At 57.7% G+C, this 227,010-nt stretch carries 213 protein-coding genes and 1 riboswitch (2 of these 214 only partly in view); of the genes, 102 read left to right on the forward strand and 111 right to left on the reverse strand.

Features of this window, described 5'->3' with window-relative positions; translation table 11 throughout:
- From BW956_RS12350 to BW956_RS12395, 10 genes are all read right to left on the reverse strand, one after another.
- A protein-coding gene (locus BW956_RS12350) for a methyl-accepting chemotaxis protein (protein WP_076462998.1) crosses the window boundary here: on the reverse strand, nucleotides 1-708 show its 5' end (the start). 1,149 nt of this gene lie to the left of the window's left edge; 708 of the gene's 1,857 nt are visible here — the first part of the coding sequence; it begins with the start codon at nucleotides 706-708; its stop codon lies off the left edge, out of view.
- Nucleotides 709-769: 61 nt separating this feature from the next.
- Entirely contained in the window at nucleotides 770-1,915 is a 1,146-nt protein-coding gene (gene hemW / locus BW956_RS12355) for a radical SAM family heme chaperone HemW (RefSeq protein WP_139327179.1), read from the reverse strand.
- Nucleotides 1,912-2,520 (reverse strand): RdgB/HAM1 family non-canonical purine NTP pyrophosphatase, encoded by a 609-nt coding sequence (rdgB, locus tag BW956_RS12360; RefSeq protein WP_076463000.1) that lies wholly within the window; start codon nucleotides 2,518-2,520, stop codon nucleotides 1,912-1,914. Before rdgB ends, hemW begins: the two co-directional genes overlap by 4 nt.
- Before the next feature lie 27 nt (nucleotides 2,521-2,547).
- Nucleotides 2,548-3,000 carry a DUF4426 domain-containing protein gene (locus BW956_RS12365; RefSeq protein ID WP_076463001.1) on the reverse strand — a complete coding sequence of 151 codons (453 nt, stop codon included), beginning with the start codon at nucleotides 2,998-3,000 and terminating at the stop codon, nucleotides 2,548-2,550.
- Between the two features lie 45 nt (nucleotides 3,001-3,045).
- Nucleotides 3,046-3,636 (reverse strand): methionine biosynthesis protein MetW, encoded by a 591-nt coding sequence (gene metW / locus BW956_RS12370; RefSeq protein WP_010324977.1) that lies wholly within the window; start codon nucleotides 3,634-3,636, stop codon nucleotides 3,046-3,048.
- Nucleotides 3,626-4,801, reverse strand: coding sequence for a homoserine O-succinyltransferase MetX (metX, locus tag BW956_RS12375; RefSeq protein ID WP_076463002.1), 1,176 nt, complete (start codon nucleotides 4,799-4,801; stop codon nucleotides 3,626-3,628). The genes metW and metX overlap by 11 nt, the downstream gene beginning before the upstream one ends.
- A gap of 134 nt (nucleotides 4,802-4,935) precedes the next feature.
- Entirely contained in the window at nucleotides 4,936-5,235 is a 300-nt protein-coding gene (locus BW956_RS12380; RefSeq protein WP_076463003.1) for a DUF167 family protein, read from the reverse strand.
- 1 nt (nucleotide 5,236) lies between these two features.
- Nucleotides 5,237-5,797 carry a YggT family protein gene (locus BW956_RS12385; protein ID WP_076463004.1) on the reverse strand — a complete coding sequence of 187 codons (561 nt, stop codon included), beginning with the start codon at nucleotides 5,795-5,797 and terminating at the stop codon, nucleotides 5,237-5,239.
- A gap of 26 nt (nucleotides 5,798-5,823) precedes the next feature.
- Nucleotides 5,824-6,651, reverse strand: a complete 828-nt coding sequence (gene proC, locus BW956_RS12390) for a pyrroline-5-carboxylate reductase (protein ID WP_076463005.1) — start codon at nucleotides 6,649-6,651, stop codon at nucleotides 5,824-5,826.
- Nucleotides 6,652-6,667: 16 nt separating this feature from the next.
- Entirely contained in the window at nucleotides 6,668-7,375 is a 708-nt protein-coding gene (locus BW956_RS12395) for a YggS family pyridoxal phosphate-dependent enzyme (RefSeq protein WP_076463006.1), read from the reverse strand.
- Nucleotides 7,376-7,477: 102 nt separating this feature from the next.
- Between BW956_RS12395 and BW956_RS12400 the strand changes: the two genes are divergently transcribed.
- Together BW956_RS12400 and BW956_RS12405 are read left to right on the forward strand one after the other, a co-directional pair.
- Entirely contained in the window at nucleotides 7,478-8,512 is a 1,035-nt protein-coding gene (locus BW956_RS12400; protein WP_076463007.1) for a type IV pilus twitching motility protein PilT, read from the forward strand.
- 24 nt (nucleotides 8,513-8,536) lie between these two features.
- Complete coding sequence (locus tag BW956_RS12405; protein ID WP_076463008.1) at nucleotides 8,537-9,706, forward strand: PilT/PilU family type 4a pilus ATPase; 1,170 nt, start codon at nucleotides 8,537-8,539, stop codon at nucleotides 9,704-9,706.
- 77 nt (nucleotides 9,707-9,783) lie between these two features.
- On the opposite strand, the gene BW956_RS12410 is transcribed toward BW956_RS12405, so the two are convergent.
- The 9 genes from BW956_RS12410 to metK form a co-directional block, all read right to left on the reverse strand.
- On the reverse strand, nucleotides 9,784-11,058 hold the full coding sequence (locus BW956_RS12410) for a dihydroorotase (protein WP_076463009.1): 1,275 nt from the start codon (nucleotides 11,056-11,058) through the stop codon (nucleotides 9,784-9,786).
- Entirely contained in the window at nucleotides 11,055-12,062 is a 1,008-nt protein-coding gene (locus tag BW956_RS12415; protein ID WP_010324968.1) for an aspartate carbamoyltransferase catalytic subunit, read from the reverse strand. The genes BW956_RS12410 and BW956_RS12415 overlap by 4 nt, the downstream gene beginning before the upstream one ends.
- A 20-nt stretch (nucleotides 12,063-12,082) precedes the next feature.
- Nucleotides 12,083-12,592: a bifunctional pyr operon transcriptional regulator/uracil phosphoribosyltransferase PyrR gene (gene pyrR, locus BW956_RS12420; RefSeq protein WP_010324967.1), complete on the reverse strand. Its 510-nt coding sequence runs from the start codon at nucleotides 12,590-12,592 to the stop codon at nucleotides 12,083-12,085.
- Nucleotides 12,567-13,049: a Holliday junction resolvase RuvX gene (ruvX, locus tag BW956_RS12425; RefSeq protein WP_076463010.1), complete on the reverse strand. Its 483-nt coding sequence runs from the start codon at nucleotides 13,047-13,049 to the stop codon at nucleotides 12,567-12,569. Before ruvX ends, pyrR begins: the two co-directional genes overlap by 26 nt.
- 13 nt (nucleotides 13,050-13,062) lie before the next feature.
- The gene (locus tag BW956_RS12430; RefSeq protein WP_010324965.1) at nucleotides 13,063-13,635 is read right to left on the reverse strand and encodes a YqgE/AlgH family protein; all 573 of its coding nucleotides are present in this window, start codon (nucleotides 13,633-13,635) and stop codon (nucleotides 13,063-13,065) included.
- A gap of 36 nt (nucleotides 13,636-13,671) precedes the next feature.
- A complete protein-coding gene (locus BW956_RS12435; RefSeq protein WP_076463011.1) occupies nucleotides 13,672-14,625 on the reverse strand; it encodes an energy transducer TonB in 954 nt (317 codons plus the stop codon).
- Nucleotides 14,622-15,575 carry a glutathione synthase gene (gene gshB, locus BW956_RS12440; RefSeq protein WP_076463012.1) on the reverse strand — a complete coding sequence of 318 codons (954 nt, stop codon included), beginning with the start codon at nucleotides 15,573-15,575 and terminating at the stop codon, nucleotides 14,622-14,624. Before gshB ends, BW956_RS12435 begins: the two co-directional genes overlap by 4 nt.
- A 34-nt stretch (nucleotides 15,576-15,609) precedes the next feature.
- On the reverse strand, nucleotides 15,610-16,338 hold the full coding sequence (locus BW956_RS12445) for a 16S rRNA (uracil(1498)-N(3))-methyltransferase (RefSeq protein WP_010324962.1): 729 nt from the start codon (nucleotides 16,336-16,338) through the stop codon (nucleotides 15,610-15,612).
- A gap of 367 nt (nucleotides 16,339-16,705) precedes the next feature.
- A complete protein-coding gene (gene metK / locus BW956_RS12450) occupies nucleotides 16,706-17,896 on the reverse strand; it encodes a methionine adenosyltransferase (RefSeq protein WP_010324961.1) in 1,191 nt (396 codons plus the stop codon).
- A gap of 271 nt (nucleotides 17,897-18,167) precedes the next feature.
- Here metK and tkt point away from each other — a divergent pair, with 271 nt between their 5' ends.
- The 8 genes from tkt (at nucleotide 18,168) to BW956_RS12490 (ending at nucleotide 26,973) form a co-directional block, all read left to right on the forward strand.
- Nucleotides 18,168-20,162, forward strand: a complete 1,995-nt coding sequence (gene tkt, locus BW956_RS12455) for a transketolase (RefSeq protein ID WP_076463013.1) — start codon at nucleotides 18,168-18,170, stop codon at nucleotides 20,160-20,162.
- A gap of 47 nt (nucleotides 20,163-20,209) precedes the next feature.
- On the forward strand, nucleotides 20,210-21,229 hold the full coding sequence (locus tag BW956_RS12460) for a type I glyceraldehyde-3-phosphate dehydrogenase (protein ID WP_076463014.1): 1,020 nt from the start codon (nucleotides 20,210-20,212) through the stop codon (nucleotides 21,227-21,229).
- A 34-nt stretch (nucleotides 21,230-21,263) separates the two neighbouring features.
- The gene (locus tag BW956_RS12465) at nucleotides 21,264-22,430 is read left to right on the forward strand and encodes a phosphoglycerate kinase (RefSeq protein ID WP_010324958.1); all 1,167 of its coding nucleotides are present in this window, start codon (nucleotides 21,264-21,266) and stop codon (nucleotides 22,428-22,430) included.
- Nucleotides 22,431-22,542: 112 nt separating this feature from the next.
- Nucleotides 22,543-23,607: a class II fructose-bisphosphate aldolase gene (gene fba, locus BW956_RS12470; RefSeq protein ID WP_076463015.1), complete on the forward strand. Its 1,065-nt coding sequence runs from the start codon at nucleotides 22,543-22,545 to the stop codon at nucleotides 23,605-23,607.
- A gap of 284 nt (nucleotides 23,608-23,891) precedes the next feature.
- A complete protein-coding gene (locus tag BW956_RS12475; RefSeq protein ID WP_076463016.1) occupies nucleotides 23,892-24,158 on the forward strand; it encodes a hypothetical protein in 267 nt (88 codons plus the stop codon).
- Nucleotides 24,159-24,168: 10 nt separating this feature from the next.
- Complete coding sequence (locus BW956_RS12480) at nucleotides 24,169-24,597, forward strand: hypothetical protein (RefSeq protein WP_083703057.1); 429 nt, start codon at nucleotides 24,169-24,171, stop codon at nucleotides 24,595-24,597.
- A gap of 66 nt (nucleotides 24,598-24,663) precedes the next feature.
- On the forward strand, nucleotides 24,664-25,542 hold the full coding sequence (locus tag BW956_RS12485) for an EamA family transporter (protein WP_010324954.1): 879 nt from the start codon (nucleotides 24,664-24,666) through the stop codon (nucleotides 25,540-25,542).
- Between the two features lie 48 nt (nucleotides 25,543-25,590).
- Nucleotides 25,591-26,973: an HD-GYP domain-containing protein gene (locus BW956_RS12490; RefSeq protein WP_139327180.1), complete on the forward strand. Its 1,383-nt coding sequence runs from the start codon at nucleotides 25,591-25,593 to the stop codon at nucleotides 26,971-26,973.
- A gap of 33 nt (nucleotides 26,974-27,006) precedes the next feature.
- On the opposite strand, the gene BW956_RS12495 is transcribed toward BW956_RS12490, so the two are convergent.
- The gene (locus BW956_RS12495) at nucleotides 27,007-27,192 is read right to left on the reverse strand and encodes an RSP_7527 family protein (protein WP_010324952.1); all 186 of its coding nucleotides are present in this window, start codon (nucleotides 27,190-27,192) and stop codon (nucleotides 27,007-27,009) included.
- 136 nt (nucleotides 27,193-27,328) lie between these two features.
- Here BW956_RS12495 and gcvA point away from each other — a divergent pair, with 136 nt between their 5' ends.
- Complete coding sequence (gene gcvA / locus BW956_RS12500) at nucleotides 27,329-28,243, forward strand: transcriptional regulator GcvA (protein WP_217695131.1); 915 nt, start codon at nucleotides 27,329-27,331, stop codon at nucleotides 28,241-28,243.
- On the opposite strand, the gene BW956_RS12505 is transcribed toward gcvA, so the two are convergent.
- On the reverse strand, nucleotides 28,233-30,116 hold the full coding sequence (locus tag BW956_RS12505; RefSeq protein WP_076463018.1) for a methyl-accepting chemotaxis protein: 1,884 nt from the start codon (nucleotides 30,114-30,116) through the stop codon (nucleotides 28,233-28,235). The two genes, gcvA and BW956_RS12505, sit on opposite strands and share 11 nt — an antisense overlap.
- Before the next feature lie 202 nt (nucleotides 30,117-30,318).
- Here BW956_RS12505 and BW956_RS12510 point away from each other — a divergent pair, with 202 nt between their 5' ends.
- Nucleotides 30,319-31,308, forward strand: a complete 990-nt coding sequence (locus tag BW956_RS12510) for a serine/threonine protein kinase (RefSeq protein ID WP_076463019.1) — start codon at nucleotides 30,319-30,321, stop codon at nucleotides 31,306-31,308.
- 6 nt (nucleotides 31,309-31,314) lie between these two features.
- Here the strand turns inward: BW956_RS12510 and BW956_RS12515 are convergent, their stop codons facing one another.
- Nucleotides 31,315-31,980, reverse strand: coding sequence for a 2OG-Fe(II) oxygenase (locus BW956_RS12515; protein ID WP_010324948.1), 666 nt, complete (start codon nucleotides 31,978-31,980; stop codon nucleotides 31,315-31,317).
- A 116-nt stretch (nucleotides 31,981-32,096) separates the two neighbouring features.
- On the opposite strand from BW956_RS12515, the gene BW956_RS12520 reads away from it, so the two are divergent.
- Nucleotides 32,097-32,462 carry a 3D domain-containing protein gene (locus BW956_RS12520; RefSeq protein WP_158217788.1) on the forward strand — a complete coding sequence of 122 codons (366 nt, stop codon included), beginning with the start codon at nucleotides 32,097-32,099 and terminating at the stop codon, nucleotides 32,460-32,462.
- Nucleotides 32,463-32,478: 16 nt separating this feature from the next.
- Here the strand turns inward: BW956_RS12520 and BW956_RS12525 are convergent, their stop codons facing one another.
- Nucleotides 32,479-33,252, reverse strand: a complete 774-nt coding sequence (locus BW956_RS12525; RefSeq protein ID WP_076463020.1) for an SDR family NAD(P)-dependent oxidoreductase — start codon at nucleotides 33,250-33,252, stop codon at nucleotides 32,479-32,481.
- The gene (locus tag BW956_RS12530) at nucleotides 33,249-34,592 is read right to left on the reverse strand and encodes an ABC1 kinase family protein (protein ID WP_076463021.1); all 1,344 of its coding nucleotides are present in this window, start codon (nucleotides 34,590-34,592) and stop codon (nucleotides 33,249-33,251) included. Before BW956_RS12530 ends, BW956_RS12525 begins: the two co-directional genes overlap by 4 nt.
- A 93-nt stretch (nucleotides 34,593-34,685) precedes the next feature.
- Here BW956_RS12530 and BW956_RS12535 point away from each other — a divergent pair, with 93 nt between their 5' ends.
- On the forward strand, nucleotides 34,686-35,045 hold the full coding sequence (locus tag BW956_RS12535) for a YacL family protein (RefSeq protein ID WP_076463022.1): 360 nt from the start codon (nucleotides 34,686-34,688) through the stop codon (nucleotides 35,043-35,045).
- A 69-nt stretch (nucleotides 35,046-35,114) separates the two neighbouring features.
- Complete coding sequence (locus BW956_RS12540; RefSeq protein WP_010324943.1) at nucleotides 35,115-35,591, forward strand: peroxiredoxin; 477 nt, start codon at nucleotides 35,115-35,117, stop codon at nucleotides 35,589-35,591.
- A gap of 79 nt (nucleotides 35,592-35,670) precedes the next feature.
- Here BW956_RS12540 and fghA read toward each other — a convergent pair whose 3' ends face one another.
- From fghA to BW956_RS12555, 4 genes are all read right to left on the reverse strand, one after another.
- Complete coding sequence (gene fghA, locus BW956_RS12545) at nucleotides 35,671-36,522, reverse strand: S-formylglutathione hydrolase (protein WP_076463023.1); 852 nt, start codon at nucleotides 36,520-36,522, stop codon at nucleotides 35,671-35,673.
- Between the two features lie 184 nt (nucleotides 36,523-36,706).
- Nucleotides 36,707-36,841, reverse strand: a complete 135-nt coding sequence (locus tag BW956_RS22770) for a hypothetical protein (RefSeq protein ID WP_276327835.1) — start codon at nucleotides 36,839-36,841, stop codon at nucleotides 36,707-36,709.
- A 13-nt stretch (nucleotides 36,842-36,854) separates the two neighbouring features.
- Nucleotides 36,855-37,970, reverse strand: coding sequence for an S-(hydroxymethyl)glutathione dehydrogenase/class III alcohol dehydrogenase (locus tag BW956_RS12550; protein ID WP_010324940.1), 1,116 nt, complete (start codon nucleotides 37,968-37,970; stop codon nucleotides 36,855-36,857).
- 143 nt (nucleotides 37,971-38,113) lie between these two features.
- The gene (locus tag BW956_RS12555) at nucleotides 38,114-38,467 is read right to left on the reverse strand and encodes a RidA family protein (RefSeq protein WP_010324939.1); all 354 of its coding nucleotides are present in this window, start codon (nucleotides 38,465-38,467) and stop codon (nucleotides 38,114-38,116) included.
- A gap of 210 nt (nucleotides 38,468-38,677) precedes the next feature.
- On the opposite strand from BW956_RS12555, the gene BW956_RS12560 reads away from it, so the two are divergent.
- Complete coding sequence (locus BW956_RS12560; protein ID WP_010324938.1) at nucleotides 38,678-39,562, forward strand: LysR family transcriptional regulator; 885 nt, start codon at nucleotides 38,678-38,680, stop codon at nucleotides 39,560-39,562.
- A gap of 3 nt (nucleotides 39,563-39,565) precedes the next feature.
- Here the strand turns inward: BW956_RS12560 and BW956_RS12565 are convergent, their stop codons facing one another.
- From BW956_RS12565 to BW956_RS12595, 7 genes are read right to left on the reverse strand one after another with little or no spacing between them, the layout of a single operon-like run.
- Complete coding sequence (locus BW956_RS12565) at nucleotides 39,566-39,829, reverse strand: amphi-Trp domain-containing protein (RefSeq protein ID WP_010324937.1); 264 nt, start codon at nucleotides 39,827-39,829, stop codon at nucleotides 39,566-39,568.
- A 9-nt stretch (nucleotides 39,830-39,838) separates the two neighbouring features.
- A complete protein-coding gene (locus BW956_RS12570; protein WP_076463024.1) occupies nucleotides 39,839-41,170 on the reverse strand; it encodes a metallophosphoesterase in 1,332 nt (443 codons plus the stop codon).
- A gap of 21 nt (nucleotides 41,171-41,191) precedes the next feature.
- Nucleotides 41,192-41,875: a histidine phosphatase family protein gene (locus BW956_RS12575; RefSeq protein ID WP_076463025.1), complete on the reverse strand. Its 684-nt coding sequence runs from the start codon at nucleotides 41,873-41,875 to the stop codon at nucleotides 41,192-41,194.
- The gene (locus BW956_RS12580) at nucleotides 41,868-42,827 is read right to left on the reverse strand and encodes a histidine phosphatase family protein (protein WP_076463026.1); all 960 of its coding nucleotides are present in this window, start codon (nucleotides 42,825-42,827) and stop codon (nucleotides 41,868-41,870) included. Before BW956_RS12580 ends, BW956_RS12575 begins: the two co-directional genes overlap by 8 nt.
- Nucleotides 42,820-43,917, reverse strand: a complete 1,098-nt coding sequence (locus BW956_RS12585; RefSeq protein ID WP_076463027.1) for an HprK-related kinase B — start codon at nucleotides 43,915-43,917, stop codon at nucleotides 42,820-42,822. The genes BW956_RS12580 and BW956_RS12585 overlap by 8 nt, the downstream gene beginning before the upstream one ends.
- Nucleotides 43,911-44,807: a GAK system ATP-grasp enzyme gene (locus BW956_RS12590; protein WP_076463028.1), complete on the reverse strand. Its 897-nt coding sequence runs from the start codon at nucleotides 44,805-44,807 to the stop codon at nucleotides 43,911-43,913. Before BW956_RS12590 ends, BW956_RS12585 begins: the two co-directional genes overlap by 7 nt.
- Entirely contained in the window at nucleotides 44,800-46,437 is a 1,638-nt protein-coding gene (locus BW956_RS12595) for a phosphotransferase family protein (protein WP_076463029.1), read from the reverse strand. The genes BW956_RS12590 and BW956_RS12595 overlap by 8 nt, the downstream gene beginning before the upstream one ends.
- A 123-nt stretch (nucleotides 46,438-46,560) precedes the next feature.
- On the opposite strand from BW956_RS12595, the gene BW956_RS12600 reads away from it, so the two are divergent.
- Complete coding sequence (locus BW956_RS12600; RefSeq protein ID WP_076463030.1) at nucleotides 46,561-47,754, forward strand: GAK system CofD-like protein; 1,194 nt, start codon at nucleotides 46,561-46,563, stop codon at nucleotides 47,752-47,754.
- 96 nt (nucleotides 47,755-47,850) lie between these two features.
- On the opposite strand, the gene ahpF is transcribed toward BW956_RS12600, so the two are convergent.
- From ahpF to BW956_RS12630, 6 genes are all read right to left on the reverse strand, one after another.
- Entirely contained in the window at nucleotides 47,851-49,389 is a 1,539-nt protein-coding gene (gene ahpF / locus BW956_RS12605; RefSeq protein ID WP_076463031.1) for an alkyl hydroperoxide reductase subunit F, read from the reverse strand.
- A gap of 346 nt (nucleotides 49,390-49,735) precedes the next feature.
- On the reverse strand, nucleotides 49,736-50,293 hold the full coding sequence (gene ahpC, locus BW956_RS12610) for an alkyl hydroperoxide reductase subunit C (protein WP_474537508.1): 558 nt from the start codon (nucleotides 50,291-50,293) through the stop codon (nucleotides 49,736-49,738).
- A gap of 247 nt (nucleotides 50,294-50,540) precedes the next feature.
- Nucleotides 50,541-51,869: an MvaI/BcnI family restriction endonuclease gene (locus BW956_RS12615; RefSeq protein WP_076463032.1), complete on the reverse strand. Its 1,329-nt coding sequence runs from the start codon at nucleotides 51,867-51,869 to the stop codon at nucleotides 50,541-50,543.
- A 48-nt stretch (nucleotides 51,870-51,917) separates the two neighbouring features.
- A complete protein-coding gene (locus BW956_RS12620) occupies nucleotides 51,918-52,631 on the reverse strand; it encodes a hypothetical protein (protein WP_076463033.1) in 714 nt (237 codons plus the stop codon).
- On the reverse strand, nucleotides 52,628-53,371 hold the full coding sequence (locus BW956_RS12625; RefSeq protein WP_076463034.1) for a hypothetical protein: 744 nt from the start codon (nucleotides 53,369-53,371) through the stop codon (nucleotides 52,628-52,630). The genes BW956_RS12620 and BW956_RS12625 overlap by 4 nt, the downstream gene beginning before the upstream one ends.
- 4 nt (nucleotides 53,372-53,375) lie before the next feature.
- The gene (locus BW956_RS12630; protein WP_076463035.1) at nucleotides 53,376-55,232 is read right to left on the reverse strand and encodes a hypothetical protein; all 1,857 of its coding nucleotides are present in this window, start codon (nucleotides 55,230-55,232) and stop codon (nucleotides 53,376-53,378) included.
- Between the two features lie 734 nt (nucleotides 55,233-55,966).
- On the opposite strand from BW956_RS12630, the gene BW956_RS12635 reads away from it, so the two are divergent.
- Nucleotides 55,967-56,353, forward strand: coding sequence for a hypothetical protein (locus BW956_RS12635; RefSeq protein ID WP_076463036.1), 387 nt, complete (start codon nucleotides 55,967-55,969; stop codon nucleotides 56,351-56,353).
- 88 nt (nucleotides 56,354-56,441) lie between these two features.
- Entirely contained in the window at nucleotides 56,442-57,890 is a 1,449-nt protein-coding gene (dcm, locus tag BW956_RS12640; protein ID WP_083703058.1) for a DNA (cytosine-5-)-methyltransferase, read from the forward strand.
- Between the two features lie 27 nt (nucleotides 57,891-57,917).
- Here the strand turns inward: dcm and BW956_RS12645 are convergent, their stop codons facing one another.
- Complete coding sequence (locus BW956_RS12645) at nucleotides 57,918-58,403, reverse strand: very short patch repair endonuclease (protein ID WP_076463037.1); 486 nt, start codon at nucleotides 58,401-58,403, stop codon at nucleotides 57,918-57,920.
- 170 nt (nucleotides 58,404-58,573) lie between these two features.
- On the opposite strand from BW956_RS12645, the gene BW956_RS22275 reads away from it, so the two are divergent.
- The 3 genes from BW956_RS22275 (at nucleotide 58,574) to BW956_RS22455 (ending at nucleotide 60,113) form a co-directional block, all read left to right on the forward strand.
- Nucleotides 58,574-58,795: a hypothetical protein gene (locus BW956_RS22275; RefSeq protein WP_139327181.1), complete on the forward strand. Its 222-nt coding sequence runs from the start codon at nucleotides 58,574-58,576 to the stop codon at nucleotides 58,793-58,795.
- 52 nt (nucleotides 58,796-58,847) lie between these two features.
- Nucleotides 58,848-59,426, forward strand: a complete 579-nt coding sequence (locus BW956_RS12650; RefSeq protein ID WP_217695125.1) for a hypothetical protein — start codon at nucleotides 58,848-58,850, stop codon at nucleotides 59,424-59,426.
- A 543-nt stretch (nucleotides 59,427-59,969) separates the two neighbouring features.
- Nucleotides 59,970-60,113, forward strand: coding sequence for a hypothetical protein (locus BW956_RS22455; RefSeq protein WP_175612009.1), 144 nt, complete (start codon nucleotides 59,970-59,972; stop codon nucleotides 60,111-60,113).
- Here BW956_RS22455 and BW956_RS12655 read toward each other — a convergent pair.
- From BW956_RS12655 to BW956_RS12695, 9 genes are all read right to left on the reverse strand, one after another.
- On the reverse strand, nucleotides 60,086-62,359 hold the full coding sequence (locus tag BW956_RS12655) for a GGDEF domain-containing protein (RefSeq protein ID WP_139327182.1): 2,274 nt from the start codon (nucleotides 62,357-62,359) through the stop codon (nucleotides 60,086-60,088). The two genes, BW956_RS22455 and BW956_RS12655, sit on opposite strands and share 28 nt — an antisense overlap.
- 86 nt (nucleotides 62,360-62,445) lie before the next feature.
- On the reverse strand, nucleotides 62,446-63,225 hold the full coding sequence (locus BW956_RS12660; RefSeq protein ID WP_076463038.1) for an HAD-IIB family hydrolase: 780 nt from the start codon (nucleotides 63,223-63,225) through the stop codon (nucleotides 62,446-62,448).
- A complete protein-coding gene (locus tag BW956_RS12665; RefSeq protein WP_076463039.1) occupies nucleotides 63,225-63,995 on the reverse strand; it encodes a DeoR/GlpR family DNA-binding transcription regulator in 771 nt (256 codons plus the stop codon). Before BW956_RS12665 ends, BW956_RS12660 begins: the two co-directional genes overlap by 1 nt.
- On the reverse strand, nucleotides 63,982-64,728 hold the full coding sequence (locus tag BW956_RS12670; RefSeq protein ID WP_076463040.1) for a glycerophosphodiester phosphodiesterase family protein: 747 nt from the start codon (nucleotides 64,726-64,728) through the stop codon (nucleotides 63,982-63,984). Before BW956_RS12670 ends, BW956_RS12665 begins: the two co-directional genes overlap by 14 nt.
- Nucleotides 64,729-65,793, reverse strand: coding sequence for a sn-glycerol-3-phosphate ABC transporter ATP-binding protein UgpC (ugpC, locus tag BW956_RS12675; RefSeq protein WP_076463041.1), 1,065 nt, complete (start codon nucleotides 65,791-65,793; stop codon nucleotides 64,729-64,731).
- Nucleotides 65,794-65,795: 2 nt separating this feature from the next.
- On the reverse strand, nucleotides 65,796-66,647 hold the full coding sequence (gene ugpE / locus BW956_RS12680) for a sn-glycerol-3-phosphate ABC transporter permease UgpE (protein WP_010324912.1): 852 nt from the start codon (nucleotides 66,645-66,647) through the stop codon (nucleotides 65,796-65,798).
- A complete protein-coding gene (gene ugpA / locus BW956_RS12685; RefSeq protein ID WP_076463042.1) occupies nucleotides 66,647-67,528 on the reverse strand; it encodes a sn-glycerol-3-phosphate ABC transporter permease UgpA in 882 nt (293 codons plus the stop codon). Before ugpA ends, ugpE begins: the two co-directional genes overlap by 1 nt.
- Nucleotides 67,529-67,584: 56 nt before the next feature.
- A complete protein-coding gene (gene ugpB, locus BW956_RS12690; RefSeq protein WP_139327183.1) occupies nucleotides 67,585-68,883 on the reverse strand; it encodes a sn-glycerol-3-phosphate ABC transporter substrate-binding protein UgpB in 1,299 nt (432 codons plus the stop codon).
- 126 nt (nucleotides 68,884-69,009) lie between these two features.
- Nucleotides 69,010-69,876 (reverse strand): NAD-dependent protein deacetylase, encoded by an 867-nt coding sequence (locus tag BW956_RS12695; protein ID WP_076463043.1) that lies wholly within the window; start codon nucleotides 69,874-69,876, stop codon nucleotides 69,010-69,012.
- Nucleotides 69,877-70,265: 389 nt separating this feature from the next.
- On the opposite strand from BW956_RS12695, the gene BW956_RS12700 reads away from it, so the two are divergent.
- Together BW956_RS12700 and BW956_RS12705 are read left to right on the forward strand one after the other, a co-directional pair.
- On the forward strand, nucleotides 70,266-72,176 hold the full coding sequence (locus tag BW956_RS12700) for a TonB-dependent receptor plug domain-containing protein (protein ID WP_076463044.1): 1,911 nt from the start codon (nucleotides 70,266-70,268) through the stop codon (nucleotides 72,174-72,176).
- Between the two features lie 66 nt (nucleotides 72,177-72,242).
- On the forward strand, nucleotides 72,243-73,838 hold the full coding sequence (locus tag BW956_RS12705) for an alpha/beta hydrolase-fold protein (RefSeq protein WP_175612010.1): 1,596 nt from the start codon (nucleotides 72,243-72,245) through the stop codon (nucleotides 73,836-73,838).
- A 23-nt stretch (nucleotides 73,839-73,861) separates the two neighbouring features.
- Here the strand turns inward: BW956_RS12705 and BW956_RS12710 are convergent, their stop codons facing one another.
- Nucleotides 73,862-74,758: a LysR family transcriptional regulator gene (locus BW956_RS12710; protein WP_076463046.1), complete on the reverse strand. Its 897-nt coding sequence runs from the start codon at nucleotides 74,756-74,758 to the stop codon at nucleotides 73,862-73,864.
- 102 nt (nucleotides 74,759-74,860) lie between these two features.
- On the opposite strand from BW956_RS12710, the gene metE reads away from it, so the two are divergent.
- From metE to BW956_RS12760, 10 genes are all read left to right on the forward strand, one after another.
- A complete protein-coding gene (gene metE, locus BW956_RS12715; RefSeq protein ID WP_076463047.1) occupies nucleotides 74,861-77,170 on the forward strand; it encodes a 5-methyltetrahydropteroyltriglutamate--homocysteine S-methyltransferase in 2,310 nt (769 codons plus the stop codon).
- 213 nt (nucleotides 77,171-77,383) lie between these two features.
- Nucleotides 77,384-78,187 carry a DODA-type extradiol aromatic ring-opening family dioxygenase gene (locus BW956_RS12720; protein WP_076463048.1) on the forward strand — a complete coding sequence of 268 codons (804 nt, stop codon included), beginning with the start codon at nucleotides 77,384-77,386 and terminating at the stop codon, nucleotides 78,185-78,187.
- A gap of 206 nt (nucleotides 78,188-78,393) precedes the next feature.
- Complete coding sequence (locus BW956_RS12725; RefSeq protein ID WP_175612011.1) at nucleotides 78,394-78,837, forward strand: MarR family winged helix-turn-helix transcriptional regulator; 444 nt, start codon at nucleotides 78,394-78,396, stop codon at nucleotides 78,835-78,837.
- 16 nt (nucleotides 78,838-78,853) lie between these two features.
- A complete protein-coding gene (locus BW956_RS12730) occupies nucleotides 78,854-79,282 on the forward strand; it encodes an acyl-CoA thioesterase (protein WP_076463050.1) in 429 nt (142 codons plus the stop codon).
- 51 nt (nucleotides 79,283-79,333) lie between these two features.
- On the forward strand, nucleotides 79,334-79,861 hold the full coding sequence (locus tag BW956_RS12735) for a TRAP transporter small permease (protein ID WP_076463051.1): 528 nt from the start codon (nucleotides 79,334-79,336) through the stop codon (nucleotides 79,859-79,861).
- The gene (locus BW956_RS12740) at nucleotides 79,861-81,186 is read left to right on the forward strand and encodes a TRAP transporter large permease (protein ID WP_076463052.1); all 1,326 of its coding nucleotides are present in this window, start codon (nucleotides 79,861-79,863) and stop codon (nucleotides 81,184-81,186) included. Before BW956_RS12735 ends, BW956_RS12740 begins: the two co-directional genes overlap by 1 nt.
- An 80-nt stretch (nucleotides 81,187-81,266) precedes the next feature.
- On the forward strand, nucleotides 81,267-82,232 hold the full coding sequence (gene dctP, locus BW956_RS12745; protein WP_076463053.1) for a TRAP transporter substrate-binding protein DctP: 966 nt from the start codon (nucleotides 81,267-81,269) through the stop codon (nucleotides 82,230-82,232).
- Nucleotides 82,233-82,322: 90 nt separating this feature from the next.
- A complete protein-coding gene (locus tag BW956_RS12750; RefSeq protein ID WP_175612012.1) occupies nucleotides 82,323-83,474 on the forward strand; it encodes an alpha-hydroxy acid oxidase in 1,152 nt (383 codons plus the stop codon).
- Entirely contained in the window at nucleotides 83,467-85,632 is a 2,166-nt protein-coding gene (locus BW956_RS12755; protein WP_076463055.1) for an indolepyruvate ferredoxin oxidoreductase subunit alpha, read from the forward strand. The genes BW956_RS12750 and BW956_RS12755 overlap by 8 nt, the downstream gene beginning before the upstream one ends.
- Nucleotides 85,629-87,230: an indolepyruvate oxidoreductase subunit beta family protein gene (locus BW956_RS12760; RefSeq protein WP_076463056.1), complete on the forward strand. Its 1,602-nt coding sequence runs from the start codon at nucleotides 85,629-85,631 to the stop codon at nucleotides 87,228-87,230. Before BW956_RS12755 ends, BW956_RS12760 begins: the two co-directional genes overlap by 4 nt.
- Nucleotides 87,231-87,252: 22 nt before the next feature.
- Here BW956_RS12760 and BW956_RS12765 read toward each other — a convergent pair whose 3' ends face one another.
- The 4 genes from BW956_RS12765 to BW956_RS12780 form a co-directional block, all read right to left on the reverse strand.
- A complete protein-coding gene (locus tag BW956_RS12765; protein ID WP_076463057.1) occupies nucleotides 87,253-88,002 on the reverse strand; it encodes an SIR2 family NAD-dependent protein deacylase in 750 nt (249 codons plus the stop codon).
- 98 nt (nucleotides 88,003-88,100) lie between these two features.
- Nucleotides 88,101-89,507, reverse strand: a complete 1,407-nt coding sequence (locus tag BW956_RS12770; protein ID WP_076463058.1) for a sodium-dependent transporter — start codon at nucleotides 89,505-89,507, stop codon at nucleotides 88,101-88,103.
- Nucleotides 89,508-89,750: 243 nt separating this feature from the next.
- Complete coding sequence (locus BW956_RS12775; RefSeq protein ID WP_076463059.1) at nucleotides 89,751-90,842, reverse strand: Glu/Leu/Phe/Val family dehydrogenase; 1,092 nt, start codon at nucleotides 90,840-90,842, stop codon at nucleotides 89,751-89,753.
- Nucleotides 90,843-90,920: 78 nt separating this feature from the next.
- Nucleotides 90,921-94,391: an indolepyruvate ferredoxin oxidoreductase family protein gene (locus BW956_RS12780; protein ID WP_076463060.1), complete on the reverse strand. Its 3,471-nt coding sequence runs from the start codon at nucleotides 94,389-94,391 to the stop codon at nucleotides 90,921-90,923.
- 514 nt (nucleotides 94,392-94,905) lie between these two features.
- Here BW956_RS12780 and BW956_RS12785 point away from each other — a divergent pair.
- Entirely contained in the window at nucleotides 94,906-95,448 is a 543-nt protein-coding gene (locus tag BW956_RS12785; RefSeq protein WP_076463061.1) for an HD domain-containing protein, read from the forward strand.
- 106 nt (nucleotides 95,449-95,554) lie between these two features.
- Complete coding sequence (locus tag BW956_RS12790; RefSeq protein ID WP_076463062.1) at nucleotides 95,555-95,986, forward strand: hypothetical protein; 432 nt, start codon at nucleotides 95,555-95,557, stop codon at nucleotides 95,984-95,986.
- Between the two features lie 67 nt (nucleotides 95,987-96,053).
- On the opposite strand, the gene BW956_RS12795 is transcribed toward BW956_RS12790, so the two are convergent.
- The 5 genes from BW956_RS12795 to bfr (BW956_RS12815) form a co-directional block, all read right to left on the reverse strand.
- Nucleotides 96,054-97,289, reverse strand: a complete 1,236-nt coding sequence (locus tag BW956_RS12795; protein WP_076463063.1) for a quaternary amine ABC transporter ATP-binding protein — start codon at nucleotides 97,287-97,289, stop codon at nucleotides 96,054-96,056.
- Nucleotides 97,282-98,181: an ABC transporter permease gene (locus BW956_RS12800; RefSeq protein WP_076463064.1), complete on the reverse strand. Its 900-nt coding sequence runs from the start codon at nucleotides 98,179-98,181 to the stop codon at nucleotides 97,282-97,284. Before BW956_RS12800 ends, BW956_RS12795 begins: the two co-directional genes overlap by 8 nt.
- A 73-nt stretch (nucleotides 98,182-98,254) precedes the next feature.
- Nucleotides 98,255-99,259, reverse strand: a complete 1,005-nt coding sequence (locus BW956_RS12805) for an ABC transporter substrate-binding protein (protein WP_076463065.1) — start codon at nucleotides 99,257-99,259, stop codon at nucleotides 98,255-98,257.
- Nucleotides 99,260-99,621: 362 nt separating this feature from the next.
- Nucleotides 99,622-100,089: a bacterioferritin gene (gene bfr / locus BW956_RS12810; protein ID WP_076463066.1), complete on the reverse strand. Its 468-nt coding sequence runs from the start codon at nucleotides 100,087-100,089 to the stop codon at nucleotides 99,622-99,624.
- Between the two features lie 3 nt (nucleotides 100,090-100,092).
- Nucleotides 100,093-100,566, reverse strand: coding sequence for a bacterioferritin (gene bfr / locus BW956_RS12815; RefSeq protein ID WP_076463067.1), 474 nt, complete (start codon nucleotides 100,564-100,566; stop codon nucleotides 100,093-100,095).
- A 437-nt stretch (nucleotides 100,567-101,003) separates the two neighbouring features.
- Nucleotides 101,004-101,250: riboswitch (cobalamin riboswitch) on the forward strand.
- Nucleotides 101,251-101,638: 388 nt separating this feature from the next.
- Here bfr (BW956_RS12815) and btuB point away from each other — a divergent pair.
- The 12 genes from btuB (at nucleotide 101,639) to BW956_RS12875 (ending at nucleotide 113,256) form a co-directional block, all read left to right on the forward strand.
- A complete protein-coding gene (btuB, locus tag BW956_RS12820) occupies nucleotides 101,639-103,438 on the forward strand; it encodes a TonB-dependent vitamin B12 receptor (RefSeq protein ID WP_076463068.1) in 1,800 nt (599 codons plus the stop codon).
- Between the two features lie 23 nt (nucleotides 103,439-103,461).
- On the forward strand, nucleotides 103,462-104,040 hold the full coding sequence (locus BW956_RS12825; protein WP_244894366.1) for a hypothetical protein: 579 nt from the start codon (nucleotides 103,462-103,464) through the stop codon (nucleotides 104,038-104,040).
- On the forward strand, nucleotides 104,033-104,653 hold the full coding sequence (cobO, locus tag BW956_RS12830; protein ID WP_076463070.1) for a cob(I)yrinic acid a,c-diamide adenosyltransferase: 621 nt from the start codon (nucleotides 104,033-104,035) through the stop codon (nucleotides 104,651-104,653). Before BW956_RS12825 ends, cobO begins: the two co-directional genes overlap by 8 nt.
- Entirely contained in the window at nucleotides 104,650-105,957 is a 1,308-nt protein-coding gene (locus BW956_RS12835; RefSeq protein ID WP_076463071.1) for a cobyrinic acid a,c-diamide synthase CobB, read from the forward strand. The genes cobO and BW956_RS12835 overlap by 4 nt, the downstream gene beginning before the upstream one ends.
- 6 nt (nucleotides 105,958-105,963) lie before the next feature.
- Nucleotides 105,964-106,863, forward strand: a complete 900-nt coding sequence (gene cbiB, locus BW956_RS12840) for an adenosylcobinamide-phosphate synthase CbiB (protein WP_076463072.1) — start codon at nucleotides 105,964-105,966, stop codon at nucleotides 106,861-106,863.
- On the forward strand, nucleotides 106,860-107,888 hold the full coding sequence (gene cobD, locus BW956_RS12845) for a threonine-phosphate decarboxylase CobD (protein ID WP_175612013.1): 1,029 nt from the start codon (nucleotides 106,860-106,862) through the stop codon (nucleotides 107,886-107,888). The genes cbiB and cobD overlap by 4 nt, the downstream gene beginning before the upstream one ends.
- Nucleotides 107,885-109,372, forward strand: coding sequence for a cobyric acid synthase (locus tag BW956_RS12850; protein WP_076463074.1), 1,488 nt, complete (start codon nucleotides 107,885-107,887; stop codon nucleotides 109,370-109,372). Before cobD ends, BW956_RS12850 begins: the two co-directional genes overlap by 4 nt.
- Nucleotides 109,372-110,208 carry an ABC transporter substrate-binding protein gene (locus tag BW956_RS12855; protein WP_076463075.1) on the forward strand — a complete coding sequence of 279 codons (837 nt, stop codon included), beginning with the start codon at nucleotides 109,372-109,374 and terminating at the stop codon, nucleotides 110,206-110,208. The genes BW956_RS12850 and BW956_RS12855 overlap by 1 nt, the downstream gene beginning before the upstream one ends.
- The gene (locus BW956_RS12860; RefSeq protein WP_010324875.1) at nucleotides 110,205-111,179 is read left to right on the forward strand and encodes a FecCD family ABC transporter permease; all 975 of its coding nucleotides are present in this window, start codon (nucleotides 110,205-110,207) and stop codon (nucleotides 111,177-111,179) included. Before BW956_RS12855 ends, BW956_RS12860 begins: the two co-directional genes overlap by 4 nt.
- A complete protein-coding gene (locus BW956_RS12865; protein ID WP_010324874.1) occupies nucleotides 111,170-111,901 on the forward strand; it encodes an ABC transporter ATP-binding protein in 732 nt (243 codons plus the stop codon). The genes BW956_RS12860 and BW956_RS12865 overlap by 10 nt, the downstream gene beginning before the upstream one ends.
- Nucleotides 111,902-111,919: 18 nt before the next feature.
- The gene (gene bluB / locus BW956_RS12870; protein WP_010324873.1) at nucleotides 111,920-112,576 is read left to right on the forward strand and encodes a 5,6-dimethylbenzimidazole synthase; all 657 of its coding nucleotides are present in this window, start codon (nucleotides 111,920-111,922) and stop codon (nucleotides 112,574-112,576) included.
- A 119-nt stretch (nucleotides 112,577-112,695) separates the two neighbouring features.
- Nucleotides 112,696-113,256 carry an LOG family protein gene (locus tag BW956_RS12875; RefSeq protein WP_076463076.1) on the forward strand — a complete coding sequence of 187 codons (561 nt, stop codon included), beginning with the start codon at nucleotides 112,696-112,698 and terminating at the stop codon, nucleotides 113,254-113,256.
- 10 nt (nucleotides 113,257-113,266) lie between these two features.
- Here BW956_RS12875 and BW956_RS12880 read toward each other — a convergent pair whose 3' ends face one another.
- Complete coding sequence (locus BW956_RS12880) at nucleotides 113,267-113,830, reverse strand: tetratricopeptide repeat protein (RefSeq protein ID WP_076463077.1); 564 nt, start codon at nucleotides 113,828-113,830, stop codon at nucleotides 113,267-113,269.
- Nucleotides 113,831-114,053: 223 nt separating this feature from the next.
- Here BW956_RS12880 and BW956_RS12885 point away from each other — a divergent pair, with 223 nt between their 5' ends.
- From BW956_RS12885 to BW956_RS12920, 8 genes are all read left to right on the forward strand, one after another.
- Nucleotides 114,054-115,040, forward strand: a complete 987-nt coding sequence (locus tag BW956_RS12885; RefSeq protein WP_076463078.1) for a patatin-like phospholipase family protein — start codon at nucleotides 114,054-114,056, stop codon at nucleotides 115,038-115,040.
- 77 nt (nucleotides 115,041-115,117) lie between these two features.
- Nucleotides 115,118-115,645 (forward strand): bifunctional adenosylcobinamide kinase/adenosylcobinamide-phosphate guanylyltransferase, encoded by a 528-nt coding sequence (gene cobU, locus BW956_RS12890; protein ID WP_076463079.1) that lies wholly within the window; start codon nucleotides 115,118-115,120, stop codon nucleotides 115,643-115,645.
- Nucleotides 115,642-116,679: a nicotinate-nucleotide--dimethylbenzimidazole phosphoribosyltransferase gene (gene cobT / locus BW956_RS12895; protein ID WP_076463080.1), complete on the forward strand. Its 1,038-nt coding sequence runs from the start codon at nucleotides 115,642-115,644 to the stop codon at nucleotides 116,677-116,679. The genes cobU and cobT overlap by 4 nt, the downstream gene beginning before the upstream one ends.
- A complete protein-coding gene (locus tag BW956_RS12900; protein WP_010324867.1) occupies nucleotides 116,676-117,230 on the forward strand; it encodes a histidine phosphatase family protein in 555 nt (184 codons plus the stop codon). The genes cobT and BW956_RS12900 overlap by 4 nt, the downstream gene beginning before the upstream one ends.
- Entirely contained in the window at nucleotides 117,227-117,964 is a 738-nt protein-coding gene (cobS, locus tag BW956_RS12905) for an adenosylcobinamide-GDP ribazoletransferase (protein ID WP_217695126.1), read from the forward strand. The genes BW956_RS12900 and cobS overlap by 4 nt, the downstream gene beginning before the upstream one ends.
- Before the next feature lie 111 nt (nucleotides 117,965-118,075).
- Complete coding sequence (locus BW956_RS12910) at nucleotides 118,076-119,974, forward strand: sensor domain-containing diguanylate cyclase (protein WP_076463081.1); 1,899 nt, start codon at nucleotides 118,076-118,078, stop codon at nucleotides 119,972-119,974.
- Nucleotides 119,975-120,006: 32 nt separating this feature from the next.
- Nucleotides 120,007-121,293, forward strand: a complete 1,287-nt coding sequence (locus BW956_RS12915; protein WP_076463189.1) for a sensor domain-containing diguanylate cyclase — start codon at nucleotides 120,007-120,009, stop codon at nucleotides 121,291-121,293.
- A 95-nt stretch (nucleotides 121,294-121,388) separates the two neighbouring features.
- Nucleotides 121,389-123,974 (forward strand): EAL domain-containing protein, encoded by a 2,586-nt coding sequence (locus tag BW956_RS12920; RefSeq protein WP_244894367.1) that lies wholly within the window; start codon nucleotides 121,389-121,391, stop codon nucleotides 123,972-123,974.
- Here BW956_RS12920 and BW956_RS12925 read toward each other — a convergent pair whose 3' ends face one another.
- Both BW956_RS12925 and BW956_RS12930 read right to left on the reverse strand, forming a co-directional pair.
- Nucleotides 123,975-127,058 (reverse strand): efflux RND transporter permease subunit, encoded by a 3,084-nt coding sequence (locus tag BW956_RS12925; RefSeq protein ID WP_076463082.1) that lies wholly within the window; start codon nucleotides 127,056-127,058, stop codon nucleotides 123,975-123,977.
- Nucleotides 127,055-128,155, reverse strand: a complete 1,101-nt coding sequence (locus tag BW956_RS12930; protein WP_076463083.1) for an efflux RND transporter periplasmic adaptor subunit — start codon at nucleotides 128,153-128,155, stop codon at nucleotides 127,055-127,057. The genes BW956_RS12925 and BW956_RS12930 overlap by 4 nt, the downstream gene beginning before the upstream one ends.
- Before the next feature lie 99 nt (nucleotides 128,156-128,254).
- Here BW956_RS12930 and BW956_RS12935 point away from each other — a divergent pair, with 99 nt between their 5' ends.
- From BW956_RS12935 to BW956_RS12950, 4 genes are all read left to right on the forward strand, one after another.
- Nucleotides 128,255-128,854 (forward strand): TetR/AcrR family transcriptional regulator, encoded by a 600-nt coding sequence (locus tag BW956_RS12935; protein ID WP_010324860.1) that lies wholly within the window; start codon nucleotides 128,255-128,257, stop codon nucleotides 128,852-128,854.
- A gap of 63 nt (nucleotides 128,855-128,917) precedes the next feature.
- Nucleotides 128,918-130,276, forward strand: coding sequence for an NfeD family protein (locus tag BW956_RS12940; protein ID WP_076463084.1), 1,359 nt, complete (start codon nucleotides 128,918-128,920; stop codon nucleotides 130,274-130,276).
- Between the two features lies 1 nt (nucleotide 130,277).
- Nucleotides 130,278-131,072 (forward strand): slipin family protein, encoded by a 795-nt coding sequence (locus BW956_RS12945; protein ID WP_076463085.1) that lies wholly within the window; start codon nucleotides 130,278-130,280, stop codon nucleotides 131,070-131,072.
- Between the two features lie 114 nt (nucleotides 131,073-131,186).
- Nucleotides 131,187-132,977, forward strand: coding sequence for an EAL domain-containing protein (locus tag BW956_RS12950; RefSeq protein ID WP_076463086.1), 1,791 nt, complete (start codon nucleotides 131,187-131,189; stop codon nucleotides 132,975-132,977).
- Nucleotides 132,978-132,991: 14 nt separating this feature from the next.
- Here the strand turns inward: BW956_RS12950 and BW956_RS12955 are convergent, their stop codons facing one another.
- Nucleotides 132,992-133,591 carry a helix-turn-helix domain-containing protein gene (locus BW956_RS12955; RefSeq protein ID WP_076463087.1) on the reverse strand — a complete coding sequence of 200 codons (600 nt, stop codon included), beginning with the start codon at nucleotides 133,589-133,591 and terminating at the stop codon, nucleotides 132,992-132,994.
- A 252-nt stretch (nucleotides 133,592-133,843) separates the two neighbouring features.
- Between BW956_RS12955 and purU the strand changes: the two genes are divergently transcribed.
- The 13 genes from purU (at nucleotide 133,844) to BW956_RS13020 (ending at nucleotide 148,291) form a co-directional block, all read left to right on the forward strand.
- Entirely contained in the window at nucleotides 133,844-134,716 is an 873-nt protein-coding gene (purU, locus tag BW956_RS12960; protein ID WP_076463088.1) for a formyltetrahydrofolate deformylase, read from the forward strand.
- A gap of 9 nt (nucleotides 134,717-134,725) precedes the next feature.
- Nucleotides 134,726-135,967: an FAD-dependent oxidoreductase gene (locus BW956_RS12965; RefSeq protein WP_076463089.1), complete on the forward strand. Its 1,242-nt coding sequence runs from the start codon at nucleotides 134,726-134,728 to the stop codon at nucleotides 135,965-135,967.
- A gap of 12 nt (nucleotides 135,968-135,979) precedes the next feature.
- Nucleotides 135,980-136,246, forward strand: coding sequence for a sarcosine oxidase subunit delta (locus BW956_RS12970; RefSeq protein WP_076463090.1), 267 nt, complete (start codon nucleotides 135,980-135,982; stop codon nucleotides 136,244-136,246).
- A complete protein-coding gene (locus tag BW956_RS12975; protein ID WP_076463091.1) occupies nucleotides 136,230-139,139 on the forward strand; it encodes a 2Fe-2S iron-sulfur cluster-binding protein in 2,910 nt (969 codons plus the stop codon). The genes BW956_RS12970 and BW956_RS12975 overlap by 17 nt, the downstream gene beginning before the upstream one ends.
- Nucleotides 139,139-139,624 (forward strand): hypothetical protein, encoded by a 486-nt coding sequence (locus BW956_RS12980; protein WP_076463092.1) that lies wholly within the window; start codon nucleotides 139,139-139,141, stop codon nucleotides 139,622-139,624. Before BW956_RS12975 ends, BW956_RS12980 begins: the two co-directional genes overlap by 1 nt.
- Nucleotides 139,621-140,955 (forward strand): type III glutamate--ammonia ligase, encoded by a 1,335-nt coding sequence (glnT, locus tag BW956_RS12985; RefSeq protein ID WP_010324850.1) that lies wholly within the window; start codon nucleotides 139,621-139,623, stop codon nucleotides 140,953-140,955. The genes BW956_RS12980 and glnT overlap by 4 nt, the downstream gene beginning before the upstream one ends.
- A 27-nt stretch (nucleotides 140,956-140,982) precedes the next feature.
- Entirely contained in the window at nucleotides 140,983-141,888 is a 906-nt protein-coding gene (locus BW956_RS12990; protein WP_076463093.1) for a class II glutamine amidotransferase, read from the forward strand.
- Nucleotides 141,889-141,911: 23 nt separating this feature from the next.
- Nucleotides 141,912-142,595, forward strand: coding sequence for a GltB/FmdC/FwdC-like GXGXG domain-containing protein (locus BW956_RS12995; protein WP_010324848.1), 684 nt, complete (start codon nucleotides 141,912-141,914; stop codon nucleotides 142,593-142,595).
- Between the two features lie 78 nt (nucleotides 142,596-142,673).
- Nucleotides 142,674-144,002, forward strand: a complete 1,329-nt coding sequence (locus BW956_RS13000; protein ID WP_010324847.1) for an FMN-binding glutamate synthase family protein — start codon at nucleotides 142,674-142,676, stop codon at nucleotides 144,000-144,002.
- A gap of 73 nt (nucleotides 144,003-144,075) precedes the next feature.
- Nucleotides 144,076-144,951 (forward strand): bifunctional methylenetetrahydrofolate dehydrogenase/methenyltetrahydrofolate cyclohydrolase FolD, encoded by an 876-nt coding sequence (gene folD / locus BW956_RS13005; RefSeq protein ID WP_010324846.1) that lies wholly within the window; start codon nucleotides 144,076-144,078, stop codon nucleotides 144,949-144,951.
- 215 nt (nucleotides 144,952-145,166) lie between these two features.
- Nucleotides 145,167-145,868 carry a helix-turn-helix transcriptional regulator gene (locus tag BW956_RS13010; RefSeq protein WP_076463094.1) on the forward strand — a complete coding sequence of 234 codons (702 nt, stop codon included), beginning with the start codon at nucleotides 145,167-145,169 and terminating at the stop codon, nucleotides 145,866-145,868.
- 96 nt (nucleotides 145,869-145,964) lie between these two features.
- Nucleotides 145,965-147,266: an aspartate aminotransferase family protein gene (locus BW956_RS13015; protein ID WP_076463095.1), complete on the forward strand. Its 1,302-nt coding sequence runs from the start codon at nucleotides 145,965-145,967 to the stop codon at nucleotides 147,264-147,266.
- Complete coding sequence (locus tag BW956_RS13020; protein WP_076463096.1) at nucleotides 147,266-148,291, forward strand: phosphotransferase enzyme family protein; 1,026 nt, start codon at nucleotides 147,266-147,268, stop codon at nucleotides 148,289-148,291. The genes BW956_RS13015 and BW956_RS13020 overlap by 1 nt, the downstream gene beginning before the upstream one ends.
- Nucleotides 148,292-148,382: 91 nt before the next feature.
- On the opposite strand, the gene BW956_RS13025 is transcribed toward BW956_RS13020, so the two are convergent.
- The 9 genes from BW956_RS13025 to BW956_RS13065 all read right to left on the reverse strand — a co-directional run bounded on the left by BW956_RS13025 (nucleotide 148,383) and on the right by BW956_RS13065 (nucleotide 158,131).
- Nucleotides 148,383-149,795, reverse strand: a complete 1,413-nt coding sequence (locus BW956_RS13025) for an aldehyde dehydrogenase family protein (protein WP_076463192.1) — start codon at nucleotides 149,793-149,795, stop codon at nucleotides 148,383-148,385.
- Between the two features lie 96 nt (nucleotides 149,796-149,891).
- Nucleotides 149,892-151,217, reverse strand: coding sequence for an alginate export family protein (locus BW956_RS13030; RefSeq protein WP_076463097.1), 1,326 nt, complete (start codon nucleotides 151,215-151,217; stop codon nucleotides 149,892-149,894).
- Between the two features lie 223 nt (nucleotides 151,218-151,440).
- Entirely contained in the window at nucleotides 151,441-152,919 is a 1,479-nt protein-coding gene (locus BW956_RS13035) for a tripartite tricarboxylate transporter permease (RefSeq protein ID WP_076463098.1), read from the reverse strand.
- 14 nt (nucleotides 152,920-152,933) lie between these two features.
- Nucleotides 152,934-153,479, reverse strand: a complete 546-nt coding sequence (locus tag BW956_RS13040) for a hypothetical protein (protein WP_076463099.1) — start codon at nucleotides 153,477-153,479, stop codon at nucleotides 152,934-152,936.
- A gap of 92 nt (nucleotides 153,480-153,571) precedes the next feature.
- On the reverse strand, nucleotides 153,572-154,519 hold the full coding sequence (locus tag BW956_RS13045; protein ID WP_076463100.1) for a tripartite tricarboxylate transporter substrate binding protein: 948 nt from the start codon (nucleotides 154,517-154,519) through the stop codon (nucleotides 153,572-153,574).
- Nucleotides 154,520-154,559: 40 nt separating this feature from the next.
- The gene (locus BW956_RS13050) at nucleotides 154,560-155,045 is read right to left on the reverse strand and encodes a universal stress protein (RefSeq protein ID WP_076463101.1); all 486 of its coding nucleotides are present in this window, start codon (nucleotides 155,043-155,045) and stop codon (nucleotides 154,560-154,562) included.
- A gap of 98 nt (nucleotides 155,046-155,143) precedes the next feature.
- The gene (locus tag BW956_RS13055) at nucleotides 155,144-156,436 is read right to left on the reverse strand and encodes an NAD(P)/FAD-dependent oxidoreductase (RefSeq protein ID WP_076463102.1); all 1,293 of its coding nucleotides are present in this window, start codon (nucleotides 156,434-156,436) and stop codon (nucleotides 155,144-155,146) included.
- A 58-nt stretch (nucleotides 156,437-156,494) separates the two neighbouring features.
- Nucleotides 156,495-156,917 (reverse strand): RidA family protein, encoded by a 423-nt coding sequence (locus tag BW956_RS13060; RefSeq protein WP_076463103.1) that lies wholly within the window; start codon nucleotides 156,915-156,917, stop codon nucleotides 156,495-156,497.
- Between the two features lie 74 nt (nucleotides 156,918-156,991).
- Nucleotides 156,992-158,131 carry an ornithine cyclodeaminase family protein gene (locus BW956_RS13065; RefSeq protein WP_076463104.1) on the reverse strand — a complete coding sequence of 380 codons (1,140 nt, stop codon included), beginning with the start codon at nucleotides 158,129-158,131 and terminating at the stop codon, nucleotides 156,992-156,994.
- A 224-nt stretch (nucleotides 158,132-158,355) separates the two neighbouring features.
- On the opposite strand from BW956_RS13065, the gene BW956_RS13070 reads away from it, so the two are divergent.
- On the forward strand, nucleotides 158,356-159,213 hold the full coding sequence (locus BW956_RS13070) for an AraC family transcriptional regulator (RefSeq protein ID WP_076463105.1): 858 nt from the start codon (nucleotides 158,356-158,358) through the stop codon (nucleotides 159,211-159,213).
- Nucleotides 159,214-159,322: 109 nt separating this feature from the next.
- Here the strand turns inward: BW956_RS13070 and BW956_RS13075 are convergent, their stop codons facing one another.
- Both BW956_RS13075 and BW956_RS13080 read right to left on the reverse strand, forming a co-directional pair.
- Nucleotides 159,323-161,011, reverse strand: coding sequence for an arylsulfatase (locus tag BW956_RS13075; RefSeq protein ID WP_076463106.1), 1,689 nt, complete (start codon nucleotides 161,009-161,011; stop codon nucleotides 159,323-159,325).
- Between the two features lie 148 nt (nucleotides 161,012-161,159).
- A complete protein-coding gene (locus BW956_RS13080) occupies nucleotides 161,160-161,957 on the reverse strand; it encodes a helix-turn-helix domain-containing protein (RefSeq protein WP_076463107.1) in 798 nt (265 codons plus the stop codon).
- Between the two features lie 418 nt (nucleotides 161,958-162,375).
- On the opposite strand from BW956_RS13080, the gene BW956_RS13085 reads away from it, so the two are divergent.
- Together BW956_RS13085 and BW956_RS13090 are read left to right on the forward strand one after the other, a co-directional pair.
- Nucleotides 162,376-163,578: an OprD family outer membrane porin gene (locus tag BW956_RS13085; protein WP_076463108.1), complete on the forward strand. Its 1,203-nt coding sequence runs from the start codon at nucleotides 162,376-162,378 to the stop codon at nucleotides 163,576-163,578.
- A 517-nt stretch (nucleotides 163,579-164,095) separates the two neighbouring features.
- Entirely contained in the window at nucleotides 164,096-165,445 is a 1,350-nt protein-coding gene (locus tag BW956_RS13090; RefSeq protein ID WP_076463109.1) for an ammonium transporter, read from the forward strand.
- A 316-nt stretch (nucleotides 165,446-165,761) separates the two neighbouring features.
- Here the strand turns inward: BW956_RS13090 and BW956_RS13095 are convergent, their stop codons facing one another.
- Nucleotides 165,762-166,901: an aminomethyl transferase family protein gene (locus BW956_RS13095; RefSeq protein ID WP_010324829.1), complete on the reverse strand. Its 1,140-nt coding sequence runs from the start codon at nucleotides 166,899-166,901 to the stop codon at nucleotides 165,762-165,764.
- A 505-nt stretch (nucleotides 166,902-167,406) separates the two neighbouring features.
- On the opposite strand from BW956_RS13095, the gene BW956_RS13100 reads away from it, so the two are divergent.
- From BW956_RS13100 to fabG, 5 genes are read left to right on the forward strand one after another with little or no spacing between them, the layout of a single operon-like run.
- Nucleotides 167,407-167,952, forward strand: coding sequence for a dimethylamine monooxygenase subunit DmmA family protein (locus BW956_RS13100; protein WP_076463110.1), 546 nt, complete (start codon nucleotides 167,407-167,409; stop codon nucleotides 167,950-167,952).
- A complete protein-coding gene (locus BW956_RS13105; protein WP_076463111.1) occupies nucleotides 167,952-168,902 on the forward strand; it encodes a PDR/VanB family oxidoreductase in 951 nt (316 codons plus the stop codon). The genes BW956_RS13100 and BW956_RS13105 overlap by 1 nt, the downstream gene beginning before the upstream one ends.
- 10 nt (nucleotides 168,903-168,912) lie before the next feature.
- A complete protein-coding gene (locus BW956_RS13110; RefSeq protein WP_076463112.1) occupies nucleotides 168,913-169,932 on the forward strand; it encodes a heme-dependent oxidative N-demethylase family protein in 1,020 nt (339 codons plus the stop codon).
- A gap of 11 nt (nucleotides 169,933-169,943) precedes the next feature.
- The gene (locus tag BW956_RS13115) at nucleotides 169,944-170,270 is read left to right on the forward strand and encodes a DMT family transporter (protein ID WP_076463113.1); all 327 of its coding nucleotides are present in this window, start codon (nucleotides 169,944-169,946) and stop codon (nucleotides 170,268-170,270) included.
- 34 nt (nucleotides 170,271-170,304) lie between these two features.
- Nucleotides 170,305-171,066, forward strand: a complete 762-nt coding sequence (gene fabG / locus BW956_RS13120; protein ID WP_076463114.1) for a 3-oxoacyl-ACP reductase FabG — start codon at nucleotides 170,305-170,307, stop codon at nucleotides 171,064-171,066.
- Between the two features lie 175 nt (nucleotides 171,067-171,241).
- On the opposite strand, the gene BW956_RS13125 is transcribed toward fabG, so the two are convergent.
- From BW956_RS13125 to BW956_RS13150, 6 genes are all read right to left on the reverse strand, one after another.
- Nucleotides 171,242-171,817: an NAD(P)H-dependent oxidoreductase gene (locus BW956_RS13125; protein ID WP_076463115.1), complete on the reverse strand. Its 576-nt coding sequence runs from the start codon at nucleotides 171,815-171,817 to the stop codon at nucleotides 171,242-171,244.
- A gap of 48 nt (nucleotides 171,818-171,865) precedes the next feature.
- Complete coding sequence (locus BW956_RS13130; protein WP_244894368.1) at nucleotides 171,866-172,225, reverse strand: MerR family transcriptional regulator; 360 nt, start codon at nucleotides 172,223-172,225, stop codon at nucleotides 171,866-171,868.
- Nucleotides 172,226-172,399: 174 nt separating this feature from the next.
- Nucleotides 172,400-172,834 (reverse strand): VOC family protein, encoded by a 435-nt coding sequence (locus tag BW956_RS13135; protein ID WP_076463117.1) that lies wholly within the window; start codon nucleotides 172,832-172,834, stop codon nucleotides 172,400-172,402.
- Between the two features lie 160 nt (nucleotides 172,835-172,994).
- A complete protein-coding gene (locus tag BW956_RS13140; protein ID WP_076463118.1) occupies nucleotides 172,995-173,309 on the reverse strand; it encodes a DUF1330 domain-containing protein in 315 nt (104 codons plus the stop codon).
- A gap of 2 nt (nucleotides 173,310-173,311) precedes the next feature.
- Complete coding sequence (locus tag BW956_RS13145) at nucleotides 173,312-173,704, reverse strand: carboxymuconolactone decarboxylase family protein (RefSeq protein ID WP_010324819.1); 393 nt, start codon at nucleotides 173,702-173,704, stop codon at nucleotides 173,312-173,314.
- The gene (locus tag BW956_RS13150; protein WP_076463119.1) at nucleotides 173,701-174,363 is read right to left on the reverse strand and encodes a GntR family transcriptional regulator; all 663 of its coding nucleotides are present in this window, start codon (nucleotides 174,361-174,363) and stop codon (nucleotides 173,701-173,703) included. Before BW956_RS13150 ends, BW956_RS13145 begins: the two co-directional genes overlap by 4 nt.
- Before the next feature lie 146 nt (nucleotides 174,364-174,509).
- On the opposite strand from BW956_RS13150, the gene BW956_RS13155 reads away from it, so the two are divergent.
- Genes BW956_RS13155 through BW956_RS13185 form a run of 7 tightly spaced genes read left to right on the forward strand, consistent with a single transcriptional unit; the run spans nucleotide 174,510 to nucleotide 182,538 of the window.
- Entirely contained in the window at nucleotides 174,510-175,109 is a 600-nt protein-coding gene (locus tag BW956_RS13155) for an amino acid synthesis family protein (protein WP_076463120.1), read from the forward strand.
- Nucleotides 175,081-175,896 (forward strand): alpha/beta fold hydrolase, encoded by an 816-nt coding sequence (locus BW956_RS13160; protein ID WP_076463121.1) that lies wholly within the window; start codon nucleotides 175,081-175,083, stop codon nucleotides 175,894-175,896. The genes BW956_RS13155 and BW956_RS13160 overlap by 29 nt, the downstream gene beginning before the upstream one ends.
- A gap of 12 nt (nucleotides 175,897-175,908) precedes the next feature.
- The gene (locus BW956_RS13165) at nucleotides 175,909-176,817 is read left to right on the forward strand and encodes a flavin reductase family protein (RefSeq protein WP_083703064.1); all 909 of its coding nucleotides are present in this window, start codon (nucleotides 175,909-175,911) and stop codon (nucleotides 176,815-176,817) included.
- Nucleotides 176,814-177,845, forward strand: coding sequence for an LLM class flavin-dependent oxidoreductase (locus BW956_RS13170; protein WP_076463122.1), 1,032 nt, complete (start codon nucleotides 176,814-176,816; stop codon nucleotides 177,843-177,845). The genes BW956_RS13165 and BW956_RS13170 overlap by 4 nt, the downstream gene beginning before the upstream one ends.
- Nucleotides 177,846-177,859: 14 nt before the next feature.
- Nucleotides 177,860-179,350, forward strand: a complete 1,491-nt coding sequence (locus tag BW956_RS13175) for an aldehyde dehydrogenase (protein WP_076463123.1) — start codon at nucleotides 177,860-177,862, stop codon at nucleotides 179,348-179,350.
- A 58-nt stretch (nucleotides 179,351-179,408) separates the two neighbouring features.
- Nucleotides 179,409-181,043, forward strand: coding sequence for a BCCT family transporter (locus BW956_RS13180; protein ID WP_076463124.1), 1,635 nt, complete (start codon nucleotides 179,409-179,411; stop codon nucleotides 181,041-181,043).
- 31 nt (nucleotides 181,044-181,074) lie between these two features.
- Nucleotides 181,075-182,538: an NAD-dependent succinate-semialdehyde dehydrogenase gene (locus BW956_RS13185; protein ID WP_076463125.1), complete on the forward strand. Its 1,464-nt coding sequence runs from the start codon at nucleotides 181,075-181,077 to the stop codon at nucleotides 182,536-182,538.
- A 228-nt stretch (nucleotides 182,539-182,766) separates the two neighbouring features.
- Here BW956_RS13185 and BW956_RS13190 read toward each other — a convergent pair whose 3' ends face one another.
- The 8 genes from BW956_RS13190 to BW956_RS13220 form a co-directional block, all read right to left on the reverse strand.
- Nucleotides 182,767-183,039, reverse strand: a complete 273-nt coding sequence (locus BW956_RS13190) for a hypothetical protein (protein WP_076463126.1) — start codon at nucleotides 183,037-183,039, stop codon at nucleotides 182,767-182,769.
- A gap of 30 nt (nucleotides 183,040-183,069) precedes the next feature.
- Nucleotides 183,070-183,603: a DUF6985 domain-containing protein gene (locus BW956_RS13195; protein ID WP_139327184.1), complete on the reverse strand. Its 534-nt coding sequence runs from the start codon at nucleotides 183,601-183,603 to the stop codon at nucleotides 183,070-183,072.
- 87 nt (nucleotides 183,604-183,690) lie between these two features.
- Complete coding sequence (locus BW956_RS22915; RefSeq protein ID WP_420811651.1) at nucleotides 183,691-183,954, reverse strand: DUF7683 domain-containing protein; 264 nt, start codon at nucleotides 183,952-183,954, stop codon at nucleotides 183,691-183,693.
- 323 nt (nucleotides 183,955-184,277) lie between these two features.
- The gene (locus BW956_RS13200; RefSeq protein WP_076463194.1) at nucleotides 184,278-184,634 is read right to left on the reverse strand and encodes a cupin domain-containing protein; all 357 of its coding nucleotides are present in this window, start codon (nucleotides 184,632-184,634) and stop codon (nucleotides 184,278-184,280) included.
- Between the two features lie 44 nt (nucleotides 184,635-184,678).
- Nucleotides 184,679-186,052, reverse strand: coding sequence for an NAD(P)-binding domain-containing protein (locus BW956_RS13205; RefSeq protein ID WP_076463195.1), 1,374 nt, complete (start codon nucleotides 186,050-186,052; stop codon nucleotides 184,679-184,681).
- Nucleotides 186,053-186,175: 123 nt separating this feature from the next.
- Nucleotides 186,176-186,949: a PAS domain-containing protein gene (locus BW956_RS13210; protein ID WP_076463128.1), complete on the reverse strand. Its 774-nt coding sequence runs from the start codon at nucleotides 186,947-186,949 to the stop codon at nucleotides 186,176-186,178.
- Nucleotides 186,943-187,641, reverse strand: a complete 699-nt coding sequence (locus BW956_RS13215; RefSeq protein ID WP_076463129.1) for a response regulator — start codon at nucleotides 187,639-187,641, stop codon at nucleotides 186,943-186,945. Before BW956_RS13215 ends, BW956_RS13210 begins: the two co-directional genes overlap by 7 nt.
- A complete protein-coding gene (locus BW956_RS13220; protein WP_076463130.1) occupies nucleotides 187,638-188,777 on the reverse strand; it encodes a sensor histidine kinase in 1,140 nt (379 codons plus the stop codon). The genes BW956_RS13215 and BW956_RS13220 overlap by 4 nt, the downstream gene beginning before the upstream one ends.
- A 263-nt stretch (nucleotides 188,778-189,040) precedes the next feature.
- Here BW956_RS13220 and BW956_RS13225 point away from each other — a divergent pair, with 263 nt between their 5' ends.
- The 3 genes from BW956_RS13225 (at nucleotide 189,041) to BW956_RS22460 (ending at nucleotide 193,338) form a co-directional block, all read left to right on the forward strand.
- Nucleotides 189,041-191,359 carry a DUF1989 domain-containing protein gene (locus BW956_RS13225; RefSeq protein ID WP_076463131.1) on the forward strand — a complete coding sequence of 773 codons (2,319 nt, stop codon included), beginning with the start codon at nucleotides 189,041-189,043 and terminating at the stop codon, nucleotides 191,357-191,359.
- A gap of 386 nt (nucleotides 191,360-191,745) precedes the next feature.
- The gene (locus BW956_RS13230; protein ID WP_076463132.1) at nucleotides 191,746-193,083 is read left to right on the forward strand and encodes an ammonium transporter; all 1,338 of its coding nucleotides are present in this window, start codon (nucleotides 191,746-191,748) and stop codon (nucleotides 193,081-193,083) included.
- Nucleotides 193,084-193,170: 87 nt separating this feature from the next.
- Nucleotides 193,171-193,338 carry a hypothetical protein gene (locus tag BW956_RS22460; RefSeq protein WP_010324802.1) on the forward strand — a complete coding sequence of 56 codons (168 nt, stop codon included), beginning with the start codon at nucleotides 193,171-193,173 and terminating at the stop codon, nucleotides 193,336-193,338.
- A 62-nt stretch (nucleotides 193,339-193,400) separates the two neighbouring features.
- Here the strand turns inward: BW956_RS22460 and BW956_RS13235 are convergent, their stop codons facing one another.
- Complete coding sequence (locus tag BW956_RS13235; protein ID WP_083703065.1) at nucleotides 193,401-194,411, reverse strand: helix-turn-helix domain-containing protein; 1,011 nt, start codon at nucleotides 194,409-194,411, stop codon at nucleotides 193,401-193,403.
- Between the two features lie 169 nt (nucleotides 194,412-194,580).
- On the opposite strand from BW956_RS13235, the gene eat reads away from it, so the two are divergent.
- Genes eat through eutC form a run of 5 tightly spaced genes read left to right on the forward strand, consistent with a single transcriptional unit; the run spans nucleotide 194,581 to nucleotide 200,665 of the window.
- Nucleotides 194,581-196,050, forward strand: a complete 1,470-nt coding sequence (gene eat / locus BW956_RS13240) for an ethanolamine permease (protein WP_076463133.1) — start codon at nucleotides 194,581-194,583, stop codon at nucleotides 196,048-196,050.
- A 60-nt stretch (nucleotides 196,051-196,110) separates the two neighbouring features.
- A complete protein-coding gene (locus BW956_RS13245; protein WP_076463134.1) occupies nucleotides 196,111-197,097 on the forward strand; it encodes a phosphotransferase enzyme family protein in 987 nt (328 codons plus the stop codon).
- A gap of 17 nt (nucleotides 197,098-197,114) precedes the next feature.
- Entirely contained in the window at nucleotides 197,115-198,449 is a 1,335-nt protein-coding gene (locus BW956_RS13250) for an aspartate aminotransferase family protein (protein ID WP_076463135.1), read from the forward strand.
- Nucleotides 198,450-198,454: 5 nt separating this feature from the next.
- Complete coding sequence (locus BW956_RS13255; protein ID WP_076463136.1) at nucleotides 198,455-199,840, forward strand: ethanolamine ammonia-lyase subunit EutB; 1,386 nt, start codon at nucleotides 198,455-198,457, stop codon at nucleotides 199,838-199,840.
- 3 nt (nucleotides 199,841-199,843) lie between these two features.
- Complete coding sequence (gene eutC, locus BW956_RS13260; protein ID WP_076463137.1) at nucleotides 199,844-200,665, forward strand: ethanolamine ammonia-lyase subunit EutC; 822 nt, start codon at nucleotides 199,844-199,846, stop codon at nucleotides 200,663-200,665.
- A gap of 51 nt (nucleotides 200,666-200,716) precedes the next feature.
- Here eutC and BW956_RS13265 read toward each other — a convergent pair whose 3' ends face one another.
- Both BW956_RS13265 and BW956_RS13270 read right to left on the reverse strand, forming a co-directional pair.
- Nucleotides 200,717-202,330, reverse strand: coding sequence for a BCCT family transporter (locus tag BW956_RS13265; RefSeq protein WP_076463138.1), 1,614 nt, complete (start codon nucleotides 202,328-202,330; stop codon nucleotides 200,717-200,719).
- 158 nt (nucleotides 202,331-202,488) lie between these two features.
- Nucleotides 202,489-203,745, reverse strand: coding sequence for a M24 family metallopeptidase (locus tag BW956_RS13270; protein WP_076463139.1), 1,257 nt, complete (start codon nucleotides 203,743-203,745; stop codon nucleotides 202,489-202,491).
- Nucleotides 203,746-203,907: 162 nt separating this feature from the next.
- Here BW956_RS13270 and BW956_RS13275 point away from each other — a divergent pair, with 162 nt between their 5' ends.
- Complete coding sequence (locus BW956_RS13275) at nucleotides 203,908-204,822, forward strand: LysR substrate-binding domain-containing protein (RefSeq protein ID WP_076463140.1); 915 nt, start codon at nucleotides 203,908-203,910, stop codon at nucleotides 204,820-204,822.
- 6 nt (nucleotides 204,823-204,828) lie between these two features.
- On the opposite strand, the gene BW956_RS13280 is transcribed toward BW956_RS13275, so the two are convergent.
- The 3 genes from BW956_RS13280 to BW956_RS13290 form a co-directional block, all read right to left on the reverse strand.
- Nucleotides 204,829-205,299, reverse strand: a complete 471-nt coding sequence (locus tag BW956_RS13280) for a DUF2269 family protein (RefSeq protein WP_076463141.1) — start codon at nucleotides 205,297-205,299, stop codon at nucleotides 204,829-204,831.
- Entirely contained in the window at nucleotides 205,296-206,573 is a 1,278-nt protein-coding gene (locus tag BW956_RS13285) for an SDR family oxidoreductase (protein WP_076463142.1), read from the reverse strand. The genes BW956_RS13280 and BW956_RS13285 overlap by 4 nt, the downstream gene beginning before the upstream one ends.
- A 78-nt stretch (nucleotides 206,574-206,651) precedes the next feature.
- Nucleotides 206,652-207,191: a GbsR/MarR family transcriptional regulator gene (locus BW956_RS13290; RefSeq protein WP_217695127.1), complete on the reverse strand. Its 540-nt coding sequence runs from the start codon at nucleotides 207,189-207,191 to the stop codon at nucleotides 206,652-206,654.
- 177 nt (nucleotides 207,192-207,368) lie between these two features.
- Here BW956_RS13290 and acuI point away from each other — a divergent pair, with 177 nt between their 5' ends.
- Nucleotides 207,369-208,352: an acrylyl-CoA reductase (NADPH) gene (gene acuI, locus BW956_RS13295; protein ID WP_076463144.1), complete on the forward strand. Its 984-nt coding sequence runs from the start codon at nucleotides 207,369-207,371 to the stop codon at nucleotides 208,350-208,352.
- Between the two features lie 42 nt (nucleotides 208,353-208,394).
- Here acuI and acuR read toward each other — a convergent pair whose 3' ends face one another.
- The 8 genes from acuR to BW956_RS13335 form a co-directional block, all read right to left on the reverse strand.
- A complete protein-coding gene (gene acuR / locus BW956_RS13300; protein ID WP_076463145.1) occupies nucleotides 208,395-209,048 on the reverse strand; it encodes an acrylate utilization transcriptional regulator AcuR in 654 nt (217 codons plus the stop codon).
- A 131-nt stretch (nucleotides 209,049-209,179) separates the two neighbouring features.
- Nucleotides 209,180-209,533, reverse strand: a complete 354-nt coding sequence (locus tag BW956_RS13305; protein ID WP_076463146.1) for a RidA family protein — start codon at nucleotides 209,531-209,533, stop codon at nucleotides 209,180-209,182.
- 25 nt (nucleotides 209,534-209,558) lie between these two features.
- The gene (locus BW956_RS13310; protein ID WP_076463147.1) at nucleotides 209,559-210,947 is read right to left on the reverse strand and encodes an FAD/NAD(P)-dependent oxidoreductase; all 1,389 of its coding nucleotides are present in this window, start codon (nucleotides 210,945-210,947) and stop codon (nucleotides 209,559-209,561) included.
- Nucleotides 210,944-211,285 (reverse strand): (2Fe-2S)-binding protein, encoded by a 342-nt coding sequence (locus BW956_RS13315; RefSeq protein ID WP_076463148.1) that lies wholly within the window; start codon nucleotides 211,283-211,285, stop codon nucleotides 210,944-210,946. Before BW956_RS13315 ends, BW956_RS13310 begins: the two co-directional genes overlap by 4 nt.
- Complete coding sequence (locus BW956_RS13320) at nucleotides 211,269-212,384, reverse strand: NAD(P)/FAD-dependent oxidoreductase (protein ID WP_076463149.1); 1,116 nt, start codon at nucleotides 212,382-212,384, stop codon at nucleotides 211,269-211,271. The genes BW956_RS13315 and BW956_RS13320 overlap by 17 nt, the downstream gene beginning before the upstream one ends.
- Nucleotides 212,385-212,439: 55 nt before the next feature.
- Nucleotides 212,440-213,438 (reverse strand): TRAP transporter substrate-binding protein DctP, encoded by a 999-nt coding sequence (gene dctP, locus BW956_RS13325; protein ID WP_076463150.1) that lies wholly within the window; start codon nucleotides 213,436-213,438, stop codon nucleotides 212,440-212,442.
- 35 nt (nucleotides 213,439-213,473) lie between these two features.
- The gene (locus tag BW956_RS13330; RefSeq protein ID WP_076463151.1) at nucleotides 213,474-214,772 is read right to left on the reverse strand and encodes a TRAP transporter large permease; all 1,299 of its coding nucleotides are present in this window, start codon (nucleotides 214,770-214,772) and stop codon (nucleotides 213,474-213,476) included.
- Nucleotides 214,769-215,329: a TRAP transporter small permease gene (locus BW956_RS13335; protein WP_076463152.1), complete on the reverse strand. Its 561-nt coding sequence runs from the start codon at nucleotides 215,327-215,329 to the stop codon at nucleotides 214,769-214,771. Before BW956_RS13335 ends, BW956_RS13330 begins: the two co-directional genes overlap by 4 nt.
- Nucleotides 215,330-215,476: 147 nt before the next feature.
- On the opposite strand from BW956_RS13335, the gene BW956_RS13340 reads away from it, so the two are divergent.
- Nucleotides 215,477-216,412, forward strand: a complete 936-nt coding sequence (locus BW956_RS13340; RefSeq protein WP_076463153.1) for a LysR substrate-binding domain-containing protein — start codon at nucleotides 215,477-215,479, stop codon at nucleotides 216,410-216,412.
- Here BW956_RS13340 and BW956_RS13345 read toward each other — a convergent pair.
- Nucleotides 216,380-217,039 (reverse strand): 2'-5' RNA ligase family protein, encoded by a 660-nt coding sequence (locus BW956_RS13345; protein WP_076463154.1) that lies wholly within the window; start codon nucleotides 217,037-217,039, stop codon nucleotides 216,380-216,382. The genes BW956_RS13340 and BW956_RS13345 overlap by 33 nt on opposite strands.
- Nucleotides 217,040-217,125: 86 nt before the next feature.
- On the opposite strand from BW956_RS13345, the gene BW956_RS13350 reads away from it, so the two are divergent.
- Nucleotides 217,126-218,376, forward strand: a complete 1,251-nt coding sequence (locus BW956_RS13350; protein ID WP_076463197.1) for a DUF3422 domain-containing protein — start codon at nucleotides 217,126-217,128, stop codon at nucleotides 218,374-218,376.
- Between the two features lie 9 nt (nucleotides 218,377-218,385).
- Here BW956_RS13350 and BW956_RS13355 read toward each other — a convergent pair whose 3' ends face one another.
- Nucleotides 218,386-218,910 (reverse strand): gamma carbonic anhydrase family protein, encoded by a 525-nt coding sequence (locus tag BW956_RS13355; protein ID WP_076463155.1) that lies wholly within the window; start codon nucleotides 218,908-218,910, stop codon nucleotides 218,386-218,388.
- A gap of 210 nt (nucleotides 218,911-219,120) precedes the next feature.
- Here BW956_RS13355 and BW956_RS13360 point away from each other — a divergent pair, with 210 nt between their 5' ends.
- A complete protein-coding gene (locus tag BW956_RS13360) occupies nucleotides 219,121-220,083 on the forward strand; it encodes a carbon-nitrogen hydrolase family protein (RefSeq protein ID WP_076463156.1) in 963 nt (320 codons plus the stop codon).
- Here BW956_RS13360 and BW956_RS13365 read toward each other — a convergent pair.
- The gene (locus tag BW956_RS13365; protein WP_083703067.1) at nucleotides 220,078-221,751 is read right to left on the reverse strand and encodes a thiamine pyrophosphate-dependent enzyme; all 1,674 of its coding nucleotides are present in this window, start codon (nucleotides 221,749-221,751) and stop codon (nucleotides 220,078-220,080) included. The genes BW956_RS13360 and BW956_RS13365 overlap by 6 nt on opposite strands.
- A gap of 445 nt (nucleotides 221,752-222,196) precedes the next feature.
- On the reverse strand, nucleotides 222,197-223,696 hold the full coding sequence (gene pdxR / locus BW956_RS13370; protein ID WP_076463157.1) for a MocR-like pyridoxine biosynthesis transcription factor PdxR: 1,500 nt from the start codon (nucleotides 223,694-223,696) through the stop codon (nucleotides 222,197-222,199).
- Nucleotides 223,697-223,822: 126 nt separating this feature from the next.
- Here pdxR and BW956_RS13375 point away from each other — a divergent pair, with 126 nt between their 5' ends.
- On the forward strand, nucleotides 223,823-224,524 hold the full coding sequence (locus tag BW956_RS13375; protein WP_076463158.1) for a pyridoxamine 5'-phosphate oxidase family protein: 702 nt from the start codon (nucleotides 223,823-223,825) through the stop codon (nucleotides 224,522-224,524).
- Between the two features lie 8 nt (nucleotides 224,525-224,532).
- Here BW956_RS13375 and BW956_RS13380 read toward each other — a convergent pair whose 3' ends face one another.
- Together BW956_RS13380 and BW956_RS13385 are read right to left on the reverse strand one after the other, a co-directional pair.
- Nucleotides 224,533-225,411: a transglutaminase family protein gene (locus tag BW956_RS13380; RefSeq protein WP_076463159.1), complete on the reverse strand. Its 879-nt coding sequence runs from the start codon at nucleotides 225,409-225,411 to the stop codon at nucleotides 224,533-224,535.
- On the reverse strand, nucleotides 225,408-227,010 hold the 3' portion of the coding sequence (locus BW956_RS13385; RefSeq protein ID WP_244894369.1) for a circularly permuted type 2 ATP-grasp protein. The gene runs 968 nt beyond the window's last position; 1,603 of the gene's 2,571 nt are visible here — the last part of the coding sequence; its start codon lies off the right edge, out of view; it ends in the stop codon at nucleotides 225,408-225,410. Before BW956_RS13385 ends, BW956_RS13380 begins: the two co-directional genes overlap by 4 nt.

Below are 227,010 nucleotides of genomic sequence, written 5' to 3' on the forward strand. Positions count from 1 at the left end.
GCGCATCTGTCCCATCAGGCCCTGATCAACGGTCAGGCCCAGCTGCTGGAAACTGTCCACCAGGGCTGTGAACCCTTGGCGGTATTGCTGCAGCAGGCCTTTCAGCTGCTCGGCATCATCCGGCAGCAGGGCGATATCGATCTGCAGGTTGATGCTGTCGATCTGCTTGTTAAAGCGGTCCAGATACTTGGTATTCAGACGCAACAGGAAATCCTTTTCATGCCGACGCAGCATCAACAGCTGGCTCAGCAGGTCGTTGTCGCGGGTGGCCTTGACCTGTTCTTCCGCGTTATGCACCGCGCCGCGCAGGGTGCCGCGAAGCCCGCTTTCCTCATCCAGACCAATCCGGGTGCGCAGATCGGCAACCTGCTCAAAACTGCTGCGGTAGGTCTGCATGCTCTGAGCCATGGTGTTCAACTCATCATCGAGACCAAGACCATCGAGCAGCGTTACCAGGTGCGAGAGCTCATCAGTGAACTCGTTATAGGTGTCTGAAAAACGCTGTTGGTATTTCGGGTCCAGGCGGGCCAGGAAGTCTTTTTCATGGCGACGCAGGTCCAGTTTGCGTGCTTCTACATGGCTTATTGCCTGGCTGGTTTCTACCAGCGTGCCGTAGCGCTCCAGCGTGTAGGTGAAGATGACACCCATGCCGATAAAACCGGCCAGGATGAGGGCGATAAGGGTGCCAAGCTTTTGCTTGATGGTCATTGCGTGGGTCTCCAGACGCATTCACGACATCAGACATCCATGAGTGTGCTGAAGGCCAGGTTCAATCCAGGAACAGGGCCAGCAAGTCATTTAAAAACAGTCGACCCTGACGGGTGGGGGCTAGCCGGCTGTCAGAATTATCCAGTAATTCAAAGGCGTACGCTTTATTCAGTATCGGCTGTATCTCTGAAAAGTTAACCCCTGTGCGCTGGGTAAACAAGTCGACTTCAGTGCCATACGTCAATCGCAGGGCATTCATCATGAATTCAAAACTGCGTTCGTCGTGGGGGATGGGTTGCTGTCCGGCCAGGCGCTTGGACGGATCCATGTAGCCCTTGGGCTGGCGCAGCTTGTGGCGACGCTCAATCTGTAATTGTCCTTCGGCATCAAAATGGCTCAGCTTGCCGTGGGCGCCGGCCCCAATGCCAAGGTAGTCACCAAACTGCCAGTAATTCAGGTTGTGCCGCGCCTGCTGGAGCGGTTTGGCATAGGCCGAGACTTCATACTGATCATAGCCATGATCTGCCAGCAGTGCCTGGCCCTGCTCCTGAATCGTCCACAGCGTCTCATCCACCGGCAGCTGAGGTGGGCGGGCGTGGAATTCGGTATTGGGCTCGATGGTGAGCTGGTACCAGGACAGGTGGCCGGGGTCGAAGGCCAGGGCCTGCTTGAGATCGCTCAGGGCCTGCTCGGTGCTTTGTCCGGGCAGACCGTGCATCAGGTCCAGATTCACGCGGGGAAAAATGGCAACAGCTGCTTCGGCGGCTCGGCAGGCTTCGTCCGGGTTGTGAATCCGCCCCAGTTGCTTGAGATGCTCGGCGTTGAAGCTTTGAATGCCGATGGAAAGCCGGTTGATGCCTGCCGCATGATAGCCTTCAAAGCGTTCCCGCTCGAAGGTGCCGGGGTTGGCTTCTAGCGTAATTTCAGCATCCTCCGCCAGTGCAATGCGCTCACGCACGCCGAGCATCAGGCGGTTGATGGCATCGGCGCTGAACAGGCTGGGGGTGCCACCCCCAATGAAAATGGACTGCAGCGGGCGATCACCGGCCAGGGGCAGGTCGCTTTCCAGGTCATCCAGCAGTGCGGCCACGTAGTCCGCTTCCGGCAACTCTTCCGGCGCGGCGTGGGAGTTGAAGTCGCAATAGGGGCATTTGCGTACACACCAGGGGATGTGTACGTAGAGCGAGAGGGGCGGCAACAGGCTCATGTATGCGAGAGCCAGGGGCCGATGGCATCCATGAACTGGCGTACCGCCTTGCCGCGATGGCTGTAGCGCTGTTTCTGCTCAGGGCTGAGCTCGGCGCTGGCGCAGTCGGTTTCCGGTACGTAAAACAGCGGGTCATAGCCGAAGCCGTTATGACCATGCGCCTCGGTGAGGATACGACCATCCCAGCTGCCCTGACAGATCAGCGGTGTGGGGTCTTCGGCATGACGCATGAACACCAGCACGCACTGGAAACGGGCGCTGCGCTTGTCCTCAGGCACGTTGGCCAGGGCTTGCAGCAGTTTGGCGTTGTTCTCGTCATCACCACAGCCTTCGCCGGCGTAGCGTGCCGAATAGATGCCCGGGGCGCCGTTGAGAGCGTCTACTTCCAGGCCGGAGTCATCGGACAGTGCCGGCAGGCCGGTGATGCGGGCGGCGTGGCGTGCCTTGATGATGGCATTTTCCACAAAGCTCAAACCGGTTTCGTCGGCATCATGGACGGCAAAATCCGACTGCGGCATCACCTCAATTTCGAGGGGAGCAAAGATTTCGCTGAACTCTTTCAGTTTGCCGCGATTACCGCTGGCCAGAACAATCTTGTCTATCATGGGGCGTCCTAAGCGTGAATTGGCTGCTCAATCGACGTAAAAACGTTGGTCGAACTCAATGGTGTAGGCCGGCTTATTCGGGTCCGGCTGCACATTCAGATTGATTTTGAGCTGCTCATCTTCGGTGAAACGGAAACTGCCGATGTAGTACAGGGCATCGCCTTCATCGATCTGTTTGAACTCCAGCGTCTGAGCCTGGTTCAGCAGATTGGATGCCTGCCCGGAGACGATGGCGCGGACCGGTTGCTTGCTGCCGTCGTCCTGCATTTCCAGCACGGAAACGTTCACCAGAGCGCGGTATTTACTGCGCACCAGGTTGTTGGCCTGTGCCACTTCCGGGGTGACAAAGCTGGAATTGAAGGCGTTGTAATGGATCTCGTAACGACCATCGGAGATCGACTGTTCGGCCAGTGCGCTGGTACTGGCCAGAAGGGCTGCCAGTGCGACAGCCGGGCCCGACAATAGATTAAACAGGCGCATGGTGTTCTCCTCGTATACTCAGGGTCCTTGCAGGGTCTGGGCGTCCTAGCGGGTGATACGGTAGATGGCGATTTCGCCGAGCATGTTCGGCCACAGCTTGATCCACCAGCGGTGCCGATGGGTGTGGTCGACTACCGTGCGTTCAAGAATTTCGATGTTGCGATCCACGCAGAGTTCCTCGAAATCCTTGAAGGTACAGAAATGGATGTTCGGCGTGTTATACCAAGTATAGGGCAGAAATTTGGACACCGGCATCTTGCCGCGGAACGCCAGGTAGCCACGGGCGCGCCAGTGGGCAAAGTTGGGGAAGGTGACAATGCATTCGCGGCCGATGCGCAGCATTTCGTCCACGATCTGGTCCGGGCGGTGCATGCTCTGCAGCGCCTGAGTCATGACAACCGTGTCGAAACTGTCATTACCGATGGAAGCCAGGCCATCGTCGATATTCTTTTCGATCACGCTGACGCCTTTTTCGACACAGGCGGTCAGGTTGTCGTGATCGATCTCCAGGCCGTAGCCGCTGACATTCTTGTCCTGCTTCAGCTGCGCCAGAAATTCGCCATCACCACAGCCCAGGTCCAGTACGCGTGAGCCGGGGTGAATCCACTCGTTGATAATTTCCAGATCAGCGCGCATTGGGGGCACCTCCTTCAGACTGGGGCAGGGCATCGGCAATACGGTTCATGTAACCGCTGAACACTTCCATATAGCGCGGGATGGGAATCAGGAACGCATCGTGCCCCTGAGGCGCATCGATCTCGGCGTAGCTGACCGGCTTGCGGGCGGCTACAAGCGCATCTACCAGTTCCCGTGAGCGCTCCGGCGAGAAGCGCCAGTCGGTGGTGAATGAGACCACCAGGAAGTTGCAGGTGGCTGGCGCCAGGGCGTCGGCCAGGTTGTGGCCGTGTTCGCCGGCCGGGTCGAAGTAGTCCAGCGCCTTGGTCATCAGCAGGTAGGTGTTGGCATCGAATGACGAGGAAAAACGCTCACCCTGATACTGCAGATAGGACTCCACCTCGAACTGGGGGTTGAAGTCGAAACTGAGCTTGCCGTCCTTGAGTTCGCGGCCGAACTTGTCACGCATGCCGTCGTCGGACAGGTAGGTAATGTGGCCTACCATTCGCGCCAGCATGAGGCCGGTGCGGGGCACAATGTTGTGCTCGTAGTAATGGCCGTCGTGGAACTCGGGGTCCTTGCTGATCGCCTGCCGAGCGACTTCGTTGAAGGCGATGTTCTGGGCACTGAGCTTGGCGGCCGAAGCGATGACTACGCAGTGGCGCAGACGGTCGGGGTAGGTGATTGACCACTGTAGTGCCTGCATGCCGCCCAGACTGCCACCCACCACGGCAGCCCATTGTTGAATGCCGAGGCGGTCGGCCAGACGTGCCTGGCTGTGCACCCAGTCCTGCACCGTCATGATCGGGAAATCAGGACCGTAAGGCTTGCCGGTGTCGGGGTTGTTGCTGTTGGGGCCGGTGGAGCCGTGGCAGCCGCCCAGATTATTCAGGCTGACCACGAAGAAGCGGTTGGTATCGATCGCCTTGCCGGGGCCGATGGCGGAATCCCACCAGCCGGGCTTGCGTTCGTCCATGCTGTGATAACCGGCTGCATGATGGTGGCCGGACAGGGCATGACAGATCAGGATGGCATTGGACGCATCGGCGTTGAGCTCACCATAGGTTTCGATCATCAATTCCCAGTGATCAAGGCTGCGCCCACAACTGAGCGGCAGTGGTTGATCAAACTGGAGGCACTGGGGGGTGACCAGGCCGACGGAATCTTCGGGTATGGCTGCGGGCATGGTGGTATCTCGCTGTCAAAAAGGCATGGAAATCGCGTTGACGTGACGCGGGGCGTCGGCAGTTAACGCATCACATGTCGTAGTGCAGCACCCGGCAGTGCAATCGAAACCTGGAGGTAAACAAAGCGGATTCCTTATTCGTCCCGTGAAATATCGAGGCTTGCGGGCAACTGCCCCGGCGCTTGAATGCGCACGCGCTTCTCCCGTCCCAGCTCGCCACTGATAATGCTGACGTCGCGCTTGGCCACGCCGAAGCTTTTGGCGAGGAATTTGATCAGGGCCGCGTTGGCACGGCCCTCGATGGGCGGTGCCGCTATGCGGATCTTAACACTGTCCCCATGCCGCCCGGAAATTTCATCCCGGGATGCCTTGGGTTGCAGATGGCAGTGCAGGATCAGGTCCTCGCCCTGCCAGCGGTAGTAAGGTGCGCCCATGTCAGATAATGACGAAGGGTCTGAGATAGCTCTGTGCCAGCTGAATCAGGATGAAAATCAGGATCGGCGACAGGTCCAGGCCCCCGATGGGCGGTATGACCTTGCGGGCCAGTCCAAACAGCGGCTCGGTGAGCTGCAGCAGCAGCTGTGGGGCCGGGTGATAGCTGTCCGGGGCGACCCAACTGATGATGACCGCGCCCAGAGTGGCCCAGAAATAGATGGTGAGCAGCGTGTTAAGGGTGCCGGTCAGGGCAAAGATCAGCATATGCACCGGGTTAACGCCGGCGGCGGACGCAAACATCGGCGAGAACTGCACCATCAGGAAAATGGCCGCAGCCTTGACCAGCACCGCTACGATCAGGGTGGCAAAGTCCAGTCGACCGATGGGACGCAAGACCTTTTGCAGAGGGCTGACCACCGGTTGGGTGAAGCGCACTACCGATTGTGAGATCGGGTTGTAATAGTCAGCCTGAGAAAGCTGTAACGCAAAGCGCATCAGCAGCAGGAAGGAAAAAATCCCTCCCACCAGGCTGATGATCAGTGTAATCGGATCCTGTCCCATGGTCAGTCCTGTTTATCCGGTTGAAATCAGTCTTTGCAAAGCTCGGCGGCCATCGCCTCGGCGCGGTCACGGCAGGCGACCATTGCTTTTTCCACGATCGCTTCCAGCCCTTCTGCCTGGAAGGTCAGGATAGCCTGTTCGGTGGTGCCCTTGGGTGAGGTGACACGGCGGCGCAACTCGGCGGCATCCACGTCACTGCTGCTGGCCATGCGGGCCGCGCCCAGAGCCGTCTGCAGGGTCAGGCCACGTGCAGTTTCCTCACTCAGGCCCAGTTTGGCGCCGGCAGCGGTCATCGCTTCCATCATCAGGAAGTAGTAGGCCGGGCCCGAACCGGAGATGGCCGTGACCACGTCCAGTTCGGCTTCGTTCTGAACCCAGAGGGCGATACCCACGGCTTCCATCGCCTGAGTCGCCAGATTGCGCTGTTGCTCGCTGACGCGGGCGTTGGCGAACAGGCCGCTGGCACCGGTCTGTACCAGCGACGGCGTGTTCGGCATGCAGCGTACCACGGCGGCATTACCGCCCAGCCAGCGATCCAGCGCATCCAGGCTGATGCCGGCCGCAATGGATACAAACAGTGGCTGATGTTTCTGCGCTGCGTCAGCCAGCTCGGAGGCCACCGCCTGCATGATCTGGGGTTTGACCGCCAGAATCACCATGTCGGCCGCGGCCACGGCTTCGTTGTTGTCACAGGTTGTCTTCAGTCCCTGTTCGGCCAGGTCCTGCAGGCGGCTGGCATCGGGCTCGGCGGCCCAGATGTTGGCGGCGGCAAAGCCGTTTTCGAGCAGCCCACCAATGATGGCACGGGCCATGTTACCGGCACCGATGAATGCAATTACGGGTTGTTGGCTCATGAAACGACTCCTGTACTCAAGCCTGGGGCTTGGCTGATGTGTTGGGGTAATGGCGCGGGCCGAACAGGGCGGTACCGATACGGACAATGCTGGCGCCTTCGGCAATGGCCGCTTCCAGATCACCGGACATGCCCATGGACAGGGTATCCAGCTGTGGCAGATCGGCCTGCAGCGAGGTCATCAATTCGCGTACGCGGGCAAAGGTAGCACGCTGGCGGGCCGGGTCGGTTTCCGGTTCGGGGATAGCCATCAGGCCACGCAGCTGAATATTGGGCAGTGCGGCAACCTCTCTGGCCAGTTCGGGAACCTCTTCAGGCAAACAGCCGGATTTGCTGTCTTCGCCACTGATATTGACCTGCAGGCAGATATTCAGAGGCCCCAGCGCATCGGGACGCTGTTCGGAGAGGCGGCGCGCGATTTTGAGACGGTCGACACTGTGTACCCAGTTGAAGCTCTCGGCAATCGGGCGGGTCTTGTTGGACTGGATGGGGCCGATGAAATGCCACTCCAGCGGCAAGTCCTGCAGCGCCTCGATCTTGTCCAGCGCTTCCTGCAGATAGTTTTCGCCAAAGGCGGTCTGGCCACAGTTATGCAGTTGGCGCACTTCGTCGGCGGCGCGAGTCTTGCTTACGGCCAGCAGCTGCACTTCGTCCGCATCACGGCCGGCTGCTTTGCAGGCGTTGCGGATCTGCTGACAAACGCTGTCATACTTCTCTGCTAACATAATCACCTATGATACATGACATGACGGCTGTCATTGGCAGGTTATGCCTATTCTGTTAGAACACTAAAGTTTAATAGAAGCTGCTCCGGAACTCGACTGCTTATGGATATTACAGAACTTTTGTCTTTTGCCGTGCAACAGGGTGCTTCCGACTTGCACCTGACTGCCGGCATGCCACCCATGATCCGTGTCGATGGTGACGTACGCAGGATCAAGTTGCCTGCGCTTGAGCACAAACAAGTGCACACTCTTGTTTACGACATCATGAACGACAAACAGCGCAAAGAATACGAAGAAAATTTCGAGGCTGATTTTTCGTTTGAAGTGCCCAACCTGTCACGTTTCCGTGTCAACTCTTTTAATCAGCATCGTGGTGCGGCGGCTGTTTTTCGAACAGTACCCAGCAAGGTTTTGACCATGGATGATTTGGGTATGGGCAAGGTGTTTCAAGATTTGTCGGAAAAGTCGCGGGGATTGGTGTTGGTAACCGGACCGACCGGTTCTGGTAAGAGCACCACATTGGCCGCGATGGTAGACTACATCAATGAAACTCGACCAGATCATATACTCACGATTGAAGACCCGATTGAATTTGTTCATGAAAGCAAAAAATGTCTGATTAACCAACGTGAGGTGCATCGAGATACTCACAGCTTTTCAAACGCATTGCGCTCCGCCCTGCGTGAAGACCCTGATGTTATTCTTGTGGGCGAGATGCGTGATTTGGAAACCATCCGTCTGGCACTGACGGCTGCGGAAACAGGTCACCTGGTGTTCGGCACCTTGCACACCACCTCGGCGGCCAAGACCATTGACCGTATTATCGACGTCTTTCCGGCGGCCGAGAAAGACATGGTGCGCTCCATGTTGTCCGAGTCTTTGCAAGGTGTTATTTCTCAGAACTTGTTGAAACGCCTTAAAGGGGGGCGGGTTGCTGCACATGAAATCATGATTGGCACTCCAGCAGTACGTAACCTGATCCGTGAGGATAAGGTTGCACAGATGTATTCAGCGATACAGACAGGTGCTGCCTACGGCATGAAAACCATGGATCAGTCACTTTCGGAACTGATGCAGAAAGGGATTATTTCCAAGGAGCTGGCGCGAGAGAAGGCTAAGAACCCCAGCGCATTCTGAGTTTGAGATGACAGGAGCAACATTGTGGACTTTACCCAACTGTTAAAAGTAATGGTTGACCGGGGTGCGTCGGATCTTTTTGTGACGGCTGGTGCGGCGCCATCGATTAAGGTAGATGGTACTCTCCGACCGTTGACTAAAGAAACTTTGAAAGCTAGCCAAACCCGTGCTTTGGTGTACAGCACGATGAACGACAAACAGCTGGCGGAGTTTGAAGGTACAAACGAGTGTAACTTTGCCATCAGCGCGCCCAGCATCGGCCGTTTCCGTGTCAGTGCGTTCATGCAGCGCAACTCGCCGGGCATGGTGCTGCGTTCCATCAACACCCATATTCCAAGCATGGATGAGCTGAAACTGCCGAACGTGATCAAGGATCTGTCCATGACCAAGCGTGGTCTGATCCTGTTTGTCGGTGGTACCTCCACCGGTAAGTCCACCTCACTGGCGTCGATGATCGACTACCGCAACGCCAACCATGCTGGTCATATCATCACTATCGAAGATCCGATCGAGTACATTCATAACCACAAGAAGAGCATCATTACCCAGCGTGAAGTGGGGATTGATACCGAATCCTTCGATGTGGCACTGAAAAACACCCTGCGTCAGGCACCGGACGTGATCCTGATGGGTGAGATCCGTTCTGCCGAGACCATGAAATACGGTCTGGCCTTCGCGGAAACCGGTCACCTCTGTCTGGCCACCCTGCACGCCAACAACGCCAACCAGGCGCTGGACCGTATCATCTCCTTCTTCGGTCCCGAGCATCATGACCAGGTGTGGATGGACATGTCGTTGAACCTCAAGGCGATTGTCGCACAGCAGCTGCTGCCGACCGTGGATGGCAAGGGCCGTCGCGCCGCCATTGAGGTAATGATCAATACACCGCTGATTCAGGACCATATCCGCAAGGGTGAGGTGCACGAGATCAAGGAAGTAATCAAGAAGTCCACCAACCTGGGCATGCAGACTTTCGACCAGGCCCTGTTTGCGCTCTACCGCGACGGCGTGATCACATACGAAGTCGCTCTGGCCCACGCCGACTCGGCCAACGACCTGCGCTTGATGATCAAGCTGGATGCGGAAACCAGCGGCAAGCCGGACTCTAAAGATGAAGATATGCCCAGTTTTACTCTGCAGGATGACGACGACAACTTGAACTTGAAAGGTGAATTGGACGTGAAGGGCATGTAGCCCTTGCCGCCAATCTAAGCAACAAAAAGGGGAGCCTCCAGTGGAAGCTCCCCTTTTTTGTCGAACCGGGCTGGCCGTTATCGACGGAACACGATACGGCCATCCATCAGGGTGGCGTTAACCTGTCCTTTCAATGTCTGCCCCAGGAAGGGGGTGTTCTTGCCGGCCGAGCGCAGGCTGTCTTCGCTGACAACCCATTCGGCTTCAGGATCAAACACGCAGACATCAGCTTGGGAGCCGATAGACAGAGTCCCGGCTTCAATGCCCAGAATACGGGCCGGTGCGGCGGTCAGGGTTTCGATCAGCTGGGGCAGGGCAATCAGCTGTTGTTCCACCAGTGACAGGCTCAGCGGCAGCAGGGTTTCCAGACCGGTCATGCCGGGTTCGGTAGCGGCAAAAGGTGCCTGCTTGGCAATGGGATCATGTGGCTGGTGGTCGGAACAGATCGCCGAAATGGTGCCGGTGACCAGGCCCTGACGCAGGCCGGCGCGGTCCAGCTGGCTGCGCAAAGGCGGTTGCAGGTGATAGGCCGCGTTGAAGCCGTTTACGCTCTCGTCGGTCAGCAGCAGGTTCTGGATTGCTACATCGGCGGTCACGTCCAGACCACGCTCACGGGCGGCTTCGATCATGCGTACTGAACGTTCACAGGACAGCTGACCAAAGTGTGCGCGTACTCCGGTCTGTTCCACCAGCAGCAGGCAGCGCGAAACTTCGATGGTTTCCGCCGCTTCCGGAATGCCGTTCAGGCCCAGGCGGGTGGAGGTGGTGTCATCATGCATGCAACCGTTGGTGGCCAGGGTGCGGTCCTGGGCCTGGAACACCACCAGCAGGTCATGGGTCGCCGCATATTCCAGGCAGCGCAGCAGTGTTTGGCTGCTGCTGAACGGGTTGCGCATGTTGGTGAAAGCCACACAGCCGGAGCTGGCCAGGCCATGCAGTGGCGCCAGTTGCTCGCCGTTAAGGCCCTGGGTCAGCGCGCCCATGGGCAGCACGCGGGTGAAACCCACATCGGCGGCACGGTCCTGAATCATCTCGGCCACCGCGGTGGTTTCTACCACCGGCTGGGTGTCCGGCGTTACCACCAGCGTGGTCACACCGCCTGCGGCGGCAGCAGCGCTTTCACTGGCGATGGTGCCCTTGCGGGTCAGGCCCGGCTCACGCAGAGTGGTGCAGAGGTCGATCAGGCCGGGGCAGACGATCTGACCGGTGGCATCGATCACCTCGTCGGCACTGAAGCCCGCCGGTGCTTCGCCCAGTGCGGTGATTTCACCGTTCTGAATATACAGGTCTGCGTGTTCATCCCAGTGCTGGGTCGGGTCGATAACGCGGCCGCCCTGAATTACGATATTCATGCCTGCTCCTCCGCGTTGTTCTCGCCCTGTTGTGACAGCTGACCACTCATCGCTTTGGACATGACCGCCATGCGCACGGCAATACCGTTGGTGACCTGGTCCAGAATCAGGGAGCGCGGGCCATCGGCCACTTCTGACTCGATCTCCACACCGCGGTTGATCGGCCCCGGGTGCATGACAACGGCATCCGGCTTGGCATAGGCCAGCTTGTCGCGGTTCAGGCCATACAGCTTGTAGAACTCGGATTCGCTCGGCAGCAGTGCACTCTGCATGCGCTCTTTCTGCAGACGCAGCATCATGATCACATCCACATCGCGCAGACCCGGTGCCATTTCGGTGTAGACCTTCACGCCCAGTGCCTCGATATGACGCGGCAACAGGGTTTTGGGTGCGATCACACGGATCTCGGCGGCGCCCAGTGTACGCAGGGCATGAATCTGGGAGCGGGCCACACGGGAGTGCAGGATATCGCCGACGATGGCCACTTTCAGCGGCGCAAAGTCACCCTTGTGACGGCGAATGGTGAGCATGTCCAGCATCGCCTGGGTCGGGTGCGCATGGCGACCGTCACCGGCGTTGATCACCGCCACATTGGGGGTCACGTGCTGGGCGATAAAGTGGGCGGCACCGCTGTCGGAATGGCGCACCACGAACATGTCGGAGTGCATCGCTTCCAGGGTCATCAGGGTGTCTTTCAGTGTCTCGCCCTTCTTGGTGGAGGAGGTGTTGATGTTCAGGTTCAACACGTCCGCGGACAGGCGCTTGGCGGCCAGCTCGAAGGTGGACAGGGTACGGGTACTGTTCTCGAAGAACAGGTTGGCAACGGTCTTGCCGCGCAACAGCGGGACTTTCTTCACCTGCTGTTGGCTCATGTCGACAAAGGAGTCGGCAGTATCGAGTATCTCGGTCAGCAATTCCTTGGGCAGGCCTTCCGTGGTCAGGAAGTGGCGCAGCTGTCCGTCGGCGGTCAGCTGAATGCTGTTCGGGTCGTTGGCCTCAAACATGATGCAGTCTCTTATTCGGTTCAGTCGCGCTGGCGGATCGTCAGCGACAGGGGATCGGGGCCGTTCAGTTTGACCAGCTGGTCCGGGCCCAGGGCCAGGGTGCCGCCGACGACATCGGCCTGAATCGGCAGTTCGCGGCGTTGCAGGTCCAGCAGGGTAATCAGGGCAACCGAAGCCGGGCGACCGTAGTCGAACAGCTCATTCAGCGCCGCACGGATAGTGCGACCGGTCATGACCACGTCGTCGACCAGCAGAATGTTGCGGCCTTCGGTGGCGCAGGGCAGCTGGGTGGGCTGTACCTTGGGATTGATGCCAGCCTGGGTGAAATCGTCGCGGTAAAAACTGATATCCATGACTCCCAGTGGGCTTTCCAGTTCCAGCTGCTGGTGCAGGCGTTCGGCCAGCCAGACACCACCGGTACGGATGCCGATCATCAAGGGGTCGTCCAGGTTACGCTGGCTGATCAGGCCACGGGTTTCGCGCGACATCTTGTCGAGCAGCGCGTCAACGCTCAGGGTGCTCGATACCATAAAGGTCCTCCAGTCGGGTGTGGCTCGGAATGCGGTCGGGTGAATTGAACCAGTCCTGCAGAATCAGCTGGGCGGCCAGTCCGTCCACCGACTCCTGCTTGAAATTGGTGCCGCCACCGGCGTCCAGATGAATACGCTTGGCTTCGGCCGTGGTGAGGCGTTCGTCGCACAGGAAGCAGGGCAGTTGGTAGCGATCCTGAATGCGGTTGGCAAACTTGCGTGCCCGGCGTGCCATCTCGCTGATGGTGCCGTCCATATTGAGCGGAATACCGACCACCAGCACATGGGGCTGCCAGTGTTGAATCACGGCGTCCAGGCTGTCCCAGTCGGGTTTGCCGTCCCGTGCCCGTATGGGGTCAATGGGGTTTGCGCTGGCGGTCAGGCTCTGGCCAATGGCCAAGCCGATGCGGGTGGTGCCGAAGTCGAACCCCAGCACCAGTTGGGTGTCACTGCTCATCCGGTCGCTTCTGTCAGGCGTGTCCGGCGTGTACCGGCAACAGGTTCAGGTTGATGCCCAGAGTGGCCGCTGCCGCTTGCAGTCGGTCCTCCAGTGGCAGGTGGAAAAGTATATCCGAATTTGCCGGGCAGCTTAACCAGAGGTTGTCGCGCAGTTCCTGTTCCAGTTGCTCGGGGCCCCAGCCAGCGTAGCCCAGTGCCACCAGGAATGTATCCGGGCCCTGATCGCGGGCGATGGCTTCAAGGATGTCGATGGAGGTGGTCAGGCAGAGCTCGTCATTGATGCTGTGGCTGGAAAGCCATTCCTGTCCGGGCTGCGGCTGGTGCAACACAAAACCGCGGTCATCACGTACAGGGCCGCCATTGAAAACAGGTCTGCCGGAATAGAGGCCGGGTTGGTGCTCCAGCTCGAGATGATCCAGCAGGTCACACATGCGGATGCCGCTGGGCTTGTTGACCACGATGCCCATGGCGCCGTATTCGCTGTGATCGCAGAGATAAACGACGGTTTCAGCAAAGGTGTCGTCCTGCAGGTGCGGCATGGAGATCAGGAAATGATCGCGCAACGATGTAGGTGGCTGTGTCATGGTCGGGGCTCTGCGTTGCTTGAGTACAGCTTAGGCTTAGTACACCCGTGCATGTTTCTCAAATTTCCAGGTTCGAATAATTTCAAGTCGGTCCACTTTCTTGCGCATTTCCACCGGGAAACTCTGGAAGGGAGACGCCAGTTGCACGATGCGAATGGCGGCATCGTCCAGCACGGCATGCCCGGATGAACTGAGGATCTCCACGTTGACCACCTTGCCGCTGGCATCCAGTGCCACCAGCATGCGTAACCGGCCCTGGATGCCCCGGCTGCGGGCCTGTTCGGGGTAGTTCAGGTTGCCCACGGTTTCGACGCGGCGGCGCCAGTTATCCAGGTATGACGCATATTCATGCTTGCGCGTGGCGGCAGAGGTCAGGCGCAACACCCGTGGTTTACGTGCGCGGGTTTCCCGCTGCAGATCCACCTGGGCCTGCAGGCTGGCCATCTCCAGGCTGCGTGACAGCAGTGACGAAGAGCGGGTTTGCGAAGTGGGCGTGCTGGCGCCGGCCTGCTCCTGGCGTGGCTGGGGTTTCGGCTTGGGTTTGGGAGCCTGGGTTACCAGCTGTTCGGGCGCAGGCTCCTTGCCGGTCTCGGCCTTGGGCTGTTCGGCTTTACCCGGCAGAGGCACCGGCGCCGGTGGCTTATCGACGCTGGTCTCCAGTGAAGGTGCTTCACGAGCCGCCTGCAACTTGGGTGAGTCACTGGCCAGGGGGGCTTCTTCGGTGGTGGTCGGGGTCGACACCGCTTCTTCAGTGCCACTGCCAACCTGGTTGTGCTGGGCAATAAAGTCTGCCTGTTCCGGCGCTTCCTTCTGTGGATGCTGGGCCAGGGTGACATCCAGCGTATGCTGGGGCGGCTTGGGTTCGGGCAGGGTGAAGCCGAGTGCCAATAACAGGACGCCATGCACAGCCGTGGCCAGGAACAGCATAAACCCGAAGCTATCGCTGTTCAGGTGATGCCAAAGCGGCAGGCGGGCGTCCTTTTTGATCATCGTTGTGCCAGTTCCTTCTCGATACAGTCCATCAGCTCCATGCCGATGTCGAGGTTAAACTGGTCGTCCAGTTCACGGATACAGGTGGGGCTGGTGACGTTGATCTCGGTCAGGTAATCCCCGATCACATCGAGGCCGACAAACAGCAGGCCTTTTTCGCGCAGGGTCGGGCCGACCTGTTCGGCGATCCAGCGGTCGCGGTCGCTCAACGGGCGGCCTTCGCCACGGCCACCGGCAGCCAGGTTGCCACGGGTCTCGCCGGCCATGGGGATACGTGCCAGGGCATAGGGCACCGGCTCGCCGTTGATCATCAGGATGCGCTTGTCGCCCTGCTTGATCTCGGGGATGTATTTCTGCGCCATGATGGTTTCAGTGCCGTGTGCGGTCAGCGTCTCGATGATCACGCCCAGGTTGGTGCCGTCTTCGCGGATATGGAAGATGGAGGAACCGCCCATGCCGTCCAGCGGCTTAAAAATAACGTCTTTGTGCTCGGCGTGGAACTGGCGCAGCAGATCTTCACGGCGGGTTACCAGCACCGGCGGGCAGCACTGCGGGAAGTGGGTGGCAAACAGCTTTTCGTTAAAGTCACGCAGGCTGCCGGTACGGTTTACGATCAGGGTGCCCTGAGCTTCCGCCATGGCCAGCAGATGGGTGCTGTAGATGAACTCGTTATCGAACGGCGGGTCCTTGCGCATCAGGATAACATCCAGCTCGGCCAGGTCGCGAACCTCGTAGTCACCACGCTCGAACCAGTTGTCCGGGTCCATGGCGACCTTCAGTGGTGCCATCTGTGCCTTGACGGTGCCGTCGCGCAGGAACAGGTGCTGCTGTTCCATGTACTGCAGCTCCCAGCCCTTGCGCTGGGCGGCCCAGAGCATCGCCAGTGAGCTGTCTTTCTTGTAGCTGATGGCTTCGATCGGGTCCATCACCACGCCGACTTTGAGTGTCATACCTGAATGTCCTGTACTGAATGTGGTGTCAATCTTACCCCAGGTCGCCCCAGAGGTAGTGCAGAATTGCGCAAGCGGCCACGGGCGCGGTTTCGGTGCGCATTACGCGCGGGCCGAAGGCTACCGGTTGAAAGCCTGCGGCGAGGGCTGCGTCGACCTCGGCCTCGGTCAACCCGCCCTCGGGGCCGATCAGTAGAGCAACCGACCCGGGCGGGTCCATGCTTTGCAATGGCTGCGCAGTATGGTGGTGCAGCACCAGTTTAAGGTCGGCATCCACCTGCTCGATCCATGTCTGCAGCGGGCTGACCTCTTCGATACTGGGCACGCGGGTGCGCAGACTCTGTTCACAGGCGCTGGTGGCAACCTGCTGCCAGTGACGCAGACGCTTGTCCTCACGGTCGCCCTTGAGTTTGACCTCGCAGCGCTCGCTGGTCAGCGGTGTAATCTTGCTGACCCCCAGTTCGGTGGCTTTCTGCACGGCATAATCCATGCGCTCGCCCCGGGACAGGGTCTGGCCGACATGGATCTGCAATGGCGATTCGACCGCTGGTGTGGCCGGTTGTTCCAGTATGGCCCAGGCACTGCGCTTGCTGACATCGGCCAGCTGCGCCAGACACTCCTGGCCTTCACCATTGAAAATACAGATACGGTCGCCGTCGTTCATGCGCAGGGCACGCACAACATGCTGGATACTGGTGTCACCAAGTTCAATACGAGCGCCGGCACTGAGCGGCTGAGGTTCGAAAACCCTGGGGATACGCATGCACAATCCTGCCGAGTGAATTTCTGTCGGTGAGTATTATGTCGTATGGCGGGGAGGGGATGCCAGTGAGCAGGGCAGGGATTGGGACTGAGGTATTCGCTCGCGGAGCGAGCTCCCACAGTCAATACAGCAGGTGGCTCAGGAACAAACTGCGAGTGCAGGAGGTTTGGCGTCAGACTGGGCTGAGTGGACTGAGTTGTGGGCGATTTATGGGAATGCTTTGTGGGAGCGCACTCTGTGCGCGAAGGGGGGAGCAAAACAAAGTTCAGAGTTCGCTCACAGAGTGAGCCCCCACAGTGTACCACCAATGAATGATGACCGAGATTGTGGGAGCGCACTCTGTGCGCGAAAGAAGCGGCACTAAGTCTTACAGACCCGCGGCGCTCTTCAATGCGTCAGCCTTGTCGGTCTTCTCCCAGGGGAAGGCCAGGAAGCTGTCGCCGGCAACGGTCATCTCGAACGGGTCGCGCCCGAAGTGGCCGTAGGCTGCGGTCTGACGATACATCGGGTGCAGCAGGTCGAGCATGTTGGTGATCGCGTACGGACGCAGATCGAAGTGCTCGCGCACCAGTTCGATGATCTTGTCATCGCTGATCTTGCCGGTGCCGAAGGTGTTGATGGACACGGAGGTCGGCTCGGCGACGCCGATGGCGTAGGACACCTGGATCTCGCAACGATCCGCCAGACCGGCGGCGACGATGTTCTTGGCCACGTAACGGCCGGCGTAGGCGGCGGAACGGTCAACCTTGGACGGATCCTTGCCGGAGAAGGCGCCACCACCGTGACGGGCCATGCCGCCGTAGGTGTCGACGATGATCTTGCGGCCGGTCAGACCACAGTCTCCCACCGGGCCGCCGATGACGAACTTGCCGGTCGGGTTAATGTGGTACTGGGTGTCCTTGTGCAGCAGCTCAGCTGGCAGCACGTGCTTGATGATCAGCTCCTGTACCGCTTCGCGCAGGTCGGCCTGGGATACATCCGGGTTGTGCTGAGTGGACAGAACCACCGCATCGATGGCCACCGGTTTGCCGTTTTCGTAGCGGCAGGTCACCTGGGATTTGGCATCGGGACGCAGCCAGGGCAGCAGGCCGGATTTGCGTGCTTCGGCCTGACGCTCCACCAGACGGTGGGAGAAGGTGATCGGTGCCGGCATCAGTACGTCGGTTTCGTTGGAGGCATAACCGAACATCAGGCCCTGGTCGCCCGCGCCCTGGTCTTCCGGCTTGCTGCGGTCAACGCCCTGAGCGATTTCGACAGACTGCTTGCCGATGATGTTGATGACGCCACAGGTTTCACCGTCGTAGCCAACATCAGACGAGGTGTAGCCGATATCGCAGATGACATTACGGACCAGGTCTTCCAGGTCGATCCAGGCCGAGGTGCTGATCTCGCCAGAGACGACGGCAACACCGGTCTTGACCATGGTTTCACAGGCAACACGGGCGTACTTGTCTTCGGCGATGATGGCATCCAGCACCGCATCGGAGATCTGGTCGGCAATCTTGTCCGGATGTCCCTCGGACACGGACTCGGAGGTGAACAGGCTGTATTCGCTCATTTCCGGAAACAATCCTCACTGGGTTCAGGCGCAGCCGGGTCGGCCCGGGCTGATCCATGGATGTGATGTTAAACCGGGCATTTTAACGCCAGTGTCGCACCCCTGCATAATGATCGACCGATTTTTGCGTGAAAATTTTGCGCCTTGGGTATGAAAAACGCTCTATTTGCGCATTTGGATTTGAAGCTGGTCGCTATCTGGGCGAAAATTGCGCCTTTAATTTCCCGAATCCGTAAACCTCAAGGTTGGGTCCAGCCCCAGGAGTAGATTGATGTCCTCTCGCCGAGAACTTGCCAATGCGATTCGCGCATTGAGCATGGACGCCGTACAGAAAGCCAAATCCGGTCACCCGGGTGCCCCCATGGGCATGGCGGATATCGCCGAAGTGTTGTGGAACGATTTCATGAAACACAACCCCGGCAACCCGCACTGGTATGACCGTGACCGCTTCGTGCTGTCCAACGGCCATGGTTCCATGCTGATCTACTCGCTGCTGCACCTGACCGGTTACGATGTCAGCATCGATGACCTGAAAAACTTCCGTCAGCTGCACAGCAAGACGGCGGGTCACCCGGAATACAGCTACTGCCCGGGTGTTGAAACCACCACCGGCCCGCTGGGTCAGGGCATCACCAACGCGGTGGGCATGGCGGTTGCCGAAAAGGCGCTGGCGGCCCAGTTCAACCGTGACGGTCACGACATCATCAATCACTACACTTACGCATTCATGGGCGATGGCTGCCTGATGGAAGGCGTATCCCACGAAGCCTGCGCACTGGCCGGCACTCTGGGTCTGGGCAAGCTGATTGCGTTCTGGGATGACAACGGCATCTCCATCGACGGTGAAGTGGAAGGCTGGTTCACCGACGATACGCCGGCACGTTTTGAATCCTATGGCTGGCAGGTCATCCGTGGCGTCGACGGTCACGACAGCGACCAGATCCGCGAAGCGATCGAACAGGCACGTGAGAACACCGAGCAGCCGACCCTGATCTGCTGCAAAACCATCATCGGTTTCGGTTCCCCCAACAAGCAGGGCAAGGAAGATTGCCACGGTGCGCCGCTGGGCCACGACGAGATCCTGCTGGCGCGTGACATGCTGCAGTGGGCTCACCCGGAATTTGAAGTACCGGAAGAACTCTACTCTGACTGGGATGCGCGTGAAGCCGGCACCCATGCCGAGAGCGAGTGGAACGAGCGCCTGAGCGCCTACACCGCGGAATACCCGGAACTGGCTGAAGAGCTGCTGCGTCGCCTGTCCGGCGAGCTGCCCGCGGACTTCGGCGAGAAAGCCGATGCCTGGATTGCACAGGTTGCCGAGAAGGGCGACACCATCGCTTCCCGTAAAGCTTCGCAGAACGCCATCGAAGCCTTTGGCCCGATGCTGCCGGAGTTCATGGGCGGCTCTGCCGACCTGGCCGGTTCCAACCTGACCCTGTGGTCCGGCTCCAAGGGCCTGACCCGCGACGATGCCAGCGGCAACTACATCCACTATGGTGTGCGTGAGTTTGGCATGAGCGCGATCATGAACGGTATCGCTCTGCACGGCGGTTTCATCCCGTACGGCGCCACCTTCCTGGTGTTCATGGAGTACGCCCGCAACGCGGTGCGCATGGCGGCCCTGATGAAGCAGCGCGCGCTGTTCGTCTACACCCACGACTCCATCGGTCTGGGTGAAGACGGCCCGACGCACCAGCCGATCGAGCAGATTGCCAACCTGCGTCTGACCCCGAACATGGAGACCTGGCGTCCGTGTGACGCGGTTGAATCCGGCGTCGCCTGGAAAGCCTCTGTACAGCGTACTGATGGCCCCAGCTCCCTGATCTTCTCCCGTCAGGGCCTGCCGCATCAGAACCGCGATGGTGACCAGATCGCGGCCATCGAACGCGGTGGCTACATTCTGCGTGACTGCGCCGGTACCCCGGATGCGATTCTGATCGCCACCGGCTCCGAAGTGTCTCTGGCCGTGGATGCGGCTGAAGCCCTGACTGCCAAAGGCAAGCAGGTACGTGTTGTCTCCATGCCCTGTACCGAGCGTTTCGACAAGCAGGACGCTGCCTACAAGGAACAGGTACTGCCGGCTGCCGTGACTGCACGTGTTGCAGTGGAAGCCGCACACGCTGACTTCTGGTACAAGTATGTCGGTCTGAACGGTGCCATCGTCGGCATGCGTAGCTTCGGTGAATCCGCACCGGCTGCTGAGCTGTTCAAACTGTTCGGCTTCACCGTCGACAACGTTGTCAGCACGGTTGAAGGCCTGCTGTAACAGCAGGTTATCCGCCGGGCACGGCCTGTGTCCGGCGGCTTACTGACATGAGTTATCGAATCGCGATCAACGGCTATGGCCGTATCGGGCAAGGTGTATTACGTGCCATCTACCAGCGCGGGCTTGAGGCCGAGCTGCAGGTGGTGGCGATCAATGAGCTGTCCGATCTGGATACGCTGACCTACCTGACCCGCTACGACACCACCCACGGTCGCTTTCCCAAGCCCGTGGATAATGATGGCGAAGCACTGCTGATCAATGGTGATCGGATTCGTGTGTTGAGCCATGCCGAGCCCGAGCAGATTCCCTGGGGTGAGCTGGACGTGGATCTGGTGCTGGAGTGCTCCGGTGCCTTCAAGACCCGCGCCGATGCCGAACGGCATCTGGCCAGTGGCGCCCGGCGTTTGCTCTATTCGCATCCGGCCCAGCCCGACATCGATGCCACTCTGATCTTCGGTTACAACGAAGGCAACCTGAAGGCAGAGCATCGCATCGCCTCGGCTGCCTCCTGTACCACCAACTGCGTGGTGCCGGTGCTGGACCTGCTGGATCGCCATTTCGGTATCGACAGTGGCGTCACCACGACCATTCACTCGGCGATGAATGACCAGCCGGTGATCGACAGCTATCACCGTACGGATCTGCGTCTGGCGCGCAGTGCCATGCAATCGATCGTGCCGGTGGACACCGGGTTGAGCAAGGGCATCGACCGTCTGTTGCCGCACCTGGCCGGGCGTTTCGAGTGTCTGCATGTGCGGGTGCCGACGATCAACGTTTCGCTAATGGATCTGTCGATCAATTTGCAGCAGGATACCGACCCCGCCGAGGTCAATGCCATGCTGCGCGCGGCGGCAGGCCAGGAACTGGCCGGTTTGCTGGGCTATACCGAAGAGCCTCATGCCTCGGTGGACTTCAATACCGACCCCCGCTCGGCGGTGGTGGACGGTACCCAGACCCGTGTATCACGTGGGCGACTGCTGAAGCTGCTGTGCTGGTTCGATAATGAATGGGCGTTTGCCAACCGGATGCTGGATATCTCCCGGTACTGGCTGCAGCTCAAAGACTGAATTACTGACTTAACAATAAACAGGAACTCCTCTCATGAGCGTATTGAAGATGACGGACCTGGATCTGGCCGGCAAGCGTGTGCTGATCCGTGAAGACCTCAATGTCCCGGTCAAGGATGGTCAGGTGACCTCCGACGCCCGTATCCGTGCCTCTATGCCGACCATCGAGCAGGCGCTGAAAGCCGGTGCCAAGGTTATGGTGATGTCCCACCTGGGTCGTCCCACCGAAGGCGAATACGAAGAGAAATACTCGCTGGCACCTGTAGCTGAACATCTCAGCAAGCTGATGCAGCGTCCGGTTCCGCTGGTCAAGGACTGGCTGGACGGCGGCTTCGACGTGGAAGAGGGTGAGCTGGTCCTGCTGGAAAACGTGCGCTTCAATGCGGGCGAGAAAAAGGACAACGAAGAGCTGTCTAAAAAGATGGCCGCGCTGTGCGACGTCTATGTGATGGACGCCTTCGGTACTGCGCACCGCGCCCAGGCGTCGACTCACGGTGTTGCCAAATTCGCTACCCAGGCCTGTGCGGGCCCCTTGCTGGCGAACGAGCTGGATGCGTTGGCCAAGGCACTGGACAACCCGGCGCGCCCGATGGCCGCTATCGTGGGTGGCTCCAAGGTTTCCACTAAGTTGGAAGTGCTGAATGCACTGTCCGAGAAGTGCGATCAGCTGATCGTGGGTGGCGGTATCGCCAACACCTTCCTGGCGGCGGCTGGAAAGCCGGTGGGCAAGTCACTGTGCGAGCATGACCTGATTCCGGCGGCCAAGGCGCTGATGGAAAAGGTTGATATCCCGCTGCCGGTGGATGTGGTCGTGGCCAAGGAGTTCGCCGAGTCCGCTGAAGCAGTCATCAAGTCTGCCGATGACGTGGCCGACGATGAAATGATCCTGGATATCGGTCCGGAATCTGCCAAGAACCTGGCGGCACTGCTGACCAGCGCGGGCACCATCATCTGGAATGGACCTGTTGGCGTATTTGAATTCGACCAGTTCGGTGAAGGTACCAAGGCGCTGTCCCTGGCGATTGCCGACAGTGCCGGTTTCTCCATCGCGGGCGGTGGCGATACCCTGGCAGCGGTGGATAAATACGATATCGCTGATAAGATTTCCTACATCTCTACCGGTGGCGGTGCTTTCCTCGAATTCGTGGAAGGCAAGGTCCTGCCGGCGGTTGCTGTATTGGAAGCGCGCGCAGCGAAGTAAAAGACTGCGGTCTGACACGACACGGATACCGGCGCAGCCTGTATCCGTACACCCAAGGCTCACAAGGCCGGGTGACGACAACATTTGATGAACCAATTCAAAGGGTGAAACCATGGCTTTGATCTCCATGCGTCAGCTGCTGGACCATGCCGCCGAATATGGCTACGGCATTCCGGCGTTCAACGTCAACAACCTGGAGCAGATGCGTGCGATCATGGAAGCGGCGGCCAAGACCGACTCGCCGGTGATCGTTCAGGCTTCTGCCGGTGCGCGCAAATACGCGGGCTCCAACTTCCTGCGTCACATGATCCTGGCGGCGATCGAAGAGTTCCCGGACGTGCCGGTGTGCATGCACCAGGACCACGGTACCAGCCCGGCTGTGTGCCAGCGTTCTATCGCCATGGGCTTCTCCTCAGTGATGATGGACGGCTCTCTGGGCGAAGACGGCAAGACCCCGACTGACTATGCCTACAACGTCGATGTGACCCGTCGTACCGTTGAGATGGCGCACGCCTGCGGTGTTTCCGTGGAAGGTGAACTGGGCTGCCTGGGTTCTCTGGAAACCGGTCAGGCCGGTGAAGAGGACGGCATCGGTGCCGAGGGTACGCTGACTCACGACCAGATGCTGACCGACCCGGATGAAGCGGCTGACTTCGTTACCCAGACCAACGTGGATGCGCTGGCAATTGCCTGCGGTACCTCCCACGGTGCCTACAAGTTCACCAAGCCGCCCACAGGCGACATCCTGGCGATCGATCGCATCAAGGCGATCCACGAGCGCATCCCGACCACCCACCTGGTTATGCACGGTTCCTCTTCCGTGCCGCAGGAATGGCTGGCCGTGATCAACGAATTCGGTGGCGAGATCCCGGAAACTTACGGTGTGCCGGTTGAGCAGATCGTTGAAGGCATCAAGTACGGTGTTCGCAAGGTCAACATCGATACTGACCTGCGTCTGGCGTCTACCGGTGCCGTGCGTCGTTTCCTGGCAGAGAACCCGGCTGAATTCGACCCGCGCAAATTCCTCAAGGCGACCATGCAGGCGATGAGCGAGATCTGTATTGCCCGTTATGAAGCCTTCGGTACCGCCGGCCATGCCAGCAAGATCAAGGCGATCTCGCTGGAAGACATGTCCGAGCTTTACATGACCGGTGAGCTGGACGCTAAAGTTAACTAAATCAAAGCGTTAGCAGTTCAAGAACCCGGCCTCGGCCGGGTTTTTTTGTGCTGTCTGGCAGGGGTGTTTCCAAATAGAGACTATGTAAGCTATTGTTTTTAAATGATTTTGTGTTTTGCTGTTTCATGTGTCTGCAAATCGCCAACACTTAACTGCAGATGAACAGGTTTGATTACAAAAAAAACCGAAATTATTTTTATAAATTATTGAAAATAAAGGGATAAATAATCTTTGGCACAGGTTTTGATATGTAAGGGCCAAGTGTAATTAACGGAGTAAACACCATGCTACGCCTGACTCTGGCCCTGACCCTGATGCTGACCTTCGCCGGCCTGCCGTTGGCACTGGAACCTTTCCTGTTTCAGTCTGAGCCGCGCCTGGTCATGCTGAATGTCGAAGAGGAACGTCCTGTCATTAATGCTCAGAGCCGCAGCCTGTCTCAGCCTGAAGTCGAGGCTGATGCGCAGATCAAGCCGCTGTCCGTATTGGAAGGGCCGCAGTTGACTGCCTATCGCCCCTTCGCTGAAGAGCTGATGGCCGCAGATTCCTGAGGAGGCCGCCATGCAACTGATGACATTGAAACGACCGCGTAGCCTGGCGCTTGCCCTTGTCGCCACCCTGTTTCTCAGTGGCTGTGGCACCGTTCTCTATCCTGAACGCAAGGGGCAGGTGAGTGGGCGCATTGATCCGGCTGTCGCCGCACTGAATGGCGTCGGTCTGCTGTTCTTCTTTGTGCCCGGTGTGATCGCCTTTGCCGTGGACTTCAACAACGGCACCATCTACCTGCCACCGGGTCAGACTGCAGCCCTGGACAGTGCAGATGAAGGCATGACCATCAGCTTTGAAGGGCGTCCGGACCGCGAAGAGCTGGAGCAGTTGCTGCGTCTCGAGGCGGGTGTCGAGGTCGAGCTGGACCAGGCCATGATGCTCAGCTCCGAGCAGTATCTTGCCATGACTCAAAACGGCGACATTGAGAGAGTGGTGCTTTAATCTCGTACCCCAGACGTCCAGACGTTATCCTTATCGGCTCGATTCCGTACCGATCAAGGAGCTTCAATGCCGTACCTGGTTGCCGTCACCCTGCTCTGGGCCATTTCCTTCAGCCTTATCGGCGAATATCTGGCGGGGCAGGTGGACAGCTATTTCGCTGTCCTGACCCGAATTCTGTTGGCCGCCCTTATTTTTGTGCCCCTGCTGCGGCCTCGCCGATTGGCACCGGGGCTGATGGCGGGCATCACCCTGGTGGGCGCGTTACAGTTCGGCCTTACCTATATCTGTCTCTATCTCTCATTTGAATACCTCAGCGTGCCTGAGGTACTGCTGTTCACCATCTTTACCCCGCTCTATGTGGCCTTGATCGATAACCTGCTGCAGCGCCGCTTTAGTCTGGCACCGTTAATCTCGACGGCTGTAGCGGTAGTAGGGGCCGCAATTATCCGTTACGACGGCGTCAGTGATGACTTTATCCGTGGTTTCCTGTTGCTGCAGCTGGCCAACCTGGCGTTTGCGGCCGGTCAGGTCGGTTATGCTCACCTGGTGCGCCATTACCAGGTCGCAGGGCGTGAGCTTTGGCACAGCTTCGGCTTCTTCTTCATCGGTGCTTTCCTGCTGGCACTGCCGGCCTGGTTGTTGCTGGGCAATGCTGAGCGTCTGCCGCACACCAGCCTGCACTGGGGCGTTTTGGCCTGGCTGGGTCTGGCAGCGTCCGGGCTGGGGTTCTTTTTCTGGAACAAGGGCGCGACCCTGGTGGATGCAGGGACCCTGGGCATCATGAACAATGCATTGGTGCCGGCAGGGCTGATAGTCAATCTGCTAATCTGGAACAGGGATGCGGATCTGCCGCGTTTGTTGATTGGCGGTGCCGTGATTATGCTGTCACTCTGGGTCAATGCCCGCTGGCAAGGCTGGGTAGGGGCCAAATCCAGGTGGGCCTGAAACGCTAATCCTGCGTAGAAAAGGCAAACACCAGAACGGGAGGCCGTGATGGAACGTTGGCGAATGGACTTGGGCAAGGGGCTGCAGCTGTCGGAGCTGATCAGCGCACTGTCCCACGCGTTGGATATGACCGAGGGGCAGCCGCCCGGGCATTGCATGCGCTGCTGCTGGATCGGCATGCAGCTGGCCGACCACCTGAAGCTGAGTGCTGAAGAACGTTGGGAGCTTTATTACACCCTGCTGTTGAAAGACCTGGGCTGCAGCAGTAATGCGGCGCGTATATGTGAGCTGTATGGCACCGATGACCTGAGCTTCAAGCGCGACTTCAAATGGGTGGATGGCAGCCTGGGGCAGGTAGTGCGTTTTGTGCTGCAACACACCGGCAAAAACGAAGGGGTTGCCGAGCGCTTACGCAAGCTGATGCGAATTGCACGTGAGGGTGAGGAGCTGGCGGATGAGATTATCTCAACCCGATGCGAGCGCGGAGCCGCCATTGCCCGGGATCTGGGGTTCAGCGAACAGGTCTGTGCCGGCATTCATAGCCTGGATGAACACTGGTCCGGTGAGGGCCGGCCCGAGGGGCTCAAGGGCGACCAAATCCCGTTGTATGCCCGTGTCGCCTTGCTGACCCAGGTGGTGGATGTGTTCCATACCGCTTCCGGCGGGGAACCAGCGCTGCAGGAGGCGCGTGCGCGCAGTGGCCAGTGGTTTGATCCTGAACTGGTACAGGCGCTGGAGCAGGTGGCGCAGCAGCCGGGCTTCTGGCAAACCCTGGCGGGGCCGGATCTGCCAGCGGCCGTTTTGGCACTGGCACCACAAGGGCATCAGGTGGAAGTGGATGATGACTACCTGGACCGGGTGGCAAGGGCGTTTGGTCAGGTGGTGGATGCCAAGAGCCCTTATACCGCGGGGCACAGTGAGCGCGTCTCCCTCTACACCGATATGATTGCCGAACAGCTGGGGCTGAGTGAGGATCGCCGTCGCTGGCTGCGTCGCGGTGCCTTATTGCACGATGTTGGCAAGCTGGGGGTGAGCAACAGCATTCTCGACAAACCGGGTAAGCTGGATCAGGACGAATGGATCCAGGTACAGAACCATGCCCGTTTTACCGAGGAAATCCTGGGCCGTATCGGGGCGTTTGCCGAGCTGGCAAAGGTGGCCGGCGCCCATCATGAGCGGCTCGACGGCAAGGGCTATCCCTATGGTCGAAAAGCTGAAGATATTTCACTGGATACCCGCATCATTACGACGGCAGATATTTTCGATGCGATTACGGCCGAGCGGCCTTACCGGGGTGCAACGCCAATTGCCAAAACGCTGGCGATCATGGAAGAAAGCGTGAATACGGCGATTGATGAGCGTTGTTTCGAAGCCCTGAAACAGGCTGTGGCGATACTGGAAGGATCCGGGGAAGAGGTGTTGGCGAGTTGAGGAGGAGCAGGCAGAGCCTGCTCCAGCATCTACTCAGTTGACCAGTGCAGACGCACCTGCCAGCGGGCGGCGCGGTTTCAGCAGGCCGGTGATACCGCGATACATGGACTTGATAGCGGAGGCCAGCAGTGCAGCACGTTCACGACGCGCCTGTTCAACATAGTAATCCACGTCTACCAGACCATTCTGTGTCATTACCATGCGGTTGAAGTCGGACATTTTTGAGTAGAGCTCCTTAATTGGCTGTTGATTTCGACGCATATACTAAGGTCTAATCGCAAAGACGACAAAAGATTGATTTTCAGGCTATAGTTGAAAAAAACTAAACTATTCGAGGAGCGCCGCCATCCGTCGCCTGCCACCCCTCAATGCCCTGCGCAGTTTCGAGTCTGCGGCCCGCCTGCAAAGCTTTAACGAGGCGGCGGAGGAGCTGTGTGTTACCCCGTCTGCCATCAGCCACCAGATCAAGTCACTTGAAGAATTCTTGAACTTGAAGCTGTTTCGGCGTGAGCGCCGCCAGGTCAGCTTGACTGCGGCCGGTGAACGCTATCTGCCCTCGGTGCAGCTGGCACTGGATGAAGTCGAGAGTGCCACTCGGCGTTTGATGACTTCGCCCAACCTCAGTGCAGTGAATATCAGTGTTGCACCTGCCTTTTTGTCTCGTTGGCTGGTGCCGCGTATCGGTCGCTTTCAGGAACAGTACCCGGATGTTGAGCTGCGTTTCAGCGCCACCACCGGTTATGTCGACTTTGTGCATTCCGATACGGACATGGCGGTCTACTACGGTGAAGGCAACTGGCAGGGGGTGGATATCCACTTTCTGCGTCATCTGGCGTCTACGCCGGTCTGCAGTCCACGTTTGATGGAAGGCCCTCAGGGGCTAAGTAATCCGGAAGACCTGCTGCAGAAAACCCTTATCCATGTCAGTGGTCGCCGTCAGGAATGGCCGCAAATTCTGCGTCAGTTGGGTGTTCGAGTGACCGGGCTGACCCGCACCATGTCCTTCTCCAGTACCGCATTGGCGGTATCTGCGGCGATTGAAGGCATCGGGGTCGCGCTGGCGGACAGGGCGCTGGTGCAGCGAGAGCTGGAGTCGGGCCAGTTGGTGGTGCCCTTCGATATCACGCTGGATAAGCCCAAGGGGTTTTATCTGGTGTACCAGGAAAAACGCCCCCTGACCTATGGCATGGAGGCGTTTCGAGACTGGATTCTGGCTGAGATGCAGCAGGATCTGGCCCCGGCAAGCGGGGCCGGTCAGTCTACACCTTGAAGCGGCCCAGCTGTTCGCTCTGTTTCTGGCTCAGCTCATTCATGGTGTGACACAGCTCGGTCTGCTGCTCAGCACCTTCGGAAACCTGCTGGCTCAGATCGCGAATATTAGTGGTGTTGCGGTTGATCTCTTCCGTGGTGGAGCTCTGCTCCTCCGCAGCCGTAGCGATCTGCACCGTCATCTCGTTGATGGAACGGATGCTGTCGCGGATGCTCTCCAGTGAATTACTGGCCGTGAGCGCATGACTCTGCGTATCCAGTGCGCGCTCGGTATTGTCGCGAATACTGGTTTCGGCGGTGGCAACTCCCTGTTGCAGCTGCTCGATCATGCCGCGGATTTCGGTGGTGGACTGCTGGGTCCTTGACGCCAGTGCCCGCACTTCATCTGCCACCACAGCAAAACCACGGCCCAGATCACCGGCTCGGGCGGCTTCAATCGCGGCGTTCAGGGCCAGCAGGTTGGTCTGCTCCGAGATATCCACAATGGTGGTCAGGATGGACTCGATGTTGTTGCTGTAGTGGGTCAGCTGAGTGATATTCTCCATCGCCTGATTCATTTCGGTGACCAGCGTGTCGATGGACTGGCGCGTCTGCTCCATCACCTGGGTGCCGTCCTGTGCCGATGTGTCGGCTTCACGTGCGGCTTCTGCCGTGGTTTGTGCGCTCTGAGCCACCTGATGGGCGGTGGCAGACATCTCATGCATGGCGGTGGCAAGCTGATCCAGCTCATCCAGCTGCTGGCGGATATGCGTGGTTGAAGTGGAGGCGGAGGATGCCGTGTCCGAGGCCTTGTCCTGCATTACCAGCGCCTCCTGTTTGACCTCGCTGATCAGGCGCTGCAGGAAGGAGATAAACTCGTCGAAGGACTTGGCCAGGGCGCCGAATTCATCCTTGGAATCCAGGTTCAGGCGCTGGGTCAGGTTGCCACCGCCCTGGCTGATCTCGCCAAGCGTGGCGCTCAGACGGCCCAGCGGGGCCAGAATGCGTTGCATCAGGAGATACAACACTACGCAGCTGAGCAGGGTGCTGATAATGGCACCGGCAATGGCCCAAAGACCGAATTCGTTGGCGTCGGCCATCACCTTGCGTTCATCCAGCATCACACCCACCAGCCAGTCACTGCCGGGCAGGTCCTGCACCGGGCGAAAAGCGATCAGCTGGGTGCGTCCGTTGACCTTAATCGGCTGCAGAGTCGCACTGAAAGAGGGCACTTTCTGCCCCAGCAGTGTGCTCAGCGGTTTGCCGTTAAACTCGGCATTGGGGTGGCTGATGATGTTGCCATCGCGATCAATCAGGAAGGCATAACCGGTTTCGTTGAAGGTGATGGAGTTCACGGTTTCGGCCACGGATACCAGGCTTATATCGCCGCCAAAGGCACCCATGAACTGACCTTTGTCTGTCAGCTTGGCCACGGCGGAAATCAGGATTTCGCCGGTGGTGGAGTCTTCGTAAGGCGCGGTCAGCACGGCTTCATTGTTGTCGCGTGCATAGGGGTACCAGGGACGTTTGCGTGCATCCCAAGTGGGCGGGGGGTTCCAGCTATCGTCGTTTTTGATCGCCTTGCCGTCACTGTCCAGACCGCCGAAAACGAGGATGAATTGCTGTTTCAGGACGGGCGAAGAAAAGATCCAGTCAATGGTGTCGCGGCTGAAGTCCTGATCGATGGTCTGGGCCATCAGGTTGATCAGGTCCAGACGCGCATTGAGCCAGTAACTGATCTCGTTACTCAGCGAGGTGGAAGCTTCCTGAACGCTATCTTCCGCCTTGCTATAGAGCGCCGAGCGCACCGAATTGTACTGGAACAGTGAAAAGGCGGTGAATGCCAGTATCACAACCAGAGAGGCCGCGAGTGCGACCTTGTGAGCTACCTTCATGGGGAACCCCTTTTGAATCCTTGAACTGGATACAGGCATTACCATCCATGACCGAGCCTGGAATCTGTTTGTTACTATGCTGCTACATAAGCAGCTAATATGCCAAGTGTAGTTCTTTAGTACAATAAGTCATTCCTGTTGCGCTTTGGTTGCACTGGGCGGAGTGCAGTAGAATGCAGGTCCAACTGCGCAAAGGTGCCCTATGCAAGACAACAGCCAACCCTTTTATCAGCTCACGCCCGATACCGTCATGGATGCGGTGGAGTCCAGAGGGTATCTCTGCGATGGCCGCATACTGGCACTCAACAGTTATGAAAACCGGGTGTATCAGGTGGGTATCGAGGATGAAACGCCGCTGATCGCCAAGTTCTACCGCCCCAACCGCTGGAGCGATGAGCAGATTCTGGAAGAGCATCAGCTCTGCTTTGAGCTGGATGAGCAGGAGCTGCCGGTGGTCGCGCCGCTGCGGGACGAGCAGGGCGAGAGTCTGTTCCAATTTCAGGAATATCGCTTTTCCCTATACCCGCGCCGCGGTGGCCGGGCGCCGGAGCTGGGTGACCCCGATCATCTTTATCGTCTGGGCCAGACGCTGGGGCGTTTTCATCTGGTGGGTCAGGCGCAGCCGTTTCAGAGTCGCCCGGCACTGGATATTCAGACCTACGGCCTCAACAGCATTGAGCTGATCGGTCGGGACTTTATTCCCTCATCCCTGCGCGAGGCCTATCTGAGTCTGACGTCAGACCTGATCGCCAGTATCGAGCGCTGTTATGCCGCCGCGGGCGATGTGCGCCGCATTCGAGTGCATGGCGATTGCCACGGCGGCAATATCCTTTGGCGCGATGACACGCCCAATTTTGTCGACTTTGACGATGCGCGGATGGCACCGGCTGTACAGGACTTGTGGATGCTGTTGACCGGCGATGACCGTCAGCAGCAACAGTTGCAACTGGCGGAAGTTGTGGAGGGCTATAACGAATTCGCCGACTTTGACCCGCGCGAACTGCATCTGGTGGAAGCTCTGCGCACCCTGCGCATGCTGCACTACAGTGCCTGGCTGGCGCGTCGCTGGGAAGATCCGGCCTTTCCGCGCAACTTCACCTGGTTCAATACCGAGCGTTACTGGGGTGAGCACATTCTGCAGCTGCGCGAGCAGCTCTCGGCCATGCAGGAGCCGCCGCTGCAGCTGCTTTAACCCGGATTAATGGGGCGGGTCGATCTGGTTGTTAAGACTGGCATTGACCCTGAACCAGCCGGCAATGCTGAAACGGTCGGTGCTGGCGGGCAGCACTTCGTGCGGAAACTGTTCACTGAGGAAAATCACCAGCGTACCCATTTGCGGCACCACGCGGGTCATCACCGTTTCGCTGTCCGGCTCGGGCCAGATCAGCAGTTCACCGCCATTCTGTTCATCCCAATCGGGATTCAGATACAGCACGGTGGTCAGCACTCGGTTGGTTTGACCGCGGAAAGCATCCAGGTGGCGCTTGTAGAAAGCCCCGGCCGGGTAATGGGCAAAGTGGGCCTCGTAGTCGAACAGCCCCATGAACAGGCGGCGATTCAAGCCCTCACGCAGACCTTCCATCCAGTCCAGATAGGCTGCTTCAACCGAACTCTGCTCACGGCCGAGCCAGCGGATCTGGTCGCGGCGCACCTTGCCATGTAATTGATGGTCCTGCTCACGGCCGATACCGGCACGCTGGAACTCATCATCACGATGGGCTCTCAAATGCTGATAAAGGTCGTATGCCATTGTTTCCGGCAATGCGGAAGGCAGGATCAGATAACCGGTATCAACCAGGGCATCGGCAATGCGATCATAAAGGCTGGCTGTCAGGTCGAGTTCGAGCTCGGGGGGTGAATACACGCATGCATCCTCCTCATAATGGAAAACGATATATACTTTGTACTGGGTCGATTGTCATCAAAAATTCATCATTGTGGGTGTAAATGTCATCTTTTGTTGCTAAGTGTCTGATTTGTATGTTGCCCTTGGCGTTGTTGGCCGGAGCCGGTTCTGCTAGTGCGGAGCAACGGCTGAAAGTAATGGCCTCGGCCTACAATTCGGTAGCCGACCAAACCAACGATCAGCCCAACATCACGGCCTGGGGTGACAAGCTGAAGCCGGGCATGAAAGTGGTGGCGGTATCCCGTGATCTGATCAAGAAAGGGCTGACCCACAACACAATGATCGAGATTGTGGGCCTGCCCGGGCGTTACCGGGTACTCGATAAGATGCACCGCCGCTGGGACAAGAAAATCGACATTTACATGGGCACGGACGTGGATGCCGCACTGGAATGGGGTGTTCGCCCGGTTGAAATCCGCTGGGTGGAAGACGACAGTTAACTGCCTGCACAGCTTCTCAAGGTGTAATCGGTTGCCCGTCCCAGGCAAAGACCTGGCCCGAATCCTCAGGCGTCAGGCCATCCAGAACCTTCAATAGCGATTCGGCACAATAATCGGGTGTGAACAGTTTCCCTTCCGGCACCCGTGCCTGAAAAGGTGCGGAGAGTGAGGTATCAACGGTGCCGGGGTGTAAGCCGGTCACCACCAGCTGGGGCCAGCGTCGTTTGGCTTCAATCGCCGTGCATTTCAGCAACATGTTCAAAGCCGCCTTGCTGGCGCGATAGCTGTACCAGCCTCCCAGACGGTTATCGCCAATACTGCCGACGCGCGCTGACAGCGCGGCAAACAGTGCCGGCCGGTCCTTCGGCATCTTCGGAATCAGGTGTTTCGCCAGCAGTGCCGGCGCCAGGGCATTGATCTGCATCTGCTGGTGAAAGTAATCCTCATCCAGCTGCCGCCAGCTTTTTTCCGGCATCCGGGTTTCGGTATACAGCAGGCCACTGGTAATCAGTACCAGATTGGGTGAAACGCTCTCCAATTGTGCCATGGCCGCTGCAATGCCGGCTTCATCACTGAGGTTGATGCTGTGCAGGGAGAGGCGCTGGCTGTGCTCCATGGCCAATTGCGACAGGTGAGAAGGGCGTTTGCGGGTAAACGCATGAATATGTTCGACCGCGGGATTATTCAGCAATGCGCGTAACATTGCCTGCCCAATACCGCCGCTGGCACCGATGATAACGGCCTCGATGGGATGCTCCAGGCGTGATAGTTGCGGTGATGGCTGCGTCATAACAGCTCCCGGTATCGGCTGAAAATGGCATGCACGTCGACAGACGCACCCAACTGTGCGGCCAGCATGAAAAGGCCACCCATCTTGCGGTGCAGAAAAAGTACATCCGCCGGTGGTGTATGCCAGGCCTCTGGCGTGCTGCTGATGGCCATGCCGCGCTGATGAATCCGTTGTGCCAGGTCCGAGTGGCCAAAGTCATAGTCACCGGGTGTACGCAGAGGCTCGGTAGCTTCGACGAATATATCCAGCACCACCTGACGGTTGGCGGCATCATGGCGCTGGCTGAAGAACCTCAGGGTTTCCAGCGCTTCAGCCAGTGTTGCGGTATCCCGGTCGGTGGCAGCGCAAATAGCGCGATGGTATTGGCGGACAAAGTCGCTGGAGAACTGACGCACGGCACCAAAGTCCAGCAGTACCAGCTGCTCCGAGCTCAGGTTGTACTGGTAGTTGGCCGGATTGGGATCAGTCTGCACGCGGTGCAGCTGGAAGAGTTCGCAGAAGAATAGCTCCAGCAGCAGGGCTGGAATCTCATGGCGCAAAGCATGCTTTTGTTCCGCGGCCTGTATCAGGCTGACACCCTCGACGAAGTCCATGCACAGGATCTGCTCGGTGGTGAGCGCCTTGTCCACACCGGGTATGAGCAGTGCACCTGCATGGCGAAAGCTCTGCAGCGCCTGGGCGTATTCCTGCAGTTGTTGCTGCTCGTGCAGGTAGTCCGTTTCCAGGTACAGCTGATGTTTGGCCTCTGCTACCAGAGGATCAATATCCAGCTCGCGGGGCAGCAAGCCGCTCAGTCGCAGCAAGGACACGACGTTATCAATGTCGCTGTCGATACTGCGCCTCACACCGGGATACTGAATCTTGATCGCCAGTTCGCGTCCTGCATGGGTGCGGCCCTTGTGAACCTGACCGATGGATGCTGCGGCAACGGGATCAAAGCTGAACTGGGCCAGTGTCTGGTCCCAGTTACTGCCCCAGTTATGTTCGAGGACATCGACCAGCTGGGCGGCGGGCATGATGACCGCATCATCGCGCAGCCGTGACAGTACGTTGGCCAGCTCCGGTGGCAGCAGGGCGCCGGAGTCCATGGAGATCAGTTGCCCCAGCTTCATGGCGGCACCGCGCATGCGAGCCAGCTTGGCCGCTACCTGCTCCAGGTTCTTGGCACTGAGCAGCAGTTCGGACATGGCGGGCCGCTGGCCTTTGAGCCATTGTCGGCTGCCGTCGGCCACCAGGTTGCCGGCCACCCGTCCGGCCAGACCGGTCAGGCTGGCCATGCGGGACAGGCGACTGCTGGGCACAGCAGCCGAAGCGCGTTGTTTGGGCTTGGCGTCGTCCATCCGATCTCCTGATCATTCTTCCCTGTTAGGGTTAGGGTATCATGTGCGTTTACGCCGACTGGCCGGAATTGGATGTATTGAGGGGTGTACTGAGTGGAGTACGAATTCAGACAGGATCTCTATGATCAGCCCGAGGCGATCGTCGAGTATGAACAGGCATTGTTCGGCCGCTGGCTGGGCGAAGAGCTGGGAAACAACCCTGAGCAGGCGTCCCGTGTGTTAAAGGAAGCCGAACGTCTGGCAGTGCAGAAGCGTGGTCAGTTTGAGTGGCATGGCCGTGAGTTGAGCCTGCGCCTGGACAGCGAAAGCGCTCGGGTCTGGGTGCAAGCTGAAGGCGATGAAGATGCCCTGGAAGAGGGTTTTGGCTGGAGTGATGCAGTGGCAGAAGCCGGGCTGGAAGATTTTATCGCCCTGTTAAGCGGCTGGATTGGCTATATTGAAGGTGGCCGCTAGGCAGGAGGCTCGATTCACTGCTAGAATCCTGAGCAAATCACTCAACTATAGTGTAATGGAGAGCAGATCATGAGCATTCAGATCGGTGATACCCTTCCCAATGTAGAACTGCGTGTGATGGGCGCGGACGGCCCTGAAGCAGTGAACACTGCGGACCTTTTTGCAGGCAAGAAAGTTGTTCTTTTCGCGGTACCGGGTGCTTTTACCCCGACCTGTTCTGCTGCTCACCTGCCGGGTTTTGTGGTTAAGGCTGACGAGATCAAGGCCAAGGGCGTCGACAGCATCATCTGCACCGCTGTAAATGATGTGTTCGTAATGGATGCCTGGGGCAAGGCGCAGAACGCTGACAACATCACAATGCTGGCAGACGGTATCGGTGAATTCGCATCGGCGCTGGGTCTGGAACTGGACCTGACCGGCATTCAGTTCGGCAAGCGCAGCAAGCGTTACGCCATGATCGTCAACGACGGTGTGGTTGAGCTGCTGAACGTGGACGAGAAAGACTTCGAGAAGAGCAGCGCTGAAGCGGTTCTGGCCGCACTCTAAGCGTCACGCGACCTCATACGAAAAACGCCGACCGGCTTGCGCGGGTCGGCGTTTTTTTGTGTCTGTTTCAGACCGCGATTCAGCTTACGCCCAGTGCCTTGGCGTGATGACGCAGGTGGTCTTCGATAAAGCTGGCGATAAAGAAGTAGCTGTGGTCATAGCCCGGCTGCAGGCGCAGCTCGAGCGGGTGGTTCGCAGCTTCGCAGGCCGCCTGCAGGGCTTCCGGCTTGAGCTGTTCCGCCAGGAAATCATCGGCTTCGCCCTGATCCACCAGCAGGTGCAGTTTCTCTTCCGCATTGGCAATCAGCTCACAGCTGTCCCAAGCCTTCCAGCTTTCGCGATCTTCACCCAGATAACCGGTCAGGGCTTTTTCACCCCAGGGGCAGTTGATCGGGTTGGTGATCGGCGCGAAAGCGGATACGGAAGCATAACGACCCGGATTCTTCAGTGCGCAAATCAATGCACCATGGCCGCCCATGGAATGGCCGCTGATAGCGCGCTTATCGGTCACCGGGAAGTGCTGTTCGATCAGTGCAGGCAGTTCCGCCGTCACGTAATCGTACATGTTGTAATGCGCTGACCAGGGTTCCTGGGTCGCATTGACGTAGAAGCCGGCGGCAGAGCCGAAGTCGTAGCTGTCATGCTCACCCGGCAGGTCGGTGCCGCGCGGTGAGGTGTCCGGTGCCACAATGGCGATACCCAGCTCGGCGGCGATGCGCTGAGCACCGGCTTTCTGCATGAAGTTTTCATCGGTGCAGGTGAGGCCGGACAGCCAGTAAAGAACGGGCACCGGTTGCGTCTGGGCCTGTGGCGGCAGGTAGATGGCAAAGATCATCTCTGTGCCGGTTGCCGGCGACAGATGTTTGTAGCGCTTGAGCCAGCCGTCGAAGCATTTGTTGCTGGCGATCAGCTCGGGGGCTGCTTGTGACATGTGCGTTCTCCTTGAGCCTTCGGTGGTTTGCCGTGTTGTGCTTGGGTGCTGGGCTCAGGAGAGGACAGTGTTGCTCGACACGCCGTAAACCCTTCCCTGGGGGCTCGATGGCGCCGTCCATGGCGCCATACGGTCGATCAACCCTGTCCTCTCCACGCCTGCAACTGTGGGTGCCAGCGTCTGGTTATCGTTGATGACAACCGGAGCCGCACTGGGTGCCCGCAAAGCCGACCTTCAGCGCCAGGGATGGCGCTGCAGAGCCTCCATGGATGGATTCACGGCGTGTCGGTGTGCGGGTGCCCAGTGGGGCGGTAGGCACCCAAAGCGTCCAATTACTGATCGAACAGAATCACCGAGCGGATGCTCTTACCTTCGTGCATCAGGTCGAATGCCTTGTTGATGTCTTCCAGGCCCATGGTGTGAGTGATGAACGGATCGATCTCGATCTTGCCGTTCATGTAATCCTCAACGTAACCCGGCAGCTGGCTGCGGCCTTTGACGCCACCGAAAGCGGAGCCTTTCCAGACGCGACCGGTGACCAGCTGGAACGGACGGGTGGAGATCTCTTCGCCAGCACCGGCAACACCGATGATGATGGATTCACCCCAACCCTTGTGGCAGCACTCCAGTGCGGAACGCATTACCTGTACGTTACCGATACACTCGAAGGAGTAGTCCACACCACCGTCGGTCATGTCGACGATGACTTGCTGGATCGGGTCAGAGAAGTCTTTCGGGTTAACGCAGTCGGTGGCACCGAACTGGCGTGCCATCTCGAACTTCTCTTCGTTGATGTCGATGGCGATGATGCGCTCGGCACCGGCCATGCGGGCCCCCTGGATACAGGACAGGCCGATGCCGCCCATACCGAAGATGGCAACAGTAGAGCCCGGCTCAACCTTCGCCGTGTTCAGTACCGCACCGATACCGGTGGTGATACCGCAGCCCAGCAGGCAGACTTTTTCCAGCGGTGCATCCACGTGGATTTTCGCTAGGGAGATCTCCGGAACAACGGTGTATTCGGAGAAGGTAGAGGTGCCCATGTAGTGGTACAGGGTTTCACCGTTCAGGGAGAAACGGCTGGTGCCGTCCGGCATCAGGCCCTGGCCCTGGGTCGCGCGAACAGCCTGACACAGGTTGGTTTTGCCGGACAGGCAGAATTTACACTTGCCACACTCGGCGGTGTACAGCGGGATTACGTGATCACCCGGTTTCAGCGTGGTAACGCCGGGGCCGACTTCTTCAACCACGCCCGCGCCTTCATGGCCCAGGATGGACGGGAAGATGCCTTCCGGGTCTGCGCCAGACAGTGTGAACGCGTCGGTGTGACACACGCCAGTGGCAACGATACGCACCAGAACTTCACCGGCCTTGGGGCCCTGAACATCTACTTCTTCGATAGTGAGAGGATCGCCAGCTTTCCAGGCAACGGCAGCGCGAGATTTCATGAGAGGTCTCCTGTATTCGGTTTGAACACAGTCTAGACCCGGTTGGCGTCATTGATAATGGCACCAATCGAAAAGTATTTTTGCTCAGTAGCAATAATCGAGGGAAAATAGGCCTGCAGTGAACACCACAGGCCGGCAGGTCATCAGTCTTCGACGGCTGCGGTCACGGTCAGCTCGACCAGAATTTCCGGGCGGGCCATGCGTGCTTCAACACAGGCGCGAGCCGGTTTGGGCAGGTCAGCAACCCAGGCATCCCAGACTTCATTCATGGCAGCGAAGTCCTTCATGTCGCGGATATAGATGGTGACTGACAGCATGGAAGCCTTGCTGCTGCCGGCTTCGGCAAGCAGGCCTTCAATCTTGGTCAGGCACTGACGGGTCTGTTCGGCGATATCCCATTCCGCCTGGCCGGCGGTCTGGCCGCACAGATAAACGGTGCCGTTGTGCTTGACGATGCGGCTCATGCGGTCGGTGGAGTGGATGCGTTCGATGGACATGGGGCTCTCCTGTTGTGCGGATTATTGGATTCATCTGTGGGTATCGATCTTATGTCGACGCCACAGGCGGATAGCTACATTTTCTAAAGTTTCTTGCCGAAGGTGTGGCTTTTTTAAATGATATATAAAGCAATTGTCAGAAAATATTTCTGATGTATGTTGGTTTTGCAGAGTAACACCCGCTTGGGCGGCTGTTCGGGGTAGATCTAAATGCGTAATTGGGATGCGATTGAAGCCTTTGTCGAAGTCGTGGAGCAAGGCAGTTTCTCGGCAGCCGCCAAGAAGCTGAAAGTCTCGCCATCGCATATGAGCCGATTGGTGGCGCGGCTGGAAGCCGATCTTAATACTCCGCTCATGTACCGCACCACGCGCAAGTTTCGCCTCAGCGAAGCGGGTGAGCATTACTACCAGCATTGTCGCGATCTGCTGCAGGGGTTTTCTGCAGCAGAAGAGGAGTTGTCCAGCTTTCAGGCCGAGCCTTCGGGCAAGCTGCGCGTGACCTGCGCCACCACTTTCGGTGAGCGTTTTCTGGCACCCCAGCTCAATGACTTTATGCTGGCCTACCCCAAGATCAGTCTGGATCTGCATCTGACCAACCGCCAGACCGACCTGATTACCGAGGGTTACGATCTGGCCATACGCATGGGGACGCTGAAAGATTCCAGCCTGCTGGCGCGGCGGTTGTGTGATCGGCGTGAATATCTCTGTGCCAGCCCGGAATACCTGCAGCGCTATCCCATGCCGCATACGCTTTCCGAGCTGAGCCGGCATAACTGCCTGCTGGGCTCCAATACCTTCTGGCTGTTCAGTGACAACGGCCAGCGCCGTGAGCTGCGGGTGAACGGTAACTGGCGCTCCAACTCGGGGCCGGCGCTGATGGATGCGGTGAGCAAGGGGTTGGGCATTGCCCAGTTGCCGGATTATTACGTGGAGCCGGCGCTGGAGCGGGGTGAGCTGGTATCCATGCTGGAGCAGTACCGCTATCCGTTCAGCGGCGTCTGGCTGGTATATCCCCAGGCGCGGCAGCGCTCTCCCAAACTGCAGTTGTTGTGCGATTTTCTGGTGGAGCGCTTTGGCCAGGGACTGCCCTGGTAGGGCTTATTTAACCTTGAGCATATCTTCGGACAGCTCGCGCGGGTGCTCTTCCCAGCGGATACGGATATTGAGCTGGTTACGGGTTTCATCTTCACTGGCGGACACCTTCAGGTGCAGCAGACCTTCCGGTGTCAGCACCAGATCGGTATCGCCATCGCTGAATTCCAGTTTGCCCTTGCCCAGACCGCGGGCAATGGACTTGAGCAGGGTCTGAATCGTTTTGCCATCCTGGTAGGACTCGTAAACGAACTCGTTTTTCGCTGCCATAAATGCAGGTTACCTCGCCGGGTTAAGAGGAGCAGGACGGAACACCTTGGCGAACGGGTAGTCGTTGCTGATGCCAATGATATGCCGACCGGGATCGATGATCGTGGCACCACAGCCGACGCCGCGCAAGCCTTCCTGGCGCCGTGAGTTGCGGTCCAGGGTGATATCCGCTTCCACATGCAGCAATCCCTGACGTAGGGCCAGACGCTGGCCGCGGGTGCGGTTGATATGGCCATGGACCAGTGCGCGCACGCCACAGCCATGAATCTGCTGCACGCCGGCATCGCTCAAGGGCAGATCGGCGGCCCGGTACTTGGTTCTGAAAGTGTTGGCCAGGGAGCTGTAATAGAAGCTGAACAGGTCCTTGTGCAGGGCCTTGCGAAAGCGCTTGTTGACCTTTTTCAGGCCGCGCTCGGCAATGTCCCGGCTCATCACATCATCCAGCCCGGCATGCAGGAACAGGAAGGAACCGGTGCGGCGTACCAGCTGCATCTTTTTGAAGAACCAGTAAAACTCGCCCTTGGGGTGTAAGAACAGACGCTGACAGTGCCGTGCCACGGCATACACGGTGCGGATATCCATGCCTGCATTGAGGCAGTGGCGCTCAAAACTGCTGGCCTTGCTGCGCATTTTCTTCAGCTCGCGGGCCACGCCGGCTTCGGTCAGTATGCCTTCGGCGTGGGCGGGAAAACGCTCGAACCAGTCATCCGCCGGCAGCAGCAGGCTGCGGCAGGTATCGGCATCGGGCACACCTTTGAGCCAGTTGCGCTCCGGCCAACTGTCGAACACCTCACGGAACAGCGGAATCACTTTCTTGCCCATGCGGGCGAACAGGTGCTCGTTACCGGTATGACGCTTCTGCTGCATGGCGAGCAGTCCCATCATCAAGCGCAGGTCATGGTTGCCGGCCAGCAGGGTCACGCGCGCGCCCAGATCATACAGGCGCTTGAGACTGCGCAGCATTTGCAGGTTGCTGGGGCCCTTGTCCAGGCAGTCGCCCCCGATGATGAACTCGGCCTTCTTGCCCTGTTTGGTCAGCTTGAAACGGCCCTGTCCCGGTGTATCGTTCAGTTGCACACCGCCGCTGGCAACCAGTGAGGCTTCAAAGGCTTCCGCATCGGCGTGGGTATCGGAGATGAAAATCACCGGCCGCTTGGGCCAGCGCCAGTCGTCGGCAGGATAGGGGTCAATCAATGCCTGCTGGCGCATTTCGTCATCGCGGAGACGGCTGTCGGCAGAGCCTTTTTCCAGCGGCCAGACACAACTGGCGGGTGGCAGCGTTGAGCGGATGCCGGCGTGGCTGGGCAGGTCTTTGATGGTGGGCAGAAGGGTGCGCGACATGCTGTCCTCTGGGCGACCCGCTCAGTCGGGGCGCTCGCTTTTTTGTCTGATTTTCCACTCACCGCTGTGATGGCTCCAGCCGGTCAGGGGATCCTGTTGCAGCACCACCGGATGTCCGTGATACATGCTTAACCGCTTAATATCGTCGAATTCGATGACATTTAGATGATAGGCCGCATGACGAAAGGCAGCGCCGTGGCCGAATACCAGCTGCAAACCGCGTTCGGGTGCGGCGGCACACAGGCGCAGATGGCCAGCCACACGGGTACCGGCATCCATCAGCGACTCGGCGCCTTCCAGTGGCAGGCGGTAGTGGCTGTCGGATTTCCAGCCCTTGGGCGCGGGCTCGAAGCGCGGGTCCAGTTCCAGAATGCGTTCGATCTCACCGGTGCTCAGGTTGGCAACGGAGCCAACGCGGCGTTCGCACAGGTCCGGGAAGCTTTGCAGTTCCGGCGTTGAGCTAAACAGGTCGGCCAGCTCTTCCATATACAGTTGCGCGGTCTGCCAGGCCCTGAGCAGGGTGGAACAATGTACCTCGGCGCTGGGGCGAATGTCCTGCTGCTCAAGCCAGTCACGGAAGCGGCGTGCCTGTTGGCGCACCTCTTCGGCACCCTCATCGGTCAGCGGATAGGGCTGCAACGCACTGGGTGTTTTCGCCAGCTGCTCATAGTCACCGTGGCGGATCAGGGCGATCAGTTTAGTCATGGCCGACCCGGGCACGCAGCTGCTGGATGAAATGCCCCATGCCGTTGATCACACAGGACGGTGCGGCAGCTTCCGGGCTCAACCACTGGCAGAAGCGTTTATCGTGCCACCACTGGTCTTCGGCGGGTGTTGCGGTTACGCGCATGGCGAACAGGCGCAGGTCACACTCGCCACCCCATTTGGCGTGACGGGTATCGCCCAGCGGCTCGGGGTCCACTTCGCCACGAATGCCCAGCTCTTCCCAGGCTTCCTTGGCGGCGGATTCGGCGGCGCTCAGGCCAGGCTCGATGATGCCCTTGGCCAGCTTCCACAGCGGGTTGTTCAGGGTTTTGAACATCAGCAGCTGCAGCTCGCCTTCATGGATACGGTAGGCCAACACGCCAGACTGTTTGTAATAGTAGGCCGGGCGATCACGCCAGACGGTCAGGCCGTTCTCTTCAAAGGCAAACAGGCGTGGCAGAGTGCGCGGGCGGATCAGTTTTTCCAGCTGCCAGTGGCCCGGCGTCGGAATGCTGGCATCGGTGCTCAGGTGTGCCAGAGCGGCTGTGGGCATCAGCTTGCCATCATCCGGAATCGCCAGCGGCTCATCCAGCAACTGTTGCAGCAACTGCTCCAGGCCGGGATTGTGTGCCACCAGCATAATGCGCTGATAATGCTTCAGGCGTGGCTGCAAATGCTCCCACAGGGTCTCGGGCGAGCCCAGGTAGAGCTCGTCATCGGTTTCGATATTGGCGGCCGGAATGCCCATGACCTTGGCGCATTTTTCGGCCGTCAGCAGTGCCCGCTCGGCCGGCGAGCTGATAATGCAATCCGGCTGCAGATCGTGCTGTTGCAGCCAGTGGCCAATGCGCTGGGCATCGCGTTTGCCGCGCGTTTTCAGAGTGCGTTCGGAATCATCCTTATCGGCACCCACTTCAGCCTTGCCGTGTCGCAACAGCAGCAGTTCAGCCATTTTTCATGACCTCCCGAGAGTACCAGTCCGCGACCTGATCAAAGTCGGCGCGGCCGGTCACTTCATAGATATTAAGCCCGCCCAGTGACTGCAAATAATCGGCTTCCGGCGGCAGGGCGGGGCGGTCCAGAAATGCGCCCTGGGCATCCTGATAAAACGCGCCAGGGGATTTCATGATGCCGGGTAACAGCTGAGGCTCCTGGGCCAGATCGACCTGGCGGATCTGGCAGGGCTGGTCACTCTGATGCGACCAGTTCAGCAGAATCAAATCGTGCAGCGGGGCGCTCATGCAGAGGCTGTCGGCGCCGTAGTAGTCTTCCACCGGCACATCGGATTTGAACTCCAGCTGCCAGAGCTCATCCTTGGGCAGTGCCGCAAAGCGCGCCTGATTTTCCTCGCTCAGGACTGGTCGCAGGCGCTCGTTATTCAGGAGCGTCCCCGGGTTTACTCGGGGCAGCTTGGCTACGCCTTCGCCCTGAGTACCGCTGTCGCTGCGGGTAACAAACAGGCGGTCGTTGGTGATAAAACGGGCTTCTGGCAGCTCCATCAGGCGCAGCATCAGGGTAGACTTGCCGCCACCGGAGCTGGCCGCCACTGCTACACCGCGTTGACCCACTGTCAGCGCCGCTGCGTGGCAGATCAGCCCGCCTTTATGCTGCAGATGGTTGATGTGCTGGTTGTTGATGAAATTGACTGCCTGCGCCAGATTTTCCTGTGCCGGGCCGATCAGCATCGGATCTTGCAGGCGCTGCAGCATCAGCATGCCGGTTTTTACCTTGTATACCAGACGCTGGCCTGCGGGCAGATCGACGATGGCTTCCTTGAGACCGCTTTTGCCGGTTTCGCGGGGCCAGTCCTGCCAGTCCAGATCCGGTTTGATGGCCGGCTGATCGACCATCCACAGCTGAAGGTTCGGTGTGGCCTGCTCGGGTTGCGGGTAGCTGCGGTAATAGTCACGCAGGGCCGCGATCAGCGCTGGCGCATTGCTGCCGACGCGCACAACAAAATCGTCCAGCTGCAGCATAAAATGGTGTTGGCAATCGGCGATGGCCGTTTCCAGTTGTTGCGTGTTGAGCGGGTCGTTCAGCATGTGCGTGTTGTTTCCAGTGTTTGCATAATCCAGTCCAGATAGGACGCCGCGGCATCAATGCCACAGCCTTCCAGCGCGCCGCGGAAGCCTCCAAAGGCGGACACCTCGAACACGACCGGACCGGTGTCCGTGAGGGCAATATCCACGGTGGTGAAATCGAGATCAAAGCAGGCCTGTGCCTTACGGCCCAGTTCGATCAGTTCAGCATCGGGTTCAAACGGCTCGTAGCGGCCGCCACTGTGAATGGTGGTGTTCCAGGCATCCTGACTGCCGACGCGGGCATAGGTGCAGAGGTATTGGCCACCCACAAACACCATGCCCAGATCGCGCCCTGACAGGTCCAGCTTCTTCTGAATGTAGAGCATGGGGTTGCCGGCTGCAAAGTCCGCCAGCTGGGTGGTCAGGTTGGCGTCATCGGCTTCAACCAGTGTCATGCCCCGTGCCTTGGTGGAGTAGAGCGGCTTGAGCACGGCGGCGCCAAACTCATGCACGGCCTGTTCGGCGGCTTGCAGCGACTCGGTGACACGGGTCAGCGGCATGGGGATACCGGCGGCAGACAGGCTCAGGGTGCCACTGAGGCGGTCGATCAGCTGCATCAGGCTGCGGGTCGGGCTGAACACGCGAACTCCCGCGCGTTCGGCATGGCGCAGCAGCTCAATGCGGTCGAGCGTATGCGGGGTGTAGGTCTCACTGATCTTTTTCACCACCAGGGCGTCCAGTTCAGTCAGGTCCTGACCGCGATACAGCAGACGGTTGCTGTCCAGCTGCAGCTCCACGTCCGCCATGTCGATCACCAGGCGAAAACCGGTGCGTGCTTCAATGGCGTCGGCCAGGGCTTCAGTGGACCATTTGCCGGGAATGCCGACAACGCCAATACGCAGATTACTCAAGGAACAACTCCTTCAGGGGCAGTTTGTAACGGTCTTCCTGGCCGGGTTTGACGGCGCTGATCTGCTCCATCAGGTAGAGGGCACGCATGTACATGCGACCGGCCAGGGCTTTGTCGAAAATAAAACGAGTCGAGGTGATAAACGAGCGTGCCAGACCAATGGCCAGGCGCAGGTCAAAGCTGTCGTCCTTCTCCTGTTTGGCGAAGCGACGGCAGGCCATGTAAATGGTTCGGGCGACGGCCATCAGACGACGACGGCGGTCGCGCTCCAGAATCTTCAGACGGTAGATGGAGACCATCAGCACCGAGATATCCTGGCAGTAATCCAGGTAGCGCGAGCGGTGCAGGTCGATAAAGAAAATACGCTTTTCCGACGGGTCGTAGATGATGTTATCCACATTGAAGTCGCCGTGGATGTAGACCGAAAATGGCGGCTTGCAGCGCGCTTCCACTTCAGCGGTGTCGTCGACCAGCGTTTGCAGTGCGGGCAGGGTTTCACCGCAGATCTGCAGCTGTGGACGATCAAACTCGGGGTGCACCGACAAAATTGAAGGCAGGCGCTTATCCAGCTGGCGCATGAACTGGGCCGGTTCCGCCTTACGGTTGCGCGTTTCCCGCCAGATGCTGCGCAGGGTTCGCATCAGCTGCCGACTGGCTTGTTCCAGCAGAGCGCCATCATCGGCAAACAGCAGCGACTCGAAGGTCTGGCCCGGCAGATGCTCGATCAGCATGGACGCCGAGCCGTCCTTTTCCGAATGCGCCAGAATGCGCGGTGCCAGGCCCGGATAGATTTCGTGCCAGCTTTCCACGCCCTGTACTTCTTCATCCAGCTTGCCGGGGTCGCCTTCCTTATAGATGGCGAGATAGCGGCTGGAGCTGTTCTTGCGAATGCCGGCGATGGTGCTGCCGGATCGTGTTTCCGCCAGGGTGCTCACATCCAGTTTCTTCAACGGACGTTTCAGCTCGGCGGCCGCCTGGCGGATATGAGCAAGGTTTGACAGGTTAATCGCCTGCCCCAGGTTGGCCGCCAGAATGGCCTCCGCCATCTGTTCCAGTGACAGCGCCATCTGGCGCAGGGAATAGCAGGCAAAGAGCGTCGGCAGCAGCGCCGTGCGTTTCTCACTGGGCGGCTTCTCGATCAGCTCGGCCTGGAGATTGTCACAGGTGAGCTGCAGGCGATCACTACGCTGTTTCAGGCGGACTGCAGCATTGGCATCGGCATCGAACAGGCCCGGCTCGACCAGCTCCAGTGCCAGGGTGATGCGCTTGAGCATGCGGCGAAACTGTTTGCGCTTGGGCGGCTGTGGCAGGTCGTCATCGGCATGGCGGGCAAACTCGCTCAGACAACCGCGGGCAGAATCGGTCAGCAGCTCCAGTGCCTGGGCCAGGTTATCCACTGCCCGCATGCGCACTTCCTGCTGCACAGGCTTACGGCTGCGGCTGAGCAGGCGGATGGTCTCGCGCTGGATACGCATGCGCAGGTTACTGACGTAACCGCGACGGGATTCCAGGGTCGCCAAATGCTTGGGGGAAGGGTTACGGAAAAACTCGGCAGCCTGCTGCAGCTGGGTCTCGACCTCGCTCAGCAGAAAGTGAAGGTTTTCCTGTATGATCTGACTCAACGCGCTCATGGATGCCGGCTACCGCATAATTTCGGGTGTCACTATACGTTAATGCTTTTGCAGCTAACATGACAAAAACATGACGTATCAGTGACATAGACGTCACGGCTTGCCGGCCACAGAGAGGATAAGATGCCCCGCATATTGATGACGCGACCGGTCAGTATTCCGGACTCGCTCAAGCTCACCCGTTACTCCAAGTTGCCCGAACTCGGCCCGCGTGTGCTCTTTTTCAGCGGCGGTTCGGCACTGAACGGGCTGTCGCGCACGCTCAAGCGATACACCCACAATTCCATCCATCTGGTATCGGCGTTTGATTCCGGTGGCAGCTCGGCGGTATTGCGTGAGGCCTTCGATATGCCCGCGGTGGGTGACCTGCGCTCGCGCCTGATGGCACTGGCCGATGAAACGGTGCTGGGGCACCCGGAGATCGTGCGCCTGTTCAGCTACCGTTTGCCCAAAGACGATGATGACGCCAGTTTGAATAAACAACTGGAACGGCTGGCGCAGGGCAAGGACCCGCTGGTGCGACGCATCCCCAACCCCATGCGCAGCCTGATCTGCAACCACTTGGGTTATTTCCAGCAGGCGATGCCGCACGATTTTGATCTGCGTGGAGCCAGTATCGGCAACCTGATCCTCACCGGCGGTTACCTCAACAACAACCGCTCGTTGGACCCGATCATCTTCCTGTTCTCCCAGCTGGTAAACGTGCGTGGCACCGTGCGCGCGATTACCGGCGATGAACGCCAGTTAATGGCGCGTCTGCAGGATGGCACCCGCGTGGTAGGCCAGCACCTGCTGACCGGCAAGGAAGTGGCGCCGATCAGCAGCCCGGTGCAGCGCCTGAAACTGGTGCACTCCCAGCAGGAACCCAAGCCGGAAGGCTCCAAACTGCGCAAGGCCAACCGCAAGCTGCTCGCCTCGGCTGAGCTGATCTGCTACCCGCCGGGCAGCTTCTACAGTAGCCTGATGGCCAACCTGCTGGTGGATGGCGTGGGCTCTTCCGTGGCCGACAACCCCTGCCCCAAGGTGTACATCCCCAACCTGGGCTCGGACCCGGAACAGTTCGGCATGACCCCGCAACAACAGGTGGAAGCGCTGCTGCATTACCTGCAGGCGGACCAGGAAGACCCGGTGGCGGTATCGCGCCTGCTCAACATCGTGTTGCTGGACAGCCGCTTTCTGAATGATGTGGATGCCGATTTCAAGGCGCGCCTGGCAGAGCTGGATATTCAACTGATCGACATGGACCTGACCGACCCGCACCAGCCGGAGCAGTACGATAACGAGAAACTGGTATCGGCGCTGCTGTCGATGACGTGATCAGCCTCCATACTACACGCAAAAAAGCCGCCCCGAAGGGCGGCAAAATCAGCTAGGTCGCTGAAGAGAGATAAGGACGCAATGTCTAACGGTGGATCAGTTACGGATCAGGTGGTCGAAGGCACCCAGTGCCGCCGTTGCGCCTGAACCCATGGAGATGATGATCTGCTTGTACGGTGTTGCCGTCACATCACCTGCCGCGAATACGCCCGGCATGGACGTGGCACCGTGGCCGTCGATCACGATCTCGCCGCGCTCGGTCAGCTCCAGGCTGTCTTTCAACCATTCGCTGTTCGGGACCAGGCCGATCTGAACAAAGATGCCGGCCACATCCAGTACGTGCATTTCATCGGTACGACGGTCCTTGTATTTCAGACCGATCACCTTGTTGTCATCACCCAGCACTTCAGTGGTCATCGCCTGTTTGATGATGGTGACGTTGGGCAGAGATTCAGCCTTTTTCACCAGTACATCATCGGCACGCAGGGTGTCGGAAAACTCCAGTACGGTGACATCTTTCACGATACCGGCCAGGTCGATGGCGGCTTCGATACCGGAGTTGCCACCCCCGATGACGGCGACGCTTTTGCCCTTGAACAGCGGGCCATCACAGTGCGGGCAGTAGGCCACGCCCTTGCCACGGTACTCCTGTTCGCCCGGCACGTTCATTTCACGCCAGCGGGCACCGGTAGCCAGAATCACGCTGCGGCTTTTCAGGGTCGCACCGCTGGCCAGTTCCACTTCGATCAGCTCGTTTTTGCTGATTTTGGCGGCAGATTGTTCAGTCATTACATCGACTTCGTACTCTTTAACGTGCTGCTCCAGGCTGGCCACCAGTTTCGGGCCTTCGGTGTAGGGCACGGAAATGAAGTTCTCGATGCCGACCGTATCCATTACCTGGCCACCAAAGCGCTCAGCAACAACACCGGTACGGATGCCTTTACGTGCAGCGTAGATCGCGGCAGATGCTCCAGCCGGGCCACCGCCCACAACCAGTACTTCGTACGGATCTTTCTCGCTCAGGGCGGCTGCTTTCTTCTCCGCAGCACCGGTATCCAGTTTGTTGACGATCTCTGCCAGCGTCATGCGGCCCTGACCGAAGTGCTCGCCATTCATGTATACAGAGGGCACGGCCATGATCTGACGCTCATCCACTTCCTGCTGGAACAGGGCACCATCAATCATGGTGTGGGTGATGTTCGGGTTCAGTGTCGCCATCAGGTTCAGCGCCTGCACCACGTCCGGGCAATTCTGGCAGGACAGCGAGATGTAGGTTTCAAACTCGTAGGTGCCCGGCAGATTACGGATCTGCTCCTGCAGTTCGGCATCAGCCTTGGACGGGTGACCACCGGCCTGCAGCAATGCCAGTACCAGCGAGGTGAACTCGTGACCCATGGGGATACCGGCAAAGTTCACACGCGGTGCCTGGCCAGCGGCGCCCACAGCCATGTTCGGTGCGCGACGGTCGTTACCTTCCTTGACGCTGATCTTGTCAGACAGCTCGGCAATCTCCTGAGTAAGGGTTGCCAGCTCATCGGACTTGTCAGTGCCGTTGGTGGTCAGGGTCAGCTCAATCGGAGTCACAATGTTCTGCAAGTAAGTGTTCAGCTGCTGCTTCAGGTTTGTATCCAACATGGTGTCTGTTCCTTCAAGGTCAATAAGTCGATCAATCAAGTCAGATGGCGGTCCGCCTGTGGATCTCCTGTGCGGCGGTGAAGCTCATCTCGAATATGTGTTTATAGTACCGAGCGAGTTTTTATGCGTGAAATTAATCGTAGTTAATAGGCTGATAGCTTTTGGCTAATGATGGCCTATAGAAGGAAGCAATCGCCCGACGCTGAACCAGGTAAACGAGAGTTGCGGCAAGCACAAACAAAAACGCCGCCCCGAAGGGCGGCGCCTGGGCCTGTCGCAGCCGAAGCCGGACAGACCGAGCGATGATCAAGCGCCGGCCAGTGCAAGCCGACGCGGAAGATCAATCTTAGATTTTGCCAACCAGGTCCAGAGACGGAGCCAGAGTTGCTTCACCTTCTTTCCATTTAGCCGGGCAAACTTCACCCGGGTGAGCGGCAACGTACTGAGCCGCTTTAACCTTGCGCAGCAGGTCGTCAGCGTCACGGCCGATGCCTTCAGCAGTGATTTCAACTGCCTGGATAACACCTTCCGGATCGATCAGGAAAGTAGCGCGGTCTGCCAGGCCCTGGCCTTCACGCATCACGCCGAAGTTGTTGGTGATGTTGCCAGTCTGGTCGCCGACCATGTAGTAGTTGATCTTGCCGATAGTCTCGGAAGAATCGTGCCACGCTTTGTGGGTGAAGTGCGTGTCAGTAGACACGGAGAAGACTTCAACGCCCAGCTTCTGCAGCTCTTCGTATTTGTCAGCAACGTCGCCCAGCTCGGTCGGGCAAACGAAGGTGAAGTCAGCCGGGTAGAAGAAGAATACAGCCCACTTGCCTTTAACGTCCGCTTCAGTGATTTCTACGAACTCGCCCTGTTTGAAAGCGGTAGCCTGGAACGGTTTGATCTCGGTGTTAACGATACCCATGTGATTGAATCTCCTGCACATTTGAGTAGTTGCTTAAGAAGTTGGAAGCCATAGTACCGGCGTGAGCTGGATTCGTAAAATTGATGGTAGTGATTGGGGTGATAGTTTTTTGCTATTAAAAAGGGCGTCCCCTGTCATCCCATCACATTGTGATGGATTGTTCAATTATAGGCTTAATATATTATGAGCCTTTAGTCTCTTTGATGCCGCAGGAGGGGAAGCTAACCCCCTCCCCATTTCCTCAGGAGAGGACGATATCTTCCGTTGCATCATAGATGGACGAAACATCTTTCCATTTTATTCGGAACTGGTTTCGCTTTTTTGCTTTCCATTTGCTGTTTGTTAATTTCATGTTGATACCTGGATCGTAGTAAACAACGCTGTCTGCTAAAGCTGAAACGTAGCTTTTGATGTTCGCTCCTGTGCATAATCGAATGTTTGGGCCATATGAAAAATAGGGAACTTCTTCTCGTAATTCCTTCTGGTAGCTCACATAACAGGTGTTGGCGTGCTTGCGCTTCCAGTGGTTTAGAAGCTTCTGAAAAGACCAGCCGGCAGCAATGTTCTCTTGCGGGTCCATGAGGACCATCCCGCCCTTTGGATCGGTGATTTCCGATTTGGAGTAATCGAATCCGGTAAGGGTCATGGTCAATGAGCTTTTTTCATTCGGCTCATTCATACGATGAATGCTTGCAAAATTTATTTTTCGTGCAGTCCTGCTTGTTGCATAGGTATCAAGGAATGTATAGAAATCATCAAGGTAGGTACCCATATCAGGCTCAGGAGTCATAAGGGTAACCACGCCCGATGAGTGTGCCTTTAGTTCCCAGTCAAGAAAATCTGGCTCAGACTTTCCGTTAGGCGTTATGCCAAAAAAACTTTCAAGAGTAAGGCCTGCACCGTTTTGGGCCTTATACGGTATACGATTACCAGCTGCATCCAGGCGGCAAGATCTGATAAATCCCATGTGGTGGATTTCGTTGAGGCGCTGAATGAGTTTGGTACGCGTGGGAGTCTTACTCAGGGTTTCAGAATATTCATAGAATACAGAAGTGAAAAGTTCGGACTCACCAGAATCTATTCTATGGGCAGCTTCACGAGACAAGGCTGAGTCCCAAGGGCTGACATAAGCCAACACACTGTTTTGGCATATGCCAAAGACAAGGCACCGGTTGAGGTTTCCTGCTAGCCTTTGCTCACGCTCCTCGGGGGTCGGTGGTTGCATTAGATGGCTTGGTGCAAGCCCACAACCCTTGAGAAGGCCTGAAAGGCGTACTTCAGGGTACTTGGGGTAAAGAATAAACTGGGATCCACTGGCTTGCTGGATGTTATCGTTAAGGTCGATCCAGCTTAGGGAGACTTTGGCTTTGAAAATCGCGCCTTTCTTTTCGCTGTATCCATCTTCGTAGATATCCCCGGTCGGTACATTTCGCAGAATATCGAAGTCTGACCCGCAGTAAACTTGCTGCTTGGAATTGTCATTATTTGCCATGAGCTTGAAAAGGACAGTATGAGCGCCATGACTGCGCATGATTCGTGCAACGTCTTTCAGCTGAGCAGAATAATTCATTACGTTCCCTTTAAATCTTAATCCTTTCAGTTTTGGGATACAGTTATTTTAAGACTGTCTGAATCTGTCAAATTCAGCTGGTATCAGGCTGAAAAAGTCTTCTGTACTCATGGCAAAGAGATCATAATTTACTTTTAACTGCTCCATCCAGCTTATATATCTGGCAATACATCCCGCACTTTTTCTCGCTGCTGCGCCCTTCTTATAGGTTGCGCGTTCAGAATCGTAGTAAAGCAGGCTTGCGGTTCTTATAGCACCGTCGCAGCTGAGGAGATACTGTCTAGCCATCAGCTGTTCAACTAGCTCCCCCCTAACAGGCAGGGCACCGCTGAGAAGAAATTTTGAATCCTCACCGTAACGTGAAACCAGTTGCCATGTAGTGAAAACGGCATGCCGTGGGCGATGATTGTAGTTTTCACTCAAAATATAATTGTATTCCTTGCTGGGCTTTCTTGAGCCGTCCTCCTTGGCCGGACAGAATTGATCAAACCAGTAGAGTGCCAAAGCGCTCCAAAAGCCTCTGTCACCAAGAAAGCGTGCAGCATCAGAAATGCCTCCCAAGGCATCTACGAGATGTTTGCCCAAAGCATATCGTGTTTCAAATGCTACATTTTCGAGTAATAGTGACTCTCCGATTGGCTCAGATGTTGAGTCCTCAGTCAGGAGATACAGTGGGGTGCTCGGGGTGCCCTCGTTGCGAAGCTCCAAAATGAAGTTTTCAAATTCAATTAGCCCCGCTTCATTAAGTTTGCGCTCAATCATTGTTCCCTCTCCATTGAATTGGTGAGCAGGTCACAGAGTTCAAACTGTTTGCTGAAACTGTCCACGACATCCTCCACCCAGTTGTTCAGAGTAAGAGGATCTTTTTCTGATGGTCTTTCCGTAGCGATGTGTTCAGCAAACCGGAGCCAACCGTCTGCCTCTTGGTCATCGTCGTCATCGTTCCATAAGTAATGGAGAAGAACATGTCGTAGAGCCGCCGGGAGTACTAGGGATTGAAACAATGGGTTGCTTTTGATCTGTTCGACTGCATTGGGGATCTTGCTATTAATACAAAGTTGGGGCTTGCCGCCAGTTTCAAATTCGACTCTCCATGTTACTTGCCCTAGAGGCCCGGAACGGACAGTAAGAAGACTTGCTTTATTATCCTCATCATTATCTCCCTCTGGTCGGAGAGCCTCAGCTTTGGCGATCAGGCGGCCAACATGCTCACGTTCGTCGACAATTAGTGCTCGAAACAATACTGGTCCACTAAGATCAAGCTGATCCAGCTTTGTACTTGCAGGGGCTAAAATACGGCCTACCCGCCCGAATGGAAATCGTTGGAGCGTATTATTACGATATGCCTCGATATAGATCTGGGCATCTTCTGGTAGGCCTTTTTTGTTCAGACTAAAATCCACACTGAATTCTGGCACACCATCCGGCTGAGTTTCGATATTTATTCTGAGCTCACTGAGTTCGATCCTGCGACGTCCTGTATGGTTTATCGTTTTCTGCATCAGGTCAGCCCTCCTTGGTCAGCTTAATTTTCACATCACGATTATCATCGAATCCGGTCACATGTAGGCCGAAAGGGGGACTTTCCACTTCTACCAGCATGGTATTTTCAGCTCTGCTTACTATTTTCCCAGTTCCCTTGGTAAGCGCGATTTTCAGGTTTCCACCCTGTCCCAGCTTGAAGTCATGTGGGGAGTATTTTTTAAATGGGTTCCCAGCCCCTACATCGTAGGCGACCTCAATCTTGACCGTCTGTGGATAATTCTCAGTGTTGGCATCTTTCGGTGTTACAACGGAAAAACCACCTTCAATTTTGGAAATACTGAAATGCCTCGGGCGGGGTTTATGCTCGGGGGGTATTGGGATTGGAGTTTTTTTGGGTTTTTTTTGTGATGGCCCGTCCGCTTCAGGTTCATCTACCCAGAAAAAATTGCGAAGAGCTTGTTCGTCCACCTCTTCGATTTCTTCGGATAACAGGTCGTAAAGTTGAACAAGCGACTGCTTAATAGCTTGGATGGGCTTATTGGGGCTTTTGTAGCGTTGTTTCAGTTTTTCAGCACTACCTACCCACTTAGTGTGTGCCGCGTTCTCTGCATATCCTAGGAAAGAACAGATTTCATCATCATCAGCGATCATTGCTCCGAGAGCTTTACGGTCCCGAAACTTTTCCTCACCGGGTAGGGTTAACCCTCCTCGGACATAGAGGTCTATCCCCTTGTTAAGGGCCGTGGGCTTCTTCAGAAATATAGAAAAATATGTACTAACCTGGTTGCCGTTTTTCTGTTTTAAGGTGATCGGTAGTCTTAGACTGACCAGCTGGCCTTCAACATATCTTGTGCGGATAGAGTCGAGGACTTCCGGTTCAAAGTCCTCCTCGTCAAGTCGGCCATCATCAAGCCAGCTTGGGCGCATTTCCTGTATCTCTTTATCCTCAAGCTTGTAGGCTTCTTCGATGAAGTCAAATAGAGCATCAATATCTGCAAACTTATCCTTGGCATGCTCATATGCAAGCTCTCTAACATTGGAGGAGTTCACCTCTAGATGATCAAAGCGCAATGTGAGCTGTTTGGTAATAATTGGGTAAAAATAGTTTGCAATGGCAGTACCGATCATTGCTCCTATGTGAAAGTTCGGATTTGGAAACGGTATGATTATTGAGAGTCCATTCTGTCCCGGTGATCTTTGTACGCCGAACTGCTGAATAAATGTGTCAACTTCATCCTGATCCTTTCCCGGGACTGGAAACTCCTTGAGTCGGTCACCCTCATTCTCAACGTGAGCAAAAAAAGCATGAGGGGGATACTCATAGCTATCAACCTGCCGTAGCTTGAGGACAGTCTGGCCCATGAGGTGTGGCATGCTGTCACCATCTCTAAGGGTCAGTCCGAAAAAAACGCCTACTTGGCTGGTTGCTGAATATACCAGTTTCCCAAGGCCCCAACGTCCCCGGCTTTTACCTGTTTTGTGAGATTTGCCGTGACGTCGCCAGAAATCTGAAAAGTTATCGTTATCCTTACTGCTGACACACCCGGTAAGACCTTTGGTTCCAAAGTCCTCTATTAAAAGGGCTGATGGAGAGTCAAATGGCACTTCGCTTAGATCAAGATCTGCAGCGCGGGCATGTACCAGCTGTTCATCAAGAATGCCAGCCAAGAATGATTTGTCCAGGCCATCTTTAGTCGTTTGCATCCTGATGGATACGTGTACTTTAGGAGGGTCGTCGGCCGCTGCATCAAGCGAGTTCTGAATAGCTTCGCGGATAATCGTTTCTGACAGTTCAACCTCATCATTGCTGAACTGATCCCGCTGGGTAACTTCGGTTTCGACTTGGCCGGGGAGTTGCGGAGAAAAGAACCACCTCATGTAAAACCTCCATGTCTTGGTGTTGCGACAAAGGTAACTTGATATAAGGACGAATTCAAAATATTAGGGTGACTTAATACGAGGGGCCAAATGGTGCTCGGCCAACACAACACATTTGTCCAGTTCAGACTTAATCTGATGTTACCAAAACGGTAAAACTTCCGGCCCTTGCAGCTGTAGGCTACGTGTGGCCACCTCCAAATCCCTGTCGGTATTGCGGTTTTTTTGTTTAGCCAAAATTCGGTGATGGTCTCTGGGCTGACAAAGTGCACGGGGAATTTGTGCCAGAAACAGCTATCTACAAAGATCACCAAGCGGCTTCTAGGAAGCACTGTGGTCGGGCTTGCCCTCGAAATTGATGCTTATTCTATAGCGCTATCCAAGTGCCCAAAGTACTTTGCGTAAAGTCTGCTCAGGCTTAGTTTTTTACCTTTAATGCGGGACATGTAGTAGGCGCGCTGCCTGGACGGAAAATCCTCAATCGAGGTCAGCCCTCTGATATGTAACTTTCCTATCACCTTGTGGGCAACAAACAGTACTGTTGTTGCTTGTCGTGACACTGGCATCGATTCAGTAGGTAGGCTAGAGGCCCGTCAATCGCTACGTGCAGAGCTGGTAAGAATATTTTTACTGTATAAAAAAACAGTTTTTTGTTGGAATCTACACTTTTTATGCCTAATATGTGATTGATGAGTGATGTTGAGTCACCTAATAAACACATATAGGGGTGTCGTATGGATACGTTATCAATTCTTGAAGACATAAATGCACGGAAGCATATTGTCTCCAGGGTAGAAGAGCCGGTGGCTTCAGATCTTTCTCTACGTCAAACTGTTATCTTCCGTACAAAAATTGCGCAGCTTTGGATGGAGGAGGATTTCAGGAGGGGAGTTTTACCTGAAAAGATTGAGACCTTTTCCGAAGTACATGACTACATGGATGCCAACGAGTACTTGATGGATGAATTTCATCCTGTAGAGAGGCTCCGTTCCGTTCTTCAGTGGAACCTCCCGTTTTTCGACTTCTATGACCAGTACCACATCATGGTTGCTTCGCTGGATAAGTGGCTGAGTATTGGCAGAAAAGGGATGGCTGTTGACTATTTAGAACAGGCTGATTGAAACAGCTTGCAGACGTCAGGGGATATAGCGAGAATACGGATCGTTTTCGTGACCCCTGATCACCCATGTGACCCAGGGAGCGATTGTCATGAACAAACAGGTGCAGCTGGAACTGATGAATAGTTTTAACCCCGATATTCCAGAAGACGGATTCTGTGCGGAAATGCAGTTACTGCATCGGCTTTCAGAAATCTATGATCAGAAATTCATAGCAGAAGTTCTTTCCAAGACTTCTCCCGGCTACTGGACGCGGGAAACTATCAACCGGGCGCTGAAAGGGAAGGCAACTCCGCGCGTAACCTTTACCGAGTATCAGATTTTGCAGGGGCTTTTGCCCAAAAAGCCTGCGCATTACGACCAGCCAGCGTTCAGGTTTATTGACCTGTTCGCAGGTATTGGGGGGATACGCAAGGGCTTTGAGCAGGTTGGCGGCAAGTGTGTATTTACCTCCGAATGGGATAAGAATGCTCGCCGTACTTACTTGGCTAACCATTACTGCGATCCAGATGAGCATGTGTTCAATCACGACATTCGTGATGTAACTCTCTCTGCACAAACTGATATTTCTGAAGAACAGGCCTATGCGCATATAGATCATGCGATTCCTGACCATGAGGTATTGCTTGCGGGCTTCCCGTGTCAGCCTTTCTCTCTTGCTGGTGTATCTAAAAAGAACTCACTGGGCAGAAAGCACGGTTTTGAGTGTGACACTCAGGGGACCCTCTTCTTTGACGTAGCCCGTATTCTGGCAGCCAAGCGCCCAGCCGTTTTTCTGCTGGAGAACGTTAAGAATCTGAAAAGTCACGACAAGGGTAAAACCTTCAGAGTCATCTGTGAAACGCTGGACGAGCTGGGCTATGAAGTTGCTGATGTAGAGGCGCCCAAGGGGAGTGATCCAAAGGTGCTGGATGCTCGACATTTCGTGCCTCAGCACCGAGAGCGTATCGTGCTGGTCGGTTTCAGACGCGACCTGAAGCTTCATGAAGGCTTTACCCTTAAAGATGTGGCGAAACTCTATCCCCAGGATAAGCCCTGCTTTGGTGACATTCTTGACCCCGAGGTTGATGACAAGTACATCCTGACGCCAAAGCTTTGGGAATATCTCTACAAATACGCCGAGAAGCATCGTGCAAAAGGTAACGGATTTGGCTTCGGGCTCACGGGACCAAACACGGTTGCACGTACACTGTCCGCGCGTTATCACAAGGACGGGTCTGAAATTCTCGTAGACAGGGGGTTTGACCCTGAAAGTGATTTCTACTCTGAGAAGAACATGATCAACCGGCCACGTCGGCTGACGCCACGTGAATGCGCCAGGTTGATGGGCTTTGATGAAGTGGGCGAGAGTAAAATGGTCATCCCTGTGTCAGATACTCAAGCTTACCGACAGTTTGGTAACTCGGTTGTTGTGCCCGTTTTTGCAGCTGTTGCTGAACTACTCAAAGAGCGAATTCCAGCTGCGCCTCAAGTAAAGACTGAACAAATACCAGACTCATCTTTGAAGCAACTTGGGATGCAACTCCCAATTCCTGACTAGAGCATAGCAGCGGGGACCGCAGCAGGGTTAAGAACTGTTGTCGCCGGTATTGAATTGCCATGAGGGCCGGGGAGGTGTCGCCGGCCACTCCAGCAACTTTGTGTCACTGTTGATGATTGGTGCAATCTCTTCAATCATTTGACTTAAATGTTTTAACCCACACTCCCAGATAACCAGCACACGCCACCCCATATCTAGCAGTTGTTGCTGCTGTACCTGATCCCGTTGTCTGTTCCCTTCCAGTTTTGCCTTCCACTTTTCACTGTTCGATGCCGGAGTGTATGCATAGTGGCATCCTGGATGCTGATGCCAGAAACAGCCATGTACAAAAATAACCAGGTTGTATTTTGGCAGGACAAGGTCCGGCTTCCCTGGCAAGTCCTTGCGATGAAGGCGGTAGCGGTAGCCCTGGGCATGAAGCCATCGTCTCACTGCCATTTCAGGTTTTGTATTTTTGCCTTTGATGGATGACATCATTCTTGAGCGTGTGGCCTGATCTACGATATCAGTCATCGTTTGCGGTCCGAAACTTGATGGGTGTTGATGAGCTGCTCTCACATTATCATGTCCGGAATGTTTGTTTAGAGGCTGTTTGTGCCATGCGTTGGTTCTCTATTCATCGCCGGAGATGAATGGAGTAGCCTGAGTCATTACTCTAAACATCAAAGTAGGGCCTGCTTCCAATGGACTCTGATCTCATCCCCTTCCTGATATTCGCCGGCTTTGTCGTAGCTATCATTCTGCGTGTTCGTTCCCAACGGGCGGCTCGGGGACTGACGCCTGAGAAGCGTAAAGGCAGAGGGCGGCCTTCCGGTAGATCCCGCGCCAGTGAGGCGGGTGGCAGTGAGATGGGCGGTGGTTCTGAAAGTGGTGGCGACGGCGGTGGTGATGGCGGTGGCGACTGAGCTTCCTGCTTATACTCCCTTTAATCTTGCTGACAGTATTGAGGTCGTTGTGATGAAACGATGGGGAATGGGTTTGTGCGCGCTGTTGTTTGCGGCCGGGCTTCAGGCTGAGACGATGCATGACACCGGGCATCACCATCAGGCAGCCCATGCACATGCCGAGCACATGGGGTCCAGTCCGGTGAATAACCTGAAAGAGCCGGGTCAGTCTGCGTTTGCGGCGATTCAGGAGGTGGTGGCAACGTTGATGGCGGACCCGGATACCGATTGGAGTCGTGTGAATATCGAGGCGTTGCGTCAGCATTTGATCGATATGGATAACGTGACGCTGAGGGCCGAGGTTGTTACGGAAGCCTTGCCAGGTGGCGCGCGTTTTACTGTGACAGCGCAGGAGGCGCGAGTAGCCCGCTCGATTCAGACGATGGTTTCCGCGCATGCCGGGGCCATGAATGGGGTTGAAGGTTGGGCGCTATCAGCCGACCTGATTGAGAATGGCGCGGTGCTGGCGGCTACCGGTGAGGATGTTGAGCGTATTCGCGGGCTGGGCTTTATCGGCTTAATGACGGTGGGTATGCACCATCAGGCGCATCATTTGGCGCTGGCGAAAGGGCTAAATCCACACGTGCACTGATCTCCCTGTGGGCTCTGTGAGTAATTACACCAATGGCCCCTGAATCTCCATTTATACACAGCCGTGTATTTCTTCTGCTTTGTTGATATCTTCCTTGACTTACCCATCTTCAACTCGATGAAAGTGCAATGCTTTCGTAACTTACCCCCATTTTCTCTGTATAGTTCTGTGGAAAACCTCATAGCAACAGGTCCGCACATCTCGCTTAAGCCCTTGAAATACGGGGTCTGTAAAACTGGTCAGTGAGTACCCATATGCCTGTATAAATCTTTTCGATGTCGTTGCGATGGGTTGTGGGTATCGCCACTGCCCTGTGGGTATCTATGTGGCTGCCTGTGTAGCATCCTGTTAATGAAATTTTCCACTGGTCAAATTATGAGCATGAAAGCTGAGGGTTATGCTGAACGTTGTATGGCCTGATGCGCGACAGCATTGGCTTGTTTGGAATAGTTAATAGCTATCAATAATAAATAAAGAATAAATTTCTAAAACATAAGCCGGCGGATTAACCTGATTCCATCACTTTCCCAACGGAGCAGGAACATGGCTAACATCTTTCGTTACATCGACACCACCGCCAGCAAGCCGGCTACACGCAACCAAGCCGAGAAGCCTCAGGGTTGCCCGCAATGTAACTACAGCAACAACTACTACGGTGATCAGGTCTGTACCACAGCACCGCGTTGATCAGGGTCTTCGCCCTCGTCCGGGGCAGTGAGTACCCGGTTACGACCGCTCTGTTTGGCACGGTAGAGCGCCTGGTCAGCCTGCTGCAGCAGTGTGTCTGCGTCGATAGTGCCGGCGCGGCCACTGCTGACCCCTGCTGACAGGGTCACCGAGCCGATCCGGTCGCCTTCAATCACAATCGATTTGGCTGCCATGCCCATGCGTAATTGTTCGGCCCGAACGCGCGCATCTTCCAGGCAGGTATCAGGCAGTACCACCACAAATTCCTCACCGCCATAGCGGCAGATAATGTCACTGCTGCGAAAGGCTTGTCGCAGTTGCTGGGCAACGATCTGAAGTACATGGTCGCCAGCGGCATGGCCGTAATTGTCGTTCAGTTGCTTGAAGTGGTCGATGTCACAGATCACCAGGGCGATCTCGGTCTGGGTGCGCTCGCCTCTTGCCAGCTCATGAGTCAGCATCTGGTCCAGGTAACGTCGGTTGTGCAGTTCTGTCAGCGCATCCTCATAGGAGAAGCGGTTCAGTAGCTGCTGCAGTGCGACCTTGGACAAGGTCAGGTTGATGCGCTCGATGGCGCGCGTGAACAGCAGTTGCAGAGTGTTGCGGCTGAGTTCGCCTACCAGTGCGCTTTCTTCATTGAAATCGAGCAGCAGGATGGCTTCCAGCTTGCGCTGCTCCAGTGGCGTGTCGTACTGAATGCGCAGCATCAGGTGCCGGTTGCCCAGGCTTGTATCAGCCTCAATATCGAGGTTGGTGGGAAAGTCACGGGCGTCGCCCCAGCGTTGGCTTTCTGGCAGCAGAGGCTCATCTGCATTGAGTTTGTAGAGTGCGCCGGGAATAGGGGCGCACAGGTCTTCAGTGCGGCGGTACAGACACGCCAGTGCTTGCTCGATATCAGCCCGGCTTTCCATCTCGCTAACCAGTTCATCCAGCATGCTGCGTTTGAGGTTGGCAAACTCCAGCGCCTTGACCCTCTGGGCTTCGCGCCGGGCCAGCTCTTCCAGTGCCTGGGTACGCTCAGCCACCCTGACTTCCAGCGTGGCATTGAGGCGGGCCAGCGCTTTCTGAGTACGGGAAAAGTGGTTCAGCGACAGCACCACCACGGCAAGTGAGAACAGCAGGGAGCCGATGCCCACCGGTACCTGGCCCCAGGGCAAAAGGCTATGGGCTACGGCCATATCGAGCAGCAGCAGAAGCGTCATGATGCTGGTGGCCAGTAACAGCAGGCGTTGATCCCGAGTGGCATGGGGCCAGTGGCGCGCGACTACCAGCAACATGCTGGGTACGCAGATCGCGAACAGCATGTCGAAGGGCGGGTAGGTATTGGCCAGGCTGGTAATGCCGGCTAATGACAGCCCCAGCGCGGCAATGAAATAGGCACCGAACAGGGCGACCAGGCGGTTGAACAGTTTCGGATAGCGCTCGTGGTACCAACTGCGCAGCAGCAGGGCCAGGGCAACCGGCATGATGTAGTAGCAGCCGGCGCTGATGTATTCCCACAGCAGGGGGTTATGGAACAGCAGCTGTTTAGCCTGGCTGGCGCTGATGGCGAGGCCTGCGTGGGAAAAGGAAAATAGCGCCAGCGACAACAGACTCAACCGCTCCCGATTGAACGGCGCGAACAGCAGGCACAGCAGCGCCACAATAAGGCTGAAGGCGCCGATCGCAAGGTTGTGCATGGAGCCTTCCAGAATGCGTTGATAGAGCGCGGTGCGTTCCATCACTTTCACTTCGCCCCAGAGGCCGATATCCAGGTAGTTGCTGAACACCCGGAAGTAGATGGGCTTGCCCGCCGCATCTTCGGGAAGGGTGATCATGTGCCAGGGCCAGCCTTCGAACTGGCCACGCCCTTTGGCATCAAATTCGCCGTAGTGATAGATCTGCTGCCCATCGATATAGACTTCGGTAATCAGGTCGACGCTGAAGATATACAGCACCGGGTCACGCCAGTCGGCATCGGGGATCAGGGTGCGATACCAGACCTGCTCTCGGCCATCACGACCGGGCGGGTTGGACGGGAAATCGATGGGTTTCCAGGCCTCGGGGGCTGGCTCCAGGGTCCAAGTGGGCACGCCGTTCTGGAACGGGGAGTCACCCCAGCGGTATTCCCAGTTCTGGTTCAAATCCAGGGTTTCGGCATGCAGAAAAGAGGTGCACAGCTGCAGCAGCAGGTACAGACACAGGGCCAGACTTGATCGTGTGGCCTGTTGGAAGATGCCTTGAAGGCCAAGGGCAAACCTGAACATCAAACGGCCGCCATTCAAATCGCTGAATACCCACACAGTATATGCAGAGTTCTGTGATCTGTGGGTTAAACAAGCGTTTTTATAGCTTAGTGTTGATGTGGATACAGTTTCTGCGCCAGTTCGTTAAAGCCCAGACCGCCGTTGGCACTCAAGATATGCCGGGGATGATGGGTCATGTCGGGCAGCCAGGGGCGGATATTGGCGACGCCAAAGGTGTGCTGCAGGTAGGCAAACATGGGCTCGTCATTGGCGGAATCACCGACATAGGCAACCTGCTGCTGGATAGCCGCGTCGTTGAGGCCGAATTTCTGTTTCAGCAGGCGCTCGGACATGGCCTGTTTGCTGTAGTCGCCCAGCCAGGCGTTGATATGGATGGAGCTGGCGCGTGCCTGGGCACCGGCCTGGTGAAAAAGTGCCAGTACTTGATCGCGCTGTTCGGCGCTGATACCGCTCACGTCCTGGTTGTAGTCCAGTGCCACATCGGCCAGGCGGTAGGGCTGGTCCTTGGCCAGCTGCATCTGGGGTACCTGTTGCAGGGCCTGTGTGGCCAAGGCGAGTAACTGTTGCTGGCGCTCGCTGCGGGTCTGTTCACTGTCCCAGCCGTGATATTCCACCCGGCCCGCTTCATCTCTGTCGAAGTAAAAGGCGCCGTTCTCGCCAATCACCGCGGCTACGGGCCAGAGACGGATCATCTGATCACACCAGCCGGCACAGCCGCCGGTGACGGGCACGACTTGAATGCCAGCGGCTTCCAGTTGATAGAGCGCGGCCAGGGTTTCCGGCAGTAAACGCCCATCGGTCGTGAGAGTGTCGTCCACATCGGTAAAAAGGTAACGAATCTGGTCATCATCGGGTGTGGCGGGCATCAGTGGGCCTGTCCTGTCTGGATGAGTTCGATGCCCAGATCCTGCAGGGACTGGCCAAGTTCAGTCGTGGGCAGGCGGTCGCACACCATCAGGTCCAGGCTGTCGAACCCGGCCACCTTGACCATGGGGCTGCGGCTCCATTTGCTCAGGTCGGCCAGCAGCACCCGCTGGCGTGCGTTGCGCAAGATGGCGCGGCTGACGTCGGCTTCCTGCGGATCAAAGTCGAGCAGGCCGGCGTCCGGGTCCAGGCCTCCGGCACCGATGATGCCGAAATCGACCCGGTACTGATCCAGGCTGCGGGTAACGGCTTCGCCCACCATATCGCGGTCGTTATGGCGCAGGGTCCCCCCGATCACCAGTACTTCGGTGTCCGGTTGCTCACAGAGAATGCCGGCCACATCCAGGTTGTTGGTGAGTACACGCAGGCGCTGATGGCCAGATAACGCGCGCGCCAGGTGCGCGACCGAGGTGCCGATGCCCAGCATCAGGGTCGAGCCGTCGGGAATGCGGGCGGCCAGTGCCCGCGCCATGCTGTGTTTCACCCCGGCATTGAGCTGCTCGCGGCTGCCAAAGGACAGGTTGAGTGCACTGGCGGGCAGGCTGACACCGCCATGAATGCGGCGTGCCAGGCCCAGTTCGCACAACTGGTTCAGATCCTTGCGGATGGTTTGGCTGCTGACCGAGAACTGCTCGGACAGGCTGTCGACCTCAAGTTCACCCTGACGATTGAGCAGGGCGAGGATGCGGTCCTGACGTTCATTCAGATTCATGGATCTCGTTAAACCGTTGCGGATAATCAGTGATAACGCCGTCCAGCCCCCAGTGCCAGAGCGAGGCGATCTCGTCGGGGATGTTGGCGGTCCAGCAGTAGAGTTTCAGGCCCGTATCCTTGATCGCTTTCACCTGCAGGTAGTTAAGCTGGCGCCAGTGGGCGTGCAGGCTGAACAGATTAAGGTGTTGTGCCTGGGTGTGCCAGTCGCAGGGCAGGTCATCCACCAACAGACCGCGTCGAATCTCAGGAGCCTGGGCCTGACATTCCGCCAGCAGGTCACGGCTGAAACTGGAGATCAGTAGTTGCTCGATGGGGAAGTCGGTCATGCGAACGGCCTCGATAACCGCCGCGACCACCTGCTCTGCCGGCAAGCCATGATGCTTGATCTCCAGATTCAGGCCCATCTCCAGATGGCACAGCAGATCCAGCGTATCCGTCAGCAGGGGGAGCGGCTCGTGGGGCCAGTCCGGGTGCAGCGCGGCCATGTTCATATTATTCAGCTCATCGGCAGCCAGTGCCTGCAGCAGATCGTTGCGGTTGCCACAGCGGCCAGTGGTGTCGTCATGGCTGACCACCGGGGTGCCATCGGCCAGAAGGGTGACATCCAGTTCGATCCAGCGCACACCAATCTCGGCGGCCTTGCGAAAACCGCCCAGGGTATTTTCCGGGGCCAGGCTGGGAATGCCGCGATGACCGGTGACGCGGGCCGGGTTCAGGTAGGTGGTCGTCATTTAATTGATCCGTTGTTGGCTGTTGGCACAGAACAGATGTAGTTCGTCGCAGTGAAACCCCAGTGACAGGCGGGTGCCGGGTTCACAGGGGGCAGCTCCCTTGAGGCGCACGATCAGCTCCTGATCCAGCCCTGGCACCTTGCCATGTACCAGCGTATCGGCGCCCAGCTGTTCCAGCAGACTCACATCCAGCTCAATGCGATGTGGATAATCTGTGCCCCGGTGCAGATGCTCCGGGCGCAGGCCCACAATCACCTCGCCGTTGAAGTCCACTTTCTGCTTCAGCGGAATCCTGAGCTCACCCAGTTGTAGTTGATGATGGTCCAGGCGGCCAGTGATGAAATTCATGCTGGATGAACCAATAAAGCCGGCGACAAAAGGTGTCTGCGGGCGGTGATAGACATCCAGTGGTGAGCCGATCTGTTCCGCACGGCCGGCGTTCATCACCACCAGACGGTCGGCCAGGGTCATGGCTTCGGTCTGGTCATGGGTCACGTACACCGTGGTGGTATTGAGGCGGCGCTGCAGGCGTTTGATCTCGATGCGCATCTGGCCGCGCAGCTTGGCATCCAGGTTGGACAGGGGCTCATCGAACAGGAACACCTTGGGCTGGCGCACAATGGCACGGCCCATGGCCACGCGCTGACGCTGACCACCGGATAGCTGGCGCGGCTTGCGCTCCAGCAGTTGTTCCAGCTGCAGCATTTCCGCGGTGGATTCCACCTGCTGACGAATCTGCGCCTTGGGCGTACGACGGTTGCGCAGGCCGTAGGCCATGTTGTCGAACACGCTCATATGCGGGTACAGGGCGTAGTTCTGGAACACCATGGCGATATCGCGTTGCGCCGGTTCCAGCCGGTTGACCTGTTGCTCGCCGATATGCAGCTCACCGTCGGTGATCGTCTCCAGCCCTGCGATCATGCGCAACAGACTGGATTTGCCGCAGCCGGAAGGGCCGACCAGTACGATCAGTTCGCCCGGCTCCACATCCAGGTTGAGGCTGTGAATGGCCTGATGGCCGTTGGGATAGGTTTTGCCAATATTGGCCAGGGATAAATTGGACATCATTATTTCTCGGTTTCGACCAGGCCCTTGATAAACAGGCGCTGCATCAGAATGACCACCAGCACCGGCGGCAACATGGCCATCAGGGTGCTGGGCATGACCAGGTGCCAGGCGACTTCGGCATCGCCCACCGACAGCATGCGCTGAATGCTCATCACCACGGTGTAGTAGTGTTCATCGGTGGTGATCAGCAGCGGCCAGAGGTATTGGTTCCAGCCGTAAATGAACATGATCACGAACAGCGCCGCCAGATTGGTGCGCGACAGCGGCAGCAGGATATCGATGAAGAAACGGATCGGCCCTGCGCCATCCATGCGGGCGGCTTCGATCAGCTCGTGCGGCACCGTGAGGAAGAACTGGCGGAATAGAAAGGTCGCCGTGGCGCTGGCGATCAGCGGCAGGATCAGCCCGGAATAGGAGTTGAGCATGCCCAGATCTGCTACCACTTCAAATGTTGGCATGATGCGCACTTCCACCGGCAGCATCAGGGTGATAAAGATCAGCCAGAACGAGAGCATGCGAAAACGGAAGCGGAAAAACACGATGGCGTATGCAGCCAGCATGGAGATCAGCAGCTTGCCGATGGTGATGCCCAGCGCCATGACCAGGCTGTTGCCCAGCATGCTGATCAGGTTCACGTTGAGGGTTTTCTGCCCGGTTTCCAGCCCCAGCGCCATGGCGTAGTTGAGCAGAAAACGGTCGCCGGGCCAGAGCGGTACAGTGCCGCTGTTGAGGGCTTCCGGCGCATGGGTGGAGGCAACAAAGGCAATCCAGATCGGAAAGGCCACCACCAGCACACCGAGGCAGAGAGTCAGGTGGCTGATCAGATTCAGCAGAGGACGGTTCTCGATCATCAGTACTGCACCTTGCGTTCGATATAGCGGAACTGCACCACGGTGAGTGCACCGACAATCGCCATCAGAATCACCGACTGGGCGGCGGAGGAGCCCAGATCCAGCCCGTTGAAGCCGTCATCGAACACCTTGTACACCAGAATGCTGGTGCTGCCGCCGGGGCCACCCTGGGTCACGGCGTGGATGATGCCGAAGGTATCGAAGAAGGCGTATACCACGTTGATCACCAGCAGGAAGAAGCTGGTGGGCGAAAGCAGCGGGAACAGAATGGTCCAGAAGCGTTTCATCGGCCCGGCGCCATCCAGTGCCGCAGCCTCGATCAGCGAACGCGGAATCGCCTGCAAACCGGCGAGGAAAAACAGGAAGTTATAGCTGATCTGCTTCCAGGCGGCGGCGATAATCACCAGCAGCATGGCCTGGTCGCCATTCAAGAAATGGTTCCAGTCGTAACCCAGCTGCTCCAGCAGGTAGCTGAGAATGCCGATGCTGGGATTGAACATGAACATCCACAGCACACCCGCTACGGCAGGGGCTACGGCGTAGGGCCAGACCAGCAGGGTGCGGTACACGCGGGCACCGCGAATCACCTGATCGGCCATCACGGCCAGCAGCAGTGCGCCGCCCATGGACAGGGCGGTGACGCCGATACTGAAAATAAAGGTGGTGGTGAAGCTGCGGTGATAGATCTCATCCTGCAGCAGCACACTGAAATTCTCGAACCAGACAAACTCGGTGGACAGGCCAAAGGCGTCTTCCATCAGGAAGGACTGCCAGACCGCCTGGGCGGCGGGCCAGAGAAAGAACACCAGTGTGATCGCCAACTGCGGCAGCAACAGCAGCCAGGGCAGCCAGCGATGGTTGAATACGGGTTGGCTTTGCATGGAGTCTCCGAAACGTGCAGAAACGGCAGGGCCGGATGGCCCTGCCTGTCACGGTGTTAGCCGTTCTGACGCTCGAACTTGCGCAGCAGCTTGTTGCCACGCTCTACCGCACGGTTCAGGGCGGCTTCGGCGCTGTCCTTGCCGGACCAGACGTTTTCCAGTTCTTCGTTGATGATGTCGCGAATCTGCACGAAGTTACCCAGACGCAGGCCCTTGGAGTTGGCGGTCGGCTCAACCGAGGTCATCTGAGTGATTGCCACATCGGTACCCGGGTTCTGGTTGTAGAAGCCCTGTTTGCGGGTCAGATCAGCGGCTGCGTGGGTGATCGGCAGATAGCCGGTGAACTGGTGCCAGTCGGCCTGGATTTCCGGGGAAGACAGGAAACTGTAGAAACGCGCTACACCTTTGTAGTCAGCCTTGTCGTGACCCTGCAGCGTCCAGAGGGTGGCGCCACCGATGATGCTGTTCTGCGGCTGCTGGATCGCTTCACCCCAGTTGGGCAGCTGCGCCACGCCGAACTCGAAGCCCTTGGCGTTGTTTTTCACACCCGCGTAAGAGGCGGAGGAGTTCATGTACATGGCACATTCGCCGCTGTAGAACTTGGGTGCGCTGTCAGAACGGCGACCGCCATAGCTGAAGATGCCTTCTTTCTGCCAGTCGGCCAGCTGCTGAACGTGTTTGACGTGCAGCGGGCTGTTGAACGCCAGCTCGGTGTCCAGACCGGCAAAGCCGTTGTTTTCCGTGGCGAAAGGCACGTTGTGACGGGCGCTGAAGTTCTCCAGCTGCACCCAGGACTGCCAACCGGTAGTGAAACCACATTCGTAACCGGCATCCAGCAGCTTACGGCCAGCTTCGCCCATCTCTTCCCAGGTTTTGGGCGGCTCGACACCAGCCTTGGCCAGGGCATCCTTGTTGTAGTAAAGCACCGGGGTGGAGCTGTTGAACGGCATGGACAGCATCTTGCCGTCGTTGCTGGTGTAGTAGCCGGTCACGGTAGACAGGTAGTCGGACGGATCAAACGCCTGGCCGGTATCTTCCATCAGCTGATACACCGGATAAACCGCACCTTCAGCGGCCATCATGGTGGCGGTGCCCACTTCGAATACCTGCACGATGTGCGGCTGTTCCTTCGCGCGGAAGGCTGAAATCGCCGCCGTCATGGTCTCGGTGTAGTTACCCTTGAACACGGGGACAACCTGATAGTCATCCTGGCTGGCGTTGAACTTGTCAGCGATCTCGTTGACCTTTTCGCCCAGCTCGCCGCCCATGGCATGCCACCACTGAATCTCGGTTGCTGCCTGTACCTGTGCTGCCATCACTGACAGTGCCAGTGTTCCCAATGTCTTGCGCAACATGATTTGCTCCATCACTTGTTTGGTAACCGTAGTGAAGGGCGAGCAACTGCCGGCACCGCCCGATTCCGAAGAGCATTGCAACAAAGGGATGTTTCATTTGATTGTCAGTCTGCTTTCAAATGAAAGTCATTCTGGTGACAGCGGGTTTAAAGTGAAACCTTTGGCAGGTGAGGTGAGCCTGTCCAGCTGGCCCAGCGTGGCCTGCAAAACCGGCGCGATAGGGGCATCCAGCTTAAGGTTAAGCAGTTCATCGGCGCGGGTTTTTCCGAGGGTAAGGGCCGCAATAGGCTTGTTCCACTCATTGGCGCGGCGGCAGAACCGGAAGCCGGAGTAGACCATCAGCGAGGAGCCGATCACCAGCAGGGCGTCGGCCCGCTGCAGCGCATCCAGAGCATCCAGAACCCGTTGTTTGGGCACGTTATCGCCAAAAAACACCACATCGGGCTTCAGAATGCCGCCGCATTGGGGACAGTCGGGAATCTGAAAACCACTGAAATCCACTTCCAGGTCGGCATCGCCATCGGGGGCGGTGTCAGCGGTAAAGCGGGTGAAGGCTGGATTCAGCTCGGCACTGCGTTGATGCACTTCATCCCGACTGCAGCCGAAATCACAGCTCATGCAGATGACCCGATCAGAGCGGCCGTGCAGATCGATCACCTTCTGACTGCCTGCACTCTGGTGCAGACCATCCACATTCTGGGTCACTAGCAACTCCACATGGCCTCGTGTCTCCAGCTCCGCCAGTGCTTCATGGGCCTGGTTCGGGCGAGCATCGCGCATCACGGGCCAGCCCACCAGAGAGCGACCCCAGTAACGCTTGCGGGTGTGTTCGCAGCGCATGAAATCCGGGTGCTGCACGGGCTGTTTGCGTTTCCAGTCGCCGTTTTTATCGCGGTAGTCGGGAATGCCGGAGTCGGTGCTGATACCGGCACCGGTCAGAATCAGGAGGCGTGGGTGGCGCTGGATGAAGTCGCTCAATGCCTGGTGGGACATGGTTGGGTCTCAAGCGGAAAAAGGATCTTTCTAGGATACGTCATTGTGCGGGAAATGAATCACGGGGGCCAGAATGGGGGGAGTTGTAGAGTCTGAGTTTTCGACCTCGGAGAGGCCTCCCACAGAATGCCTTCATCAAGACTATCCACAGAGAAATTTCAGCGTGGCATGTGGCCTGGATGTCTTCGTGAGTGTGCAAAGGGCTTCTGTTCAGCGCGCATCTGAGGAATGTTCTATTGATTATCTAAATGATAACAATTAGCATTAATATTAAGTGTTTGGTGCTTTGACCCCTTCCAGAGCACCGCACGCTCTCACTGTACTCAAGAAGCCCTCTGCCTTAAGGCCAAACAAAGGGCCAACACACATTCTTACAGGGATAAGACAAGATGCATCCTTCGAAGCCGATTCGGGCATTTGCCCTTTCTACGCTTTCTGCCGGGTTGATGCTGGCGCACCCATCTGCATTTGCCGCGACTCAGGAAATGGACACGGTCGTCATCAGTGCCTCGGGTACCGAACATACCCAGATGACCGCACCGGCCTTTACCACCGTGATCGATGCCGATGCGCTGCGCGACAATCCGACCGAAAGCGTAGCCGATCTGGTCAGCCGCAGTGCCGGTGTGATCAACACCACCGACAGCGCCGGCCGTGATGAAGTGCGCATGCGCGGTCTGGATGCCGGCTATACCCTGATTCTGGTGGATGGCCGCCGCATCTCCTCCGGCAATGCCCTCTGGCGTGGCGGTGACTTCGACTTCAGCGCGGTGCCGCGTGCCAGTATCGAGCGGATCGAAATTGTGCGTGGTCCCATGTCGTCGCTTTATGGGGCTGATGCCATGGGCGGTGTCATCAATATCATCACCAAGAAGGGGGCGCAGGATTGGGCCACCAATGTGGACGTGGTCTACGAGCACATCACCGAGGGTGAAGAGGGTGACCAGTTCCGTACCAACCTCTCCACCGCCGGTTCACTGACGGACAACCTCTACCTGCGCCTCAGCGGTGAGTTCTACAACCGTGACGCCTGGTATATCAACGACGCCGATACGGTGCCGGAACGTGAAGAGAAGGAAGCGCGAAACTTCTCCGGCTCGCTGAGCTGGGATCTGGATGAGCGTCAGACCCTGAATGCGGATCTGATGATCAACCAGGATGAGCGTCCTTACGACAACTATGCCAGTGGCTCCTATCGTGAGCAGGAGATCGAGCGCACTACCTACGCCCTGAGCCACGAGGGTAACTGGGATTGGGGCCGTACCCTGCTCAGCGCCAATTATGAAGATGGCGAGATCGACGACTACAACAGCCGCTATCCGGACCCCAAGCAGCGCAACCTGGAAGAGACCAACCTGACGCTGTCCGGTAGTGCCGGCATGAATCTGGGCATCCACGGCCTGAGTATGGGCTACGAATACCGCAATCAGGAAGTCAGTGACAAGGTTGCCTTTACCCAGTCCGGCAGCAGCGATGCCAGCCAGCAGGCCCTGTTTATGCAGGATGAAATGCAGTTGACCGACAAGTTGCGCCTGACCCTGGGTGGCCGCTATGAAGACCACGATGACTTCGACGGTGAGTTCACCCCGCGTGGTTACCTGGTGTATGAGCTGAACAACGCCGTCTCCATCAAGGGTGGTGTCAGCAAGGCGTACAAGGCACCGCGTCCGCACCAGATTATCGAGGAATACCAGATCGTCAGCTGTGGCGGTTCCTGCTTTATCCCGGGTAACCCGGACCTGACGCCGGAAACCAGCGTCAACTATGAGCTGGGTGTGGAAACCCGTGCTGATGATTGGCGCATGTCTGCAGTGGTGTTCCGCAATGATGTGGAAGACATGATCACCGCTACCTACGATGCCGCGACTCAATCCCGTGCCTGGGTCAACCTGAATGAGGTTCAGGTCACCGGTCTGGAGGTGGAAGGTCAGGTTGATCTGAACCACGCCTTGAGCCTGGATGCGGCCTACACCTACATGGATACCGAAGAGAACGGCGATGCCGAGCTGGCCTTCCGCCCGCGCCACAAATTGAACGCCGGCTTGAACTGGCAGGCCATCGCCGATACCGGCTTGCGTCTGGGTGTGGATTACTTTGGTGAGCAGAAAAACTGGGATAACGAAGCCCAGTCGGCCTATACCCTGGTGAGCCTTGCGGCCAACTCCCGTGTCACACCGGATCTGACCCTGCGTGGCGGTATCAACAACCTCACCGACGTGGACCTGAATGACGACGATGATGACTACTACAGCAATGTGGTCGGTCGCAGCGTCTACGTGGGCCTGAGCTACGATTTCTGATTATTTGTCTCTCCCCGGGGCGGTGTTCCTGTTAACTGGGCACCGCCCTTTTTTATGAGTGAACCTATGTTGAAAAGGATGAATAGGCTGGCGCTGGCCGTGGCAGGTACCGCGCTGGTGACAACGGCTGCATGGGCGCTGCCGCTGCAGCAAACGCTGTCCCTGCCGGCCGGCGAAACACGGGTGGTGGACCTGGATTTGGCACAGGGGGATTACCTGCGCGGGCAACTCAGTGGCAACGGCCCGGTCAAGGCACTGCTGGTCGATGCCGAAGGCGCGCCGGTACGCCACCTGACTCGCACCGGTGATGTGGATGCACGGGTGGCCTTTCGTGCGCCTCAGGGGCAAGCCTATCAGCTGGTATTGAGTGCCGGTAATGCACCCGTGCAACTGTCGCTGGCGCTGGAAAAGGCACCCTTGTTGGCACCGGGGGAGGTGAATACGCCCGAGATGGACAGCCCTCAGGTACGCCGGGCATTGGCTGCATTGAAAGCAGGGCAGAGTGTCGATGAGGTCTGGTCTGGATTGACGGCCTCAGGCACTCCCCTGATCGAATGGCCGCAGGATGTGCCTGAGGCAGAATTGGCTGCGAATGAACGTCTGGTCACCTTCCTTTGGCGCGGTGCCCGTGAGCGGGTATTGATGCTGGGCGCACCGGGTTATGAACATGATCCGCTGTTTCGCCTGGGTAACTCGGATATCTGGTTTCGCAGCTATCGCCTGCCCAGTGATACGCGCATGAGCTACAAGCTGGCGCCGGATGTGCCGCAGGTGGCGGGGACGGAGCGCGAGCAGCGGGTCGCCATTATGGCGACAGCACAAAGAGATCCGCTGAATCCGAATCAGTGGTCGCCGGATGGTCTGAATGATCGCTATAACCTCAACTCCATTCTGGAGCTGGATCAGGCACCTTCCGACCAGCTGCTCAAGGGGGATCGACCGCTGCCAAATGCCCGGCACTACCGCTTGAGCAGTGAGCGTTTGGGCAGTACCCGTGATGTGGATATCTGGCTGCCCGAAGGCGTTGAAGCGGGGTCGGGTGATCAGGTGCCGCTGGCCATTTTCTTCGATGGTGCTGAATACCAGTCCCGTATCCCCACGCCCCGTATTCTGGCGAATTTGATCGAGTCAGGTCAGATACCGCCCACCGCAGCGGTCTTTGTCAGTAACCCCAGTCGTGCAGCACGGCGTACGGAGCTGCCCTGCAACGCAGACTTTGCTGACTTCATGGCAGAGGAGCTGCTGCCTTTTGTTGTGGATAAAACCGCTTTGCGTTTCTCTGGGGATAAAACCCTCTTGGCCGGTGCCAGTTTCGGTGGTTTGGCATCTGCCTGCACGGCCTACCGTTATCCACAACACTTTGGCCTGGTGCTGAGCCAGTCAGGGTCGTTCTGGTGGAGCCCGACGGATGCGGAACGTCCTGAATGGCTCAATGCGCAGTTGGCCAAGTCCGAGCTTTTGCCTATCCGTTTCTACCTCAGTGCCGGTCGTTTCGAAACCGATTTTGGCGAAAGCGGTATTCTCAATGCCAACCGCCAGCTGGAGCAGATCCTGCAGATAAAAGGCTATCCGGTGAAACTGGAAGAGTTCAGCGCTGGCCATGACTACTTCCACTGGCGTGCCACCCTGGGACGGGGGCTGGTACATCTGCTGGGTGACTGACCACCGGGCAGTTGATTGCAGTATCAGGCTGGAGGCTGATTGTACTGGCGTGCCAGCTCCACAAAGGCGTGCAGGTAATCCACCTGCACGTCGTCCTTGCGCAGGCCCAGAAAGATCTGCTTATCCACACCGGTTTCGCCTAGTCGCAGGGGGTGCAGCGGCAGGCGTTGCTGATATTCCTCCACCAGCCAGCGGGGCAGGGCGGCGACGCCACGTCCGGCGGCGACCATCTGCAGCATGATATCCGTGGTTTCAATCTGCTTGTGCCGCAACGGGCTACAGCCTGCAGGGGTCAGAAAGCGGTTGAAGATATCCAGCCGGTCAGGCTCCACGGGGTAAGTGATCAGGGTTTCGGGAACCAGTTGCTCGGGCTCCACTCGTGTCTGACCAAACAGGGCATGCTCGGGGCCGACGACCAGCACCTGTTCGTAATCGAACACCGGCTCGAATACCAGGCCGCTGCGATGCAGGGGGTCCGGTGTCACCAGCAGGTCGATCTCATGGCCGTACAGAGCGCCCATGCCGCCGAACTGGAATTTCTGCCGCACATCTACATCCACGCCCGGCCAGAGTTTCAGGTAGGGGCTGACCACTTTCAGCAGCCACTGGTAGCAGGGGTGACACTCCATGCCGATGCGCAGGGTGCCACGCTGACCGCTGGCAAACTGCTGCATCAGATCTTCTGCATGCTCAAACTGCGGCAGCAGCCGTTCAGCCAGTTTTAACAGATATTCACCGGCCTGGGTCAGGCGCAGGCGGCGGCCTTCCTTCTGCCAGATCGGCGTGCCCAGCTGTTGTTCCAGCTTGCGCACCGAGTGGCTCAGTGCCGATTGTGTCAGACAGAGAGTGTCGGCGGCGGCGGTGAGAGAACCCTGCTGGTCGACGGCGCGCAGGATCATCAGGTGGTGGCGTTCAAGCATATCAATCCATGATTTGAGCTAATTGGTTGATGAGATAATGCCATTATTTTTCATCATTCATAAGGGCTAGCATCTCTCTTGAATTGAATCATGGAGAGAGTCATGCGCCGTCCCACAGAACACAAAACCCTGCTGCATAACCTTGGTTTCCCGCGTATCGGGGCTCGTCGTGAACTGAAATTTGCCCAGGAAGCTTTCTGGAAAGGTGAGGCGACCGAGGCGGCGCTGCTTGGCACGGCAGCCGATCTGCGTCAGCAGAACTGGCAGCGTCAAGCCGGGCTGGATTTCGTGCCGGTGGGGGACTTCTCTCTGTATGACCAGGTGCTGGATATGAGCTTTACGCTGGGTAACCTGCCAGCGCGTATTCAGGGGCTGGAAGGCTCGGAGCTGGACCAGTATTTCCGCGTTGCCCGTGGCCGTTCTGCCAACGATGCCGACGACAACGCGGTTCATGCCGGCGAGATGACCAAGTGGTTCGACACCAATTACCACTACATCGTGCCGGAATTCAGTGCCGAAACCTGCTTCAGCCTGAACCCGGCCCGCCTGCTGACACAGCTGGCCGAAGCCCGTGAGCAGGGCCATAACGCCAAACCGGTGCTGATTGGACCGATTACCTATTTGTTGTTGGGCAAATCCAAGGACGAGACCCAGCCTCTGAGCCTGCTGGCACAGTTGCTGCCGGTGTATGCTGAACTGCTCGATCTGCTGGCAGAGCAGGGCGTGGAATGGGTACAAATCGACGAACCCGCACTGGTGACGGATCTCTCACCGGAATGGCAGGACGCCTTCCGCACCGCTTACGCGGCATTGTCTGACAGCGGTGTGAAGCTGCTGCTGACGACCTACTTCGGTCAACTTGGCGACAACCTGGAACTGGCGTGTAGCCTGCCGGTGGCGGGCTTGCACCTGGATGCCGTGAATGCCCGTGCGGAGGTGGCATCGGTCATCCGTCAATTGGCTGCCGACAAGGTGCTGTCGCTGGGGGTGGTGAACGGTCGCAACATCTGGAAAACCGACCTGAGCGCATTGCTGGATTGGCTGGAACCGGTCGCACAGCAGCTCGGGAAGCGCCTGTGGATCGCGCCGTCCTGCTCCCTGCTGCATGTGCCGGTGGACCTGTCCAGCGAGCAAACGCTGGATGCGGAATTTCACTCCTGGCTGGCTTTTGCCCAGCAGAAACTGGATGAGCTGAGGGTTATCCACAGCGCCTTGAACCATGGCCGCGATTCCGTCGTGGCAGAACTGGCAGAAAACCTGGCGGCACTGAATAGCCGCCGTACCTCTCATCGCGTGCACAACCCGCGTGTGCAGAAGGCTGTCGGTGCTATTGATGCGGCTTTGGGGGAGCGAAACAGCCCCTATCCGCAACGTGTCGCGGTGCAGCGTGAAAAACTGAAGCTGCCGTTGTATCCGACTACGACCATCGGTTCTTTCCCGCAGACCCAGGGGATTCGCCAGAACCGTCGGGCCTTCAAGAGAGGCGAACTTGATGCGGGTGAATATGAGATCCGCATGAAGCAGGAGATTGAGTTCTCGGTAAAGCAACAGGAAGCGCTGGGTCTGGATGTGTTGGTGCACGGTGAAGCCGAGCGGAACGATATGGTGGAATACTTCGGTGAACAGCTGGATGGCTACGCCTTCAGCCAGTTCGGTTGGGTGCAGTCCTACGGTTCTCGCTGCGTGAAACCGCCCATCCTGTTCGGTGATATCAGCCGCCCCAACGCGATGACGGTGGAGTGGATCAAGTACGCCCAGTCACTGACTGACAAGCCCATGAAGGGCATGCTCACCGGCCCGGTCACGATCCTGAACTGGTCTTTCGTGCGTGACGACCAGCCACGCTCGCTCAGTTGTCAGCAGCTTGCACTGGCGATCCGTGACGAGGTGCAGGATCTGGAAGCCGCTGGTATCAATATCATCCAGATCGACGAAGCCGCCCTGCGTGAAGGCTTGCCACTGCGTCGCAGCCAGTGGAACGAATACCTGAGCTGGGCGGTGGAATCCTTCCGTATCAGCGCCAATGGCGTTTCCGATACCACCCAGATCCACACCCATATGTGCTATTCGGAGTTCAACGACATCATCGAGGCGATCGCACAGATGGATGCGGACGTGATCACCATCGAAACCTCCCGTTCCGACATGGAGCTGCTGGATGTGTTCGATGCCTTCCACTACCCGAACGAGATCGGCCCGGGTGTCTACGATATCCACAGCCCTAACATTCCGTCGGTGGAGCAGATGGTGAAGTTGATGCGTCTGGCCGCTCAACGCATACCGGCTGAACGTCTGTGGGTAAACCCGGACTGCGGCCTCAAAACCCGCCAGTGGAGTGAAGTGATACCAGCGCTGCAGAATATGGTGGAAGCGGCCAGGGTTCTGCGCGCCGACAGAGCTGCTGCGGCTTGATCACGAGGGTTCTCAGAGGGCGGAGCCGGGCTCCGTCCTCTGCTTGGGGGAGGTTGTCAGGTGAATGATTCATTTTTTTGATCAATTCGATAATTACGGCCCGATTGATGGTAAGTGGTTGCTGTATGACTATTACCTCATCAGGCCGCGACATGATTTGAACTGAATTTCCGGTACGAACATCGGCTTTCCGAACTCAGAGGAGTAGGTGATATGACCGCTAAACAACCCACTGTTTTTGTTCCCCATGGTGCCGGCCCCTGTTTCTTCATGGACTGGAACCCGGCTGATGCCTGGGACAACATGGCTGCTTACCTGCGCAGCATTCGCGATACCCTGCCGGAGCAGCCCAAGGCGATCCTGATGGTGTCGGCACACTGGCTGGAGACCGAATTTCGGGTTACCAGCGGTGCCAGTCCTGAGCTGATTTTCGACTACTACGGTTTTCCGCAGCATACCTATGAGCTGACCTATCCGGCGCCGGGCCATCCTGAGCTGGCACAGCAGGTGGTTGAGCTGCTGCGCAATGAAGGTCTGGCTGCGGCCAGCGACGATGAGCGGGGGTACGATCACGGCATGTTTATCCCGCTGAAGCTGATGTTCCCCGAGGCTGAAATCCCGGTGGTGCAGCTGTCTCTGCGTCAGGATATGGACCCTGAAGCACACCTGCAGGCCGGTCGTGCCCTGGCATCGCTGCGTGAGCAGGGTGTTCTGATTGTGGGCAGCGGCATGAGCTTCCACAACATGCGCGGCTATGGCGATCCTCGTTTTGGACCCATCTCGGACCAGTTCGATGCCTGGCTGAAGCAAACCGTAGAGGCGGAACCGGAGCAGTGCTTCCAGGGGCTGAGTCAGTGGGAACAGGCCCCCATGGCGCGCCAGTGTCACCCGCCCCGTGCCGAAGAGCACCTGATTCCGTTGATGGTCACGGCAGGTGCCGCTGGTGAAGACAGAGGCCAGCGTGACTTTACCGACCGCGTGCTGGAAACAACGCTGTCCGGCTATCGCTTCGGCTGAGGCTGTAAAATCCAGCCAGTACCCCTGCCTGACCCCTTCTCAGGCAGGGTGCTCCCTTCCTTTCTCCTTGTAGCCGGGTCCCCTTCTGCTTGCCCCTACGCATGATTCCAACAGCGGGATGATATGTTTCACAGTTTGATATTTTATGTATGAAATATTAGTGTTTGAATCATTATCAATGCTCAGCTGAGGGAATGGACCAAGTAATGGATAGCGAACTGGCACTCAAAACCTGGTTTCGGATGCTGTCGAACACGGCACTGATTGAACAGGAACTCCGCACGCTGTTCGTGAACGAGTTCAATGTAACCCTGCCTCAATTCGACCTCATGGCAGCGCTGCACCACGCCGGTGGCAGCGAGAAGATGTCGGCCCTGTCCAAGTGGATGAAGGTGTCCAACGGCAATATCACGGGTGTGGTGGATCGCCTGGAACGGGATGGTCTGGTGGCACGCCAGGCGCTGCCGGAGGACCGCCGCGTCAAAATCATCCACCTCACCGAAACAGGAAGTGAAGTATTCACACAGATGGCGAAGCGCCATAAGGAATGGATTTCGACACTGCTGGATGAGATCAGCGAAGGCGATCTTGAGCAGTTGCATCTTCAGCTGATGCAGTTGAGCAAAACAATAAAAAGAAAACTTCAGTAGCCTGATGGAGCCCACTATGCGGTATTCACGCGAAGAACTGATCCGCTTCAGACACTGCGATCCCGCCGGGATCGTGTTCTACCCCCGTTACCTGGAAATCGTTAACGATACCGTCGAAGACTGGTTTGAACACATAGGATTTGCGTTCAAAACCATGCAACAGCGCTTCGGTGCCGGGGTTCCCACCGTCAACTTGAATATCCGCTTTGCGTCCCCCTGTCGCCAGGGTGATCGTTTGCAGCTGTCACTGGTGTGTAACCGAATCGGTGACAGCTCCATTGTGCTCAGCATCCGCTCCGCTCAAGCGGACAATCCGGTATTTGAAGCCGAGGTGGTGCTCTGCTTTACCAGTATCGGTGAGCGGGTGGAGAAACTCAGCATCCCGGCCGAGATTCGCCACCAGATACAGCAATATCTGGACGAGACGGTCGCTGCGACGGCCTAGCAGCCGCTGCCAACCCAACAATCTGCACAACAATAATAAGAGAGACACACTATGGACACTGTCCTGGAACAGCCTCGGCCAGCTCTGGCCAAGGGGTACTACCACCGGTTGCTGACCGGCTGTGGTGTGCTTGCGGCGCTGATGTTTGCCCTGATGGGAGCGCTGGTGTGCACCGATATCTTCCTGCGTAACCTGACCACTGTCTCCATGCCCTGGACCGTCGAGGTCTGTGAATACCTGCTGATGACGGCCACCATGCTGGCCGCACCCTGGCTGCTGTATCAGGAAGGGCATATCCGTATCGATCTTCTGCTGCGAGCACTGGCGCCGGGTTGGCGCGTGTGGGCGGATCGTCTGATCAGTGCCCTGGGCCTGCTGATCTGTGTGCTACTGACCTGGTTTGCCATCGACGTGGCACAGGACAAGGCACAGCAGGGTAGCCTGGTGTTCAAGGTACTGGTGTTTCCCGAGTGGTGGCTGAATCTGCCGATGATTCTGGGCTTTGGTTTGATGACGCTGGAGTTTGCGCGTCGCTTGTTGCCGCTGTCTTCCGCTACATCTGATGAGGAGGTGCTGTGATGGAGTGGTATCACGCACTGATGATCATGCTGGGGACGCTGTTTACCCTGATGCTGGTCGGGCTGCCGGTCGCTTTCGCGTTCCTCGGCGTCAACCTGCTCGGTGCCTGGCTGTTTATGGGCGGAGAGGCGGGGCTGGCGCAGCTGGTGCGCAACTCGGTCAGTGCCATCAGCAGCTTCTCCCTGACACCCATTCCCCTGTTCGTAATGATGGGTGAGCTGCTGTTCCATACCGGCCTGGCCTTCAGAGCCATCTCCAGCATTGAACAGCTGATCACGCGTCTGCCGGGTCGGCTGTCGGTGGTGTCCATTCTCGGTGGTACCACCTTTGCTGCGCTGTCCGGTTCAACGATTGCCAATACCGCCATGATGGGCAGCGCGATGCTGCCGGAAATGCTCAAACGCGGGTATCACCCGACCCTTGCCATGGGGCCGATCATGGCTGTGGGCGGCATCGCCATGCTGATTCCCCCGTCCGCGCTGGCGGTAATGCTGGGCAGTCTGGCCGGCGTCTCGATCAGTGGCTTGCTGGTGGGTGGCATCATTCCGGGCTTGTTGATGGCTGCAGGTTTCCTCGCCTATGTGATCTTGCGTTCACGCAAGGAAGAGGCTGATCAGGGTGATGAAGACGCACAGCTGGATATCGGTCAGCCCAGCCATTGGCAGCGCTGGTGGCCTTTCTTCCGCGATGTGGTGCCGCTGCTGGGAATCTTCGTCGCGGTGGTGGGGTGCATGCTGGCTGGCTGGGCGTCGCCCACTGAATCGGCCGCCATCGGTGTACTGGCCTCGCTGATCGCGACCCTGGCCTATCGCACCCTGACGCTGAAAAACCTGATGGTTTCGCTGATGGAAACCACCAAGGTCTCCGTGATCATTCTGTTCGTGCTGGTGGCTTCTACCGGTTTCTCCCAGCAGCTGAGCTTCTCCGGTGCCACCGGTGGTCTGCTGTCGCTGATCACGGATTATGAGCTGTCGGCCTTCTGGCTGACGGTGGGCATGCTGGCAATCATTCTGATCATGGGCTGCGTCATCGATCAGGTCAGCATGATGATGATCACCCTGCCGTTCTTTATGCCGCTGGCCGCTGCCGCCGGGATCGATCCGGTGTGGCTGGGCGTGATGATGCTGATTGCCATGGAGCTGGGCCTGCTGACGCCACCCTTTGGCCTGCTGTTGATGGTGATGCAGGGGGTGGTGCCCAAGTCCATTCGCCTGCCACAGATCTATGCGGCAGCGGTACCTTTCCTGCTAATCGAGGCGCTGGTGCTGGTGTGCATCCTGTTGCTGCCCTGGTTGGCAACGGGGCTTCCAAGTCTCATGAAATAGCTCAACCAAGACCTGATAACAATGAACGGCCCTGAGCCGACAAAAAACGACATCCAATACCCAACACAATGGTGAAGTGCATGAATAATAAATCTAAGAAATTGCTCTGCGGTAGCCTGCTGGTTCTGACCCCAATGATGACACAGGCGGCTGAGGTCACGCTGAAAGCGGTATCAGCCTTTGGCCCGGATACCTACTTCAATCAGCGTTTTGCGCAGTTCGTCGAGAAGGTGAACGCTGAGGGCAAGGGGCTGGTGCAGATCAATCTGGTCGGCGGCCCTGAAGCAATTCCGCCGTTCGAGATCGGCAACGCCGTGCGGGCCGGTATCGTCGATATCGCCAACACCACCGGTGTGTTTCACGCCAATATGGTGCCGGAAACCCTGGCCATGACCCTGACCAACAAGTCGATGGCGGAGCTGCGTGAAAACGGCGGCCATGCACTTATGGACCAGCTGCACCGCGACAAGGCCAATATGTTGTGGCTGGCGCGCCTGTCCGATGGCATCCAGTACCACGTGTATACCAACAAGGAAGTCGATTCGACCAACTTCTCCGGTCTCAAGCTACGCAGCGTGCCGGTCTATCGTCCTTTCTTCCAGGCACTTGATGCCACACCGCTTCAGGTTGCGCCCGGCGAGGTGCTTACCGCGCTGGAACGTGGTGTGGTTGATGGCTATGGCTGGCCGGCCACAGGGATCTTCGATCTGGGCTGGCAGGAGAAAACTGCCTACCGCGTGGAGCCCGGCTTCTACAACGTGGAAATCAGCCTGTTCATGAACCAGGACAGCTGGTCCAAACTGGATGACGAGCAGCGTGCCTTCCTCAACAAGCAGGTTGCCTGGGTGGAGTCATTGAATGCCAAGGCGGCACAAAATGCCGAGCTGGAAAAGCAGAAGCAGGCGGAAGCGGGCATTCAGGCCATCGAGCTGAGCCCGGAACAAGGCAAACGTTTCCAGCAGCTGTCCCAGCAGGCCGGTTGGCAGGCGCTTGAACAGATCAGTCCGAAGCAGGTTGGCGACCTGAAAGCGCATTTCGGCAGTTAATCCAGCCTCGGCCCGTCCTGGTGACGGGCCACTTAAGGCTTCCGAATTTTCACAGATCTGTCGGGTGATCCCATGTCAGACAAGAGATTGATGAGTCGATATCCCTCTTCGACTTATCTGCAGCGTCGTGCGCGCCGTCGCCTGCCCGGTTTTGTATTTGATTATCTTGAGGGCGGCAGTGGCCGTCAGGCTGCGCTGGCTCGCAATACGCGCGGGTTTGATCAGGCCGATCTGACGCCGCGTTACTTCAATACCTGCGGTGCAGTGGATCTGGGTACTCGCCTGTTTGGTCAGCACTACCAGGTACCTTTTGGCGTCGCGCCCATTGGCATGGATGGGCTGATCTGTCCCCTGGCGGTCAGTCACCTGGCACGTGCTGCACGTGCACATGGCTGCCCGTTGGTGGCCAGCACGTTTGCGACCACATCGCTGGAAGAAGTGGCTGAGCTGGCCGGTCAGCAAGCCTGGTTTCAGCTTTATCCCTTCAGCGATGCGGCGATTGAAAGTGACATCCTCGATCGGGCGGAACGAGCGGGTTATCAGGTGCTGGTGGTGACGGTCGATGTGCCGGTGGGCGGCCGCCGTGAGCGTGATATGCGCAATGGTCTGTCCCTGCCGCCACGTCCCGGTCTGGGTGTTTGTGCGGATGTGATGCGTCACCCCGGTTGGGCATTCAGGCAGCTGAGTAAGGGGATGCCCAGCTTTAGCAACCTGCACCCCTACAAGCGCGCATCCAATGACTTTTTGCCGGCCAAGGTGGAAGGCGCTGTGTCCTGGCAACGGTTGGAAGGCTTTCGCCGCCGCTGGCCAGGCACCTTGTTGGTGAAGGGCGTGCTGCACCCCGAAGATGCTGTGCACTGCCAGAGCCTGGGGGTCGACGGCATTATCGTGTCCAACCATGGCGGTCGCCAGCTGGATGCCTGTCCATCGACGCTGGAAGCACTGCCGGGCATCCGTCAGGCGGTCGGGCCAGCGTTCCCGCTGCTGGTGGATAGCGGTATCCGGTCGGGGCTCGATGTAGCGCGTGCACTGGCGGCGGGTGCCGATTTTGCGTTGCTGGGGCGCACCTTCATGTACGCCATGGCGGCGCTGGGCGAGGCGGGGGCAGATCACAGCATGCGGATGCTGCGGGAGGAGCTGGAAAACGCTCTGCAGATGATCCGCTGTCCCGATATTGATGAATTGAAACACTGGCATTCGCAGTCTGCGGTGCCTACGGCAAGGGAGACTCACCATGGCTGAGCGCTCATTCAAGAAAGAGGTCAAGAAACTGCACGCCGGAGCGGGTGAAACCTTCCAGGGGGAAGGCATTCTCGCCGTGACCAAGGCGCTGCTTCAGTCTGGAGTGGCGTATGTTGGCGGCTACCAGGGCTCGCCCATCTCTCATCTGATGGATGTCCTGGCCGATGCCAAGGATGAAATTCTGGATGACATGGGTGTGCACTTCGAGACCAGTGCCAGCGAGGCTACAGCTGCAGCCATGCTGTCAGCATCGGTGCACTATCCGCTGCGCGGTGCTGTGACCTGGAAGTCTACCGTGGGCACCAATGTGGCCTCGGATGCCCTGGCCAATCTGGCCTCCGGCGGTGTCACCGGTGGTACTGTCGTGGTCATCGGTGAAGACTACGGCGAAGGCTCCTCAATCATGCAGGAGCGCACCCACGCCTTTGCCATGAAATCGCATATCTGGCTGTTGGACCCTCGGCCCAACCTGCCCAGCATCGTGGATGCGGTAGAGAAAAGCTTCGAGCTGTCCGAGGCCAGTAATACCCCGGTCATGTTGCAGATGCGCATTCGTGCTTGTCATGTGCATGGTCATTTCACGGCCAAGGACAATGTGAAACCGTCGTTTACTCTGGGCGATGCGCTGGAAAACCCCCAACGGGATCTGAGTCGTATCGTTTTGCCGCCGTCTACTTTTGTACACGAGAAAGAGAAACTGGAGGACCGGTTGCCGGCCGCAATTCAATTTATCAAGGAACACCGTCTCAACGAAGTGTTCGATGGGCCGCGCAAGGATATCGGACTGGTGGTACAGGGCGGTTGTTACAACACCACCATTCGTGCGCTGGAACATCTTGGTTTGGCCGATGCCTTTGGCAACTCAGAGATTCCGCTCTATGTACTCAACGTGGCTTTCCCATTGGTGGATGACGAGCTGCTGGCGTTTGCACAGGACAAATCGGCGCTGCTGCTGATTGAAGAGGGCGGCCCCGAATTCATAGAACATGAAATCAACAGCATCTTTGCCCGTGCCGGCTGTACCACCCGACTGCTCGGCAAGTCGATGCTGCCGCGATATGGCGAGTACACCTGTGATGTGATCAAGGACGGTTTGCGCCAGTTCCTGCAGCAACAAACCCCGGATCTGCTTCAGGATGAAGTGGGCATAAAACTGGTGCCTTCAAAACCCCTGTCGGTCGAGGCGCTGGACCAGGCGGTCCCGGCCCGGCCGGCCGGTTTTTGCACCGGCTGTCCGGAGCGGCCGGTGTTTTCCGCAATCAAACAGCTGCAGCGAGAGCAGGGTGACTTCCACATCAGCTGTGATATTGGCTGCCACCTGTTCTCCATTTTGCCGCCATTCAATATCGGCGCCACAACCATGGGCTATGGCTTGGGTGGCGCGTCTGCGTCGGCCTTCAATGTGCCATCCAGCAAGCCCGCGATTGCCATCATGGGGGATGGCGGCTTCTGGCATAACGGCCTTACCAGCGGTATCGGCAACTCGGTTTTCAACAAGAGTGACGGCGTTAACCTGATCATCGACAACGCCTACACTGCGGCAACCGGCGGTCAGGATATTCTCTCGTCCAAAGCCGATAACCCGGAGCGTTCGACTCAACATTCCATTGCTCGTGCGGTGGAAGGTGTGGGGGTGAAGTGGGTGAAAACGCTGACCCGTACCTACGACGTCAAGGCGATGAAGCAGGCACTGAAGGAAGCCGTCACCACCAAGGGCGTGGGCCCCAAGGTGATCGTGGCCCAGTCGGAATGCATGCTCAATCGCCAGCGACGCGAGAAGCGTGAACGCCGCAAGGAGATCCAGGACGGACAGCGGGTAGTGGAAAGTCGCTTTGCCATCGACGGTGACACCTGCACCGGTGACCGCGCCTGTATCCGCCTGTCGGGCTGCCCGTCGTTGACCGTCAAGCCCAACCCGGACCCCTGGCGCAGTGATCCCGTCACCCATATCGATAACAGCTGTGTCGGCTGCGGCCTCTGTGGCGAGAACGTGCATGCCGACATCCTCTGCCCTTCATTCGTCAAGGTTGAGGTGGTGCGCAATGCCGGCTGGCTGGAGCGTCAGCGTCGTCGCCTGTCACAGGCCGTGATCGGCTGGCTGCAGCGTCGCGCCGTGAAGCGACAGGAACTGGATCTGCTGGAAGGAGTATCCCGATGAGCACGAACAACAAACAACGGATCAACATCGCCATTACGGCGATGGGTGGCCAGGGCGGCGGTGTTCTGGCGGACTGGATCATCGGCATGGCCGAGCACTCGGGCTGGATTGCCCAGACGACTTCGGTACCCGGTGTAGCCCAGCGAACAGGGGCGACCATCTATTATCTGGAATTGTTCAAACCGGTTAGCGGTCAGTTGGAAGCGCCGGTGTTGTCCCTGTCCCCGGCCAGTGGCGATGTGGATCTGGTGATTGCCGCCGAACTGATGGAGGCCGGACGAGCCATCCAGCGTGGCTTTGTGACACCGGATCGTACAACCCTGATTGCCTCTTCACACCGAGCCTATGCGGTATCGGAAAAGGAAGCGCTGGGCAATGCGTTGTCTGACCCTGAGGTTATCCACCAGGCGGCCGGTGAGATGGCACAGCGTTATCTCTGCTTTGATATGGCGGCGCTGGCAACGCAAACGGGCAGTGTGGTCAGTGCTGTTCTGTTCGGTGCACTCTGTGGCAGTCGAGTACTGCCGTTCGAGCGTGATGCTTTCGAGCAGGCGATCCGCAACGGCGGGGTTGGTGTTGATGCCAGTTTGCGTGCCTTTGCAGCCGGTCATGATCAGGCACTGAAGGGCGATGGCTGTACCGACCTGCCGCAACAGGCACCTCAGGTGTATCAATGGATCTACCAGGGGCAGGATGAAGGAATCAGGCAGCTGTTGGCGCGCGTGGAGCAGGCGTTCCCGGCTGAACTGCAGGCGCCTTTGACAGAAGGCGTGCGTCGGCTGCTGGATCATACAGGGCTGACATATGCTGAACTCTATGTGCAGCGCATGCAGCAGGTTCTGCAGCTGGAGCAGGCGAATCAACCGGATGGCGGACGCTTACTGAGCCAGCGAGTGGCGGCTCGTCTGGCAGTGTGGATGGCCTATGAAGACACCATCCGCGTCGCTGAGATCAAAACTCGTTCACGCCGCTTCCAGGGGCTGTATCAGGAAGTGGGTATCGATGCGCAGCAGGTGTCCTATTTCCACGAGTACCTGCACCCTCGCATTGATGAGGTAGCGGAAACCCTGCCGGCGGGGCTGGGGCGTTGGGTGCTGAAAACGGGCTGGGCATCGTCGTTGCTGAATCGGTTGTTTGCCGGTCCCAAAACGGTTTCAACGCAAAGCCTGCGCGGTTTTCTGCCGCTGTATCTGGTCGCGCGCATGCGCCGCTGGCGTCATCGAACGCTGCGTTATGCGCTGGAACAGGAGCGCATTGAGCAATGGCTGGCGCTATTGACCGAGCTGTCGCGTACGGACGCGCCCCTGGCGCTGGAAGTGGCGCAGTTGCCTGAGCTTATCAAGGGTTATGGCAAAACCCATGCACGCGGGCTGCGCAACTTCAGCATCCTCTGTCAGGCGGCTAAACATCTGCAGGGGCAGACAGACTCCGCTGGGATACTGCTGGGTCTGCATCAGGCAGCTCTGCAAAGTGAAGCCGGCACAGAGCTGGCCGCTGCGCTGCGTGAAGCAGGAATGGACGCGCTGGCGCATGAGCTGGGGCACCCGAATGTGCAAGCGCAGGTAGTGCAGGTGATGGAGCCGCAAGCGGCCGGTTAAGCCTGCTTTGGCTGCAGGCACCTCAGCCCTGCAGCCACTCCTCCACCCATGCCCGCACATCGGAGCCCTGGCTCAGGGCTTCTACCGCGCCCATGCGAAAATGTTCGGTGTAGGGCTTGAATCCGGCACCGAGCATGCGGTCGTAGGGACAGGTTTCGGTGGGGTCCACATAGAGAATGATCGCTTCACCACCACTGCCCTGATAGGCCTGCAGGCAGAACTGCACCACGGATTCACTGCTGCCGACCACCAAGACCAGGTCATCGCTGCTCAGTGAGTTCATCAGCTCGAACAGATCCCGGTAAACCGGCGCGACTTCACCGAAAAACACCACATTGGGTTTGAAGTGGGGCGGGTGTGCGGCGTGATCGAAGGCTTCATAACCGATCGGCTGGATCTCACCTTCGGCCAGATTCACCAGTTCCAGCAGGTTGCCGTGGATATGCTCGACGACAGGGCTGCCGGCACGTTCGTGCAGATCGTCCACGTTGGTAGTCATTAGCCGGACACGCTCGCCATGTTGTTGCTGCAGGTCGGCGATGGCCTGGTGGGCCGGGTTGGGGTTAACACCTTGCAGGGCGGTGCGGCGGGCGTTGTAAAACTCATGCACCAGATCGTAGTTCTGCTCGAAGGTGTCGATATTGCAGACATCCTCGATACGGTGGTTATGCCAGAGGCCGTCGGGGCCGGTACGGAAGGTGGGAACACCGGACTCGGCGGAGATGCCGGCACCGGTGAATATGATCAGACGTCGATTGTCAGGGTGTGTCATCGTGCGAGCCTCTCGGTCATTGCTGGTGTCAGTTTACCAGCCCAAACCGGGAGAAGGGCACCGGCGACAGTCTGTTGCCGGTGCCCACCCGCGCCTTATCAGCTCAGGTTATAGAGGAACACCACCAGTACGGCGACCGGCGTGATGAACTTGAGGGTGTTGTACCAGAGGTTGAAACCGCCTTCGGACAGGGACAGCTCGTTCTGCAGTGCCTGCTTCGACATGAACCAGCCGACCAGTACAGCCACCAGCAGGCCGCCCAGCGGCAGCAGGATGTTGGCGGTCAGGTAATCCAGCAGGTCGAAGATGGTTTTGCCCTCGAACATGGCGAACATGCCTAGCGGTGCGACATCCGACCAGAGGTTCAGCGACAGGATGGACGCGATACCCAGCACCCAGCACACCAGACCTGCGATCAGCGTACTGACAGTACGGTTCATGCCTTTCTGTTCTTCCAGCCATTCCACCAGCGGTTCCAGCAGGGAGATGCCAGAGGTCCAGGCAGCAAATACCAGCAGTACGAAGAAAAGGGTGCCGAACAGGGTGCCCATCGGCATCTGACCGAAGGCCAGCGGCAGTGTCTGGAAAATCAGGCCCGGACCTGCGCCCGGCTCCATGCCGTTGGCAAATACGATCGGGAAGATGGCGAGGCCAGCCAGCAGGGCAACACCGGTATCCATCACGGACACGGTGACGGAGGCTTTGGCGATAGATACGTTTTTCGGCAGGTAGGAGCCGTAGGCCATCATCACCGCCATACCCAGGCTCAGGGTGAAGAAGGCGTGGCCGAGGGCAACCAGTACACCGGAGGTGGTGAGTTTGGAGAAGTCCGGCTGGAACAGGAAGCTGACCGCTTCACCGAAATGACCGGACGTCATGGCGTAGCCCACCATGATCAGCAGCAGGACAAACAGGCCCGGCATCAGAATGCTGGTGGCGCGCTCCAGACCCGAGCTGACCCCACGGGCAACCACCACCATCACCAGTGCCATGAACAGGGTATGCCAGCTGAGCAGCGTCATCGGATCGCTGAGCAGGCCGGAGAAAATGCCGCCCACGGCGTCGGCGGTTTGACCGCTGAACTGGCCCGCGGCCGAAGTGCCGACGTAGGACAGGGCCCAGCCGCCGATCACTGAGTAGAAAGATAGAATCAAAAAGCCGGCCAGCACGCCAATGGCGCCGACCCATTTCCATGCCGGGTTCAGTTTGTCCCGCTGCGTAATCTGACGCAGGCTGTTGACCGGACTGTGACCGCCGCGACGGCCGATCAACACTTCCGCCATCATGATCGGTATGCCCACGACGGCGATACAGATCAGGTAGACCAGTACGAAGGCCCCGCCACCGTTTTCACCGGTGATATAGGGGAATTTCCAGATGTTGCCCAGCCCCACGGCGGAGCCGGTGGCGGCCAGAATAAAGGCCAGGCGTGACGACCAGAAGCCGCGTTTGCTGTGTGCGCCTTCCTGAGCGCCAGTTGCAGTGGCGGAAGAAGAGTAGGACATAACTGTCTCCTGCTTGGGTTTTCTTGTTTTCGGGGGACAGGAGCTGACCTGGAACCGATGGACGGTCCTGAATCAGCTCAAGTGGTTTCCAGGGAACTGAAAATCTATCTGCGTTGCCGAATACATCGTTAAAAAACGGCTCAAAATGCTCATTTAGTTTACTAAACTCCGCTTTTTCGCCGTTTTTTGCCTTGTCTCGGCTGCCTCGATTACGATTTTCAGTCCCCTGTATCAGGTTGCTAATTAGCCAGCCTTGGCCAGAGAACCATCCTGCTGCGATGGAACAAAATCGAAGCGCTCTTCGGCCAGTTCGTTGGCGATGATGCCGGTGGGGCGGCTATCGCGATCGGAACGGGTAAAGATCTCGCTCAGGGTGTCGCCGATGGTCTCGACGTGGGCGCGCACCTTCTCGGGCTCGTAGCCGGTGCGGCCATGGAAGACGTCGATAATGCCGCCAGCGTTGATGACAAAGTCGGGGGCGTAGAGGATGCCGTGCTGCATCAGCAGAGCGTCATGGTCGGGGCGTTCCAGCTGGTTGTTGGCAGCGCCGGCCACTACCTTGGCCTGCAGCTGAGGGATGCTGGTGTCGTTCAGTACGGCACCGAGGGCACAGGGTGCGACTACATCCACCGGCAGGGTGAGGATCTCTTCGGCACTGACCGGAGTGGCGCCGAACTCTTCGACAGCACGGTCCATCTGGTCCTGATGGATGTCATAGACCCAGAGCTGAGCACCGGCTTCATGCAGATGACGCGCCAGACGGTAGCCGACATTGCCGATGCCCTGAATAGCCACTTTCAGCCCGGTCAGATCTGTACGGCCCAGCTTATGCTGTACGGCCGCCTTGAGGCCGACGAAGGTGCCATAGGCGGTGGCCGGAGAAGGGTCACCATCACTGGGCTTGCCATCGAAACCGATGTGAGTGGACACACCGGCCACCTGAGTGGTGCAGCGGCCCATCACTTTCAGGTCCGGTACGCTGGTGCCGGAGTCTTCAGCGGCGATATAGCGACCGCCCAGCTGTTCCAGACAGCGGCCCATGGCTTCCATCAACTCTTCCGTCTTGTGCTGGCGCGGATCGCCGATGATCACCGATTTGCCACCGCCCAGATCCAGGTTGGCCAGTGCCGACTTGTAGGTCATGCCCTTGGACAGGCGCAGCACATCGCGCAAGGCTTCTTCATCGCTGGCGTAGGGGTACATGCGGCAGCCGCCCAGTGCCGGGCCGCGGGAACTGTTGTGCACGGCGACAATCGCCTTGAGACCGGTCTTGGGGTCGGTGAGGAAGCAGACCTGTTCGTGGTTGTCGAATTCGGGATGTGAAAATACGTTCATCTTCGTTGCCTTCTGAATCGGTGCCGGGCGTGCCGCGCAGGCACACCGCCGGACTTAAATTGGGTATCGAATAGTGTTTTATGCAGCGGCGCTGGCAATATCGGCCTCTTCGGCGCGGATGGCGTTGCGCAATTGCTCGCGCTCCTGCCGTGCCGCCTCATAGGCCTTTTCCTTGACCGGTCCATAGCCGCGAATCCGGCTGGGCAGTGCTGCCAGCGTCCGTCCGGCTTCCAGCTGGCCGCGTTCCAGATGCTGCAGTAGCCAGTGAATATCAGCTTCGTACTCGCGGATCAGGCTGCGTTCCAGACGACGGTCGGCACCATAGCCGAAGGGGTCCAGCGGTGTGCCGCGCAGGGACTTGAGTCCGGCCAGCAGTTTGAAGCCCTGCTCCATCCAGGGGCCGAACTTCAGCTTGCGTGGGCGGGCGCCGTCCTTGCCGCGACTCAATAGCGGCGGTGCCAGGTTGAATTCCAGCTCGTAATCACCCTCGAACTCTTCCTCCAGCTGGCGGCGCAGGCTGCCGTTGCTGAACAGGCGGGCCACTTCGTACTCATCCTTGTAGGCCAGAACCTTGGCGTAGTTTTCGGCGACCGCGCGGACCAGAATGGCATCGCCACCCAGCTTGGTGTCGGCAGCCTGTTTTACCTTGTTCACCAGAGCTTCATAGCGCTGGGCCAGACGGGCGTTCTGGTACTCGGTCAGGTGGCGCTTGTTGCGCTCGATCACCTGCTCCAGCGACTCCAGAATCTGCAACGGATTGCCCTTGGGCTGCTGTTTTGGGAAAGCCAGTGCCTTGACCGCTTCCAGGTCATGAGCGGCGCGACGGCCCCAGAGGAACGCCAGCTTGTTCTTGTCGACCGCGACATTGTTCAGCTCGATGGCACGTTCGATGGACTCGGCCTGCAGTGGCAGCAGGCCCTGCTGATAGGCGAAGCCGACGGTAAACAGGTTCACCGCCATGCCATCGCCCATCAGCGCCTTGGCCAGGGCGCCGGCATCCAGGAACCAGCTGCCATCTGCCTTGGACGCCTCACGAATAGTGGCTTCCATCGCTTCGCCCGGGAATTGCAGGTCCGGGTTGCGGGTGAAGGCCGCAGGCATGGCCGCTTCGGTGTTGACCAGACTGCGCGAGAAGCGGTTATCCAGCTTGGCCAGTGCCTCGTCACTGGCGGCGACCATCAGGTCGAATGCCAGCATCAGGTCGGCCTCACCGGCGGGGATGCGCACGGCATGGATATCGTCCTGACGGTTGCCGATACGGATATGGCTGACCACAGCGCCGAACTTCTGCGCCAGGCCGGCCTGGTCGAGAATCGCCACGCCCTTGCCTTCCAGGTGGGCAGCCATGCCGAGCAGGGCACTGACGGTGACTACACCGGTACCGCCGACGCCGGTCAGCAGGATGCTGTAGGGATCATGCTCGCCGACAAATTTGGGCTCCGGCAGCTCGGAGAAATGGACGTCCTGGCTGACGCCAGCCGGCTTCTTCAACTTGCCGCCTTTTACGGTCACGAAGCTGGGGCAGAAACCGCGGACACAGCTGAAGTCCTTGTTGCAGGCGGACTGGTCGATGCTGCGTTTGCGGCCCTTGTCGGTTTCCTTGGGCAGGATCGACAGGCAGTTGGACTGAATACCGCAGTCGCCGCAGCCTTCGCAGACATCGGCATGGATCATCACGCGCTGGTCCGGGTCCACCATGCTGCCGCGCTTGCGACGACGGCGTTTCTCGGCGGCACAGGTCTGGTCGTAGATCAGCACCGAGCAGCCTTGGATTTCGCGCACCTCGCGCTGCACCGCATCCAGATCGTCACGGTGATGGAAGGTGGTGCGGTCGGCAAAATCGGCCCGTGATGGGTACTTGTCGATATCGTCGCTGACCACGGCGATGCGGCGCACGCCTTCGCCGTACAGCTGATGGCTGATCTGCTGCACACTCAGGGTGCCGTCCACCGGCTGGCCGCCGGTCATCGCCACCGCATCGTTGTACAGGATCTTGTAGGTGATGTTGGCGCCGGAGGCGATAGAGGCGCGGATCGCCAGCAGGCCGGAGTGGAAATAGGTGCCATCACCCAGGTTCTGGAACACGTGCTTCTGTTTGGTAAAGGGCGCCTGACCCAGCCAGGTTACGCCCTCGCCGCCCATCTGGGTGAAGGTGTCGGTGCCGCGCTCCATCCAGGTGGCCATGTAGTGGCAGCCGATACCACCGAGGGCGCGGCTGCCTTCCGGTACTTGGGTGGAGGTGTTGTGCGGACAGCCGGAGCAGAAGTGCGGGGTGCGCTCCAGACGCTCCTTCGGCTGCGCCAGACTGGATTCCTTCTCGGTGAGGAAGTCGAGGCGCTCGCGCAGCTGGTCGGTGCAGAAACGATCTTTCAGACGGCTGGCGATGGCGCGGGCCACCATGGCCGGCGTCAGTTCGGACACAGACGGCAGCAGCTCGGCTCCCAGCTCATCGCATTTGCCGATGATGCGCGGGCGCTGCTGGTCCTGCCAGCTGTACAGCTGAGTGCGGATCTGGTCTTCGATCAGGCCGCGTTTCTCTTCCACCACCAGAATCTCTTCCAGACCTGAGGCAAACTCGAAGATGCCTTCCGGCTCCAGCGGCCAGGGCATGGCGACCTTGTACACGCAAAGGCCAATGGCTTCACGTTCGGCTTCACCCAGCCCCAGATCGGACAGGGCCTGGATGACGTCCAGATAGGATTTGCCGGTGGTGACGATACCGATGCGCGGCTGAGCGGCGCTGAGGACGGTTTTGTCGAGGCGGTTGGCACGACAGAACGCCTTGGCAGCAGCCAGCTTGTAGCGGTGCAGGCGTTCTTCCTGCTGCAGCGGTTTGTCCGGCCAGCGGGCATTGAGGCCATCGGAAGGCAGCTCGAAATGCTCGGGGATCTTGATGTTTATGCGGCTCAGGTCCAGGTTGGCGGTGATGGAGGAGTCCATCACTTCGGCCAGTGCCTTGAAGCCGACCCAGCAGCCGCTGAAGCGCGACATGGCCCAGCCGTACAGGCCCAGATCGAGAATTTCCTGCACGCCGCTGGGGTTGAGGACCGGCATGGACGCATCCATGAAACCGTAGTCACTCTGGTGTGGCAAGGTGGAGGACTTGCAGGCGTGGTCATCACCGGCCACGGCCAGCACGCCGCCATACTGGGAAGAGCCGGCGGCATTGGCATGCTTGAATACATCGCCGGTACGGTCGACGCCCGGACCCTTGCCGTACCAGAGGGCGAACACGCCGTCGTATTCGGCACCTTCAAACATGTTGACCTGCTGGGAGCCCCAGACAGCGGTGGCGCCCAGGTCTTCGTTTACGCCGGGCAGGAAATGGACCTTGCGGTCCTTGAGGTATTGCTTGGCTTGCCAGAGGGTTTTGTCGAAATTGCCCAGCGGCGAGCCGCGGTAGCCGGAGATAAAACCGGCGGTGTTCAGGCCGTTGAGTGAATCGAGTCGGGCCTGCAACAGGGGTAGTCGTGCCAGTGCCTGGCTGCCGGTCATGTAAACCGGGCCGGATTCGCGCTCCCAAACATCATTGAGACTGACGTCACGCATAGGATCACCTTTTTCCACAAACGCCGGATACAGGCAGAGTGATGCCCTGACCGGACAGAAAACCGAATTGGAGTCGGAACGGATTCAGCAGCGAATCAGATGTAAATAATCCGAGGCGCAGGCGTTATGACGCCCATGAATCCAGAGGAAAAAAGCGAGGGTGCAGAGTGTGCGGATAGACCACGCCCGAAGCGCAGTCCGGCCGGGAAAGCCGTGTGCATTGTCATAGTGAAATCCTCAACCACCTGCCCGGATCACGGTGCGGTGGCTTTACTCTTTTTGTTTTTGTACGGATTTTGGCCGTTGTGGCGATTTCTCAGTTCGCTGCCCTTATGGGGAGAGAACAGGCCTCAAGCTAGAGACTTTTTGCGACAGGGTCAACGGTTGATTTGTAACCATGACAATCTCATAAAAGGTGTGGTTTTTTGCGGACGCCTGTCATTGTCATGCCGGTGTCATCAGCCTCTGGTTAGAATATTCTTAGTTGGTATAGACCAGATTTAAGGCGTTAAAGATGATGGAAAAAGAGTCGATCCTCGCGGAAATTGAGCAGTTGTATGCGGATATGGGGCGGAATACCTATGGCGAAGGCATCACCCAGACCGAGCATGGTGTCCAGTGTGCCGAGCTGGCCTGTCGTGCCGGAGAGAGCCCCGCACTGGTCACGGCAGCCCTGCTGCATGACATTGGTCACCTGCTGGAAGAGATCAGCACCGAGCATGGCAACTTCCGTCATGACAAGGTGGGGGCGGATTATCTGCTGCCGCTGTTTGGCGCCGAGGTGGCCGAACCTGTACGCCTGCATGCCCAGGCCAAGCGCTACCTTTGCACAGTGGAAGAGGGGTATTTTGAAAGCCTGTCAGCGGCATCGGTGCACTCGCTGAAATATCAGGGTGGCCTGATGACCGAAGCCGAAGTGGAGCAGTTCCGACAGCAGCCGCAGTTTGAAGCAGCCATCAAGCTGCGCCGCTGGGATGATGCCGGCAAGGATCCGGAGCTGGCGTCGTTGCCCTTCGAGCGCTACCGCGAGTATATGCAGGTGTCGCTGCTGGCCTGAGTCCCCTTACAGAAGAATCCGGCCTTGGTATCGATAGTATCGATGCCTGTAATCAACAAGGTTGCTGTGACGTATACTCTCGCCTGATTGATAACGGGAGGTTTGCATGCGGATCTGGGAAACGGCGCCACTGGCGACTGACAACCTGATTGAACAGCTGGAAATGCTCGGTGGACTGGTTGTTATCCAGGGGCCGGTGTTGCAATTGTCATTGCTGGATCTGCATTTTGCCTTTTGCTGGGTGGAGGATCTGGAGCGCTGGGTGAGGCAGCGACATGCAGAATCACCTGAGTTATCAATAATCTTTATTGATGCTTCTGCTTTAAGCAATGAGCAATCATTTTGGCAAAATAGTTCACATCAACTGGGTCTTGAATACACACCTGTAGCTGATGCAGATGCGGCATTTGCGCTGCACCGACGTCTGGTAGAGCAGGAAGAGGCGTTGGCTGGTGCCGGAAGAAAGGTGGAACGGATTCTGATCAGCCTCAGAATGAGCGATTCAGAACGGGTACTGGTGGCGGATTATATTCTCTGAGGAGAGGCGTGCTGCCCCGCTGTGAGAACCACAGGGGGCAGCCTTGCCGGTGAGCACGCGGGGCGCTTCAGGCGGATGCTTTGGTGTCCTTGTCTTCTTTGGGGTTGCCGGCTTCAGGCTTGTGCTCCGAGCCGAGTACTTCAGCCAGGGTGCCCCGCGTCAGACAACCCGCCAGTTGGCCCTGTTCATCCACCACCGGCAACGGATAGTCCGCATCCAGAGTGTTGGGAATGACCGTTTCCAGTACGGCCTGAGGCTCAACCGGCTCAATCTGCTCGTAGAGTGCATCGGTCAGATCGGCGTCCTTGTCGGCCTGGTAGGCCTGTTCCAGTTTCGCGGCTTTCACCGTGCCCTGATAACCCTCATCCGTGACGATATAGCCGTAGTCACGATCAAAGCCTTTCATCTGCTGGAGTGCGCCGCTGATGGTATCGGCGGTGATGCGATACGCCGGATCCTTCATCACGGTTTCCACGGTGAGGGCGCGTGCCCGGTTCACGTCGCGGACAAAGGCTTCCACGTAGTCGGTTGCCGGATGCAGCAGAATCTCTTCCGGTTCACCCTGCTGGACCACTTCACCGTCCTTGAGAATGGCGATGCGGTCGCCCAGACGCAGGGCTTCATCCAGGTCGTGGGTGATGAAGATGATGGTCTTGTGCAGCTTTTCCTGCAGCTGAACCAGCTGATCCTGCATTTCGGAACGGATAAGCGGGTCCAGTGCCGAGAAGGCTTCGTCCATCAGCAGGATCTCCGCATCCGTACACAGGGCGCGGGCCAGACCCACACGCTGTTGCTGGCCACCGGAGAGTTGTGCCGGGAACTGCTCCTCATAGCCGGCCAGACCCACGGTCTCCAGCCATTGGCGTGCCCGCTGCAGGGCTTCGCTTTTGGCCACTCCTTGAATACGCAGCCCATAGGCCACGTTTTCCAGCACGGTTTTATGCGGCAGCAGGCCAAAGCGCTGGAACACCATCGACATCTTGTGACGGCGGAATTCTTCCAGTTCCTTCTTGCCCAGCTGCATCACATCGGTGCCTTCCACCTTGATGACGCCCTCTGTTGGGTCAATCAACCGGTTGAAGTGACGGATCAAAGTGGATTTTCCCGAGCCGGACAGACCCATGATGACGAAAATTTCGCCCGCATTGATGCTGAGGTTGATGTTCTTCAGCCCCAGGGTATGGTCGGTGGCGGCCAGGATCTCGTCCTTGCTCTTGCCCTCATGCACCAGTGACATGTGCTTTTTGGGGTTGCTGCCGAACAGCTTGTACAGGTTTTCAACCTGAATCAGTGCTTCAGCCATGGTCTGCACATCCCAGATGACGCTGTGTCCGCTTGGCGTAGGCCTGAGACACACGGTCGAAGATGATGGCCAGTGCCACGATAGCCAGGCCATTAAGCAGACCCAGGGTGAAGTACTGGTTGGTGATCGATTTCAGTACCGGCTGGCCAAGGCCGGCGACACCGATCATGGACGCGATCACAACCATGGACAGGGCCATCATGATGGTCTGGTTGATACCCGCCATAATGGTTGGCATGGCCAGGGGCAGCTGTACCCCCAATAGGCGCTGCATGGGGCTGGCGCCGTAGGCGGTAGCGGCTTCCAGTACATCCTTGTCCACTAGCCGTATGCCCAGGTTGGTGAGGCGGATAACCGGCGGGATGGCGTAGATGATAACGGCGATAACACCGGGGATCTTGCCGATGCCCAACAGCATTACTACGGGGATCAGGTAGACAAACGCGGGCATGGTTTGCATCACATCCAGCACTGGCGTTATCAGGGTCTGCATGCGGTCGGAGCGGGCCATCAGAATGCCGATGGGGACGCCCAGTATGATCGCCATCAGGGTACAGACCAGAATGATGCTCATGGTGCTCATGGCATCTTCCCACATGCCGAAGTAGCCGATCAGGAAGAAGGATACAACGACGCCCAGGCTCAGCTTCCAGGAGCGGCTGGCCAGGTAGGCAAGCCCGGCGACAACGGCGATGACCAGCCACCAGGGGGTTGCCAGAAGCAGTTTTTCAAACCAGACGAGAAAGCTGAGAAGGGGATCAAAAAAGGCTTCGATCATTTCGCCGTGCTCGCGGGAGAAGTCGCGGTAGGCGGTGTCGAGTGTTTTGCGGATATCACGCAGCTCGCTGCGTTCAAGCTGCGGAATCTCTGTTAACCAGTTGGATTCAGCCATGGAGGGCCTCCAGTCAGGGCAGGACCTGGTCAGGTGACCAGGCCCCGGTCACGCGGTGTTCCGTTTAAACCAGTTACAGGGCGTCCTTGACCTTGTTGACCACATCTTCGGATACCCAGGCGGTCCAGATATCTTCATATTCCAGCAGGAAGTGCTCCATGGCGTATTCGCCATCGGCCTGGTTATCTTCCATCCAGGCCAGCAGGCCATTCATCTGGTTGTTGGTGAAGGCACGTTTGGTGAGGTAGTCATAGGCTTCCGGCGCGCGCTGGGCAAAGCCTTCGGTGGTCACGGTCTGTACCAGTGATGGCGGATACATGGTGACCACCGGGTCGGTGCAGTCCGCATTGGTGATACAGTTCACGTAGGCATCCTTGTCGACACCGCTACCGAAATCGACTTTGACCATGTCATATTTACCCAGCACCGAGGTGGGTGCCCAGTAGTAGCCGAACCAGGGTTCTTTACGCTCGTAGGCCTTGGCAATGGCGCCAGACAGGCCGGCACCTGAGCCCGGATCGATGATGTCAAAGCCGGCTTCATCCAGCTTCATGGCGCGGAACAGATTGCCGGCGGAGATCTGGCAGTTCCAGCCGGCCGGGCAGCTGTAGAAAGCACTCATGTCCGGGTCTTCCGGGTGTTCGAACAGTTTTGCGTTCTGCTTGATCCCTTCAATGGTGGCCAGGCTTGGGTCTTTCTCGACCATGTAGGACGGCACCCAGAAACCTTCTTCACCGCCATCAGACAGGGACTTGCCGGCATAGCGCAGGCGGCCCTCTTCAACGCCCTTGTCCAGGGCTTCCTTGAGCGAGTTGCTCCACATTTCCGGTGCGATATCGGGCTCGGCTTTTTCGATCATGGAGGTGCCGGTGGGCATGGTGTCACCGGGTACCAGGGATGCATCGCAGCCGAAGCCGTGTTCCAGGATGAAGCGGTCAACATTGGCGATCAAACTGGCAGAGCTCCAGTTCATGTCGGCAATGGTGACTTTTCCACATTCACTGGCCTGGGCCAGCGTACTGCCCATGGCTAACGGCAGGGCGGCCAGCAGTGCGGTTGTTGTAAGTGCCTTTTTCATGTTCTCTCCACTTGTGATGGTCAGAGCCTGAGGGTTTACAAACGGATGTTGCAAATGTGACATTTAAGGTACATGTGCTTTTTGCAACGATCAATCAGGTTTTTGTTATATAAGTGCAACGTTCTTATTACGTTCGCTGTGGCTTATTTCGATCATTGTTTAATCAAGCAAGAAATGAACCAGAATAACCAGGCCTTGGGACTAGGGCTCATGACTGGCGGGAGGGTGCTGTTTGTTTACGCCAGGTCATTTGGGGGAAGCAACCGGTGCAAGGGTTGCGATAGCTGAAGCTGCTGACGCTGTGGAGAGATCAGGCGTCGTGCAACGGGGCTGCGGACGCAGCCCCGGCAGGATCGAGGTGCTTACATCTGTGACTGCAGGTAGTTCTGCAGGCCAATCTTGTTGATCAGGCCCAGCTGTTTTTCCAGCCAGTAGGCGTGATCTTCCTCGGTATCTTCCAGCTGCTGGCGCAGCATGGCGCGCGTCTGATAATCCTGCTCCTGTTCACAAAGTGCGATGGCATCACGCAGGTTCTGCGCCACGCTGTACTCGGTGTTCAGGTCGTTCTGCAGCATCTCGGGAACGGTCTTGCCGACATGGATGGGGTCGCGGGTGACCAGATCAGGCGTGCCTTCCAGGAACAGGATACGCTCGATCATCAGTTTGGCATGGCCCTTTTCATCGTCGAATTCATGGGCAATGCGTTCGTACAGCTTGTTCAAACCCCAGTCAGCGTACATCTCGGAGTGAATAAAGTACTGGTCCATGGCGGCCAGTTCACCGGCCAGCAGTTTGTTCAGTACATCGATGACTTTCTGATTGCCTTTCATGGATTAGTCCTCCTCAATCGCAGACTGCAGATAATTCTGGATGCTGATTTCGCTGATCAGGTGCTGCTGGGCTTCAATCCAGTCAACATGCTCTTCTTCCTGTTCCAGGATCTCCACCAGCAGGGAACGGCTGACGTAGTCCTTGGCGGCTTCGCACTGAGCGATCACGTCGCGCAGGAGCTCGAGCTGCTCCATCTGCAGAGTCATGTCACCCTGAAGCATCTCTTCAGTGTCTTCACCGATACGCAGGCGTTCCAGATGCTGCAGGTTGGGCAGGCCTTCCAGGAACAAAATGCGTTCGATCAGCTTGTCGGCCTGTTTCATGTCAAGAATCGACTTCTTGTAGGCCTTGTGGTTGAGCTTCTCCAGACCCCAGTTTTTAAAGATGCGTGCATGCAGGAAATACTGGTTGATGGATGTCAGCTCCAGGGTCAGCACCTTGTTCAGTTGCTGCACCAGTGCTTGATCTTGCTTCATTCTGTTCCCCCTTGGTGACCGGTTTCCAGGACCAGCCCCGGCTAATTGAATGCGGAGTGTACAACGATAATGGCCATAGTGTAGCGGTAGATTTGCTGTTCTGCACGTTAAAAACATGTGTAAGTTATTGAAGTTAAAAGGGGAAGGCGATTGAAAATCAGAGTCGTTTCCATCCGTGGCGCAAGTGTTTGAAAAACCGAGCGAAATAATCGGACATTAATTTAGTAATAGTGTTGCAAATAAGAATGATTCTGTTTACAGTAGATCTTGTTCATTGACAGGTCTGACTCACTTACGGGCACTGAAGCCGTGTGTCCCAGGTGATTGGCGCCACCTCCCACTCCCCGGGAGGTGGCGATTTTTTTATCTGCACCACTCTTATTACGTTCATGTTCAGTTGAACAGTCTCTGTTTGACCTCACTCCCGCGACTGCCTATTATCCGCCCCAGCTTCCGGTGTGCTCTGCTCGCATGTTCAATCGCTTGAGCCCAGCACTTAAACGGGAAGTCGGTGCGCGGTCCTTCGCTTTTTGAAATCCGCAATCCCGACACTGCCCCCGCAACGGTAAAGGCGTGAGCCGATAACAGATGTCACTGTATCCACGGATATGGGAAGGCGTTATCGCTCAGGGTATTCAACCCTGCCGCCTGAGTCCGGAGACCGGCCTGAAGCTTGGGAAGTTATGAACAAGTCTATAGCGCCTCAGCGTGGCCTGAAGTGTTCAGATACAAGGCGAGCTTTGCAGGCAATGGCCGTAGCCCTTGGCAAAAAGCTCAACGCCGTAGATGGACACTTCAGGCCTCGCCCTTCGGGGCTTACAGGCCGACCCCCTCTCTGTGTTGGACTTTTTTGACGTAGCACCACTACGCCTGCAAAAGTCCGCCTTGAGAGTGAGACGGCCTGTGAGCCTGAGATGCCATGGACTTATTCATAGCTTCCCACACAGTCGGCATCGCGGTGGGCGATCAGCACTGACGCCATACCCCCGGTGCGTCTGTCTGTTCCTTGTTTCCCCCTGCGACCGTTAACCCAGAATGCGTGCGGGTGGGCGCGCAAGGAATCGAATACACAATGAAATACCTTTCTCTTCCGGCAGCCGTGCTGCTGGCCGGCTCCGCCGTGGCCGCACAGGCTCAGACCTCTTCAGACACCCTGCTGGTAACGGCAACGCGTACCGCGCAAACAGCAGATCAGGCTCTGGCCTCTGTCAGCGTGATTGATCGTGCTGAAATCGAACGCAAACAGGCGCAAACCGTTACCGAACTGCTGGAAAGCACACCGGGCCTGACCCTGATTAACAACGGTGGCCGCGGTAAAGCGACGTCTATCTCCCTGCGTGGCACCTCCTCTGGACATGTATTGGTTCTGATCGACGGCATCAAGGCCGGCTCCGCGACGCTGGGTACCACCGCATTTGAACATCTGGCGGTCGATCAGATTGAACGTATTGAAGTGGTGCGCGGTCCGCGTTCCTCTCTATATGGCTCCGAAGCCATTGGCGGTGTGGTACACATCTTCACCCGCAAGGGTGAACAGGGTTTCAATCCCCGCTTCAGTGTCGGCGCCGGCAGTGATGCCGCGCGTGAGGTCACGCTGGGTGCTTCCGGTGGCAACGAAAAGGGTTGGTACAACTTGAGCATCAGTGACTACCGCACCGATGGCTTCAGTGCCAAGCAGGAAGGCAGCTACGGTTACAACCCTGATGACGATGGCTATGACAACCGCTCCTACGCACTGAGCGGCGGTTACCAGCTGAGCGATCGTCTGGAAGGGCGCCTGAGCTGGTCACAGAACCGTGGCGACAATGAATACGATGGCGGTAGCGACTTCGACAACTACAGCAACGAGTCACGCCTGCAAACGCTGGGCGGGGAACTGCGCCTGGCCGTTAGCAACAACTGGGATCTGAGCCTGACCGCCGGCCAGAGCCGCGACAAGGGCACTGTATACGGTGATGGTGTCTACCAGAGTCATATCGAAACCCAACGCGATACTGCCAATCTGCAGAGTGAGCACAGCTTCTCCCACAGCCAGCTGACCTGGGGTGTGGATTATCAGCAGGATGAAGTTACCAGCAGTAGCGCTTACTCCGTTGGCGAGCGCGATAATCTGGGTGTGTTTGCCCTCTACCAGCTGTACCTGGGACAGCATGACCTGGCATTCAGCTTGCGTGAAGACGACAACGAACAGTTCGGCAACCAAACCACCGGTTCCATCGCCTGGGGTATGGAACTGCCCCACGCCCTGCGCCTGACCGCCAGCTATGGCACCGCATTCAGCGCACCGACCTTTAACGACCTTTACTGGCCGGGTTCGGGTAACCCGGATCTGGAACCGGAAGAGTCCGATTCCTGGGAGCTGGGCCTGTCCGGTGACCATGCCGGTATCGAATGGTCCGCCAACCTGTATCAGAACGATGTGGATAACCTGATCGCCTGGGCACCCAACGCTGAAGGGTTCTGGGTGCCGATGAACGTCGACGAGGCACGCATCCGTGGCCTGGAGCTGGCGGCATCTACGCGTCTGGCCAACTGGGATCTGAGCACCACCCTGGATCTGATGGATCCCAAGGATCGCAACACCGACGAGCTGCTGAGACGCCGTCCGCGCAAAACCCTGAACGTTTCGGCTGACCGTGATTTCGGTCGCTACTCGCTGGGCAGCTCCCTGCGTGCCGTGGGCGAACGTGAAGATGGCGGCGATGAGCTGGAAGCCTACACCCGCATCGATGTTCGCGGCAGCTACCAGCTGGGTCAGGACTGGGCGCTGAAAGCCAAGATCGAAAACCTGCTCGATGAAGAGTACGAAACCGCCAAAGGTTATAACCAGCCTGACCGTACCTACTGGCTGTCACTGCATTACGCACCCTGATGGCGTCTTTCTGAAGGAGAAGAATGATGATCAAACTGGCGCAACGTGACCAGATGGTGGTGGGCCTTGGCCTGATTTTGATGATGGCGCTGACCCGTGGACAGCACTTTGCGTCGGTTGATCATCTGCCCAGCGCATCCTGGGCAGTGTTCTTCCTGGCCGGTGTTTTCCTGCGCCCGCTGTGGGCCTTTCCGCTGCTGTTTCTGGAAAGTGTGCTGCTGGATATCAGCTCTTTGGGGCTGGGCGGTGCAGCATCCCATTGCATCACCCAGGCATACGCCATGCTGGTGCCGGCCTATGCGTCGCTCTGGTACGCCGGGCGCATGTATGCACGCCTGCATGTGGACAGCCTGAAAACGCTGGGGTCCCTGCTGGGCTGCCTGCTGGTGGGAGCCTTTGTCTGCAACCTGTTCTCCAGTGGCGGTTATTACTACCTGTCCGGCAATTTTGAAACCACCAGCCTGGCGGGGCTTTGGGGGCGTATCGAGCAGTATTTCCCGGCCAAGCTCTGGACTCTGTTGGGCTATACCGGCATGGCTGCCATGCTGTATACCCTGAGCCGTCAGTTCAAAACCTGGAAGGAGATCAACAGCCATGAGTGATGACTCGAATCACGACGAAAGCCGTGATCAGCGCCACAAGGCGCGAATGGAGCGCAAGAAAGCGGTGGTCGATCAGGCCATCGCCCGTGCCGACCGCGACCAGGGCGTGCTGCTGGTGCTGACCGGTAACGGTAAAGGCAAGAGCAGTTCCGCCTTTGGCATGCTGGCACGGGCGTTGGGCCACGGCATGCAGGTGGGTGTGGTGCAGTTCATCAAGGGCAGTTTCAGCACCGGTGAAGAGGCGTTTTTCCGTCGCTTCCCCGAGGTGCGCTACCACGTGATGGGCGAAGGCTTTACCTGGGAAACCCAGGACCGCGAACGCGACGTTGAAGCGGCAGCTGCGGCCTGGGACAAGGCCCGTGAACTGCTGGCCGATCCCGAAGTCTCGCTGGTCGTTCTGGATGAACTGAACATCGCACTGAAGTATCAGTACGTGGATCTGGATGAGTTGCTGACCGCCTTTAAAAACCGTCCGGCGATGCAGCATGTCGTGGTCACCGGTCGCGGTGCGCCTCAGGCGTTGATTGAGGCGGCGGATACAGTGACCGAAATGCAGGTCGTGAAACATGCCTTCAAGGACGGCATTCGCGCCCAGAAGGGCGTTGAGCTGTGAGTCATGCTTCATCCTCACCACGTCTCTGTCCGGCGCTGCTGATTTCGGCGCCTGCGTCAGGACAGGGCAAGACCACCGTCACCGCCGCGCTGGCCCGATTGCACCGCAATCAGGGGCGCAGGGTGCGGGTGTTCAAGACGGGGCCTGATTTTCTCGACCCGATGATCTTGAGTCATGCGGTCGGCTCTGATGTGGAACAGCTGGATCTGTTCATGGGCTCGCCAGAGTTGTGCAAACAGCAGCTGTGGGAAGCCGCGGCGGAGGCTGACCTGATCCTGATCGAAGGTGTGATGGGGCTGTTTGACGGCAGTCCGTCCAGTGCCGATCTGGCTGAACTCTTCGGCATTCCGGTGCTGGCGGTCATTGATGCCGGAGGCATGGCGCAGACGTTCGCTGCGCTGGCACATGGCCTGGCCAGCTTCCGTCCGCAGCTGCCGTTCAGCGGTGTACTGGGTAACCGGGTTGGCAGTGCCGGCCATGGCCAGATGCTGGCGGATGCCTTGCCTGAGCACTTGCGCTGGTACGGCGCCTTGCCGCGCGACGAAGCGATCAGTCTGCCCAGCCGTCATCTGGGATTGGTGCAGGGCGACGAAATCGCCGATCTGGAACAGCGCATCGAAGCGGCTGCCCAGGCTCTGGAGCAGAGTGCCGGCAGCGAACTGCCCGATGCGGTCAGCTTTGAGCCGCAGTCCATTCCGCCGGTCGAGCCTCTGTTGCAAGGTGTACGCGTCGGTATTGCTCGAGATGCAGCCTTTTCGTTTATCTATCCGGCCAATCTGCGCACCCTTGAGCGGCAGGGTGCGGAGCTGGTGTTCTTCTCGCCCTTGATGGATACGCAATTGCCTGACGTGGATGCACTCTGGCTGCCGGGCGGCTACCCGGAACTTCATCTGGAGGCGTTGGCTGGCAATACACAGCTCATGGATGATGTAAGGGCTCACTATCAGGCCGGCAAGCCGATGTTGGCCGAATGTGGCGGTATGCTCTGGCTGGGTGAGGCGTTGACCTCGCTGGACGAGCAGACGGGTTCACTCTGTGGCCTGCTGCCTGCAAAAGCGCGCATGCAGAAGCGTTTTGCTGCTCTGGGGCTGCAACGTCTGACCCTGGATGGATATGAACTGCGCGGCCACACCTTTCACCACTCGGTCACCGAGACCGAGCTGGAGCCGATTGCTCGAGGCGAGTGCCCTAATGGCCGCCGTGCAGCGGAGCCGGTGTATCGACTCAAACGACTGACCGCGTCCTATATCCATCTCTATTTCCCCTCCAACCCGGCGGCTGTGGCACAGCTGCTCAAGCCCTGAAGCCCGATGCTGGCGCTGCAGGTGATCGCTGCCGTTCTGATTGATCGCTGGCTGGGTGAGCCCCGTCGCTGGCATCCATTAATCGGCTTTGGTCGCTGTGCCGGCTGGCTGGAAGCGCGTTTCAATTCGGGGCAAAACTCTCGTGTGACAGGCTTGCTGCTGGTGCTCTTGCTGGTTGTACCGCCGGTCCTTCTGGTCGCGCTTTTGGTGCAGATTCCGGTGTTGGGTGACGTGATTGCCGTGCTGGTGCTCTGGTTCACTCTGGGGCTGGAAAGCCTGAAACAGCATATTCGCCCCATTGCCAAGGCTCTGCTGCGCAAGGACATGGAAGAGGCGCGGCGTCTGACGTCCTATATCTGCAGTCGCGATGCCGCTGAACTGGACGTGGAGCGCACGGCGGTGGAATCGGTGCTGGAGAACGGCAGTGATGCCGTCTTCGGCGCCATTTTCTGGTTTTGTGTGGCCGGTGCTCCGGGGGCATTGGCGTTTCGGCTGATCAACACGCTGGATGCCATGTGGGGCTATCGCAGCGAGCGTTTCCTGCACTTTGGCTGGGCAGCGGCACGGCTGGATGATCTGGCAGGGCTGGTGCCAGCGCGATTAACTGCCTTGAGTTACGCACTCTGTGGCCATACCCGTCGGGCACTGCGCTGCTGGCGTGACCAGGCCCCTCGGCATGACAGCCCCAATGCGGGGCCGGTGATGGCTGCCGGGGCTGGCGCGTTGTCCGTGCAACTGGGTGGTCCGACCTGCTATCGCGGTGTTTGGGCCAACAAGCCGGTGTTGGGGGAGGGCGCCAGCGCTCAGCCCCGTGATCTGCCCCGCGCCCTGCGTCTGGTTGAGCAAGCCCTGGGACTGTGGCTGGTTGTCATTACGGCTGCGACCTTGCTGGGGTATTGGCTATGAGATCGGATAGTCACATCGAGTGCCCTACGGCACCCTTGCATGGTGGCCGCCTCAATGGAGCGGTAGCGCGTTATGGCATTGCGCGCGAGCACTGGCTGGATCTATCAACCGGCATTAACCCCAACGGCTGGCCGGTGCCTGCGCTGCCTGCAGAGGTGTTTAACCGCTTGCCGGAAGAGGATGACGGCCTGCAGCAGGCGGCTGCGGACTACTACGGCAACCCGGAGCTGCTGTTGATACCCGGATCACAGGCCGCCATTCAGGCATTGCCTGCTTTGCGTTGGGCCGAGTCTGGTGTCGCGCGCACAGGCGTGCTGCATCCGGCCTACGCCGAACACGCCTTTCGCTGGCAGCAGGCCGGGCACAGGGTTGAACGGCTGGAAGCCGAGCAGATCGAAGCACGGCTGGATAGCCTGGATGTGCTGGTACTGATCAATCCCTGTAATCCAAGTGCGATCAGCTTTACGCCTGAACAACTGAGAGATTGGCATGCCCGGTTAGCATATCGCGGCGGCTGGCTGGTGGTCGACGAGGCGTTTATCGATGCCACGCCGGAACTGAGTCTGATCCAGGCGGACATGCCGGAGGGCCTGATTGTGCTGCGCTCGCTGGGCAAGTTTTTTGGACTGGCAGGCATCCGTGTCGGTGCCGTCTGTGCCGAAGCAGATATCCGCGAGGCACTGGCGCGACAACTTGGTCCCTGGGCGATCAGTCACCCGGCACGATACATCGCGCGTCAGGCATTGGCGGATGTTGAATGGCATCATCGCACCCGCGCGCAGCTCCGCCAGCAGCAGGCACGGTTGCACGCGCTTTTACACGAATATCTGAATGAGCCTGTGGTCAGTACGGCGCTGTTTGCCTATGTGGTGACCGAGCAGGCGGTGCAGATCGAGCAGTCTTGTGCCCGAGCCGGTATCCTTATTCGATGTTTTGAGCAGCCGGCCGCGCTCCGGTTTGGCTTGCCGGGTGATGAAGCCCAGTGGCAGCGGCTGCAACAGACACTTAACGAGATACGTGAATGAGTGATCGACAAAAAACGCTGATGGTGCAGGGCACTACCTCCGATGCCGGCAAAAGTACGCTGGTGGCGGGCCTGTGCCGGGTATTGCAACGACGCGGCGTCGCTGTGGCACCGTTCAAGCCGCAGAACATGGCACTGAACAGCGCCGTCACGGCCGAGGGCGGCGAGATAGGTCGCGCCCAGGCCGTGCAGGCCCAAGCCTGTGGACTGATGCCCCATGTGGATATGAATCCGGTACTGCTCAAGCCAAGCAGCGATACCGGGGCTCAGGTGATCATTCACGGGCGTGCTGTGGATAACATGGAGGCGCAGTCCTACCACGACTACAAAAGCGTCGCCTGGCAGGCCGTGGCCGAATCCCATCAGCGACTGTGCCGTCAGTACGAAGCGGTCATTGTGGAAGGGGCCGGGTCACCGGCCGAGATCAACCTGCGTGACCGGGATATTGCCAACATGGGCTTTGCCGAGCGGGTGGATTGCCCGGTGATTCTGATCGCCGATATCGACAAGGGCGGTGTATTTGCCCACCTGGTCGGTACTCTGGCGTTGCTCAGCGGGACCGAGCAGGCGCGGATAAAAGGCTTTGTGATTAATCGTTTTCGTGGCGATATTGCCCTGTTGCAGTCCGGGCTGGACTGGCTGGAAAACCATACCGGCAAGCCGGTGCTGGGCGTGTTGCCCTATCTGCATGGGCTGCACCTGGAAGCCGAGGACGCCATCAGCGAAGAACCCGATATCGAACGGGCAGACAAGGTGCTGGATGTGGTGGTGCCGGTACTGCCCCATATCAGTAACCACACCGACTTTGATCCCCTGCGTCTGCACCCTCAGGTACGCCTGCACTTTGTTGGGCCGGATCAGGCCAAGCCCGCGGCGGATCTGGTGATTCTGCCGGGCTCCAAGGCGGTACGGCCCGATCTGAACTGGCTCATATCCCAGGGCTGGGATACCTATCTGCAGCGCCATCTGCGTTATGGCGGCAAACTGCTCGGTATCTGCGGTGGCTACCAGATGCTGGGCCAACGGATTGCCGATCCCCAGGGCATTGAGGGCGAGGCAGGGGAAAGCAACGGACTTGGCTGGCTACCCATTCACACGGCACTGGAGGGTGACAAAGCCCTGCGCAATGTAGAGGGGCAACTTAGTCTGGCGGGCGAGACAGTGCCGGTCAGTGGGTACGAGATTCACTGCGGTGTGACGCAGGTGGATGCATCCTGCCCGGCGCTGGTTGAGCTGGCACAGGGGCCGGATGGGGCCTGTTCAGATGATGAGCAGATAGTGGGTACTTACTTGCATGGCCTGTTCGAAACACCGGAAACGACGCTGCTGATCCTGCGTTGGGCCGGTCTGAAAGAGGCTCAGATGCTCGATTACCACCAGCTGCGCGAGGATGGCATCAACCGGCTCGCGGATACGCTGGAGCAACACCTGGATATGGACGCGATTCAGGATCTGTTGAATCTGCAGGAGGGGCAGGGGAGCTAATGCGACGTTTGCGATGGCAACTGGCAATGCTGTGCCTGCTGGCAGTATCGGGTCTGGTATCCGCCCGGCCCGAGCGGGTTGTCTCGCTCGATCTGTGCATGGATCGCATGCTGGCTCTGCACGCCGATCGCGCGCAAGTCGCGGCCTTGTCACCCATGCACAAACGTTTCCCGCTGCCCTGGCCGTTGGAAGGTTGGCCCAGCCACGATGGCTCACTGGAGCAGGTGTTCAGCCTTAAGCCGGATCTGGTTATTGTCGGTCAGCACAACGCCCTGATGTTGCGTAAGCGCTTACAAACATTGCAACAGCCGGTAGAGCTGGTGACCTTGCCGCGCAGCCTGGATGCAATCGAGGCCTATGAGCGGCGGGTGCTGGGGCTGATCGGGCGTTCACCGGATGCTGCCCACCCGGCTCCCAACCCCATGACGCCTGCTCCCGATGCACCCCGCTTGCTGCTGTTGGGTCCCAACGGCATAGGCACCGGACCCAATACCTTTGAGGATCAGATCATACGCCAGGCCGGCTGGCGCAATTACCTGACCGGTGTGCGCTATGAGCGGCTGGATCTGGAGCGAGTGGTCACTGACCCGCCAGATGCCATCTTATGGAGCAATCCCGAAGCCAAGGCGCTGGCTAGTCGGTTTGCCGAGCACCCGGCCTTGCAGCACTCGATTGCAACAGCTGGCTGGCTCACAACAGATAACTGGCGCTGGCAATGCCCCGGCCCCTGGACCTGGGATCTGATCGCGCAGCTACGACAGCAGTTGCCACAGACGGCACACACCGCTTTACCAAACTCTTTATCAGACCCTTTAACAGACAAGAGGACGCAATGACCCCTGCACTGACCCTGTTGATGCTCCTGACCGCACTGGTCTCGCTGCATGTGGGCTCCACCGATATCGCGGTGCTGGAAGGGCTCTGGCAATGGCTGCAAGGTGCAGACAGTGCCGCCGCCATTGTCATTGGCGACATCCGTTTACCGCGTACCCTGCTGGCGCTCACCGTGGGGGCGGCACTGGGCATGAGCGGGGCGGCGCTGCAGGGCTTGTTGCGTAACCCGCTGGCCGATCCGGGTCTGACCGGGGCCAGCCAGGGTGCGGCACTGGGTGCGGCCAGCGTATTCTATTTCGGCCTGTTACCGGCCGCCGGTGCGGCTGCGCCGGCACTGGCAGGACTGATCGGCGCGGGTGTGGCCATGTCGTTGATGCTTTTGCTGGCAGGGCCGTCGCGCCAGGCGATGGTGATCATGGCGGGGCTGGCAATCTCCACGCTGACCGGCGCCCTGTTGGCAGCGGTGCTTAACTTCGCGCCCAACCCCTTTGCTCTATCGGAACTGGTGTTCTGGCTGCTGGGATCGGTCTCCGAGCGTGGACTGGATCATCTCGTTATTCTGCTGCCAGCGCTGTTGATCGGCGGTGGCCTGATCTGGAGCCAGCGCCGTTTACTGCTGGGTCTGAGCCTGGGTGAACAGGTCGCGCAGAGCATGGGGCTGTCCTATACCCGCGGCAGTCGTCTGATCATTTTGGGCGCAGCGCTGCTGGTAGGTGCCTCGGTGGCGGTTGCCGGTGCTATCGGTTTCGTTGGTTTGCTGGTACCCCATCTGGTGCGGCCGTTGGTACGTAATCGTCCTGATCGCCTGCTGATCCCGGCGGCATTGGCCGGGGCTATTCTGGTGTGCCTGGCCGATATTGTGGTGCGTGGCATGCCGCCCGGGCGTGAACTCAAACTGGGCGTGCTTACGTCTTTGATCGGCGCGCCCCTGTTTATCTGGCTGGTATGGCAGGAGCGTAAGAAATGGATCTGATCTCTGTCGACCAGCTGCAGCTGGATACCCGGCTGGCAGGTGTCAGCCTCAGCCTGGCATCCGGTGAGTTGTTGGGTGTGATCGGCCCCAACGGTGCCGGCAAATCCTCGCTGCTGGAATGCATTGCCGGACTTCAGCCCTACTCGGGTCGCATTGAGCTGGAGGGGGAGGAGCTGAGCCGGGTTGAGACCAGCAAGCGTGCTCAGCGCATCGCATTCCTGCCGCAGCGCTGCCAGAGTGCCTGGGCATTGAAAGTGGTGGATGTGATCGCATTGGGGCGTTTGCCCTGGGGCGATGAAGACGCCGGTCTGATTGAGAAGGCGGCACGGCACACCGGCGTCATCGAATGGCTCGACTCCCGTGTTGACCACCTGTCCGGTGGCGAGCAGGCGCGCGTCTGGCTGGCCCGTGTGCTGGCAGGCCAGCCCGATATCATTCTGGCCGACGAACCCCTTGCCAGTCTGGATCTTCACTATCAACAGCGGGTGCTGGAACTGTTGCGCAAGCATACCCGTGAACTGGGCAGTGTTATTCTGTCCATTCATGACCTCAACCTGGCGGCCCACTGGTGTGATCGGCTGGTGCTGCTGGATGCGGGCCGTATACATGCTGTTGGTACGCCCCAGCAGGTGCTGACACCCGAAGCGATTCGCCAGGTCTATCAGGTCGAAGCCGAGGTCGACTTCAGTGGTGAGCAGCCGCTGATCCGTGTGTTGCGCTGAGTCTGAAAGGAGAACGAAATGGAATCCAACCCCTGGCAATTCAGCGCCGCCGAGCGTGATGCGGTGTATCGTGCCATTCGTGAGCGCCGTGACATGCGCCACTTCAGTGGCGAGCCGCTGGATCCTGATATCCTCAAACGCCTGCTGCAGGCCGCCCACCAGGCGCCCAGCGTAGGCTTGATGCAGCCCTGGCGCTTTATCCGCATTACCGACAGCCAACTGCGTCAGCGCATTCGCGGGCTGGTGGAGCAGGAGCGCGAGGCAACGGCCGATGCCCTGAACGAGCGCGAAGCCGAGTTTCTGCGCCTCAAGGTGGAAGGCATGGACAAGTGTGCCGAAGTGCTGGTGGTTGCACTGATGGATCAGCGTGAAAAGCACATCTTCGGGCGTCGCACGCTGCCCGAAATGGACCTGGCTTCGGTGTCCTGCGCTATTCAAAACCTCTGGCTGGCCGCCCGTGCTGAAGGTGTCGGCGTGGGCTGGGTATCCCTGTTCGACCCTGATGCATTGGGCGCTCTGCTGCAGATGCCGGAAGGCAGCAAGGCAATCGCCGTGCTCTGTATTGGGCCGGTAGATGCGTTTTATGATCGCCCCATGCTGGAACAGGAAGGCTGGGCCGAGGCTCAGCCGTTAGAAGCACTGATGGCGGAGAATTGTTGGCCGCAGCAGGACTGAAACCTTTAGTCTTTCGCCTTGGCATTCAAAATGGTTCAGCATTGCTCCAATGATGGACCGGACGACATCTGAGTGTCTGAATTCAACACTGCACATATCGCTTTGGGAGAGCTGTTGCTATGAAAATCACCGTATTCTGTGGGTCCAGCGCGGGTAACAACCCGGTGTATGTCGAGGCGGCCAAAGAGCTGGGAACCGTGTTTGCAAAGCAGGGTATCGAGCTGGTGTACGGTGGTGGTCATGTGGGGCTGATGGGCACTATTGCCGATGCAGTGCTGGAGGCGGGAGGCCGCGTACATGGTGTTATCCCGGAATATCTGCAGTCCCGAGAGCTGGCGCATGAAGGGCTGACGACGCTTGAAGTGGTGCCGGACATGCACGCTCGCAAGGCGCGCATGGCCGAGTTGGCAGATGCCTTTGTGGCCTTGCCCGGTGGTGTGGGAACACTGGAAGAGCTGTTTGAGGTCTGGACCTGGGGGCAGCTGGGGCACCATGCCAAGCCCTGTGCGCTGTATAACCTGAACGGATTTTACGATGCCCTGTTGCAGTTTGCCCGCCATATGCTGGATGAGGGCTTTATCAAATCTGCACACCTGGAGATGATTCAGCTGGCGGATACGCCGGATACCTTGCTGGCGGCACTGAAAAACTATCAGGCACCCGGTGAAAAGTGGGCCTGATCACGGGGTTTCAGCGCACCGTTTCTGACTGAATCGAGCGCAGGTAGCGCTGCGCTTCTATCTGGCCCTGATCGGCGGCCTTTGCAGCCCATTCCATCCCCGCCTCACTCTGGCCGGACGCCAGAAGATGTTGTGCCAGTTGCCATTGTGCATCGGGTTCACCGGCATCGGCGGCCTGTGTGTACCAGTACAGTGCCTGCTGCTCGTCAGCTGCTACGCCGATACCGGCACGGTAGGCATCGGCCAGCTCCAGCATACTGATGGCATCACCGGCCTCGGCGCCGCGCTGGTACCACACAAAGGCCTGTTCCAGGTTCTGATCTGTCCCCAGCCCGTTGGCATGCATGTTGGCAAGGTTCAGCATGCCCTGGCGATTGCCGCTCGCGGCCAGCGCATGGTAACGGGTAAAGGCTTCCTCATACTGACCCATTTTGTAGACGGCATAGGCTTCCAGCACCTGAATCATTTCACGGGCAATGCGTTGTTGATCGGCTGTCTGCTCAGCCTGGACGCCGACAGTGGCGAAGAGCAAGGCGCCGAGCAGCAGCCTGCGTGTCAGTCGCAATATATGCATGATCGAGCTCCGTTTTGACTTTCACGCTAGCAGCCGGCCATCAATCACGTCTGTACTACCAGAGTACCGATTCCGCCAGAAGTGACGCAGTCTGGGGGATTTTGGTGCAGTGCAGCTTTATTTCCCTGTTTTATATCTGGTTAAAAAATAGACATTTTGTTTGACATGACTACCGCTATCTGTTGATTATTGTGCAGTGCACAAAAAGATGCGGGAGGCCGCTATGGAGTCAATGAAATTGAACCTGGCGCTGCAGGGAGGCGGTGCACACGGTGCATTTACCTGGGGCATGCTGGACCGGCTGCTGGACCAGCGCCCATTACAGTTGGAGGGTATCAGTGGCACCAGTGCGGGCGCCATGAATGCGGTGTTGCTGGCCGCCGGCTGGCAGCAGGGGGGTGCCGAGGGTGCACGGGAGCTGCTGGCCCGTTTCTGGCACGGTTTGATGATGCCGGGGCCGCTGGACCCCGGTGGCATGAGCCATCACTGGTCACTCTGGTGGCGGGATATGACCAAACACCTCTCGCCCTATGATCTGAATCCCTTCGATATCAATCCGCTGCGTGACCTGCTGGAAGAACTGGTCGATTTTGACGCTTTGCGGCGTAATCCGCCGTTCAAGCTGTTTATCGCCGCGACCCACGTTGAGTCCGGTCGCCTGCGCCTGTTCCGTGAACATGAACTCACCCCGGACCACCTGTTGGCTTCGGCCTGTTTGCCGGAGTTGTATCAGGCTGTGGAAATTGAGGGTGAACACTATTGGGATGGCGGTTTTGTCGGTAACCCGGTGGTCTATCCGCTGGTGTTTGACTGCCAGGCCCGTGACCTGATGTTGTTGCTGCTGCATCCGCGCAGCAGCAGCGGACTGCCGACCCACGCCCAGGGCATTGCTGACCGGGTTGCGGAGCTGGGATTTCAGACCACCTTCCTGCGTGAAATGCGTGCCCTGGCGGCCATGAAGCAGCGCATGAAAAACCGTCCCTGGCTGCAAAGCCGGTTGGCCCGGCGGATTCGACAGTTGCGGGTATATCGCCTGGAACCGGGCGAAGGGCTCAATAACCTGCATCGTGGCAGCAAGCTCGATACCCGGCGCGATTTTCTGTTGGCGCTGCACGGTCTGGGGCAGGATGGCATGCAGCACTGGCTGCAGCAGGATGGCACTCACTTGGGTCGCAAGGGCAATTGTGACCTGGAAGCCGAGTTCCTGTAGCAGAGTTCCTGTCATCAAGGATCAAGGGTAAACTGAACCTCCACGCAATTAGACTTTATCTGCATGGAGATCTTTCCGTGATCCGACTCATTTTGGGCGGTGCTCGCTCCGGCAAAAGCCGACAGGCGGAGCAGCTGGCTCAGGCCTCAGGTCGAGATGTGGCCTATATCGCCACCGCTCAGGCCTATGACGAAGAGATGCAGGCGCGTATTAGCCGTCATCGAGATGAACGGCCTGCCCACTGGCTCACGGTTGAAGAACCCCTGCAGCTGGCTGCCACTATCCTGCAGCACCAGGCACCTGATCGCTGTCTGCTGATTGACTGTCTGACACTCTGGGTCACCAACCAGCTATTGGCTGAGGCTGATATGCAGGCCGAGCGTGAAGCGTTGTGTGCGGCGCTATCCAATGCCCGTGGCGAAATCATTCTGGTCAGTAACGAAACCGGTATGGGCGTCGTCCCCATGGGTGAGCTGAGCCGCCGGTTCAGTGATGAAGCGGGATGGCTCAACCAGTCGGTTGCGGCACTGGCCGATCAGGTCGTACTGATGGTGGCCGGTATTCCGGTACCGGTCAAAGGGCCTGCGCCGGAGGTGTCGGCATGAGCTGGGTTGAGCAACCGGCCGCAGTCCTGGATCAGGAAGCACAGGCAGCCGCTCAAGCACGTCAGCAGCAACTGACCAAACCCCGTGGTTCCTTGGGGCAACTGGAACAGCTGGCCATTCGTCTGGCTGGCATGCAGGGGCGTAGTTGCCCCCGGCTGGAGCAGGTCAGCATCGCAGTCTTTGCCGCTGACCATGGTGTGACAGCGGAAGGGATATCAGCCTATCCTCAGGCGGTAACGGCGGAGATGATTCGCAACTTTGCCCGTGGCGGCGCCGCGATCAGTGTGGCAGCTCGCGCCCTGGGTGCCCAGCTGCGAGTCTGGAATCTGGGCACCGTGGTTGAGCTGGAACCACTGCCCGGTGTCGAATCTCGTCTTATCGCCCCCCAAACAGCCAACCTTTTGCACGTTCCCGCGATGACTGATGACCAGCTACAACAGGCATTGGGTGTGGGCCGCGAGGCGGTACTGCATCTGAGCTGCGACCTGTTTATCGGTGGGGAAATGGGGATCGGCAATACCACGTCGGCCACGGCTCTCGCTGCAGCGCTGACCGGGCAGACGGCAGCTACGCTGGCAGGCCCCGGAACCGGGCTTGATGATCAGGGTATTACCCACAAAACAGAGGTTATCGAGCAAGCACTGCAGCGTCAGGGCACCGCGAACCAACCGCTGGAGCTGTTGGCAGGCCTTGGCGGCTTTGAGATCGCGGCGCTTGCGGGAGCCTATCTAACCTGTGCGCAGCAGGGCATTCCGGCGCTGGTCGATGGTTTCATCTGCTCGGTTGCAGCCTTGCTGGCCTGCCGTATTCAGCCCGGTGTGGCGGACTGGCTCATTTTTGCACATCACTCGGCGGAGCCGGGTTACGCGGTGTTGCGCCAGGCCCTGCCCTCCAGCCCTCTGCTGGACCTGGGGCTGCGTCTGGGTGAGGGCAGCGGTGCCGCAACCGCCTTGCCACTACTACGTATGGCCTGCGCCTTGCACGCGGAGATGGCGACCTTTGAGGAAGCCTCGGTGTCGGAGAAGAATGAATGACAACACTGCATATCGACCTGCTGCGCCATGGCGAAACCACAGCGGGCAAGTGCTTTCTGGGTCGAACGGACGCCCAATTGACTCCGGAAGGCTGGCAACAGATGCTGAACAGCATGCAGGGCCGTTCCCCGGATGATTATGACTTGATCTTGAGCTCTCCCATGCGCCGTTGTGCCGATTTTGCCCGGGAGTGGGTGGGTGATCATCGCTGGCGCCTGGAACCCCGTTTACGGGAGTATGATTTCGGCGACTGGGATGGCTTTACTGCGGCCCAGATTCATGCCCAGTCACCCGATCTGTTGGGGCATTTCTGGAGCGACCCCTGGCATTCTGCGCCGCCCAATGCTGAGCCTATGGCCGATTTCTTTGCCCGTCTCACCGATCTGGTGGAACTGCTGCAGCAGGGGCGTCAGGGGCGTACCCTGTTGATTTGCCATGGCGGTGTGATTCGTGCCTTGCGCTGTATTTTGAACGGGCTGCCGGTCAGCGAAATGCTGGCGTTTCCGGTGGAACACGGCAGCTTGCACCGCTTGCAGGGCGTGTCACGGTGACCGCCCACTGGCAGGCGTTTCTCTGTGCACTCCAGTTCATGACGCTGTTGCCGGTGCGTCTGGCGGGCATGCCCGATGCTGCCACTCAGGCACGGGCGGCGCTCTACTACCCTCTGGTCGGACTCTGTCTGGGCCTGGTGCTGGTTGTGGCGGCAAACCTGCTGGCGGGCTTGCCCACGGCCGTTGCGGCTGCCGTTCTGGTGGCGCTCTGGGCCGGACTAACCGGAGGCCTGCATCTGGATGGTCTGGCCGACAGCGGTGATGGCTGGATGGGTGGCCTTGGGGATCGAGAACGCACCCTCAGGATCATGAAAGACCCGCATCTTGGGGCCAGTGGCGCCCTGGTGTTAATGCTGCAATTACTGCTCAAGTGGAGCCTGCTGAATGCCTTGCTGGAGCAAAGCCTGCTCTGGCCTCTGCTGCTGGCACCCCTGGTGGGGCGGGCCGGTGCTCTGGCTCTGATGGTAACCACGCCCTACGCGCGGGCAGACGGTATTGCCGCACCTTTTCTTGATCAGCTGTCACCGTGTAAGGCTCTGACGGTTGTTGCCATTGCAGGCCTGGCCCTGCTGTTGCTTCAACCGCTGGGGCTGCTGTTGTCCATAGCCTTGTTCTGGTTGCTGCGGCGGCTGATGATGCAGCGTTTGGGTGGCACTACCGGTGACACCCTGGGTGCGCAGATCGAACTGCTGGAAACCTTGATGTTATTCAGCGCGGCACTGAATCTGGCATAAGCCAGAGTAGGGATTAGCGCTAGAGGCAAGCCCTGTATAAGGGTAGACTGATATGATGTATCGATGTCCAGGGACGGGCGTAGTTGCTGTCGATCAGGAGAAGTTGCGCCCGTGAAAGCCCCCGGATATCGGCTGTTACCCCTGAAGGTGTTGCTCGTGCTGGCATTGCTGGCCGCAGGCATCTTTCTGGTGCTGCGGCCCGGCTACCAACATGAAGTCGAGCTGCAGGACCGTGCCCGTCAGCACCGGATGCAGCAGCTGAAAATCGCTTTTGACAGCTTTATCCAACAGCGTCGCCATGACCTGGAAGTGCTGGTCCACTCGCCTGCCCTCGCCCTTTATCTGAATCAAAACAGCAATTTCCATGCTGATTTGGCTGCCCATACTTTCCTGTCTGTATCTGCATTGCACGGTCACTATGACCAGATAAGATTTATCGATAATACTGGCCAGGAGCAGATCCGCGTCAATCGAGACATGGGCTACAGCTACCTGGTGGAAGAAACGGAGTTGCAGAACAAGCAGCATCGCTACTATGTACAAGCGGGTTTGTCCCTGGCACCGGGTGAGGCCCTGCTTTCCGAGCTGGATTTGAACCTTGAGCACGGACAGGTGGAAATGCCGCTGAAGCCGATGCTGCGCATGGTCGAGCCTGTATTTAATCTGAAAGAGCGTCAGGGCATAGTGGTATTGAACATCTATGGTGCCGATCTGCTGGAGAACCTGCAGTTGGCGTTGCCTGAGGCGCATGAGGTGGTGCTGTTGAACGCCAGGGGAGGCTGGCTCGCCGGTGGTGGTGACAAGGACTGGCAATTTATTCTTGGTGGCCCGGAGGCCTACCTGTCAGAGAAAAATCCGGAGCTTTGGCAGCACATTGAAGCCAGTGAAGAAGGGCAGGTTACCCATGCGGGTGATTGCTACAGTTACCGCTGGTATCGTGCGGAGGGACGTCAATTGCAAGCACCTCGCTGGTTACTGGCCGAACGTGCCTCGGGTCGTGCCTGTGATGCACTTTATACGCAGTACCGGGATCACGGTATTGGCCTGCTTCTCTTTTCTGCGATGGTGTCGTTGCCGCTGGTGCTGCTTTGGGTGCATTGGCGCCACCGTTATAGCCATGCTCGCCAGCGTACCGAAATGAGTGAACAACAGCTTCGGCTCATCACTGATCAGGTCGGGCAGGCCCTGATTGTTGTGGACGGTCAAGGAAATGTCAGCTGGATGAATCCCGAAGCCGAGCGTGTGCTAGGCTGGTCCGAAGGCGAATTGAGTGGGCGCAACCTGCATCAACTGGTTCATGTGACATCGGATGGCAAGATGCTGCATGAAGGCGAGTGTCCCACCATGTTGACCTTGCGAACCGGGCAGCGTCACCACACAGAACATAGCCTGTTTCGCAGCCGTCAGGGCGATATTCTGACGGTACGCTTGACCGTAACGCCCTACGGCAATGCGCTTGAGCGTGGTGCCATTCTGTCATTCAGCGACAACAGCCAGAACACCGAGCGCGAACGCCGGCTGCGGCACCAGGCCAGTACCGATGAATTGACCGGTGTGCTCAACCGCCGCGCCACCCTGGCACGCATGCAGTCATTGATGGATACAACCGGCCCGGTGGGAGTAATGCTGCTGGACATTGACCTGTTCAAGCAAGTGAATGACAACTACGGCCATGCCGCAGGCGACCAGGTGTTGATCCATTTTTGCCGAACTATCGGCACGCTGGTCAGACGAGAAGACCTGTTTGGTCGTATTGGTGGCGAAGAGTTTCTGCTGGTGCTGGCCGAGAGTGATCCTCAGGGCCTGTTACAGTTGGCCGAGCGGGTGCGTCAGGCTGTGCAGTACAGCCCCTGTCTGATGGATGACATTGAGGTACCGGTTACCGTCAGTATTGGCGCTGCCGTGCAACAGGGTGAAGAAGAGGTGGATACCCTGATTGCCCGTGCCGACCGTGCCCTTTACCAGGCTAAAAACCAGGGGCGCAACAGGGTCGAATGGAGCCCAATGTGAGTGGGCAAGCAAATTAATCAATGGACAATGCGATGACACGGAACTTGATAGGCCCCCTGTTAAGTCAGAGCAGTGATGGCATCTATGTAATTGATCCGGAGAGCGGCCGCATTCTGGATGCGAACCAGGCAGGCTGTGCTGTATTGGGCATGACGCTGTCGGAGCTTCTGGGCGAGAGTGTGCTCAGCCTGAACGAAGACGTCAAAAGTGGCGGGCAGTGGAGTGATATTGCCCGTGTGATACGAGAGCAGCGCAGTTTTACCTTTGTTGGCCGTCATCGTCGCAGGGACGGGAGTGATTTTCCTGTCGAAGTAGTGACCGATCTGGTTGAGCATGACGGCCAGGACTATTTCCTTTCCGTGGCACGTGACCTGAGCGGCCACCAGCGTCACAGTCAGCATCTGCTGGATAATGACCTGATCCGCACGCTGTTGATGAACGAATCCAGTGATGGGCTCTGGGACTGGAACCTCGAAGACAACAGCCTGTTCCTCAGTCCTCAGTGGTTCCGTATGCTGGGCTATGGCCCCCAGGAAATTGCCACGCCTACTCTCAAGACCTGGTCCGAGGCCGTTCACCCCGAGGATAAGAGCCGCGTCATGGCAACTCTGAGCGGTCACCTCAAGGGCAATACCTCGCGTTATTCAGCCAAATACCGTCTGCGCTCCCGTGATGGCGAATATATCTGGGTGCGTGACCGAGGCATGGTAGCGGCCCGCAATAACGCCGGTGAGCCGATCCGCATGATCGGGCTGGTGCTGGATATCAGCGAAGCCGAACAGCGTGCCGCTCAATTGATGGAGCAGGCCCGCCGTGACTACCTGACACAATTGTATAACCGCCGCGCAGGCTATGAGCAGTTTGAAGCTCAGCTGGCGCAGTGTCGGGACAAACAGTTGGCAATGCCGGTCGTTATGCTGGATATTGATCACTTCAAACAGGTCAACGATGCCAATGGTCACCTGGCCGGTGACCAGGTGATCTGCCAGCTGGCCGCTCTGGTCAGTGCCCACCTGAAAGGTGACGAGCAGTTGTTTCGCTGGGGCGGAGAAGAGTTTCTGCTATTGCTGCCGGGCCTGAGCCCTGAACAGGCTTGTGAACGTGTTGAAAGCATGCGCCGGGCGCTGCAGGAACAGGGCTGTGATATTGAAGGCAGTGGGCGCTTGGCGGTGACCTTCAGCGCCGGTATCAGCGCTTATCCACAGGATGGTGAAAGTATTCGTGAACTGGTGCATGTGGCGGATGCGGCTTTGTACCGCGCCAAACACGCCGGTCGCAATCGCGTGATAATGGGGGAGTCACAGCTTTGCAGTGCGTGAAGCGCTCCCGGTTCAGCCAGGTGAAACAGGCCGGCTAACATGATTGTGTGGTATCTGCGCCTGCCGATGCCACATTGCAGGATGCCAATGGACCGATGAAAACCTGTCTAAAACGCCTGATGTCAGGGCTGATTTGTGTGCTGATACCACTGGCAAGTGGACAGTTACGGGCCGACGAAACGCGGCTGGTACGGGTGGGCGTGTATGAAAACCCGCCCAAGATCCTGCTGGGGCCTGACGGACAGCCCTCCGGAATTTTCGGTGAACTGCTGCGCCATATCGCGGATGAGGAAGACTGGCAGCTTGAGGCTGTCTCCTGTAACTGGAAAGCCTGTCTGCAGCAGCTGAGTGAAGGGCAAATCGACCTGCTGCCGGATGTGGCGCGTACGCCCGAACGCGAAGGCTGGCTTGGCTTTCACGACATTCCTGCCCTGAACAGCTGGTCCCGAGCTTATGCTGATACCGAGATCGAGTCGCCGCTGGATCTGGATGGCAAGCGAGTGGCGTTGCTGGCCGGCTCTGTTCAGCTGAGCTATCTGCGCGGTTTGGCCGAAGGCTTCGAGGTGAAGCCGATATTTGTTCAAGTCGACAGCTACCCCAAGGCGTTTGCTGCCGTGCAGCAGGGCGAGGCCGATGTGGCCTTCAGCAACCATTTTTTTGGCGACTACTTTGCACCCGACTATGGGCTTGAGGGTACGGCGCTGATCTTCCAGCCCAGCCGCCTCTTCTTCGCTACCCCCTTGGCACAAAATGCAGAATTGTTGAGTCGCATCGACCATTGGCTCGGTGTCTGGCGAGAAGACAAACGTTCGGTTTATCACGATATTCTCAGCCATTGGGGCGAGGCAGGGCAGGCGGCAGAGCTGCCGCGCTGGCTGCAAGCGCTGCTGGCCGGGGCTGTTTTATTGCTGTCCATGTTGGTTGCCTTTGTCTTTTTGTTGCGCATCCAGGTACGCAGCCGTACGCATATACTGGCGACTCGGGAGGCTCAGCTGGAAGGCGTACTGGCGGGAGTTGAATCCTGTATCTTCAACAAGGATGTGCAGCTGCGTTATACCTACGTGAACCCCTTTTTCTGTAAAACCATGGGACAGACCGAGGCCGGGCTTCTTGGGCGAACGGATGCTGATCTATTTTCAGCAGAAGAGGTCGAAAAAATTCATTCAGCAGACAGGGCGGTGCTGCTCAGCGGTGAACGGAGTGTCTGTGAAGAAGTTGTCAGGCTACCGGGGTCGCAGGAAACTCGTACCTTTCTGTCGGTGCGCGTGCCCCTGAAACTGGCTGACGGCCGTATCTGGGGCCTGTGTGGCGTGTCTACCGATATTACCGAGACCTACCGTCAGCAGGAGCGTATCCATCAGCTGGCCTGGTATGACTCCGTTACCCACCTGCCCAATCGGCAGCGTCTGTTGCAGGAATTGGCGGGTGCCAAGCAACAGGCCGAGGATCGCAAGCAGGACGGAGCGGTCCTGTTTATCGACCTTGATCACTTCCGTGACCTGAATGATGCCCAGGGGTACGCTGCCGGGGATGAACTCCTGCGCCAGGTAGCGGCGCGACTGACGGACCGTGTCAACGAGCGCTTTACGCTGGCGCGGCTGGGAGGGGACGAGTTTGTGCTCCTGGTCGAAGGGCTTGAGGCGACCCGCGAACAGGCCATGAATGAGCTGCAGCAGTTGGCCCAGGCCACTCTTCAGGCACTGGCAGAACCTTTTATTCTCAAGGCGCAGCGTCATCGATGTGGCGGCAGTATCGGTATCAGTCTCTTTTCTGACCTGCATGAAGATGCCGAAGGGCTGCTGCGCTGTGCCGAGCTGGCCATGAACGATGCCAAAAGTGCCGGCAGTAATTGCTTCCGCTTTTTTGACCCCTCCATGCAGGCGCAGGTGCAACACCGTGCCGAGCTGGAAGCCGGTATTCGTGTCGGCATGGAACAGGGCCAGTTTGAACTCTGGTATCAGCCCCAATATGACCGTCAGCAGCAGTTGCTGGGACTGGAAGCGCTGGTGCGCTGGCGCCATCCGGAAAAAGGGCTTATTTCTCCGGCCGACTTTATTCCCGTTGCCGAGGAAACGGGCCTGATCGTGCCTTTGGGTGATCAGTTGCTGGAGCAGGCCTGTCAGCAGCTGGTCCACTGGCAGCAGCACTCTCAGCTGAACGGGGTGCCTGTGGCGGTTAATATCAGTGCCCGCCAGATTCATACAGCGGACTTTGCCGAGCGTGTCTGTGCCGTGCTGGATCGGACTGGCGCCAGTGCCAATACGCTGGAGCTGGAAGTGACGGAGAGCATGCTGGTCAAGGATGTGGAGCAGACCATCGACAAGATGCGCCGGTTGCGCCTGAGGGGCGTGCGCTTCTCGCTGGATGACTTTGGTACCGGCTATTCATCGCTGATCTTCCTCAAGCAGCTGCCGCTGGACAAACTGAAAATCGATCAGGGCTTTGTGCGGGATCTGCTGTCGGACAGTAATGATGCAGCCATCGTCAAAACCGTGGTGGCTCTGGGCCAAAGCATGGACTTAACGGTGCTGGCCGAGGGGGTGGAAACCCGTGAGCACTGCGATGCCCTGGCTGCCATGGGGTGTTATGAATATCAGGGCTATTACTTCAGCAAGCCCCTGCCGCCCGCCGAGCTGGAAGCCCGGCTGGCGGAGCAGGTCGTTGAAAGTGGCACTCTCTGATCAGGCGGCTACAGGAGCCGCCTGAACCAGGAAGTTACGCTTCCGGGCCAGCACCTTGAACAGGGTAGGCACGAAATAGAACGACAGCAGGGTGGTCATCAGGGTGCCACCGGCAATGGCCACCGCGAAAGGAGGCCAGAAGCCGCCACCGGCCAGAATAAGGGGCATGAAACCACCGATGGTAGTAATGGTGGTGGAGCTGATATGACGGGTACAGCTGGCCACAGCGCTCTGAATGGCGTTCTCGTCGCCCCGGCAGGCGGCACTGCTGGCCTTGAGCTCGGCGAGGATAACGATGGCGGCGTTGATCGCCAGCCCCATCAGGCCCAGCAAGGCGATGATCACGGTGAAACCGAACGGGTAGCCAAACAGCCAAACCGTAAGCAGGCCAAGGCCGGCTGCCTGAATCGCGGTGGCGAAGATCACCAGACTGATGCGGAAGGAGTTGAACGACAGCACCACGACCGCCACCAGCAGCACCACAATAATGCCCACGTTGGCCAGCAGGTTGCCCACGGCGCTGTCCCGCTTGGACGCTTCCCCGCCCACTTCCAGACGATAGCCTGCCGGCAGCTGGAAACCTTCCGCTTCCAGAGCCTGGGTGTAGTCAGCCAGTACCTGCCCCGGCAGCACGCCGAAGGCCGGATAGCCCTCAATGACATTGACCCGCTCGCCATCCCGGCGCGGAATGGCACCATGAGCCGATTCCAGACGCACCTCAGCCAGGGCGCCCAGCGGGATATTACCGGCTGCCGGCGTGCTCAGGTGCAGCTGTGCCAGTGCATCCGGCGCGTTGCGCCGTTCGGCGTCCACGCGCACTCGCACCGGCAGGGTTTCGGTGCTTTGCAGGACTTCACCGGCTTTAATGCCCTGCAGCGCACTACGCAACTGTCCGGCAATGTCCTGCAAGGCCAGCCCGGCCAGACGAGCACTGTCTTCATCAACGCTCAAACGCACCTGGGGCGTACCCGGCTGCAGCGTCGAACGGGTGTGCATTACATCGGGGACGGCCGCAAGAATGCGGCGTGCCTCGTCGCCCAGTTCGCGTAGCCGTTCCAGTGACGGGCCATAGATGCGCATTTCAACCGGTGCATTGAAAGGAGGGCCCTGATCGAGTCGACGTACCAGCACCTGGGCGTCAGGCAGGCTGCGATCCATCTGCGCCTGCAGTTCCGGTATCAGGCGGTTGGCACTGGTGAAGTGGTCACTGGTCACCATCGCCTGGGCGTAATTGGGCTTGCCCTCATTGAGCGGCATCATGTTGTAGTAAAAGGGCGGGGCGCTGGTGCCCATGAACCAGGCAGTCTGCTGTATCTCGGGATGCTGGCGCAGGATTGCATCGGCTTCCTGGCTCACGCGGCGCGTCTCGGCCAGGCTGGCCTGAGGTGGCAGGTGCAGCTCGATATGGAACATGTCACGGTCGGAAGGCGGGAAAAACTGCTCGGTCAGCTGTCCGGCACTCCAGAAGCCCGTAATCGGTAACGCCAGCGTCAGCAGCAGAGTGGCCCAGGGGTGTGCGAGCGCCCAGCGTTGCGTAGCGTTGAAGCCCCGGCTCAGGCGCGGCAGGTGTAAACCGGTGCGGTACCAGTGGTCATCACCACGGGTGCCGGGTTTGAGGTAACGCCCTGCCAGTGCCGCGATCAGACTATGAGACAGCAGCCAGGACCCCAGCAGCGCAAAGATAACGCTGATGGCAATACCCCCGACGAACTCGCCCGCCGGCCCCGGCATCAGTACGATCGGCATGAATGCCAGAATGGTAGTCAGGGTGGAGCCCAACAGTGGCAGCCAAAAGTGACGTACCGAGTTAAGCACGGCTTGGCGGGCGGATTCGCCCTGCTGGCGCCGATGCTGGATGCTGTCCACCATGACAATGGCGTTGTCGATCATGATGCCCAGCGCGACCACCAGGCCGGTGACGGACATCTGATGAATCGGCAAACCGTAGAAATTCATGCAGGCGAGGGTAAACAGGGTGGTCAGGGGCAGCGCCAGGGCGGTGATCAGTGCGGCTCGCACCCCCAGTGTCACCAGCAGCACCAGCAGGATGAGCACAAACCCCTGGCCTATATTGAGGACCAGTTCGCTCAGGCGCACCTCGGTGTAGCCGCTTTGATCGAACAGAATGCGCGTTTCGATATTGGCGGGGACACTGGCGCTGAAGCGCTCGATCTGTGCCCTTGCCTGCTCGGTCCATTGGTCGACACGCAGGTGCGGCAGCATGCGAATACCGACGACAATTCCCTGACGACCATCGATCCAGGCTTCTTCTCGGGCCGGGTCATGCACACCCATACGTACCTGGGCCAGGTCGCCCACACGGCTGATATTCCCTTGTTCATCGGTTTGCAGAGGGATACGACGAATGCGTTCCAGGCTGTCCAGCGCACCGCTGAGTTCCACCTGCAGTTGGGTACGATCATTGCTCAGCTCACCGGCCGAAATACGGCCGTCCGCTGCACCGATGGTAGCGGCAATGGCGGGCAGGCTGAGACCACGGGAGCCGGCCTGTTCCAGATCTACATCGACCTGAATCTCTTCTTCCTGCTCGCCATAGCGGTCCACATAGTCGGTGCCGGGCAGGGCACGCATGCGACTTTCAAACTCATCGGCGTAGCGGGTCAGCGTGGCCAGATCAGCCGGCTCCTGGCCACGCCAGTTGAGCCCGACCAGCAGCGTGAAAGCGTAGCCTCGCTTGTCTTCCAGATAGGGAATCGAGCTGCCACTGGGCAGTTCCGGGGCAACATCATTCAACAGATCGCGGGCGCGAGACCAGACGCTCTGCACATCGGTAACCCTGTCCTGCAGTTCAATGCTGACGATGGAGATACCCAGCCGGGAGGTGGAGGAGATCTCCTTGATCTCGGCCAGTTCGCGCAGGCTGTTTTCGATCGGTTCCGACAGCTGTGCTTCAACACGCTCGGCACTGGCGCCGGGCAGTTGTGTCATGACCGTGGCCATACGGGCCAGTACACGAGGATCTTCCTGGCGGGGCAGGCTGTGTAAGGCAGCCGTTCCGGCCACGATCAGCAAGGCGACCATCAGGGCCAGCAGGCGTCCGTTGAATAGAAGCTGTGCCATCATTGCTGTGCGCCTCCAGCGGCCACTTCCTGCAGTGCTTCAACCGCCTGGCCGGGCACAACGCGGTGCAGACCCCGGTTCAGCAGTTGCTCTCCCTGGCCCAGTGCACCGCTGATGTAGGCACTTTCTTCGGTACTGTGCAGAATGCGCACATCCCGTGCCTCGACCTGATTACTGTCACTGACGACGTAGACCTGCCAGAGGCCGCGCACGCTGTCGGTCAGGGCACTGATGGGCACCCAATAGCCGGATTCCGGGCGGTATTCGGGCAGTTGTAACCGCACCAGTGTGCCCTGGGGCAGGTTAAGTGGCTCTGTTGGCCGGAAACGGGCCTGAAGGGTACGGCTCATGGGAGCCAGTTCGGCCCCCACCTGAATCAGGTCAACGCTGAGGGTGCGTTTGCCTGCTTCCAGGGTATAGGTCTGCCCGGTTTGCAAACGCGTTGCCTGCTCGGGTGGCAGGCCGATGGTGAACTCGGTGCCGGATTCACTGAGCAACTGCAGCACCGGCTGCCCCGCAGACAGCACCATGCCTTCATCGGCCAGGCGCTGGCCGACACGGGCATCAAAGGGGGCGATCAGCACGGCTTTTTCCTGCTGCAGGCGGTTACGCGCCAGGTTGCTGCTGATCACGGCCATGGCGGCCTTGAGAGCATCGACTTCCGCTTCCAGCTCATCCCGGTTCTGGGTGGAGGCATAGCCGCGCTGTTCCAGTGCGCCCAGTCGTTCCAGGCTGGTGCGTGCCAGTCGCAAGCGGGCCTGTGTTTCCTGCTGCTGCGCCTTGAGTCGCTGCACTTCGGTATCCAGCAACTGGGTGTCGAGCCAGGCCAGCTGCTGGCCGGCTTTGACGTAGTCACCGCTATCGACCGCGATCGTTTTCAGCTTGCCGCGGGTCTCGAATCCCAGTGCGGAATTCTGTGCCGCTTCGACACGGCCGGCGTAGGTATGAATCAATTCAAATCCGGGGCTGGGCTCCAGTGCCTGGGTGCTGACGGCCAGAGGTCGTGCGGTTGCAGCCGTTTCCTCTGCTTCCTGGCAGCCGCTCAACAGCAGCAAACTGCTGAGTAAAACAAAAAGGTTGATCGATGCGGGCATCTTCATGGTTGTATTCCGGCTATAATTGTAACTAGACCTGTGAGTCCAGTTTAGTTTTATAAAACTGGACTGTCTAGTTTGATATGTTTTTGTCGGGAGAAAGATGTGAGACCCAGCAGTGCAGCCAAACGGGAGCAAATTCTCGAAGCGGCTTCGACGCTTTTTGTACAGAACGGATTCACCGACACCAGCATGGAGATGGTGGCTCAGGAAGCGGGCGTGTCCAAGCAGACCGTATACAGCCACTTTGGCAACAAGGATGAGCTGTTTATGGCGGCTATCCAGTGTAAGTGTCAGCGCTATGAGCTGGCGGACCTTTGTGCCGCAACCGAGGGCAGCCTGCGTGATCGCCTGCTTGTGATCGGACGGGGATTTATCCGTCTGCTGTTGTCTGAAGAGGCACGACAGGTACACAAAACCTGCATTGCCCAGGTCGATACACAGCCGCAGGCGGCGGTGCTGTTTTTTGAGGCCGGACCACGGGTGGTGATGGCTGCATTGACGGAGATGCTGGAGCGAGAGTGTCGGGCCGGCCAGATTCACGCCGACAACCCGCGCCATGCCGCGATTCAATTGCTGATGATGTGGCAGGGCGAAGCCAAGATGCGTTCAGAACTGGGTATTGAACCCCAGTTGAGCGATGACGAAATCGATACCTATATTGTCAGCTGCGTGGATCTGTTCCTGCGCGGCTATGCCCCCTGATATCGTCTACTGAACCACCTCCGCATTCATTACCTATACTGCAGGTAATAGCGGAGGTGTCCCATGTCTATCCTGCGGCACGTGCTGGTGTGTCTGCTGTGCTGGAGTTCCCTGTCGGCTTTGCCCCTGGTGCAGGCGGCTGCAGCCGATACCCCTGAGCATGCGGTCTGGGTACTGCGTCTTGAGGGAGTAGTGGGCCCGGCCAGTGCCGATTATCTGGTAAGGGGGCTGGAGCAGGCCGCCCAGTCCGGTGCCCGGGCGGTGGTGATCGAAATAGATACGCCGGGCGGGCTGGATCTGTCCATGCGGCAGATGATCAGTGCCATTCTGGCCGCACCCATGCCGGTAATCGGCTACGTTACCCCCGGTGGAGCCCGTGCGGCCAGCGCCGGTACCTACCTGCTGTACAGCTGCCATGTTGCCGCCATGTCGCCTGCCACCAATCTGGGAGCCGCGACACCTGTCAGTCTGGGCGCCACGCCTGGCCCTCAACCCTCATCTGAACCCGATTCCGAGTCTGACCAGCCCCCAGCGGGCAATGCCATGCAGCGCAAGATCATCAACGACGCCGTGGCCTATATTCGTGGTCTGGCCGAGTTGCGTGGGCGCAATGCCGACTGGGCGGAACAGGCGGTGCGTGAGGGCCGCAGCCTGAGTGCTTCGGCAGCACTGGAGTTGAATGTGATCGACCTGATTGCACCGGATAGAACGGCGTTGCTCACCCGCTTGCAGGGCCGCGAGGTCAGTCTGGCTGGCCAGACGCTCAAACTGAATCTGGCGGATGTTCCGCAATATGAATACTTGCCGGACTGGCGCAATGAGTTCCTGGCCATTATCACCAACCCCAATGTGGCCTACCTGCTGATGCTCATTGGCATCTACGGTTTGATCTTCGAATTTTCCAACCCGGGCTTCGGGGTACCGGGTGTGCTGGGTGTGATCAGTCTGCTGGTGGCGCTCTATGCCTTTCAGGTACTGCCGATCAGCTATGCCGGCCTGGGTCTGATGCTGTTGGGGGTAGGGCTGATTCTGGCGGAAGCCTATGCTCCCAGCTTCGGCATCCTTGGCATTGGAGGCTCCATCGCCTTCGTGGTGGGCTCGATCATGCTGATGGATACCGAACTGCCTGCCTACCGTATTGCCTGGCCGATGATTCTGGCCTTCGGGCTGGGCTCAATGGCCGCAGCCTTTGCCGTGGTGTTGATGGCGCTGCGCGCACGCCGCCAGCCGCAATCCATTGGTGTGGATGCGGCGCGAGGGCAGCAGCTGAGCGTTGAGGTCTGTCGTGATGACCAGGCGCTGGTGCGTTTTGAAAGCGAGCTTTGGCCGGTCCGGTCAGAGCAGTCTTTGCAACCGGGCGACCGGGTGCGAGTGGTCGGCAGTGCCGGCCTGCATCTGATCGTGGAAAAGCTGGAGACCTGATATGTTCGGTTTTCCCTATTTCATCACCACCTTGGTGGTGCTAGCGATTCTGCTGCTGCTCTCCATGTTCCGCATTCTGCGTGAATACGAGCGCGGCGTTATTTTCCTGCTGGGGCGTTTCTACCGTGTCAAAGGCCCCGGTCTGATCATTGTTGTTCCCATCATCCAGCAGATGGTGCGTGTGGATCTGCGTACACTGGTAATGGATGTACCCACTCAGGATGTTATCTCGCGCGATAACGTGTCGGTGCGCGTCAATGCGGTGATCTATTTCCGTGTGGTCGACCCGGAGCGGGCCGTCATCCATGTGGAAAACTATCTTGAGGCGACCAGCCAGTTGTCCCAGACCACGTTGCGTTCGGTATTGGGCCAGCACGAGCTGGATGAAATGCTGTCGGAACGTGACCAGCTGAACTCGGATATCCAGAAGATCCTCGATAAACAGACGGACGCCTGGGGGATCAAGGTAGCCAACGTCGAGATCAAGCATGTGGATCTGGACGAGAGCATGGTGCGTGCGATTGCACGTCAGGCTGAAGCCGAGCGCTCACGTCGTGCCAAGGTGATTCATGCCCTGGGTGAGCAGGAAGCCTCGGAAAAACTGCTCAATGCTGCGCAAACCCTGTCGCAACAACCCCAGGCGATCCAGTTGCGCTATATGCAGACGCTCACCGAAATTGCTGGCCAGAACAGTCATACGATCGTGTTCCCGTTGCCGGTCGATATGTTTAGCCAGCTCGGTGATATCCTGAAGAAACCCGATATCAAAGAGCCGGAGCAGAAGGCGGGTTCATGAAAAAGGTGGCTGTTTGCCGTATATTGGATTGATCTAATATTCTTGTAATGTCGCCAAAGCAGCTCATAATCATCCAGTAATTGAGCGTACAGGGCTAGCACAGGGGAATTCAGTGTGGACGAATCTCGGCAACAGGAAGTGGACCTCAGTCTGCATGAGTTGGACCATATTCTCGGTCTGCAGCAGCGCATCTGCGGGTTGGTCGCGTCGGCAACGCCTTATCTTGAGGTGATTGATGAAACCTGCCGTATGGCCGAGCGCCTGTTGCCGGGTTCGGTGGCGTCATGCATGCACCTGGACCCTGATACCGGGTTGATGAGTGTGATATCAGCCCCCAGTGTGCCCGAAGCCGGTATCGAACGCCTCAGCCAGCTGCGCCCCGGCCCCGAGGGCGGCTCCTGCGGCAACGCCGTGTTTCATAACGAACCCGCCTATGTGCAAAACACCTTTGAAGACCCGAGCTGGAAAGGGTTACGCAGCCTCGCGGTGGACTTTAATCTTTGCGCCTGCTGGTCGGTGCCGGTACGGGATGACCTTGGCACCGCCATAGGCTCATTCGCCCTGTCATCCTTTGAGCACCGCACGCCCTCGGCATTTCACAAGCGCCTGCTGGAAGTGGGGGCCGCGCTGGTGGCCATTGTGCTGGTGCGCCATGCCCAGCAGCAACGGCTGGAAGATGAGAAGGACGCTCTGATCGAACAACTGGGCCGTGATGCCCTTACGGGCCTGCCCAACTCACAAAGCCTGATCCGTACCCTGCGCGAAGTGCCAGCGACCTCGGCACTGATTCTGTTGAACCTGAATAACCTGGGCTTGATCAATACCCGCTACGGGCTGGAAACCGGTGACCGGCTGTTACAGGCCTTCGCCAGCACCCTGTCGGGTATTGCCGGCAGCGGCCGCCTGTTTCGAGGCAGCGCTGATCAGTTCGCCCTCTATTATGATCATTTGGACGACCCCGCCGCCGAGCTGGAACGCCTGCGTCAGCATTTCTTTGGCGAGCCGGTGTGCCTGCAGGAGATGAAGTTCTACCTGACCTTTAACGCCGGTGTCGCTACCGGGGGCGAGGATCTGCTGCGCCGGGCGATGGTGGCGCTGAAGCAGGCTCGCCTGCGTGGCAAGAACGCCACCAGCCTGTATCAACCGGATACGGACCAGCCGGCCCTGCAACAACAGGTAGATTACATTGGCTGGAGTGTGCGCTTGCATGAAGCCCTGCGCACGGGGGGCGTGCGTGCCTGGTACCAGGGCATTCGGGATAACAGCAGCGGCGAGATCCATAAATGGGAAGCGCTGGTGCGTTTGGAGCATGGCGGGGAAGTGTTCGGGCCGGGGCAGTTTCTGCCGGTGGCCGAACTCATCGGCCTGATGCCGGCGATTACCCGTGCCGTGATCGATCAGGCGGCCGAGCGTTTGGCCGTGCAGGCGGGGTGCATCTCGGTGAATATCACCGAAACCGATCTGGAGTTGGGCTACCTGCCGGACTTTCTGGAGCGCACTCTGCAGACACGTGGGGTATCACCCGAGCGTCTGATTCTGGAAATACATGAAGGTATCAGCAGCGGCAGCAAACAAACCTATATCGAACAGCTGCAGCAGTTGAAACGGCGCGGCTATCAGTTGGCCATTGATGACTTTGGCACCGAGTACTCCAACTTCGAGCGCATCCTCGAGCTGGAGATCGACATGATCAAGGTAGATGCGAAGTACATCCGCAACATCCATCAGGATGCCACCAGTTATGAAATCGTGCGTGCCATGGTGTTCTTTGCCCAGAACGCCGGTATCCGCACGGCAGCAGAATTTGTTCACTGCGCCGAGGTACAGGCCGTGGTGGAAGCGCTGGGTATCGATGAATCCCAGGGCTTCCTGTTCAGCGAGCCCGCGCCCCAGCCTCAGGCATAACCCTGGAAACCGGCTTACTGGTCGTCGTAGTGGATGACCGAGAGCAGCTGTATGGGCACTTCCAGCAAGACTTCAGGGCCGTGCGGAATCTCGGCATCGAAGGAGAGTGCATCCCCCGGTCCCATATCGTATAGATGGTTGCCGTGACGGTAGCGAATCTTCCCCTGTAATAGATAGATGAACTCCTGCCCCGGATGCGAAAAGGTGGGGAACACCTCGCTGGCATCATCCATGGTGATCAGGAAAGGCTCGTAGCTTTTCTTCTTGCCGCGGTGGTAGCTCAGCAACTGGTAGGTGTGGCCTTTCTCGGTACCGCGCCGGACCACTTCCATCCCTTCACCAGCCTTGGTCAGCTGAGCTGTCCCTTCGGGACGGTCGTAATCGGTGAACAGCTGTGAAATCGGCAGGCCGATGGCATCGCAGAGGCGACTCAGCGTATCCAGACTGGTGGACACCTGGGCGTTCTCGATTTTACTCACCATGCCCTGGCTGAGACCGGCGATACGCGCTACATCAATTATCTTCAAACCCTGCTCGGTGCGTTTGCTTTTCACCCGCATGGCGATGTACGACTCCAGGCGCAATCTTGGGCTGTCTTCTTCTTTTTCTTTCATACTCGCATGCTCCTTTTTTGTGCGGTCTGAACAGCTTTGGTGCGTTTTTGCAGGGCAAAAATGGCACCGGACCGGCACAATCCTGTTAGCGGGTAAATATTCCTATCAGGAAATATAGTTTCACAAGCCTTGATTTTACGGCCCTTTCACCCGAATCGAATCTTTTTTTTAACGCAAAGTGCAAAGTTGGCAAAGTGATTGCTTTTACCTTGGTGAAATAAATTTTCCCATCGAGAAATATGGACCAAGGTCATGGCTATCGAAACGCAAAACGCACGTAAATACCGCTTAACCGTCTCTTGCCCCGACAAGGTGGGTATCGTGGCCGCCGTTACCCAGTTCTTCGCCTCTCATAATGGCTGGATCAGTGAAGCGCACCAGTTTGCCGATACCGAAAACTGCCAATTCTTCATGCGCTATGAAGTCTTGGCGGACTCTCTGCCTTTCTCACTTGATGAGTTGAAAGCGAAATTCGCGCCACTTGGCGATGAATTCGACATGCAGTGGCAGATTACCGACTCCGCACAGCGCAAGCGTATTGTGCTGATGGTATCAAAAGAAGCCCACGCTTTGTCTGATCTGCTTTACCGCTGGCGCTCCGGGGAGATGAATATCGACATCCCCTGCGTCATCTCCAACCACGATGTGCTGCGTTCCTATGTTGAATGGCACGGTATTCCTTTCGTGCATGTGCCGGTGGACATGAGCAACAAGGAGCCGCACTTCCAGGCTGTGAAAGAGCAGATCGCTGCTGCCGAAGCAGATGCCATCGTGCTGGCCAAGTACATGCAGATCATCCCGGAAGAGCTGTGCGAGCTTTACCCAAGCCGCATCATCAACATCCATCACAGTTTCCTGCCGTCCTTCATCGGTGCCCGTCCCTATCACCAGGCGGCCGAGCGTGGCGTGAAGCAGATCGGTGCCACCTGTCACTACGTGACCTCCGAGCTGGATGCCGGTCCGATCATCGAACAGGACGTCCACCGCGTGACGCATCACAACACCACCGCCGACATGGTGCGTCTGGGTAAGGACGTAGAGAAGGCCGTGCTGTCCCGTGGCCTGCGTTACCACATCGAAGACCGTGTCCTGGTACGCGGCAACAAAACTGTTGTTTTTGCCTAGGAGAATCCCATGCCCTGGCGCCTGCTCAAATACGGCCTCAAGTCGTCACATAACGAGCCCCGGTTCTTTCCTGAAGCCAAGCCGCTCAAATCTCATTACGACGTAGTGATCATTGGCGGCGGCGGGCACGGCATGGCCTGTGCCTACTACCTGGCGAAGGAACATGGCATCACCAATGTTGCGGTACTGGAACAGGGGTATATCGGTGGTGGTAACACGGGTCGTAATACCACCATCGTGCGCTCCAACTATCTGACACCGGAAGGGGTCAAGTTTTACGACACCAGTCTCAACCTGTTTGAAGACCTGGCCGATGACTTCGACCTCAACATCTTCTACTCAACCCGTGGCCACTTCACCCTGGCCCACACCGACAGCGCCATGCGCACCATGCGCTGGCGTGCCGAGGTGAACAAGCACCACGGCATCGAATCGGAAGTGGTGGACCGGGACTTCATCGCCAAGGAAGTCCCCTACATGGACCTGGACTGTGCCGGTACCCATCCGGTGATGGGCGCGCTTTATCACGCACCCGGCGCAGTGGCGCGCCATGATGCCGTCGCCTGGGGCTATGCCCGCGGCGCTTACAATCGCGGTGTCGAGATTCACCAGAAAACCCGTGTTACCAGTATCCGTACTCAGGGTGACAAGGTGACCGGCGTGGAGACTGATCGCGGCTTTATCAGCTGCAACAAGGTGGTCTCCATGGTGGCCGGTTCTACACCGCGCATCACCTCCATGCTGGGGCTGGAAACACCGATCGAGATCTTCCCGCTGCAGGCCTGTGTGTCCGAGCCGGTGAAGCCGTTCATGGACACCATCGTGGTCTCCGGCAGCCTGCACGTCTATGTCAGCCAGTCGTCTCGCGGCGAGATGGTGATGGGTGCCTCGGTAGATCCGTCGGTACTGCATTCCACCCGCTCCAGCTTCAACTTTGTTGAAGGCCTGACCGACCAGATGATCGACCTCTTCCCGTTCATGAGCCGCATGAAAGTGATGCGCCAGTGGGCCGGCATGAGCGACATCACCCCTGACTTTGCCCCGATCATGGGTAAAACGCCCATCGACGGTTTTTACCTGGATGCCGGCTGGGGAACCTGGGGCTTCAAGGCCACGCCGGTCAGCGGCAAGACCATGGCCTGGACCCTGGCCAACGACCGCAACCATGAACTGATTGAACCCTTCCGCCTGTCCCGCTTCACCGACTTTGAACTGGTCGGTGAGAAGGGCGCAGCGTCGGTCGGGCACTGAGGAGAGGGGACGATGAAAGTATTCGACTGTCCCGTGATTGGCCCCCGGCCGATCAGCGAATTTGATTACATCGGTGAAGTCCGTCGCCCGCCGATGGATGCCGACGAGCCCACCTGGGCCGCGTATGTCTTCAACCGTCAGGGTGCGCCGGGCCTGCTGCGCGAGTGGTGGTATCACCGTCCGACCGGGCGCTGGTACGTCATGGAACGCGACACCCTGAAGGATGAAGTGGTGCGGTTTATCGATCTGGAGGAGGTGCGTTATGACATCCCGGCTTGATCCCCAGCCGCTGGAGTGGCTCGACCGCTCCGAGACGCTGAGCTTCGAATTTGAAGGCCTGGCCTTCACCGGTTTCGCTGGTGACAGCATCAGCTCGGCCCTGCTGGCATCCAACCAGACCCTGTTGGGTCGCAGCTTCAAATACCACCGCCCCCGCGGCGCGGTGACGCTGGCCAACCACGACGTGAACGCGCTGTTCCAGAGCAGTGAAGAGCCCAACATCCGCGGCGATGTCACACCGCTGGCGGCGGGCATGTCGCTGACCGCCTGCAACGTCAACGGCAGCCTGGAAAAGGACAAGGACCAGATTATCGGCAAACTGTCCCGCTTCCTGCCGGTGGGCTTCTACTACAAGTCATTCCACAAGCCGAAAAAACTGTTTCCGATGTGGGAGCGTGTGATTCGCGAAAAGGCGGGCCTGGGCACCATCGATACCCGCTGGGATGCGCGCCGCAAGGCCAAGACCTATGGCTTCTGCGATCTGTTGGTAGTGGGTGCCGGTGCCTCTGGCATGCAGGCGGCGCTGACAGCGGCGGAGCAGGGGCTGGATGTAGTCCTGGCAGACGAGAACCCGCATATCGGCGGCAGTCTGGATTACCAGCTGGCGAACGATGACAGTGCTGCACCGATTCGCACAGCGTTGAAACAGAAAGTACAGAGCCACGCCAATATCCGTGTGCTGCCGGGCCACCTGGCCTGTGGCTGGTATACCGACCACTACGTGCCGCTGTTGGGGCCGGAAGGCATCGTCAAAATGCGTGCCCGTGCCGTGATCAGTGCCACCGGCGTGATGGAGCAGCCTGCTGTGTTCCGCAACAACGACCTGCCCGGCGTAATGATGGCCTCTGGCGCCCAGCGCCTGGTGGCACGCTATGCGGTTAAACCGGGTCAGCGAGCTGTCGTGCTGACAGCCAACAGCGAAGGTTATCGTGCTGCGCTGGATATGCTGGCTGCCGGTGTCGAAGTGGCTGCGGTCGTGGATATGGGCAAGGCTGACAGCCGTGGTCGCTGGGCCGACGAGCTGAAGAGCAAGAATGTCAGCGTGCTGGAAGGCCACGCGGTGTACGAAGCCAAGGGCAAGGACAAATTGAAGCAAGTTGTCGTTGCTCCCTTTGATGGCTCGGCCTGCAACCTCAAGCTGGCGCGCGAGATTGATGCTGACCTGCTGCTGATGAGCGTGGGCTGGGCCCCGGCCGCGCAGCTGCTGTATCAAGCGGGCAGCCGTCTGGCTTACGACAGCACCCTGGAGCAGATTCTGCCTCAGGAACTGCCCAGCGGCATCTTCGCCTGTGGTCGTTTGAACGGTGCCTTTACGCTGGATCAGCGCCTGGCCGATGGTGAACGTGCCGGTACTGAAGCGGCGGCGTTCCTCAAGGATCAACCGCTGCCGGCCGAGCAGACAGACTGCCGCGACACTGAAGCGCACTCCCACCCCTGGCCGATTGTGGATCATCCCAAGGGCAAGAACTTTGTCGATTACGACGAAGACCTGCAGCTGAAGGATCTGGTCAACGCAGCGAAGGAAGGCTTCGACAATATCGAGTTGATGAAGCGCTTCTCCACCGTGGGCATGGGTCCGAGTCAGGGCAAGCACGCCAACATGAACGGTATCCGTGTGTTGGCAGCGGTCACTGGTCGCACCATCGACCAGACCGGCTCGACCACCGCACGTCCCATGTTCCACCCGGTTCCGGTGCAGGCGCTGGCGGGTCGACGTTTCCGTGCGGAACGTCTCACGGCCATGCATCAGTGGCACCTGGATAACGGCGCCCAGATGATGGAAGCCGGTGCCTGGCTGCGTCCCGAATTCTATGGTCGTCAGGAAGAGCGCGCTCAGGCGATCCTGCGTGAAGTGCAGGCGGTGCGAACCGGTCTGGGTCTGATCGACGTTTCGACGCTGGGCAAGATCGAGGTGATGGGTCCGGACGCTGGCAAGTTGCTGGATGGCGCCTACACCATGCGCATGTCCAACATTAAACAGGACATGACCCGTTACGCCCTGATGGTGGACGAAAGCGGCGTCATCGTGGATGACGGCATCGCAGCCCGTGTGGCCGAAGACCGCTTCTACGTGTCGGCCACCACCAGCCATGCGGACGCGACCTTCCGCACCCTGTCCCGCCACATTGTGGAGTGGGGGCTGGATGTGCGTCTGGTCAATCGCACCGGCACCTTGGCCGCCATGAACCTGGCCGGTCCTCATGCCCGCAAGCTGCTGGCACCGCTGACCGACATCGACCTGAGCGAAGAGAACTTCCCCTACCTGGGCTTCAAGGAAGGCAACCTCTGCGGTGTCCCCGTGCGTCTGATTCGCGTCGGTTTTGTCGGCGAGCTGGGCTACGAGATCCACCTGCCGATCGAGTCCGCACAGCTGGTCTGGAACACCCTGATGAACAAGGGTGCCGAGTACGGTATCCGCCCGTTCGGTGTGGAGGCCCAGCGAGTGCTGCGTCTGGAGAAGGGCCACATCATTGTGGGTCAGGACACCGATGGTCTGACCAACCCGTTCGAAGCCAACATGCCCTGGGCGGTGCCGCTCAAGAGCAAGCCTTGGTTCACCGGCAAGCCATCGCTGGCGCTGCTGAAGGAGCGCTGCCAGCGCACCCTGCGCGGTTTCATGCTGCCCAAGGGCTACAGCGGTGAGCTGCCGAAGGAATGCCATCTGCTGATCGACAGCGGCGATATCGCCGGTCGCATCACCAGTATCGCCTACAGCCCCTCACTGGGTCGCTACATTGGTCTGGCCATGGTGGACCAGCCGTTGGCCGGCAGTGATCGCATGTACCAGGTGCGGGTCGATTCCGGTGCGCTGGTTCCGCTCGAACCCTGTGCAATTCCCTTCTATGACGCCGAAGGCGAGCGTCAAACCATCGACCTGACGGAGGTGGCCTGATGATTGCTTTGCAAGTAAATGAAACGGAGCGGGCCAGCTATCTGCTGACCGGCCCCGAGAGCAGCGAAGCCCTGGCGAGTGCCGGTCTGCCGGTTCCCGAACAGGTGCTGAGTGCAGAGGAGCGCAGTGGTGCTCTGGTGGCACGCACAGGACGTGACGAATACATGGCGATGCTCAAGGCCGGTGTCACGGCGCCGCAGAGTGAATGGTGTTTCCGCCGTTACGACAGCGTGTTTGAGCTCAAGGGTGAAGGCTGGGTCGAGATGATGGCCCACCTGTGCCAGTACGACTTCCGCCAGCTTAAGCCGGGTGACTGGCTGATGACTTCCGTCGCCGGGGTCAATTGCTGGCTGTATCACGAAATCGAGAGTGGCAGTTTGTTGATCGGTGCTGATCCGGGCTACCGCCACTACCTCAACGAAACGTTCAGCGCGGTCCTTGGTGACCTTAGCGCAACCCGAAATCCGACAGGAGGTGCATCATGATGCCCGCAGAGATCGAACGCATTGTCAGCCAGAACGATATCAAATACGTACTGGCCCAGTTTGTGGATATCCACGGCGTTGCCAAAACCAAATCGGTTCCGGCCAGCTGCCTGATGGATGTGGTGGAAAAGGGTGCGGGTTTTGCCGGCTTCGCCGTCTGGGGCATGGGCATGGAGCCGCACGGCCCTGACTTCATGGCCCGTGGCGACCTGAATACCTTCAGTGTCGTGCCCTGGCAGCCGGGTTATGCCCGCATTGCCTGCGATGGTTATGTGAATGATGCGCCGCACCCCTACTGCAGCCGCGTCGTGCTAAAGCAGCAGCTGGCGCGCCTGGCCGAGAAAGGCTGGACCCTGAACACGGGGGTGGAGCCGGAGTTCTCCCTGTTCACCCGTGATGAAAAAGGCACTCTCAAGCCGGTGGATGAGAGCGACGTACTGGACAAGCCCTGCTACGACTACAAGGGTCTTTCCCGCTCTCGCGAGTTCCTGGAGCGCCTGGTGGAATCCCTGCAGGCAGTGGACTTCGACGTCTATCAGATCGACCACGAAGACGCCAACGGCCAGTTCGAGATCAACTACACCTACAGCGATGCGCTGACCTCCGCTGACCGTTTCACTTTTGTGCGCATGGCGGCCGGCGAGATCGCCAACGACCTGGATATGGTTTGCTCCTTCATGCCCAAGCCGTCTTCGGACCGCACCGGTAACGGCATGCATTTCCACCTGTCGATCACCGACAAGGATGGCCAGAACCTGTTCCATGATGCCGATGACAAGAGCGGCATGGGCCTGTCCAAGCTGGCGTACCACTTTACCGCCGGTCTGCTGGCACATGCCCCGGCACTCTGCGCTATCGCAGCCCCGACCGTGAACTCCTACAAGCGTCTGGTCGTGGGCGGCAACGCCTCGGGTGCGACCTGGGCGCCGGCCTATGTCTGCTACGGCGACAACAACCGTTCCGCCATGGTCCGTATCCCCTACGGCCGTCTGGAATTCCGTCTGCCGGACTCCGGCTGCAACCCCTACCTGGTGACCGCAGCCCTGATCGCCGCCGGTATGGACGGTGTCGAGCGTGAGCTGGATCCGGGTGAGCCGATGAACGTGAACCTGTACAGCCTGAGCCTGGACGAGATCAAGGAGAAGGGTGTCAGCATCCTGCCGCAGAACCTGAATGAAGCTCTGGACGCGCTGGAAGCGGATACCGTTTTTACCGAAGCCCTGGGTAATGAAGTTGTGTCCGAGTTCCTCAAGGTGAAGCGGGCCGAATGGGTGGAATACAGCCGCCATGTATCCGACTGGGAAGTCAGTCACTACGCCGAATTTTTCTGATCCGGTTTTGTTACGAGGAATTTGATTATGTGTGGAATTGTCGGGCTTTATCTGAAGAACCCTGAACTGGAAAGCCGGATCGGCGAACTGTTTAAACCGATGCTGATCGCCATGACCGAACGCGGTCCCGACAGCGCCGGTTTCGCCATCTACGGTGATGAAGTGGGCGATGGCTGGGTCAAGCTGACCCTGCGTCACCCGGATGCTGAATATGACTGGGAAGCGCTGGCCACCCGTCTGAAAAACGAGCAGCAGATGGAACTGAGCTGGTTCCAGAACGCCAGCGTTGCCGTGTTCAAGGTGCGTGCTGAAGAAGCTGCCCTGCGTGAATGGCTGGCGGAAGAAGCGGCTGATGTACTGATTCTCAGCGTGGGCCAGTCCATCGAGATCCTGAAAGAAGTGGGTTTGCCGGAGAAGATTGCTGAAAACTTCAACCTGGAAGGCATGAAAGGCAGCCACATCATCGGTCATACCCGTATGGCGACCGAGTCTGCCGTCACCATGGAAGGCAGCCACCCGTTCTCCACCGGCATGGACCTCTGCCTGGTACACAACGGCTCTCTGTCCAACCATAACCGTCTGCGTGATGCCCTCAAGCGCGAAGGCATCAGCTTCGAAACTCAGAACGACTCCGAAGTCGCGGCGGGTTACCTTACCTGGCGTCTGCAGAAGGGCGACAGCCTGAAGGAAGCGCTGGAGCATGCGCTGGAAGATCTGGATGGCTTCTTCACCTTCACCATCGGCACCCGCGACGGTTTTGCCGTCATGCGTGACCCCATCGCCTGTAAGCCGGCGGTACTGGCCGAAACGGATGACTATGTCGCCATGGCGTCTGAATACCAGGCCCTGACCACCCTGCCGGGCATCGAGAATGCCAAGGTCTGGGAGCCGGAGCCGGCCACTTTCTATGTCTGGGAACGCAGCAGCAACTGAGCCTGAGTCGAGGAGAAACAACGATGAAAACGATTGATCTGGCTGAATCCAGCATCCGTGAACTGAACCAGGCGCTGCACGACCAGGCCACCGAATGTACCGAGCGCGAGTGGGAAGTGCTGAACCCCAAAGGGCAGCACAACATCGCCTGCGGTCTGGACCAGAACCTGGCGGTGGATATCCAGGGCCACGCCGGTTACTTCTGCGCCGGCATGAACAAGAAAGCCCATGTGGTGGTGCACGGTAACGTGGGCCAGGGTGTGGCTGAAAACATGATGTCCGGCACTGTTCGCGTCAAGGGCGACGCGTCCCAGGCCGCTGGCGCCACCGCTCATGGCGGTCTGCTGGTGATCGAGGGTAACGCCGGTGCCCGTTGCGGCATATCCATGAAAGGTGTGGATATCGTGGTCAAGGGCAGCATCGGTCACATGAGCTGCTTCATGGGCCAGTCCGGCTCGCTGGTTGTATGCGGTGACGCCGGGGAAGCACTGGGCGACTCCATGTACGAGGTGCACATCTACGTGAAGGGCGAAGTGAAATCCCTGGGCGCGGACTGCATCGAGAAAGAGATGCGCGCCGAGCATATCGAAGAGCTGACTGACCTGCTGAACCGCGCCGGTGTGGATGAAGATCCGGCCAGCTTCAAGCGCTACGGTTCAGCCCGTCAGCTGTACAACTTCAAGGTTGATAACGCATCTGCCTATTAACGGACCGACAGGCCGTCATGGCCGCCCAATATGTGTGTATAGGGGCGGCCTCTGAAACCGATTTTTGAGGACTTGATTATGAGCAACGATATCAACGTCAACCCGGGCCTGCGTGAGTCAGCCACCTTTGACCGTACTACCATGGCCGAGATCCGCCGCGCTGCCGATAGCGGTATCTACGACATCCGCGGCTTCGGTGCCAAGCGTAAGCTGCCGCACTTTGATGATCTGCTGTTCCTGGGAGCGTCCATGTCACGCTACCCGCTGGAAGGCTACCGCGAGAAGTGCAACACCCAGGTCACCCTGGGCACCCGTTTCGCCAAGAAGCCGATCGTGATTGAAACCCCGGTCACCATCGCCGGCATGAGCTTCGGTGCTTTGTCTGCCAACGCCAAGGAAGCCCTGGGCCGTGGCGCCTCCATGGTGGGCACGACCACCACCACCGGTGATGGCGGCATGACGCCTGAAGAGCGTGGCCAGTCCAGCAAACTGGTGTACCAGTACCTGCCGTCTCGTTACGGCATGAACCCGGACGACCTGCGCAAGGCTGACGCCATCGAAGTGGTACTGGGCCAGGGCGCCAAGCCGGGCGGCGGCGGCATGCTGCTGGGCCAGAAGATCACCGACCGCGTTGCGCAGATGCGTACGCTGCCCAAGGGTATCGACCAGCGTTCCGCTTGCCGTCACCCGGACTGGACCGGCCCCGATGACCTGGCAATCAAGATTCAGGAACTGCGTGAAATCACCGACTGGCAGGTGCCTATCTACATCAAGGTGGGCGCGACCCGTACCTACTACGACGTGAAACTGGCGGTTAAAGCCGGCGCTGATGTCATCGTCGTTGATGGCATGCAGGGCGGTACTGCGGCGACTCAGGACGTGTTCATCGAGCACGTGGGTATCCCGACGCTGGCCGCCATCCCGCAGGCAGTTCAGGCGCTGCAGGAGATGGGCATGCACCGCAAGGTTCAGCTGATCGTCTCCGGTGGTATCCGCAACGGCGCGGACGTGGCCAAGTGCATGGCACTGGGCGCCGATGCGGTCGCAATCGGTACTGCAGCGCTGGTGGCACTGGGTTGTAACGACCCGAAATACAGCGAAGACTACGAGAAGATCGGTTCGGCTGCAGGCTTCTACGATGACTATCAGGAAGGTAAGGACCCGGCCGGTATTTCCACTCAGGACCCTGAGCTGGCCAAGCGTCTGGACCCGGAAGATGGCGGACGCCGTCTGGCCAACTACCTGCGCGTTCTGACCCTGGAAGCCCAGACGCTGGCCCGTGCCTGCGGCAAGAACGACCTGCGTAACCTGGAGCCGGAAGATCTGGTAGCCCTGACCGTTGAATCCGCTGCCATGGCGCGTGTTCCTCTGGCGGGTACTACCTGGGTGCCGGGCCAGAGCTTCTAACGGAGCATGCCACTGAAACCCTTCTAATCTGAGGCGGGGGCAACCCCGCCAGCAAGCAAACAAGGAGACACGCGTGAATCAGGCGCTGACTGTAAGTGACAAACGGATTGATGGTAAAGCCGTGGCAGCAGAGCTGCGTAAATCCATAGCGGCACAGGTGGCTGAACGGGTTTCAGCCGGTAAATCACGTCCGGGGCTGGCGGTAGTACTGGTGGGCGAGGATGCAGCGTCCCAGGTCTACGTGCGCAGCAAGGTTAAGGCCTGCGAAGAAGCCGGCATTATTTCTCGCAACCACAGTCTGCCGGTCGAAACGACCCAGGAAGAACTGCTGGCTCTGATCGATACCCTCAACGCTGACCCGATCATCAACGGCATTCTGGTGCAGCTGCCGCTGCCACCGCAGATCGATGTTCAGGCGGTGATTGAGCGTATCGATCCGAGCAAGGATGTGGATGGTTTCCACCCCTACAACCTCGGTCGTCTGGCGGGCAAGGCACCGACCCTGCGTCCCTGCACTCCCTATGGTTGCATGCGTCTGCTCGACGCCTACGGCATCGACCCCATGGGTAAAAAGGCTGTCGTGGTGGGTGCATCCAATATCGTCGGCCGCCCGGTCGCGCTGGAACTGCTGATGGCCCGTGCCACTGTAACGGTATGCCACTCCAAAACCGCCGACCTGCCGGCGGAACTGGCGCAGGCGGATATCGTGATCGCGGCGGTGGGCATTCCCGAGTTCATCAAGGGCGAATGGCTCAAGCCGGGCGCTGTGGTGATCGATGTGGGTATCAACCGACTGGATGATGGCCGCCTGGTGGGCGATGTGGAGTTTGAGCCGGCATACGAAAAGGCTTCAGCCATTACGCCCGTGCCGGGCGGTGTTGGGCCGATGACGATTGCCTGCCTTCTGCAGAATACGCTGGAGGCCTGCGAAGCTGCGGAAACCGCTTAATCACCAAGTTCCCCCTCGACGTTGTGTTAATTTGCCGCAGGCTCTTGATTGGGCCTGCGGTTTTTTTGCGTTTGCAAAAGCAGAGGTTGCCATATCTAAGCAAAGGGAGCGTGAAAAGCTGCAGGAATCACAGTAGATTAGCAGGGTGTTAGGCGTCCAATATAACAATCCGTCTTGGCCTCTGATGCTTGTCAGAGTGCTACAAGAGACAATACATGATGCACGAAAACCGGGATGCAAACCCCTTCCAACATGAAACGCTTGCCTTGATCGAGCGGCTGGTTCCCCTCAGTGGCTCAGCATTCTTTCTGGTGAACCCGGATATGCAGCATAGCGGGGCGTTGCTCTATAATCTCGCGCCCACAGCCGAACGTGAATACCGCACCGAGTTTGGTGCGCTGGACCCCCTCAATCCCGAGCGCTTTGCCGACAGCGATGAAACCGTGGTGACGCTGGATTCACGTATCGCGCCTCACTTTCTGCGTCAGACGCTCTACTACCAAAACTTTATGGTCCCCCATAATCATCGTTATGTGGCCGACATGTTCTTTCGCCGTGATGGTCGCATTATTGCCGGCCTGACCATTCTGCGGGAGGAGTCCATGGGAAACTTTCGCGCGGATGAACTGGCGTTGCTGCGCAAGGTGCAGCCCTTTATCGAGTTCTCGCTGAATCAAACCTACCTGCCGCAGCGAGACCGTGAACGTGAGGGGATTGGCAGCAAATATGATCTGACCGAGCGTGAGCTGGATGTGCTGGAGTGTGTGCTACGCGGTAATACCAACAAGGATATTGCCATTCAGCTTTCTCTGGGTCTGGCCACGGTCAAAACCCACCTGCACCATATCTTCAGGAAAACCGATGTGAGAGTTCGCAGCGAGCTGGTCGCCAAGGTGATGGCGGACCTCAACCGCTGAACTCAACCCTTTGATGGATGCCGCCAGCGGCCCTCAGCCCGAATACTGATGCCTGATTTCAGTCGTCCGTTTTGAGCAGAGGAGGTACCGAACACCATGGCTGACCATCAGGATCTTCTGGCCCGGCGCTACCGCGTTATGGGCCATCATTCTCCACTGTTTTATGACAAGCCGCTGCAACTGGTGCGCGGTGAAGGTGTCTGGCTGTGGGACGCCGAAGGCAAGCGTTACCTGGATGTGTATAACAATGTGCCGCACGTGGGGCACTGTAACCCCCGCGTGGTTGAAGCGCTGAGCCGTCAGGCTTCCACACTCAACATCCACACCCGCTACCTGCACAACAACATCGTCGATTATCTGGAGCGTCTGACCGGCACCTTCAATCCGGGGCTGGAGATGGCGATGCTGACCTGCACCGGCAGCGAGGCCAACGAGCTGGCGCTGCGCATGGCGCGTTTCTGCACCGGTGGCCAGGGCATTATCGTCACCGACTTCGCTTATCACGGTAACACCGAAGCGGTGGCAGAGATCGGTACCGGTTTCATGCCGGAAGCGCGAACCACCAGGCGTGTTAAATCCTTCCCGATCCCCGACTCCTATCGTCCGTTGGATGGCTTGGCCGGTGAGGCTTTGGCCGATGCCTATGCCGACCGGGTACAGCAGGCAATTGATGAGTTTCATGCCGAGGGGATCAAGGTCGCCGGTATTCTGGTGTGCCCGGACTTTGCCAATGAAGGTTTGCTCAATGTGCCGACCGGTTTCCTGGAAAAGGCGGTGGCAAAAGTTCGCCAAGCAGGTGGTGTGTTCATTGCTGATGAAGTGCAGGCGGGCTTTGGCCGCAGTGGCAAGCACTTCTGGGCGCACCAGTGGTATGACGTCACGCCTGATATCGTGACGCTGGGCAAGCCCATGGGCAACGGTCATCCGCTGGCTGGTGTGGTGGCACGGCCTGACATGATTGAGGCCTTCAGCAAGGAGGCGATGTACTTCAACACCTTCGGTGGTACCCCGGTGTCCTGTGCCGTGGGCATGGCGGTACTGGATGCACTGGAGGAAGACAATCTCATGCAGAATGCGATCACCACGGGGGCCTATGTCACCGAGGGCCTGCGCAAGCTGCAGCAAAAGCATGAGCTGATCGGCGATGTGCGTGACCTGGGCCTGTTCTTTGGTGTAGAGCTGGTAACGGACCGCCACTCCAGGGCACCTGCCAAAGTCATGGCGCGCAGGGTGATCAACCTGATGCGCGATCAGGGCGTGCTGATCAGCACCATCGGTGTGCATGACGCAATTCTCAAGCTGCGCCCGCCCATGCCGTTTCAGATCGAGCACGCCGATATCCTGCTGCACACGCTGGACACTGTGCTGACTCAGGTTGCTGTTAAGGAGGTGGTGTGATGTCTTTTGATTCTCTGACCCCGGAACAGCAAATTGCACATCTGGAGGAACTGGCGAAAAAGTCACTGCGACACTGGGATCTGCAGGGCAGTGAGCTGGCGCTGGTGAAGTACCGCGAGAACGCGGTATACAAGGTGACGGCTCCGGACGGGGTGCGTTACGCCCTGCGTATTCACCGCCATGGCTATCATTCCGATGCTTCCCTGCGCTCTGAGCTGGTGTGGATGTCGGCGCTGAACGAGAGTGGCATTGCCGTACCTCAGGTGCTGCCGGCCACCGATGGGCGTCTGCTGGTCTCTGAAACCACCACTGCCATGGTTGAGCCGCGCAAGATCGATCTCTTTGCCTGGATCGATGGTGAGCCTCTGGGTACCGACAGTGAAGGGCTTGGGGACAATGCGGACCGCGTCACCGAACTCTATACCGACCTGGGACGCTCGGCCGCCGAGTTGCACAACCAGTCCAGCCAATGGGAGCTGCCTGAAGGCTTTGAGCGCCACGCCTGGGATCACGACGGCCTGGTGGGTGAACAGCCCTTCTGGGGGCGCTTCTGGGAGCTGGAGCTGCTGGATGCATCCCAGCGAACGCTGATGGAGCAGATACGTGACCGCATCAGTGATGAACTGTCCCGTTATGACCGTTCAGCCCAGAATTACAGTCTGATTCATGCCGACTTTGTGCCTGAAAACCTGATGGTGGATCAAGACGCCCTGCGCCTGATCGACTTCGACGATGCCGGCTTTGGCTGGCACCTGTTTGAGCTGGCCACAGCGCTCTACTTCATTCAGGAAGAGCCCTACTACCCTGCGGCCCGGCAGGCACTGATCGACGGCTACCGTCAGCAGCGCCCGTTGTCTGATGAGGATCTGGAGCATCTGGAACTGTTTCTGGCGGCGCGTGGTTGCACCTATCTGGGCTGGATTCGCAGCCGTCAGGAAACCGATACCGCCCGTGAGCTGGCGCCGGATTTGATTCGTCGTGCCTGCAGGCAGGCGGAGCGCTACCTGGCATCCTGCGACGAATGACCGGTAAGCGGGCATAAAAAAGGCTCCGCCCCTTGTTAAAGGGGGGAGCCAAGAGCAACATCTCCATAGCAGAGAAGTTAGGGGTGAGGGGTTACTTGGGCGCGTTGATGACCTGCAGCTGGGTATATTCCAGCAGTCCTTCCAGACCGAATTCCACGCCAACGCCGGACAGTTTGCAGCCGCCAAAAGGAATATGGGGCAGCACTTCTGCATGGTTGTTGATCCAGGCTGTGCCGCACTCCAACTGGCGAGCGATCTGCCCCGCCTGTTCGGTGTCTGAGCCCCAGACCGAGCCGCCCAGACCCACGCTGCAGTCGTTGGCCAATGCGATGGCCTGTTCCACATCCTGGTAGGCAATCACCGGCAGTACCGGGCCGAACTGTTCCTCGTCGACCAGGCGGGTACCGTTGCACACATCGGCAACAATGGTGGGTGGGTAAAAATAGCCTTTGTCCGCTGACGGGCTGCCGCCACAGAGGATACGTGCACCCTGGTTGCGGGCATCGTCCACCAGTTCGATCACCTGACGGTACTGGTTGGCGTTTTGAACGGGGCCAAAGGTGGTGGTGTCATCAAGGCCGTTGCCGACAACCTGCTGCTCGGCAAGCGTGGCCAGCTTCTGGCACACCGCCTCGTACTGGCTTTCGTGTACATAGAGTCGCTTCAGTGCCGCGCAAGTCTGACCCATGTTGATGAAGGCGCTGTTGAACAGACCTTCAGCGATGGCATCAACGTCGGAGCCGGGCAGCACGATGGCTGCGTCGTTGCCACCGAGTTCCAGTGTAAGACGTTTCAGTGTAGTGGCCGAGTTGACCAGGATACGCTGACCGGTTGGCGTCGAGCCCGTAAAAATGACCTTGTTGATATCGGCATGACCGCTGATGGCACTGCCGATCTCGGCTTCGCCCAGCACACTGTTGATTACGCCGGCAGGTAACACCTCATTCATGATCTCTACAAGACGCAGGGTATTCAGCGGTGTCATGCCCGAGGGTTTGCAGATCACGGTATTGCCGGTCCGCAGGGCTGGCATGATGTGCCAGATGGCGATCATCAGAGGCCAATTCCAGGGTGTGATAGACGCCACGACACCCAGCGGTTTGCGGTGGCCGATTACACGTTTGCTGTCGCTGTCTTCGAATACCTGTTCCGGAATCTCCAGGTCGGCGTTATAGCGCGTCCAGCCTGCCGCCGCACCCACTTCCATCTGCGCAAGTGCCAGGGGTTTGCCCTGTTCCTGCACGATGATACGGGCCAGTTCGTCGGCGTTGGCTTCGAGGCGGTCAGCAATTTGATGCAGCAAGCGGCTGCGCTCGGCGTCCGGGGTGTCACGCCATGCCGGGTAGGCGGCACGGGCGGCCGCGACGGCCTGATCCAGCTGGTCAACGCTGGCCATATTGCATTGGCAGATGGCGTCTTCGGTGGCCGGGTTGATCACCGAAAATGCCTCGCCATCCCCCGTCACCTGGATGCCATTAATAAGCATGGAGTTTGTCATTGTCATGGAGTGCATAGCTCTGAAATAAGACAGGAGCCCGGTAGGCTCCTGTTACAACCTTGGAAAAATGAGGCGCTTAGCAGATAGATTTTCGACAGCCTGTTAGAACGGAACGATCGCGATGACCTGTCCGTAGACATTGGTGTCGTCGCCACCGATCTGAGTGCCGTTGCTGCTGTCCGGCGTGTAGAAGCCAACCAGCGGGCTGATGATCAGGTTCGGAGTGACCACCCATTCCGCGTACAGGTCGATTTCCTGACCGTCCATGGCACCGCCAGCGGTGTCGCTGAAGTCAAAGAACAGCGCGCCCAGGCTCAGCATTTCGGTCGGTGAGGCTTTTACGCCCACGTGATGTACATCGGTACCGGAGTTGAACGGGCCGGCATAGTTGGCCGCCACTTCACCCTGGAACCAGGTGCCGTAGCCACGGTTGAAACCGAAGAACAGCGGGTCGAAGCCTTCGTCAAAGGAGGCGTAACGGTAGTTCACGCTCGGTGACCAGGGCACGTCAGCGAAGGTCCAGCCGGCTTCCATGTACCAGGCATCGGCATCCGGTGCAGAGTTATCGCCCTGATCCTGAGTGACGAACTCACCGGACAGGAACAGGTTTTCAACGCCGGCATTGCCCTGGTAGCGCAGGCTCAGGGTCTGCTGACCGTCACGGTTGGTGTAGCCGTAGTCTTCGTTGACATCCAGGCCTTCAATGAAGGCGGCACCGAAAGTACCTTCCGGCGTTACGTATTCGGCGTTGATACCGGCCAGCTCGGTCTCGGCCTGGGCACGGTTGTCCGATTCCAGCCAGAACAGGTCGGCACGCAGCCCTTCCGCACCACCGACACGTACAACTGCGGTACGGTCAAAGGCTTTACGCGCGGCCAGCCAGTAGGCGCCACCGCGGTTCATGTCAGTGCCGGCCAGTTTATCGATGGCATCACCGAAGTTGAGGGCATCACCATTGATCAGGAAGCCGTCGCCGATGGAAAAGTTCTGACGACCGAAAGAGATGTCCAGACCGTCCTGACCCAGCGCCGGGATGAGGCTGCCGGAACGCCAGCCCAGGTAAGCGTCTTCCAGATCGGTTTCAGATTCGTCACCGGAGGTGAAACCGCCGGCATCACCGTCGCCCCAGGTGGCGGAGCTGATCAGGTTCAGGCCACCGTAAACGCTGGCACCGGACTGATAGGCGTGGCTGCCGGACAGACCGTACTTGATGTAGCCTTCGCGCCAGTCGGAACCACCGGCTTCGCTCTTGGCACCCAGGTTGTAGTTTTCTTCACTGGTGAATACACCGAATACCGCTTCGATATCCAGATTCAGCTCGGAGCCCTTGTCACTGTACAGATTGTACGCAGAGGCTGAGCCTGAGACCGCTGCAATGGCAGAACCAAGCAAGACCGCAGATAGAGATGGTTTAAAGTTTTTGTTCATCCGATAGATCCTCGGTATTACGGTTTGGGGGTTTATATGCACTGATAGACGGAGTGAAGGGAAACCATCGACAGTACTCAAGGTATCTTAAAAAGGGGGACCAAAGGATCCCCAACAACCAAAGGGTGATTAGAGCTTAGTGAGGCCTTTGGCTAACCGTTGCAGGGCCAAACTCTGCCCTGTGAGGCGTGCGGGTACTGTTTGATGACCTGCACACCCGTGTTCATACCTTGCGCTGGCGCAGCTGACTCCAGGCGAAGACGCCGATGGACACCAGGATCATAATGAATAGCACCAAGCTGACCGGTCGCTGCAGAAAGATGGTCAGGTCGCCGCCGGCAACGCCCAGTGCCTGCTGGGTACGGGTGAGGAACAACGGCCCCAGTACCAGTCCCAGAATAATCGGCACGGCCGGAATCTGGTTGCGTCTCAGGACATAGCCAAAGATGGCAAACCCCAGGGCGATCAGGCAGTCGGAGAACTGGTAGTTCTGGCTGTAACTGCCGATGAAACCCAGCACCAGGATGAAAGCACCAATAAAGCGGCCGCGTACACGCGTCAGATTAACGATCCATTTAGTGGCAAAGGTGAGGTAGGTGAATACCACCACATTCATCAGCAGCAGGGAGATGTACAGGCCGGAGATGAATTCCGGACGCTCCACAAACAGGGTGGGGCCGGGAACATAGTTATGCACCATGAAGACGGCCAGCAGCATCGCCATCAGCGCATCTGCCGGAATACCAAACGCCAGCAGAGGTACCATCACGGAGGCGGTTACGGCGTTGTTGGAGGTCTCGGAGGCGATCAATCCTTCCGGGTTGCCGTCACCAAATTTTTCCGGGGTTTTGGAGAACTTCTGCGCAAGGGTGTAGGAGAAGAACTGTGAGCCGAACTCACCGACCCCCGGCAGCAGGCCCATCACCACGCCCAGCGCGGCAGAGCGCAGCACCGTCATCTTGTGTTTGAGCAGATCGATCACGCCGGAGAAGAATCCGCTGCCGGTCAGTTCGGTTTTTTGCGCATCGTTGCCACGCTGGGACAGGAGTACAAACGCCTGTGACATGGCAAACAGGCCAATTACGGCCGGTACCAGCGGAATACCGGAATAGAGCCAGCTCTGGCCAAAGGTGTATACCTGGGTGCTGTAGGACAGATCCAGCCCGACGGTGCCCAGGAAGATTCCCAGCCCCAGCATCATGGCGGCTTCCACCACATGCTTGCGGTGGGCGAGGACGACAAAGATCATGCCCAGGGCTGCCAGCATGGCGAACTCGGCGGAGCCGAACTTGCGCGCAATCTGGGACAGCGTGGGCGCCAGCATCACCAGCGAGAAGACGCTGATCAAACCGCCCACGAACGAGGAGGTGTAGGCGATGGACAGGGCGCGACGGGCTTCCCCGCGTTTGGCCATGGGGTAACCATCGTAGGTGGTTAACACCGCCACGGGGGTCCCGGGCGTATTCATCAAAATGGCTGGTATGGCCCCGCCGTACCAGGCGCCGCCGTAGACACCGAGCAGCAGGGATACACCGGGCAGGGGTTCCATGGCGAAGGTGATCGGCAGCAGAATCGCCATCACGCCGGCGGGCTCAAGCCCCGGAATGGAACCGATGGTGACGCCAATCAGGGCACCGATCACGATGGCCATGATGACGTCCAGCGTGGCCACTTCGTTAAGGCCTAATAGAATTGCATCCATGGTTATCGAATCTCTTAAAGGTAACTGTTGGCGAAATCAGCCATCGTGTCCGGCAGTAACGAGTACAGCCATACGTCCGGCAGCCACACGGATACCGCAACGCGAAAAATCAGCACCAGTACGATCAGCGTACCGATGGTGGCGAACAGCCAGGTACGGTTCATCAGCCGCGACAGCCACAGCAGCACCGTGACGAAAATGAACGTCGCGGGTACAAAGCCGATCAAGGACAGTGAGTGGATATAGATGTAAAACAGCACCGATGAGATTAGCGCTGTCCGGTAGCTGCCCAGGAGTTCAACCAGCGTTTCCAGCGGGTTCTGCTGGAACACGCGGGAACGCCAGCGATTGCCATGATCACGTGTCATCTGGAACACGCGATAGGCAGAAAAAATGGCCATAATGCCAAGGCCCAGCAGAGCGCCCATCATGGGCTGTGTGTACCATCCACGTTTGGTCTCGACCCAGGCCGCCTGATCTGGAATCAGGATCAAGAGCACCACGGATATGATGAGCAGAAGCCAGTAAATGTCGGCTTTGACTTGGGGTTCGTTGGACACGGTGAACGCTCTTTCAGGGTTAATCAAACTAGTCCTAGTCACTTCAAGGTAGCCCAGCGGCCCTAGTAAGGAGAGCCGCCGGGCGACAGGACTTACTTGTTCATGAACTCAAGCAGCTGCTTGGAGCTTTCAAAATCGTTGGCAACGACTTCTTTGGCAGCATCGCCTTCGATCCAGTAAATACCGGCACCTGTTGTCGCACTCAGGTCCTGCACCTTGTCGGACTTGAGGGCCGCCTGGGCAATTTCTGCAAGCTTGGCTTTAACCTCATCAGACGTACCTTTTTTAACGAACAGGCCGTTCCAGGTGGTCTGGGTGATGCCGGTCTGCTCAGCCAGCGTCGGAATTTCCGGCGCGATGGACAGGCGGTCACGGGTGATGGAGGTCAGCAGCTTCACTTCGCCGGACTTCAGGCAGGACAGGATCAGCTGAGTAGTGGTGTTGATGATGTCGGCATCGCCGGTTGCCAGCGTGGCACAGTTGTTCACGTCAAAGGCGGAATCGGATGCGATCTTGATGCCTTCCATTTCAGCCGCTTTGAACGTGATAGCGGTCGGCAGTGCCTGGTAGCCGAAGTGGCCCAGAGACACATCGTTTTTCTGGGAGTAGTCAGCCAGTTCCTGCAGGTTGTTGTAGGGTGCGTCGGCTTTGGTGGCCAGCACGAACGGGTAATCCAGGAAGATGCCGACCGGCTCAAAGGTATCCGCGCTGTACGGTGCATTACCGGAGTGGATATGGGTGGTCAGAATATCCGCGACAAATGAGCCAACGGTCTGGCCATCAGGACGTGCCTGGGATACATCCAGTGCACCCACGATACCGCCACCGCCGGGCTTGTTGATAACAGACGCTGGCGTACCGGTTACGTCGGTCATCTCTTCGGCAATCATGCGGGTGATGATGTCTTCCAGGTCACCTGGAGGCCAGGGGACGATGAATTTAACCGGGCGCTCAGGGTACTCCGCCACGGCGGTGGCGCTGAACATCAGGGGTGAGACGGCCAGTGTAGCGATGGACAGAAGTTTTGTTAGTTTTTTCATGGTTTCCCTCGTATTTGGCAAGGTTCTCTAATCCACCTGCTCAGTCCCGCAACGGAACGATAAGCACAGGAATGTCTGTCTGGTGAATGGCTTTTTGGGTTGTTGAGCCCAGGAAAATGCGGGATGCGGCAGAGCCGCCGCGGTCCCCCATCACAATCAGATCGGCCTGCCGTTCCCTGGCCACTTTTACGATCACCTGGTCGGGTTGTCCGATTTCAACCTCGATCTCAGGGGCTTCAGCCAACTGGATCTCCGTTGGAATTTCACAGTCCATGAAGGCTGAAATGCGTTGCTGAATCTTGTTGCGATACTGGTCCATCAGCTGTTGGGTATGGTTGAACTGCGCCTGCGACAGCAGGTAGTCGTGCACCATTTCATCAGCTTCCGTGCTCAAGGGCTGGATGGCGTGCAGAAAGATAATGTGAGCGTTGTGTTTAACCGCCTGCTCAACAGCCATGCGAAACGCCGGGCGGCTGCCTTCGGTAATATCCGATGCGTAGATGATGGTTTTTACAGTCGGCAGCATGGCATTCAGCCCTCTTGGTACTTGGATTCAGCTTGATTACACATTCATTGCAGTTGCCCGGATATCGACCAGATGGTTGATACCCGGCATGCGCTGTTTCATAACCGCCCGAACCGGTAGGGCGTCGGGTCGATCAGGGGAGCATCCCCCGCGACCAGGTCCGCTGCCAGCTGGCCGGCAGCCGGTCCGGTACCAAAGCCGTGCCCGGAGAAGCCGGTGGCGATGGTCAGGCCAGGGATCGATTCAATGTGGTCGATCACCGGGTTGGAATCCGGGGTCACATCCAGCAAACCCGCCCAGGCTTCTTCAATTTGTGCTTCATCGAACGCCGGCCAGGCTGCCTTGAGGTTGTTCAGGGCGTCCTGATTCAGGCGCATGTTGGGTGCAGGGTCATTGGTGCGCACCTGCTCAAACGGCGTCACCTGGGTCGATTTCCAGCGGCGCTTCATCGCCAGGTCGCGGAAGAAGGGTTTGCCAAAGCCGATGTTGAGGAAACTGCGCTGGGTACGCAGCTGATCGAGATAACGGTGGCCCACCAGCAGGTGATCAAGCATGAAGGGCGCATCCAGCTTACCGCGCTGGGTAATAATGTAGCCGCCATCCTGGTGTTTGCGGAAGGAGAAGTTCGGTCCGCCAACCGCTGTATCGGTCGGGCCTTGCATGGGTTTGGTGCGCAGCACCGAACAGATCAGCGGCAGGGTCGGCAGGGACACACCCAGATTGCCGAGGAAACGGCGCGACCAGGCACCGCCTGCCAGCAGCACCTGCTCGCACTTGATTTCGCCCTTCTCGGTCACGACGCCTGACACCTTGCCGCCAGAGCGGGACAGGGTACGCACGGCGCAGTGCTGAATCAGCGTGGCGCCTTTTTTGACGGCGGCCTCTGCCATGGCGCTGGTGGCCAGGGCCGGTTCGGCGTAACCATCAGACGGGGTATGAATGCCGCCAACCCAGTCGCCCTTGCCACCGGGAACCAGACGGTCAATCTCCGTCGGGGACAGCAGTTTGGAATCCAGTGACAGTGGCGCGACCGACTTGTGCCAGTCCTCATGCATGGCCATCTGTTCCTCGGTTTTGGCCAGGAACAGGATGCCGGCTTCACGGTAGCCGACGCTGCGGCCGACGCGCTCTGGCATATCTTTCCATAGCCGGTCGGCGGCCTGTGCCATGGGCACATCCGCTGCATGACGGCTGGTTTTGCGAATCCAGCCAAGGTTGCGAGATGACTGTTCACCGGCAATGTGTCCCTTTTCCAGCAATACCACCGGGATATTGCGTTCCGCCAGGGACAGGGCAGCCGCGACGCCAACGATGCCGCCGCCAATCACCACTACCTGGGTGGAGGAGGGGAGCTCATCAGCGGTCACAACGGGTTCCAGTTTCTTGGTCATATCAGTTTTCCTTGGCTGTGGTAGCGGAGCCGGGTCGTCGGCCCCGCTCCAAAGCGATTTATTGCGCGATGGTGATCTCTTCAACGTCAGCGTCTGCTGCGCCACGGTAAGCCGTGACTTCCAGCTCGACCTTGTAGACGGTTGAGCCCAGCGGCGGGCAGGTCACGGTAGTGGCCGGATTCACGCCACGGAATTTGGTGCCGATGAACTCCATCACCTTGGGGGTGTCTTCCGGGTTCTGGATAAACACGCGGGACATGACAACGTCGGCCAGTGATGAATCAACTGCGGCCAGTGCACGCTCGATGTTCTTGAATACCTGTTCGGTCTGCTCGATCACGTCTTCCGGAATTTCCTGAGTATCCGGGTTACGGCCAGCGGTGTTGGATACATTGATCCAGTTATCCACGGCCACTACGCGGGAGTAGCTGGCGATCTCTTCAAACTTGGAACCGGTTTTTACTTTTACAATCTTGGTCATGGCTATAACTCTGATAAATGTGGGGGGCAGAGCGGGCCGGCCGTGTTGGAGCGGCCCACAGAATAAGATTCAAATCAGCGCAGTGCCGGGGTATCCCAGAGGTTCAGCTTGACGCCAATCCCTTTCTCCAGCGCGTTCTGGTAGATGCGGGTGGCCCAGGCCACGTCTTCCACCGGCATGCCGCCAACCGACATGATGATGATCTCGTCATCGTTCTGACGCGCCGGGGTGTCGCCGGCGACGATAGCGCCCAGGTCTTCCAGCTCATCCTTGGACATGAGTCCGTCTGCGATCATGTCCATGAAGCGCATGCCGATAAGCGGAATCACGTTGTGAGCCGGCTTGGGTACTTCTTCATACCAGGCTTCGTACAGGCCGATGCTGTCCATTACCTTACGTACACCAGCGCCGCTCATGCCGTCGTCCAGCATGCAGCTGGCGGGCATGGCCAGGTACGCACCCGGTTTGACCCATTCGCGCTTGACGATCGGGTACTTGGAGGGGTCACCCACCTCACCGGAGTTGCAGTAGGTGACGATGTCGGCATCACGGACCACGTCTTCGTCGCTGTCCACGACTTTCACGTTGGTGATCTGCGGATACTCCTCCTTGATCCAGGCGAGGAAGCTTTCCAGGTTCGCCTTGCCACGGCCTTTTACCTTGATGGTGTCGATGTTCGGGCGCGCGGCCATGAAGGAGGCAACTGAGGTTTTACCCATCACGCCTGGGCCCAGCAGACCGATCACCTTGGCATCCTTGCGTGCCAGGTAACGTGCACCGACACCCGGAATGGCACCGGTGCGGTAGGCGGACAGCAGGTTCGCGGACATGTACGCCAGTGGTGCGCCGGTATCGATGTCATTGAGGATGAACATCAGGATTGAACGGGGCAGGCCCTTTTCGCGGTTGGCAATGTTGGAGCCGTACCACTTCACGCCGCAGGTCTGGAAATCACCACCGAGGTAGGCCGGCATCGCCATCAGGCGGCGGTCTGCTGTCGGTTTGGGCATGGTCGGGAAGGGCGATTCTTCCGGAAAGGTGATCATGGCACCATGGGAATCACTGTTGGGGCCGGCCATGCGGTAATCACCTTTGTGGAGCAGAACAAACATCTCCTCCATGGTATCCACGCAAGCAGACATGTCGGTCACACCCGCTTCAATCATGTCCGGCTCGGACAGGTAAATAAAATCGATCTTGGTATTTTCGGACATTGCATCACCTGTATACGTTGGGCGCTGTCCCCGATTTCGGTGCCGGTGCTCTGGAGCCCAGACGTGAAAAGTACCGGGGGGATGGCAGCTATCCTTTTCGATGCTAGCGAGCGGTTTTCAGTCCGTATTGAATTTTTGCGACAGGGATATGAAAAAATAGTTAATATATTATTGGAACGGATATTGCTTAGTACTTTTGGAATGCGTCCAAAATGGTACTTAGCATGTTAAGTGTTTCCGATGGTAACAATGTTACCGCTTCAGCCGGTAACAAAACGGTCACAAGCTACTCAGAGCAGCCCTGGTTTGTCCTGAGTGCGGCCAGGCATTATGACCTGCATATGTCTCAGGACCCGGCAATTTCGCACTTTTACAGCTTTGAAGCCGACCAGTCTGAAGGCCTGACGTTCGCCATACCGGATGGCTGCGTCGATATCCTGTTTGACTGTGATGACGCCAGACCGGATGCCCAGGTGTGCGGCTCTCCGCTTGAAGCACGTCATGCGGTGCTCAAGCACAAGCACAGTTATTTCGGCGTGCGCTTTGCCATGGGCGTAGTCCCTGATTTTCTTGATGTTTCAGCGGAAGAGCTGGTGAATCATGAATATGGCTTGCTGGAAACGGTGCCCGGTTTTGAACCCTTCTTCGAGCAAATTGTGGGTGATTCGACTTTTTCCAGTCAGGTTGAGTTATTCAATCGTTTTTATTCAGGGAAAATGCCCAGAAAAACCTCGGATACCACTTTAAAAGCGGTGCATGCAATTTGTCAGCAGAAAGGGGATATTCGCATCAAGGAACTGGAAAACCTGACTGGTTACAGCAGCCGTACATTGCAACGCCAGTTCCAGGCCGATATGGGCATGTCACCCAAGGCGTTCAGCCGTATTGTGCGCTGCCAGTCAGCCGTGCATGAAATAAATCATCAGAGCAGTATCGTGTTTTCCGAGTTGGCATCGGATCTTGGTTTCAGTGATCAGCCGCACTTTCTGCGTGAATTCAAAAAGCTGGTTTCGACAACGCCGATGAACTATCAGCGGCGGGTTCAACAGAGTGATTACCTGCATCGAATTCGGTATGCGTGACCTGAAACAGGGCAAAACCTGGTATTTGGCATCATCCTGGTGCGGTTTTTCATAAAGCACATGTGTAAAAAAGGCCGGATATCTCAGATATCCGGCCTTTTCGTTCAGATTAATACCCGCTGACCCAGTCCGGCAGGATGATGTTGTTGTCCTGACGGTACTCTTCCCACAGAGCCAGCATCTCGGCCAGTTTCTCCGGCTCGGATGCGCTCAGGTCCTGACTTTCACCCAAGTCTGTGCTCAGGTTGAACAGCTGGACTTCACCTTCACTGTAGGGTTTGGGCACCATGACCAGTTTCCAGTCACCCTGACGGACAAAGTACTTGCCGAACAGCTCTCCGCCCAAAACCCGGTCAGGATCTGCAGCTTCACCCTTGAGGATGGCAACGGCGGACTGGCCGGTAATGGGTTTGACGGCCTGCCCCTTGTATTCACCCTCCGGTGCTTGAATGCCGGTCATCTCCAGCAGAGTTGGGGTAATGTCACGCACCGATACCAGACTGTTGGTAATGGCGCCTTCCTTCAGGCCGGCAGCCTTGATGATGCCAGTGGTGCGGGTGCCGCCTTCGGTGGGGAAGCCCTTGTGCAGTTTGAATGTAGGAGCGCCTGCCCAGGCCCAGTTGGGGCCATAGAGGGTATAGGAGCCGGGGCGTCCCATCTGCTCGTAACTGAAGTCGTTGCTCTCGTCGATCACCTTGCGGATTTTCGGGAACTGGTCGGCCGGCCAGGTTTCGTCCAGATCGTGGCCTTCAGCGCCGTTGTCGGAAATGAACATGACGATGGTGTTGTCGTAGAGCCCCTGCTGCTTCAGGTAATCAAATACACGGCCGGTGTGCGCATCCATTTCATCGACCATGGCGGCATAGATTTCCATGGCACGGGCTTCAACCTTTTGCTGCTCCGGGCTCAGGCTGTCCCAGGGCTGGCCCTTGGGTGGTCGCGGTGCGCCCTCGGCATTGGCCGGAACCAGCCCCATTTCCTTCTGTCGTGCCAGGCGGTCGGCAAAGATCTGATCGTAGCCCTGATCGTAGCGGCCACGGTATTTCTCAATGGCTTCATCAGGCGCTTGCAGTGGCCAGTGGGGTGCGGTGTAGCTGAGCATGCCAAAGAAGGGCGCGCCGTTCTCGCGGTCCGACTCGATATATTCGATCATCTTGTCAGCGTAGAACTGGGACGAGTATTTGAAGCTGTCCGGCAGTTGGGTCAGCAACTGGCCATCTTCCACATAGGGGGCCTTGGCATCCGGTGTGGGTGCGTAGGCCGGTCGCATGTCAGGCCAATGGCTGGCGCCACCGACCAGCAGGCTGAAGGAGTGCTCAAAGCCGCGGGCATCTGGCGTTGTGCCTTCGCCGCGCCCCAGGTGCCACTTGCCGGACAGGTAGGTGTTGTAGCCCGCGTCCTGCAGCAGCTTGGTCACGGGGACCGCGCTGTCATTCAGATAGCCCTCATAGCCGGGTTTGCCCTGCTGGTTGGGGGCCGTTTCTTCAGCCATGTTGCCAAGGCCCACCTGGTGCGGGTCCAGGCCTGTCAGCAATGCCGCTCGGGTGGGGGAACAGGCGGGTTCGGCATGGAAGTTGGTCATGCGCACGCCTTCGCTGGCGAGTGCATCCAGATGAGGGGTTTCGATTTCACCGCCGTAGCTGCCCAAATCGGCAAAGCCCATATCGTCAGCGACGATGAGCAGAATATTGGGACGTTCGGGGTCGGTTGATGCAGCAAACGCAGTGCTGCAAGTCACGGCTGTTGCCAGCGCAATAGAAGTTGCCAGCGCCTGCTTGCCAAAGGAGGTCGGTTTCATGGGTCGAGATCCTGCCAGTCTTTTTGTCGTTATGAGTGCCGGGGGTCGCTTTAGGATAGTCAATCTAAATGGGGGAGCAGCGAGGGGTAAACTATGGTTTTCACAGAGTGAAAACTTTTGGTGAAACCAGGAGGGAGAGTGCTTGTTTTCAGTAGAGTTCATGTGTGAGCAAACGCTGGGCGATGGCGTCGGCGGCAGCTCTCAGCGCGGGCAGAAACACCTCTTCAAGTTGCTCTGGTTGTACCAGTTCTTCAATCCATGTCAGGTTCAGGCAAGCTTGGACTTCCTGCATGACAATAATGGGTATGGCAACAACATTAACCTCATAGCTGTTACTGTCATCCGGTCCGCCAAAGTAATTCCGGTCACGCTCGGCGTAGCCTTGTCGGCGGGTCTCCTCCAGTATCTTTTGTACCCACACCTCATCGTGCGCCAAGTTGGCATCAGGTCCTTCCTCCCGCTGTAGACGTTGCAGGATGACCTTGCAGTCATTCGGGTGACTCCAGGCCAGGTAGGCGCGACCGGTGGCTGATTGCAGCATGTATGGTTGATAGCCCATGAACCCCTGTGGCAAAAACAGGGGAGACTGGCGACGTGTGGTTTCGATAATTTCCATACGTTTGCCGTTGTAAATCATCAAGTCGGACGGCCAATGCAGCTTCTTCTGCAGTGCTTCCAGTATGGGTGAAGCCAGCTGCGCCAAGCTGTTTTCTGGGCGAATGTGTGTGCCCATTTCACGTAGCTGAAAGGTCAGGCGATAGCAGCCGTCACCAAGGCTGCGGTAAACCCAGCCTGCATCCATGAGAGTGGCCAGAATACGCAGCAGGGTTGCACGGTCCAGCTCGGTTAGCTGGTGCAGTTGATGCAGGCTGAGTGCTCGGTCAGCGTGGTTCAAGGTTTCAATTACGTTGAGAGCGCGTGTAAGTGAGCGGATCTGTTTTGTCATGGTCGGCCGGTTAATTCAGTGGCTGTGTTGGGATGTTGCTGGGGGCCTGCAAGGAATGCGATAACACAAGGTTAGCTGATCTACTTGCCTCAGTGTTAGTGCAGGGCGGTTACCACGCTCTGATGCCAGGCATTGGGTTCCGTACACTGTGTACTAACCTGCCGGTGCCCGCTCCCGCGTTAAAAAGAGTCGAAGAAATTTGTAAAAAGTCTGTTTGTGAAAGTGAAAATGTGATTTTCACACTCTGAAAAATACGGATAAATCCTGACAGGTTTAAAGAAACTAAGGTTTTTACAGAATGAAAACCTTAGTTGCCCCGTTCATGTTTTTGTAATCATATTCCAGCCAGTTACCTGTCGTTTATATGCGGACAGGCGCTGTACTAATTATAAAAAACGGTTACCAGGAGTATTTAGTAATGAATAGGGCTCGATTCATCGGTTATTTCATGCTGGCTGCGTTGAGCGGCTTGGCTAATTCACAGGTGTATGCGGAAGACAACCTCTCTTTGACCTTCCGTACCCACTATGGGCAGGTGGATCGACACTTTGGACCGGAAGACAGCGAGGAGATGAGCTTTGCCACCCGGCTTGATTATGTGTCGGATTACTATTTGGATCGTATCGGTTTTGACGCTTCTATCTATGCCGTTGCCAAGCTGTATGCGGACAAGAACACAGCAGGTCTGCCACTGCTGGATGAGGACGGGAAAGGCTTCACCAAAATCGGTCAGGCCAATATCAAATGGAAGCCGACGGACGAACTCGAGTTGCGCTTGGGCCGTATGCGGATCATTTCGCCGTTGATGACCGATACCGATGGCCGTTCCGAGCCGAGTACGCGTGAAGCATTCAAGGCGGATTTCCAGGTTGGTGGCGCCAAGCTTTATGGCATCTACAGTACGGGTGTGGCCACGACTGGGCAGGACAGTTTTGGCAGCTATACCGAGGGTGATGATGGTGTGGTGATTCTGGGTGGACGCTACCGTTTCAGCAATGGACTGGGTGTTCACCTGGCGCATGGTCAGTTGAAAGATGCAAAACGCCAGACATTTGTGAACGCGTCCTACGGCATCCCTGTTGGTGACGACAAGCTGTCTTTCGATCTGTATCACTATATGGCGAAGGGTATCGGGGACCAATCCAACCTGGCGGATGCTACCGGGTCGGATGGTGACCTGGATACCTACCTGAGTAGTCTGGCCGTCAGCTATACGCATAAAGACCTGACCTACTCAGCGGCTTATCAGCGCGTCGGTGATGACCTCTATGAACCCAGCTGGGATGGTTTTAATAACGACAGATCTGTGCTCTGGACCAACAACTCCGTGCAGATTCTTGATTTTTACAACCCCCATGAAGAGTCTCTGCAGCTGCGCGTGGACTACGCGCCTGCCGTTGTTCCGGGGCTGACGCTTATGACCCGATATACCGAGGGTGATTATAAAGCGGCTGGCGAAACGCTGGAGGACAAGGAGTTCAACCTGGAAGCGATGTATGAACTTCAACAGGGCTGGGCGAAAGGTCTGTCGCTGCAACTGCGCTATGCTGACGTGACCATTGGTGGTGTTGGCGACTTGGAGGATATGCGTCTGATCGCCCAGTACAAGCTGGTCCTGTAACCACCGGGCGATGTTGTTAACCTCATACAAGGGCGCCAACTGGCGCCCTTTTTGGTGGGGCTTCACTAGAAGTTGAAGCTCGTGTCCGTTGCAGATGGCCAGACCGGAGGGGCAGAGTATCGTTTTCTGCAAGTTTTCAAGGATCGATGTTACCCGCTGGGCCAGGCTATTCTGGGGTTGAAAGCATTGCGGATCGTCGGTTTCAATCCTGCGCAACGGCATCGATTGATAATGATAAACAGTGAGAGCAATAACGTTATCTGATCTCGGCACACGGCGAGAGACAGTTCCTGCCCCGCAATGGACCCCGTGCACTCCAGGCTGCTCTATTTTTGACCACCCCTGTCGGCTGTTACTGACGAACCGGCTTTTTGTACCTTAACAAACAATAAGTTACAAATCTGGCCCGCGCTTTGCTTATTCCCGTCAGGAAACTCAATATCCTTTTGATAAAAGTCAGCAATGCCCTCACAGGGCGCAGCTGACAGGGAAATCAAGCGACCTTCGGGAGAACGATATGGACGGCATGGTGCTGGAACTGGGGTACGCCCTGGATACGTTTTACTTCTTGATGTGTACAGCGTTGGTGATGTGGATGGCAGCGGGTTTTGCCATGCTCGAGGCTGGCCTTGTACGTGCCAAGAACACGGTTGAAATCTTGAACAAGAACGCGCTGCTCTACGGCGTGGCCTGTGTGGTTTATCTACTTGTGGGTTACAACATCATGTACCCCGCCAACCCGGTCAGCTCTGTGATTCCGGGCATCGACTTCCTGCTGGGAGCAGACAACACCACTGAATCTGTTGTGGCCGGTGGTGATGATGCACCTTACTACTCCGGTATGGCTGACTTTATCTTCCAGGCCGTATTCGCGGCAGCAACCATGTCTATCGTCTCCGGTGCCGTGGCCGAGCGTATGAAGCTCTGGCCGTTCCTGACCTTTGCGGTCGTTATGGTTGCGGTTATCTACCCGGTTGAAGGTTACTGGAAATGGGGTGGCGGCTTCCTGGATCAGCTGGGCTTCCAGGACTTTGCAGGCTCTGTGGTTGTGCACATGGCGGGTGCTGCGGCTGCCCTGGCTGCAGTTATTCTGGTCGGTCCGCGTAAAGGCAAATACGGCAAGAACGGCGAAGTCCGCGCCATTCCGGGCGCTAACCTGCCGATGGCGACTCTGGGCATGTTCATCCTGTGGATGGGCTGGTTCGGCTTTAACGGCGGTTCCGAGCTGAAGATCGCCAACGTTGAAGAAGCCAACGCCGTTGCCAAAATCTTCGTGAACACCAACGCCGCTGCGGCTGCTGGCATGATCGTCGCGGCCCTGTTTGCCCGTGCTCTGTTCGGTAAAACCGACCTGACCATGACCATCAACGGTGCTTTGGCCGGTCTGGTGGCCATTACGGCTGAACCTCTGCAGCCGTCTGCCGGCCTGGCATCCATCATCGGTGCCATCGGTGGTCTGGTTGTAGTGATGTCAGTTGTCACCTTGGACAAGCTGAAGCTGGATGACCCTGTCGGTGCCATCTCTGTACACGGCTCTGCCGGTATCTGGGGCATCTTCGCAGTAATGCTAAGCAACGATGATGCGACTTTCACAGGTCAGTTGATCGGTACTGTCGCAACCTTCGCCTGGATGTTCATAGCCAGCTTCGTGGTACTGCTGATCATCAAGGCAGTTATGGGTCTGCGTGTCACCGAAGAAGAAGAGATGGAAGGTATGGATGTCAGCGAATGCGGCATGCAGGCCTATCCGGAATTCGGCCCGGGCCACTCCTCCATGGGGCTGAGCAGCGGCTCTGACAAGTCGGGTACTGCCAGCAAGGGCCAGGCGGCTCCTGGCTACCAGGCCAGCCAGGCTGTAAGTAAATAGAGTTCCAACCTCCTCCAGAGACAAAAGGCCCTTAGGGGCCTTTTTTTTAGCTTTGGACTCAGCATGCTTAACGTCTGTGGTGCCGCAGAGCAGTAGTGAATACTGGCCAGAAGGTATCGATTTAATCTAAGGGCAGACCGCTATGCCGTTCACGGATAGCTGAATGGATAGCTTGGAGATGGGAGTCTGTCGGCAGCTGCCAGGTTTGCAGTAGCTGTTCAGGGAAGTAATTGCTGAGCGTTACTCAGATCCAGTGCATAAAAAAGGGGCTGTTACTGGAACAGCCCCTGTGCGTGCACAACGCTGAAAAGCGTACTTAGCCTTTTGCGGTGCGCTTTTTCTTCTCCGGGTCATCAAATGGCAGGGTATGGGCGATGGCCGATACCTCAAGGCTGCCTTTGACCTGAAGGGGTGTGCCCTGCTCGGCGTAAGGAACGGCCAGTCGGGCAATCGCCATGGACTTGTCGGTCAGGCGTGAGTACATGGCGCAGGTGATATCACCCACCTTTTTGCCATCGGCCCAGAGTTCATCGCCTTCGGCCGCGGCTTCTTTACCCTCCAGCAATACACCGAAAATCTTGAATCGCTCCTTGCCCTGCAGACGGAAGTGCTCGTAGGCACCGCAGAACTCGGTCTTGTCCTTGGAAACGGTGAAATCCAGACCCAGTTCCCAAAGGGTATCGCCAGCCGGTTCATTTTCGAACGGGTACATCTCGGAGTTATCGAACGGATAGAACAGCAGATAGCTTTCGGTGCGCAGCCAGTCCAGTGCGGTGAAAGAGCAGGGGATAATACCGAATGCCTTACCCTCTTCCAGAATACCGTCCCAGATGGTGGCGGCGTCGGCGGCCTTACAGAAGATCTCGTAACCGCGCTCGCCGGTGTAGCCGGTGCGTGAGATGGTGATCGGGCAGCCAAACAGTCGCGCGTGGGTGTGGTGGAAGTAGGCCAGATCACGAATGCCGGGGATATGTTCGGCGAGGAAATCCACCGCAGTGGGGCCCTGCAGGGACAGGTCATGCATGTCGTCATCAAATAATACGGCTACCTGCTTGCCGAGTGCGGCCTGGGTCAGGCGTTCGTAACCGGCGCCAGTACCGTGCACTACCATGAACGAGTTGGGACCCATGCGGTAGATAACGCAATCATCGATGAACTTGCCCCCTTCATTCAGCATGGTCGCGTAGACCGCCTTGCCGGGATAAAGCTTGGAAATATCGCGGGTGGTAGCCCACTCCAGCAGGCTCTCGGCGTGGGGGCCGACATAGTGCACCTTCTTCAGACCTGATACATCCATCAAGCCTGCCTTGGTGCGGATCGCTTCGTGTTCATCCGCCAGGGTGTAACCGCTTTTACTGTAGGTCCAGGCCGTCGGCAGGCCGTTCCAGTCTTCCAGGTTGGAACCCAGGGCACGATGTTTTTCAGCCAGTGCGGCGATACGCCATGAATTAGCCATTGTTCTCTCCATTCGTCTAGATAAGGCTTGATTCCTGTAAGGGAATTATTATTCCTGATAGGAAAGGCAAGTTTCGGGCCATGCACAAGCAAGCTGATGATTCCTATGGGGAAAAAATATTTCGTGGCCCTTGTTGCTGTGGCATGTATCTGAATCTGAGCATTCACGGCGCAGAGTGCGCCCCGTTTTAGGTCAACGCCCTTTTTTGTGAGCCCGTTTCCCTGCTGTTCTGTCTTTAGAAGGGGAGCCAGCCTGACCGCTCACTCACTATCCAGGCTCTGTATGCGGCGCATTTGACGTGGAGTCGACGGACGTTTGCCCTGAACTGAGTCACGCAGACATGGAGATGCACTGTTGCTGTGCCCCTATCAGCCTGTCTATTGGGTACGATTTTTTTAACTCTTTGAAATGCATCGAATTTATTTTTTTGGCAGAAGTTTTGCTTTTCCTGATAAGAAATAAATTATACCACTAATAAATTTTGGGTAACCCAAAAGGAGTAGTGATGCAGATCGATCCATCCATCAAGAGTCGTCCAAAATACGTGGCGCCCGAGCTGGTGGCGTCGGCGGGGTTGCAGCTGTTCGTCAGTGAATCCGATGCCGGTCACCTGCTGGAGCCGTTATACCGTCAGTGCTCGGAATCCGGTGCTCAGTGGCTGGTGGCAGAGCCGGGCAATGCGCCGGGTACGCTGGCTGATTCCCTGTCCGGTTACCTGCAGCGTGTCCTCAGTGATGCTCCTGTTACCACCCGTCTGTACGTAGCGGGGAGCGAAGGTTTTCTGTGGGACATCCGCAATCAGGCCCTGTCTGCCGGGCTGGTGGATGAGCAGATTCAGCTTGCTCCTCCGGTCACCAAGGCGCGGCGCCTGTTCTGCACCCATTGCTACACCCTGATGGAAGGGGTGACGTCCAGCCCGCACACCTGCAGTGGCTGTGGGCGTTTATTGCTGGTGCGGGATCATTTTGCCCGTCTGCACGGTGCCTATGTGGGCGTGCAGATCAATGCCGAAGATCCTGAGGAACAACTGGAACAGGAGGTATTGCAGTAATGAGTATCGACAGCATACCCGTGCGGGTCATGGCCATTGAGCAGGTGGCGCCGCTGATTCGAGAGTTCAAGCTGGAAGCGATTGAAGGCAAGCTGCCGGCGTTTTCACCCGGCAGTCATGTGCAGGTAATTATGCCCGGTGAGGCGCGTGAAATTCGCAATGCCTACTCGCTGTGCAGCGATCCAGCCATGCCGCGTCGTTACAGCATCGCGGTGCGTCTGCAGGAGGACTCTCGTGGGGGCTCCTCCTTCATGCACGGGGAAGTCAACGTTGGGGATGAACTGGCGATCACGCCGCCGGCGAACCTCTTCGCCCCCGTGATGGCGGCCCGCAAGCATCTGCTGATTGCCGGTGGCGTGGGTATCACACCGTTCATGTCCTATATCCCCGAACTCAAGCGCCAGGGTGCGGAATTCGAGCTGCACTATCTGTATCGGGGCAGTCAGACCGGTGCCTATCTGGATCAACTGCAGCAACAGCTGGGCTCTGCCTTGCATCGCTATGACTCGGGGCAGGGGAACAAGTGTGACTTGAGCACAGTGCTGAGCGATCAGGGGCCGGGGACGCATGTGTATATCTGTGGCCCTGAATCCCTGATTGAAGGTGTCTGCAGCACCGCAAAGGCATTGGGCTGGCCGGAAAGCCTTATTCACTACGAGGCCTTTGCCGCCCCTGAGCCGGGTGAGCCGTTCAAGGCCCAGCTGACCCGCAGCGGCAAAACCCTGGATGTGGCAGCCGATGAAAGCCTGCTGGAAGCGCTGGAACGTGAAGGCATTGCCGTGCCCAACCTCTGCCGTGGCGGTGTCTGTGGCCAGTGTGCAACGCCCGTGATCGAAGGCGCAGTGGAACACCGCGATGAGTTCCTTTCGGCCGATGAGAAAGCCAACGGCGGTTGCATCATGCCCTGCGTCTCCCGTGCCGCCGGCAAACACCTTACTCTGGATATATAGGAGCGACGTCATGCGCATGTCACCCAAACCCGTACAGACCTTTCGTGACGACTTCAGCTACAGCAACAGCCCCGGCGCGATTGCACGTTTTCCCTTTCCGTTTCCGGATGATGAATACCGCTATTCGGTGAATATCGAGCCGCATACCACGCCGGGTCCGGAAGGGTCGGTATATGAGTTCCTGCTGGATATCGACGAGCACTATCTATCGGAGATGGCCGAGCGCGATATCGTGCTCAAGGAAAACCCACAGCGCTGCCTGGCCATGCCGCATATGGACCTGGCCTGCTGGGACATGATCGAACGTTGCATGCAGTCACTGGCGGCTGATTATCCACAGCATTTCAGCCTCAGCACTGAAGGTGATCAGTGGACCTGGGAAAACCGTCTGCTCAACATCAAGGACAGCTTCACCTTTGGTGACAGCAGCACCTTGCCGTTGCCGCCGATGGAATACATGGGCCGCCAGCTGCAAGGCGACTTTGCCCTGCTGGATCAGCGTGATGGCGACCTGTTTCTGGATGCTGGCATTGTTACCTGTCCGGCGGACTGGTCACTGGCCTTTGATGCCGGCATGAGCTTCTCGGAATGGCACGGCCCCGTGCCGCTGGCGCATGAAATGGGCGTGTTCGAGCGTGCACTGAAATATCTGACTGCGATTCCGGTCGGCCGTCCGGTACGACGTCTGAACTGGACCCTCACTGTCAACGCCCGCATGGATACGTCTCCCGAAACCTATCCCAACTGGGGCACCGATCGAGCCAGTTTGACGGCGGATAATGTAGGCGAGAAAGTGCACCTGCGTGTGGAATTGCAGGTACTGGATCGTATGCCGCGCAGCAACGCTCTGATGTTCAGCATCCGCACCTTCCTGATCAGCTTTGATGATCTGGTCACCAACCCGGACTGGGCGCGCCGCATGCACCGCGTACTGAAAACACTGCCGCCTGAACTGGTTGAATACAAAGGACTGGGCCGCTATCACGATCTGGCGGTGGAATGGCTGTCTCAGTACGATCCGGCCAACTGACAGGAGATTCTATGGGCTGGGTATACTTGCTGATCGCCGGAGTGCTGGAGTGCCTCTGGGCGATCGGCCTCAAGTACAGTGATGGCTTTACCCGCTTCTGGCCTTCGGTGGTGACCGCCGTATTGATAGTGGTGAGCCTTGGGCTGTTGTCCTTGGCGATGCGCACCATTCCGGTGGGCACCGCTTATGCGGTCTGGTCCGGCATCGGCGCCTCGGCACTGGCAGTGGTGGGTATTCTGTTCATGCAGGAACCGGGCGGCCTGGTGCGAATCGGTTGTATCGGCATGATTGTGTTGGGGGTGGCCGGACTCAAATTATTCGGCGACACTGCGGTGTGATACCTGAGGGCGTAACATGGAAGAGAGGTGAAATATGACACAGACAGATCAACCTGTAGTGCTGGTAACGGGTGCAAGCAAAGGAATAGGGCTGGGCATTGCGCGGGTCTTTGCCGCCAAGGGATATCGCGTGGCCATCGCCGCGCGTCATCAGGAACAGGCTCAGGCGGCTGCAACCAGCCTGGGTGAAGGCCATTTGGGACTGGTGGCGGATGTCACCAGTCGCAGCAGTCTGGATCAGGCGGTAGCAACGGTGACAGAGACCTTTGGTCAGCTGGATGTGCTTTGTGCCAATGCTGGTATCTTCCCCTCGGCCAGTCTGGAAACCATGCCGGAAGAAGATTGGGACCAGGTGATGAATACCAATCTCAAGGGGCTGTTCAACAGTGTTCAGGCGGCGCTGCCGGCGCTGAAAAAAAGCAGCTGTGGCCGTATTGTGGTGACCTCCTCAATCACGGGCCCTGTTACAGGCTTCCCGGGCTGGGCACACTACGGGGCCAGCAAGGCCGGGCAGCTGGGCTTTATTCGTACGGCCTCCATCGAGCTGGCTCGTTACGGAATTACCGTGAACGCCGTAATGCCGGGCAATATCATCACCGAAGGGCTGGAGGACATGGGGGAAGATTACCTGCGCCAGATGGCCGCATCGATCCCGATGAAGCGTCTTGGGCAGGTGGAGGATATCGGCAACGCGGCGGCCTTTTTCGCGTCGCCCGAAGCCGGTTATATCACGGGGCAGACCTTGATCGTGGATGGTGGTCAGATTCTGCCGGAGTCCCTGGAAGCGGTAGGCTAAGCGTCAGCTGAGGGGATAGACTCTAAGCCTTGTCAGGGGGCGCCTCGACAAGGCTTTGTGTTTTCCTCGCTCCGCAGCCACTTTACCAATGGTCCTCCGATGAAGACGCCGTCTTTGCTTAGGGTAAAAGTCCCCGCGCTGGAGCCCTGGCTGGGACAATTGGCCCAGTTTAGAATCACGGTATTTTCTGAGCCAGGACAGCCACTTTTTTCAACCAGGAGTTCCTCTTGTCGCTGCTGGAATTTATTACCGGTCCGAAATAAGTCGATGACGTGTTTTTAATGCCGGAGAAATCCAAAATAGAGTTGTTCAACTGTTTGTATATTGCATTCCCTTTAATATATCTATACCAGAAGGGGGGACTATCAAGCGTGATTATTATTTCAGAGCTTCGTCCTTTTAATAACTGTTTTGGCATAGCCTTTCCATCAATGTATTCGAATGAAAAGCCGGGTAAGAAGGATCTATCAATAGCACCTTTGAATTTTGCTGGTACTGTCCCCCACCAAACGGGGCTGACAATGACAATATGATCTGACCATTGAATCTTCTTTTGAAAATCCACCAGGTCCGGTTCCAGTTCGGTAACCTTATCATACCCGTCGTCTAAGCTTATTTCGAAATTCAAATCACCAATATGGATTTGCTCAACTGTATGCTTCTCTCTTGCAACAGACGCATACTTCTCAGCCAAAGCCTTACACAGGCTACCGGGTTTTGGGTTTGCATTGATAACGAGTACTTTTTTCATAAGCCAACATCTCCCCTGCAGGTTAGGAAGTGCAGCTTAAACCCTCACCTAAAGGTCAGAGTCAAGGCTTCGAATGCAATTATCAATAGAAATTCGATAATCTATGATGCGCTGCTTTTTTAGTTCCAGATCTTTTATTTCATTGTCGACTGATTCTTGTTTTTTAACCAGAAGTTCACTCACGCGCTTCCAGTCAAAATCTTCTTCATTTTTTCTTAAAGCAACCATTTCGGAAAGTGAAATTCCAATAGTTTGAGCTTCCTTAATCATTTTTATTGTTTTTATGTTTTCTTGACTATAAACACGATACTTTCCTGATCTGTTAACACGCATGAGCCCGATGGATTCATATAACCTGATTGCGCGTTGAGTCGCGCCAGATTGTTTTGATGCTTCATTAATGAACACTAGAACGTCCTTATCCTGCATGTTGGCTCGGGAGAATAAATCCGCTTTAAGCGGTTGAGCGGTTATTTCAGCTTAATCGTAAAGTGCTTCAAGATCGAGGAGAGTTTAGCGCCCTGCAGTCGGCCTTGCCATAAGGCGGGAAACCCCGCCGACAGCTGGTCGGCGGGTGAATAATCACTTCGCAAACAGTGATTCGATGTTCGCAAACGCCTTGATTTCGATGGCATTTTCAGAGGGGTCCATGAAGAACATGGTGGCCTGTTCGCCAGCCTCACCCTTGAAACGTACATACGGCTCAATAATGAACTGGATACCCAGACCGGTCAGGCGGTCAGCCAGTTGTTGCCACTCATCCATCGGCAAAACGACACCGAAATGACGTGCCGGGACCTTGTGAGAATCGACATCGCTATACGCGTCACAGCCGCATTCCTCCGGCGCCTTGTGCGCGACGATCTGATGACCGTAAAAGTTGAAGTCGCACCATTCACCCGGAGCACAGCGACCTTCGGTACAGCCCAGTACTTCGCCGTAGAATGTGCGGGCTTCTTCGACATCACGAACCGGAAACGCCAGGTGGAACGGGGGGATGTTATGTGTGTTGCTCATAATCACTCTCACTTGGTTGGGCCTTGATGGCAGCTTTGAGTGTATGTAAGGCGTGACTTAAAACAAATCGAAATCTGTCGGATGGGGGCTGGGCGGCCCCGTTCCCTGGTTAACAAACCTGCAAGCGGATGGGAATGTTGGCTCGATTCGGGTGTTCAGTTCAGCCGGGTCGAGGACTGTCTTCCATTCCTTGCAAGATCAGAATATGGGCTTCGGAGCAGAGGATGCGCTTTTCCCGTGCCTGCTGATATTCCTCGGAGTGGTAGCAAGCGAGCGCCTGTTCATAGCTCTCGAATTCCAAGACAACCGCTCTTTGTGGAGGATTGTCTTCAAAGCCTTCCAGAGGGGTGAAGTTTTCACCCCGGGAAAGAATCTTCGCACCATATTTGGCCAGGGCCTGAGGAGCAAGTGCCAGGTATGCCTGATAGTCTTCTTCTTGCTGAATAGTGACGTGGGCGATCCAGTAACCTTTCATACTTAACCCTTGGCTTCCAAAAGGCCCAATTCTGTCAAAGTGGCGCGCGCTATGCGGAAGCACTCAACGCCCTGAGGTACGCCACAGTAAATAGCGATCACATGCAGGATGGAGCGAACTTCGTCCACGGTTACACCGTTGGAAATGGCGCCTTTGAGGTGTAGCTCCCATTCTTCCATCTTGCCAAGTGCTGCAATCATGGTGAGATTCATCATGGAACGGGTTTTGGCATCGATGGTGTCATCGCCCCAGCCGAATCCCCAACACCAGCTTGTCATTGCTTCCTGGAAAGGGAGGTTAAAGCTGTCAGCTTTCTCAAGATTCTTTTCTACATAGTCTTTTCCCAGCGTTTCTTTACGCTTTTGTAGACCAAGTTCAAACAGATCATCTTTCATGAGTTGTTTCCTTTCTCCAGTTGGCATGCGATTTCGTAGGCTTCTTTAAGATGACGCTCACAGATTGCACAGGCTTTATCGGGGTCGTGCTCCTCAAGGGCTTTGACCATTTCATACAGGTCTTTCGGGCCTGCGGTTTTACGCCCGACAGAACTCAGGGTCATGGCGCGCAACCGGGATATGCGAGAGTTGAGCTGTTCGACCAAGACCCAGGCAACATGCTTACCTGCGCTGTGAAAGATCAATTCATAGAAGTCTTTGGTGAGGCGTAAAGCGGTTTTGATATCGTCTTTAGCCAAGTGATCTGCGATCTGATCATGCAGCTGGTACAGGCTCTGAATGATTTCCGAGGTGATGACTTTGCTGCATTCTCGAACAGCCATGCATTCCAACAGGGTGCGTATCTCGTAGATCTCCTTCACTTCTGCATCACTGATAGATGCAACCGCAAAGCCCGCGTTGGGAAGACCCACAACCAGGTGCTCGCTTTCCAGATGACGGATACATTCCCGAACAACGGTGCGGCTAACGCCCAGCGTTTCACACAGGTTGCGTTCGATTAAGCGAGTGCCCGGTGTCAGTGAATTACTGGTGATGGCGTCACGCAGGGAATCGAGGGCGTGTTCTTTCAAGGTTTTGGGTCGTTCAACCTTCTGCATGTGTCTTCGTTCCTCTGAATCAGAATCCAGTTTTGCATCTTAGCATAGCGACCACTTGATTCAGTCGTGATTGTATGATTATCTTTGTGTCATATGGTATACCATATTACGAAAAAGATCATTATCACCTTGGGCGGGATCCGGAAATGAGTTTAGAGATACGCAAAATCGTCAGCTTTGAAGAAGAAACCCTGATTGAGGGTTATAAGAAGGCAGACAGGCCTCTGCGCATGTTTGCGGTGGCTGCTGTCGTCACAAACCCCTGGGCAGGGCGCTTTGTGCATGACTTGAAACCGGTTGTTCGTGAGTATGGTCCGCAACTGGGAGAACTACTGACGCAGCGCATCTGCGAACTGGCGGGTGGCGCGGAGAACATCGAAGCTTTCGGTAAAGCTGCGGTTGTAGGTCTGAACGGTGAAGTCGAGCATGCCTCTGCTCTGATTCATACGCTGCACTTTGGCAATTTCTACCGTGAGGCGGTAGAGGCTAAATCATTCCTCTCGTTCACAAACACCCGTGGCCCTGCCAACGCACCGATTTCTGTTCCGATGATGGACAAAAATGATGGTGGCAAGCGTTCCCACTATTTGACGCTGCAATTCAACATCGGTGACGCGCCTGCTGCTGATGAAATTGTGGTTGTTCTTGGTGGTGCAACTGGTGGTCGCCCGCATCACCGTATTGGCGACCGTTATCAGGAACTTCAGGAGCTTGGGCATGACGTCGATAACCCTGCCGCGGTTTAAGTCCCGTTCAGGGCTTGCCTATACCCGAACAGGACAAGGGCCGTCTCTGGTTCTCATCCACGGCGTAGGCTTGCGCCTGGAAGCATGGGTACACCAGGTCGAAGGCTTGTCGAAGTTCTTCACGGTGTATGCCGTGGATATGCCGGGTCATGGTGAGAGTGACATCATGGCAGAGTGCCTTGATATCCCGACCTATACCGACGCCGTTGCTGCATGGATTGACGAAGTCGTGCAGGCACCCGTGCTGATTGCCGGGCACTCAATGGGATCTATGATCGCGCTGAACTTTGCCATTCGTTATCCCCAACAATGTGCAGGTGTGGCGGCGCTGAATTCGGTTTACCGGCGGTCGGATGCTGCCAAGCAGGCGGTCTTTAGCCGCGTTCAGCAGATCAAGGAGAGTATTACGGCTGAAAATGTAACGGCTCCGGTTAAGCGCTGGTTTGATTTCCCCTTACAGGGTGATGATGAACAACATGCACGCATGTGTCGTGAATGGCTGAGTCATGCTTCCCTTGATGGTTATCGACAGGCTTATGAAGTCTTCTGTTTCAATGATGGCCCTTCAGATCGTGATCTTGAAAATCTGTCTGTTCCGGCGCTGTTCCTGACGGGAGAGGGAGATCCGAACTCAACGCCTGATATGTCCAAATCCATGGCAAGACTATGTCCTGAAGGCGAGAGCTATATCGTTCAGGCGTCTCGCCACATGGCCCCTTTAACTCACTCCGTAGAGATAAATCCAATAATAAAAGATTTCGGTCAGCGCTGTTTTGACCGGAACTAAGGAGATATTCCTGTGAATACCTTTGACCCCAGAGAGCTGCGTAACGCGTTTGGTTCCTTTATGACGGGCGTCACGGTGGTAACTGCCGTGAGCAAGACGGGAGAGCAAGTAGGCTTTACAGCGAACTCGTTTACCTCAGTATCAATGGATCCGCCGCTGTTGCTGGTATGTCCAGCCAACAAGCTCTCCAGTTTTGATGTATTCGAGCAATGCGAACACTTTGCTGTCAGCATTCTTGCCGAAGAGCAGCAGCATGCTTCCAACACCTTTGCAGGCTCCTCAGGCGACCGCTTTTCTGAAGTGTCCTGGACAGCCGACGAATTTGGTACGCCGCTGATTGATGGAGCGGTAACGCATTTCTCATGTTCGGCTTTCCAGAAGGTTCCCGCTGGGGATCACCTCCTTCTTGTAGGCAAGGTGGAAGCCTTCGCAACGACAGAAAAACTGGGTTTGGGATATGCCAAGGGTGGTTATTTCAGTCTGGGAATGGAGCACAAGGCGGAAGAAGTTGCACTGCAGTCATCGGCTCAGGTGGGTGCCTTGATTGAGTGTAACGACAAGCTGCTCGTGCAGAAAACAGACCAGGGCTACATCCTGCCTGTTGCAGACATGACGAAAGGGCAAAGCTCACACGAAACACTCGCCTCCTTTGTCAAAGAAATAGAGCCCGAGAGTGAAGTAGGCCAGGTGTTTTCCGTGTATGAGAAAGCCACAACCGGCGGCTTCATTGCGTTTTACCGGGTTGAAAGCGCTAAAGAGTCTGATCACCAGCAGTATGAATATGTGCCATTTGAAGAGTTGGCAGACCTGAATTTTGCGTCATCCGATCTTCAATCAATGGTCGGTCGTCTGGTCAATGAAAAGCAGAATGGCGTTTTCCGTCTGTACTTTGGGGATGAAACAAAAGGGGATGTGCGATGAAATTTTCACTCTTTGCTCACATGGAGCGCGTGGACGAACAGCAGAAACAGCAGGATCTGTACGACGAATTTATTTCATTATGCAAAATTGCTGATGAAGGTGGCATGTGTACAGTCTGGACCGGTGAGCACCATGGTATGGACTTCACCATCGCACCGAACCCTTTCCTCAACCTGATCGATCTTGCCCATCAGACGAAGAATGTTCGCCTGGGGACAGGGACAGTTGTGGCCCCCTATTGGCACCCGATAAAACTGGCCGGCGAAGCGGCCATGACGGATATCATTACGGGTGGTCGTCTGGATCTGGGTATCGCGCGAGGCGCATACTCATTTGAATATGAACGTATGGTGCCGGGTATGGATGCCTGGGGCGCGGGTGAGTGCCTGCGTGAAATGGTGCCTGCCATTAAAGGTCTCTGGAAAGGTGACCACACCCAGGAAGGCAAGCATTACAACTTCCCGAAAACCACATCATCGCCCAAGCCATTAACTGAAGATGGCCCTCCGATTTGGGTAGCCGCCCGCGATATTAACAGCCATGAATTTGCTATCAGCAACGGCTGCAATGTGCAGGTCACGCCGCTGTGGCAAGGGCTGGAAGAAGTAGAAGCATTGATCTCCAAATATAACGAAGCCTGCGAAAAGCATGATAAGCGCACCAAGATCATGATCCTCCAGCACGCCTTCGTTTCAGACAATCCGACTGAGCTGGACCAGGCTGCTCGAAAACTGCATGAGTTTTACTGCTACTTCGGTGCCTGGTTCAAAAATGAGCGCCCGATCAGTCAGGGTCTTATTCAGCCTCTTTCACAAAAAGAAATTGATGAGCACCCGTTCTATAAGCGCGAAGCTATCCGCAATGATCTGATGATAGGTACACCTCAGCAGATTATTGATCGTCTTAAGCACTATGAAGACCTGGGCTATGACGAGTTCGCTTACTGGAGTGATTCAGGCATGACACGCCAGGAAAAAGAAACGTCGCTGCGTCGTTTTATTGATGAAGTGATGCCTGCTTTTAATTAATGGATGGGATCCTTATGTCTGATTTAAATCTGCCCCACTATAAGCTGTTCATTGATGGTGAGTGGGTTGAAGGCGCAGCAAACAAGAAAATGCCGACGATTAATCCGGCAACGGGTGATGCCTGGGCCACTTTTGCTTGTGCCGAACCTGAAGATGTTGAACGTGCCGTAAAAGCGGCCCGTCGCTCTCTCAGTGATCCGCAGTGGGCCGGTATCACACCCTCAGAGCGAGGCGTGTTGCTGAATCGTTTAGCTGACCTGCTGGAAGAAAACTCTGCGGCACTTGGAGCTGTAGAAACCAGTGACAGCGGTAAGCTGGCGGCTGAAACCCAGTCGCAGGCCCGATACGTCGCCCAGTATTATCGATACTACGCAGGGCTCGCCGATAAAATCGAAGGCCACACACTGCCTATCGATAAGGCTGATATGCATGTGTTCACAAAGCCTGAGCCCATCGGCGTCGTTGCGGCGGTAGTGCCCTGGAACGCCCAGATGTTCCTGACCGCCACCAAGCTGGCTCCGGCCTTGGCCGCTGGTTGTTCGGTCATTATCAAGGCATCTGAGATTGCACCTGTTGCCATTCTGGAGTTCGCTCGCTTGATTGAGCAGGCAGGCTTCCCGAAAGGCGTGGTGTCAGTGATTACCGGTGATGCCGTCGGCTGTGCCATTCCGCTGACATCACACCCGGATATTGATCGTCTGGCCTTTACCGGTGGACCTGAAACAGCGAAGCATGTTGTTCGTAATACGGCCGAAAACTTCGCGGTCACATCCCTTGAGCTGGGCGGCAAGTCACCCATTCTGGTATTCGAGGATGCTGATCTCGAAAGTGCGACCAACGGGATTCTGGCCGGTAACTTTGGTGCTTCAGGTCAGTCCTGTGTCGCGGGCTCGCGAGTGTATATTCAGCGTGGGCTGTACAAGGAGTTGGTCAGTCGTCTTCTGAAGGCCACGGCTGAAATCCGGGTCGGTAACCCTCTGGACAGCACTTCTCATATCGGTCCGCTCTGCACAATGGCACAGGTTGAAGGCATAGAAGCGGCACTGCTCAAAGCGAAAGAGCAGGGTGCGTCGGTACTGGCTGGTGGACATCGCCTGGCTGAGTTGGGCTCAGAACACTATTTCGCCCCCACCATTGTTGAATGTCCTGATTTCGAGACCCTAACTCTGAAAGCCGAGTTGTTTGGGCCGGTGATGTCGATCGCATGCTTTGACACCGAAGAAGAGGCGATTGCGCTGGCTAATGATTCCGAGTTTGGTCTTGGGTCAGGTGTATTCACTGAAAACCTGTCAAAAGCTCTGCGTGTGTCTCAGCAAATCAAATCCGGCATCTGCTGGGTGAACACCTACCGCGCAATCTCGCCGGTTGCTCCTTTTGGTGGTGTCAATCAGTCAGGGTACGGGCGTGAAGCAGGTATCCAGGCGATTCAGGACTATATACGCGTGAGAACCACCTGGATTAATACCTCCAGTGAACCCATGGGTAATCCGTTCGTAATGCGATAACGGGTTGCTCAACAATAAAAATAACAGCTTCGGCTATTTTTGATGCTTAGGAGTTTTTATGAAACCCAGCACAAGAGCTTTATCCGGTGTTCCTGATGCCGGAAAAAGCACATTCATGAGCTACTGCTCCATTTTGATGGTAGCGGCGTTTGTACTATTCACAGTGCTTAACGTCGAACTTTCCAACGAAATTTTCAGTGGCTTCAATAGTTGGATTCTTCACAATCTCAGCTGGTACTACGTGGTCATTGTCAGCGCCGTTCTGGGGTTTTCTGTCTGGGTAGCATTTAGCCGCTACGGTGATATTCGTTTAGGCAACGATGATGAAAAGCCCGAGTTCGGGTTTGTGGCATGGTTTTCAATGCTATTCAGCTGTGCCATCGGTACAGGCCTGCTCTTTTGGAGTATTGGTGAACCCCTGATGCATTTTCAGGGGAACCCTTTCCTGGATATGAATGGCATAGAGGCCGCCACCGAAAGTGCTGCGCGTATGGCGGTTAAAATCACCATGTTCCATTGGGGGCTGCATGGTTGGGCGGTTTATATTCTGGTGGGCTTGTGTCTTGCCTATTTCTGCTACCGTCGCGGTCTTCCATTAACGGTTCGCTCCGGTCTTTACCCTTTACTGGGTGATAAAATTTATGGACCTATCGGTCACGCTGTCGACTTGTTGGCAATCTTCAGCACGCTGTTCGGTACCGCAACCACACTGGGTCTGGGCGTTTCGCAAATGAATGCCGGGCTGAACTATTTATTTGGTGTGCCCGTTTCCACGACCACGCAAGTTATTCTGATCGCATTTGTGTCGGTTGTTGCCACACTGTCGGCTATTTCAGGTGTTGGGCGCGGTATTAAAATACTGAGTATCTGGAATATCCGCCTGAGTCTGGTGCTTATTGCATTCTTTGTATTTGCAGGACCCACCGTATTTCTGATGGATCTGACGGTTTCCTCTCTGGGGGATTATGTGGCCACCTTTATCCCGATGGGGTTCTGGGTTGACCTGGATGCTGAGCGTCAATGGCAGGGCTGGTGGACCATCTTCTACTGGGGCTGGTGGCTGTCCTGGGGCCCGCTGGTCGGTATGTTCATTGCCCGTATTTCACGTGGTCGTACCGTACGTCAGTTTTTGCTCACGGCCCTGGTTATGCCGCCGTTGGGCGGGTTTCTCTGGATCATTGTCTTTGGTGGTACGGCGCTTAACATTGAGTTGCTGAATGCCGGGCATCTTACTCAGGTGGTTAACGAAAACATTACCCTGTCGCTTTACAGCACCATCGAAGCCATTGGTGTGGATTCTATGACCCAGGCGATGGCTGTGCTGTCGACACTGCTGATTGTGACCTGGTTTGTTACCTCTGCGGATTCGGGCACGCTGGTCATTTGCACCATTGTGTCTCAGGGGGATACTCACCCGGCCCGGTCTTTACGCATTATCTGGGGCCTGGGGCTTGGCGGTGTTGCTTTGGCGCTATTGTTAGCCGGCGGTCTCGATGCGCTGAAGACGGCCACCATTATTGCTGCACTTCCATTCTCTGTGGTGCTGACATTCATGTGCTGGGCGCTTGTTAAAGGCTTTCAAGATGAGCGGAGTGGGATTACCTACAATGCCAATGATCTGGCAAAGCCCGTTGTATCCACTGACGTCGTGACGAGCAAGCTTGCTGAAGGCGAGGCTGCTTTAGCTGACTAATGCTAAATATGGCTTTTAACAGGTGTACACAATGATTGCAGAGATGCTCCGAGACCCTTCACTGGTCAAAACGAAAGGGCTCATCAACGGGCAATGGGTTGAGGGGCTGACAACCTTTGAGGTTGAAAACCCCTCCACCACTCAACCCTTGGCAAGGGTTGCAAACCTGGGCGCAGAGGACGCGCAACGTGCTGTTGATGCAGCCCAGCAGGCTATGGAGCAGTGGCGGTCAGTCACTGCGAAGGAAAAGTCGAGCTTGCTGCGCAGATGGTTTGATCTGGTGATGGAGCACCAGGATGATCTTGCCACGCTGATGACTGCCGAACAGGGCAAGGTGTTTAGCGAAGCCAGGGGGGAGGTCGCCTATGGCGCCTCCTATATCGAATGGTTCGCTGAAGAAGCCAAGCGGATCTACGGTGATATTCTGCCCGCGACCACTTCAGATCGGCGTTCTCTGGTCATCAGGCAGCCGGTGGGTGTGGTAGCTGCTATCACACCCTGGAACTTTCCACTTGCCATGATTACGCGCAAGGTAGCCCCGGCGTTGGCGGCGGGTTGTTCCATTGTGCTGAAGCCTGCAGCGGAAACGCCTCTGTCTGCGCTGGCTCTGGCGGAGCTGGCGCAGCGAGCCGGCATTCCTGATGGACTCATTAATGTTATACCGGGCACGGATGCGGCTGCCATTGGGCAGGTTTTGACGTCTCATCCATTGGTTAAAAAGGTGACGTTCACCGGTTCCACGCGAGTAGGCAAAATCCTGATGGAGCAGTCGGCCAGAGGGGTTAAACGCACATCAATGGAATTGGGTGGCAATGCGCCGGTGATGGTGTTTGAGGATGCGGATCTGGATAAGGCCGTCGCCGGTGTGCTTGCCGTCAAATACCGTAATGCCGGTCAAACCTGTATTTGCGCCAATCGGATACTGGTGCAGCAGAGCATCTATGAGCGTTTTCTCGAGAAACTGACCGCTAAGGTTTCCGAGTTTGTGCTGGGGGATGGGTTTGATGCATCGGTCACAGCAGGGCCGTTGATAACAGGGCAGGCGGTTAACAGTGTCGATACCCTGGTGAAAGATGCTGTTGGTAAGGGCGCCGGCGTCTGTATTGGCGGCAAGCCGGCCAACGGTAAGGGCTACTTCTATGAACCGACTGTGCTGCGTGATCTCACGGCCGATATGCGCCTGGCGAAAGAAGAGGTATTCGGACCTGTGGCACCGGTATTCTCATTCGAGAATGAGGCTGAAGCCGTTGCAATGGCAAACGATACCGAGTTTGGCCTTGCTGCGTATGTGTTCACTAAAGATCCATCCAGAATATGGAGGGTCAGTGAGCGTTTGGAGTACGGGATGGTGGGAGTCAACGAAACCGGAATCAGTTCCGAGATGATCCCCTTTGGTGGTGTGAAAGAGTCTGGTCAGGGACGAGAAGGTTCTAAATACGGCCTGGAGGATTACACGGAGCTGAAATACATCTGTATGGGTGATATTGAATCCTGAGGGTATCTATCCAATAGAAACGCATACTGACTTCTGAAGGGTATGTACGGCAATAAACCCTGAGCGACCCAAGTCGCTCAGGGTTTTTGCTTTAAAGCCGCTTTACAATTTGTTGTTTGTGACCGAACAGCAAAAAGCTCAATGCTTTCCCAATTATTTATACCAGAGCCAGTAGGCCAAATCGGTAGTTGGTCTGGCTGATGTACTTGCCAGTGGCCAGGTGTTGCTTCACCCAAATAGCGAACCTATTGCGTCCAATATTCCTGAAAATATTGCAGAAATACCTTCTGCAAACATTTCGAAGACTCCCGTGACACATTCAATCGCTCCATCTGCATAAATTACGGCTGGAATAGCTAGTCCGCTGAATGCTGAAACCAGAATGACGGTCGAAATTGCATCAAACCCTGCAATCAGAATATATAAAAGGGTTAAAATAAGAAAAAGTGAAGATATTGCTCCAAGAATGACTACTGGGATTGGCTTTACGTCATTGCTCATGATTTATTCCTTTCACTGAATTATTTTATTTCATCGAAAATCGAATGCTTCTGACGCATGTCCATCTTCGATTGCTATCAGGTTTTTAAACCTGACACCTGCGCCATGTTCATCTTCCCAGTTACACCCAAATTCAATTCCGAATCTGTGGTTGCCTGAGTCATCGGGGGTATTAATGTGAACTGCAACTATGCCGCATAGACTCTTTAGATCTTGGGGAGCAGATATTTCCGGGACCACTTCACTGGGGTCTTCATCGACGAGGCATTCAAGAACGTACTCACGGTTTTCCCAATACTGGTCGACCATTGCAGATAACGCCGCATCAAGAATTTCAACGGCATGGTCACTGACCCATTTGGATTCGGTAAGGAAGGTCTCCGTACCCATATCCTTGTCGCCAGAATAGTGTACGGTGCCGTCTGATGGTTCGCAGCTGGAAAGTGCGCCATAGGGGCCGTTTCGAACATTAAGCCCGGAAAATCCATCTGACTTGATGGATGTGTATATGCAGTATTCATCAAAATTTATTTCTGGATACGGCGGAGCATCAGTGTTGTACATTTTGAGTCCCTTAAAGTCGAAGGCCCAGTATATACGGGGCTTTCAAATCGATTCTTAAAGCCTATAGTGAAGCTTTTGAGCCTTTTATTATATGGGTAGAGCTTCCAGGAAATATCTAAATCTCTTGAAATCCCAGGTTGGCTCATTGTCTAAATGTTTTCGAAGGAACCCTGTATTAACACAATTTATTGAGTCACATTCATACATAGGGTTTGTTTTTTCTTTTACGGATAATTCCTTTTGGAAGGCCAAAAGATTAAAACCAATTAAAGGGTGCTCTTCAACTAATTGCCCGGAAACTGTCGAATACTGTGCAATGCATCTAATGACTTCCATTTCATTCATAACCATAGGTAATTTGCTCACGAGTAGAGGCAACTAAGAAATACTAAGTGCTTGTATTGGAAAGATAAATGACGAGCCACAGCTATTCTCCTCCATTGAAAAAAGCCTGCGTGCTTTGTGCTAGACCCTGCACTGTATCCTGCAACGGTCAATCCATAGTGCCTTGATATTGGACCAAACTGTCGTGTGTTGCCAGTCGGAAGTGGCAGTAATAAGGGCGGTGTGGGGAGGAACGGCTGGCGAGAACCGAGACATGTCCTGAGCTAAGGGTGCCCGGCCAAGGTGTGTGGGCCTGAAGCCGGGCGGTCGGGCTTTAAAAGGTTGAGCGGTTATTTCAGCTTGATCGTAAAGTGCTTCACGATCGGGGCGGTGATCTCCCAGGTACCCACGAAATCCTTTTCGATTACAAAGGCATCACCGGGGCCAACTTCTACGGGCTCGCCGCCGTCAGGAGTGATGATGGCGGAGCCTTCAATCAGGTGAATAAACTCCCAGCTTGCGTAGGTGGAGTGCCAGGTGCCGGGTGAGGCTTCCCACCAGCCGCTGATCATGCTGCCGTCATCGGCGGTGTATTCGATCCAGGTGGTCATGGTGGGTTCACCGGCGACAACGGTCCAGCCCGGCAGGGCGTCGGTCATCGGTTCCGCCTTGCGGTTCGGCAGGCGGGTAATGGGTGCATTACTCATGATCGGTCCTCGAAAGATGCCGGCCGGAGCCGGCATGGGGTGAGTTAGCCTGCCTTGCGGGCAGCGTCGGTCAGCGGTGCATCGGCCAGGTAGGCTTCCATGGAGTCGTCCAGCGCATCCAGCCAGGGGGTATGGTGCGGGGGCGCCATGGTGCCGGTCATCAGTGAGGCATAGGAGTGGTCACGGAAGGTCATGATGTTGTCCTTCTTGTGCTGTTTCCACTCAAGGAAGGTGCGATTGACGCCGTCGATGTCGAAGGTCGGGTAATCGGTCTGCTCGATCAGGTGCAGAATATAGGCACCCTGGAACTCGTACATCTCTTTGGCGGTTTCCAATGCCAGTTCCTGCTCGCGCCATTTCAGGCTGTCGGCGGTCATCTCGGCCTTGGACGGCAGGGCAATACGGCCCAGAATCACGTCACGCACATACCAGGCCTGGGCGTCGAACATGTTGAAGGAGTACCACTGGTCCTGCATGCCGATGTAGAAGAACTGCGGATTGTCTTCCCAGACCACACCCTTGTAGAGATTCAGCGGCCAGAGGCGGTTGTCGGTCTGAAGGCGCAGGTCGTCGGCGAGGAAGGGGAAGTGGTGCAGGTAACCGGTGCAGAGGATGATGGCGTCGATTTTCTTGCTGCTGCCGTCCTTGAAGTAGGCAGTGTCGGTATCCACATGGGTCAGCGCCGGCTTTTCTTCCCAGTTGTCTGGCCATTTGAAGCCCATGGGCTCGCTGCGGTAGCAGCTGGTGATGGAGCGGGCACCGTATTTATAGCACTGGGAACCGATATCTTCGGCCGAGTAGCTGGCGCCGACAATCAGAATATCCTTGTCCTTGAACTCCAGCGCATCGCGGAAGTCATGGGCGTGCAGTACGCGGCCACCAAAGGTTTTAAAGCCTTCATACTCGGGCACCTTGGGGGTCGAGAAGTGGCCACTGGCGCAGACGACATAGTCGAATACTTCGCTGTAGGTCGTGTCGGTGTTGTGGTCGTGCACCGCAACGGTGAACTGGCCGGTGGTTTCGTCGTAGGAAATGTTGCGTACCGGGGTGTTAAAGCGGATGTATTTGCGCACGCCGGCCTTGTCTACGCGCCCTTTAATGTAGTCCCAGAGCACTTCGCGCGGCGGATAGGAGGCGATCTGACGTCCGAAATGCTCCTCGAAGGTGTAGTCGGCGAATTCCAGGCACTCTTTAGGGCCGTTGGACCAGAGGTAGCGGTACATGCTGCCGTGTACCGGTTCACCGTTCTCATCCAGGCCAGTGCGCCAGGTGTAGTTCCACATGCCGCCCCAGTCATCCTGCTTCTCGAAGCAGACCAGCTCCGGAATTTCGGCGCCCTTGGCTTCAGCTGACTGGAAGGCTCGTAACTGTGCCAGGCCGCTGGGGCCTGCGCCGATGATGGCTACGCGTTTTTTCATGATGGTTATCTCCGCATCAATCCTGTTTTGGGATTCCGATGGCCACATCAGGTGGCCGTTGATAACCAAATTACCCCTGAGATCCTGTGGGCAAAATTCCCCGTTGAAGGTAACCCCGCGGGGCTACATTGGGGTGTGTGCGGAGGGGGTAGAGAAGGTGAGAACCATGCCTTCAACGCCCAGAATGGCGCCATTGTCGGCATAAATGCCCTGGCCTTTTTCAATCACGGGGATGAGGCGCCCATCAGCGTGCTGCAGGCGGTAATGCAGCTCGAAACGCTCGCCACGGCTGAGTGCATCCTGCACCTGTTCCCACACGGGATCAGCGTCCTCAGGGTGGATCAGGTCACCGTAGTTGAGGCTGGACTGGTTGGTCAGCACTTCCGGGGGATAACCGGTCAGCTCCAGCGAGCCGGCACTGACAAACGCCATGGTCCAGTCCCGGTTGTTGCGGCTGCGATAGAGCATGGCCGGTAATTGATTGACCAGCTGGGTGAGGCTGCGCCAGTCCGCATCACGCTGGCGGGAACGGGACATCTGGTCGCTGATATCGGTCAGCGTGATACTGATGGGCCAGAGCGTATTGCTGTCGACAGGCTGGTGTTTCAGCTCGCACCAGAGACTGTTGCTCTGGGCGCTCAGCACACGGGCCTGCAGGGGGCTTTCCTGTGTCAGCAATGCCTGTTGCCATAGAGGGCGATCACCAGGATGCAGGTGCTCATGAAACAGGGTGCTGCAGTTGTCGCCTTTAAGGCGCTGCCAGCCCTGATTGGCGGCCAGAATCTGTCCATGTTCGTTGACCACCAATACAGCGATATCCAGGCTGTCGAGTACCCGGTCGAGCGGAATGGGGTCAGGCGCCGGTTCTGCTGACCGGGCCAGCAGGCGGCTCAGCATGTCTCGTTCTCCGGCAGGGGATGGTTGTGTACCCAGGCCGCCAGTTCCAGGCGGGAGTGCAGATTGAGTTTGCGCAGCAGGCTTTTCACATACACCTTCACGGTGCTGTCGCTGATGCCCAGCTCCCGCGCGATCAGCTTGTTGCTGAGGCCCCGGGAGATCCAGATCAGCGTTTGGCGTTCGCGTTCGGTCAGCACTTCGTACCAGCGTTCATCCGCGACCACATTGGCGCCGGCAGGTGTGGCGGTGGTTTCGGCAGGCTCGCCCTGCTGGCGCAGCCCTTCACGCAGCAGCAACAGCATGTCGTCATCCAGTCCCACGTGCCCTTCCAGCACGTTATTGAGGCGTTCGATCATCATGTCGGGGGCGGTATCCTTGAGCAGATAGCCGTCGGCGCCGATACGCAGTGCATCCATAAGGTGGACGGGGTCATCGGAGGCGGTCAGCATCACTACGCGGATATCTACATTGAACTGCTTGATCTGTTGCAGCAGGTCGAGCCCGCTGCTGTCCGGCATCTGCAGGTCCAGCAGCACCAATTCCGGTGCCGCGCGGTGGATATGCTCCAGCACGCCGGCGGGGCCATCAAATTCCGCGACCACTTCAAAGTGATCGGTATCCTGCAGCAGTTCAGCGACTCCGCGCCGAAACAGCGGATGGTCATCGACCAGAATTACCGGCGTGTGTGTCATGAGCAGAGCTCCTCTGTAATCAGTTCAATGCAGGTGCCCTGGCCGGCGCGGGACTCGATGCGGAAATGGGCGCCGATGCGTTTGGCGCGTTCTTCCATGATGCCAAGCCCGAAACTGTCGGCGTTGCGCTCGCTGGGCAGGCCCTGGCCGTCGTCTTCAATACGGATGTGGATACCTTTCTCGCCGTGCGGCAGAAGCTGGATACGGACCTTCTGTGCATGGGCATGACGGACGGCGTTGCTGAGGGCTTCGCGCAGAATAAGCAGCAGTTCGACGGCGATCACCTCTGGCAGGTTGCGGTCACAGAGGCGGTTATCGAGCTCGAACATCAGGCCTGAATGGCGCTCGAATTCGGCGATGGCCGTTTGCAGCTCTTTCTCCAGGCTGTGGTGCAGGCGGATGCGGGAGCTGCTGATCAGTTCTCGTGTTTGCCGATAGGCCTGGCGGGCCTGTTGCCTGAGTCCATGCAGCCGGTCGCGCATTTCGTCATTGGGGAGCTGTTCGACCTGTTGCTCCAAACGGCCGGTTTGCAGGCACAGATAACAGAGCTGCTGGGCGACGGAATCATGCAAGGTGGCGGCCAGGGATTGCTGCAGACTCTGACGTTGCTGGCGTAGCTGGTTGCTGTGGGCAAGGTTGAGGTCCAGCCCCTCGCGGATGGCCTGGCCCAGGTCACAGAGCACCTGACGCCAATGGTCCGCCTTGTCCGCATCCGGGGTGGGTGCCAGTAACCAGAGCTGCAACCCACTCTCGCCATCGGGCATACGGATGCCCTGAACCGATAAATCGGCCAGTGTTTCCCGGGTTTGCAGGCGCGTCCGGTCACCACGGGTGGCCAGATCCAGCTGATATCCGAGCCGGCTGACCTCAAGTGCACTGGCAGCATCATCGGTGCCATTCAGGTGCCAGGTGCTTTGGTGATCGGTGCGCCAGGCCAGCCAGAGTGGCAGGGAAAAGCCGGATGCGACTGCACCCTGTCGGAGCAGGTCCGGCAGGGTGGCATCCAGATCATCACCACAGCGAATCAGGCTGAGGGTCATCCGGTGCAACAGCTCCCGCTGGGGGCGGTAACGTCGTTTGTCAGCGCCGGCCTCTGCCTGCGTGCGTCCAAACCAGCGTGTGAGACTGACAGCCACAGCAACCTCCTGTGCGAATGTGTTGTTAACGGGAAGCTAAATGCACACATCATGCCAGCAACAGATGGATTACCCCTGCAGGGGTAGCTCCTTTGACGCATTGCCCATTAATTCCTGTAAGTAAAGAATTTTTACCAAGAGTAGCGGCTCATACATGGGTTTACGGACCCGTCATGCGAGCCGCAAAACAGGGCAATGGGCCCCGAGCATGCACGCAATTGATGCATGTACAGCCAGGTAAGGCATTTACCGGGAGTGGTGTTATGAATATGCAAATGAATGACCTGCTGGGTGGAGGGCTGGCGGCCGGTGTGCGCCGCCGCCTTCGAGCCCAGCAGGCAATACAGCTGGTGTTGATGCCGGGGGAAGAGGTCTGCATTCAAGGGGCTGACGCCGGCCAGTGCTGCGAAATACTGGCGTTTGATGCCAAGGGGCAGTCGGCCGTTGATGCGCTTGAGCTGAATGGATATCAGGCGGGAGCGACAGTGACTCAGGCACAGCTTGAGGCTGGCAGACCCTCCGCCCAGCGTCTGTTACAGCAGCTCAAAGGGTTCAGCGTCGATCCGCATCAGCTCTCGGCTGCCGTGCACCTTGCGCCGGATGAGTTGCCTTGTGTGATTACAGCCAGTGAACGTAGTGGCCCGGTCAGTCTGGTTTTGATCGCGCCGGGTCTGGATATGCGCCCGGATGAGCAGCTGACCGTGTCGGAGCTGGATATCAGCATTCACTATCTGCCGGAGCGCACGCCGGAACTGCCTGAGCCGCTGGCGCAGCCGGTTCAGGACCTGCATATTCCGCACAGCAGTGCGCGCGTGTACCGGGTCAAGGCAGGTGAGTGGATCCAGATTATCGATGTGGCCGGCAAACAGTGCTCCGATTTTATCGCCTTTGATGAGGCGGCCCTGGAACAGGGTGAAGAGGTGACGCTGGATGCCGTGGCGACGCGTACTCTGGCCGGTCAGGCACTGCCCCAGCCAGGGCTCTATTCCCGTTTTGCCGACAGCCGCCTGCAGCCGATGCTGGAACTGGTGCAGGACACTGTGGGCCGCCATGACAGCTTTCTGCTGGCCTGCACACCGAAATACTATGAAGACGAAGGCTACTTCGGCCATGTCAGCTGCACGGATAATTTCAACCGGGCCCTGAAAGACTATGGCGTTAAGCCGCGTGCCGGCTGGCCTGCCATCAATTTCTTCTTCAACACTCTGATCGAACCCTGTGGCACGGTCGGCATGGATGAGCCCTGGTCCCGTCCCGGTGATTATGTATTGCTGCGGGCAAACCGCGACCTGATCTGTGCTTCTTCAGCCTGTCCGGACGACATCGACCCGGCCAACGGCTGGGCCCCCACCGATATTCATGTCCGCGTGTATGGCGCGGAAAACCAGTTTGAGCGCGCCATTGCCCATCGTGTGGTGCCCGAGGAGTTGCCGCGTATGACCCTGCAAACCGCTTTCCACAGCCGCACGTCAAAATTGACGCGCCACTTCGCTGAATACCGTGGCTACTGGGTACCCACCGAGTTTGAAGGCTGGGGCGCTCGTGCCGAGTATCTGGCCTGTCGCGAGAAGGTCGCGGTAATGGACCTGTCGCCGCTGCGAAAATTTGAGATCCTGGGGCCGGATGCCGAAGCGCTGCTGCAATATGCACTGACGCGTAACGTCCGCCGTCTGGCGGTGGGAGAGATTGTCTACTCTGCGGCCTGCTTTGAAACCGGCGGTATGGTGGATGACGGTACCCTGTTCCGTATCAGTGAGCAGGCATTCCGTTGGGTGTGCGGTGATCCCTGGAGCGGTACCTGGCTGCGGGAGTTGGCTGCCCAGAGAGGCGACCAGGTCAGTATTCGTGAGTCCACGGATCAACTGCATAACCTCGCTGTGCAGGGTCCGAATAGCCGGGAGCTGCTGAAACAGCTGATCTGGCAGCCGGAAACACGTACCCCCGTCAGCGAGCTGAAGTGGTTCCATTTCACGGTTGGCCGCCTGGGGGGGCCGGAAGGGATTCCGCTGATGGTGTCGCGGACCGGTTATACCGGCGAGCTGGGCTTTGAAGTCTGGTGTCACCCGGATGACGGCACTGAACTCTGGGATGCGATCTGGGAGGCCGGGCAGGATTATGGTCTGGCACCTTTGGGTTTTGATGCGCTGGATATGCTGCGTATCGAAGCGGGGCTGATCTTTGCAGACCATGAATTCTGTAACCAGACCAACCCCTATGAAGCCGGTATCGGCTTTACCGTGCCGATGAAAACCAAGGAAGAGGATTTCAGCGGGCGGACGGCCCTGCAGCGGCAGGCACCGGAAAGTCGGCACAAACTGGTTGGTCTTGTGCTGGAAGGCAATGAGCCTGTGCATCATGGAGACATTGTCTACGATGGGCGTATGCCGGTAGGGCAAATTACCAGCGCAACACCCTCGCCACTGATGGGCAAAATGATTGCGCTGTGCCGGGTGCAACCTGACTGGTCAGCCCCCGGAACGGAGCTGGAAGTCGGGCAGCTGGATGGTTTGCAGAAACGCTTGCCAGCCGCTGTTCAGGCACTGCCGTTTCATGACCCCGAACGGATCAAAGTGAGAAGCTGACTCCGTCGGCCCAAAAACCGTCCGTTCTCAACTAAAAAAGCGCCTTTTCAGGGCGCTTTTTTTATGCCTGGAGCCGCTGTTATGCACCGTAAAAGAACGCATGCGCACAAAAAAGCCCCTACATAAAGCACGATCAATTATTCACAAGGTGACAGGGTTTGATTAGAACGCGTCTGTATATTTTTTAATCTAAAAATAGTTCAATAAAAACAATATATTATGAATTACATCTGGATAAATCGTAAGTTATAAACAGGCATTGGCATAAGCTTTGCTTTTTCTTATCAGGAAATAAATATCACTGAAGGGCAAGGATGCTCGGGCTTAAATGCTGCGATGCAGCATAATAAAAAGCGGAGCATTTCCGCGCAGATGAGGACAAGCCTATGACTGTGGAAACCGTGGAGTCGCTCAAGGCGACATTCGAGATGCACCAGGCAATGAATGTGGAAGTGTTCTACTGGTGGTGTACCGCCATCATGTTCATGATCCACGCCGGATTTCTTGCTTACGAAATTGGCGCCTCGCGCGTCAAGAACGCGCTTACCTCCGGGATGAAAAACATCCTGACCCTGTCGGTGATTATCCCGACCTTCTACTTCTTCGGTTGGTGGATCTATAACGCCTTCCCGAATGGCCTGATTCCGATTGACGCTTCTGCTGCACTGCCCTGGAGCCTGAGCATGGGACCGGATGTGCAGGATATGGGTACCGGTATCTTCTTTGCCGCTTTCGCGCTGTTTGGTGCGACCACCGGCTCGATTTTGTCCGGTGCCGTGATTGAACGTATCCGTTTGAGCGCCTTCCTGATTCTGGCTGCAATCCTTGGTTCTGCCGTATGGATTCTGGCGGGCGCCTGGGGCTGGCACCCGGACGGCTGGCTGCTGACCGAACTGGGCTACCACGATGTGGGTGCATCCGGTGTTGTGCATGCCGTAGCAGGTTTCTTCGCGCTGGGCGTATTGATGAACCTGGGCGCTCGTGTCGGCAAGTTCAAGGACGGCGTGGCCATGTACATTCCGCCGCACAGCCTGCCGATGGCCCTGATCGGCCTGATGATGATCATTGTAGGCTTCTTCGGCTTCCTCGGTGGCTGCATCATCTTCAACGGCGGTGAAACCGGCTGGACCACCATCTACGGTAACCCGACCAACTTGTCCGCCTTCGGCTTCAATACCCTGATGGGCTTCGCCGGCGGTGTTGTGGGTGCCTACCTGACCTCCCGTGAGCCTTTCTGGACCATGTCCGGTGGTCTGGCCGGCATCATCACCGTGGCTGCGGGTCTGGATCTGTACTACCCGGGCCTGACCTTCGTCATCGCCGCCAGCGGTGGTGCACTGATGCCGATCGTCGGTCGCATGATCGAGAAAATGGGTGTCGACGATGCTGTAGGTGCGGTTGCCGTACATGGTTTCTGCGGCGTCTACGGCGTGATCATGGTGGGTGTCTTTGCATCGGCCTACCCGAACGTGGGTGACCTGCCTGACATCACCCTCAGCGGACAGCTGATCGGTGCCATCGTCATGGCCCTGACCGGCTTCATTCCGGGCTGGGGTATCTCCTACGTGCTGAAGAAACTGAACGCACTGCGCGTACCGCCGCATGTGGAAGCGCTGGGTCTGGACCTGGTCGAAATTCCGGCCAAACCCTACCCGGAATCACTGCCGGCGCAGGCAATTGTGGAAAACACTCTGGAACCGGGTCAGGAAAAACAACTGGTCTGATTCTGAAACGAAGTGGCGCTGCCGAGGTGGCGCCACCTTCATGTTCGATACCTTAAGACAGGTGCCCAAGGCACCGAGGAGCACAGCATGTTTTCAAGTCCAATCACCAGCTGGGAAAACGTAGCCGCGTACTTCACCTTCTCAGATAGCCCAATGGGCATTGCCATCAGCCTGGCAGCTGCAGTGGGGATCTATCTCTTTCTCAATGCCAGCATCATGAAACATGAGAAGGAATCCTTCGATAAGCATCAGTAAAAGGAACCAAAGAGCCGGCAGTTTGCCGGCTCTTTGGTGTTTGCAGCGAAAGTACTTGGGAGTCAGTGAGGCAGACGTTTAATTGTGTCTGAAGGCCGTTCGCCAAACAGCCGCTTGTAGTCGGTAGCAAATTGGCTCAGGTGGTAAAAGCCCTGGCTGGCAGCCGCATCTGCAATGGAGGTGTCATGGCAGGACAGCAGTTTGCGTCTAACCCGGTTCAGGCGAGTAGCACGCAGGAACTGGACAGGGCTGATGCCCAGGATGCTTTCAAAACTGTATTGCAGAGTCCTGCGGCTGACACAGGCCAGTTCACAAAGCGATGTGATGGTGACGGGAAGGTCGCCGGCGGTATGCAGATAGTCTCGGACGCGATCAACCACCGCCTTGCGGTGGCGATAGCTTGGAATCACGCTTTCGTTGATCTCGGCGTTACCCAGCAGGTGCAACAGTTGCTGAACCAGCAGGTCCTTGTGAATATCGGTGTCCATATCCGACCCTGCAGCAAGGATTCGGGATACCAGCAAGGTCAGTTCTTCCAGCTGCCGGGCGCTGCCACACAGGCGTGGATTGGTATTGCTTGCGTCCAGGTTCAATTCGATACCCTGACGTTCGGCCAACCCAAAGAGCTCCTCACGCTGCACCACAATGCTGAGGATATTGCAGTCGGCTGGGGTGACCAGCTCGAATGGAGTATTGCCGTGTCGCCAGAGCAGGTCATGCTGTTCGATCGCCTGGCCATTGATACGGAGCTCTTCCCGCTTATCCGGAATGCCGATCCAGAAGGATTCAGGCCAGACCAGACAATGCTGGTGCAGGCTCTGGTTGGTGAATTCGTTGATCAGCTGTACGCCTGCAAACTGACACTCATCGACACGACCTTCAAAGCGACCTGCGCTGTACTGGTTATATTCCTGATCCCAGTCGGTCAGGTTGAAGGCCTGCTCATTGATATCGTCCGAAACGGACACGCACCGCTGTGGTGCCTGTTGTTGTTTTTGGTGCACCTTGGCCTCGTTCTTATTTTTTCGATCCAGTATGGACGCCGTTTCGGCGTTCTGCCAAGTCTGCAGCATTGCTTCACTCTCGCTTCGGAACAGGTTTGCCAATTTTCGATAACCGCCGTTTGCAGGCTCTCGTTAGTCTGAATGAGCTAGCAATTTCCATTCCCTTTCGTTGGGAGGCAGCGAAAGGGAATGGGCATACGAGAACTGAAAACCTTGGTTATCGATCTGGAGAATGCTCATGGCAAATACAATCGATCAGGACTATCTGGCCAAGCGCCAGCTCAAGAAAGGTACGGCAGGCTGGGTCCTGCTGGCAGGCCTTGGGGTGTCCTATGTGATCTCCGGCGACTTCGCCGGCTGGAACTTTGGTTTGGCGGAAGCGGGTTGGGGTGGCTTCGCTATCGCCGCAGCACTGATGGCCACCATGTACTTCGCGCTGGTGCTCTCACTGGCTGAAATGTCGGCAGCGATTCCTGCGGCGGGCGGTGGCTACAGTTTTGCCCGTCAGACCATGGGCACCACGGGTGGCTATCTGACCGGCCTGGCGGTGTTGATTGAATATGCACTGGCCCCGGCGGCCATCGTGATCTTTATTGGCGCAGCGGTGGAAGAGCTGTTGGGCATCAACGGCCCGCTGGTCTACGCCGTGTTCTATGCCATCTTCATCGGTATCCATCTGGCCGGTGTGGGTGAGGCGCTGAAGACCATGATGATTATCAGTGGCCTGGCGGTGGTTGCCATTCTGGCCACGGCAGTTGCCCTGATCGGCGATTTCGAAACCGCTAACCTGTTCAACATTGCGCCGACCGAAGCCGCGGGTGCCAGCGAGATTCTGCCGTTTGGCTGGTACGGCGTTTGGGCGGCTCTGCCGTTTGCCATGTGGCTGTTCCTGGCGGTTGAAGGGGTTCCGTTGGCGGCTGAAGAAGCCCGTAATCCGGCCCGTGATGTGCCCAAAGGCATCATCGGTGCCATGATTTTCCTGCTGTTTACCGCTGCGTTGGTGATGTTCCTGCTGGCCGGTGCGGCCGGTGCTGATGTAATCAGCGCCAGTGGCGTACCCCTGGTGGATGCACTCAAGGCAACCGGCAGTGGCGAGCTGGCCACCGCAATCAACGTATTGGGTCTGGCAGGTCTGATCGCTTCTTTCTTCTCGGTTATCTATGGCTACAGCCGTCTGGTGTTCGCCCTGTCGCGTGCCGGTTATCTGCCGAAGTTCCTGTCCCTGACCAGCAAACGCAAGGCACCGACCTGGGCGCTGATCGTACCGGGCGTATTCGGCTTTGCAGCGTCCCTGACCGGTGAAGGTGATCTCATGCTGGGCATGGCGGTCGTAGGTGCCACCATCTCCTATGCCCTGATGTCATTGAGCCACATCCTGCTGCGTCTGCGTCGTCCGGAACTGAAACGTCCTTACAAAACACCGGGTGGCATCCTGACCTCGTCCATCGCGCTGATACTGTCTTTGGTCGCCATGACCGGTGTCTACGCGTTCGATCCCCGTGCCTTCAACTACACCCTGATCCTGTTCGTGATCGGTGCCATCTACTTCTTCGCCTACGGCAAGCGCCACCTGGTGGCCAAGTCGGCCGATGAGGAATTGGCACTGATTCTGGATGCTGAACATGATCTGGATGAGATGGATGCTGAGGCGAACACCAGCACCGAAGAACCGACTGTATCGCTGCAGGCCGAAACCCCGCGCGCCTGAACCGGTTGCCCGCACTCAAGGGTGCGGGTCTTGAAATGAGAACTGACAGGAGATGATCAGATGTATACCGATACTCTGGTGAATACTCTCAAGATGGAACTGGGACAGTGTCTGAACTACTGGCGCATGCCCACCGACGCGCGGGTCGATCTGCTGACCACCTCGGAGAATGCCACCTTCATTTCGCATGATTGTCATACGGATCGGAAAATAATTATCCGCGTGCACCGCCCGGATTATCACGAGCAGCAGGAGATCGAATCCGAGCTGGCCTGGATCTCGGACCTGCGCACCTCGGGTCAGATCGAAACACCGGCCCCGATTGAAACCACGCATGGATCGCCAGTGGTGAGTATCAAGGCCGACGGGCGCGAGTTTTTTGTGGTGGGGTTTGAGCATGTCAGCGGTGCCGAGCCGGATGTGGGGCAAAGCCTGCCCAACTGGTTTGAAAAGCTGGGAGCTGTGACCGCCACCCTGCATCAGCACAGCCGTGACTGGCAGCCGCCGGACTGGTTCATGCGAAAGCGCTGGACGCTGGATACCATGATTGCACCGGATGGCCTCTGGGGTGACTGGCGCGACGCACCGGGTCTGAGCGCCGATGATGAAGCGGTCATTAATCAGGCCATCGGGCATATCGAGCGTGAAATCGAGGCTTATGGGCTGGGCGATGATCGCTACGGGCTGGTGCACGCAGACCTGCGCCTGGCCAATCTGCTGGTGGATGGTGATCGAATGTCGATTATCGATTTTGATGACAGTGGTTTCTGCTGGTATGCCTATGATTTCGCCGCAGCAATCAGCTTTTACGAGCTTGATCCGATCATCCCCCAACTGCGCGAAGCCTGGGTCAAAGGCTACCGCTCTGTAGCTGAGTTCTCCGACGAGGATGAAGCCTTGCTGGAAACCTTCGTCATGATCCGACGCATCATGCTGACAGCCTGGCTGGCTTCTCATGCGGACAGTGAAGCGGCGCAGGAGTTGATCGATGGCTATGCCGAGGGCACGGCGCAGCTGGCCCGCGTCTATCTGCAAGGACGCCCCTGAGGCGAAAGGAGACAGAGATGAGCAAGATTCGTGGCATTCTGGATCAGAACGCCTTCAACATGGACAGTATCGACCAGGCCGACGCGCGCATCGGTGCGCTGGTGCGCAAGCGTCTGGAAACCGTTGGCCCGACCTCCATGCTGTTCTACGAGGAGCCGTTGCATATCGTGCGTGGTGAGGGTGTCTGGTTGTTCGACGATCAGGGCCGTCGCTATCTGGATGTGTATAACAACGTGCCCTCAATCGGCCACTGCCACCCGAAAGTGGTGCAGGCGGTAGCCGAACAGATGGGCACGCTGAATGTGCACACCCGCTATCTGCATGAAGGCATCCATACCTACTCCGAGCGTTTGTTGGCGACGCTGCCCGCACCGCTGAATCGTCTGGTGATGATGTGTACCGGCAGTGAAAGTAACGATATGGCCCTGCGTCTGGCACGCCGCTGGACCGGCCGTCAGGGTATTATCGTCACCGAGGCGGCCTATCACGGCAATACGTCTGCCGTAACCGAGGTTTCGCCTTCATCCTACAAGCAGGGTATGCCGCCGGACTTTGTCCATATCATCCCGATTTCACAGATGCCCGCGCAGGCTGACCCTGCCGCCTGGTTCGCGGATCAGGTACGCACCGGCGTAGAGCAGCTCAATGCGTTGGGGCATGGCTGTGCGGCGCTGCTGGTGGATTCCATTTTCTCCAGCGATGGTGTCTATGCTGATCCGGCTGCATTTCTGAAACCGGCCGTGGAATGGCTGCAGGCCGAGGGCATGCTGTTCATCGCGGATGAGGTCCAGCCGGGCTTTGGCCGCACGGGTTCAGGCATGTGGGGCTTTGAACGGCATCAGGTTACGCCTGATGTGGTCACCATGGGCAAACCCATGGGCAACGGTTTCCCCATGGCCGGATTGGTAGCGCGTGAAGAGTTGCTGGCAGCGCTTAATAGCGATGTGGGCTATTTCAACACCTTTGGCGGCTCTACCGTCGCCGTTGCGGCTGGTACTGCGGTGCTCAATGTACTGGAAGAGGAACAGCTGATGGCTAACGCGGCCAGTCAGGGGGAATACCTGAAACAGCAGCTGACCGGCCTTAAGTCCAGTTATGACGAAGTGGCCGATGTGCGTGGTGCCGGTCTGTTTATCGGACTGGACCTGTGCGACCCGACGCAGGCAGGCGCGCCGGACCCGGTGCGGACCACAGCTGTAATCAATGAACTTAAACGTAACGGCGTACTGATCGGCGCCGCCGGCAAGTCGGGCAGTACGCTGAAAATTCGTCCGCCCCTGTGCTTTGGCCGAGCCGAAGCGGATCTGTTCCTGGAACGTTTGCAGCAATCGATCAAGGCCACTGCGGGGTGAGTTGAATGAGCTATCAAATCGATATTGGCCAGACACGCTATACCTTTGCGGATCTGAAAACCCTGATGGCCAAGGCAACACCGCTTAGATCCGGTGATTGCCTGGCCGGTGTCGCGGCGGAGAACGCCAGCGAGCGAGTAGCGGCGCAGCAATGTCTGGCCGAGGTGCCGCTGAAGCGTTTTCTGAATGAGGCACTGATCCCTTACGAGCAGGACGAAGTGACCCGGTTGATCCTCGATAGTCATGATGCCGAGGCTTTTGCCCCCGTCTCGCATCTGACGGTGGGTGATTTTCGCAATTGGCTGCTGTCGGAGCTCGCCAGCACCGAGGCTTTAAAAGCGTTGGCGCCGGGTCTGACGCCGGAAATGGTGGCGGCGGTGTCCAAAATCATGCGGATTCAGGACCTGATTCTGGTGGCGCAGAAAACCGAGGTGGTCACCCGGTTCCGCAATACCATCGGTTTGCGAGGGCGTATGTCTACCCGTTTGCAGCCCAACCATCCCACCGACGACCCTGCGGGAGTTGCCGCTGTCGTGCTGGATGGTCTGCTCTACGCCAATGGTGATGCGGTGATCGGCATCAACCCGGCCACCGACAACTACCATGCGGTAACCCGTCTGATGAACCTGCTTGATGAGGTGATTCAGCGCTATGAGATTCCGACACAGTCCTGTGTACTGACCCATGTGACGACCCATCTGGAAGCGATCAACCGTGGTGCGCCGGTAGACCTGGTGTTCCAGTCGATCGCCGGCACTCAGGCGGCCAACGACAGTTTCGGCATCAGCCTGTCCATTCTGGATGAAGCGCACAAGGCAGCGCTGGAGCTGGGGCGCGGCACTGTGGGCCAGAACGTGATGTATTTCGAGACCGGGCAGGGCAGTGCACTATCGGCCAATGCCCATCATGGCGTCGATCAGCAAACCTGTGAAACCCGCGCCTATGCGGTGGCGCGCCGGTTTGATCCGTTGCTGGTCAACACCGTGGTCGGCTTTATCGGCCCTGAGTACCTGTATGACGGCAAACAGATTATTCGTGCCGGTCTGGAAGACCATTTCTGCGGCAAGCTGCTGGGACTGCCGATGGGCTGTGATATCTGCTACACCAATCACGCCGAAGCGGATCAGGATGATATGGACATGCTGCTGACCCAGCTGGGTGTGGCGGGGATCAACTTCATCATGGGCATTCCCGGCTCCGACGACATCATGCTCAACTACCAGACCACCTCCTTCCACGATGCGCTCTATGTGCGTGAGGTACTGAACAAGCCGCCGGCACCGGAGTTTGCGGCCTGGCTGGAGAAAATGGGTATCTTCGGAACCGACAACCGCCTCGCCAGCGGTTCAACCCTGCCCCCGCCTTTTGCTCATCTTCAGGACAGATTGTGAGGTATGCCGGTGGATAAAAAATCTGTGGATACTCATGCGTTTGTGACCTCAAACAGCTGGGCCAGCCTGCGTCGGCATACCGATGCCCGCATTGGCCTGGGACGGAGCGGCATCAGCCTGCCGACCGAGCCCCAACTGGAATTCCAGCAGGCGCATGCCCGTGCCCGCGATGCGGTGCATATTCCGCTGGACCTGACCCAACTGGAGTCGGATCTGGCAGCTGCCGGGCTGCAGAGTCTACGTTTGCACAGCCAGGCGCAGGACCGCGCGACCTATTTGCAGCGCCCTGACAAGGGCCGTCGTCTGGATGCGGATTCGGCTGCAGCGCTGAAGCAGTTCGGTGCCCAGCAGGTTCCGGCAGATGCCTGCATTGTGATTGCGGATGGTTTGTCGTCCACCGCGGTGCAGCGTCATGCAGCCCGGGTTGCCGCCGCAATTGACCAGCGCCTTGAAGCCGAAGGACTGACCCGCACGCCGGTCTGCATTGTGCAGCAGGGACGGGTGGCCGTGGGTGATGAAGTGGGCGAGTTGCTGGATAGCCGTGTGGTGATTCTGCTGGTAGGCGAACGACCAGGGCTGAGTTCCCCCGACAGTCTGGGTATCTACTACACCTACAGCCCGCGTGTGGGGCTGACCGATGCGGCGCGCAACTGCATCTCCAATGTACGTCCGGCCGGTATTTCGCCGGAAGATGCGGCAGACCGACTGATGTGGCTGGTGATGGAATCGCTCAAGCGCAAACTCTCGGGTGTGGATTTGAAAGACGAGTCCGGCGATGCCGAGGCGCTGGACGGGGAAGGGCGTCGTAATTTCCTGCTGGAATAACGCATCGGCCTGAAGCTGACCGGAGCGGGAGTGCTCCGGTCAGCCTGTTCATCAGGCCGGTTGGGCAACCGGCTGATTACCGCGCTCAGTCTGCAGCAGCGACTTGAGCATGGATACGCACATCAGGATCATCACCAGCGAGAACGGCAGGGCGCCGATCATCATCGCTTTCTGAATCGCACCCAGGCCGCCGGCCAACAGCAGAGAACCGACCATCAGCGTCAGAATGACACCCCAGATCACCCGGTGTTTGGCCAGGGCATCGCTGTTACCGCCGGCCATAATAGTGTTCAACACCAGTACGCCCGAGTCGGCTGAGGTCACCAGGTAGGTGATGATCAGCAGGATGGATGCCATCTTCACCACCTGTGCGACCACACCGGAATCGAGCAGATCGATGGTGACGAACAGCACCGAGGCGATGTTGTCGCTGGCGGCCTGGGCAATGGCACCGCCGGCCTGGCCGTTCAGTTCCAGATCCAGCCCGGTGCCGCCGAGGAAAGACATCCAGACAAAGCAGATCAGGCTCGGTACCAGAATACAGCCGACGATGAATTCACGGATGGTACGGCCACGGGAAATCCGCGCCAGGAACAGTCCCACGAAGGGGGCAAAGGCGATCCACCAGGCCCAGTACAGGATGGTCCAGCCGGTTTGCCAGGCACCCAGTTCGGTGCTGCTGTCCCACACCGAGAAGGTCAGCGGTATCAGATTCAGGGTGTAGTCCATCACACTGGTGCCGAACAGGGCGGCACTGTACAGGCTGGAACCGGCCAGCATGAAAAACGCCAGCAAGCCGATGGAAAGGTAGATGTTCACCTGGCTGAGCCACTTCACACCACGGGTCACGCCGGTCAGGGCCGATACGGTGGAAAGCAGCATCACCAGCAACAGGGTGATGATCAGTGCGGTTGCCGTCGGGGCACCCTCGGCATCGAGCAGCACGCCGGTGTTGGCAATAAACTCCACACCGGCGACCAGCTGGGTAACACCAGCGCCCATGGTGGTGGCGACACCCAGCGTGGTAGCCACGACCGCCAGGATATCAATCACATGCCCCAGCGGGCCGTTCAGCTTGTCGCCGAACAACGGGTGCAGGGTAGAGCGAATCGTCAGTGGCAGCCCCTTGCGGAAGGCAAAGTAGGCCATGCACAAGCCGGCGGAGACATAGACAGCCCAGGCGTGCAGGCCCCAGTGCAGCAGGGTGTAGCGCATGGCGCTGGGGACGGCAGCAGCGGTGCCGCCTTCCTGACCGGACTGGATCAGAGCCGGGTTGGACTGGAAGTGATACAGCGGCTCGCCGATGGAGTAGAACATCAGGCCGATGCCCATGCCGGCGCTGAACATCATGGCGAACCAGGAGAAAAAGCTGAACTCCGGTGATTCATCATCCCGGCCCAGGCGCACCTTGCCAAAGCGGCTCAGAGCAAGGCCGAAGCAGAACATCAGAAACAACGCCACGGCGTAGATATAGTAGGTGTTGAATGTTTTCAGCAGCAGCCCGTTGAGGTCACTCAGGGTACCTACGGCTGCTTCCGGAAACACAACGGCGTAAAGCACAATCAGGGCGATGATGGCTTTACTGGCCAGCGTGACGAAGGGATTGAGGCCGGCATAGAAACCGGCTTTGGACAGTCCGATCTGCATGCTGTTGGAGTGACTCATGGCTGCTCTCCCGTACGATTGGAATGGGAGCAGTCGTGAAGCACCGCGAAAAGGTTGGACGTGATGGTGTATGGAAGGATAACAGCCTCCTGTGAGCCGGTTGATGAAACCGTAACGAACCTTCCCTGTCCGTTACGTCCGTAATAGCAGTGTCTGGGCTAGCGCAGCAGTTCGTCCTCGAAGGGGAAACGTGACAGCACTTCGATACCGGTGTCAGTGACCAGCAGCTGGTCTTCCAGCTTGACCCCTTCACCCTGACCCTCGGCGCCGATATAGCTTTCGACACAGAGCGTCATGCCGGGCAGGATCTCGCCGTCATAGCCGGCATCCACATAGTCGGCATGGTGATAGAGATAGGGGTATTCGCCGGTCATGCCAACGCCGTGGGCCGACAGGTAATAACGGTTGGCGTGGTACTGCTGAGGGATATTCCAGGCCTTGTCGGAATACTCCTTGAAGGTCATGCCGGGGCGGATGATGCCGATGTTGTGCTGCACCTGTTCGTAGGCCAGCTTGTACAGCGTGCGCTGCGCTTCCGAAGGCTTGCCTGGCCCCGCGTGGAAGGTGCGGGAGAAGTCGGAGTAGTAGCCGTGGCAGCCCACCACATCCGTATCCAGCGCGATCAGCTCGTTTTCGCCGATCATCTTGGTGGCACACTCCTGAAACCAGGGGTTGGTGCGGGCACCTGAACTGAGCAGGCGTGTTTCGCAGTAATCGCCGTTGCCGGCAATGACGGATTGGTGCAGCACCGACCAGAGTTCGTTTTCCGTGATACCGGGGCGAATCGCTTCGCGCATTTTGCCGACGGCGCGTTCGGTCATGCGCAGTGAAGCGATTACGCACTTCAGTTCTTCATCGGATTTGATTGCCCGCGCCATCTCGATTGGCTCCTGGGCATCGACAATATCAAACCCCAGCTCGGCCATGGCGATGGCGGTGCCGGCGTTCATGCGCTCCAGACCGAGGCGGGCACGCTTTCCGGTCAGCGAGGTGATCAGCTCACCCATCTCTTTGGCCCAGGTACGTTCACGGTTGTGAATATCCTGGCCGGCGGCGACAAAGCTGGCCGTCGAGGATGCGCGCACCTCATCGATGGTTTCAAAACCTTCGCCCAGATGAGCGCAGCCGGTGAATTCAAACAGGATGGTTTTGGCGGGCGTCACCAGCAGATACCGCGAAGGCGTGTTGCGGGAGCAGAACACCTGCATGTTGCGGGCACCGCAGGTGTAACGGATATTGACCGGATCGGAAATGATCATGGCATCAATATCGCGTTTCGCCATTTCTCCGCGTACACGGCCCAGGCGATACTGGCGTACGGCCTTGAGGTCGATACCCGCGCTTTCGGGCGCCTGATCCAGCAATTGCAGGCCAGACAGGTCGGAACGTTCAGAGTGCCAATCGAGAACAGTCATTAATCAAACTCACCAACAGATAGAATCACCGACACCCGAAAACCGCCTCGCTGCCGACAGCAGCAGGGGTGAAAATGCCGATTAAAGTGAGCAGGGATTATAATTTTGATAACCTGAAACGAATATCCGTTAATATTTCATCAAAATAGATAACTACAGGTTATGAAAAGCCTCAGGCATCGTTTGCCCTCACCGAACAGTTTGCTGGTCTTTGAAGCCGCTGGGCGGACACTGAACTTCACCCGCGCAGCGGAAGAACTGCATGTGTCCCAGGCGGCCATCAGCAAGCAGGTGAAGTACCTGGAAGACTATCTGGAATGTGAGTTGTTCGAGCGCACCGGTCGCAAGGTAGCCCTGACCTCCATGGGCAAGCAGCTGCACCAGAAAGTCAGTGCCTCGTTCAACTATCTGGCCGGGGCGGTGGAGGAACTGACCGATACCGATGACCAGCCCGTGCTGACACTGGCGGCCAATACTGCGGTGTCGCACTACTGGCTGGGTGCGGCTATCAGCGCCTATCAGCAGCGTCATCCGCAGCAGGAATTGAATATCCGTGTGGTCACCTCAGACACCACCGAAGACCTCTTTGCCGAAGAGATCAATATTGCCATCGCTTATGAGCCGGGGCTCAGATCCGACTGGCAGATGGAGTTACTGTTTGCGGAAGAACTCTACCCGGTAACCAGCCCTGACTACCTGCAGCGTCACCCCTTTGAAGGTACCCGCCCCGAGGCGTTATTGACGCACAAGCTGCTGGATTTCGAGCAGATAGAGCCCAACTGGATCAACTGGAAGGTCTGGCTGGATGCGCTGGATATCGACCCGACCGGGCTGGATGTCAGCAGCCTGTTCAACAACTACATCATGCTGATCGACGCCGCCAAGCGGGGCCAGGGCATTGCCCTGGGCAGCCGTTACCTTCTGGATGACAAGCTTGCCAGTGGTGACCTGGTGCGGGTCGGCAAGACCAGCATGAAATCCGGTCGCAACTACTGGATCGCGCTGAACAACTCCCGCCCGCTCAGTCGCAAGGTGCTGGCGGTGTATGACTTTCTGCGCAAGTTCACCCCTGTCTGATGGTCTTCAAAAATAGGGTTTGAACACCATCAGCCCTACCACGGCGAGCATGGCGAAAAACGCCGGCACACCCAGCCAGAACCAGTAGCGGCTGTAGCGATGGTAGCTGTCCGGCAGCGGCGCATTATCGGCAGCGGCTTGTCGCGATAGTGCCTTCATTCGCAGCTGCAACCAGACCACAGGCAACCAGCACAGTCCTGCCAGCAGGTAGAGAGCGAAGGTCAGCATTACCCAGGGTGTGGTGATGGGCAGGCCTATGACCCAGAGCATCGCTAGACCGGTTAGTGGTTGGATCAGAATGGTCGGGGTGGTGAACAGCCAGTCGGCCAGCACCACTAGCCGGTCGGTTTCGGCAATGGCGGTAACCTGTCCACCTCGGTAACTCATGTACTTGTAAAAAGCGCTGCCCAGACCGGTGCCGAACAGCAGAAAAGCGCTGAGGATATGCGCGGATTTCAGGATCAGATAGATACTCATTGTGCGTCTCCTTCGCGAACATACAGCATCAGACTGGCGGCTATCAGTGGCAGGTTTTTACTGATCGGGCCGAAAGGGTGGAGCCAGAATTCGGGCAGGCAAAAGGTGAGGATCAGGCTATACCCGAGCACCATGGCGACTTGGGTCAGCAGCACGAGCCGAAGCCGATAATTCAGCAGCAGCGCCAACCCCAGCAGCGTATCCAGTAGCGCAGCCGTGTAGAGGGCGAAGGGCAAGGCGACACCTGACAGTCCCACTGCACCGAGCATCTGATAGCTCTCATCAACAGGGTACCAAAGGGCCGAGGTCAGCCCGGTCCAGATCCACATGAAAGCCAGGCTCAGGCGCAGCAATGGCCAGAGGAAGAACAGCCCAGCCTGCTGGCGCTCGGCAGGGCTGGCGGGTGTCTGTTGGATGCTGTGCTCAAAGGACTGAGGCGTAATTCCAAATGCCCGTGTAAAGGGCTCGACCGGGGCTGTATTACCCCGTTGCAGCATCTGCAGGCTTTCTGCATCCACCGGCAGCCGGCTGAAGGGTGCGCACACACGGACACCCGACTGGGCGAGGCTAAAGGGCACTCGCATTGATGGAGCGGTGGCTTTACCCAGCCACTTTCGCCAGCCGTTGAGCCAGTATTGGAAACTCAGGGCCCTTGGGCCGACACAGTCGATCCGTTGCCGAGAGGGCGACTTGCTTGTCAGAGCGGTCAGCACCGCTTTGACCAGATCATCGATATGAATCGGCTGCACTGGCTGTTGACCGTCACCGATCAATGGCGTGAGTGGCAGTGCGGCAAGGCCGGCAAAGAGCTCACTGCTGGTAGAGCCGGGACCGTACACCAGTGAAGGCCTGAGGATCAGCCAGTCCAGTGGTTGCTTGGCCAGAAAGTCATCGGCTTCCCGCTTGCTCAGGTGATAGGCGGTTTCGGCCTGCTCATCAGCCCCCAGTGCCGAAATCTGAATGACGCGGGTGATGCCCTTTTGAGCACAGGCGCCGAACAAGGCCTTGGGTGCCAGCGTATGCAGGGCGTTAAAACGTTGGCCCGAGCCTTCCCGAATAATGCCCACCGCATTAATGACGGCATCCACGCCACTCAGCCGGGAAAGCCAGACTTCGTGGCTCAGGTCATGTGCAAAATCACAGGGGAAAAAGTCCAGGCAGGGCAGGTCAGGGCGTCGCCGGGAGCAGGCGACCACCTCGTGGCCCTCTGCCAGCAATGCGCGGTGCAGGTGTTGGCCAATAAAACCGGTGGCGCCGGTCAGCAATACACGCATGAGATACCTCCAATGCAGATCCGTTGCGTGGTGGTTTTTGTTATTTCTGTCAAAACAGAAATAAACGGGTAAATTTTTTTACTTGCCCATCAGGCTCTGTACGCGGGCACCCAGCTTCATCAGTTTAATCAGTGTGTTGCGGTCGACCGACTTCATCTGGCCATACCACTCGATCAGCTGCTCCAGAAATTCCAGGGTGTCGTCGATACGGGCCTGGACCTCGGCGGGTGTTTCGCTGTCTTCCTTGCCTTCAACCGAGCAGTTGCGCAGGGTGGTCAGCGTCGGGTCCAGCTCGCGTTGTTTCCGGCCTTCCATGATAGTCATGAAGATGTCCCAGACATCCTGCTGGGAGGCGAAGTAGTCGCGTCTATCCCCCAGCTTCTGTGACACCTGCACCAGTCCCCAGGACTGAAGCTCGCGCAGACTGGTACTCACATTGGAACGTGCCACGCCCAGTGTCTCGGTAATGGTTTCGGCTGTGAGGGGTTCACCCGCCAGATAGAGCAGGGCATGGATTTGCGCCACGGTACGGTTTACACCCCAGCGAGAGCCCATTTCGCCCCAGTGAAGAATGAAGGTTTGCATGGTTGAGCTGAGCTGCATGACTATGCCTTTCATTTATTTCTGTCATTACAGAAATTAGTGCAACCAACAAATCCCGTCAATACCGGTTATGCACGATCGCATAAAAGTAGCCAAAATGAGTGGACAGCCAGACTGGTTGATGGCAATAATTAGACGGTCGTCTAATTAATTTTGGCCGCCGGCCGTTATGCTCAACCCGCAGGAGGATCTATGTTCAAGGCTATCGTGCTCGACAAGGTGGAAGACCAGCAGACCGTTGCATTCAAGGAGCTGGATGATGCTCAGTTGCCCGAGGGTGACGTGACGGTCCGGGTGGCCTACACCACCATGAACTACAAGGACGCGCTGGCGCTGACCGGCAGTGCACCCATCGCCAAGTCCTACCCGATGGTGCCGGGTATCGATTTTGCCGGGGTGGTGGAATCCTCCGACAACCCGGACTTCAAGCCTGGTGATCAGGTAGTGCTGAACGGCTGGGGTGTGGGTGAAAAACACTGGGGTGGTCTGGCCGAAAAGGTCCGCGTTCCCGGTGAATGGCTGGTACCCCTGCAGGCGCCGTTTACACCGCGACAGGCGATGGGCCTCGGCACCGCTGGTTATACCGCCATGCTCTGTGTGCTGGCGCTGGAAAAACAGGGTGTGAAACCTGAAGACGGTCCAATTCTGGTTACCGGTGCGGCCGGTGGCGTGGGCAGTGTAGCTGTGGCGGTACTGGCCAAGTTGGGTTATGAAGTGGCTGCCATGACTGGTCGTCCCGAAGAAGCCGATTTCCTCAAAATGCTGGGTGCCTCCAGCATCGTCGACCGTGCCGAGTACAGTGAAAAGGGCCGTCCCTTGGCGAAAGAGCAGTGGGCCGGTGCTATTGATGTGGCTGGTGGTCAGGTGCTGGCCAATGTCTGTGCCGCGATGAAATACCGTGGTGTGGTAGCGGCTTGCGGTTTGGCTGCGGGCATGGGTTTCCCGGCTACAGTCGCCCCGTTCATCCTGCGTGGTGTGACGCTGGTGGGTGTGGACAGCGTGATGGCACCCAAGGCTGATCGTCTGGAAGCCTGGCAGCGTCTGGCAGCCGATCTGGATATCGGCAAGCTGGAGCAGCTGGTCACCGACGTGCCGTTTGATGAGGTATTGGATAAGGCACCGCTGATGATGCAGGGGCAAATTCGCGGTCGTATTGTGGTACCGGTGGCGGGTTAAATCGGATATAAGTCCCGGGCACCCTCGGGTGCCCTTGGTGCTTCAGAGCACTTTTTCCTGTCCCAAAAGGTGCAAAAAGCCTTGAGTGAAGCGTTCCAGTGGCTGTGTTGAACCTTCCATCTTGGCCCTGAGCACAGCCCCTTCCCAGCCGGTCCAGAACCATTCGGCCAATTGTTCGGCATCCTGCTGGGGAGATATCTCACCCAGTGTTTGTGCTTCTTTCAGGCAGGCCGCCGTGCGGCTTTGCCAGTCATTAAACACTTCTTGAAGCTGTGCCCGGAAGGATTCCGGCAGCAGGCTCATTTCCTGCCCTAAATTGCCGATCAGGCAGCCTCTGCGGAACTGGTACCTGGCCATACCCTCGGCGGCGTCCGCAACAAAACGCTGGATTCGCTCAAGCGGCGTAAATGCGGTGTCCAACAGAAAGCGGTCGAGCTTGCGCGCAAAATATTGCCCGTAAGCACTGATCAGCTCCTGGCCGAACTCTTCCTTGCTTTTGAAGTAATGATAGAAGGACCCCTTGGGGACACCCACCGAGCGCAATATCTCGTCGATACCCACGGAGCTGTAGCCCTTCTCGGTCAGCATGGCCAGGCCCGCTTGAATCAGCTCGCCACGCACCTCGTCATAGGGGCGTGCACTGTGCTTGGGCGGGCGTCCACGGCGGCGGGGACGATCGGGTGTGTGGATGCTCATAAAGACTCGGCTGACAACAACTGCCTGAATTATCGGAACAATTAGACCGGGTGTCTAGTTTATGCACACCGGAAAGGCCTGATGACTGTATGTGGGAGAAGGCAGACCCATGCTGGGCCTGCTGACTATCATCAGGCCTTCACGGCCGCTATCACGGATACTTCAACCAGTAGCTCCGGACTGGCCATACGTGCTTCAACACAGGCTCGCGCAGGGGCATGTCCTTCAGGTACCCAGGCATCCCAGACTGTGTTCATGGCGGCAAAATCCTTCATGTCGCGCACGTAAACAGTGGCGGAAAGGATGTTTTTGCGGTCGCTGTTGACTGACTCCAACAGATCATCGACCTTTGCCAGCATGGTTTCAGTCTGCCCTGTGATGTCGGCGGTGCGGTCTTTGGCGACTTGTCCACACAGATAAACGGTGTTGTTGTGGACAACGGCGCGGCTCATGCGTGTTGCGGTTTCATGGCGAGTAATGGACATGGATAGTTCCAGTTAGTTTTGACAATTATTCGTGCAGATCTGCCAGCTCACCCAGGGTGAGTGGTTTGATCGGCATGCGGATTTGGTAATAGCCGACTTCCTCGACGGGTACACGGCGGTGCTCAGCAATCACCTGGGAAACGGTCAAGCCGCAAAGGCGACCCTGGCAGGGACCCATCCCGCTGCGACAGAACGCTTTGGTTTGATTGGGACCCCGGCAGCCTTCGTCCACCATCTGGCGCAGCTCTCCTGCGCTGACTTCTTCACAGCGGCAGACCAGTGTTTCATCCGAGGGAGATAGGAAGCTGCGTGCCGGCTGGTAGAGCGCATCCAGGAAGGGGCGGATGGCTCGCTCTTTAGCCAGATCCTTTAGGGCCGGGCATGCCTGCTCATCCCGCTGGGTTGTACTCAAGCGGTTCAACTGACGGGCTACTTCCAGTGCCACCAGGTTACCGGCCTGCTCGGCCGCCTTGGCACCGGCAATACCGGCACTGTCACCGGAGATAAACACTCCTTCGCGGGAGGTTTCGCCCCAGTTGTTGGTCACCGGGTGCCAGCACTGCTGCAGCTCGTGCCAGCGGTGCTCCAGCCCCAGTGCGCGGCTGAGCTGCACATTGGGTACCACGCCCTGATGGACCAGCAGTGACTGCGCCGGCAGGCGGTGGGTCGCATTCTTGGCGTGAAACTGAACCTGGTGAAGGAGGCCCTCTTTATTGGCCAGCGCTCGCAGATCCGATACCTGTGTGAAACGCTTGATACCGGCCTGCTTGAGTTCGCGTAGCAGTCCCAGGCCTTTCCACAGCAGGGGCAGGTTGCGCAGGGCACCCGGCAAATGCGGTAGAGCATCCAGGTAACGGCCGGCGGGTGTAGTATCAAGCACCGCTTCAATCGCAACGCCGGCACGGTGAAGCTGAGCTGCAATCAATAGCAGCAGAGGCCCGCTGCCCGCCAGTACCAACGGCTGTGAGGGTACCAGGCCACTGGACTTGAGCAGGATCTGGGCGGCACCGCAGGTCATCACGCCCGGCAGTGTCCAGCCTGGGAAGGGTACGGGGCGCTCCTGGGCACCGGTGGCCAGCAGGATACGCTTAGCGCGAATGCGGGTGCTGCCCTCGGGGCTGGATGCACAGAGGGTGTGGTCGTCATCCAGCGCCCAGACCGTCGTGCCGGAGCGGTATTCGATACGCGCATGATCCAGGTCGCGCACCAGTGTTTCGCCATGGTAGTAGTCCGGGCCCAGAATACGGCGATCTTCCGGCGCCGGGCGGCGGATACTGCGGTAGATCTGCCCGCCGGGAGCCGGTTGCTCATCCAGCAGGACAATGCTCAGGTCCTGTGCGGCAGCGGTGCGCGCCGCCGCCATGCCGGCCGGACCCGCACCCACAATGGCGAGATCGTAAGTGTCAGAGTTCATGACTGCCTGTCCTCATGGTCATGGGTAACCGGTTCAGCATGGCGTGCGCCTTGCTGGCGGCGAATCTGCATGCCGGGGCGCACTTCTGTCATACAGCCCTGTACATTTTCCATACCGTCAATTTCCAGTAGGCACTCGAAGCAAACACCCATCATGCAGTATGGCGCGCGGGGGCTGTTGTTGACCGGAGTTGAGCGCGAGGGTAACAGTCCGGCTGCAAGTACAGCCGCGGCTGCGCTGTCACCGGCGCGTACCTGAATCGGCTGGCCATCCACGTCAACTTCGACCCATTCGGCCGCCCCGGTTTCAATGCGAGGAAACTCAGAAGCGTTGGGCATTGAACACCTCCAATGGCAGATCGGTTTGATCGGTGGCAATCCAATCGGCCAGCGGCCCTGCATGGAATGCCCCCAGGGTGACGCCACTGTGGCAGGTCACCAGATAGGCGCCCGGGTGTTGCTCGGACGCCTGATACAAGGGGTAGCCATCTGCGGTCATGATGCGCAGGGCGCCCCAGGCGCGGACCATGCGCAGGCCGCGCAGAATCGGGAACATCCGTGTGGCGCGGTCGGCAATCTGGGCCATTACCTCGGTGGTGGTGCCACTGTCGAAGCCCACGTCCTCCTTGGAGTCGCCGACCTGAATGGTGCCTTCGCCGGTCTGACGCACGTGTCCCGTGGGGTAGTGCAGGAAGGGGCGCACCCGTTCCGCGATCAGGACCTGACCCCGGTTCGGAAACACCGGCGCGTCCAGGCCCACCATCGGTGCCAGCGTCCGGTTCCCCAGCCCTGCGCTGAGGACCACTTTCTGACATTGCCATTCCCCCTCGGGGGTCTGGATCTTGAATCCCTGAGCGAGCGGGGTAATCGACTCCACTCGACCGCTGTTGGTGATTTGACCGCCGTGCTTGAGAAACGCCTCGGTCAGCGCACGCATCAACTTGAGCGGGTTTACGTGTCCGTCTTCCGGGCACCAGGTGGCGCCTGCCACTTCCGGCCCGGCTTCGGGGATGAATTCGCGCACCTGTTTCAGGTCCAGACGTTCAAATGGATAGTCGCCGCCAGCTGCCTCTCGCATGCGGAACAGCATGGCTTCACGATCAGATACTTCCTGCTCGGTCAGAGACAGGTACAGTCCGCCTCGCTGCTGCAGCTCGACATCGATGCCCGTGTCTTCGCGTAGCTGGCATGCCAGATCGGACCAGAGCCGTGCTGACAGACGTGAGATCTGTGCGTACTCGGGCAGGGTGTCACCCTTGCCCTGTACCCAGACCAGGCCAAAGTTGCCGCGGGAAGCCCGCAGCGCCACGTCAGCCTCATCGAGGATGGTGACGTTCAGGCCATGCCGCTGCAGCCCCAGTGCGGTGGCAAGACCGACAAGTCCACCTCCGATCAGGCAAAGGTCTGCTGTGCGGGCACTGTGATGAGTTGCCTGCATGGATACTTACCTTCTGAATAATACAGGGCCCGACCGGTAGTCGAGCCCGGGAGAGTTACTTCATTACGCGGTCAAGAACGTCGTTCGCCCAGTCGGCACCGATGTCGTTGATCACTTCCGGCCACACCTGCTTGCGCACGATCTCGGCAGTTTTGTTGATCTGCTCATCTGACACCGGCAGGATGGTAGCGCCCGCTTCTTCCAGCAGCTTTTCGTTACGCGCCTGGTCGCCACGTGCCGTTTCCCAGCGAGCTATTTCAAACTGATCGGCTGCCGCACTCAGTGCCGCCTGCTGTTCGTCATCCAATTCGCTGTAGATCTCTTCGTTAATCAGCAGGTACCACATCTCGAAATGGGTATTCAGTGGCAGGTAGTATTTGGTTACGTCACGAAAAGAGGCGTAGTAGCCTTCGGCACCGGAGCCCATGACGCCATCGACAACACCGGTTTGTACGGCAGTAAACGCTTCAGAGAAAGGCAACGGTGAACCGATAAAGCCGATGTTGTCAGCAGTCAGCTGGAAGGTCTTGATCGGCGGTACGCGCAGTTTGGCGCCCTTGTCGGCGGTCGGATCGGCTGCATTGGCCACGTCCTGGTTCAGGGCAATGCCACCGAAGTATACCGGCCAGGCGCCTAACACCCGGATGTTCTGCCTGGCGTAGAGCTCGGACACGACATTACGCATGGGAGAACCTTTGGCGAATACGCGTTCTGCATCGTCCCAGTTCTTAACGAGGTAAGGCATATAGACCAGCTGGAAGCGTTTGTCTGCACTGGAAGCCGGCGGCTGTACGGCCATATCGATGGCACCAAGGCCAACACGCTCCTGTACGACGGTGTAGTCACCCAGGGCGCTGGCCGGAAAGATCTTGACCTTGACCTCGCCGTCGGTAGCGGCATTGACTTGCTCAGCGAAGCGTGTGGCATCAACATCGATAGCAGTATCCTGGGGCCGTACATGCGACAACTTCAATGTTGCGGCCTCGGCCATCGTCACGACAGATGCTGACAGTGCTGCGGCCAGTGCCGCGGTTTTGAACAGGGACTTTTTCATTGTTATCTCCTGGTTTGCGAGAGTCGAGCGGTAGATCAGTAACCGAACAGGCCGGGCAGGAACTCGGACAGGTCGGGCCAAACGGAAACAAGCACAACTACCGGGATGTAGCCGAACAGGATCAACATCATGGCCGGCTTGACCACCTCGGTGAACTTCACCTTGCCGATACGGGCACCCAGATACAGGATGCTGGCGTACGGCGGTGTCACACCTCCCATGGCTGTATTCACACCCATAATGGCGGCGAACTGGATCGGGCTGACGCCCAGAGCTGACATCAGCGGCAGTAGTAGCGGAGCCGTCAGAATGATGGCGGTAATGTCGTTGACGACCATGCCAATACCGAACAGGAACAGGTTGATGAGGATCAGCAGTACTACCTTGTTTTCTGTGATGGCGAAGATGGAATCCACCAGCGCCTGCGGAATGCCTTCGAGCACGTAGATCTGGCTCAGCATCAGGCTGAACAGAATCATTATCAGGATGGAGCCGACCGCCGTGGCGGACTCCTTGCCGGACTCCAGCAGGGTCCTCCAGGTCAGGCCACGGTAGATCATGAAGCCGACCGGCAGGGCGTAGATTACGGCCACGGCAGCGGCTTCGGTCGGCGTCATGATGCCGCCGTAGATACCGCCCAGGATGATCACGGGCATCAGCAGTGCGGGCAGCGCATTAAAGGTCCGCTTGCCGGCTTCGCGCATCAGTTTGTCGAACGGCAGCTTTTGATCGAGGATCAGCGGGAACTTGCGCGATACCACCAGATTGACGATGGAAAAGTTGAACATGATCAGCAGGCCCGGGCCGAGTGTGGCCAGGAAGCAGGCAAGGATCGAGGTATCCGTCACCCAGCCATAGACGATCATGGTGACGCTGGGGGGAATCAGCAGACCCAGAATGGAAGAGTTGGCGATCAGGGCCGTGGCATAGGCACGGGGATAGCCTTTGGCTTCCATTTCGGGGATCAGTAGTGGGCCGATGGCCGCCACACCGGTCAGACCACTGCCGGAGATGGCGCCGATAATGGCGCAGCTGATGGAGGCCACGACGCCGAGACCTCCGCGAACACGGCCCACGAATACGTTGACGAAGTTCAACAGGCTGCCGGCTATGCCACTGACACTCATAATGGTGCCGGCAAAGACGAACAGCGGAATCGCGAGCAGGACCGGGTTGGTGAGCTGGCTGAAGCCCCAAAGCATCATGCCACGCATGGTGGCTTCACCCACCAGGGTCATCACCATCAGGCCGGCACCGAAGCAGTAGGGTAGGGGGACACCCAGGGTCAGCAGAATGACCAGTACCGCGAAGGCAAGCAGTGCAATCTCAATCATCGTTTGGATTCCTCATGTGCATCGGAGAGCACCTGAAATTCCTGAACTTCGGGTGTTTCTGGGTAATCGTCATCTACCGGGTGATCCGGTGTCTTGCGCCAGCCCATCAGGAAGGCGATGTTGCGCCAGAAGTGCCAGGCGGTGAACAGGGTCATGAGCACCAGGCCGATAAACAGCGCGGATTCGTAGGTGAAGGTCGGGATGTAGAGGGTGGGGGTTTCCTTCCAGACCCGCAGGGCGTAGCTGAAATATTTCCAGGCCCAGAGGGTCATCCAGACCGAGACGATGATGCTGATCAGGTCCGAGATCGCCAGCAGCACGGCACGGCTGCGGTCGGTCTTGAGGAAGATCTCCAGCACGTTGGCACGAATCTGGGTATCTTCACGGGACGCGTTGACGCTGCCAAGAATGTAGAGCCAGATGGTGGGGATGACGGCCATCTCTTCCAGTCCCATGACGGGAAGCTCGAAGATGTAACGCGTCAGCACCTGCACAAACTGGAACAGCGCAACCAGACTGATCAGAGCGGTCAGTACATAACGGAACAGACGTTCCATAAGCGTTCTCCGGTTATAATTATTATTTGCCCTTAGGCAATGTGTGACTATGGATGAAATCTTGGGGATTTCATGCGATAACATCAAATCGTTTGTTTGTATTAATTAATAATATGATGTTATCAAGTTGTCGCAGGAGGAGGGGATGTGGCCAAGCTGACCTATCGACAGATCGAGGCGTTTCGGGCCGTCATGATCAGTGGCACCACCAGCGGTGCAGCGAACATTCTCTATATCTCCCAGCCCGCTGTCAGCCGTTTGCTGAGTGATTTCGAGGACACCGTGGGTGTGCAGATGTTCGAGCGCCACAAGCGCCGCCTTGTGCCTACCCCGGAAGCCCGGTTTTTTTACGAGGAAGTGGAGCGTGCTTTCGTCTCTTTGGAGCAGCTCTCGCGTGCGGCCGAAGAGCTGAGAGGCTTGCATCTAGGCTCATTGAGGATCGCGTCCATGCCGGCGGCCTCAGTGGAATTTCTTCCAGCGGTAGCTCGCCGGTTTAGCGAGGAACATCCTAATGTTTCCCTCAGCCTTCAGGTCCGTAGTACCCAGCAGGTGGTGGACCTGGTCGCCAGTCAGGATTTTGATCTCGGCGTGATTTCGGCGATTCACCTGACCGATTCGGCGATTGAAGAAGAGAACCTGGCCAGTAGCGCCATGGTGTGTGTGTTACCGCAAGGGCATGCACTGGCTAATAAGGAAGTGATCACGCCTCAGGATCTGGAAAATGAGGTCTTCATCAGTCTGGGGTCGGAGCAGGACCTACGTTACAAGATCGACAACGTGTTTGATCAGGCCGATGTGTCGCGTCAGCAGTTGATTGATACCCAGCTTCACTATGCTGCTTGTGCTTTTGTGCTGGCGGGCAACGGCGTTTCCATTGTCGATCCGATCACCGCGCTGCACTACCGACGTCTTGGCGTGGTGGTGAAACGCTTTGCTCCGCGCATTGATTATCGGTATTCCATCATTTTTCCTCGCCATCGTGCGCGTTCCGCGTTGACCCGTGCCTTTGTCAGCATGCTGGCCAGCGAGCTGGAAACTCTGTCTCATGCCTCAGAGGGGTTGTTGGAGCTGAGTGCCCGCTGAGGTGGTATCTTCCTCAGGGTTTAGAGTGATTGCATGTTGTATCAACAAGGGGCCCTGAATCTCCTGAGTGTTGTAGTAACACAGGTGCAGCTCGGTGATCTCCAGTGTGGGTAACTTGGCTGCCAGTTGCTGTAACTGTTCAAATCGCTGCGTCAGATCGGCCAGTGGATAACTGTCGCGATAGAATCCCAGGGTGATATGGGGCTGGTATTGCTGTGCCGGTGAATCTTCCGCAACGCCTTTGGATATTAGGCTTCTCAGCGATTCCAGTTGGTTATTCACGTCCTCGATACCCAGCCAGGGCGCGGTGGAAAAAGTGGATAAACAGGATGCTGTTAATAACACTGGGGATAGACTGTATAACTCCAGTGACTGGATTTGTGCAGCCTGCATGTCAGCGCTGTAGTGGTTTTTATCCACAAGTCCTGCTGCAAAGAGTGTGATGTGAGGCTGGCGTGCATAGCCGGGGTGGAGCCAGGGCGAGAGCTGGGTTTGTGCCTGGTCGATGAAGGCCAGCCACTGAGGGTCATTCACCGGCAGGCACCAGACGGCGTACTGGCGAATGCCACGGTGCCACTGGGGCCAATCGTCAAGGCTGACGGCGAGGGTATGCTTGGGCTGTTTCACTATAGAGAGTCTGTTACTGGCTTATCACTCAGCTCTGGTATGCTGGGAGCAACTATCCGTTGCTGCAGTTGATCGGAGCCCGCAGTATGCATGACCACTCCTTGCGTGACCAAATCGTGGCAGAAGTTCATGCCCGCCCGTTTCAGAAACTTCACGCGCCGCTGGCGCTGTCACACAAGGCGATCCTGTATGAGGATGTCTCGCCTCAGACGGTGGACCATGCCGTGCGCCAGCTGGTGGATACCTGGGGGCTGCCCCGGCCGGACAATGACGAGGGGTTTTTCTTCACCCGCAATGCCGAGTATGCCCTGCGTTTTGAACCGCACAGCGAGTTTTACAGCCTGACGCTCTATGCGCTGGAAACCCTGATGGTACCAAGCTGGCACCGAGGTGAGGAGGAAAGCCTGCCTGGTGCTTACCTTTGTGGTGTCGAAGTTATCTGCCAGCCGTATTCGGAAGCGGAACTGGAACCCCTGCTGGAACGCCATTTCGGTGACCATCAGGTATCCGGCTCTGCCGTGATGGGCGGTGCAGGCCTGGTCTACACCGATTTTCGCGAGCGTCTGGATAGCCGCATGAGCCGCGTACTGGTGCTGCAACAGCCGAAGATGATCGAATACCGCTGTGGGCGCCTGTTGCAGCGGGTATGCGAGATCGAAACCTACCGCCATATGGCGTTGCTGGGGCTGCCGTTAAGCACCGAACTGGTGCCGGAAGTTACACGGCTGGACCAGTCGCTGGCGGAGACGGTGGCATCTATTGCCGAAGCCCGTCGCGAGCCCGCCGAGCTGGTTCATGAACTCATGCAGCAGGCAGCACGGGTGGAAGAGTTATCGGCCCGCAGTGCAAACCGCCTGGCCGCATCGGAAGCCTACTTTGCGCTGTTGTATAGCCGCATTGAAGAGCTGCGCGAGGAGCGTCTGGAAGGGATACAGACCATCGAGCAGTTTATGGACCGGCGGCTGGATCCGGCACGGCGCACCTGTCGCACCACCGGTGAGCGGATCGAGCGGCTGTCGAAGCGTATCGCCCGCACTACCGACCTGATCCGTTCCCAGGTCGACCTGTCCATTGAAAGCCAGAACAAGGACCTGCTGGAAGGCCTGAACCGTCGCGCCAAACGCCAGATCCGCATGCAGGCCAAGCTGGAAAGCTTCACCGTTATCGTAGTGACCTACTATGCCTTTGACCTGATCGACCGCACCCTGAGAAATATCCTCGGCGACACCGAGCTGGAACGCCAGTTGTCACTGGGTTTGAGCCTGCTGGTGCCGCTGCTGGCGCTGGGTTTGTTCTGGTATCTGCGCCGCCTGCTGAAAGGTTATGACGACGAGTAACGTCTGGTCCTAGTCGATTCGTTTCAACTTGTTGGGGTATTCGGCCGCTTTGCCAACATAGGACTGGGCGTTGGCCTTGAGCGCGGCCACAGCCTCATCGCCCAGGGTTTTTACCACCTTGGCGGGGCTGCCCAAAATCAGGGAGTTATCCGGGAACTCCTTGCCTTCGGTAACCAGCGCACCGGCGCCAACCAGACAGTTCTTGCCGATTTTGGCACCGTTCAAAACGACGGCCTGAATACCGATCAGGGAGTTCTCGCCCACGCTGCAACCATGCAGCATCGCCTGGTGGCCGATGGTCACGCCTTCACCCACCTGCAGTGGAAAGCCGGGGTCGGTATGTAACACGGCACCATCCTGCACATTGCTGCCGGTGCCGATATGAATGGGTTCGTTGTCGGCCCGCAATACCGCCTGAGGCCAGATGCTGGCACCCGCTGCGAGTTTGACCTGCCCAATCAAGGTTGCCTGTTCATGTACGTAGGCGGTGCTGTCTATTTCAGGGCGTTGGCCGTCATATTCATAAATCGCCATAGTGGTCTCTTATATCTATTCTTGTATTCGCTCAGACCAAGGGTACTCGTAAAGCACGGACTTAATCCATGACAGGAGGTGCCGAATGGGGCCTGATTTTGACAGCCTATCGATCTCCACTAGGCTTAAACTCTCTTCACAGCGGTTCAACTTCAAGCTGTATTCATGGGCCCCCGGAGCCGCTATCAACCGAATCATCGGGGGCTAGTCATGAGCAGTTTGAGCACCAAAGTTGCCATTGTGCAAAAACCACCTGTCTGGCTGGATCTCCAGCAGACCCTCTCTTGTGCTATCGACAGTTTGAACGAAGCCGTTGGGCAGGGCGCCCAGCTAGTGATGTTCCCGGAGGCTTATCTGCCCGGTTACCCGACCTGGATCTGGCGCCTTAAACCCGGTGGCGATATGGCACTGGGCAATCAGTTGCATACCCAGCTGCGACATAACGCTGTGGATATTGATCGTGGCGATCTGGATGGCTTCTGTGAAGCGATCAAAGCGGCCGGTGCTGTGGTGGTGATCGGCATGAATGAACTGGACTCCCGCTACAGTGGGACCACCTTGTTCAACTCAGTGGCAGTGATTGATGCCGATGGCCAGATCCTGAATGTGCACCGAAAGCTGATGCCCACCAATCCTGAAAGGATGGTTTGGGGTATGGGTGATGCCTCCGGGCTGAAGGTCGTGCAGACCGCGGTGGGGCGAATTGGCTGCATGATCTGCTGGGAAAGCTATATGCCTCTGGCAAGGTTTGCCCTGTACGCACAGGATATCGAACTCTATCTGGCGCCCACCTGGGATTCGGGTGAGACCTGGCTGGCATCCATGAACCACATTGCCCGAGAGGGTGGTTGCCATGTTTTGAGTACCGCGACGGCGGTGCAGGGTTCGGATCTACCAGACAGTTTTCCTGAGCGGGATCGGCTGTTTACCCCGGATGAGTGGATCAATCCGGGTGATGCGGTGGTGGTCAAGCCCTTTGGCGGTGTGGTCGCCGGGCCCTTGCATCAGGAGAAGGGGATTGTCTATGCCGATCTTGATCTGGAAGCCGCCCGCTCTGCGCGCAAAGCGCTGGATGTGAGCGGGCATTACAACCGGCCTGATCTGTTCAACCTGGAAATCGACCGGCGGGCCAAGCCGCCGGTGCACTTTCAGGATGATACAGAGGGGTTATAGCTTGCCCTGTGGATGAATAAACGGCCAGGGTGAGCCTTCCAGGCCGCGCTCGGATTGGATTTCGATCAGGCAGGGCTGATTCAGTTCGATGCATTTCTCCAGCACCGGCTTGAGCGCCTGAGGGCTGTCGACGCGGTAGCCGCGAACACCAAAGCTTTCCGCCAGCTGCACGAAATCCGGTGTTTTTAGCTCGGAACCGCTGAAGCGGCTGCCGAAGCCCATCTGCTGGTCGCGGCGTACATTGCCGTAGGACTGGTTGTTGACCACGATGCTGACCAGGCCGATGTTGAATTCGGCGGCGGTCATCAGCTCCTGCACCCCGAACATGAAACCGCCATCACCGCTGACGGAGACCACGGCCTTGTCCGGATTGGCCACTTTTACGCCCAGCGCAGTGGGGAAACCAAAACCAAGCGTGCCTTGATAGCCGCCTTCCACATAGGTGCGTGGCTGCAGTACCGGCAGGCCACCGACCCAGGTGGTGAAGCCCATCTGTGACAGCTCCGGTACGTAGAAACCATCACGCGGCAGTACCTGACGAATCACATCCAGGTAGGCCATTTGTGGCTGGACCGTTTGCAGGGCATCCCAGGCGACGGCCTTGGCCTGCGCGATCTCTTCCTGGCGGTCCCTGTTGGGCGACACCTTATCCACAAGCAGGTCATGCAAGCCGCGGCACACCTGTGCCGAGTCACCCACAATGCCGAGGTCCGGCGCGAAGATCTCCATCTGCTCCGGGTCGATATCGATACGGATAAGTTGAGGGCCGCTGCTTGGCTTACGCTCGTACGCCATGTAGTTGCCCCAGCGCAGGTAGGGCATTTCCAGGCGGGAGCCGATGCCGATCAGCAGGTCGCAGTCATCCCAAAGCTGGCGTGCCGCCACGGCGGACAGGCCCAACGGATGATCTTCAGCGACCACGCCGCGGCCACTGCGAAACGCCGTGACCGGCGCATTCAGCAGTTCGGCCAGTGCGGTCACTTCTGCGGACGCATGCAGGGCACCGGCACCGCACATCAACATGGGTTTGCGGGCCTTGGCGATCATCTCGGCGGCAGACTTGAGTGCATCCAGATTGAGTTCCGGCAGTGTTTCCTCAACCGGTGTCAGCGCAGGAGAAGCAAACTCGGACTCGGTGGCCATGGTGTCCCAGCACATCTCCACGGTGACGGGGCCAGGCCGGCCGCTGCGCACGGTCTGATAGGCCTGGTTCATCACGGCAGCGGTGTCCTCTGCACGGTGGATGCTGAAGGCATCCTTGATGATCGATTTCAGTGTGCCGGCCTGATCCTTGAGTTCATGCAGGTGGCCACGCCCCTGACCAAGAAAAGTCGAAGGCACCTGGCCGGTAAGGCCAACGACCGGGCTGCAGTTGCCCATGGCGGTGCACAGGGCGGCGGTGGTGTTGAGAATGCCGGGGCCGGGGACCACGGCGAAGGTGCCGGTCTTGCCGGTGGATTTGGCATACCCCATGGCCATGTAGGCGGCGCTCTGTTCGTGGCGGGGCACGACCAAGTTCAGGTCCTGCTTGTAGATGCCATCGAACAGCGGATAGATCTGGGCACCGGGGATACCGAAGACGGTATCGACGCCGTTGGCAGCGGCGGATTCAATCATGGCTTCGCCGGCGGTCATGGTTTTCTGGGTGTTCTTGATTGCAGCATTCATAGGTCAGATAACTCCTGTCAGGTAAAAAGATGAAACCTTGATGAGTGATCTGGCCCGTCACCTTCCTTCCCAGGCTATTGGCAGCCTGTGTATGACACAGAGGGGGCGAGGGGGCTTTCCAAATGATCCATTTGATTGGCCAAGACACGGCGGGCATGCATGGGCAACACACGGAGATTGCCTGTGCCAATGCACGGATTCACGCTCAGCGAAAAAACCGAGTCAGTGTTTCAGCAGCCTGTCTTAACAGCAAAAATGGAGATGTAGAAAAGCGCGGCCAGATCAGATCTGTCCGTTGAAGCGGGGAGGCGGGATGGCGATACCACGAATACTGCGCGACCAGTGTTGGCCGATCGAGAGGCGCCATTGATGTTTATGCATGGAACGGTTGTGCATGTCCTGCAGCCATGGTTATTTTCCGTCCACCTTAGCCGGTTCGCTCGGATTAATCCAGTATCGTGCTCAGTCCGCGGGCCAGGGTATGCACCAGTCTATGCATGCTGTCTTCATCCGGGCGGGTATAACCGAGAATGAAACCCTCCGTCGGCTCGAGCGCCTGCTCCGGGTGCTGAAGCAGTTGCTCGGCAGCGCTGGCGTAGTGTGCAGAGAGAGGGTCCAGCCGGATACCCTTCTGCTGAAGCCGCTCGGCCAGCAACTGATCCAGGGGATCAGAGCCCAGCAACGGACGCAGTCTGTCAGCCGTTTCGGGCCGAAACCGAATGATCAGGTGCATGCCGCCATGCGGGGTGTGCCAGTGGAACCAGGGCTGCAGATGCTGCTTGGCCAATGCCAGCAGCTGATCCCGTTTGTGCCGGTAATGACGCCGCATACGGTTGATATGCCGGCCAAAATCACCGCTGTTCATGAATTCGGTCAGCACCGGCTGCATGGGCAGAGAGGCCGAGCCTCCCAACTGTGTCCGGCTGTGCAACAACGCCTGAGAATGCGCCGGCGGTGAGACGATAAATCCCAGTCGCAGGCCTCGGAACAGAACCTTGGAAAAGCTGCCGACAAAAAACACCCGGTCCGAACGGTCGGCCTGCATCAAGGGAACGCCGGTGCGTCCCTGATAACTGAACTCATTGTCGTAATCATCTTCCACCACCCACAGCTGCTCGGCTTGCAGCGCCTGCAGCCATTGCTGGCGCCGTTGTGAACTCAGGGCAACACCCAGTGGATACTGTCGATTCGGGGTCAGCAGCACCACCGGTGGCGAGCTGTCTGCCGGCGGCAACTGACAGCCTTCCTCATCCACCGGGAGCTGAAATGGCAGGGGCTGGGAACGCGTACTGTTCCATTCTGCCAACTGGTGCCGAATGGGTTGAAAGCAGGGTGTTTCGGTGCACCAGCGGCTGCTGGGACTGATCTGGTTGAAGGTGTGTCGGAGCAGGCTCAGGGCATCGCGATTACCGGCGGTGATGACGATTTGATCGGCCGAACACTGCAGGCCGCGCAGCTGGTACAGGTAGTCGGCAATGGCCTGCTTCAGGCCGGGATAACCACTGGGATAGGCGTCTTCCAGCACCAGCGGGTCTGGCTGTTGCCAGCTGGCGCGCATGCTTTTCTGCCAGCTTTTCAATGGGAAGGCCTTGGGGTCTACCCCCGAATCAAAACTGAGTAACGCGGGCGTTTCTCGCTGGGCCGGTGGTGCCTGTTGGGGCTGAATACGTGCGTGCGAGTGTTCAGCGACAAACACACCGCTTTTGGCGCGGCTGACCAGTATTCCCTCGGCCACCAGGCGTTCATAGACATTCACCAGTGTGCTGCGCGAGACGCCCAGAGACTCTGCCATGGCACGGCTACCGGGCAGGCGGTCACCCGGTTTCAGCTGGCCCTGCTCGATGGCCTGCGTGATCTGATCGATCAACTGGCGATACAGAGGCCCCTGATCCGGCGTCAGAGACAGGCTGAGGTTACTGATGCCAAGGTGGTTGGGTGCGGTCATCTGGTATGCAATAAAAAGTAAAAACTGGATATTTTTAAGAATACCTCATGCCGCTAGAGTTGGCCTCAGGTTATTCATTCATCCGGCTGACAGGCGATCACCGGAGCTGTCGATTGGAGCGACATCATGGCAACGCAGGCACCCGAGGCCACATTGGCCGATCAAGCGAAGACACTTTCAAACACAGCGCTCACACAGATCAAGCGTGGCGCCAAGCGCGCCATTTCCGAGCGTGAGGCGATGCTGGAATTTATCGACCAGTCGTTGCTCTGCTTTGTCGGCTTCCAGATCAATGGTCAGGTGCGTGTAATCCCCACTTTTCACTGGCGTGATGGTGATTACCTGTACTGGCATGGCCACAGCAAGGCGGCCAATATTCAGGGCGCGCACAAGGCCGAGGACAAGGTCTGCATTACCCTGGCCACACTTGATGGGCTGGTCATGGCGCGTTCGGCGTTTCACCACTCGGCCAACTACCGCTCGGTGATGGTGTATGGCGTGCCCGAAGCCGTGACGGACCCGGCAGAAAAGCAGTATCACTTTGAGCGTTTTGTGGAAAAGCTCAGCCCCGGCCGTTGGCCACAGCTGCGGCCGGTGACGGACACTGAAACCCAGGCCACCGGTATTTTGCGGGTGAAGCTGGATGAAGCATCCATGAAAGTAAGGGCTGCGGGTGTCGCCGATGATGCCGAGGACATGGACTGGCCGGTCTGGGCCGGTGTACTGCCGGTGCATCAGGTCTGGGGCGAGCCAGAGCAGGACGAAGCCCAGGCGTCAGCCGCCCATGAGCGGCTGGTGTATCCTGAGTGTGTGGTGCAGCAAAAGTGACAGGCGATTCAGACGCGAGCCACGTCCACGGAGACTTCCAGCGTCTGTTCACCGCCACCGTCGAAGATGACGCCCTGCAGGGGCGTCACATCGGCGTAATCCCGGCCCCAGGCTGTCACTATGTGTTGCCCGGCCGGCATGTTGTCGTTGGTCGGATCAAACTCGAACCAGCCGTCGCCCGGTGAATAGACGGCAAACCAGGCGTGGGAGGCATCGGCCCCGACCAGTTTCTCCTGTCCAGGCGGTGGCAGCGTTTCCAGATAGCCGCTGACATAGCGGGCCGGGAACCCCAGTGAGCGCAGGCAGCCGATCGCCAGGTGGGCAAAGTCCTGACACACGCCACGCTTGTGTTTGAGCACATCCTTCAACGGTGTGGCGATGGTGGAGAATTCCGGATCGTAGGTGAAATCCTCGAAAATGCGTCGGGTCAGGTCACGGGTGGCCGACAGCAGCGAGCGCTGCGGAGCGAAGCTGGGTTCGGCGTACTCACGCAGGGGCGCGCTGGCGCGGATCATGGCCGAATCGAGCAGGAATTCATGGGCGTCCAGGGTGGCCTCATCGGCGGCCAGCGCCAAGCGCTCGCGTGCATCTTCCACACTGCAGCCCAGATCCAGCGCGTTCTCGGGCTGCATCGGCGTGACCTCGATGCGGCTGGTGATATCGATCTCCAGGCTGCGATGGGGCTCGTTGAGCATGAAATAGCAGTAGCGGTTGCCGAAGTAGTCGGTGTGTTCCTGCAGCCAGTTGGCCTGGGGCGCAATGCTGATGCGACTGTCCAGGCAGCGCTGAGAGGGCGTGTTGCGCGGTAGCAGGTGCGCCTTGTTGTAGCACTGGCTGACCGGGTTGTCGTAGGCGTAACGAGTGATGTGGCGGATGCGGTAGATCATTCGTCGTCACTCCAGCTGGTGTTGACCAGCCGCTGCGGATTGCGCTGGTGCTCGAAATAATGCCCGGCAATCAGGTTAGAAGTCTCGGTCAGCAGGATGAACAACTGGCCCAGCATGATATCCAGCGCCACACGCTGGCCATCGCTGTCCTGCTCGGCCAGCTGGTCGGCATCGGAAAGCTGCAGCAGCGTGCGGGCTTCCAGCAGCTTGCGGCGCTCGGGGCTGAGCAGAGAGGTCGAGTCGCCACCCTGAAGTTCGTACAGGTGCTGGGTGAGCTGGCTGAGCTGATACTGCAGGGAGCGCGGGTTGCTGCGATCCAGCAGCAGCAGGATCAGGGCATTGCGCATTTCCGGCTGGCTGCGGTAGCGGCGACGGTAGGTGACCAGAACTTCGCCACACATCAGTGCAGCTTCCAGCATCTGCTGTTCCTGATCATCATCCAGTACCGGCACCAGCAGTGAACGCAGCAGCAAGGTGCTTTGCAGGGTGCGTTCCAGACGTCGTCCCATCTCCAGAAAACGCCAGCCAAAGCCGCGAATCATGCTTTCCTGTGACAGACCCGACAGGGCCAGCAGGCTGGTGATAACCGGGTCCAGTGCTTCTTCCGGTGCCGACAGGCTGCCGGGTTGCAGCTGCTGTGGCAGCTCACGAATGGTATCGCGCAGGTCGCTGAGCACGCGGTGGGTATCGCCGGACAGCATTTCCCGCGCTTCTTCGGTGCAGTTCAGCATGGCGTTGAGGTTGGAGCAGACACTGCCGTAGCGGTTGGCATCCAGTATCACGCTGATCAGTTCCGGCTCGGGGTCGAGCCCTTCCTTGGCCGGCGGTGCGAAAAAGCCGGGGCGGGTGCCGGTCACTTCGGTCACGCTCTGCAACAGCTGTTGGCGCACGCTGTCAGGCAGGGAATTAATGCTGTTCAGCTGCATGAACACGGTGCGCAGCAATCGGGTAGATGACTCTGCCCGCTCCGAGTAGCGTCCCATCCAGAACAGGTTTTCCACCACGCGGCTGGGCAGGTCGCTGCTTTGTTCGCCGGTGAGCGGAGCGGTCTGTTGGTCGCGCAGGGTGGTAAAGCGCTGGGGCTCGGAGGCCAGCACCCAGGTATCCTTGCTGGTCGCACCCAACTGGTTGCTGACCACAACCTGGCTGCCTTCGCCTGCCACGCGGGTAAGGGCGCCGGACATGACGGTATAGGAGCCTTCGTCGGCGACGGCAAAGCCGCGGATTACCGTGGGGCGGGGCGTCAGGTCGGTACTCTGCCACACCGGTACGGTGGACGGCAGGTTGGCTGACTGGGCAACCCAGCCGGCCGGGTTGCGCATCAACTCCTTGAGCAGCGATTTGCGCTGGGACTCGGACAACTCTGCACCGAAGATGCTGTGCTGACCAGGACGGCGCTGGGTGCCCTTGAACACCAGTTTATCCAGATTATCCAGCGCGAAATGACGGTCTTCAGGGTCGCCCAGCCACCAGGTTTGGGTGCTGGCCAGGGAAAGCTGGCGGCCGAGGAAAAACTCGCTGATCTGCGGCATGAACTTGAGCAAAGCCGGGTTCTCCAGCACGCCAGAGCCCAGCGGGTTGGCGATGGCCACATGACCG

Origin of the sequence: Marinobacterium stanieri (genome assembly GCF_900155945.1) — a bacterium.
GTDB lineage: Bacteria > Pseudomonadota > Gammaproteobacteria > Pseudomonadales > Balneatricaceae > Marinobacterium > Marinobacterium stanieri.

What these genes read in the sequence shown, in the direction of transcription:
- hemW (WP_139327179.1), bottom strand. Translation starts at nt 1,915, where the DNA reads ATGAGCCTGTTGCCGCCCCTCTCGCTCTACGTACACATCCCCTGGTGT.
- rdgB (WP_076463000.1), bottom strand. Translation starts at nt 2,520, where the DNA reads ATGATAGACAAGATTGTTCTGGCCAGCGGTAATCGCGGCAAACTGAAA.
- BW956_RS12365 (WP_076463001.1), bottom strand. Translation starts at nt 3,000, where the DNA reads ATGCGCCTGTTTAATCTATTGTCGGGCCCGGCTGTCGCACTGGCAGCC.
- metW (WP_010324977.1), bottom strand. Translation starts at nt 3,636, where the DNA reads ATGCGCGCTGATCTGGAAATTATCAACGAGTGGATTCACCCCGGCTCA.
- metX (WP_076463002.1), bottom strand. Translation starts at nt 4,801, where the DNA reads ATGCCCGCAGCCATACCCGAAGATTCCGTCGGCCTGGTCACCCCCCAG.
- BW956_RS12380 (WP_076463003.1), bottom strand. Translation starts at nt 5,235, where the DNA reads ATGGGCGCACCTTACTACCGCTGGCAGGGCGAGGACCTGATCCTGCAC.
- BW956_RS12385 (WP_076463004.1), bottom strand. Translation starts at nt 5,797, where the DNA reads ATGGGACAGGATCCGATTACACTGATCATCAGCCTGGTGGGAGGGATT.
- proC (WP_076463005.1), bottom strand. Translation starts at nt 6,651, where the DNA reads ATGAGCCAACAACCCGTAATTGCATTCATCGGTGCCGGTAACATGGCC.
- BW956_RS12395 (WP_076463006.1), bottom strand. Translation starts at nt 7,375, where the DNA reads ATGTTAGCAGAGAAGTATGACAGCGTTTGTCAGCAGATCCGCAACGCC.
- BW956_RS12400 (WP_076463007.1), top strand. Translation starts at nt 7,478, where the DNA reads ATGGATATTACAGAACTTTTGTCTTTTGCCGTGCAACAGGGTGCTTCC.
- BW956_RS12410 (WP_076463009.1), bottom strand. Translation starts at nt 11,058, where the DNA reads ATGAATATCGTAATTCAGGGCGGCCGCGTTATCGACCCGACCCAGCAC.
- BW956_RS12415 (WP_010324968.1), bottom strand. Translation starts at nt 12,062, where the DNA reads ATGTTTGAGGCCAACGACCCGAACAGCATTCAGCTGACCGCCGACGGA.
- pyrR (WP_010324967.1), bottom strand. Translation starts at nt 12,592, where the DNA reads ATGGTATCGAGCACCCTGAGCGTTGACGCGCTGCTCGACAAGATGTCG.
- ruvX (WP_076463010.1), bottom strand. Translation starts at nt 13,049, where the DNA reads ATGAGCAGTGACACCCAACTGGTGCTGGGGTTCGACTTCGGCACCACC.
- BW956_RS12430 (WP_010324965.1), bottom strand. Translation starts at nt 13,635, where the DNA reads ATGACACAGCCACCTACATCGTTGCGCGATCATTTCCTGATCTCCATG.
- BW956_RS12435 (WP_076463011.1), bottom strand. Translation starts at nt 14,625, where the DNA reads ATGATCAAAAAGGACGCCCGCCTGCCGCTTTGGCATCACCTGAACAGC.
- gshB (WP_076463012.1), bottom strand. Translation starts at nt 15,575, where the DNA reads ATGACACTCAAAGTCGGCGTGGTGATGGACCCGATCGAAGCCATCAGC.
- BW956_RS12445 (WP_010324962.1), bottom strand. Translation starts at nt 16,338, where the DNA reads ATGCGTATCCCCAGGGTTTTCGAACCTCAGCCGCTCAGTGCCGGCGCT.
- metK (WP_010324961.1), bottom strand. Translation starts at nt 17,896, where the DNA reads ATGAGCGAATACAGCCTGTTCACCTCCGAGTCCGTGTCCGAGGGACAT.
- tkt (WP_076463013.1), top strand. Translation starts at nt 18,168, where the DNA reads ATGTCCTCTCGCCGAGAACTTGCCAATGCGATTCGCGCATTGAGCATG.
- BW956_RS12460 (WP_076463014.1), top strand. Translation starts at nt 20,210, where the DNA reads ATGAGTTATCGAATCGCGATCAACGGCTATGGCCGTATCGGGCAAGGT.
- BW956_RS12465 (WP_010324958.1), top strand. Translation starts at nt 21,264, where the DNA reads ATGAGCGTATTGAAGATGACGGACCTGGATCTGGCCGGCAAGCGTGTG.
- fba (WP_076463015.1), top strand. Translation starts at nt 22,543, where the DNA reads ATGGCTTTGATCTCCATGCGTCAGCTGCTGGACCATGCCGCCGAATAT.
- BW956_RS12475 (WP_076463016.1), top strand. Translation starts at nt 23,892, where the DNA reads ATGCTACGCCTGACTCTGGCCCTGACCCTGATGCTGACCTTCGCCGGC.
- BW956_RS12480 (WP_083703057.1), top strand. Translation starts at nt 24,169, where the DNA reads ATGCAACTGATGACATTGAAACGACCGCGTAGCCTGGCGCTTGCCCTT.
- BW956_RS12485 (WP_010324954.1), top strand. Translation starts at nt 24,664, where the DNA reads ATGCCGTACCTGGTTGCCGTCACCCTGCTCTGGGCCATTTCCTTCAGC.
- BW956_RS12490 (WP_139327180.1), top strand. Translation starts at nt 25,591, where the DNA reads ATGGAACGTTGGCGAATGGACTTGGGCAAGGGGCTGCAGCTGTCGGAG.
- BW956_RS12495 (WP_010324952.1), bottom strand. Translation starts at nt 27,192, where the DNA reads ATGTCCGACTTCAACCGCATGGTAATGACACAGAATGGTCTGGTAGAC.
- BW956_RS12505 (WP_076463018.1), bottom strand. Translation starts at nt 30,116, where the DNA reads ATGAAGGTAGCTCACAAGGTCGCACTCGCGGCCTCTCTGGTTGTGATA.
- BW956_RS12510 (WP_076463019.1), top strand. Translation starts at nt 30,319, where the DNA reads ATGCAAGACAACAGCCAACCCTTTTATCAGCTCACGCCCGATACCGTC.
- BW956_RS12520 (WP_158217788.1), top strand. Translation starts at nt 32,097, where the DNA reads ATGTTGCCCTTGGCGTTGTTGGCCGGAGCCGGTTCTGCTAGTGCGGAG.
- BW956_RS12525 (WP_076463020.1), bottom strand. Translation starts at nt 33,252, where the DNA reads ATGACGCAGCCATCACCGCAACTATCACGCCTGGAGCATCCCATCGAG.
- BW956_RS12530 (WP_076463021.1), bottom strand. Translation starts at nt 34,592, where the DNA reads ATGGACGACGCCAAGCCCAAACAACGCGCTTCGGCTGCTGTGCCCAGC.
- BW956_RS12540 (WP_010324943.1), top strand. Translation starts at nt 35,115, where the DNA reads ATGAGCATTCAGATCGGTGATACCCTTCCCAATGTAGAACTGCGTGTG.
- fghA (WP_076463023.1), bottom strand. Translation starts at nt 36,522, where the DNA reads ATGTCACAAGCAGCCCCCGAGCTGATCGCCAGCAACAAATGCTTCGAC.
- BW956_RS12550 (WP_010324940.1), bottom strand. Translation starts at nt 37,970, where the DNA reads ATGAAATCTCGCGCTGCCGTTGCCTGGAAAGCTGGCGATCCTCTCACT.
- BW956_RS12555 (WP_010324939.1), bottom strand. Translation starts at nt 38,467, where the DNA reads ATGTCCATCGAACGCATCCACTCCACCGACCGCATGAGCCGCATCGTC.
- BW956_RS12560 (WP_010324938.1), top strand. Translation starts at nt 38,678, where the DNA reads ATGCGTAATTGGGATGCGATTGAAGCCTTTGTCGAAGTCGTGGAGCAA.
- BW956_RS12565 (WP_010324937.1), bottom strand. Translation starts at nt 39,829, where the DNA reads ATGGCAGCGAAAAACGAGTTCGTTTACGAGTCCTACCAGGATGGCAAA.
- BW956_RS12570 (WP_076463024.1), bottom strand. Translation starts at nt 41,170, where the DNA reads ATGTCGCGCACCCTTCTGCCCACCATCAAAGACCTGCCCAGCCACGCC.
- BW956_RS12575 (WP_076463025.1), bottom strand. Translation starts at nt 41,875, where the DNA reads ATGACTAAACTGATCGCCCTGATCCGCCACGGTGACTATGAGCAGCTG.
- BW956_RS12580 (WP_076463026.1), bottom strand. Translation starts at nt 42,827, where the DNA reads ATGGCTGAACTGCTGCTGTTGCGACACGGCAAGGCTGAAGTGGGTGCC.
- BW956_RS12585 (WP_076463027.1), bottom strand. Translation starts at nt 43,917, where the DNA reads ATGCTGAACGACCCGCTCAACACGCAACAACTGGAAACGGCCATCGCC.
- BW956_RS12595 (WP_076463029.1), bottom strand. Translation starts at nt 46,437, where the DNA reads ATGAGCGCGTTGAGTCAGATCATACAGGAAAACCTTCACTTTCTGCTG.
- BW956_RS12600 (WP_076463030.1), top strand. Translation starts at nt 46,561, where the DNA reads ATGCCCCGCATATTGATGACGCGACCGGTCAGTATTCCGGACTCGCTC.
- ahpF (WP_076463031.1), bottom strand. Translation starts at nt 49,389, where the DNA reads ATGTTGGATACAAACCTGAAGCAGCAGCTGAACACTTACTTGCAGAAC.
- BW956_RS12615 (WP_076463032.1), bottom strand. Translation starts at nt 51,869, where the DNA reads ATGAATTATTCTGCTCAGCTGAAAGACGTTGCACGAATCATGCGCAGT.
- BW956_RS12620 (WP_076463033.1), bottom strand. Translation starts at nt 52,631, where the DNA reads ATGATTGAGCGCAAACTTAATGAAGCGGGGCTAATTGAATTTGAAAAC.
- BW956_RS12625 (WP_076463034.1), bottom strand. Translation starts at nt 53,371, where the DNA reads ATGCAGAAAACGATAAACCATACAGGACGTCGCAGGATCGAACTCAGT.
- BW956_RS12630 (WP_076463035.1), bottom strand. Translation starts at nt 55,232, where the DNA reads ATGAGGTGGTTCTTTTCTCCGCAACTCCCCGGCCAAGTCGAAACCGAA.
- BW956_RS12635 (WP_076463036.1), top strand. Translation starts at nt 55,967, where the DNA reads ATGGATACGTTATCAATTCTTGAAGACATAAATGCACGGAAGCATATT.
- dcm (WP_083703058.1), top strand. Translation starts at nt 56,442, where the DNA reads ATGAACAAACAGGTGCAGCTGGAACTGATGAATAGTTTTAACCCCGAT.
- BW956_RS12645 (WP_076463037.1), bottom strand. Translation starts at nt 58,403, where the DNA reads ATGACTGATATCGTAGATCAGGCCACACGCTCAAGAATGATGTCATCC.
- BW956_RS22275 (WP_139327181.1), top strand. Translation starts at nt 58,574, where the DNA reads ATGGACTCTGATCTCATCCCCTTCCTGATATTCGCCGGCTTTGTCGTA.
- BW956_RS12650 (WP_217695125.1), top strand. Translation starts at nt 58,848, where the DNA reads ATGAAACGATGGGGAATGGGTTTGTGCGCGCTGTTGTTTGCGGCCGGG.
- BW956_RS22455 (WP_175612009.1), top strand. Translation starts at nt 59,970, where the DNA reads ATGGCTAACATCTTTCGTTACATCGACACCACCGCCAGCAAGCCGGCT.
- BW956_RS12655 (WP_139327182.1), bottom strand. Translation starts at nt 62,359, where the DNA reads ATGTTCAGGTTTGCCCTTGGCCTTCAAGGCATCTTCCAACAGGCCACA.
- BW956_RS12660 (WP_076463038.1), bottom strand. Translation starts at nt 63,225, where the DNA reads ATGCCCGCCACACCCGATGATGACCAGATTCGTTACCTTTTTACCGAT.
- BW956_RS12665 (WP_076463039.1), bottom strand. Translation starts at nt 63,995, where the DNA reads ATGAATCTGAATGAACGTCAGGACCGCATCCTCGCCCTGCTCAATCGT.
- BW956_RS12670 (WP_076463040.1), bottom strand. Translation starts at nt 64,728, where the DNA reads ATGACGACCACCTACCTGAACCCGGCCCGCGTCACCGGTCATCGCGGC.
- ugpC (WP_076463041.1), bottom strand. Translation starts at nt 65,793, where the DNA reads ATGTCCAATTTATCCCTGGCCAATATTGGCAAAACCTATCCCAACGGC.
- ugpE (WP_010324912.1), bottom strand. Translation starts at nt 66,647, where the DNA reads ATGATCGAGAACCGTCCTCTGCTGAATCTGATCAGCCACCTGACTCTC.
- ugpA (WP_076463042.1), bottom strand. Translation starts at nt 67,528, where the DNA reads ATGCAAAGCCAACCCGTATTCAACCATCGCTGGCTGCCCTGGCTGCTG.
- ugpB (WP_139327183.1), bottom strand. Translation starts at nt 68,883, where the DNA reads ATGTTGCGCAAGACATTGGGAACACTGGCACTGTCAGTGATGGCAGCA.
- BW956_RS12695 (WP_076463043.1), bottom strand. Translation starts at nt 69,876, where the DNA reads ATGTCCCACCAGGCATTGAGCGACTTCATCCAGCGCCACCCACGCCTC.
- BW956_RS12700 (WP_076463044.1), top strand. Translation starts at nt 70,266, where the DNA reads ATGCATCCTTCGAAGCCGATTCGGGCATTTGCCCTTTCTACGCTTTCT.
- BW956_RS12705 (WP_175612010.1), top strand. Translation starts at nt 72,243, where the DNA reads ATGTTGAAAAGGATGAATAGGCTGGCGCTGGCCGTGGCAGGTACCGCG.
- BW956_RS12710 (WP_076463046.1), bottom strand. Translation starts at nt 74,758, where the DNA reads ATGCTTGAACGCCACCACCTGATGATCCTGCGCGCCGTCGACCAGCAG.
- metE (WP_076463047.1), top strand. Translation starts at nt 74,861, where the DNA reads ATGCGCCGTCCCACAGAACACAAAACCCTGCTGCATAACCTTGGTTTC.
- BW956_RS12720 (WP_076463048.1), top strand. Translation starts at nt 77,384, where the DNA reads ATGACCGCTAAACAACCCACTGTTTTTGTTCCCCATGGTGCCGGCCCC.
- BW956_RS12725 (WP_175612011.1), top strand. Translation starts at nt 78,394, where the DNA reads ATGGATAGCGAACTGGCACTCAAAACCTGGTTTCGGATGCTGTCGAAC.
- BW956_RS12730 (WP_076463050.1), top strand. Translation starts at nt 78,854, where the DNA reads ATGCGGTATTCACGCGAAGAACTGATCCGCTTCAGACACTGCGATCCC.
- BW956_RS12735 (WP_076463051.1), top strand. Translation starts at nt 79,334, where the DNA reads ATGGACACTGTCCTGGAACAGCCTCGGCCAGCTCTGGCCAAGGGGTAC.
- BW956_RS12740 (WP_076463052.1), top strand. Translation starts at nt 79,861, where the DNA reads ATGGAGTGGTATCACGCACTGATGATCATGCTGGGGACGCTGTTTACC.
- dctP (WP_076463053.1), top strand. Translation starts at nt 81,267, where the DNA reads ATGAATAATAAATCTAAGAAATTGCTCTGCGGTAGCCTGCTGGTTCTG.
- BW956_RS12750 (WP_175612012.1), top strand. Translation starts at nt 82,323, where the DNA reads ATGAGTCGATATCCCTCTTCGACTTATCTGCAGCGTCGTGCGCGCCGT.
- BW956_RS12755 (WP_076463055.1), top strand. Translation starts at nt 83,467, where the DNA reads ATGGCTGAGCGCTCATTCAAGAAAGAGGTCAAGAAACTGCACGCCGGA.
- BW956_RS12760 (WP_076463056.1), top strand. Translation starts at nt 85,629, where the DNA reads ATGAGCACGAACAACAAACAACGGATCAACATCGCCATTACGGCGATG.
- BW956_RS12765 (WP_076463057.1), bottom strand. Translation starts at nt 88,002, where the DNA reads ATGACACACCCTGACAATCGACGTCTGATCATATTCACCGGTGCCGGC.
- BW956_RS12770 (WP_076463058.1), bottom strand. Translation starts at nt 89,507, where the DNA reads ATGTCCTACTCTTCTTCCGCCACTGCAACTGGCGCTCAGGAAGGCGCA.
- BW956_RS12775 (WP_076463059.1), bottom strand. Translation starts at nt 90,842, where the DNA reads ATGAACGTATTTTCACATCCCGAATTCGACAACCACGAACAGGTCTGC.
- BW956_RS12780 (WP_076463060.1), bottom strand. Translation starts at nt 94,391, where the DNA reads ATGCGTGACGTCAGTCTCAATGATGTTTGGGAGCGCGAATCCGGCCCG.
- BW956_RS12785 (WP_076463061.1), top strand. Translation starts at nt 94,906, where the DNA reads ATGATGGAAAAAGAGTCGATCCTCGCGGAAATTGAGCAGTTGTATGCG.
- BW956_RS12790 (WP_076463062.1), top strand. Translation starts at nt 95,555, where the DNA reads ATGCGGATCTGGGAAACGGCGCCACTGGCGACTGACAACCTGATTGAA.
- BW956_RS12795 (WP_076463063.1), bottom strand. Translation starts at nt 97,289, where the DNA reads ATGGCTGAAGCACTGATTCAGGTTGAAAACCTGTACAAGCTGTTCGGC.
- BW956_RS12800 (WP_076463064.1), bottom strand. Translation starts at nt 98,181, where the DNA reads ATGGCTGAATCCAACTGGTTAACAGAGATTCCGCAGCTTGAACGCAGC.
- BW956_RS12805 (WP_076463065.1), bottom strand. Translation starts at nt 99,259, where the DNA reads ATGAAAAAGGCACTTACAACAACCGCACTGCTGGCCGCCCTGCCGTTA.
- bfr (WP_076463066.1), bottom strand. Translation starts at nt 100,089, where the DNA reads ATGAAAGGCAATCAGAAAGTCATCGATGTACTGAACAAACTGCTGGCC.
- bfr (WP_076463067.1), bottom strand. Translation starts at nt 100,566, where the DNA reads ATGAAGCAAGATCAAGCACTGGTGCAGCAACTGAACAAGGTGCTGACC.
- btuB (WP_076463068.1), top strand. Translation starts at nt 101,639, where the DNA reads ATGAAATACCTTTCTCTTCCGGCAGCCGTGCTGCTGGCCGGCTCCGCC.
- BW956_RS12825 (WP_244894366.1), top strand. Translation starts at nt 103,462, where the DNA reads ATGATGATCAAACTGGCGCAACGTGACCAGATGGTGGTGGGCCTTGGC.
- cobO (WP_076463070.1), top strand. Translation starts at nt 104,033, where the DNA reads ATGAGTGATGACTCGAATCACGACGAAAGCCGTGATCAGCGCCACAAG.
- cbiB (WP_076463072.1), top strand. Translation starts at nt 105,964, where the DNA reads ATGCTGGCGCTGCAGGTGATCGCTGCCGTTCTGATTGATCGCTGGCTG.
- cobD (WP_175612013.1), top strand. Translation starts at nt 106,860, where the DNA reads ATGAGATCGGATAGTCACATCGAGTGCCCTACGGCACCCTTGCATGGT.
- BW956_RS12850 (WP_076463074.1), top strand. Translation starts at nt 107,885, where the DNA reads ATGAGTGATCGACAAAAAACGCTGATGGTGCAGGGCACTACCTCCGAT.
- BW956_RS12855 (WP_076463075.1), top strand. Translation starts at nt 109,372, where the DNA reads ATGCGACGTTTGCGATGGCAACTGGCAATGCTGTGCCTGCTGGCAGTA.
- BW956_RS12860 (WP_010324875.1), top strand. Translation starts at nt 110,205, where the DNA reads ATGACCCCTGCACTGACCCTGTTGATGCTCCTGACCGCACTGGTCTCG.
- BW956_RS12865 (WP_010324874.1), top strand. Translation starts at nt 111,170, where the DNA reads ATGGATCTGATCTCTGTCGACCAGCTGCAGCTGGATACCCGGCTGGCA.
- bluB (WP_010324873.1), top strand. Translation starts at nt 111,920, where the DNA reads ATGGAATCCAACCCCTGGCAATTCAGCGCCGCCGAGCGTGATGCGGTG.
- BW956_RS12875 (WP_076463076.1), top strand. Translation starts at nt 112,696, where the DNA reads ATGAAAATCACCGTATTCTGTGGGTCCAGCGCGGGTAACAACCCGGTG.
- BW956_RS12880 (WP_076463077.1), bottom strand. Translation starts at nt 113,830, where the DNA reads ATGCATATATTGCGACTGACACGCAGGCTGCTGCTCGGCGCCTTGCTC.
- BW956_RS12885 (WP_076463078.1), top strand. Translation starts at nt 114,054, where the DNA reads ATGGAGTCAATGAAATTGAACCTGGCGCTGCAGGGAGGCGGTGCACAC.
- cobT (WP_076463080.1), top strand. Translation starts at nt 115,642, where the DNA reads ATGAGCTGGGTTGAGCAACCGGCCGCAGTCCTGGATCAGGAAGCACAG.
- BW956_RS12900 (WP_010324867.1), top strand. Translation starts at nt 116,676, where the DNA reads ATGACAACACTGCATATCGACCTGCTGCGCCATGGCGAAACCACAGCG.
- BW956_RS12915 (WP_076463189.1), top strand. Translation starts at nt 120,007, where the DNA reads ATGACACGGAACTTGATAGGCCCCCTGTTAAGTCAGAGCAGTGATGGC.
- BW956_RS12920 (WP_244894367.1), top strand. Translation starts at nt 121,389, where the DNA reads ATGAAAACCTGTCTAAAACGCCTGATGTCAGGGCTGATTTGTGTGCTG.
- BW956_RS12925 (WP_076463082.1), bottom strand. Translation starts at nt 127,058, where the DNA reads ATGATGGCACAGCTTCTATTCAACGGACGCCTGCTGGCCCTGATGGTC.
- BW956_RS12930 (WP_076463083.1), bottom strand. Translation starts at nt 128,155, where the DNA reads ATGAAGATGCCCGCATCGATCAACCTTTTTGTTTTACTCAGCAGTTTG.
- BW956_RS12940 (WP_076463084.1), top strand. Translation starts at nt 128,918, where the DNA reads ATGTCTATCCTGCGGCACGTGCTGGTGTGTCTGCTGTGCTGGAGTTCC.
- BW956_RS12945 (WP_076463085.1), top strand. Translation starts at nt 130,278, where the DNA reads ATGTTCGGTTTTCCCTATTTCATCACCACCTTGGTGGTGCTAGCGATT.
- BW956_RS12955 (WP_076463087.1), bottom strand. Translation starts at nt 133,591, where the DNA reads ATGAAAGAAAAAGAAGAAGACAGCCCAAGATTGCGCCTGGAGTCGTAC.
- purU (WP_076463088.1), top strand. Translation starts at nt 133,844, where the DNA reads ATGGCTATCGAAACGCAAAACGCACGTAAATACCGCTTAACCGTCTCT.
- BW956_RS12965 (WP_076463089.1), top strand. Translation starts at nt 134,726, where the DNA reads ATGCCCTGGCGCCTGCTCAAATACGGCCTCAAGTCGTCACATAACGAG.
- BW956_RS12970 (WP_076463090.1), top strand. Translation starts at nt 135,980, where the DNA reads ATGAAAGTATTCGACTGTCCCGTGATTGGCCCCCGGCCGATCAGCGAA.
- BW956_RS12975 (WP_076463091.1), top strand. Translation starts at nt 136,230, where the DNA reads ATGACATCCCGGCTTGATCCCCAGCCGCTGGAGTGGCTCGACCGCTCC.
- BW956_RS12980 (WP_076463092.1), top strand. Translation starts at nt 139,139, where the DNA reads ATGATTGCTTTGCAAGTAAATGAAACGGAGCGGGCCAGCTATCTGCTG.
- glnT (WP_010324850.1), top strand. Translation starts at nt 139,621, where the DNA reads ATGATGCCCGCAGAGATCGAACGCATTGTCAGCCAGAACGATATCAAA.
- BW956_RS12990 (WP_076463093.1), top strand. Translation starts at nt 140,983, where the DNA reads ATGTGTGGAATTGTCGGGCTTTATCTGAAGAACCCTGAACTGGAAAGC.
- BW956_RS12995 (WP_010324848.1), top strand. Translation starts at nt 141,912, where the DNA reads ATGAAAACGATTGATCTGGCTGAATCCAGCATCCGTGAACTGAACCAG.
- BW956_RS13000 (WP_010324847.1), top strand. Translation starts at nt 142,674, where the DNA reads ATGAGCAACGATATCAACGTCAACCCGGGCCTGCGTGAGTCAGCCACC.
- BW956_RS13010 (WP_076463094.1), top strand. Translation starts at nt 145,167, where the DNA reads ATGATGCACGAAAACCGGGATGCAAACCCCTTCCAACATGAAACGCTT.
- BW956_RS13015 (WP_076463095.1), top strand. Translation starts at nt 145,965, where the DNA reads ATGGCTGACCATCAGGATCTTCTGGCCCGGCGCTACCGCGTTATGGGC.
- BW956_RS13020 (WP_076463096.1), top strand. Translation starts at nt 147,266, where the DNA reads ATGTCTTTTGATTCTCTGACCCCGGAACAGCAAATTGCACATCTGGAG.
- BW956_RS13025 (WP_076463192.1), bottom strand. Translation starts at nt 149,795, where the DNA reads ATGACAATGACAAACTCCATGCTTATTAATGGCATCCAGGTGACGGGG.
- BW956_RS13030 (WP_076463097.1), bottom strand. Translation starts at nt 151,217, where the DNA reads ATGAACAAAAACTTTAAACCATCTCTATCTGCGGTCTTGCTTGGTTCT.
- BW956_RS13035 (WP_076463098.1), bottom strand. Translation starts at nt 152,919, where the DNA reads ATGGATGCAATTCTATTAGGCCTTAACGAAGTGGCCACGCTGGACGTC.
- BW956_RS13045 (WP_076463100.1), bottom strand. Translation starts at nt 154,519, where the DNA reads ATGAAAAAACTAACAAAACTTCTGTCCATCGCTACACTGGCCGTCTCA.
- BW956_RS13050 (WP_076463101.1), bottom strand. Translation starts at nt 155,045, where the DNA reads ATGCTGCCGACTGTAAAAACCATCATCTACGCATCGGATATTACCGAA.
- BW956_RS13055 (WP_076463102.1), bottom strand. Translation starts at nt 156,436, where the DNA reads ATGACCAAGAAACTGGAACCCGTTGTGACCGCTGATGAGCTCCCCTCC.
- BW956_RS13060 (WP_076463103.1), bottom strand. Translation starts at nt 156,917, where the DNA reads ATGACCAAGATTGTAAAAGTAAAAACCGGTTCCAAGTTTGAAGAGATC.
- BW956_RS13065 (WP_076463104.1), bottom strand. Translation starts at nt 158,131, where the DNA reads ATGTCCGAAAATACCAAGATCGATTTTATTTACCTGTCCGAGCCGGAC.
- BW956_RS13070 (WP_076463105.1), top strand. Translation starts at nt 158,356, where the DNA reads ATGTTAAGTGTTTCCGATGGTAACAATGTTACCGCTTCAGCCGGTAAC.
- BW956_RS13075 (WP_076463106.1), bottom strand. Translation starts at nt 161,011, where the DNA reads ATGAAACCGACCTCCTTTGGCAAGCAGGCGCTGGCAACTTCTATTGCG.
- BW956_RS13080 (WP_076463107.1), bottom strand. Translation starts at nt 161,957, where the DNA reads ATGACAAAACAGATCCGCTCACTTACACGCGCTCTCAACGTAATTGAA.
- BW956_RS13085 (WP_076463108.1), top strand. Translation starts at nt 162,376, where the DNA reads ATGAATAGGGCTCGATTCATCGGTTATTTCATGCTGGCTGCGTTGAGC.
- BW956_RS13090 (WP_076463109.1), top strand. Translation starts at nt 164,096, where the DNA reads ATGGACGGCATGGTGCTGGAACTGGGGTACGCCCTGGATACGTTTTAC.
- BW956_RS13095 (WP_010324829.1), bottom strand. Translation starts at nt 166,901, where the DNA reads ATGGCTAATTCATGGCGTATCGCCGCACTGGCTGAAAAACATCGTGCC.
- BW956_RS13100 (WP_076463110.1), top strand. Translation starts at nt 167,407, where the DNA reads ATGCAGATCGATCCATCCATCAAGAGTCGTCCAAAATACGTGGCGCCC.
- BW956_RS13105 (WP_076463111.1), top strand. Translation starts at nt 167,952, where the DNA reads ATGAGTATCGACAGCATACCCGTGCGGGTCATGGCCATTGAGCAGGTG.
- BW956_RS13110 (WP_076463112.1), top strand. Translation starts at nt 168,913, where the DNA reads ATGCGCATGTCACCCAAACCCGTACAGACCTTTCGTGACGACTTCAGC.
- BW956_RS13115 (WP_076463113.1), top strand. Translation starts at nt 169,944, where the DNA reads ATGGGCTGGGTATACTTGCTGATCGCCGGAGTGCTGGAGTGCCTCTGG.
- fabG (WP_076463114.1), top strand. Translation starts at nt 170,305, where the DNA reads ATGACACAGACAGATCAACCTGTAGTGCTGGTAACGGGTGCAAGCAAA.
- BW956_RS13125 (WP_076463115.1), bottom strand. Translation starts at nt 171,817, where the DNA reads ATGAAAAAAGTACTCGTTATCAATGCAAACCCAAAACCCGGTAGCCTG.
- BW956_RS13135 (WP_076463117.1), bottom strand. Translation starts at nt 172,834, where the DNA reads ATGAGCAACACACATAACATCCCCCCGTTCCACCTGGCGTTTCCGGTT.
- BW956_RS13140 (WP_076463118.1), bottom strand. Translation starts at nt 173,309, where the DNA reads ATGAAAGGTTACTGGATCGCCCACGTCACTATTCAGCAAGAAGAAGAC.
- BW956_RS13145 (WP_010324819.1), bottom strand. Translation starts at nt 173,704, where the DNA reads ATGAAAGATGATCTGTTTGAACTTGGTCTACAAAAGCGTAAAGAAACG.
- BW956_RS13150 (WP_076463119.1), bottom strand. Translation starts at nt 174,363, where the DNA reads ATGCAGAAGGTTGAACGACCCAAAACCTTGAAAGAACACGCCCTCGAT.
- BW956_RS13155 (WP_076463120.1), top strand. Translation starts at nt 174,510, where the DNA reads ATGAGTTTAGAGATACGCAAAATCGTCAGCTTTGAAGAAGAAACCCTG.
- BW956_RS13160 (WP_076463121.1), top strand. Translation starts at nt 175,081, where the DNA reads ATGACGTCGATAACCCTGCCGCGGTTTAAGTCCCGTTCAGGGCTTGCC.
- BW956_RS13170 (WP_076463122.1), top strand. Translation starts at nt 176,814, where the DNA reads ATGAAATTTTCACTCTTTGCTCACATGGAGCGCGTGGACGAACAGCAG.
- BW956_RS13175 (WP_076463123.1), top strand. Translation starts at nt 177,860, where the DNA reads ATGTCTGATTTAAATCTGCCCCACTATAAGCTGTTCATTGATGGTGAG.
- BW956_RS13180 (WP_076463124.1), top strand. Translation starts at nt 179,409, where the DNA reads ATGAAACCCAGCACAAGAGCTTTATCCGGTGTTCCTGATGCCGGAAAA.
- BW956_RS13185 (WP_076463125.1), top strand. Translation starts at nt 181,075, where the DNA reads ATGATTGCAGAGATGCTCCGAGACCCTTCACTGGTCAAAACGAAAGGG.
- BW956_RS13190 (WP_076463126.1), bottom strand. Translation starts at nt 183,039, where the DNA reads ATGAGCAATGACGTAAAGCCAATCCCAGTAGTCATTCTTGGAGCAATA.
- BW956_RS13195 (WP_139327184.1), bottom strand. Translation starts at nt 183,603, where the DNA reads ATGTACAACACTGATGCTCCGCCGTATCCAGAAATAAATTTTGATGAA.
- BW956_RS22915 (WP_420811651.1), bottom strand. Translation starts at nt 183,954, where the DNA reads ATGGTTATGAATGAAATGGAAGTCATTAGATGCATTGCACAGTATTCG.
- BW956_RS13200 (WP_076463194.1), bottom strand. Translation starts at nt 184,634, where the DNA reads ATGAGTAATGCACCCATTACCCGCCTGCCGAACCGCAAGGCGGAACCG.
- BW956_RS13205 (WP_076463195.1), bottom strand. Translation starts at nt 186,052, where the DNA reads ATGAAAAAACGCGTAGCCATCATCGGCGCAGGCCCCAGCGGCCTGGCA.
- BW956_RS13210 (WP_076463128.1), bottom strand. Translation starts at nt 186,949, where the DNA reads ATGCTGAGCCGCCTGCTGGCCCGGTCAGCAGAACCGGCGCCTGACCCC.
- BW956_RS13215 (WP_076463129.1), bottom strand. Translation starts at nt 187,641, where the DNA reads ATGACACACACGCCGGTAATTCTGGTCGATGACCATCCGCTGTTTCGG.
- BW956_RS13225 (WP_076463131.1), top strand. Translation starts at nt 189,041, where the DNA reads ATGAATATGCAAATGAATGACCTGCTGGGTGGAGGGCTGGCGGCCGGT.
- BW956_RS13230 (WP_076463132.1), top strand. Translation starts at nt 191,746, where the DNA reads ATGACTGTGGAAACCGTGGAGTCGCTCAAGGCGACATTCGAGATGCAC.
- BW956_RS22460 (WP_010324802.1), top strand. Translation starts at nt 193,171, where the DNA reads ATGTTTTCAAGTCCAATCACCAGCTGGGAAAACGTAGCCGCGTACTTC.
- BW956_RS13235 (WP_083703065.1), bottom strand. Translation starts at nt 194,411, where the DNA reads ATGCTGCAGACTTGGCAGAACGCCGAAACGGCGTCCATACTGGATCGA.
- eat (WP_076463133.1), top strand. Translation starts at nt 194,581, where the DNA reads ATGGCAAATACAATCGATCAGGACTATCTGGCCAAGCGCCAGCTCAAG.
- BW956_RS13245 (WP_076463134.1), top strand. Translation starts at nt 196,111, where the DNA reads ATGTATACCGATACTCTGGTGAATACTCTCAAGATGGAACTGGGACAG.
- BW956_RS13250 (WP_076463135.1), top strand. Translation starts at nt 197,115, where the DNA reads ATGAGCAAGATTCGTGGCATTCTGGATCAGAACGCCTTCAACATGGAC.
- BW956_RS13255 (WP_076463136.1), top strand. Translation starts at nt 198,455, where the DNA reads ATGAGCTATCAAATCGATATTGGCCAGACACGCTATACCTTTGCGGAT.
- eutC (WP_076463137.1), top strand. Translation starts at nt 199,844, where the DNA reads ATGCCGGTGGATAAAAAATCTGTGGATACTCATGCGTTTGTGACCTCA.
- BW956_RS13265 (WP_076463138.1), bottom strand. Translation starts at nt 202,330, where the DNA reads ATGAGTCACTCCAACAGCATGCAGATCGGACTGTCCAAAGCCGGTTTC.
- BW956_RS13270 (WP_076463139.1), bottom strand. Translation starts at nt 203,745, where the DNA reads ATGACTGTTCTCGATTGGCACTCTGAACGTTCCGACCTGTCTGGCCTG.
- BW956_RS13275 (WP_076463140.1), top strand. Translation starts at nt 203,908, where the DNA reads ATGAAAAGCCTCAGGCATCGTTTGCCCTCACCGAACAGTTTGCTGGTC.
- BW956_RS13280 (WP_076463141.1), bottom strand. Translation starts at nt 205,299, where the DNA reads ATGAGTATCTATCTGATCCTGAAATCCGCGCATATCCTCAGCGCTTTT.
- BW956_RS13285 (WP_076463142.1), bottom strand. Translation starts at nt 206,573, where the DNA reads ATGCGTGTATTGCTGACCGGCGCCACCGGTTTTATTGGCCAACACCTG.
- BW956_RS13290 (WP_217695127.1), bottom strand. Translation starts at nt 207,191, where the DNA reads ATGAAAGGCATAGTCATGCAGCTCAGCTCAACCATGCAAACCTTCATT.
- acuI (WP_076463144.1), top strand. Translation starts at nt 207,369, where the DNA reads ATGTTCAAGGCTATCGTGCTCGACAAGGTGGAAGACCAGCAGACCGTT.
- acuR (WP_076463145.1), bottom strand. Translation starts at nt 209,048, where the DNA reads ATGAGCATCCACACACCCGATCGTCCCCGCCGCCGTGGACGCCCGCCC.
- BW956_RS13305 (WP_076463146.1), bottom strand. Translation starts at nt 209,533, where the DNA reads ATGTCCATTACTCGCCATGAAACCGCAACACGCATGAGCCGCGCCGTT.
- BW956_RS13310 (WP_076463147.1), bottom strand. Translation starts at nt 210,947, where the DNA reads ATGAACTCTGACACTTACGATCTCGCCATTGTGGGTGCGGGTCCGGCC.
- BW956_RS13315 (WP_076463148.1), bottom strand. Translation starts at nt 211,285, where the DNA reads ATGCCCAACGCTTCTGAGTTTCCTCGCATTGAAACCGGGGCGGCCGAA.
- BW956_RS13320 (WP_076463149.1), bottom strand. Translation starts at nt 212,384, where the DNA reads ATGCAGGCAACTCATCACAGTGCCCGCACAGCAGACCTTTGCCTGATC.
- dctP (WP_076463150.1), bottom strand. Translation starts at nt 213,438, where the DNA reads ATGAAAAAGTCCCTGTTCAAAACCGCGGCACTGGCCGCAGCACTGTCA.
- BW956_RS13330 (WP_076463151.1), bottom strand. Translation starts at nt 214,772, where the DNA reads ATGATTGAGATTGCACTGCTTGCCTTCGCGGTACTGGTCATTCTGCTG.
- BW956_RS13335 (WP_076463152.1), bottom strand. Translation starts at nt 215,329, where the DNA reads ATGGAACGTCTGTTCCGTTATGTACTGACCGCTCTGATCAGTCTGGTT.
- BW956_RS13350 (WP_076463197.1), top strand. Translation starts at nt 217,126, where the DNA reads ATGCATGACCACTCCTTGCGTGACCAAATCGTGGCAGAAGTTCATGCC.
- BW956_RS13355 (WP_076463155.1), bottom strand. Translation starts at nt 218,910, where the DNA reads ATGGCGATTTATGAATATGACGGCCAACGCCCTGAAATAGACAGCACC.
- BW956_RS13360 (WP_076463156.1), top strand. Translation starts at nt 219,121, where the DNA reads ATGAGCAGTTTGAGCACCAAAGTTGCCATTGTGCAAAAACCACCTGTC.
- BW956_RS13365 (WP_083703067.1), bottom strand. Translation starts at nt 221,751, where the DNA reads ATGAATGCTGCAATCAAGAACACCCAGAAAACCATGACCGCCGGCGAA.
- pdxR (WP_076463157.1), bottom strand. Translation starts at nt 223,696, where the DNA reads ATGACCGCACCCAACCACCTTGGCATCAGTAACCTCAGCCTGTCTCTG.
- BW956_RS13375 (WP_076463158.1), top strand. Translation starts at nt 223,823, where the DNA reads ATGGCAACGCAGGCACCCGAGGCCACATTGGCCGATCAAGCGAAGACA.
- BW956_RS13380 (WP_076463159.1), bottom strand. Translation starts at nt 225,411, where the DNA reads ATGATCTACCGCATCCGCCACATCACTCGTTACGCCTACGACAACCCG.